Below are 190,297 nucleotides of genomic sequence, written 5' to 3' on the forward strand. Positions count from 1 at the left end.
ATGATGCCCGCCGTGTCCAGGGCATCGACGGCCTTGGGACCGCTGATCCGCAGAATCTGGGCCAGGGATAGGGGTCCTGCCAGGGCGACGATCGTCGCTGCGGTCTTTTCCTCCGGTGTCATGGAGCGCAACTGCCGGTCCACAACGTCGGCGGCCGGCACTTGGGCCATGTCGGGGTTGGCCAGTAGGAACCACACGCCGTGCCGGAGGCCCAAAGCGCCGCTGGCACGGGCATGCTGGATCAGGGACATCAGCATGAGCGGATTGCCGTCGGCCGCCTTATGGAACAACGCACTGACCCACGGAGATACGTCGGCCCGCAGGACCTGCTCGCACAATTGGTGTGTTCCGGTCCGGCTCAGCGGGTAAAGGTCGAACTTGGCGATAATCCCGTCGTCCCAGAGCGCGAGGAACTCTTCCGGAATCATCGGCCCTGGACGGCAGGCCACGAGGATTCGGGCGGCGCCAGTCGCCGCCGCCTGCGCCAACTGCCGGACGGTTCCATGGTCGAGGCAATGCGCGTCGTCGACCACAAACAGAGGCCGGTCCGCCTCGGATTTCAGGCTGCCCGCCATCGCTTCTACGACGGCGGCGTTGGAGTCGAGTTCCCGGTCAGGAAGCCGGGACAAGTACGGCGCCAGGGCACCGAAAGGAACGCTGGCCAGGGCCGGGGTGGCGGTCAGCCGAATCAGGCGGCGGTGGGGCTCGAGTTCGCGGATGGCGGCTTTGACGACGGCGGTCTTGCCCGCGCCTGCACCGCCGATGATGAGCGCACCTGATCGGGTGTCGTCACGCAGGCAACGCACCAGGTCCTTGACCAGCGCCGAGCGCTCGATCAGCGCTGAGGTCTCAGCCAGGCTTTCCATCGCCGGTTCTTCCTGCCAGCTTCTGCCCGTCGGCAATAGCCGCCCGGGATGCCGCCTGCAGCCTGCCGGGGTCAGCCGAGCCGGGCGCTGTCTGCCGGAGTCGAGATGACATCTTTGAGTTCCGATCGGCTGGCGACGTGCAGCTTCGAATACACCTGATAGAGGTGTCCCTCCACAGTGCGGACCGATACGTGCATCTGTTCCGCGATCTTGCGGTTGGATGTACCGGCAGCGGCCCGGACCGCCACTTCACATTCCCTCGCCGTCAGGGTTGAGGTTGTGAGGGAACGCAAACCGTTCTTGGGACTGCCGAACTTGTCATCGAGGGACTGCTGCGCCCGCTGGGCGATCCGCAGCGCGATCCGGTTGCCGGCGTCGTTCGCGCAGCCGACGGCTTTCCGCACCGCGTCCCTGGCGAACACGGTGTTACCGAATGCTTCAGCGTCCTTGGATGCCCCCAGTAACATTTCGCTGTCAGCCTCCCGCATGCCTTCGGCCAGCCGCGAGCACAGGGCCGCGAATTGTCCGGTCACCCGCCCGCTCAGGCTGCCGAGCTTCTGGCCCGCCTGGCGGTCCCCCAGCCGGGCGGCGGCGGACTGGAACAGGAGGGCGGGGGCCAGTGCTGAAGTTTCGGCGTCGTTGCCCGCTTCTGCCGAGAGTGCGCGGATGGACATTGCCCTCTGACCGAGTTCGGCCTGGGCCGACAGTTCGAAATAGCGTGTGAGCCGTTCCACCAGCCAGGCCGCGGGCCGCCGGACCTGGGCAAGATCGCCAAGTAGCAGGCCGGCCTTTTCCTCTTCGCCCTGGAGCGCGGCGGCATAGGCGCACACGGCCGCGGCCAGGCCACCCAAAGCGTCGGGGTCCTGCGCCCGAAGCTGCCAGCGGCCTGCCTGAAGCCGGGACAAGGCGTCGTCGAGGTGTCCGGCATGGAGGTCCATGACGCCGTGCCCTATCTCAAACATCCCTCCCAGCCTGGTCTGGGGCTCTCCGCCGCTGTACGTCTCCTCGAGATAGACGGACGTTTCCTTGAACTTGCCCGAGAGCAACAGGAGGAGCAGGAACCTGCCTCTGATCTCACGAACCGCATGGTCCGTGAGACGCACGCTGGCTGTGGCCGCCAGGATCTGCTGGCCCAGGGCCAGGGCCCGCACCACGTTGCCGGTGACGGCCAGGGCCTCGCTGCGCACACTGGCGGTCAAAATCCTTGGTTCGCTGCCCAGGTCTGCCGCGTCCATGCCGTCTGTTATGGCCAGGACTTCGGCGTAGCGTCCACGGAAGGCGGCGAGCCCAGCCTCGGCCAGCCGCAGCCGCTCCCGGGCTGCCATTACAACTGAACTCTGCGCCGCGGGCTCGGCAGCCAGCCGCTCTGCGAACTCCTGGATCCGCGCCTCGGGATCGGCGCCCGGCACGGTGCTGCGTTTGTCCAGTTCCACGCGCAGGAGCTGCAAGGCGGTCCACTCGCCCAAGGGAAGCTTCGCGCACGCGTCGTCATCGAGGGCCTCCAGCACCCGGCGCGCGGACTCCTCGTTGTTCACCGAGATGTGGGCATTTGCTGTTTCGATGGCGATCAGGGCGGCCGGTTCGCTTCCTTCGACCTCCTGGACAAATCGCAAGGCGGCGGCGTGGTCGGATGCACCGTTCGCGGCGCGGGCGGCCGCCAGGGCCACCCCGGTGCTCACCTCTTCCCCGCAGTCCAGAGCCCAGGCGACACCGGCCGACCCGCCCGTGTCGACCGTGTCCGACTCCTGGAGCACGGCCGTGAGCCGGCGGCGGAGTTCGGCGCTGCGCCCGGGCGGTACCACGTTAGCGACAATGCCGGCGGTGACCGGGTTGGCGACGCTGACCATCGGCGGATGGTCATGGGTGACCCGGATCAGGGCCCGTTCCTGGAGCGCGTCCATATCCTGCGGGTTGGCGATGAGCATGAGGGTCTGCAGCGGGACCGCCCCGGCGAGGGCCAGCAGTTCAAAGACGTCGCGCTGGCCGTTGCCGAGCCGGTTGAGGCGTGCCTTCACGACGTCCCGGATCTCTCCGGTCAAGGCGATGGGGCCGTTGCCCAGGAACCATACACCGTCCTGGCGGACGACTGTGCCCAGCTTGATCTGTTCCCGGGCCAGGGAATGGAGGAACAAGGGGTTGCCACCGCTCGCGCTCCAGAGCGCCCGGGCGGCGGTGAGGGAGAACCGGCCGCCGTATTCGTGGTGCAACGTTGATGCCGTCTCTTCGAAGTCGAACGGTCCGAGGTCCACCCGTCGGAGCAGGTCATCCTTCCACAGGCCCATGATGTCGCCGCCGATGTGGGGCATGTCCACGCACGCCGCCAGCAACGTGACATGGGACCCGGCGCTCAACTGGGCCACCATCATGCTGGAGAGCTCGTCGAGGTCGTGGGCGTTGTCCACGAAGAGGACGATTTCCCGGCCCTCGGATTTGGTGTGGAGCAGCTGGGTCAGTCCGCGCAGCACCATCAGCGGGTGCTCGAGGTGGGAGGCGTCGAGGTCGTTGAGCAGGACACTCAGGGCCCCGTAGGGAAGCTTGGAGGATATGGAGCTGCCCCTGACCTGGACTACCAGGTACTCGTCGCCGAGTTGCTCAAGGGCACGCTGGGCGATAAAGGACTTGCCGGCCCCGTGGTCGCCCACGAGTACTATGCCGCAGCCGGAACCCGACGTCAGGGTCCCGACGATGTCGGCAACGACTTCCTGGCGGGTGAAGGGTCTGTCCTTACTGCGGCCGTAACCGTTTCTTTGCGCCGGAAACACTACTTCTGTCTGGCCGCTGCCCGCAGGCAAGCCGGCGTCTTGCTGGAACATATGAGAGACCTTCGCAATCAAAGTGTGAGCGGTGATACCTCAACGGTAGGGACTACGCGTATTTTCCGGATGCGTAAGTAGTACTCGATTACGCAGCGAGTATTCGGCCCGCTCTACGTAGCTGTACTCAGTTGGACCGGCGCCGCCGCAAGGCCCAAACCAAGTAGTCGCAATCCCGCTGCACGTGTCCGGCGACCGTAGCGGCCCGGACACGGGAACTACGGCCCGCCAGGGGCCGCCGTTGCTCCGGATACGGCCCCAAGAGCCATCTTCCCTTTGCCTGCCGCTAGTGCCCGCCGATGCCGGGAAGCTGTTCACGGCCCTTGACATTGAGCTTGGCGTAGCTGCGATAGAGATGGCCCTCAACCGTGCGCACGGACACCTGCAGCTCCGCGGCAATCTGCCGGTCGGTGAGGCCGCGAACCGCAAGCGCCACAATGTCGCGCTCGCGGCGGGTCAGTATGCCGAGTGAGTCATCGCTCTTGGCCGCTTCGTCACCGGGAAGGTCGTCGGCCCGGTCCAGGCACCGCTTCCGCTGGGAGTTGGCCATGCGCTCCCTGAGGGTGTCGCCCGCGGCCCGGTAGGCGTGCGCCGCGGCGTCGTAGGCAAGGGCGGCAAAGGCCCACAGCTCCGCCGTCTCACAGGTTTTCGCGGCCTCAAGGAGGTCGGCGGCGTTGTCCGTGCTGATGGCTGCAGCGTAGGCGCAGATCGCGGCGGGCCTTGGGCCCTCAAGCCCGGCCCGGAGTTCGAGCAGCCTCGGCGCGGAGTCCGTGTCCCCCAGGGCCAGGCAAAAGGCCAGCGAGTCGAGCTCAAGGCCGGCGGTGTCCACCTCCGGGTACGGGCGGCCGAGCCGCTTCAGTTCCGCGATGGCACCGGGGTAGTTCCCGAGCCGGGCTTTTCCATAGACCACGGCCATCGCGGCCAGCGAGCGCATGTACCTTGGCAAGGCCGCGGGGGCTGCCTCGAAGTCGGCGAGGAGAAGCTCTGCCTTCGTCTGGGCACCGACTTCGGCGGCTGCCGCGAAGGCCATGGCCGCCGTGAGCGCGAAAAGCTGCTGAGGGTCGGTCAACCGCAGCGCTTCGAGCGCGGCACTCAGCGTGTTCAGGGCCTGGGCAGCCTTGCCCTGGTAGAGCAGGATGATGCCGTGAGCCGCGTGCACTCCCCCGCCGAAGGAAATCAAGTTCGGCCCGGAACCGGCGACGAAGCCGGTCAGGAGGCTCTCCGCCCCCTGCCAGTCGCCAGAGTGGATTGCGGCGGCTGCGGACCGGACCACGAGGAAGTCGGTGAGGAAGTAGAGCTCATCGTGATCGGCCCCGGCGGCCTCCATGGCCCGGGTCATCGCGGCGAGGGCGCTCAGTCCCTTGCCGCCGGCCAGGAGCCGCTCCGCGTCGAGGCAGAGCCGGAACGCCTGCACGAGGGTGTTCGACGGCGGGGTGCCGGCAGCCGCGTCCCCGGCGGACGCCGCCGCGGCCGGAGCGGCCGCGTACTCGCCTGCCAGCGCCAGGACCATGGCTTCCATGGTCTCCAGCCGCTCTTCCGTGGCACGGTGAATGGCTTCGGCGTCGTCCGGCAGGGCGGCGGCGAGGCGTTCGGCCGCGCGTCGGAGCGCCTGTGCCCGCTTCATGATCTCTGCCGGCGTGTGGCCCAGCGCTGACATCGCTGCGGCCCACAGGAGGGATCCGGTCAGGAGCCCGGGGATGCTGTTTCCCTGGCCGAAATCGGCGTCGAGGATATCCCGGGCCGCCACGTAGTCAGAGGCGTTGTAGCGGGTCCGTGCTATCACGGCGCGGGCCGCCATCTTCAGTTCCGGATCCTTGACAAGGACGGCAGCCTTGCGGGCGAGCTCGTCCTCGTAAAGCCGGCTTGCCAGCACGGCGGCCCTCAGGAGCTGCCGGTCCTCGACCTCCGCGCCGCATTCGATCGACCAGCTCACATGCCGCAACAGTCCCTCGGCCGACGTCGGCTCGCTGTCCATCTTGCGCAGCAGGCTCTGCCGAAGCTGTAGGCTCCTGGCCGGCGAAATCAGGTTCCGCAGCGTGTCGCCGTACACGGTATGCCACAGCCGCAGCTCACCCGACCCGGTGTCCGTGACCCGGATCAGTTCGCTGTCGATCAGCGATCCCACGGCCTCTTCGCCGGCCACGGACTCGATCAGTTCCCGGGACACGGGTTCGGCCAGCGCCACCAGGTTCAGCGCCTGCCGTTCTTCCGGCGAGCGCATCAGCAGCTGGCGGCGCACGACGTCGGTCAGCCGGTCGCCGTGGCTGTTCAGGTGCCGGGTGAACAACCAGACACCGTTGCGCCGCAGCAGCGTCCCGTCGTTCTTGGCGTCGTCCAGGAGTCCGTTGAGGAGCATCGGGTTGCCGCCGGAAGCCTCCCAGAGGATCTCGGCGACGTTTGGCAGCACTTGCGAGCCGAGCTCGCCCTCCAGCATCTCTGTGGTCTGCGCGAGGGTGAGCGGGCGGAGGTCGTGCCGTTCGGCGATCCCTTCAAACCAGAGCTGCAGGAGCGGTTCCGGCAGTCCGGGCCGGGCGGCCGCGCCCACGAGCAGTTTCGCCCAGCCGGCCGCCGCCAGCTCCGCAAGGATTCCGGCCGTCGCCTCGTCGAGATCGTGTGCGTCGTCGACGACCAGCAGGAGGGGCTTCTGGGTGGCCCGCTTCTGCTCCTCCAGATGCGCCCACAGCGTCCTCAACACGGCCAGCTGCGATGTTGCTTCCTGGACCGGCAGTCCGACGATGAAGGGGCCGAGGACACCGTAGGGCACCTTCGTCAGCGACGCGCTGCCGTGGATCGGCACCGGCGTCACGTCCGGGCCCAGCTCCCCGACAACGGCCTCGATGAGCCGTGACTTGCCCATCCCGCTGTCGCCGAGGACGAACACGGCCACGTGGCTGCCGCCCCGGAGGGCTTCCACTGCTGACATCAAATCTTCCGACCTCCCGGTCAAGGCGCGGTTCGGCACCGTGCCGGGAGTTCCCGCCGGCCCCTTAGATGAGTCCAAGCAGATCACTTCGCGAAGAAACGCCGAGCTTCGTGAACACCTGGTACAGGTGGCCCTCCACAGTCCTGACGGAAATGCCCACCTCCAGGGCGATGTCCTTGTTGGAGACCCCGTTCCCGGCCAGGGTGGCGATTTGCCGCTCGCGGTCCGTCAGCAGCGGGCCCTTGTTGCGCGGCATGACGGGCAGCGCCGGTACGGACTCCGAGAGGCTCTCAAGCATGCTGTAGGCGGCGTTGGCACTGGCGGTCAGCCCGGCGCCCTTGGCGAAGTCGAATGCGAGCGCGGCGCACCGGGCCTGGACGGCGTCCAGTTCGAGGCCCGCGGCCTGCTCGGCGGCTTCGAGCATGATCGCGGCGTCCTTCTTCCGGCTGCCGACGGCGACCGTCCGGGACAGCTCGGCAAGCGGTCCCTGCCGCAACCCGGCGATTTCCTCCATGTAAAGAAAATCCTTGACGGTTCCGTTGACGGTGGCCCCGAGCATGCAGATGCCGGCCAGCGTGTAGCGGCCCTTCCGGAAATGTTCCTCCGCGGACCGTATCAGCCGGTCCTTGGCCTCGGGGTCACCGAGCCACCGCGACGCCATATCCATGCAGAACTCGGTGGAACTGCCAGCCGTGAAGCGGGCCGGGCCGTCAGCCGAGCGGGCCCGGTCCAGGTAGACCGTGGCCTGGACCGAGTTGCCGGTCTGGGCGTAGGCAAAAGCCGTGGCGGCGTAGGCCTGGCGCAGGGACTGCAGGCTCGCCCGGACCTCCAGCTGGGCGATCGCGGCCAGCAACGGATCCAGTGCCATGTACCCGCGGCCGGCATAGACATAGGCGAGCCCGACGGCGAGGTCTGTTGCGGCGCTGCCGGAATGCAGCCCGTGCCCGGCCCGGCCGCTCGCGTCCTTGAGCATGTCGATGGCCTGGCGCCACAGGCCCGAGAGGAGCAGCACGTTGAAAGAGCGCCACGCGAAGTTTTCGCGGATGCGCGGCACGTTGGACCACTCGCCCAGCTGCCCACCGATTTCCCGCATGAGTGCGCGGGCATCGAGTTCGTGACCGGTCATTGACCAGGCCTCCATCAGGATGATGGCCGACCTGAGCCGGTGCACGGGATCGGCCCCCGGAACGTCCGTGGTGGCCGCGGTGGTAAGCCGCTCCATCATGGGCTCGAAATCCCCGATGAAGGAGAAATAGTTGAACTCGCACAGATCCAGGCAAAGCCCGGCCCGGGCCAGCGCCGCAGGGGCGGGGGACGGCTCGTCCAGGCTCAGGTCCTGGAGCCGGACCCTGGCCTGCTGGAGCAGTTCGGGGACCTGGCCGGAGCGGTCGTCCAGCCAGGCCATGCAGTCAGCCTTGGCCGCGATGAATTCGGCAAAGTTCTCGGCCGCGAGGTCGTTGACCTGCCGCTCGGAAACGTCGTCCAGCGCGGACATGGCCTGCAGCGGCAGGCCGAGTTGGAGGTAGGCGGCCGATTTCTGCAGCTGTCCTTCTGCCCACTCAGGGTCCGAGGGAGAGAGGCTGCCGGCGCATTTGAGGGCAAATTTCGGGTCGAAGAGTTTGACGGCGGCACTGGCAGCCGCCACGGCATGGGCGGGTGCCAGCTGGGCGTGGCAGTCGTGGGTCCAAGCCGCGTAGGCCAGCAGGTCTTCCACGGTCAGCTCGTCCAGCTCGTGTTCCTGGTGCCCGGGCACCTTGTCCCGGAGCTCCAGCCGGCGCTCCACGCTGAGCCAGTTGCGGACAATGTCGCCGAGGTAGCGGTCGCCCAGCGTGACGAGGTGCCGGTCCGCGCGGTCGACCACGATCTGGCCGGCCTCTTCCATGTCGGCGATAACACCGGGGCTGTACATCCTGGCAAGCCGGGACAGGGGCAGGGTCCGGGCGCAGGAGAGGACGTCGATGACTTCCCGGGCCTCGGGTGTTTCCCTGGCATACCTGGCCCGGACAATATCCTCCAGCGCCGTGCGGCCATCCAGCACAACCTCATCGAGCAGTGTCCACACGGATCCGGACAGGACAAGGTTTCCGCGTTCGATTTGTTCTGAGACGACGGCCTGCAGGAGCGTGGGGCTGCCGCCGACCAGCTGGTGCAGCTGGCTTGCCAGGGCGGTCGAGACCCGATGGCCCAAGGCTGACTGCAGCACCTCCAGGGTCTCGAGCTCGGTCAGGTTGGCGAGCCGGACCTCGGCAAGCTGGCCCGAGGTGATGAGCCAGTAGAAGTCGGGCGGAAGGTCAGTTGTGCGCTGGGCAGTTGCGATCAACCGGGCGGTACGGGTCTGCAGCAGGTTGAGCAGGACCCCGGTGCTGAGTTCGTCGAGGGCGCCGGCGTTGTCCAGCAGGATCACGCACTGGCGGCCGGCGGCGTCGTCGCGTATCAGCGAGGTAATGCCGTGCAGGATGGCGGTCGGCGAGCCCAGGGAACTCTGCGGGAGCCGCGCAAGGGTGAAGGCGAGGCAGCCGTATGGAGTTGCCGAACCCGGCCCTGAACTGCGGAGCTGGATGGTGTACACCTCGGGCCCGAAGCCGGCGAGGGCAGTCCTGCCGACAAGCGTCTTGCCCACACCGCGGTCGCCGGTGATGACGACGCCCATCCGCTCGTGGGCAAGCAGTTCCTGGCGGACACGCTCGGCATCAGCATTCCGCGCCAAACCGGACCAGCCGTGTCTCGCGACCTGGCCGGCAGCATGTTCTTCTTCGGCGGGTGCCAATGTAGTGGAAACATTCCCCCAGCCCAGCGAATCCCTCGACATGTAGTTTCCTTCGTACCGCTTTGCAGACAGCAACCCCGGACTGCCCACTTAGAAGTAGCGTATCCCTATCCCCCGACATGAGAGTAGACAGATCATAGCCGGAATGCGGAAAGCTTGGAAAGGAAACCCGTAATCCGCATGCAACTTAGTCGTCCGGCGCCTGCCGTGGGCCCGGGCCGGGCCGCCGTCGGGGCATTTTGGCCGAGTGCTATTTTGCCTGCGTTGACGTCCTAGAGGCGCTACGTCGCCTTGGCGGGGTGGAACTTTTGCTGGGCGGCGGTGAGGCCATCCCGGACCAGAACTTCGACGGCGTCGGCGGCTGAGTCGATGAGGAAGGGCAGTTCCTTCTTCTCCGGCGCGGAAAAGTCACGCAGGACAAAGTCCGCGGTCTCCATCCGTCCGGGCGGACGCCCGACGCCCACCCGCACGCGCAGGTAGTCCTTGGTGGCCAGGGCCTTGGAAATATCGCGCAGTCCGTTGTGGCCGCCCTCGCCGCCGCCGATCTTGAGCCGCACGGTGTCGAAGGGGATGTCGATCTCGTCATGGACGGCAATGACATGGGCCGGATCGATCCCGTAGAACTGGGCCAGGGCAGACACCGGACCGCCGGAGACGTTCATGTAGGACAGCGGCTTGGCCAGCACGATCCGGGGCCCGCCGATGCCCAGGCGCCCTTCGAGGACCTGGGCACGCGATTTGTGCGACTTGAAGCCGCCGCCGACGCGTGAGGCGAGTTCGTCCAGGACCATCTGGCCGACGTTGTGCCGGTTGTGGCTGTACTCGGATCCGGGGTTGCCAAGGCCTACGATCAGCCAGGTGTCGGTCATGGATCAGTCCTTCGGTGGGACGGTCAGTGGGACGGGGCGCGGCCAGCGGGGCGCGGCCGGAGACGACGGCGGCCGGGCCCCTGAGGGACCCGGCCGCGGTAAATTCGCCGGAATTACTCGGCTGCTGCTTCGGCTGACGGGGCAGCTGCTTCGCCCTCTTCGCCTTCTTCGCCCTCTACGACGTTTTCGGTGGCCTCGGAGATGTTGACGACGAGTGCTTCGGGGTCGGCCAGCAGGGTGGAGCCCTTCGGCAGGACGAGGTCGGAAGCGTGGATGTGCTCGCCGGCGCTGCGGCCTTCGATGCTGACCTCGATGGCGGTCGGCAGGTGGGTTGCCTCGGCCTCGACGGAAACGACCGTCATTTCCAGGTTGTGGACGTTGCCCGGAGCCAGTTCGCCGCTGAGGTGAACGGGCACGTCAACGGTGACCTTCTCGCCGGTGCGGACGGTCAGCAGGTCGAGGTGCTCGATGATCTGCTTGATCGGGTTGCGCTGGATGTCCTTGACGAGGGCAAGGTGCTGCTCGCCGTCGATGTCCAGGGTCAGCAGGGCGTTGGCGGTGCGGACGGCCAGGGTGGTGGCCTTCGCCGGCAGGGTGATGTGGATCGGCTCGGCGCCGTGGCCGTAGATGACGGCCGGGATCAGGTTGGCCATGCGGGCGCGGCGGGCGAAGCCCTTGCCGAATTCGGTGCGGACTTCTGCTGCGAGCTTCTGCTCAGACATGGGTATCTCCTCGTGGGATTTCAGGCTGTGGGACTAAACGGTGTTCAGCAAGGGCGGAGGTCTGTTTACGACCTTCAACGCCGGGCTGCCGTGCGGCTGCCCTTCAGAAGGAGATTCAGACCCAGTCGATTACGGAGACCAGCAGTCCGGGTTCCGATGAATTTCCCATCAATACGGAATTCAAGTCGGAATGCCGGCGCTCTCCCTCGCCAAGGTTTCGCTACAAGGCTACCAGCGGAGGGGCCGGTTCCTGAAACCGGGCCCTCCGCTGGCCGGCTCAGGCCTGGCCGTCGAACAGGCTGGTGACGGAGCCGTCGTCGAACACTTCACGAATGGCGCGGGCGATCAGCGGCGCGATGGACAGCACGGTCAGCTGCGGGAAGCGCTTGTCCGGGGTGATCGGCAGCGTGTTGGTGACCACCACTTCGCGGGCGCCGGACTCGGACAGGCGGCGGGCCGCCGGATCGGAGAACACGGCGTGCGTCGCGGCGATGATGACATCCTTGGCGCCGGCGTTCTTGAGCACCTGGACGGCGCCGGAAATGGTTCCCCCGGTATCGATCATGTCGTCGATCAGGACGCAGGTGCGGCCTTCAATCTGGCCCACGACCGTCTTGGAGACGGCCTGGTTGGGCACGGTGAGGTCCCGGCTCTTGTGCACGAACGCCAGCGGCGCGCCGCCGAGGCGCTCGGCCCACTGCTCGGCCACGCGGACGCGGCCGGTGTCCGGCGAGACGACCGTGACCTTGTCCGAACCAACCCTGGTGCGGATGTAGTCGGCCAGGAGCGGAATGGCCATCAGGTGGTCCACGGGGCCGTCGAAGAAGCCCTGGATCTGGGACGTGTGCAGGTCCACGCTCATGATGCGGTCGGCGCCGGCGGTCTTGTACAGGTCGGCGACGAGGCGTGCCGAGATCGGCTCACGGCCGCGGCCCTTCTTGTCCTGCCGGGCGTAGGGGTAGAACGGGGACACGACAGTGATGCGCTTGGCGGAGGCCCGCTTGAGCGAATCGATCATGATCAGCTGTTCCATGAGCCAGTTGTTCAACGGGGCCGGGTGGGCCTGGATCACGAAGGCGTCGGTGCCTCGGACGCTCTCGCCGGCCCGTACATAGATCTCGCCGTTGGCGAAGTCGTAGGCGTCCAGGGGCAGCAGTTCGGTGCCGAGCTCCTTCGCGATCTCCTTAGCCAGCTCAGGGTGCGCGCGCCCCGCGGCCAGCACCAGCTTCTTCTCGCCGTGTGCCGTAATTTCGCTCATGATTGCTAGCCCTCTTCTGTCGGTGCCGGAGTAGTGGAGGATGTTGGGGCGGCGCCCGCGGCGACTGTATCGACCGCGGCGGATTGGGCCAGGCCTGATCCGGCCCGGGCGGACTCGGCCAGGGCGGCGGAGACGGAACCGGGGCGGTTGGCCGCAACCCAGCCTTCGGAGTTCCGCTGCTTGGCCAGGGTGACGGCGAGGGCGCCGGCCGGGACGTCCTGGCGGATGATCGCGCCGGCGCCGCTGTAGGCGCCGTCGCCCACGCGCACGGGGGCCACGAACACGGTGTTCGAACCGGTGCGCACACCCGAGCCGATCACCGTACGGTGCTTCTTCTCGCCGTCGTAATTGGCGGTGATGTTGCCGCAGCCGATGTTGGTGTCCTCGCCGATTTCCGCGTCCCCGGCGTAGCCGAGGTGGGACAGCTTCGAGCCGCGGCCGATCGTGACGTTCTTGGTTTCGTAGAACGCGCCGATCTTGCCGGTCTCGCCCAGGACGGTGCCCGGGCGCAGGTAGGTGAAGGGGCCCACGCTGGCGCGCGCCCCGATCGTGGAGCCGGAGCCGTGGGTGCGGATCACCGTGGCGCCGGGTCCCACCGTGACGTCGGTCAGCGTGGTGTCCGGGCCGACGACGGCGTCGCGTGCCACCGTGGTGCTGCCGTGCAGCTGGGTGTTGGGCAGGAGGCGGACGTCCTCGTCGAGCGTCACCGTGGCGTCGATCCACGTCGTGGCGGGATCCACGACGGTCACGCCGGCGCGCATCCAGGCTTCGAGGGTGCGGCGGTTCAGTTCAGCGCCGAGCGCCGAGAGCTGGACGCGGTCGTTGGCGCCCTCCACCTGCCAGCGGTCTTCGGTGACGACGGCGGCGACGCGGCCGCCCGCGGCGCGGGCCAGGGCCAGGACATCGGTGAGGTACTTTTCGCCCTGGGCATTGTCCGTGGTGACGTGCACCAGCGCGTCGCGCAGCACGGCGGCGTCGAAGGCGTAGATGCCGGAGTTGACCTCACGGATGTCGCGTTCGGCGCTGGTGGCGTCCTTGTGTTCGCGGATTCCCGTGACGGTTCCGTCTTCTGCGCGGAGGATGCGTCCGTAGCCGGTGGCGTCGTCGAGCACGGCGGTGAGGACGGTGACGGCGTTGCCCTCGGCCTCGTGGGCGGCGACGAGCTCGGCGAGCAGGCCGCCTGTGAGCAGCGGGACGTCGCCGTACGTGACCACGACCGTTCCGCCCAGCCGTCCTTGGGGGTTGAGCGTGTCGAGCGCTTCCAGTGCCGCTTCGACCGCGCGGCCGGTGCCTGGTACATCGTCCTGGTCAACAATCAGGGCCTGCGGATCGAGGGCGGCGACGTGGGCGGCGACGAGGTCGCGTTCGTGCCGGACCACGAGGGCCAGCTCACGGGGGTTAATACTGCGGGCCGCCTGGAGCGCGTGGCCGACCAGGGAGCGGCCGCCGATCTCGTGGAGAATTTTGGGGGTACGGGATTTCATCCGGGTACCGGCCCCTGCAGCTAGGACGATCACGGCGGCTGGGCCAGTATTCTCGGGGCTCACGTATTGGCTCTCCTTGCTTGGTTGCGCAGTGTGTCTCGCCAAGTTCCGCCCATAGGACTCGAACCTATACTCCACGGCTCCAAAGGCCGGGGTGCTGCCATTACACCAGAGCGGACCGTGCACAGGCTTGACCTGTGGCACGAGAATCAATTCTGCCACGAAGGTTGATGCTCGTGCGACTCAGGGCCGCGGAAGGGCGGCCGGCAGGTGCGGGAGGGCGGCGCGGCCGGCGCCACGGGACATGCCCATTCTTGGTCGGCGCGAAGATACATGTCCTGCAAGATCCCTGCACTCCGCGGGACATGCCCAGCGTTGGTCCCCAGCAGTGGACATAATGCCAATATGCCCAACCCTGGCCCGCGCCGAGGGGCATGTCCTGAGGGATCTTGGCGCTGCAATGGACATGTCCAGTGGTGGCCTCCGGAGCGGAACAGGTCCTGCAGGATTCACGCACTCCGCGGAACGTGTCTTCCTGGGCGCGCCGAGACCCGTTCCCTAAGCGGGACATGCCCAGCGTTGGTCCCCAGCAGTGGACATAATGCCAATATGCCCAACCCTGGCCCGCGCCGAGGAACATGTCCCGGGGGATTTCATCCCCTCAGGGGACATGTCCAGTGGTGGCCTCCGGAGCGGAACATGTCCTGCGGGATTTCAGCCCTGCAGGGGACATGTCCGGTGGTGGCCCGCGCCACGGGACATGCCCCGCGGGATCTTGGCGCTGCGAGGGACATGTCCAGCGGTGGGTGCACACACTGGGCATGTCCCGGGGAGGGCAGGAGGCTACTCCCCCAGCACTTCCAGGGCCTCAAGCCACTCGAGTTCGAGGGCTTCGCGTTCCCCGGCCAGTTCCTGGAGTTTCGCGTTGAGCCCGGCGAGCTCGTCGAACTTGCTGGCGTCCCCGGCACCGGCCGTCATCTGGGCGTGGATCTTGTCTTCCTGCTGCTTGAGTTTGCCCAGCTGGCGGTCGATCCGGTTTTTGGCCTTGCGGGCGTCGCGCTTTTCGGCCTCGGAAGGGCCGCTGGCGGCGGGAGCGGAACCCCCGCCGGCGGAGGTGACGGGATTCCCGCCGCCGGTGATCGTGGAGCCGGCCAGGGCCCCTTCGCGCAGTTCGAGGTACTGGTCCACGCCGCGCGGCAGGGCGCGGATCTTGCCGTCGCCCAGGAGCGCCATCTGGTGGTCCGTGACGCGCTCCAGCAGGTACCGGTCGTGGCTGACCACAACGAGCGTGCCGGGCCAGCCGTCGAGCACATCTTCGACGGCGGCGAGGGTATCGGTGTCGAGGTCGTTGGTCGGCTCGTCAAGCATCAGCACGTTCGGCTCCCCCACGAGAAGGCGCAGGAGCTGCAGCCGCCGGCGTTCGCCACCGGAGAGGTCCTTGACCGGGGTCCACTGCTTCTCGTTGGTGAAGCCAAGCTGCTCCACGAGCTGTCCGGCGGTGAATTCCTTGCCGCCGACGTTGAAGGAGCGCTTTTCCCGCTCGATCACTTCGATCACGCGCAGGTCCGAGACGTCGTCGAGTTCCTTGACCTCCTGGGTCAGGACCGCGGTGACCACCGTCTTGCCGCGCTTGACCTTCCCGGAAGTGGGCTGGATCTCGCCGTTGAGGAGTTTGAGCAGGGTGGTCTTGCCGGCGCCGTTGACGCCCACGAGGCCCAGCCGCTCCCCGGGAGCGAGGCGCAGCGTGATGTTGTCGAAGAGCTTCTGCCCGGCCTCGCCGCCGACGAAGTCCAGGGAGACGTGCTCGAGGTCCAGGACGTCTTTGCCCAGCCGGGCGGTGGCCATCTTGCTCAGCGCCGTCGAGTCGCGCGGCTCGGGGACGTCCGCGATCAGGGCGTTGGCTGCCTCGATCCGGAACTTGGGCTTGGCGGTCCGGGCGGGGGCGCCGCGCCGGAGCCAGGCGAGCTCCTTCTTCACCAGCTGCTGGCGCTTGCTTTCCATCACGGAAGCGGACCGGTCGCGCTCCGCCCGGGCCAAGACGTAGGCGGCATAGCCGCCGTCGAACGGGTCCATGATGCCGTCGTGGATTTCCCAGGTCTTGGTGCAGACTTCGTCGAGGAACCAGCGGTCGTGGGTGACCACGAGGAAGGCGCCCTGGTTGGCCCGCCAGCGGGTCTTCAGGTGCCGTGACAGCCACGCAACGCCTTCGACGTCGAGGTGGTTGGTCGGCTCGTCGAGCATGATGACGTCGTGGTCCTCGATCAGCAGCTTGGCCAGCGCCACACGCCGCTTCTGCCCGCCGGAGAGCGCATGGACGTTGGCGTGCCAGTCGACGTCGGACACGAGCCCGCCCATGACTTCGCGGATCTGGGGATTGCGGGCCCACTCATAGTCGGCCTGGTCCCCCACGATCGCGGCGCCGACGGTGAGGTCGCCGTCGAGCACGTCGCTCTGGTCCAGATAGCCGATGTTGACCTCGCTGCGCTTGGTCACGCGGCCGGAGTCCGGGGTGGAGCGCATGGCCAGCAGCCGCATCAGGGTTGACTTGCCGTCGCCGTTGCGGCCCACCATGCCGATCCGGTCGCCCTCTTCAAGGCCGAGGGTAATGCCATCGAGGACGGTACGGGTTGCATACGAGACCGTGAGGTTCTCGCCGCCGAGCAGGTGTGCCACTGGGAACTGCTTTCTTAGGTGTATCGGTGAAGTGAAGCTGTGAAGTTCTGGGATGCGGTGCGTCAAAAGCTCCTAAAGGAGCGTATCGGAGATGATGCGGGCCCCGTGCACCGGCCCGTGCACGGCCATGGCGTCGAGGCTGTGGTGGCGGAGCTCTTCGGCGAGTCCGGCGGCCGCGGCGGGGCTGTGCGCGAGGAACGCGACAGTGGGCCCGGAGCCGGAGACGATGCCTGCGATCGCGCCGCAGGCCTCGCCGCGGCCCAGGGTCTCGCGCAGGCCCGGGGCCAGTTCGATCGAGGCGCGTTGGAGGTCGTTGACCAGGACGCGGCTCAGGGCGTCGGCGTCGCCGCTGCGCAGGGCGGTGAGCACGCCGGGGTCGACGGCGTCGGGTTCGTCCACCGCCACGCCCTCGGCCGCGCGCAGGCGGTCCAGGGTGCGGTAGACCTCCGGGGTGGGCAGGCCGAAGTCCGCGGTGACCAGGACCCAGTCCGTCTGGGCCTTGACCAGCGCCGGCGAGAGCTCATCGCCCAGGCCCAGTCCGACGGCGGTGCCGCCCAGCAGCGCGAAGGGGACATCGGCGCCGAGCTCGGCGGCCAGGTGGGCCAGCTCATCGCGGGAGAGCCCGCTGTTCCACAACGCGTCGCAGGCCAGCAGGGTGGCGGCGGCGTCGGCCGACCCGCCGCCCATGCCGCCAGCGACGGGCACCCGTTTGGTGATCTCCAGGTGGACACCGGTGGAGTGTTCCGAGACGTCGGCCATGATGGCTGCGGCCTTGTAGGCCAGGTTGCGGTGATCGAGCGGAATGTCCACCCCATCGAGGTCCACGGTGCTCGCATCGCTGATGCTGACGGTGATCTCGCCGGTATCGGTGCTGGTGGCGGCAATTTCCTCGTAGAGCGAGACAGCCAGATAGACGCTGGCCACGGAGTGGTAGCCGTCCGGCCGCAGCGGTCCGACGTCCAGTGAGACGTTAACCTTGCCTGGAGCTTTCACCCGGACAGTCCTCGCGGCAAAGCGCCCTCTCACTGCGTTCATGGCTCCACGCTATGGCATCGCGGCCCGGGCTCCAAGCACGCACCGGCCCCCAGGGGAACGGAAGAGGAGCTCAGGAGTCCGGCTGCCCGTGGGCCTCGGCGATCCTGGCGAACGCGGCGATGTCGATCACTTCACCGCGTGCGGTGGGGTCGACGCCGGCGGCCCGCAGGCAGCGTTCGGCCTCGGCGGCACTGCCGGCCCAGCCGGCCAGCGCGGCCCGGAGCGTCTTGCGGCGCTGCGCGAAGGCGGCGTCAATCACGGCAAAGACCTGCTCCCTGGTGGCAGTCGTGACGGGCGGTTCCCGGCGCGTGAAGGCGACGAGCCCGGAATGGATCTTGGGCGCGGGCCAGAAAACGTTCATGCCGATCACGCCGGCCTTGCGCATGCTGCTGTACCAGGCGGCCTTGACTGATGGAACGCCGTAGGTCTTGGAGCCGGGCCCGGCCGCGAGCCGGTCGGCGACTTCATCCTGGACCATGACCAGGCCGTGCTGCAGGCTCGGGAAGTGCTGCAGCAGGTGCAGCACCACCGGAACGGCCACGTTGTAGGGAAGGTTCGCCACGAGCGCGCTCGGCTCGACGGGAAGCTCGGTGACCCGCATGGCATCGGCCAGGACCAGGTGGAAATTCCCGACGGCGTTCGGCCGCCACTCGCCGACAGTGGCCGGCAGCCGCCCGGCGAGGACCGGATCGATTTCGACGGCGACCACGCTGCGGGCGGCGTCCAGCAGGCCAAGGGTCAGGGACCCGAGCCCGGGGCCGACTTCCAGGACGGTCTCATCGGCCCGGATGTCGGCGGTGTTCACGATCCGCCGGATGGTGTTGCCGTCGATGACAAAGTTCTGGCCAAGGGTCTTCGTGGGCCGCACGCCGATTTCCTCTGCCAGCCGGCGGATATCGGAGGCACCCATCAGCGGTGCGGGCGCCGCTCCGGGCAGGCTTTCGGGGGCGGAGGGGCTCGGTTCAGTCACCTAGGTATCCTATCCCGGCGCCGGTACGCCGCAGGCCGGGTCCGGAGGGAATCCGGACCCGGCCTGTGCTCTCCCCTGGCTGTGGTCGGCAGCCGCGGGAGTCGGGCGGTTCAGCGGCGGGCGGTCAGCCGCAGGCCTGGCCTGCTAGCTGGAGGCGGCCCAGCCGCAACCCCAGGGCTGCAGGCCGCGCTGGGCGTAGACGCGGTTGGCGATGTCGATCTGCTGGGCCTTGGTGGCGGCCGCGGCGTTCGGGGCGTAGGCGCCGCCGCCGGAGCCGAGCCAGGTCCTGACGTCGAACTGCAGGCCGCCGTAGTAGCCGTTGCCGGAGTTGATGGACCAGTTGCCGCCGGATTCGCACTGGGCGATCTTGTCCCACATGCCCTGGTTCATCATGGCGGGGGCGGATGCGCCGGTGTTGGCGGCGGGCTTGGGCTTTTCCTTGGTGCCGACAGTCACCTTTTCGGTGACCGGCTGGGCGGTGACGGTCTCGGACACCAGGGTCCGGGAGGCTTCGCGGCCGTCCACGAGGACCAGCTTGAAGCTCTTGCTGGTGGTGCCGGCGACGCCGGCCTGGGTGACCTTCTTCTCGCCCTTGAACATGTCGGCGCTCTCGGTGGTGAGCGTTTCGAAGGCAACCGGCTCGGTGGTCTTGGCGGTCTTGCTGACGTCGACGCGGGAGACCTTGATCACCATGTCGTTGACCACGGGGGCGTTCCCGGGCTGGGAGACGCGGTCGCTGGCCCCGAGCTTAAGCCCGGCATCCTCGAGCACCTTGGCCACTGTGGCCGCCGTCGTGGTGGTCGCCGCTGCCTTGCCGTCCGCAACGAGGCTTACCTTTTTCGGCGTCGAGATGGCGACGAAGGAGCCGGAGACGGCGAGCTGGGCGTCCTTCGGCACGGAGACCTGCGAGGCGCTGGCCACGCCGAGTTCGGTCACGAGCCCTTCGACGGTGGGCGAGGTGGTGGAGATGGTCCGCTCCGCGCCGTCCAGGCTGACCTTGACGGCCTTGGCGAGGTTGACGTTGATGACTGACCCGTCCTGCACATGGGCGTCCGCCGAAGGCGACACCCTGTCAGATGGCTGCAGATCAACCTTGGCACTCTTGACGACTTCCCCGACGGTTCCGCCGAAGGTCTGGACGGAGCTGACTTTGCCATCCACGTTGAGTGTGATCGTCTTGTTATTGCCGACGAAGGCCACGAGACCCAGCACCAGTGCCACCAGCACCACGAGCTGCGTGCCAACCTTGACGAAGCTGAACTTGCCGTCCGATGTGAAGAACTTGACCACAATTGCCCGAATCTCTTGGACCTTCCGGGCACGGGGAAAAGTGCACGTGGCCATCCTCCGCGAGCGCGCCAACGGCGGCTCCAGACCGCGTCCGGAGCGTCACGGAACATGCGTGCACTGCCTCACCCAAAACGAGAGCGCGCATGTGGTTTGTTGGCCACAATGCACGCCCTGCAGGAGTGAAATTATCCGTAGGCCTTCCCCGACCCCGGCTAATAGTTGACCACTGTAATCTAAGCGTTATAAAGGAACCAAGAAATTGTGCATACCCGGTATCCATGCCGGGGGGCTGGATGAGGGCTGTTTCAGTCCCAGGATCCGTACGCCCGCACCGTATTTGCGGCGATCTGCGCGCACAGCCCGGACAGCTCCGACCCAGTCACATGGGCCATGGCCCGCACCGTATACGGCACCATGTAGCTCGCGTTCGGGCGGCCGCGATGCGGGTGCGGGGTGAGGAAGGGCGCGTCGGTCTCGACCAGGATCCGGCTCGGCTCCGCGATGGCCAGCGCTGCCCGCAGATCCGTCGCGTTCTTGAATGTCACGGTTCCGGCAAAGGACATATACCAGCCCTCCGCGTTGCAGGTCCGGGCGAGCGCCTCGCCACCGGAGAAACAGTGGAAAACCACCCGCTCCGGGGCCCCCTCTTCGCGCAGGACCTGGACGACGTCGTCATGAGCGTCGCGGTCATGGATTTGCAGCGTCAGCCCGAGCCGTTTGGCGATGTCGATATGGCGGCGGAACGAATAGCGCTGGTGGGCCAGCCCCTCCCCCTCGGTCCGGAAGAAGTCGAGGCCGGTCTCCCCGATTGCCCGGACCCTCGGATGGGCGGCGAGCGCCTCAATCTCGGCCAGGGCCTCCTCCAGGCCGCCGCGCCGGGCGTAGCCGGGGGCATCGTTGGGGTGGAGGGCAACAGCGCCCAGGAGCCGCGAATCGAGGTCGACCGCGTTGACCGTAAACCGGGACGATTCGAGGTCGCAGCCCACCTGGACCGCACCTTGGACGCCCACCGCGGCGGCGGCGTCGAGGGCGTCCTTGACGCCCACCTCGAGTTCCGCGTCGGGAAAGTCCAGATGCGTGTGGTTATCCATGACCGGCACGGGGAGCGGTTCCGGTGCGGGCGGATACCCGCTGCGTCCGGTACCGTCGTTGCCAGGGGACCGGAACGGAACGGGGGTGAGGGGATTGAGCATCCATCCACCCTAACCGGAGGCCAGATTTCCCCGGAACTCTCTGTCAGGGCCGGCAGTTGTGTTAGTAGTCTGTTAATACTCTGTAATTTCCCCGTTAGGAAACAGGTGAACGCCACTGCGGGGCCCGGCCGCCGCGGGCGGCCAGATCCGGGACCCACCAGGGCTGAAAGGCTGCCGATGGACTACCACCGCACTTCCGTAGACGACATCCTCCCCCAAGGACAGAGCCTCCCGGGCCGCGCCTCCATGGACCCAAACCCCGCCGGACAGCGTCCCCCGCGGCATGAACTGCCGGCCATGGACGCCGACGCCTTTCACTCAGCCAGCACCCGGATCCTGACGGCGATCAATACGGTCATCGACGGCAAGGCCGAAGCAGCCAAACTGGCGCTCACCGTCCTCCTCGCCCAGGGCCATCTGCTCCTGGAGGACGTCCCGGGGGTGGGCAAGACACTCCTGGCCAAGACGCTGGGCCGCACCATCGACTGTTCCGTCAGCCGGATCCAGTTCACCCCGGACCTGCTCCCGTCCGACGTCACGGGCGTGTCCATCTACAACCAGGCGACCCGGACCTTCGAGTTCCGGCACGGCGCGGTGTTCGCCAACATCGTCATCGGGGACGAAATCAACCGCGCCTCGGCCAAGACCCAGTCAGCCCTGCTGGAGTGCATGGAGGAGCACCAGGTCACGGTGGACGGCACGTCCTACCGGCTGGATGAGCCCTTCATGGTGGTGGCGACGCAGAACCCCATCGAAATGGAGGGCACCTACCCGCTGCCGGAAGCGCAGCGGGACCGCTTCATGGCCCGGATTTCCATGGGCTACCCGGACCGCGAGTCCGAAATGGAGATGCTCGAAACCCACCAGGCCTCCTCTCCGCTGGCCCGCGTGACGGCAGTGGTCACCGCGGCGGAAGTGGCCGCCATGATTGCCACGGTGCAGCAGGTGTACGTGTCCCGGTCCATCAAGGAGTACACGGTGGCCGTGGGCCGGGCCACGCGGGAAAGCGGATATCTCCGGCTCGGCGCCAGTCCGCGGTCCATGCTGCAGCTCCTGCGTGCGGCGAAGGCCACCGCCGCGCTGGAGGGCCGGGACTTCGTGCTGCCGGACGACGTCGTCAGCGTCGCCGAAGCGGTGCTCGCCCACCGGATCATCCTCGACCGCAAGGCGGCCAGCGCGGGTGAGACGCCGCAAAGCGTCATCCGGGCCATTATCGCCAAGATTCCCGTCACCCCGGACGTGACGGCCTCACCCAACGGAACCGGCCGCCCGGCCCGGAAGGCCTCGGCCATGGCCGCCGCGCCGTCGCCCAAACTGCCCAATCCGCGCTAGGGAATGGATCCGCCGTGGCATTGAGCGATCGGTTCCCCGGGCACTTCTTCAGCAGCCGCGGCTGGGGCCTGCTCGGCGCGGGTGCGGTGTCGCTGCTGGCCGCGCAGATCATGGGGCGCCGGGACCTGCTGGCACTGGCCGTCCTGCTGCTGGTGCTGCCGGTGCTGGCCCTGGCCGGAACCCGGGTCCTGAAGCCGAGGTTCCGGGTCTACCGCGAATTCAGCCCGTCGCCGGTTGAAACGTCCGCGCGCGCCACGGTGCGGCTGGCCGTCGCGCGGACCGGGGCCGGTGCAGGCCACGCGGTCATGGAGGAACACCTGCCCGCCCGGTTCGGCGAGTCGCCCGTCTTCCGGTTCCCGGCCCGTGCGGCCGCCGGCGGCACCAGCCGCTATGAGTACCACCTCCGCTCGGCCAGGCGCGGCCAGTTCCTGATCGGGCCCGTCACGGCGGAATTCAGCGATCCCTTCGGGCTCTCCTTCCACCGCCACGCGATTGACGACGGCGACCTCCTCACCGTGACGCCCGCCGCCATCGAGCTCCCGGAGACGGGGCTGGCCGGCGCCCGCGGACACGACGGCGTCACACCCACGCGGGCCCGGGCCAACCCCAGCGACGACGACGTCATGACCCGCGAATACCGCCACGGGGATCCACTGCGCCGGGTGCACTGGGCCGCGACCGCCCGCCACGGGTCCCTCATGGTGCGGCAGGAGGAATCCGTCACCACCCCCGAGGCGACCATCATCCTGGACCAGCGGCTCTCGGCCTACCCCCACGGCGTGTTCGGCCACAGTGCCCATTCCTCCGGCGGCCACCCGGGGAGCGGGGAGGGGGACGGCCATGACCTGCTGACCTCTGATGCCTTCGAATGGGCTGTCACGGCGGCGATGTCGATCGGGGCGCACCTCGCGGAACGCAACTACTCGCTGCGGTTCCTGGACACCGCGGGTGCGCCCGCCTTCCGGAATTCGCCGTCCGCTCCCGATCCGGAAGCCGAGGAATACACCGGAACGGCCGGGCTGCAGTCCATCGCCGAAAGCCTGGCCGCCATCGAGCTTTCCGGCCCGCTCCACACCCACCACCACACGCACCCGCACCGTGACCGCACGGCGCCCCGCCTCCAGGCCCGCCCGCAGGATGCCGCGGCGGGAGCCAACACCGGATCCTCCGCGCCGCGCGGATTCCGTTCCGGGGCCGCGGCGAGTACCGGGAATGCCCCGCAGGCCTTCGACGACACCCTGATGGACAAACTCTCCGCCCACCGGCTGCGGGGACCGGTCCTGGCAGTCCTGGGCGGCCTGACCCCGGCCGAGGCCCGGGCACTGTCCCCGGCCGCCGGGTTCGGCGCGAACGCCTTCGCACTGCTGGTCACTGACCAAGCACAGGATTCCGGCGAAATGCCCGAGGTGCTGGAGGCGCTGCGGCGGGGCGGATGGCGGGCCCTGGCGGTATCCGCCCAGAGCTCGCTGCCTGACGCCTGGGCGGCCTTCGACCGGGCAGACCCGGCGATGTCCGCCGCGGCAGACGTCCGCCGCGGCGTGGGAGGCCGGCCATGACACTCGCCCCGCAGCGCAGCCACGGATCCGGCACAGGCACGGCCGGCACGGAAGAACCGACAGTCCTGCCCTCCGGCGCAGCGTCCCGGCCGGACACACGCGGCGCCCAGCCCTGGGTGATGGCGGCCGCCGTCTCGGTGGCCGTCGCGGGCGCGGCCCTCGGATTCAACGGCGTTCTGCGTGGGTGGGCCTGGTACTCCCCGGTATTCAGTACGGTACTCTCCGTTGCGTTCTCCCTCGCGTTGCTCCGGTCCCTGCGTGCCCGGCCCTGGCTGGTGACCGCCGGCGCCCTGGTGACGCTGATCGTGGCCGTGACCTTCATTTTCTTCCGGCAGCACAGCATTGCGGGGTTCATCCCGTCCCCGGAGACCATGAACTACCTGGGGAAGTTCCTCCGGCGGGCCAGCGAGACGGTCCTGGCCGAGAGCACCCCGGTGGCCCCCAACGCCGGAATCGTCATGCTGATCTGCGCGGTCCTCGGGCTGCTGGTGATCCTGATCGATGCCCTGGCGTTCCCGCTGGCGCTGCCGGCCACGAGCGGGATGGGGATCCTGGCAATCCTCGTGGTGCCGGCCATGGTCAAGCCGCAAAGCGTTGGGGTGCTGGGGTTCGTGGGCGCCGCCGTCGGGTACCTGTTGATCCTCGGGTGCAGCCATTGGTATACGCCGGATACCCGCACCCTGGCCGACACCGCCCGCAACCCGGGCCAGCTTCGGCGCGGCGCGGTCACTGCCGTCGCGGCGCTGACCCTCACGCTGGTGCTGCAGCTGGTCATCCCGGGTTTCGATCAGGGCACGTTCCCGCAGGGCTCGCGGCTGAACCCGTTCGGTGGCGCCACCGGCCTGAATCCGATGATCAGCCTGGGCAACAGCCTGCGCAGCCCTTCCGGCGAGGGCCGGATCACCTTCGCCACGAACGCGCCGACGACGCCGTACCTGCGCTCGGTGACGGTGGACAACTTTGATGGCGATTCCTGGTCACCCGATGACCGGGAGTCGACCCGGCAACCGGGAACCGGCAGGATCGAGGCCGGGCATGAGGCCGCCCCGGCCGAGATCCGCGTGCTGACGGCCGTCAACACCGGCCAGTACACGAGCCCCTACCTGCCGGCACCGTATGCGCCGGAAGCTGTCAACGGCCTCTCGGGGCGCTGGAGCTGGGATCCTGCCACGCTGAGCATCAAGGGGGTGGACACAAATTCCCGCGACCAGCAGTACGTGGTCTCGTCCGTCACTCCCCAGCTCACGGCAGCACTGCTGGCGGGGGCTTCCGGGCCGGTGCGCGGTGTCCCCGAGCAGTTCCTCCGGGAACCGTCGAACGTTCCGGAGGTTGTGCGCAGCACGGCCAACACGGTGACGGCGGGTGCCAACTCGCCGTATGCGCGGGCCATGGCCATCCAGAGGTACCTGCGCTCCACCGAGTTCAGCTACTCCCTGCAGTCCCCCGTGCAGGGCGGCTACGACGGCAACGGCCTGTCCGTGCTGGCGGACTTCCTGACCCAGAAGAGCGGCTACTGCATTCACTTCGCCTCCGCCATGGCCGTGATGGCCAGGCTGGAGGGCATTCCGAGCAGGATCGCCGTGGGCTACGCGCCGGGGCGCAACACCGGGGCCACAGTGGCGGTCTCGGGCCAGGGTCCGCTTCCGGAATTCGAGGTCGATGCCCGGGACGCCCACGCCTGGCCGGAACTCTACTTCCAGGGCGTCGGCTGGGTCGCGTTTGAGCCGACACCGTCCCGCGGCGTCGTTCCGGCGTACGCCACGGATGCCTCCGCGCCCAGTGGTGCCAGCACCAATGATCGCAACGACGCCCTGACCCCCGGGGACGGCTCCACCCAGGCACCGTTCCCCGTCCCCGTCCCGGTCCCAGCGCCGGGGGCGGGCACGGCGGCGCCTGGCGGGGCGCAGGCGGCACAGGTGCTGTACGGCGTTGCCGCGGTGCTGCTGCTGGCACTGCTGGTGGCCTCCCCGCGGCTGGTGCGCAGCGGCGTGCGGCGGCGCAGGCTGAGGGCGGCGGACCGCGGCTATCCCGGCGCCACGGGCGGGACGGCCCTGCCGGCCTGGGCGGAACTGCGGGATCTGGCCACGGACTACGGAATGGCGCCCGGAGCGAGCGAGACGCCGCGGCATTTCTCCCAGCGGTTGCGCGCCTCGGAGGCCATGGCGGAACCCGGCGTTGCGGACGGGCCCGGCCAGCGGGCCGCGGCCGCCCTGACCGAGGACTTTGAACGTGAGCAGTACGGCCGCCCGGGCGGCGCCGCCGGTCCGGCGCGGAACGCAGGCTCCGAGGATCTTGCCGACTCCGCCGCGGCCAGGGTCGCCCTGGTGCAGGCCTCGCTGCGCGCCAACGCGGGATTCCTGGTCCGGCTGCGCGCGGCCTGGCTGCCGCCGTCGGTCATGTCCGGCTGGCAACGGTCCCTGCAGCTGCCCCGCGGGATCCTCTCCCGGACAGCACAACGCACCCGGCGGGGGTTTGCGGGATCCTGGGGGAAGATCCGCAACTCCGTCCGCCGGGTGCGCCGCCGCTAGCGTGTGTGGCTAGCCGGCGGGTGCGCCGCCGCTAGCGTGTGTGGTTAGCCGGCGTAGGGGTCGGCGATGCCGATGTACTGGGTGTAGAGGTATTCCTCGATGCCCTCGAGGCCGCCTTCGCGGCCCAGGCCGGACTGCTTGACGCCGCCGAACGGGGCGGCCGCGTTGGAGACCACGCCGGCGTTCAGGCCCAGCATGCCGGTCTCGAGCCGTTCGCCCATCCGGATGCCCCGGTTCAGGTCCCGGGTGAAGACGTAGGCCACCAGCCCGTATTCGGTGTTGTTCGCGAGCCGGACGGCCTCGTCCTCGGTGTCGAAGGTGATGATCGGGGCGACGGGTCCGAAGATTTCCTCGGACAGGATCCGGCTGCCCTCGCTCACACCGGTGAGGATCGTGGGCTTGTAGAAGTAGCCAGGGCCCTCGACGGCGGAGCCGCCGGTCACGGCGACCGCGCCGGAGTTCACGGCGTCGGTGACGAGTTCGTGGACCTTGTCCCGGCTCTTGGCATCGATCAGCGGTCCGACCTTTGATTCGGCCTCGGTGCCGCGGGCGGTGGTCATGTCCGCCATCTTCGCGGCGAACTTCTCCGCGAACTCCTGTGCGACGGACTCGTGCACGATGAACCGGTTCGCCGCGGTGCAGGCCTCGCCCATGTTCCGCAGCTTCGCCAGCATCGCCCCCGCGACGGCGGCGTCGATGTCGGCGTCCCCGAAGACCACGAACGGGGCGTTCCCGCCGAGTTCCATCGAGGTCCGCAGCACCGTCTCGGACGCGTCCGCGAGCAGCCGCCGGCCGACCTCGGTGGAACCGGTGAACGACAGCTTCCGCAGGCGCTGATCCTTGATCAGCGGACCCGTGGTGGCCCCGGCGGTGGAGGTCGGGATGACGTTCAGGACACCGGCAGGCAGGCCGGCCTCGACCATCACGGCGGCGAACAGCTGGGAGGTCAGCGGGGTCAGGTTCGCGGACTTGAGCACCATCGTGCAGCCGGCCGCGACCGCGGGGGCGATCTTGCGGGTCGCCATCGCCAGCGGGAAGTTCCACGGCGTGATCAAAAGGCACGGGCCCACCGGCTTCTTAGTCACCAGCAGCCGGGACTTGCCGTCCGGGGAGACCGAGTAGCGGCCGAACGCACGGACGGCCTCCTCCGAGAACCAGCGCAGGAACTCCGCACCATAGGTGACCTCGCCACGGGCCTCGGCCAGCGGCTTGCCCATCTCCAGAGTCATCAGGAGCGCGAAGTCCTCGGCGCGGGCCGTGACCATTTCGAAGGCGCGGCGCAGGATCTCGCCGCGTTCCCGGGCCGGGACCTTGGCCCAGGACTCCTGCGCGGCCGCGGCGGCGTCCAGGGCCGCCTTGCCGTCCTCGGGACCGGCGTCGGCAATGCTGAGCAGGACCTTCCCGGTCGCGGGATCCTCGACGTCGAAGGTCTTCCCGGACGCGGCCGGACGCCACTCGCCGTTGATCAGCAGGCCCGTCGGAACGGACGCCAGCAGGGCGCTCTCCCGCTCCGCGGAAACAATGGGCTGGGCAGTTACAGTCACAATGACTCCCTCGTCAGCAATTCGGTTCAACTAGTTTGGGCACAAGTCTTTTGAATTAGTTTTCGGTGTAGGCGCTCGTCCCCACAGGCAGGCACGCGCGTCTGGATTACTGCCACGGTACTGCCGCGCTCACTGGCAAGTCTATGCATCTGCGCACTACCCGATCCAGAATATGCTGTGCAGCTGCACAACCGGTCTGCATGAGCCCGGAGTCCGGTTCCGGCCCGACGCTGAAGCCCGCCGACGCGCGGAAACCCGCCGCCCGGCACCCGCCACCTGAACAGCGCCCGGCCCCGCCACCTGAAACAGCACGCGGCTCAGCGTGCAGCGAGGACCGCGGCATACAGTTCGCGCTTGCTGACCTTCGCATCATCGGCCACTGCGGCGACGGCCTCCTTCAGCCGGATGCCCTGGGCTATCAGCCCGTTGACGGCAGCCACGTGATCCTCGGGGCGGCCGGGTTCGCGTTCCGGAGCGCCGCCCACCACCACGGCAATTTCGCCGCGCACCTCGCTGGACTCGGCCCATTCGAGCAGTTCGCGCAGGGTCCCGCGGATGACCTCTTCATAGGTCTTGGTGAGTTCACGGCAGACGGCGGCCCGGCGGTCCGCGCCAAAGCTTTCGCGCAGGGCCCTGAGCATGGGTTCCAGCCGGTGCGGCGCCTCGAAGAACACCATGGTGCGCCGCTCGGCGTCGAGATCCGCCAGCCGCGAGGAGCGTTCACCGGCCTTGCGCGGCAGGAAACCCTCGAAACAAAAGCGGTCCGTCGGCAGGCCCGACAGGGCCAGGGCGGTCAGCACGGCGGAGGGTCCCGGCGCCGCGGTGACGGTGAGGCCGGCCGCCACGGCGCCTTCGACCAGCCGGAACCCCGGATCAGAGACGGAGGGCATGCCGGCGTCGGTCACCATCACGAGAGTCTTTCCGGACCGGACCTGGGCCAGCAGGTCAGCCGTCTTGGCTGCCTCATTGTGCTCGTGATAGCTGATGATCCGGCCCGCCACGGTGACGCCGAGGCTCTGCACGAGGCGGTGCAGCCGCCGGGTGTCCTCCGCCGCGACAATGTCCGCCGTCGCGAGCAACTCCACCAGCCGCGCCGAGGCATCGCCGGTGTTCCCGATCGGCGTCGCCGCCAGGACGATCCTGCCTGGGCCGCCGGGGGCGGTCACGGCGGCGACGGCATCGCCGTCGAGGGCAGGATCGAGGGAAGGAAGGGGGGAGGTGCTGGGTTCGTGGTCCACAGGACCAGCCTACTGCCGCCGGGGCGGAGCCCTGCGAGCACAGCTGCGAAAGGTAGCATGGGCAACGTGACCCAGACCCCCACGCGGCAGCCCGAGACCGGCCCTGACGCATCGCCGGCAACAGGCCCTGGCCGTCCCCACGGCCGGACCGGCGGCCAGGACCGGAGCCGCGTCAGCACCGGCCGCAACCTTGAAGGGCACCGCTGGATCGGCCGCCCCGCCGAGTCCAACACCCCGGAGGCCCTCAGGGAACGCCTGATCGGCGGCCTCCAGAGCTGGCGGGACTACCCGGCGTCGCTTCGGCTCTGGTACTGGCTCATTCCCGTCCTGACCGCCGCACTGGGCGGCGTGCTGCGGTTCGTCCGGCTGGACACGCCGCGCAACCTGGTCTTTGACGAAACGTACTACGTCAAAGACGCATACTCCTTCCTGGTCAGCGGGTACGAGCGCAGCTGGCCGGACCGGGCGAACGACTCCTTCATCGCCGGCAACCCCGGCATGCTGCTGAACACGCCCGAGTACGTGGTCCACCCGCCGGTCGGCAAGTGGATGATCGCCGCGGGCATGTGGCTCTTCGGGGCGGACAACCCCTTCGGCTGGCGGTTCGGTGCGGCCCTGACGGGGACGCTGTCCATCCTCCTGCTGGCCCTGATCGCGCAAAAGCTCTTCCGCTCGCTCACCCTGGGTGCTGCGGCCGGCGTCCTGCTCGCCGTGGACGGCCACCACCTGGTCATGTCCCGGACCTCGCTGCTGGATATCTTCCTCATGTTCTGGATCCTCGCCGCGTTCGGGGCCCTGCTGATGGACCGCGACGACGGCCGGAGGCGGCTGGCAGCCCGGCTCGGCCGGCAGGCCGCGGCCTCCGCCACGGGGCTGCCCTCGGCGCTGCAGCTCACCTCCGGGCCCTGGCTCGGCATCCGGTGGTGGCGCCTCGCGGCGGGCATCTGCCTGGGCCTGGCGGTCGGCACGAAATGGTCCGCACTGTTCTTTCTGGCCGGATTCGGCCTGCTGACCGTCTTCTGGGACCTCAGTGCACGGCGCATCGCCGGAGTGCACGCCTGGATCAGCGGCGGCATCCTCAAGGACGGCGTCCCGGCGTTCCTCAGCATCGTTCCGGTGGCCGCCCTGGTCTACGGCGCCACATGGACCGGCTGGTTCCGTTCCACGGACGCCTACTTCAGGCACTGGGCCGAGACCAACCCCTCGGCCGAGTGGGGCTGGCTGCCGAACGCCGTCCGGTCCCTGGCGCATTACCACCTGGAGGCCTACAAGTTCCACCAGGGCCTCAGTGCCGACCACCCCTACGAGGCCAGCGCCTGGAGCTGGCTGGTCATGGGCCGGCCCACGTCCTTCTTCTACGAATCCCCCGGGCAGGGCACGCCGGGCTGCGAACTGACGAACTGCACCACCGCCATCCTCTCCGTCGGCAACCCGCTGATCTGGTGGAGCGCGGCCGTGAGCCTGGGCGTCCTCCTGTTCTGGTGGGCAGGCCGCCGCGACTGGCGCGCCGGCGCCGTCCTGGCCGGAGTGGCCGCAGGGTATCTCCCCTGGTTCCTGTACCCGGAGCGCACCACCTTCTTCTTCTACGCCGTGTCCTTTGAACCGTTCCTGGTGCTGGCGCTCGTCTATTGCCTGGGGCTGGTGCTCGGCCAGCGCGGCGACCCCCTCTGGCGCCGGCGGTCCGGGTTCTACCTGGTGGCGGTGTTCGTGGTGGCGGCCGTGCTGGTGTCCGCGTTCTTCTATCCGGTCTGGACGGCCGAGGTGATCCCGTACCAGGACTGGCGCATCCGGATGTGGATGCCGTCCTGGATCTAGGGCAGGATTGCAGGGGAATGTCCGCCGAACTCCGGGCGGACCAGGAAATGGAGACTCGGCTGTGAGAGAAGCAAGCACCGGACTGCTCGTGGAGCTGGACCCGGAGAGCAACGTGACCGATCTGCTCCTGGAGCAGCACGCGAAGGATCCCGTGCACGCCCTCTACTCCCGCAAGGGCCCTGGCGGCTGGACCGACGTCTCCGTCCAACACTTCCTGGAGCAGGTCACTGCCCTGGCCAAGGGCCTGATCGCCGGCGGACTCACGCCGGGCGAAACCGTCGCGGTCATGTCCGCCACCCGGTACGAATGGACGGTGGTGGACTTTGCCATCTGGTTCGCCGGCGGCGTCACCGTCCCGATCTACGAGACCTCCTCCGCTGCCCAGGTCGAGTGGATTCTCCATGATTCGGGGGCCCGGCGGGTGTTCGTCGAGGACCACGCCAGGGCCGCCCTCGTCCAGGGCGTCCTGGACGCCTCCACCGTCCTCGGCGACCGGCTTGTCGCCGTCGTGCGGATGGAGCACGACGGCGCCGCACCGAACCTGGCGAGCCTGGCCGCGGCCGGCGCCGGGGTGACCGACGCCGAGCTGGAACGCCACCGCACCGCCGCCTCCCTGGCGGATGTTGCGTCCTTGGTCTACACCTCGGGCACCACCGGCAAGCCCAAGGGCTGCGAGATCACCCACGCCAACTTTGCCCTGGTGGCCAAGAACATCGTCCTGTTCCTGCCCGAACTCCTCATGCAGCCGCGTTCCCGGACGCTGATGTTCCTGCCCCTGGCACACGTCCTGGCCCGGGCGGTGCAGGTGGTCTGCCTGAGCGCCGGCTCCACCCTCGGCCACACCGCCAGCGCCAAGGAACTGCTGGAAGACCTGGCAAGCTTCAAACCCACCTTCCTACTGGTGGTCCCGCGGATCTTCGAAAAGGTCTACGCCGGAGCCGAGCAGAAGGCAGCCGCCGCCGGCAAGGAACGGGTCTTCACGGCCGCAGCGGCGGCCGCGATCGACTACTCCAAGGCCCTCGACGCCGCTTCCCGGGGCAACGGCACGGGCCCAGGGCTGCTCCTGCGTGCCAGGCACGCAGTCTTCGACCGGCTCCTGTACCCCAGGCTCCGGCAGGCCTTCGGCGGCCAGCTGCGGTACACGGTCTCCGGCGCCAGCCCCCTGAGCTCCAACGACGCCCATTTTTTCCGCGGCGCGGGCATCCCCGTCCTGGAAGGCTACGGCCTGACCGAAACCACGGCGCCCTGCACGGCCAACACCCCGGCACGGACCAAGGTGGGCACAGTCGGCATCCCTGTGCCGGGCACCACGGTCCGGGTGGCCGACGACGGCGAGATCCTGGTCAAGGGCATCGGAGTCTTCAAGGGCTACCACGCCAACGAGGCCGCCAACGCTGAGGCGTTCGTGGACGGTTTCTTCCGGACCGGTGACCTCGGCTCCCTCGACGAGGACGGATTCCTGACCATCACGGGCCGGAAGAAGGACCTGCTGGTCACGGCCGGCGGCAAGAATGTCGCCCCGGGCCCGCTCGAGGAGAAGATCCGGGAGCACCAGCTGGTCGGCCAGGCCGTGGTGGTTGGCGACGGCCGGCCCTTCGTCTCGGCACTGGTCAACCTGGACCCGGAAGGACTGCGCAACTGGTGCACGGCCCGGAAGGTGCCCGTCATGGCGCCGGCCGAAGCCGCCGCAGACCAGACGGTCCGGGCAGCAATCCAGGAAGCCATCGATGCGGCGAACCTCACGGTCTCCAAGGCCGAGTCCATCCGCAGCTTCGTCATCCTGGACGCCGACTTCACCGTGGAATCAGGGCACCTGACCCCCTCGCTCAAACTCAAGCGGGCCGCCGTCGTGCGGGACTACGAACAGCACATCAACCGCATCTACGGCTGACCTGGCAACTGGCCCGTCGTCAGACGGTGTGCCGGGTGCGTGTTCCGCCCTCTGCGTCGCTGCCGGCCGTGCCGTCCGCGGCGGGCGCAGCCTCGGCGGTGGCGTCAGTGCCGGCGCCTGCACCGGGGTCCGTGCCCTTGGCCGTGCTGGCAGCCTTCTTGCCAAGGCCGCGGCGCCGGCGCGTGGGCCAGGTCAGGACGAGGGTGACCAGGGACGCAAGCAGCACGAGGCTCCCGATCGCAATCCCGGCGTCCATCCAGAACTGGCCCGGGAAAAGCCGGATCAGGGTGTCCTGAAGCGTAAAGGTCCAGGTGCCGTTGGCGAAGAAAATACGGTGGAAATCGGTGAAGAACTGCTCCCAGCCGAGCACGGCGAGGGTCCCGAGGCCGATGATGAGCGCGAGGGTGACGATCGAGCCGGCGAACAGGCCGCGGCGGACTCCCCCGCTGTGGCGCCGCTTGAGGTAGATCACGGCAGCCAGGCCCAGCAGGATCAGCAGGGTACCGGCGCCGAAAGTGGACAGGATCACGGCCTTGACGTCGGCCATGTGGCTGACTTCGCCGTCCTTGAACAGCCGCTCCCCGCTTTGGTCCACAAGGTCGCCGAGGTAGCGGGGGCCCGACCAGTTGCTGAGGTAGTCCACCGCGTAGGACCCGTAGGTCATGCGGTCATCGGTGCTGAAGCCGTAGCCGTCGCCGGGGAAGCCCGGACGGTTGTATTCCACCCAGAGGAACAGCGGGCTGGTCACGGCGCGGACGGCGAGCACCAGCAGGATGACCGGGTAGAACACGGCGAGCAGCACCTGAAGCACCCGCGGGAGGACGGGCTTGGCCTTGGCCGCCTGCTCGCGTTCGGCAGTCCGGCGTTCGGCGTTGCGGCGTTCGACTTCGTCCTCGGCGGCGGAGTCCGGACGTGCGCCGGCTGATGCACCAGCTCCTGCCCTGCGCTCGTCGTCATCCGCCGTGAGGGAATCCGAGGGGGCAGCATCCGGCTGGGCAGCATTCGTCTGGCCACCATTCGTCTGGCCTGTGGCGGCGGCCTCGGCCGCCTTGCGGTCGGCACGGCTCTCCGGCTGGCCGGCGGTGGTCGTTTCCGACGGCGCTGCCGTGCCAGCTGCCGGGCCGGCTGCTGCGGCTGAACCTGCCGTGCCCGCTGCTGCAGCCGTACCTGCCGGGCCGGCTGTCGTGCCCGCTGCTGCGGCTGAACCTGCCGGACTGCCGGCCGCGGGCTTGCCGGCGGAGGCCGGCTTCATCCAGTCGAACGCCGGCTCGTCGGTGTCGTCCGACGGGTCCAGGTGCGGATCCGGACGGTCGGGAGGGGTGGGACTCTTGTCAGTCACGTGGAGCTTCGCTTCCGTAGGCTTCTGCGCTGCCCGGCCTGCGCCCGGCTGCGCAACTTATCTGGCTCTGAGCCTACCGTCAGAGGATTGGGCTCAGCGAGGTGCCACCCCGTCAGTTGGCGTATTGGGCCCAAGGGATGTTCCAGTCCCCGAAACCGTCATCGAAGTTGGCGTACTCCCCCTCGGTGTTCACCACCTGGACGACGTCGCCGGTGGTCATATTGTCAAAGACCCACTTCGCGCCGTCCGGACCCAGGCCGATGCAGCCGTGGGAGAGGTTCAACTTGCCGATGTAGGGCATCGCGGACTCCGTGGCCTGGTGGATGAATTCCCCGCTGGGCGTCAGGCGCGTGGCGTAGTTGACGTCAAGCTGTCCGTAGTAGGCCGGGTCCCCCGGTTTGAGCCCGATCGTGGAGGCATCCATGTGCTCCACCCGGTGCTTCTCCATGAACACCAGGAAGCCCCGTGCCGACGGGAACCGGGTGTCGCCCATGGTCGCCGGCCAGCGCCCGGCCGGCTTGTCGTTGACGCTGACCGAGAACGTATGGGCCTTGGCGTCGGCAACGGCCACCTTCTTGTCGCCGATGTGGACCGTTACGGTCTTGTTGAAGTTGCCGACCTGCCCGTTGCCGAGCTCGACGCCGAACAGCTTCATGTCCATGGTGATGGTGCTGTTCGCGGCCCAGAAGGCCTCCGGCCGGTACCTGACAGTGTTGTTGTTGAACCAGTGGAAATCACCCACCTGGCCGGACGTCGAGGTGATCTTGATCGCCTTTTCGACGGCGTCCCGGTTCAGGACCGGCTCGCTGAAGGTGACCTGCAGGGGCTGGGCCACACCCACCTTCATCCCGTCCAGGGGGTAAATGGCGGCGTCGGCCTCGTTGGCGGTCGAGACGGTGGTGAACGCGCGCGTGCTGTGGGTCTCGCGTCCCGCGTCGTCCACCACGGAGTAGGTGAAGTTGTACCGCGTGTTGAACGTCAGGTCGCCGGAAGACGTCCAGGCGGACCCGTCCGGACCCAAGGTGCCGTCGACGGCGTCGCCGCCGTCACTTGTCAGGGCCACCCGGTCAATCCGGCCGTTCGTGACCTTGAGGGAAACCGGCGCCGCAGGGTTGACCTGCTTGGCGCCGTCGGCGGGCGTGACGGCCAGTTCCGCGGGCGCCACCACCGGGACGGCGAGTCCCGGCGTCGTCCGGGCCGGGGACCCGGCCTCGGAGGAAATCCCGGACTGGGCCAGCCCCGGAGCCGCCGCGGCGAAGGCTCCGCCGCCGGCTGCCAGGGCGCAGAGCACCCCCAGCAGGGCGATCTTTCGGCCGGTGCTCCAGGTCTTCAGGGCCATCACAGGACCCGGGCGTTTCCACACGTCATCTTGCCAGCATAAGCGAATTACCTTGGAACCCCGGCCCGATTCGACCACGATCCGGTTACAAAAGTGCCCCCAAAACGGTCACAACAAAGGGCCCCGGACCTTCGTCCGGGGCCCTTTGGGAGGGTTTCCTAGTATCGGTAATGACCGGGCTTGTACGGTCCGGCCACGTCGACGTCCAGGTACTCGGCCTGCTCCTTGGACAGCTCTGTCAGCTCCACGTCGAGGGCACCGAGGTGCAGGCGGGCGACCTTCTCGTCCAGGATCTTGGGCAGGACGTACACCTGGTTCTCGTATTCACGCTCGCCCTCGGGCTGGCCGGCCTTCGTGAACAGTTCAATCTGGGCGATCGTCTGGTTGGCGAAGGAGTTGCTCATGACGAACGAGGGGTGTCCGGTGGCGTTGCCCAGGTTCAGCAGGCGGCCTTCGGACAGGACGATGATGGATCGGCTGCCCTTTCCCGTGGCCGGGTCTGCTTCGAAGACCCACTCGTGCACCTGCGGCTTGATCTCGACCTTCTTGATGCCGGGGACCCGTGCCAGGCCGGCCATGTCGATCTCATTGTCGAAGTGGCCGATGTTGCCCACGATCGCCTTGTCACGCATCGCGGCCATGTGCTCGGCCATGATGACGTCCTTGTTGCCGGTCGTGGTGATGAAGATGTGGCCTTCGCTGAGGACGGATTCCAGCTTGGCGACCTGGTAGCCGTCCATGGCTGCCTGGAGCGCGCAGATGGGGTCGATCTCCGTGACGATCACGCGCGAACCCTGGCCGCGGAAGGCCTCCGCTGCGCCCTTGCCCACGTCGCCGTAACCGCAGACGACGGCGACCTTGCCGCCCATCAGGACGTCGGTGGCGCGGTTGATGCCGTCCGGCAGGGAGTGGCGGATGCCGTACTTGTTGTCGAACTTGCTCTTGGTGACAGAGTCGTTGACGTTGATGGCCGGGAAGAGCAGTTTGCCCTGCTCCGCCAGCTGGTACAGGCGGTGCACGCCCGTGGTGGTCTCCTCGGTGACGCCAAGCAGGAGGGCGCCGATGCGGGTCCACTTCTGCGGGTCGGCCTCGAGGGAGGCGCGCAGCACGTCCAGGAACACCCGGCCTTCCTCGGACTCGTCCTCGGCGGCGGCGGGGACGGCGCCGGCGGCCTCGAAGTCGACACCCTTGTGCACCAGCATGGTGGCGTCGCCGCCGTCGTCCAGGATCATGTTCGGACCCAGCTCAGGGTTGGCGTCGGCGCCCGGCCAGGTGAGGATCTGCTGGGCGGTCCACCAGTACTCCTCCAGCGTCTCGCCCTTCCATGCGAAGACGGGGACGCCCTGGGGGTCCTCGACGGTGCCGTTGCCGACCACCACTGCGGCAGCGGCTTCATCCTGGGTGGAGAAGATGTTGCAGGAGGCCCAGCGGACTTCGGCGCCGAGGGCGGTCAGGGTCTCGATCAGCACCGCGGTCTGGACGGTCATGTGCAGCGATCCGGCGATCCGGGCGCCCTTGAGCGGCTGGCTGGCGCCGAACTCCTCGCGCAGGGACATGAGTCCGGGCATCTCGTGCTCGGCGAGGCGGATCTGGTGGCGGCCCGCCTCGGCCAGGGAAATGTCCGCAATCTTGTAATCGAAAGTCATGTGCATCCTTTGTTGTGGCCGGTGGCATTGCGTGCCTGGTGCTGGTGATTCTGGATTTGAAGTATCTAAGCAGTCATTCGGTGCCGCGGGCCTCCCCGATGGGTGCCCGGCAGCGATCTTGCGGGCCGCTATTCGGCGGCGTGGCGCGGGGCGGCGGCGTGCGGGCCGGCGTCGTGCTGATCAGCGGCCGCGGCCGCAGCGGCGGGCAGCAGTTCCGGCGGCAGCAGCAGCGGGATGCCGTCCTCGATCTTGTACCGCAGCTTGTTTCCGGCGCCATCTGCCGTGACGGTGACGAGCTCGTCGCCTTCCTGCACCAGGCCGGAGCCGGTGACGGGGCATCGCAGGACAGACAACAGTTCGGAACTGAGCTTGGGCATGGTGAACGCTCCCTGATGGGCGCCGCAACAGGGCGCCGGTGGCTAAGTGGCTGACGGCTTTTTGCAGTTTCCACCCTACCGCCAGTTGGCGGCTTAGGAAGGTTCGCGCAGGACGCGCAGATGTCCCCGCCGGGCGCCCTCGGCCGGGGCCGGGGCTTCCAGCGCCGGGTGCAGCGTGCGCTGCCCCTTCGCCGTTTCCGCCGCAGCCGGACGGGAGGCCGCCTCGCGGACTGCGTTGGCGAGGGCCAGGAGATCGTCGGGGCCGGGACCGGCCGGGGTCGCGGGCATAGCGAGCCGCATGACTTCCCAGCCGCGCGGCACGGTCAGCGAGTCCGCGTGCTGTTCGCACAAGTCGTAGCAGTGCGGTTCGGCGTACGTCGCCAGCGGGCCCAGGACGGCTGTGGAGTCGGCGTAGACGTACGTCAAAGTGGCCACCGCAGAATTGCGGCAGGCAGACCTAGAACAAATACGAATTGCACCCACGACATCACAGACTACTCCCCCTCGGACCGGGGGCTGTGCATTGAAACGGCGGTGGTTGTGCCGCGGCGGGGCCGCGGCGGGGCCGCGGCGGCGCGGCGGCGGCGCGGCGGCGGATCGCCGTCGGGGCTGTATCGCGTATTTCATTGCGCGGGTTTAGAGTCAAGATATGCAGTCATCGCACCACGATTCGGGTTTCACGGTCCGGTTGGCTGACCCCGACGCCGGACGCACAGGCGCCGGTTCCGGCCCCGCCGGCGCGCCTCTGGCCGGGTCGCCCGCCGCTGTCCAGGCAAAGAGCTTCCGGCAGCGCCGCAGGAACCGGCACGGCCGGGGCCTTCGCGGTGAGCTCATGCTCCCCACCCTGCCCGGGTACCGGACCCGTTCCGACCGCTTCGATGACTTCGTCCTGGACTCGGCCCAGCGGCTGCACGACATCTGGGGCAAGCCGCTCGACGGCGTCCGCTTCGCCGTTGACGAGATCCCCCCGGGCCTGGAGCAGCTCGTGGCGGACCGCACGCCCGCGCCGATGGGCGCCTTCACGGCAGCGACGGCCGAGGACGGACCGGTCATCACGCTGTACCGCCGGGTCGTGGAGCAGGCGTGCGGAACCCGGGACGAGCTGCAGGACCTCGTGCACGACGTCGTCGTGGAATACACGGCCGAGATGCTCGGCGTACCCCCGGAGTCACTCGACCCCGTCTATCGCCGCCGGTATTAGCCGGAGCCGCGCCTGACGTCCTGCCCTAGTAGCCCTAGTAGCCCAGCGTGACGGGTACCTGCCGCTGTCCTGCCGCTTCCGGTGCCAGCGGCACCGCGGAAATGTCCTGCCGGCCGTCCCGCGCCAGGACCAGTGCCCCGTACGCCGGTTCCCCGGCGGCGGACACCACATAGCCCACGAGCGGCGAGCCGCCCACGTCCGCGGGGATCTTGATGGTCGTGGTGGTTCCGCCGGCAATCTCGGCGGTTCCTGCGGTCCGGATCTTGCCGTCCGCCGTGATCGGGGTGTAGGTCACTGCCGCGCCGCCGGCAGGGGCACCGAGGACGAGCTGCCGGTCTCCGGTGCGCGGAACCGCAACGATGTGCTGGCTGCCCAGCCGGGCCGAGGCGGCGGAAAAGGCGATGTCCGCCGCGTCCCCGGACTGCAGTCCCCGCGTGAGCCGGGCTGTGGCCGCGAACGAGACGTCAGAGCTCGCCGCCACCGTGTAGGTCCCGGCCGGGACCCCGGCCAGGGAAACTTCCGTGACCGCGCCGGCCTTTGCCGTGACCACCCCGCCGCCGGGCAACGCTTTCTGGCCGTCCGGACCGTACAGCTTGATCTCGACCACGGCGTCGGCGGCACCCGGCACGGCGACTTCCAGGGCCGGGCCCGCGTCGGCGAAGCCGGGCTTTGCCTTGAGCGCGGCCAGCGCCGCGGGGTCCTGGATTTCGAGACCGGTGGCCACCTGGCTGACGGATGGGGCGGTGCCGGGAGTGATGAAGTCGACGCCGCCGGGCGTGAGGCCGCGGAGCACGCTTTGCTGGATCACGGCGGCCACCGGGCCGCCGGTGCTGCGGACCCGCACGCCGAGCCGTTCCTGTCCCGGCGCGAGCCCGGCCAGGATTATGGAGCGGGTGGTGCCGGGTGCCACCAGCAGGCCGCGGCTTCCGGGAGCCTGGATCGGGCCCTCGGCGCCAAAGAGGTCCAGGCTCACGGTCGCCGGCGTGCTGGAGGCATTGGTCAGGTTCAGGACTGCCGACCGGCCGAGGGCCGTGTTGGCGCCGACCAGCCACAGATCGTTGCCGGGTTGCTGGCAGGCGGCGGCCGCGGAACCTTGCAGGTCCCCGTCCTCGGCCGTGTAGCTCAGGACGGCGCCGGCAGCTGCCTGGTGGTTGTTTTGGGCATCCGCGCTGAGGACGCTGATGTTGTCCACCTCGCGCTGGGGCACGACGCCGGCGACCAGCACGGGCGTGCGGGCCGCAGCCGCGGAGGCTGGGGGCGCGGAAGCTGTGGGCGCTGCGCCCGGCGCGATTTCGGCGAGGGCAGCACCCTTCAGCGGGGCGAGCCGGCTGCCGGGGATGATGCCCGCGCTTGAGCCGAGCACGGCAGCGCTGACGGCCGTCTTCGCGGTGGCGGATTCCGGACTGAACTGGGGGTCGGTGCCCACAGGGGTGCCCTCGAGCAGCCGGGCCGGACCCGGGCAGACCCCTACGCTGCTGCCGGCCGGAACCGCGGCGACGGGGGCCTCAAGCTGCCTGCTGGCGGGGCTTTGGGGCGTCAGCGACGCCGCCGACACCAGGCCCCCGCCCGCGGCAACGAGGGCGGCCGCGGAGAGGATCCCGCCGATCACTCCGACCCGAGGCAGGCCCCGCTTCCGCCGCGACGGACCCGTCTCGGTTTCGGTTTCTTTTTCGTTGTCGCCCTTAGACATGCTGGTGTTCCTTACGCAGGGAGGCTTCGTCCCTGGACAGGCCGGTGTTGGACCGGCGGGCAGGCATGGGCACGGCCAGGAGGACGGTCAGCCCGATCATCACGGCCTGCGCAAATCCGATCAGGACAGCCCACGGCGCTTCATAACGGATGCTCAACTGGCCGCCCTGGGCCGGCAGCGTGAAGGCCTGGGACCATCCCGACGTCGTTGAGGTCAGGCGGCGCCCGTCGAGCCAGGCGCTCCAGCCCGGATCGGCCCGCTCGGCGAGCACCACCAGGCGGCCCTCGGGGCCGGCCGGGACGGTGCCGGCGGCCGAGACTTCTTCCGAAGGGAGCAGGCCGATGGCGGTGCCGCTGCCGTCCACCACACGGACCCGGTGCGCGACGTCGGAGTCCGTGATGCCGGGCCGGCCCAGCGGGCTGACCCGCCAGAGCCAGCCCGTCCCCGTCTGGCCGACGGCGACGAGTCCGGGGACTGCGTCCATGCGGCTGGCCGTCAACTCGGAGGCGGAATCGGCGACCCGGAGCACGACAAAGCCGACGCCAAGCCGCTCGAGGTCTGCCCGCGGATCCACGCCTTCGCCGGCCACGATGGTGGCCACGACGTTCCGGAGCGATCCGGCGACGGCGTCGTCGTCGCGGACCGTCTCCTGGCCCGGCGCCCCCATGATGTTGCGGGCAGCGGCAATCGTTGAGAGTGCGTCCAGGGTGGTCCCGGCTCCGCGCATGAGTGTTGCGTCGAAGCTTCCGTCCTCGTTGCTGGCAATCAGGAGCGTCCTGGACTGTTCCGGGCCCTCGCCGCGGTCAACCGCCGTGGCGGGCAGGGTGCGGGCCTGGGCAGGCTGGACGAGCCTCGGGGTCCCGAGGCCGGCCGGTGCTGCGGCGGCCAGTGCCTGTGTTGGTGTCTGCGACGTGGGCTGCAGCAGGTTTTGTGCGGTCCACACGGTGAACCCGGCCAGTGGCGCGGCCAGCAGCAGGACCATGGATGCCGCGGCCGTGCCGCGGATCAGGATCTTCCGCGCCAGTCCGGTACCGGCGGTCCGGCCGGCGGCGTCCAGGAGTCCTTCGGCGGCGATCAGGGCAGCGCCCAGGAACGCGAACCCGGCCGCCGAAACAGCGGGGCCGGGGAACGGCGTGACCAGCACCTCGGCGCTGGCGCCGGAGGCGACATGCCCGGCGAGCCAGCCGCCGGCCAGCATCAGGACCGCCACGGCCCACAGGCAGCGTGCCGTCCGGGTGCGTCCGGCCAGCACAAGCCGGCGCGGCATGAACAGGGCGGCGAGGGCCAGCAGGAGCACCGGCAGCCCGAACAGCAGGGCCAGCAGCAGCGCCCACGGCAGACCGCCCAGCCCGGCGGAGCCCGCGGCGGACCCGCCGAAGGCGCTGAGCCCGGTGAGTCCGGCGCCGGCGTCGAAGTTCAACGGCTGGCCCAGGGCCTGTTGCCACAGTGGGGCGGCGTCGAAACCGAGCGGCAGGCCCGGGTCGGCCAGGAGCGCGCGCGGCCGGTCCAGGACCGAGAAGGCGAAGGGCAGGAACAGTGCCAGGCTGGGCAGGAGCGCCCACCACACCGTGCGGCCGCGCCGGCCCAACAGCACCCCGCAGAGGGCCACGACGGCCATGGACGGCAGCAGCAGCGAGGGCGCAGCGGCGGTGACCACGGCCAGGGCGAGGCCCGCGGCGGCCGCAGCCGTCCACGACGGCGTCCCGTTGACGCCGGGACGGGCGGCCGGCATGGGGGTGAGCCGTCCCTGGCCCGGGGCCGGGACGGCATGGACGCCGCGGCCCGCGGCGGTGCCGGTCGCCCGGAGCAGCGCCAGGACGAGCACCGGGATCATGACGTGCGCGGCCAAGGCGCCCAGCCGGCCCTGGTTAAGGGAAACCTGGAGTGCCGGCGCCGCGGCCCACAACAGGGCGGCCGCCAGGCGCAGCCTCCGGCGTGTGGTCAGGGCGCCGGCAGCGAACCACGCGCCCAGCGCGGACAGCGGCATGGCGAGGATCAACAGCCAGCCGACGCCGCCGTTGGCATCGCCGGCGCCGAGCACACCCAGCACCCACAGCAGGTAGCCGAAGGGGTCGCCGTGGCCCGGAAGGCCAGCGCCGAGACTGATCCACCAGGTGGAGGCATGGTTCCAGATTTCGGAGAGGCGCACTGAGACGGGGATCAATGCGCCACCGGAGACGGCCGGGGCCCGGAACAGGCTGAGCAGTCCCGTCAGGGAGACCGCCAGGGTCAGGAGGATGGCCAGCACCGCACCGCTACCCACCCAACCGCGGTCCGGGGTGGCGATGGAGGCGAAGTCGTCGGCGTCGCCAGTGTTGCCGGTGGGCTGCTCGGTCAGCGGACCGGGTCCTGTGGGTTCGTCGCCGAAGTCGTCGGCGCCGAGCGCCTCAATCAGGGAGCGCCGGTGTGCCCAGACCTCACGGCGCGGCGTCTGCAGCCCCTTCATGACGGAGCGCCTGATCCGGCGGGTGCGCGCGGCGTTGCGGCGTCCGCGGATCACCGCCGCCGGGCGCCCCAGCGCGCCAAAGGTTGCCAGCAGTTGGGTGAACCCGTGCCCCGGGTCCTTGACCGCAATGCTGAGGACGAGTTTGAAAAGGCTGCCCAGCAGGGCGCCGACCGCGTGCAGCGGGACTTTCCAGCCGGCCGCGTGCTTGAGCCGCAGGTGCACCTGTGCCTTGCGCGCGGCAGTCGCGTTGCCCAGGGCGTGGGGACGGTGCGAGACATGGAACATCCTGGCGCTGGGGACCACCACCACGCGGTGCCCGGCGAGGCGGTTGCGCCAGCAGAAGTCGACGTCGTCGCCGCTTCCCGGCAAGGCGGGATCGAAGCCCCGGAGCTCCTCCCAGATGTCGCGGCGGACCAGCATGCCGGCGGAATTGACCGCAAAGGTATCGCTGCGGCCGTCGTACTGGCCCTGGTCGAGCTCGTCGGCGTCGATCAGCGTCAGCCGCTCGGCCCAACGGCTCGTGGAGAGTCCGACGTCGATCAGCCGCCGCTCGGCATGCCAGTCCAGCTGCTTGCAGCCTGCCACCGTGACCGACGGCGCCCGTTCGACCGCACGAAGGAGTTCGGCCAGGGCCTCGGGTGCCGGGGCGGCGTCGTCGTGCAGCAGCCAGATCCAGTCGGCTCCCGGCACGGCATCGGATGAGCCCTCCGCAGGCCACGGCGCGAGGGCCGTGAGCCCGGCCATGACCGCTGCGCCCATGCCGGACCTGGGCTGGTCGAAGACAGTGACGTTGGCCTTGCCCAGTTCCTGTTCGAGGAGGGCGGCGGAGTGGTCGCGGGAGCCGGTGTCGACACCGATAACGGCGTCGGCCGGCCGCGTCTGGGCCGCCAGCGCCGCAAGGGTCCTGGGGAGAAAATCACCGCCGTCGTGGGCGACCACGACGGCGGTGACTCGTACTTCTTGAAGAATTAGACTGCTCGCTTCCTAAGCCGGCGCCGCTCGCGCTCGGAGAGGCCTCCCCAGATCCCGAAGCGCTCGTCGTTGGACAAGGCGTATTCGAGGCACTGGGAACGCACGTTGCAGGCGCCGCAGACTTTCTTGGCGTCGCGGGTAGAGCCGCCCTTTTCAGGGAAGAAGGCTTCGGGATCAGTCTGGGCGCACAGGGCATCGGTCTGCCAGCCGAGCTCGCCCTCGTCGTCGAATTCCTGCCGGGACGGCAGACCAATCCAGACGGGCTGCGCGGAGGTACCGGTACCGGGCGACTGCAGCTCCATCGGCGGGTCGAGGGGATCGGCGTCAAGATCCGGGCCGGCCAAGAGTTCGTCGTGCGCTGCGAGGAAGGCCGTGGCGGCCTCCTGCAGGGAATCCTGGGTGTGTTCGTTATAGCGGTCAGCCGCGTCCGGATCCGCCGGATCTACGTACCAGTCAGTCGGCACGCCGCGCGACCGGTATTTCGCCGTGGCCTGGCCGGCAACTACGGCATCTTCATGGATACGCTCTGCTAGCCCCATGGCGTCCCCCTCCTGATTTGCAGCCACTGCAAGACCCCCTTGGACACTCGGTTGAGTGCCGGTTTTTGTGCAGTGGCTTTAGATAACTAATTACACGCGTGTAAGTATCCGGGAGTCAAGCCACGGCGGAGATAATAATCAACTTGATACACAAAGTGGAGGCACGCCACGCCCGGAATTTTTTCGCCTCTCCCGCGAGAACCCGCGGAATAATCAGGGTACTGAGCACTTTCGGGGCTTTTCATTGAATTTTCGGGAAATTTTCCCACGCCCCGCGCGGAGCCCGCCGGACGCGGGAGCCGCCGGGGTGACGGACGTCACGGAGCGGGCGGTGGGATGGGCCGTGGCAAGATGAGGGCATGAGCATTCCGGCAATCGAACTGATGACAGCGCTGCGGTCCGGCCAGGCCACGGCGCCCCGGCTGACCTGGTACGGCCCCGATTCGGAACGGGTTGAACTCTCTGGCCGCGTGCTGGACAACTGGGTGGCGAAGACTTCCAACCTGCTGCAGGACGAACTCGACGCCGAACCGGGCATGCGGCTGCGCCTGGACCTGCCCGCGCACTGGAAGTCGGTGATCCTGGCCCTCGCGGCCTGGCAGCTCGGCATGGAAGTGGTTTTCGATGACGCGGAGGCGGACCTGCTGGCCACCGCGGACCCGGGTCCGGGCGCTGCCGCGGGCGGGTTCGACGCCGTCCTGGCCGTGTCGTTGCCGGCGCTGGCCATGCGGTGGACGGGCGAGCTGCCCAGCGGCGTCCTCGACTATGCCGCCGAGGTCCGCTCCCATGGCGACATTTTCATGCCCCACGTGGACCCTGAGGCGGAACGCCTCGCGGTCCGCACCTCCGACGGCGCAGCCCATGCGCATGCGGCACTCCTGGACGGTTTTGCCGCGGCCCAGGACCCCGGCCTGCGGCTGCTAGTTCCGGCGGCCGACGGCCTCGAAGCCGTCCTTGCGCAGTCCTTGGGAACCTGGAAGGCCGACGGTTCGGTGGTCCTGGTACACCCCGAGGTAGAAGTGACCGGCAAGCTGCGGGACGCCGAGCGCATCAGCGGGGACTGACCCCCAGGCACTGATCCCGGGCCACTGATCCCCAGGCACTGATCCCCCGGGCCGGCGGCTCCTTAGGACGGCGGGCCGGGCAGCTCCGGATCGTTGACGGCTTCCCTGCCGGCCGTCGTGGCAACGGGCTGAGCGTGCGGGTGCCGTTCGATGATCTCGTGGTCGTGCGAGAACTCCGGCTCTGCGTCGAGTTCCTGGTTGAACACCAGGAAGCGGTAGGCAAAGAACCGGACCACGGTCGCGACCAGGATGCCGACCACCCCGGCCAGGAAGAGCATGTTCTTGTCGGTGACCCCCATGCCGTACTTCGCGACGGCGGTGAGGCCGGTGGAGATGCCGATTCCGATTCCGTTGATGATGAGGAACATCACGAACTCGCGCAGCACGTTGGCCTGCCGGCGGTGCCGGAACGTCCAAAACCGGTTCGCAACCCACGAGAACACCGTCGCCACGCTGGCCCCGAAGAACCGGGCCTTGGCCTCGCTGTCGGTCATGGGACCGTGCATCAGGTAAAACGTCAGTCCGTTATCGATGACGAACGCGATGCCGCCGACGGCACCGAACTTGGCCACTTCGCGCCAGAACAGCGAGGCCAGCCCGCGCATGCGCTCGTTAAGTGTAGTAATCATGACCCTCCGTGGCCTTCTGGAACTGTCGGCCATTGGGCCAAACGCCCATTTTAGCGCCGTTTCCCGGGAGTCCGCCCTCAGCGGCCGCTCAGGCGGCCCGCTGCGCACCCGGCGCCAAGCGCCGGGCGGGAGGGTCCGGAACCCCCGCCCCGGCACCGTTCCCGCGCTTGCCAATCCCCAAAAGCCGGGTTCCCGTGAGGTTTTCGGTAGGCTGGGACTTGTGACTTTTCCTGTAATCGGTGTTGTTGGCGGCGGCCAGCTTGCCCGAATGATGGCCCCTGCCGCGACCGCCCTGGGCTTTGAGCTCCGTGTTCTCGCCGAAGGCGAGGACGTCTCCGCAGTCTCTGCCGTGGCTAACGCCCCGGTCGGAGACTACAAGGACCTGGAGCATCTGCTCGAGTTCTCCCGCGGCCTCGACGTTCTGACCTTCGACCACGAGCACGTCCCCACGGCGCACCTGCGGTCCTTGATTGGTGCCGGCGTGAACGTGCATCCCGGCCCGGATGCGTTGGTCAACGCCCAGGACAAGCTGGTGATGCGCGCCGCGATCGACCGGCTCGAGCTTCCGAACCCCACGTGGGCCGCCGTCGCCAATGTCGCGGACCTCGTCGCCTTCGGCGAGCAGACCGGCTGGCCGGTGGTTTTGAAAATGCCCCGCGGCGGCTACGACGGCAAGGGCGTGCGCATCGTGTCCTCGGCCGAGGACGCGGCGGCCTCCGCCGACTGGTTCGAGGCCATGTCCCCCCTGCTGGCGGAAGCCAAGGTGGAATTCAGCCGGGAGCTCTCGGCCATGGTCGCGAGGACGCCGGACGGTGAAACACGGGCCTGGCCGGTGGTGCACACCATCCAGGTGGACGGCGTGTGCGATGAAGTCATTGCCCCGGCCCTGGACATCCCCGTCGATGTTGCCGCAGCCGCGGAGAACGCCGCGGTCCGGATCGCCAGCGAACTCGGCGTGACCGGCGTCATGGCCGTCGAGCTCTTCGAGACCCCCGGCGTGGGCACCGGCTTCCTGATCAATGAACTCGCCATGCGCCCGCACAACACCGGGCACTGGACCCAGGACGGCTCGGTGACCAGCCAGTTCGAGCAGCACCTGCGGGCCATCCTGAACCTGCCGCTGGGAGCCACCGACCTGCTGGGGCCCGTCGTGGTGATGAAGAACTTCCTCGGGGGCGCCAACCAGGACCTCTATTCGGCCTTCCCCGCCGCCCTCGCGAGCGAGCCTGCCGCGAAGGTGCACTGCTACGGCAAGGCCGTCCGGCCGGGCCGGAAGATCGGCCACGTCAACCTGGTCGGAACCTCCACCGCCGACGTCGACTCCGTGCGGCAGCGGGCCACCACCGTGGCCGACATCATCCGGAACGGCCGGACCCACGCCGGCGCAATGCCGGCAACCTCCGAGGAGACCGCATGAGCACCGCACGCAACGCCGACGCCAACAACGCAGGAACCCCCCTCGCCGGCACCCGCGCGGACACCCCGCTCGTGGGTCTCGTGATGGGCTCGGATTCGGACTGGCCGGTCATGGAAGCCGCCGCCGAAGCCCTCGCCGAGTTCGGAATCCCGTTCGAAGCCGACGTCGTCTCGGCCCACCGGATGCCCACGGAGATGATCCGCTACGGCCAGACTGCCCACGAGCGCGGTCTTCGCCTGATCATTGCCGGCGCCGGCGGTGCCGCGCATCTTCCCGGCATGCTCGCCTCGGTCACTCCCCTGCCGGTGATCGGCGTCCCCGTGCCGCTGAAGACCCTGGACGGCATGGATTCCCTGTTGTCCATCGTGCAGATGCCGGCCGGCGTTCCGGTCGCCACTGTCTCAATCGGCGGCGCACGCAACGCCGGCCTCCTGGCCGTGCGCATGCTGGCCTCGGGCACGGACGAACTCGCCGTCCAGCTCCGGGCGGACCTCCTGGAGTTCGCCCAGGAACTGAACGACGCCGCAACCCAGAAGGGCGCAAACCTGCGGCACAAAGTCAGCGAAGTGTTCGCCGCCGGAAACGTCACCCCGCGCAGCAGCAATTAAGGCAGCCATTAGGAATCCCGGCATGAGCAGCAGCTACGCCCCCACACACCGCACTGACAGCCCTGGGCAGTCCGGGCGGCCATTGGGCGACCCGGTCCGGCACCCCTCCGGCGCCCCGTCCCCGGTGCTCACCAAGCGGGCGTTCGTCCTGATCCTCATGACGCTGCTGGTTCCCGGCAGCGCCCAAATCGTCGCGGGCAACCGCCGGCTTGGTCGGGCTGCGCTGCGCGTGACCCTCACGGTCTGGGCGCTGGCCCTGCTGGCCGTGCTGCTCCTGCTCGTGTCCCGCTCCACGCTGATCAACCTCCTCACCGGCACGGTGCCCTCACTCTTGCTGGTGCTCGGCCTCGGGTGCCTGGCCATCGGCTGGGCCGCCCTGTTCCTGAACACCTTGCGGCTGATCCGGCCCGGGCTGCTCGCCCCCAGGGTCCGTCCCGCAGTGGTGCTGGCGCTCGTGCTGGCCATGATCCTCAGCAGCGGATCCCTGGGCTACGCGGCCTATCTGCTCAACGTCAGCCGCGACGCCATCGGCAGCATCTTCTCCGGCTCCGGGCCCACCCTGGAGCCATCCGAGGGCCGGTACAACTTCCTGATGATGGGCGGCGACGCCGGAGCGGACCGCACGGGCCGCCGGCCGGACAGCCTCTCGGTGATCAGCGTCGATGCCAAGACCGGCAGCACGGCCATCATCTCCGTGCCCCGCAACCTGCAGAACGCCCAGTTCAGCGCGGAATCGCCGATGCGCCAGGTGTACCCGGAAGGCTACAACTGCGGCGACGAATGCCTGATCAACGCGATCAACACCGAGGTCACCAACCAGCACCAGGACCTCTATCCCGGCGTGGCCGACCCCGGCGCTCAGGCCACCCTCGAAGCGGTGTCCGGAACGCTGGGCATCAAGGTCCAGGCCTACGTGCTCGTGGACATGGACGGCTTTTCCAAGCTCATCGACGCCATGGGCGGCATCCGGATCAAGGCCGGCGGCTGGGTCCCCATCAGCGGGCCGATGGTGGATGAGGCCAACGGCATCCACGGCATGCCGGACGGCTGGATTCCGGCGGGAGACCAGACGCTCGACGGCTTCCACGCCCTCTGGTACGGCCGGTCCCGGGAATTCGTGGACGACTACGCACGCATCCAGCGCCAGCAGTGCGTGCAGCAGGCGATGCTCAAACAGCTCGACCCGGCAACACTGCTGTCCAAGTTTGAGGACATCGCCAAGGCCGGCACGAAGGTGGTCGAATCGAACATCTCCTCCGGCCAGCTCGGCAGTTTCGTGGACCTGGCCATGAAGGCCAAGGGACAGGACGTCAGCCGCCTGACCATCGGTCCGCCCGACTTCGACGCTGCCTTCTCCACGTCCCCGGACTTCGACGTCATCCACGAGCGGGTGGCCAAACTGCTGGCCAGCCCGTCCGCCGGCGCAGCCGGTGACGATGCCGTCCTGCAGCCCGGAACGGCCGCCGGGCCGCTCTCCGCCGCCGGCCCCGCCCCGGCCACCGAGCCCCCGCCCGCGCCGTCGGACTTCACCCCGGTGACCACCACGCCGGACGGCGAGCCGATCACCGAAGAGATGCTGAACCAGTTCAAGCGCAACGGCGACGAGCAGTCCATCCGCGACCTCGTCGCCACCAACGGACAGTGCGCGCCGCTCTAACCGCCCGGCAGCGGTTCTGACGGCAGAACTGCGACCACATTTCGTTGACGAGCCATTTCATTTGATCAGACAGGGACCAGGCCATGTACGAACTTGAGAACGTCCTCCGGCCCTACGCCTGGGGCTCCCCGACGGCCATCGCCGAGCTGCTGGGCAGGCCGGCTTCCGGCGGTCCCGAAGCCGAGCTCTGGATCGGCGCCCACCCGGACTCCCCGTCCGTCGCCCTGACGCCGGCGCCCGGCGGCGCCGGCCGGCACGCACCCGAAACGCACGACGGCGGACGGCTGGCGTTGGACGCCTTGATCGCCGAGGATCCGGAACATTGCCTGGGCAACGCGAGCGTGGCCGCTTTCGGTCCGCGCCTGCCGTTCCTGCTCAAGGTCCTCGCGGCCGAGGCACCCTTGTCCCTGCAGGTGCACCCGACGCTCGCCCAGGCCCGGGAGGGCTTCGCACGCGAGGAAGCCGCCGGCGTCGACCCTGCCGCGACGGAGCGCAACTACAAAGACGATAACCACAAGCCCGAAATGATCTTCGCGCTGACCCCGTTCGAGGCGCTCTGCGGGTTCCGGCCGGCCGCGCAATCCCGGGCGGTCTTCGAGCATCTGGCGGCGTGCTTCGAGCTCGCCGGGCTGGAGCTGCCGCCGCTGGTCCCGCTGCTGCTCGAAGACCTGGCGCAGCCGGATGAACCCGCGGCCCTGCGCTCGGCCTTCGAGCGTCTCATCACCGGCGGCGGGGACGTCGCCGAGGCGACGGCGACCATCGTCGGAGTCCTCATCTCCGGCGCCCCCATGGGATCGCACGTGGCGGAGCTGTCCACCGCGGTAAGCCTGAACGGCCGGTACCCCGGAGATCCGGGCGTGCTGATTTCCCTGCTCCTGAACCGGATTTCCCTTGCCCCGGGTGAGGCCGTCTACCTCCCGGCCGGCAACGTCCACGCCTACCTGCACGGCCTCGGCATCGAGGTCATGGCGTCCTCGGACAACGTGCTCCGCGGCGGGCTCACGCCGAAATTCGTGGACGTGCCGGAACTGCTGAAGACTGTCGCGTTCGAGGCGGTCGCCGTGCCCATGCTTCCTGCCGAGACCTCCATGCTGGGCCAGGAACTGTTCCGGCCGCCGTTCCGGGAATTCCAGCTGCAGCGGATTGAACTGGCGCCCGGGGCGGAGCCCGTCCCGCTGGCGCAGTCCGGTGCCGCCGTCGTCATTGTCACGGCCGGCTCCGTCCGCCTCGACTCCCCCAAGGGCGAGCTGCGGCTGGAACGGGGCGCCAGCGCCTTCCTGACCGCCGCAGAGGCCCCGGTCAACGTCCACGCCGTCTCCGGCGCCACCGGCCCCGCCCTGGCATTTGCCGTTACCACCGCATTGGAAGCCTGACACCATGGATTATTTCCTGCAGAGCCCGCAGTGGGCACAGTTCCAGCGTTCGCTCGGACGCACGGTCCACGAACAGTCCGGCCCCGGGTGGCGCTTCCTTGCCGTCGAGGAATCCAATCCGGCCGGCAAGCTGCTGTACTCCCCGTACGGCCCGGTCGCCGAGTCGCTGGCAGCGTTCGACGCCGCACTGGCGGCCCTGACGGACCTCGCCCGGACCAGCGGGGCCGTGTTTGTCCGGGTTGAGCCGGTCACCGCAGGGTTCGCCGAGGCCGAGGCCGACGCCGTGCTCCGCAGCCGCGGCCTGCAGCTGGCGCCGGCCAGCCAACAGCCCGAGCTCAGCTGGATCGTGGACCTGGACCGGGATTTCAAGGACGTCCTGGCGGACATGAAGCCGGCGAACCGGAACCTCTTCCGCAACATCCACAAGAAGGGCGTGACCTTCCGCTCCAGCCAGGACCCGGCCGAGATCGCCGTCCTCCTGGAGTTCTTGCACATGACGGCCGCCCGCAACGGCTTCAAGCCGCAAAGCGACGAGTACCTGAGCCAGGTGGCACGGTCGCTCATGCCGGCCGGCGCCGCGACGCTCTTCATCGCGGAGCTCGAGGGCCAGCCCATCGCCGCGGCCCTGGCCTACGATTCTGCCGATACCCGGACCTACGCCCATGCCGCCCTTGACGACACCCACCGCAAGCTCAGCGCGGGCATTCCGCTGCTCATCACCCTGATGGCGGACGCCCAGGCGAAGGGCCTCAAGCACGTGGACCTCTGGGGCGTGGCGCCGGCGGACCAGCCCGACCACAAATGGGCCGGGTTCACGGCGTTCAAGAAATCGTTCGGCGGCCGAGGGATCGCGTATCCCGGAACGTGGGACCTGCCGGTCCGGAAGGTGCGCTACGGCAGCTACCAGCTGGCCCGCAAGGGCGCCCAGCTCGCGAAGAAGCTGCGCGCCCGGTCCCGGGCCCTCGTTAACCGCTAACCGCTAAGGGCCAGCAGGCGGCACCGGCCAGCCGGGGCCGCCCGGCCCGCCGCGTCCCGGCGGCAGGTGTTGGTGGCGGTGTTAGTTGGCCGTAATGGCGTGCCGCTGGGCGTCGTAGGCGCTGGCCACCATCTGCTCCACGGAGTGGCGCATCTTCCAGTCGAGATCGCGGGCGGCCAGCGTGCCGTCGGCCACGATCCGGTCCGGATCCCCCGCCCGCCGCGGACCGATTTCGGGTTCGAAATCGATTCCCGTGACGTTGGCCATCGCCGTCATGATCTGGCGCACGGACAGCCCGTCCCCGGATCCGAGGTTGTATACCCGCTCCAGCGGCTTGCCCGCCTCGAGCGCCTGGGCGGCGGCCACATGCGAGGTGGCCAGGTCGGCCACGTGCACGTAGTCGCGCACGCAGGTTCCGTCCGGCGTGTTGTAGTCGATGCCGTTGATGCGCGGAGTCTTACCGGCTGTGAGCGCCCGCAGCACGATCGGGAAAAGGTTGTGGGGGCTGGTGTCGTACAGCTCGGGCGCACCGGAGCCGACCACGTTGAAGTACCGTAGCGAGGTGTGCTTCAGGCCCCGGGCCCGGCCCTGGTCACGGATCAGCCACTCGCCGATGAGTTTGCTCTCGCCGTAAGGCGATTCCGGGTTGGTGGGCGTCGCCTCGGTGACGACGTCACCGGTGGGCGTGCCGTAGGTGGCCGCGGACGAGGAGAAAACCAGTTTGTCGACGCCGGTGAGCTCCATGGCCTTGAGCAGCTGCGCGGTGCCCGTGACGTTCTGTTCATAGGTCAGCAGCGGCTCCTGGACCGAGACTCCGGCGTACTTGAACCCGGCCAGGTGGATCACCCCGGTCACCGCGTGCTCCCGCAGCGTACGGGCCACGAGGTCGGCGTCGAGGATGCTGCCATGGATGAACGGCACATCGGCCGGCACGAACTCACGGTGCCCGCTGGAGAGGGAGTCAATCACCACCGGCTGGATCCGGGCACCGCGCAAAGCGGAAACCACATGAGAACCGATATATCCTGCACCGCCAGTTACGAGCCACGTCATGGCTCCACCCTATCTAATCCCACGGTCCCCGGCCGCCCCGCAGCCATAGACACGTCGTCATGCACCGGGTTTAAGACGACGAATCCCGGGTCGCGGTGGCGGCCCGGGATTCGCTGTGCTCAATGGTGCAGTTCATTGTTGCCGCGCAGGTGCTAGCTCTTGCGGGCGTAGCCTTCCCACTTGCTGGCCTGGTGTTCGCCGTCGACAAAGCGGATGGTGCCGGACTTGGAGCGCATCACGATGGACTGGGTGAGGACCTTGTCCTTGGAGTAGCGGACGCCCTTGAGGAGGTCGCCGTCGGTGATGCCGGTGGCCGCGAAGTAGCAGTTGTCGCTGGAGACGAGGTCGTTGGTGGAGAGCACGCGCTCCAGATCGTGGCCGGCGTCGATCGCCTTCTGCTTCTCTTCGTCACTCGTGGGCCACAGCCGGCCCTGGATGACGCCGCCGAGGGACTTGATGGCGCAGGCCGCGACGATGCCTTCCGGGGTTCCGCCGATGCCCATGAGGGCGTCGACTCCGGTGCCGGCACGCGCAGCGGCGATGGCCCCGGCGACGTCGCCGTCCATGATGAACTTCGTGCGGGCACCGGCTTCGCGGATTTCCTCCACGAGGGGGCGGTGCCGGTCGCGGTCCAGGATCATGACGTTGAGCTGGTTGACCTTGACGCCCTTGGCCTTGGCGATCAGGTGCAGGTTCTGCTTGACCGGCAAACGCAGGTCAACCATGTCCGCCGCTTCCGGGCCGGTGACGAGCTTTTCCATGTAGAACACGGCAGAGGGATCGAACATGGAGCCGCGTTCGGCCACGGCCAGGACGGCCAGCGCATTGTTGATGCCAAGGGCGGTCAGGCGGGTTCCGTCGATGGGATCGACGGCGACGTCGCACTCGGGGCCCGTGCCGTCACCGACGCGCTCGCCGTTGAACAGCATGGGGGCTTCGTCCTTCTCGCCCTCACCGATGACAACGACGCCGTTGAAGTGCACGGTCTGCAGGAAGGAGCGCATGGCGTCCACGGCGGCGCCGTCGGCCTTGTTCTTGTCGCCGAACCCCACCCAGTGGCCGCCGGCGATGGCCGCGGCTTCCGTGACGCGGACGAGTTCCAGCGCGAGGTTGCGGTCAGGCTCGTCGATCCCGACGGCGAGCGAGGGGGAAAGCGTGGAGTACTTCTGGGACATGGGCGCTGGTGTCACGTGAACCTCTTCTTCGAGTGGCGGTCGTTGAACCCGTACGGCCAGGATCGATCCGTCGCGGTGATTCGTCTGTTACTGATCATAGTCGGGGCCGGGCCGCAAGGTCATGGGATGACCGCCGCGTGACGCACTTCACCGTGGGGGCCGATGCGCCGCGAATGTGAGATCGGCCCGGACATGCGCGACTATAGAGGGGTGAGTGAATTGCAGGACGCTTCCCCCGCCGCCCCCGGTTCGCCGGCTGGCAGCTCCCCCGCGGCAGGCCCGCCCCCTTCCGGACAGCCGCCAGTGAAGCCCGTTATCGCCGCCGCTGCGGCCAAACGCGCCAATGCCTCCGTGATGGGCATGATCATCGCGCTGGTGGTGAGCATCGCCGCGTTCCTGCCGATCGTGCTCATGAACCCGTCTCCGAAGACCGACGGCTACCGGCCCAACGTCAATGTCAGCGCCACCGCGCAGAACGCGGCGGGTGTGGCGGGGTTCACACCCGTGGCGGCCGATATCGGCGACACATTCCGCCCAAACTACGCCCGCTGGGAGTCCGGCGCCGGCAGCGGCGTTCCGGCCTGGGAAGTTGGCTACCTGACGCCCAAGGAATCCTTCATCGCCCTCGTGCAGACCCGCGCGGCCAATCCCACCTGGCTCCTGCAGCAGACCAAGAACGCGCCCGTGACCGGCACCCGCAACGCCGGCGGCCGGGACTGGGAACTGCGCGACAGCGGCAAGGGCGAGAAATCCATGGTGCTGACCGAACGCGGCACCACCGTCATCCTCTCCGGATCCGCGACGCTGGAGGAGTTCTCCGCCCTGGCCTCCGCCGTGGTGAAGTCGCTCGAAAGCAATCCTCCCGCCGGGGCACAGCCCAGCACGCCGGTACCGACCCCCGGCGCAACAGTTTCCCCGTCAGCCAGCCCTGCACCGTAAAGTAGCCCCGTGGCTACTTACCTGACTCCCGAACTCGCATGGCAGCGTCTGCGTGAAGGCAACAAGCGTTTTGTCGCCGGCACGTCCTCACACCCCAACCAGGACGCGTCGCGGCGCTCGTCCCTGGTGGAAAACCAGAACCCCTTCGCCGTGATTTTCGGTTGCGCCGACTCCCGGCTCGCCGCCGAAATCATCTTCGACCTCGGCCTCGGGGACGCCTTTGTGGTCCGCACCGCCGGGCAGGTGATCGACGACGCCGTGCTCGGCTCTCTGGAGTACAGCGTCAGCGAACTGGACGTCCCGCTGATCGTCGTCCTGGGGCACGACAGATGCGGCGCCGTCACCGCAACCAAGGCCGCCGTCGAGACCGGCCAGATGCCGTCAGGTTTCATCCGCAGCCTGGTGGAGCGGATCACCCCGTCCGTGCTGACCTCCCTGCGTAACAACCAGACCGAGGTCAATGACATGGTGGTCGAAAACGTCAAGCAGACCTCGCAGCGGATCGTGGACAGTTCCCGGGTGATTTCCAGCGCCGTCGACAGCGGCCGCACCGCTGTGCTCGGGCTGGCGTACAGCCTTGCCGACGGCCGCGCCGACCTCGTCTCCAGCATCGGCAGGCTTTAGCGCCGGGAACCCCGCCGCGGCTGCCGCGGCGGGAGCCAGTTCACGGTTTTCGGTGGGACCCTCCCTCCCAATAAGCTAGCCCCATGACTTCCACAGATGAGTTGAACACCGAAGAGTTCCGCATTGAACACGACACGATGGGCGAAGTCCGCGTTCCCGTGAACGCCCTGTACCGCGCGCAGACGCAGCGGGCAGTCGAGAACTTCCCGATCTCCGGCAAGACCCTGGAGCGCGCCCACATCGAAGCCCTGGCACGGGTGAAGAAGGCAGCCGCCCAGGCTAACGCAGAACTGGGGGTGCTCGACGGCGAGCTCGCCCAGGCGATTGCCGACGCAGCCGACCAGGTTGCGGCCGGTAAGTATGACGGCGACTTCCCGATTGACGTCTTCCAGACCGGATCCGGCACGTCCTCGAACATGAACACCAACGAGGTCATCGCCGAGCTCGCCACGCGGGCCCTCAAGTCTGCCGGGAGCGACAAGGTTGTCCACCCGAACGACCACGTCAACGCCTCACAGTCCTCCAACGACGTCTTCCCCACCTCCGTCCACGTCGCCGCCACGTCCGCCCTGATCAACGACCTGGTCCCGGCCCTCGGATACCTGGCGGAGTCGCTGGAGCGCAAGGCCACCGAATTCAAGGACGTCGTGAAGTCCGGCCGCACGCACCTCATGGACGCCACGCCCGTCACGCTGGGCCAGGAGTTCGGCGGCTACGCCGCGCAAGTCCGCTACGGCATCGAGCGCATCAACGCCTCCCTCCCCCGCGTCGCCGAGGTCCCGCTTGGCGGCACTGCCGTGGGCACCGGCATCAACACGCCGGCCGGATTCCCGGAGCGCGTCATCGAACTGCTGGCAGCCGACACCGGACTGCCCCTGACCGAGGCCCGCGACCACTTCGAGGCCCAGGCCAACCGGGACGGCCTCATCGAAGCGTCCAGCCAGCTGCGCAACATCGCGATTTCCTTCATGAAGATCAACAACGACCTGCGCTGGATGGGTTCCGGCCCCAACACCGGCCTCGGCGAAATCGCGATCCCGGACCTGCAGCCGGGCTCGTCGATCATGCCGGGCAAGGTCAACCCCGTCATCTGCGAAGCCTCCATCATGGTCTGCGCCCAGGTGATCGGCAATGACACCGCCATCGCATGGTCCGGCACCAATGGCGCCTTCGAACTCAACGTCGGCATCCCCGTAATGGCCGCCAACCTCCTTGAATCCGTGCGCCTGCTGGCCAACACCAGCCGCGTCATGGCCGACAAGATGATTGACGGCATCACCGCCAACGTGGAGCGCGCCCGCTTCCTCGCCGAGGCCTCGCCGTCGATCGTGACCCCGCTGAACAAGTTCATCGGCTACGAGAACGCCGCCAAGATCGCCAAGAAGGCCGTGGCCGAGGGCCTGACCATCCGCGAGACCGTCGTCTCCATGGGCTTCCTCGAGCGCGGCGAACTGACCGAGGAGCAGCTGGACACCGCCCTGGACGTCATGTCCATGACGCGCCCGCCGCACAAGGCATAACGGCTCCGGGCGGAGTCGCCCCCGAAGAGAACATCCGCCGCCGGCCGGCATCCTTCCTGGAAGGGTGCCGGCCGGCGGCATGTCTGCGCCGCAATCCAGAACTTAGACCCTGGGCGGCTCGCCGCCCGCGGCCTCCCGTTCCTCCGCCGTGTAGGCCGCGGCAGCGGCGGCGTCCGCCATGCTGGCACCGCCGATCCGCGCCTCCCGCAACCGCCGCGTCTTGGCGGACTGGACGGAGAAGGCAGCATCGACGTTCCCGGCGGCATAGGTCAGGGCGTCTTCGGCGCGGATGCCGAGGCCGCCGGCGGTCAATACCGCATCCTGGTTGGCGCCCAAATACGTGAACTGCCAGCCCCACTGGCTCTGCTGCCGCTGTACCAGTGACTTGACCAGCTCGCCCGTGGCCTCGCGCGAGGAGTTCTCGTGGCCATCCGTCAGCACGGCCACCAGCACGGTGCCGGGGCGCTGGTCCTCCGGAAGGGCCGCGAGTTCCGCACCGGCTTCGCCGATCAGCCGGACCATGGCGTCGTGCAGGGCGGTACTACCCCGCGGCTGCAGGTCCAGGGCCGGCACGTCCTGGATGTCCACCGCGGCGTAGACGCGCTCGTAGGTGTCATCGAACTGCGCCAGCGACAGCCGGCACCGGCCCGCCACTGCCTGCTGTTCGCGGATGAACGCCGCAAAGCCGCCCACAGTGTCATCGGCGATGGCGCTCATCGACCCGGAACGGTCCAGGAGGACATACACGTGCGTCAGGGCTGAATCTGTCATGCTTCCCCATTTCCGGCCCCGACGGCGCTTCTGCCACGTCGCGGGCCACCTGTTGCCAGCCATATGACTGGACAGGAGCAGGCTATGGCCGGGCAACGACATTATTGGCACAACAGCCCGCCACATCTTTTGCACTATTTGTATTTGAGTGCAAAAATACACTCCATGGGAAACAGTGCAATTAGTTCCGGGGGCCTCCGCGAGCGCAAGCGGGCCGCAACACGGGCGGCGATCACCGCCGTCGCGCGTTCCCTGACCGCCGAACGCGGCCTCAGCGGCTACACCGTGGAGGAAGTCTGCGAGCGCGCGGGCATCTCCCGCCGGACCTTCTTCAACTACTTCCCTGCCAAGGAAGATGCGATCCTGGGCCACGTCGACGACGACTTTCCGGAAGAGGTGGTGGCCCGGTTCATGGCGGGCGGTGCGGGTTCGCCCGCCGGGGAAATATCGGCCTCACTCCTCGCCGACCTCGTACGCCTGTCCCTTGATCTGTCCGAACGGATGAGCGGCTCCGAAGAAGAGACCCGCCAGCTGATCGGGGTGATCAAGAAGGAACCCCAACTGATGCTGAAGATCATCGGCGCCACCGAGGAACGCGAGGCCGACTTCGCCCGGCTGCTCGCGGCCAGGGAAGGTGTTGCTGCCGATCACCCCGTGGTCCGCATGGCCGTAGTCCTCCTGGGAAACGTCGCCAGGAAAACCAGCGCCGACTACTTCTCCGAGGGCAACGCCCGCCCTTACAGGGACATGCTGCTGGAAAACATCGCAGCAGCGCGCACGCTCTTCTCCCTGCCGTTCACCATGTCCCAGTTCGACACAGCCGAATCCAACGCAGTCGAGTCAAACACAGTCAAGTCCACTTCAGTCCAGCCCGACCCTTCCGAAGGAGCGCAATGAGCGCCGCCGTCAGCACCAAACCAGCAGCCGAGCCGCTGCTGCTGACCCAGAAACGCATCTGGATCATCTTCTCCGCCCTCATCGCGGGCATGCTGCTCTCCAGCCTCGACCAGACCATCGTCTCCACCGCCATGCCCACGATCGTCGGCAAGCTCGGCGGCGTGGAGCACCAGGCCTGGATCACCACGGCCTACCTGCTGGCCACCACCATCGTCATGCCGATCTACGGCAAGTTCGGCGACATCCTGGGCCGCCGGAACCTGTTCCTGATCGCCATCGGGCTCTTCACCCTCGCCTCCGTCGGCTGCGCCCTGGCCACGGACTTCTGGGGCTTCGTGGTCTTCCGCGCCATCCAGGGCCTGGGCGGCGGCGGCCTGATGATCCTGTCCCAGGCCATCATCGCCGACATCGTTCCGGCCAAGGAGCGCGGCAAGTACATGGGCCCGCTGGGCGCAATCTTCGGCCTCTCCGCCGTCGCCGGACCCCTGCTGGGCGGTTTCTTCGTGGACCACCTGACCTGGGAATGGGCCTTCTACATCAACATCCCGATCGGCATCGCCGCGTTCACCATCGCCTGGTTCACCCTGACGCTGCCGAACAAGAAGGCCGAGAAGCGGATCGACATCCTGGGCGTACTGCTGCTCTCCGCGGCCACCACGTGCCTGATTTTCTTCACCGACTTCGGCGGCAAGAAGGACGAGGGCTGGGATTCGCCGCTGACGTGGGCCTTCGGCGCCGGGCTGGTGCTCGCCGCCACGGCCTTCGTCCTGGTGGAGCGGCGGGCCGAGGACCCCATCATTCCGTTGAGCCTGTTCAAGAACCGCATCTTCGTGAACTCCACCGCCATCGGCTTCACCCTCGGCCTCGGCATGTTCGCGGCGATCGCCTTCGTCCCGACCTTCCTGCAGATGTCCTCCGGGACCTCCGCCGCCGAATCCGGCCTGCTGATGCTGCCCATGATGGTGGGACTCATGGGCATGGCCATCTTCTCCGGCATCCGCATTTCCAAGACCGGCAAGTACAGGATGTTCCCGATCCTCGGGGCCGCCCTGACCATCGCGGCGATGCTGTGGTTGACCACGCTCACGGCCGCCACGCCCATCTGGGTCATCTGTGTCCAGCTGTTCGTCTTCGGCGCGGGCCTGGGCTCGATCATGCAGGTGATTGTCCTGGTGGTCCAGAACTCCGTGCCGGCGGACCAGATCGGCACGGCCACGAGCACCAACAACTACTTCCGCGAAGTGGGCGCATCCCTGGGCGTCGCGGTGTTCGGCTCCATCTTCACCACCCGGCTCTCCGAATCCCTGACCAATGCCTTCACCGGCGCCGGGGCGTCCGCTGAGCAGGCGTCGCAGTCCACCCGGACGATGGACCCCCAGGTCCTCAGCCAGCTCCCGGCCCAGCTCAAGGACGCGATTGTCAACGCCTACGCGGATTCCCTCGCTCCCGTCTTCTGGTACCTGCTGCCGTTCCTGGTCATCGCCCTGATCCTGGCCCTGACCCTCAAGCAGATCCCACTCTCGGACACCGCCGGCATGGTGGCCCGCGGCGAAGCAGTCGGCGGCGAGGAAGCCGAGCGGCTCGAGGCGGAACGGGCGGCAGCCCGCCACGGCGCCGACGCCGCGGAGCCCACGGGGCCGGAAGGGCTTTCAGCCCAGAGCCACACCAACGGGCACGGTCACGACGACGAGCTCACCCGCCTGCGCGGCTGACGGTCCGGAAACGGCCCGGCACCAGCCAGACAGTGCCGGCAGGGGCGCCGCAACCTTTGGGGGTGCGGCGCCCCTGCTGCGTACCGGGCCGGTCAGCGCCGGCGGCCGGGGTGCCCGTGCTTCCGGCCTATCCGGCCGGCAGCAGCATGGCGGCGACTGTGCCGGCCAGCATGAACGGTCCAAAGGGAATGGCCGACTGCAGCGTGCCGCGCCGCGCAGCGAGCAATCCGAGACTCCACAGCCCGCCGAGGACGAACGCAGCAAAGGTCCCGACCATGACGTGCCCCCAGCCCAGGAATCCCAGGTACATCCCCAGGACGCCGGCGAGCTTCACGTCGCCGAATCCCATTCCCGGCGGATACACCGCGTGCAGGAGAAAGTAGAAAAGCCAGAGGGCTGCCCCGCCGGCAAGGATGCGGAGCCCCGGAATGCCGAATGCCCCGGCGTCGGCGGTGCCGGCAACGTCCTGGCCGCCGGGAAGCAGCCGGCTGGCGGCCGCGCCCAGCAGAAGGACTCCGGCGATCCCATAGGAGGGAAAGACGATCCTGTCCGGGAGCAGGTGGTGCCGGACGTCGATGACGGTGAGCCGGACGGCCATCACGAAGAAATAGACGCACGCGGCCAGGGCAAGCCAGAAGGCCAGCGGGCTCGCGGCGCCGAGAAGGCCGAGTCGTTCGATCACTCTCGGATGCTACTGGATATTCATCCGGCCCGGCGGTCCCCGCGCGTAAACTGTGGATATGGCCGCATGGGACAGCACGAACCGGCGTGGGCCGGACGCCCCACGCGGTCCGGCGGAGAAGGCTGCGGCCTTCCGGCACCTGTGCCGGTCCTCGCCGTGGAAGTGGCAGTCGCTGAGGTTCGAGTACCTGGATCGGCCCCTCACGGGTTCCGCAGTTTCCGCAGCAGTCCCTCCCCACGGCCTCGTCAGGGCGTGGCTGCGCAGGCCCGGCGCCTTGCGGCTGGAGACCGCCGACGGGCTGGTGATCGCCAGCACCACCGGCATCAACGATTCACGCGGCGGCTTCTATGTCAGCTCCACAAGGAAGACCTGGCTCCTGCCGCCGAACCTGGTCACGCCGGTGTACGACGACGACGGGCTGGTGCGCCGCCGCCCGGAGGCAGCCTACGGCGAGCCGTCCTTCGGGAACGGCCGGTTCGCCGCGGCCCTGGACCCGGTGGAGCTTGCAGGGAACTCCCCTGTCCCGTTGGAGTTCCCCAACGCCAACGCCGTGGAGCTCGGCCCCATCACGGAGGTTGACCACGAGGGCCGGCCGGCCCTCGAAACCACGGTCAGCCCGAACCTCTCCTACCGTCCCGCCGACCCCGGAGCCCCGCTCTGCCGTCCGGGACGCACGCTCCTGAGGATTGACGCCGCCACGGGCGTCTGCGTTGCCAGCCGCTGGCTGGACGCGCCCGGGACCGGCACCGAGCAGGACGGCTACGGCCACTGGCTGAGAATCCTGGGCGTCGACGAATACATGCTCGATGACCTGTTCCTGGCCGAATCGATGAACCTCACGGACGTCCGGCGCCACATCAGCTGGGACGTTCCCGCGGAGTAGCCCGGCCGTGACTCGCGTCCGCCCGCCGGCACCGCTAGGCTTCCTCGATGACTGAACCCGCCGACTACTGGCCCCCTTTCGGCCTGCGCCTCACTACGCCGCGCCTTCAACTGCGCCCGATCCGCGACGCGGACATTCCTGCCGCGGTCGCGGCCGCCCGGAGCGGCGTGCACGCCCCGGGCCGGAATCCGTTCAGCAACCCCTGGACCGAAGCCCCGGCCAGCGAGCTCGGCACCAACATGGCGCAGTGGTACTGGCGGTGCCGCGGCAGCATGAGCCCGCAGGACTGGACCCTCCTGCTTGGCATCTGGCACGAGGACGAATTCGTCGGCTGCCAGGACATCGCGGCCAAGGACTTCGCCACGCTGAAGACGGTCACCACGGGCTCCTGGCTCCGCCAGAGCGTCCAGGGCCGCGGCCTCGGCAAGGAAATGCGTGCCGCCGTCGCCCTCTACGCCTTCGACTGGCTCGGTGCCGACGTGGCCGAGTCCGAGGCCGCCGCCTGGAACCAGCAGTCCCTGGGCGTCTCGCGCTCCCTCGGCTACGAGCTCAACGGCGTCACCCGCGCCGCCTGGGGCGGCAAGGCCCAAGAGGTCCAAAACGTCCGCCTCACGCCCGCCACCTTCAAACGCCCCGACTGGCAGCTGGAGATAGAAGGCCACGAAGCCTTTGCGAAATATCTGGGCATCCCCCAGTAGCCAAGAGGTAGCGGGGCCGCGGCGTCCTGCCGTCGCTTAGACACCTCCCCTTCGCTGGGTTGCCGTGGTTGGGTTCGCCCGTGGTTAGGTTTGCCGGGACACGGCCTTTCGCCGTCGCTTAGACACCTCCCCTTCGCTGGGTTGCCGTGGTTGGGTTCGGGGCAGCGGCGCCCCGCCGTCGCTTAGACACCTCCCGTCGCTACGCTGCGGTCGCTGGGCGACCTCCGCTTCGCTTTGGTCGGCGATGCGCTCCTCAGCGGGACACCGCAGCCCCTGGATAGCGAGGGACAAACACGCCGGGAGGCGGTCTTTCGTAAAGGAGCGCATCGCGGCGCATCGGACCCCGGAGGTCGCCCAGCGACCGCAGCGGGTCCCATGCGCTGTGTCTAAGCGACGGCGAAAGGCCGCCGCCCGGCGAAACCCGACCACGGCAACCCCACAACGGCGAAAGGCGGCGGCCCGGCGAACCCATCCACGGCACCCCAACCAACGGCTACCCAACCAACGGCGAAGGGCCGCGGCCCGGCGAACCGGACCACGGCCCCAAGCAGGGTGTTGGCTAGATCTCCGCCCCCTCCAGCAGCTCCGTCACCAGGGCAGCAATCGGCGAGCGCTCCGAGCGGGTGAGGGTGACGTGGCCGAACAGCGGGTGACCCTTCAGCGTCTCGACGACGGCCGCCACGCCGTCGTGCCGTCCGACCCGCAGGTTGTCGCGCTGGGCGACGTCGTGCGTCAGGACAATCTTGGAGTTCTGGCCGATCCGGCTCATCACTGTCAGCAGCACATTCTTCTCCAGGGACTGCGCCTCGTCGACGATCACGAACGCATCGTGCAGGGAACGTCCGCGGATGTGCGTCAGCGGCATGACCTCCAGCATGCCCCGGTCCATCACTTCCTCCACCACTTCCTGGCTGACCAGCGCGCCCAGGGTGTCAAAGACCGCCTGTGCCCACGGGTTCATCTTTTCGGCTTCGGAACCGGGCAGGTAGCCGAGTTCCTGGCCGCCCACCGCGAACAGGGGCCGGAAGACGATCACCTTGCGGTGCTCCCGGCGCTCCAGGACGGCTTCGAGCCCGGCGCACAGGGCCAGTGCGGACTTGCCCGTACCGGCCCGGCCGCCGAGGGACACGATGCCGACCGACGGGTCCATCAGGAGATCGATCGCCAACCGCTGCTCAGCCGAGCGGCCATGGAGTCCGAAGACGTCGCGGTCGCCCTTGACGAGCCGGACCTGCTTGTCCGCCCCTACCCGTCCGAGGGCCGAGCCGCGGCTGGACAGCAACACCAGCCCGGTGTTGGTCGGCATCTCGGCCGCCGCCGGGATGAACACCGGCTCGTGCCCGTACAGGGTGGCAACCTCGTCCTCGCCCGCGTCGAGCTCGGCGACGCCGGTCCAGCCGGAGTCCTTGACGAGCTCATTGCGGTACTCGTCGGCCAGCAGCCCCATCGCCGAGGCCTTGACGCGCATCGGCAGGTCCTTGGACACCACCGTCACATCGCGGCCCTCATTGGCCATGTTCTTCGCCACCGCGAGGATGCGGCTGTCATTGTCCACCCCGCGGAACCCGGCGGGCAGCACCTCGGCGGAGATATGGTTCAGCTCCACCATGAGCGTGCCGCCGTCGGGGCCCAGCGGGATGGGACGGTCCAGACCGCCGTGCTCGAGCCTCAGGTCATCGAGCAGCCGGAGGGCCTTGCGCGCAAAGTAACCCAGCTCTGGGTCGTGGCGCTTTCCTTCAAGCTCGGTGATGACGACGATCGGCAGGATGACCTCATGCTCCGCGAAGCGCAGGAGGGCCCGCGGATCGGACAACAGCACAGAGGTATCGATCACGAAACTGCGGGCCGTGCCCCGGCTCCCTGTTCCTTCCCCGGAAACAGCAAGACCGGCCGCCGCGGAATCCGCTGCACCGGTCTTTGAGGTGGCTCGCTTGGCGCGAGAGGTAGCTTTCTGTCCCTGATCGGAAATGACGTCGGGCAGTTGCTCAGAAATAGCCACATCGACTCCAGCCCCGGGGCAATGCCCGGAATTGTTATTGGTGAGGCGGCTCGGCCTGGAGGCCGGACGCGGCCTCCCATACACCCGGTGCGAAAATCCGCTCCATGTACTGGCCTCCCCGATCGGCCGGCGAATTACCTGCCGATGGGATTAACGTACGTCTCCGGTGGCCGGTTTGTCCGATAATTTTTCGGCGATTCTTGTTGCCGTCTTGTGAACTCCGCGTGAACCGCTCAAGCGCCGAAGCGGCGCTGCCTGCCGGCGTAGTCGCGCAGGGCGCGCAGGAAGTCCACCTTGCGGAACGCCGGCCACAAGGCCTCACAGAAGTAGAACTCACTGTACGCGCTTTGCCACATGAGGAACCCGGACAGCCGTTGCTCCCCGGAGGTCCGGATCACCAGGTCCGGATCCGGCTGGCCCCGGGTGTAGAGGAAGCGCGAGATGTCATCCACGGTGAGTTCATCGGCCAGTTGTCCGATGTCCGTTCCCCGGGCGACGGCGTCGTGCAGCAGTTCCCGGACGGCGTCGACGATCTCCCGCCGTCCGCCGTAGCCGACGGCGACATTGACGTGCAGCCTCTCCTGCGCCGGTGTGCGGGCCGTCAGGTTGTTCAGCCGCTCGGCGAGGTAGTCCGGCAGCAGTTCGGGGGCGCCCATGGCGTGCACCGAGATGTTGGCGTCCTCGTCCAGCCGGTCCAGGGTGTTGGCGATGATGCCCATCAGGAGATCGAGTTCCTCGCCGGAGCGGTTCATGTTGTCCGTGGAGAGCATGTACAAGGTGACCACCTTGATGCCCAGCTCCTGGCACCAGCCGAGGAATTCGTGGATCTTGTCCGCGCCGGCCTGGTGGCCCTGGCTTGTGGGGGCATTGAACTGGCGCGCCCAGCGCCGGTTCCCGTCGACCATGACGCCGACGTGCCGCGGGATCCGTTCAGGATCGAGGGAGCGTTGGAGCTTGCGCTCGTAAAAGCCGTAGAGGAACCCGGGCAGTTCCATCCGGAGATTCACCTGGCTTCCTTGAGGTACTTGTTCAGTGCACATCCTAGGCTACCTGCCGGAGGGCCGTGCCGGGTGCAGCTGCGCCGCCGGACAGCCCCGGACGGCTTGTTACTCACGGGTAACTTACTGTTGCGTACGTTATTATTGCGGCATGGAAAGCAACAGTCCGGAGCCCAGGCCGGAGCCTTCGTCGAAGCGGGGAACCCCGGTGGACGACGCCGCGGTGCGCCTGGCCGAACTGCTGATGATCAAGCCCAAATGGCGGGGCTGGATCCACACCGTCACCGCTCCGCTGGCGCTGGCCGCCGGGCTGGTGCTGGTGATCCTGGCGCCGCCGGACCTGAAGGTGGCCTGCGCCGTCTATGCCGTCACCGGGGTGCTGCTGTTCGGCGTCAGCGCCGTCTATCACCGCGGGAACTGGTCGCCGCGCGTGAAAATCGTCCTGAAGCGGCTGGACCACACGAACATCATGCTGGTGATCGCCGGAAGCTACACGCCGCTCGCCTGGGCCCTGCTGGACCGGCAGCAGGCCGAAGTGCTGCTGTGGGTGATCTGGTCCGGGGCCATCATGGGCGTGCTGTTCCGCCTGCTGTGGACCAATGCCCCACGGTGGCTCTACGTGCCGATCTATATCGCGCTGGGCTGCGGCTCGCTGTTCTACCTGCCGGATTTTTTCGCCGCCAACGCTGCCTCGGCGGTGCTGGTCTGCGTCGGCGGCGTCCTGTACATCACCGGCGCCGTCTTCTATGCGCTGAAGAAGCCGAACTTCAGCTACGAACACTTCGGCTTCCATGAGTTGTTCCATGCGCTGACGGTCTTAGCCTTCGCCGCGCACTACATCGCCATAGCCATCGCGGTCCTGGGCTGACACTGCCCGCGCGGATTCTCCCCACCTTTGAAACTGCGACGCCGGGACTCGCCGGCGTTTCGGGCCGACACACCGGGCGCCGGCTTCAATAGTGGGGAAATGCGGCGTCTGGGGCTGGCCCTCGGCTCAGCCGGGCCGTCCCGCCGCGATCAGCCCGGGCAGCTGCCGCATGTCGGAAAAGACGGTGGTTCCGGGACCGGCCAATCGGGAAGCCGGGGTGACACCGCCGGCATACGCGAAGACGTGCATTCCCGCCGCCCGGGCGGCCTGGACGCCGTAGGCGCTGTCCTCGACGACGGCGCACCGCCCGGGCGCGGTGCCGAGGCGCGCGGCGGCGTGGAGGAACAGGTCAGGGGCGGGTTTGCCGTTGGCGACCTCCGTGGCGCTGTAGATGCGGCCCTGGAAGCGGTGCAGCAGCCCGGTCTTGCCCAGGGTCCGGTGCATCTTTTCGTGGCTGCCGCTGGAGGCGACGCAGTGCGGCAGGGACAGCCGGTCCAGGGCGTCCTCGATGCCGTCTACCGCTTCGAGGTCGCGTTCAAACGCCTCCTGGTACCAGCGCCCGTAGTCCCGGTCCCAGCCGTCGGCCAGCCGGACTCCGAGCTGCTGTTCCAGGGCCGCAACAAAGTGCGCCTCGGATTTTCCGACGAAGCGTTCCACGATGTCATTGAGTTCCAGTTCCCAGCCGAGATCGGCCAGCACGCGCTGGTCCACCCGGATGGCGATCACCTCGGAATCCACCAGCACCCCGTCGCAATCGAACACCACCAGCTCAAAGCCGTCCTGACCGGTCATGAGGACATCCTAGCCAGCTGCCCACGCATTCCTTCGACGGAATGAGTGGGGAGGTCGCAGACCATGCCGCGGCACAGGAACACCTGCGGGGCGCCGTCCGGGCCCGCGCCGCGGCCGCGCAGCAGGGGTACTGGCGGGGCGGCGCCGTCGTCCTGGACCGCGACCACCAGCCCGGGGCTGGCCGAGAGCAGCAGTTCCCGGTGCAGCGCGGCCCGTTCCGGCGTGTCCGGACCGGCGACGGCGGCCTCGATGGGACCGGCGAGGGCGGCCTGGGCGGTCGCGAGCAGCCAGCCGGCGGCGCGCGGCGCGCGGACCGCCAGCGGAGGCAGCAGCGAGGCGAGGATGTTGGCCGCCAGCGTGCGGTGTTCGGACGAGCCGGACAGGGCCGAGGAGGTCAGCAGGGCACCGGCCAGCGCTGCGGCACCGCTGGGGGTGGCGCCGTCGAACGGTTCCAGGCCATCCCGGCCACCCTGGGCGGCCGTGACCTGCGCGGACTCCCCCGCAGCGTCCTTCAGGCCGCCGTCGGCCGCGAACCGCCGGCAGGCGGCGTCCAGGATGGCCTCGGCCAGCTCATACCAGCGGGTGTGCCCGGTAACCCCATAGAGCGCGAACAGCCCCTCGGCGCACAAGGCGTAGTCTTCCAGCAGGCCGCCGATTCCGCGCGCCGCTCCGTCGTGGGAGACGCGCATGAGCCGGCCTAGGCCCCGCGCCGCAGGCCGCCAGTGCACGCGGTCAAGATAGTCCGCGATCCGTTCGGCCGCGGCCACAAGTTCCGGCCGTGCCAGGACGGCGCCGGCGTCGGCGAGGGCGGCGACGGCCAGTCCGTTCCAGCCCGCCACCACCTTGTCATCCCGGCCGGGCTGGGGCCGGTTCCTGCGCTCCTGCGCCAGCAGCGGCCGCACCCGCTGCCACAGCGCGGCGTCTTCGCCGGACACTTCCCGGCGCGGATGCAGCGGCGAACCGTCGGCGCTCACGCTTCCGGGCATTCGGACGTTCATGAGGGCCGCCACGGCGGCGCCGTCGGCCGGGCCAAGGAGCGACTCCAGCCCGCCGGGAGTCCACAGGTAGCTGGCGCCCTCGGCGTGCACGCCGTCGATGACCGTGTCGGCGTCCAGCGATGACGCCAGGGCCACGACGCCGGCGTCCGGCCCCGTCTCAGCGCCCGTCGCAGCGCCTGTTACCGGGCCGGTCGCAGGGCCCGCTGCCGGAGCAGGCGCCAGTCCGAGGCGGGCCAGGAGCCAGCCGGCAGTGAGCCCGGCAATCCCGGCGGCCTCGGCCGCCGGGTACTCCGGCGTGCCGCCCAGCCGGACCCAGTGGACGTAGACGCGCAGCAACTGGGCGTTGTCGTAGAGCATTTTCTCGAAATGCGGAACAGACCAGTCGGCCGTCACCGAATAGCGGGCGAAGCCGCCGTCGAGCTGGTCGAACAACGCGGAGCGGGACATTGCCGCCAGGCACCGCCCGGCCATGTCCCGGGCCGCCGTCGCGGTATCCGGGCTTACGGTGTCCGGGCTTACGCTCTCCGGGCTCGCGGTGTCCGGACGTGCGGTGTCCGGAGCGCCGGCCGGCGGCATGGCGGCGTGACGGATCAGGAATTCGAGCACAGCCGCGGGCGGGAACTTCGGCGCGCCGCCGAAGCCGCCGTGGGCCTGGTCCTCGGCGCCGGACAGGGCGGCGACCGCTTCGCCAAGGAGCGCCGCTTCCAGGGCCTCGGGCGGCCGGTCGAGGCGCAGGGCGGCTGCCGGCTGGGACGCCGCGATACCACGGGCAAGGGTGGCAGCGTTGGCCTCGACGGCGCCGCGGCGTTCCGTCCAGGCCTCGCTCACGGCGTCAAGGACCTGCCGGAAGGACGGCCGGCCCGGCATGGGCCGGGGCGGGAAGTAGGTGCCGGCGTGGAAGGCCCGGCCATCGGGCAGGAGGAAGACGGACATCGGCCACCCGCCCTCGCCGCTGATCGCCTGCGTCGCTGTCATGTAGACGGCATCGACGTCAGGGCGCTCTTCCCGGTCCACTTTGATGGAGACAAAGTGGGCGTTCAGGTAGTCGGCGGTGTCCTGGTCCTCGAAGGATTCGTGGGCCATGACGTGGCACCAGTGGCAGGCCGCGTAACCGATTGAGAGGAACACCGGCACGTCCCGGGCGGCCGCGGCGGCGAAGGCCGCGTCACCGAACGGCTGCCAGTGCACGGGGTTGCCGGCGTGCTGGCGCAGGTACGCAGAGGGTTCCGCCGCCAGGGCATTCGAGGCCCCGGACGGTGGGTTGGGGAATCCGCCGTCAGCGGGTTCCGGGTCCCGCATCGCCGTTGACTTCCGGCCGGGTAACCGCGCCGTCGGACCGGGAAGCCCCGCCGTCGGCGGGGAATTCGGTGCCGTCGGAGGGGAATGCGGCGTCCGCGGTCCCGGCTTCGGCGGCCTCACGCTCGGCCTCGACCTGGGCACGGTAGCGGACCCGGCGGATACGCCGCACCATGTCCACGATCAGCAGCGCGGTCAACACCACGATGAAGGCTGTCAGCAGGAAGCCCAGCAGACCCGGGGTGACCTGGTCCTCGGACAGGCCCGGGCGCAGCGACGGCGTAGGGGTCGGCGCCGGCGTTGTTGCCAGGGCGATGAGCAAGGAATGCACGGTGAGGAACCTTCTGTGGAGCTGGTGTCTTTTCTGCGGTGACTCTTCTACGGCGTCATCACTGCAGTCTTTTCTGCAGCGTCATTTCTACGCTGGATAGAAGAGCCCTTTCGTTCCTATCTTAGCCCGGCGAAGAGGTCCGTTTCGGGCAGTTCTGCCGGGATCCGGGATTCGATCAGGGAGTAGTCCTCCCACGGCCAGACCTTGCGCTGCATGGCCGGAGAGACCGCGAAGAAAAATCCTTCCGGGTCCACCTGGGTCCGGTGTGAGCGGAGGGCGTCGTCGCGGGCTTCGAAGAAATCGCCGCACTCGACCTGGGTGGTGGTGGGGTGCGTCGGCTGCGGAGGGGTATGCCCCTCGGCGTCGGCTTCCAGCCACGCGGCGAGCCGCTCGGCATACGGGGACTGCAGTCCGGCCTCCTCCAGCGCGGAGTGGAGGGCGCGGAAGCGGTCCGGGCTGAAGGCGCGGTCATAGTAGAGCTTGCTGGGCTCCCACGGTTCCCCGGCGTCCGGATACCGGGCAGGATCGCCGGCCGCCGCAAAGGCCTCGACGGCCACCCGGTGCGCCATGATGTGGTCCGGGTGCGGGTAGCCGCCGTTCTCGTCGTAGCTGAGGATCACGTGGGGCTTGAAGTCCCGGACCAGCCGGACCAGCGGCGCGGCCGCCCGCTCCAGCGGCTGCAGGGCGAAGCACCCGGGCGGCAGGGCCGGTAGGGGGTCGCCCTCCGGCAGCCCGGAATCGACGAAGCCGAGCCAGCGCTGCCGGATGCCGAGAACGTTCGCGGCGGCATCCATCTCCAGCCGGCGTGCCCCGGCCATATCGCGTTTAGGGTGCGGCTGTCCCTCCATCGCGGGGTTCTGGATGTCGCCGCGGGAGCCGTCGGTGCATGTGGCCACCAGGACGTCCACGCCGGCAGCGGCATACATCGCCATGGTGGCGGCACCCTTGCTGGATTCGTCGTCGGGATGAGCATGGACCGCCAGCAGGCGAAGCGGTGCTGACGGGCTGGGGGATGCTGTCATCGTGGGACGGCTCCTCTTTCTGCTGTTCTGCTCTGTTGGGGGTGCGGCTTGATCTGTACGGGCAGCCGTCCGGAAATATCCCGGTCCGATCCACACTAAACTGGACTGGTGACTTCCGAGGACCAGTCTGCCGCGCCGGCACCTACCAGCCTATCCAATCGTTACGGCGGCCAAAAGCGCGCGCTGTCCCGCAAGGTCAAGCGCAACATCCTGATCGCCGCCCTCGCCGTGGGCATTGCCTTCCTGGCCTGGGTGTCGACGTCGGCGGCCATCGGCGGTGTCAGCTTCAAGGATGTCGGCTACAGCACCCCCGACGCCACGCTGACAGAAATCGACTTCCAGGTCACCAAGGACCCGGCGGCGGCGGCGAAATGCGCCGTGAAGGCCATGGACTCGAAGTTCGCGATTGTCGGCTGGAAGGTTGTGGACATCGGGCCGAACGCGGCCGATGCCGGTACGGACGGCGGACGCACCACAGCCCACCGCATCCAGTTGCGCACGGAATCCCAGGCGGTCTCCGCCGTCGTGGACAGCTGCTGGATTCCCGACGCCGGACACTAACCGGACAACAGGCCGCGGCAAGCGCCGGTAACACGGTGTGATCCACGCCGCAGTCCTCTTTGGTTTATCCACAGGATTGACTACAATGGATCAATACCTTTCCCCCGCTGAGCTGGTTACTGCGTCATAAAAGTGGCCACCGTGGCGGGGTCTTTGCTTGTATGACCACCCAAAGGAGAAGTCCGTGTCTACCACCAACAGCGCAACTGCGGCTTGGCTTACCCAGGAAGCTTTTGACCGCCTGAAGGCAGAGCTGGACAACCTTTCCGGCCCCGGCCGGGCAGAAATCGTCCAGAAGATCGAAGCCGCGCGCCAGGAGGGCGACCTCAAGGAGAACGGCGGCTACCACGCTGCCAAGGAGGAGCAGGGCAAGATCGAGGCCCGCATCCGCCAGCTCACGGCCCTCCTCCGGGACGCCCACGTCGGTGAGGCCCCGGCCGATGACGGCATCGTGGAGCCCGGCATGATCGTCGTGGCAAGGATTGCCGGCGACGAGGAGACCTTCCTGCTCGGCTCCCGCGAAATTGCCGGCGACTCGGACCTGGATGTCTTCAGCGAGAAGTCCCCCCTCGGCGCGGCCATCGTCGGCCACAAGGAAGGCGACAAGCTCAGCTACACCGCCCCGAACGGCAAGGACATCACGGTGGAGATCATCTCCGCCAAGCCGTACGCCGGCTGACACCGCAGCACGCCCTGTTCCGTGACGGAGCACGTTCGCAGAACGGCCACCACAGAACAGCGGTAAAGCGACAGAACAGCAGAACAGCGACGCCGGTCTCCCCTTCGCGGGGAGGCCGGCGTCGTGTTTTCCGCGTGTTGGCGGGGCCGGTTGGGCCGGTCGGCCTGGCCGGAGTCCCCGGCGGGTCCTCTTGCCGGGGATTCAGCGGCCGGCGGGCAGCGACCCCGGGCGCCTGGTGCTCAGCAGCAGCGCCGCTGTGATGCCGCCGATCGCCCCGCCCAGGTGGGCCTGCCACGAGACGAAGCTGGCCACGGTGGGCAGGATTCCGAACAGGATGCCGCCGTAGGCCATGAACAACACCACGGACAGCGCGATCTGCCACCAGTTCCGGTTGATAAAGCCGCGGACCAGGAGGAACGCGAAGAGCCCGAAGACCAGCCCGGAGGCGCCCACCGTGACGCTGGCGCCGCCAATGAGCCACACCATGAGCCCGGACGCCAGCCAGCTGGCGGCCAGGGCGGTGATGAACACCCGGTGCCCGGACAGGAACACGAGGAACCCGAAAATGATCAACGGGAGCGTGTTGGACATCAGGTGGGCCAGGCTGGAGTGCAGCAGCGGAAACGTCAGGATGTCCAGGATCCCGTCCAGGCTGCGCGGACGCAGACCGAAAGTGCGGTTCAGGGAGTGGAACAGGGCGGTGTTGAGGATCTCGATCAGGTACAGCAGCACCACGAAGGAGCCCACCACCAGCAGTCCCCGGCGGGCCCGCACCGCGGTGCTGTCCCCCTCGCGCGGCGGCCCGCCCGGAAACGCGTCGCTCACCATGGCCCCTAGTGCACCACGATCGGCTGGAAACCCTCGGCGCGCAACGCCGCCAGGACCTGGCTGCAGTGCTCGTGGCCCTTGGTTTCCAGGTTGACGGTGATGGAGACGTCGCCCATGCTGATGGAGCCGCCCACCCGGGTGTGGTCCAGGCCCGTGACGTTGGCGTCGTTCTCCGCGATGATGCGGGCGATCGTGGCCAGCGAGCCCGGACGGTCGTCCAGCATCATCCGCACGGTCATGTACCGCCCGGCGGCGGAGAGGCCGCGCTGGATGACCTTGAGCATCAGCATGGGGTCGATGTTGCCGCCCGAGAGGACCACCGCAACGGTTCCCGGGTTTTCGATCTTGCCTTCCATGAGCGCCGCGACACCGACGGCCCCGGCAGGTTCCACCACCATCTTGGCGCGCTCCAGCAGAAAGATCAGCGCCCGGGCCAGGGCGTCTTCGCTGACGGTGACGACGTCGTCGACGAGCTCGCGGATGATGCTGAACGGCAGCTGGCCCGGCCGGCCCACGGCGATGCCGTCGGCCATGGTGGACACCTTCTTGAGCGGGACGAGCGCGTCGGCGGCGAGCGAGGGCGGATAGGCGGCAGCGTTTTCGGCCTGGACACCGATGATGCGGATATCGCGGCCAAGTTCCTTGGCACGTGCCTTCACCGCGACGGCGACGCCCGCGAGGAGTCCGCCGCCGCCGACACCCATCAGGATGGTGTCGACGTCGGGGACCTGCTCGAGGATCTCCAGCCCGACCGTCCCCTGGCCGGCGACGACGTCGACGTCGTCGAAGGGGTGGACAAAGACGGCGCCGCTTTCATCGGCGTAGCGCTTGGCTTCCGCCAGCGCCTCGTCCACGTTATGGCCATGCAGCACCACCTCGGCGCCGTGGCTGCGGGTGGCGGCGAGCTTGGGCAGTGCGACGCCGAGCGGCATGTAGATCCGGGCCTTGATGCCCAGGCTCTTGGCTGCGACCGCCACACCCTGGGCGTGGTTTCCGGCGGAGGCCGCCACGACGCCGCGCTTCTTTTCGGCGTCGGAGAGCTTGGCCATCCGCACATAGGCGCCGCGGACCTTGAAGGAGCCGGCGCGCTGCAGGTTTTCGCACTTGAGGAAGACCTCGCCGCCCACCGTGCTGCCGAGGGCCCGCGAAGACTCCACGGGCGTCCGCGTAATAATCCCGTCGAGCAGCTTCTGCGCCTCCAGGACATCGTCCAGCGTGACGGGCAGGCTCTCAAGGGTATTCACGAACTGTTCTCCTTCTTTGGATCAGGCGTCGGTGCCCCGTCCGGCATCGCTGCCCGGAGCACCGCTGTTGGGTGCGGCGCCCTCGCCGCCGGGGTTTGCGCCCGGCAGGTGGACGTCTGTGAAGGTGGTGTCTGCGCCGGGTTCGGGGGCGGGACCGCCCCCGGCTCCCGCGGTTGCCAGCACTTCATCATGTTCCCACGTTCTGCCCGCAATGTAGCGAATCGACGAGTTTGCTACGGCAAGGATCGGCACGGAGAACAATGCGCCGGGGATCCCGGCGAGGTAGGAGCCCGCTGCGACGGACAGGATCACGGCGACGGGGTGGAGCGAGACGGCCTTGCCCATGACGAGCGGCTGCAGGATGTGGCTTTCGAGTTGCTGGACGCCGAGCACGATCGCCAGCATGATGAGGGCGTTGACGGGCCCGTTGGCGACCAGCGCCAGCAGCACGGCGATCGCGCCCGTGACCAGCGCGCCGACCACCGGGATGAACGAACCGAGGAAGACCAGCACGCCCAGCGGCAGCGCGAGCGGCACGCCAATGATGGCGGCGCCGACGCCGATTCCCACGGCGTCCACGAACGCGACGAACATTTGGATTCGTGCGTAACTGACCATCGAGGTCCAGCCGCGGCGGCCCGCGCCGTCCGTGGCGCGGCGCGCCTTCCGGGGCATGAGGCTGACGAGGAAGGCCCAGATCCTGTCGCCTTCGAGCAGGAAGAAGATCAGGATGAACAGGGCCAGGACCAGGCCGGCGGCGAAGTGCCCGGCAGTGCTCCCGAACGTCAGGGCCCCGCTGAGGATGCTGCTGCTGTTGTTCTGCAGCGCGGCGGTGGCGTCCTCGATGTACTTGTCGATCTGTGCGGCCGTCAGGTGCAGCGGGCCCTCCGACAGCCAGGTCTGTACCTGCTGCACACCCGTGAGCGCCTGGGACCACAGCTCGCCGAAGCCCTGCACGAGCTGGCGCCCGACCAGGGTCAGGGCACCGACGATGAGGCCAATGAAGCCGAGCACCGTGATGGCGACGGCGAGGCCCTTGGGCACGCGCCGGTTGGCCATCCAGCGCACTGCGGGGCTCAGGAGCCCCGCGAGGAGGGCGGCCACCATGACGGGGATGATGAGGAAGCTGACATGGCTGAGCAGCCAGACCAGCAGCCCGATCACGAGCAGGATGAGCCCGCCGCGCCACGCCCAGCCGGCGGCGATCCGCACGCCGTAGGGAATGTCCTGGTCGATCTCCCGATCGGTCCGTACCCCGGCCACGGCACGTGCGCCGGTCCCGGCCGCGGAATAGGAGGGGCTTGTGGCAGGTGCGGCGTCCTCAGCTGGCGTCATAGCCCCATGATTCCGTAGGCGACGCTCAATAGGAAACCAGCAACCAGCAGCCAGCAACCGGCCACCCGCAACCGCCCTGGCGACGGGCCAGGGCACCGGGCCGGCGACTGGCCGGCGACTGGCCGGCGACCGGCCGGCGTCAGCCCGCCGGGTCCGCCTGTGGGGTCAGGGTGTGGTGGCCGTCAGCGCGGCGGAGATGCCCCAGGTCATGGAGAACTGCTCCCCCGGCGCGAGCCAGCGCAGGCCCTCGCCGCTGTTGAACGCGTTGGCGGGACCGGTCATCGGCTCGATCGCGACCGCCTTCGACCGGCCCGGAAATTCCGTCGTGACAAAGACATGGACGTAACCGCAGCTCGCGTCCTGCCACAGGCTCACCGTCCGCCCGTCGGGTGAGCGCAGCGTATGCCGCGCGACGCCGCCGTCGAACTCCAGGTCCGTGTAGGCCGAATCGAGGTCCAGGGTCCCCACCGGCCGCCCGCCGCGCAGATCGAAGTCGCCGCTGACCGGTTCACTGCTGCGCGGGATGAGGCGGTCGTCGGCGACCAGCCTGGTCCGGGCGTCCACGCTCACGGTGAGGTCTTCGCTGGGCACGTCGCCCAGCCGCAGGTACGGGTGTGCGCCCAGTACGAACGGCGCGCGGTCCTGGGAGTCGTTGATCAGGGTTTGGCGCACCACCAGCCCCAAGTCCTCGGCCAGTTCATAGCGGACCCGGTGCCGCATGAGGAACGGGTAGCCGTGCTGCGGGAAAACCGCCGCTTCCAGGGTTACGGAGAACTCGTCCTCGTCCACGAGTTCGTAGGAGGAGTTCCGCAGCAGACCGTGGCTGGCGTTATTGCGGGAGACCTCTGTGATGTCCAGCTGCAGCTTCTTGCCGTTGAGGTGCCAGACGCCGTCCTCCACCCGGTTGGCCCACGGTGCCAGCGTAATTCCGGTGGCACCGGGCGCAATGTCGGCATCCCCGTAGGTTTCCGTCAGGGCGGTTCCTGCGCGGCTGTAGAGGCGCAGGCCGGCGGCGAGTTCGGTGACGACTGCCAGGGCGTCGCCGCGCCGGAGCTCGTACTGCCGGCCGGACGCGTACCGCCGCATCGTGTCATTGGCGGCGGAGACATTGCCGGAGGCCGGGGGTGTCGCTGAGAGATCCATGGTGACCACCGTACAGCGCGCACCACACAAACAACCCCGCGAACCCGTATACCTTGGACCCATGACTTCCAGCAGCGCAGGCGTCAGGCTATGAATCCACCCCTGGACAGCCGCGGGCTCGCCGCCCGGTTTGAGACGGTCTTTGGCGCCCGGCCCGACGGCGTGTGGCGGGCACCGGGACGGGTCAACCTCATAGGCGAGCACACCGATTACAACGAGGGCTTCGTCCTGCCGTTCGCCATCGACCGGGCAGCCCGGGTTGCCGTCCGGGTCCGGCCGGATTCCACCGTGCGGATGCTCTCCACGTTCGGCAACCAGGGGCTGACCACCGCCGAGACCGGCTCGCTGGCCCGCGCCAGCGCCAGGGGCTGGACAAAGTACCCGCTCGGCGTCATCTGGGCCCTGCAGCAGCTGGGGCTCCAGGTTCCCGGCGTGGACCTGCTCCTGGATTCCGAGGTCCCGCGCGGCGCGGGCCTGTCGTCCTCCCACGCCATCGAATGTGCCGTGATTTCGGCCCTGAATGGGCTCATGGAGGCCGGCCTCTCCGTGCAGGACATGGTCCTGGCCACCCAGCGGGCGGAGAATGACTTCGTCGGCGCGCCCACCGGCATCATGGACCAGTCCGCCTCGCTCCGGGCCACGGCCGGGCACGCCGTCTTCCTCGACTGCCGGGACCAGAGTGTCCGGCTGGTGCCGTTCGACGCCGACGCCGCGGGACTGGTGCTGCTGGTCATCGACACCCGGGTTTCCCATTCCCACGCCGACGGCGGGTACGCGGCCCGGCGGGAATCGTGCGAACTCGCCGCCGAAGTGCTGGGCGTGGCGGCGCTGCGCGATGTCGGGCTCGAGGACCTCGAGGAGGCCAGCGGGCTTCTGGACGAGGAGACGTTCCGCCGCCTCCGGCATGTCGTCACGGAAAACCAGCGGGTGCTGCAGACGGTCGAGCTTCTGGACACCGTGGGCCCGGCCGCCATCGGCCCCCTGCTCGACGCGTCCCACGCCTCGATGCGCGATGACTTCGAGATCTCCTGCCCGGAACTGGACCTTGCCGTGGACACGGCGCGGTCAGCCGGCGCGATCGGAGCCCGCATGACGGGCGGCGGCTTCGGCGGCTCCGCGATCGCCCTGACCCCGGCTGGATCGGCGCAGCAGGTGCGTTCCGCCGTCGAACGTGCCTTTGCCCGGGCCGGGTATGCCGCGCCGGAGATCTTCAGCGTCAGCCCCGCGGCGGGGGCCATGCGTCTGTGCTAGGCGGGGCGTAGTCTGGGCGCATGCCAGAAGCTGTCATCGTTTCCACCGCCCGGAGCCCGATCGGCCGCGCCTTCAAGGGGTCGCTGAAAGACGAACGGCCGGACGACCTCGCCGCCGCCATGATCACTGCGGCCCTCGCCGGGATTCCTGCGTTCGACGCCGCCGCAGGTCCCGGCCGCGGCCTGGACGACATCTATCTGGGGTGCGCCGAGCCGAGCGGCGAGGCCGGCTCCAACATGGCCCGCGTGGTCAGCATCCTGGCCGGGCTGGACAACGTTCCGGCCGCCACCATCAACCGTTTTTGCGCTTCCAGCCTGCAGACGCTCCGGATGGCGTTCCACGCCGTCAAGGCCGGCGAAGGCCAGGCGTTCGTGGCCGCCGGCGTGGAGGCGGTGTCGCGCTACCGGGACTGGGCCGGTGCCGGCGAGACGGACGCTGGCACGCACAATCCGCGCTTCGCGGCGGCCCGGAAACGCACCGAGGCCCGCGCGGCCTCCAACACCCCGTGGACCGACCCGCGGCTGGGCGGCCGGATGCCGGACGTGTATATCGCCATGGGCCAGACTGCGGAGAACGTCGCCACAAGCTACGGCATCACCCGTGCGGAGCAGGACGCCTGGGCGGTGCTCAGCCAGAACCGGGCCGAGGCGGCCATCGCCGCCGGGTTCTACGCCCGCGAAATCACCCCGTATACCCGCGCCGACGGCTCGGTGGTCGACCGTGACGATTCGCCGCGTCCCGGTGTGAGCGCGGAGGCCGTCGGCGCCCTGCAGCCCGTTTTCCGCAGTGGCGGCACCGTGACGGCCGGGAACGCTTGTCCGCTCAATGACGGGGCCGCCGCCGTCGTGGTCATGAGTGACTCGCGCGCCCGCGAACTGGGCCTGGAACCGCTTGCCCGGATCGTCTCCACCGGTGTCAGCGCCCTGTCCCCGGAGCTGATGGGCATGGGCCCGGTGGAAGCGACCCGCCGGGCGCTCACGATCGCCGGGCTGACCATCGGGGACATCGATCTCGTGGAGCTCAACGAAGCGTTCGCGGTCCAGGTGGTGGCCAGCGCCCGGGAACTCGGCATTGATCCGGAGATGCTCAATGTCCACGGCGGCGCCATCGCGCTCGGCCACCCCTTCGGGATGACCGGCGCACGCATGACCACCACGCTGCTCAACGGGCTCCGCGCCCGCGACGCCTCCCTCGGCCTGGCGACGCTGTGCGTCGGCGGCGGCCAGGGCATGGCAGTTGTGTTCGAGCGGCTCAGCTGAGCGATTACAGCTGAGCGATTACAGCTGAGCCGCTGCGGCAGCCACCGTCAGCCGCATACGCCAGGAGCCCCGCCGTTGGGCGGGGCTCCTGGTGGGGCAATCTGGGTCGTTCAGGAACGACGCCGGTTTACTCGTCGCCGCGGAGGATGGCCAGCAGCCGGATGATCTCGACGTAGAGCCAGACCAGGGTGACCGTGAGGCCGAAGGCGGCGGTCCAGGAGAAGCGCTGCGGGGCTCCGGCGCTGATGGCCGCCTCGATGGACGTGAAGTCCATGATCAGGGAGAAGGCGGCCAGGCCGATCGCCAGGATGCCGATGAAGACGCCGAGCGGGATACCCATGATCTCCATGCTGGTGCTCAGGCCAAACGGCGTGGTCACGGCCCCGGTCATCATCATGAACATGTTGACGAGCGCGAACACTGCATAGCCGATCAGGGCGATCATGAAGAAGCGCATAAGCTTGGGCGTCGCCCGGACCTTGCCGCTCTTGAACAGCACGAGCGTCACGGCGAAGACGGACAGCGTTCCGACGACGGCCTGGATGCCGACGCCCGGGAACAGGTTGTCGAGGATGCGGGTCAGGCCGCCGAGGAAGAATCCTTCGAGCAGGGCGTAGGCCAGGATCAGCCCGGGTGACGGCTGCTTCTTGAAGGTGTTGACCATTGCGAGCGCGAAGCCGCCGAGGGCCCCGAGGATCATCAGCATGGATCCGGTGCCCTGCGGGACGGCGAGCGCCACGGCGGCGCCAACCACCAGGATGCCGAGGCACCCGGCGGTCTTGATGATGACGTCGTCGTACGTCATCCGGCCGATGTCGGCCGGGCCGGCGGCCGGGCGGTTGTACAGGTCCTGGAGCTGTTCCTGGGTCATGCCCTGCTGCGCCGAATTCCACCCGCCCTGGGCCGGGGCCTGGCCGTAGCCGGTCTGGCCATACGGGGCCTGGCCATACGGGTTCTGGCCATACGGGTTCTGGCCGTACGGGGCCTGCGGGGCAGGCGGCGCCTGGGTGGCTTCGCGGAAATTCTTTCCGCTGAAGATCGGGTTTCCGCCATGTGCCATTGCGGGTGTCCTCCAAAATAAGGGGGTGGGTGATGTTCCGGTGCGATGCGGACTAGACGAAACGGGATTCTATATAGTCACGCTACCAATTCCCACGGCCGACGGGGAGGGATAGTTCCCCGCGCGGGCCGCCGCAACCGAACCGTGACCTAAGTCCGCGGGTTCTTCAGGCCCGGTATGTCCGCAGACGCCGGCCGGGCAGTGCGGATTGCGGCAGGGCGGGTTGCGGCAGTGCCGGCGGCCAGCAGGCCGGGCTGTCCGTCACCGCGGAAATCGTCCAACCGCTTCGACGGGTCCCCCTTCGGCTCCGGGAGCGGGCCGGGAACCGGCGCCGGCGTTCCCGTGCCGCTGTTGACAATGACGTCGTCGATGTAGATGTCGGCCATTTGCTGATCGTGTTCGGAGCCAAGCTGGAGCGTGTCGAGCGTCATCGCGGAAATACTGACAGTGCCGGCGTAGACCGAACGCCCGTCCCACCAGATTTGGACCTGGGTCAAGGAGCCGTTGGGGACCACGTGCATGACAAGACGGTGCCAGGAGTCACTGGGGACGTCCCGCCGCAACGTGGTGTAGGTGAACCCTGCGGGTGAGGAGGTGCGGAGCACCAGCTCATGGGAGACGTTCTGCCGGAATACATCCAGGACGCGGACGCCGGCGGCAAAGAACCGGAAGTAGGGAACATTGTTTCCCGCCATTCCTTCGGCAGCGATATTGAACCATCCGTCCGCATACGCCTCGGTGGTCCCGGGGGTCAGGCCCACCGTCAGCCTGGCGATGGAGCCTGGCCCGGCAGTGGTGTGCAGGAGGGCGGCGCAGTTCCCGGAGCGCGAGAGCCCGGTGGACACCGAGGCATTCCCCGTCCCGGCCGTGGAGACGCCGAATCCGTCCAGGGTGGCCGCCTCGAAGCTGGATGCCGCCGCCTGGATCCCCGGATAGGGGTCTGTGAGTGCCGCTGTGGAGGGAACGCAGGCCTGCGCCCCCGCGGTCTCGGGGCCGAGGCTGAGCGCCGGAAGGCCCAGGATCGCCAGCACCAGCGAACCCGCGAGGCACAGCTTGACCACCCGGTTCATCAGTCGGCCCTCCACGATCGGCCCCTGCCATCGGCGCCGGCCGGATTCCGGAACGAAAGGACTCCTGGTCTGGCCTTCGGTTCCGGGCTCCGGTTCCGAACTCCGGCCCCGGACTCCGGTTCTGGCGCTCTTCGCACCATAACTCGGGGGGACTTGGAAAAATCTTGGAGGGGCGGTTCCGCGGGCCGGAGCGGGCGTGCCCGGCAGCCCGCACCAGCCCCGGGCTGGTCCGGCGAATTGTGGACCGGGCCGGCCACTGTTTAGGCATACTCGGAATCAACAAAAGTTTTCTTTAGCCGGGCTACATCAAGGGGTCGGCGCGGCTACACGGTTGTTACCCGATCGCGACGTTCTGCCTGCTCGCAGCGGCATTCATTGCCTCGCCCGGGCTGTAGCATAGGCCACACAGGGTGACGGACATCACAACACGTGATCGTATTGCCAGACGCTCGTCCCCTGACCGTTCGCAACGGTTGCAAAGGCGCAACCCACAGCACCCCCATGTGGAGGTTTTCAATTTGAGAAGCACAACGAGCGGCCTGTCGCAGAGACGGCGCGGCAGCCTACTGAGGGCTGTGGGGGCAGTATTTGCCGCCATGGCTGCGCTACTGCTCATCGTGGCCCCGGCGTCCAGCGCCACGACCCCTTCGCCGACACCATCCCCGTCGGCCACCCAGTTCACGAACAGCATCAGCGGCTTCCTGCGCGGCGATGACCGCGCCCCGATCCCCGGGGTAACCATCACCGCCACGAGCGGCGATTTCACGGGAACCACGAAATCGGGAGCCAACGGCGCCTGGACCATCGGCGTCCCCACCCAGGGAACCTACAAGGTCGAACTCGACGAGTCCACGCTTCCGCAGGGCATCAAACTGGCCGAGGGCCAGGAGAACCCCCGCAACGTCACCTTCAGCCAGACCTCCAACCTCTCGGTGATCTTCACCTTCGGCAAGGGCATCGTCGTCGAGCAGCAGAACTTCATGCAAAACCTGCTCAACCGGCTGGTGGCAGGCCTGAGCTTCGGCCTGCTGCTCGCCCTCGCGGCGGTGGGCCTGTCCCTGATCTTCGGCACCACCGGCCTGACCAACTTCGCCCACGGTGAGATGGTCACTCTTGGCGCGGTACTGGTGTTCGCCTTCAACCAGATGCAGCTGCCGTTCTGGCTGGCCATCATTCTGGCCGTCATCGGCGGCGGATTGTTCGGCTACGTCCAGGACGCGGGCCTGTGGAAGCCGCTGCGGCGCCGCGGAACCGGGCTTGTTCCGATGATGATCGTCAGTATCGGCCTCGCCCTGTCCGTGCGCTACATCATCCAGTTCTACTTCGGCGGCGCCACCCAGCAACTGCCATTCGCCCAGAGCGTGGAAATCCTGATCGGCCCGATCTCGATCTCCCCCAACAACCTCTTGTCCCTCCTCGTCAGTGCCGTCGTGATCGCCGTCCTCGGCGTCGTCCTGCTCAAGACCCGCCTGGGCAAGGCCACCCGCGCCGTGGCCGACAACCCGGCGCTGGCCGCGGCCTCCGGCATCGACGTCGACTCCGTCATCCGCATCGTCTGGGTGGTCGGCGGCATGCTCGCCGCCCTCGGCGGCATCCTTTGGGCCTACTACCGGCCCGGCGTCACCTTCGACATGGGCTCGCAGATTCTGCTGCTCATCTTCGCCGCCGTCACCCTCGGCGGCCTCGGCACAGTCTGGGGCGCCCTGGTCGGTTCCATCATCGTCGGCATCTTCGTTGAGCTGACCACCGTGTTCGGCCTCGCAGCCGACCTCAAATACGTGGGAGCGTTGTTCATCATGATTGTTGTCCTCTTGTTCCGCCCTCAGGGCATTCTGGGCCGCAAAGAGCGCGTGGGTTAGGAGACAGCCATGGATTTCGGATTCATATTTTCCAGCGCCGCCGGCGAGCTCTTCAGCCCGACAACAGCTGCCTATGCCCTGGCCACCCTCGGCCTCGCGGTTCACTTCGGATACACCGGCCTGCTCAACTTCGGCCAGGCAGGCTTCATGGCGGTGGGGGCCTACGGCTTCGCCATCTCCACCTTGACGTTCCATGTGCCGTTCTTCGTCGGACTGCTCGTCGCCGTCGTGGCCTCCGCCATCTTCGCCCTGCTGCTGGGCATCCCGACGCTGCGGCTGCGGGCGGACTATCTGGCCATCGTGACCATCGCGGCGGCCGAAATCGTGCGGTACATCGTCACGACCAACCAGCTGACCGCCATCACCGGTTCGGCTAACGGCCTTGCCGCCTTTGAGGGCGATTTCTACGCGATGAACCCCTTCCCGCCGGGAACCTACGTTGGCATGAACAACCGCGACTTCTTCATCCGAGTGGTCGCCTGGGCAGTCGTGGCCATTTTCTGCACCTTGGTCTGGCTGCTGATGCGCAGCCCCTGGGGCCGTGTGCTCAAGGGCATCCGCGAGGACGAGAACGCCGTCCGCTCGCTCGGCAAGAACGTGTACGCCTACAAGATGCAGTCCCTCATCATCGGCGGCGCGCTCGGTGCCCTGGCAGGCATGATCTTCACGATTCCCCGCGGTGCGGTGCAGCCGGCCAACTACGGCACGGAACTGACGTTCTTCCTCTACACCTGCCTGCTGCTCGGCGGGCTCGGCACTGTGCTCGGTCCTGTGGTCGGCGCCATGATCTTCTGGGTGGTGCTCTCGCTCACCCAGGGCATCCTCTATGGCCTGATCGAGTCCGGCACCATCACGTGGCTGAACACGGTCCAGGCCGGGCAGCTGCGTTACATCCTGGTCGGCGTGGCGCTCATGCTGCTGATGATCTTCAGGCCCCAGGGCGTTCTCGGCAATAAGAAGGAGCTGGCATTCGCATGAGCATTCCAAGCGAAGAGTCACGGGACGAAACCCGCAGGTCGGAAGAAATCGACTACATGACGGACACCCGTCCGATCGCCGCCGGCGAGATCGCGCCCGGTTGCAAGAAGCGTGATCCGATCGTGGTGGCGGAGAACGTCACCCGCAGCTTCGGCGGCATCAACGCCGTCGACGTCCAGTACCTTGAGATCCCGCGGCACAAGATCACCGCACTGATCGGCCCCAACGGCGCCGGCAAGACCACCTTGTTCAACCTGCTGACGGGATTCGACACCCCGAACTCGGGTACATGGCAGTTCGAGGGCAACAACATCGCCGGTGTCTCCTCCTACAAGGTCGCCCGGATGGGAATGGTGCGCACGTTCCAGCTCACCAAGGTCATGGGCAAGCTCACCGTCATGGAGAACATGCGCCTCGGCGCCTCTAACCAGTCCGGCGAACGGCTGTCCAAGGCCCTGTTCAAGGGCATCTGGGGCGGCCAGGAAAAGACGATCACCCAGCAAGCCAACGGGCTGCTGGAGAAGTTCAAACTGGACGCCAAGAGGGACGACTACGCGGCGTCACTGTCCGGCGGGCAGCGCAAGCTGCTGGAGATGGCCCGCTCCCTGATGGTCCGGCCCAAGCTGGTCATGCTCGACGAGCCCATGGCCGGCGTCAACCCGGCGCTGACACAGTCGCTGCTGGACCACATCAAGAACCTCAAGGCCGAGGGCATGACCGTCTTGTTCGTCGAGCACGACATGAACATGGTCCGCCACATCGCCGACTGGGTGGTCGTGATGGCAGAGGGCAAGATCGTTGCGGAAGGACCTCCCGCCGAGGTCATGAAGAACCCCGCCGTGATCGACGCCTACCTCGGCGCCCACCACGACGTGGATCTCGGCGACGCGGAAGGCATCAAGGAACTGGCCGCGGAGCTGGTCGCCGACGAAGAATCGATTGTCGGCACCGAAAACGCCGGCATCATCTCCGCCGACGTCCTCGCCACCGAGGCGGAGGAAGCGGCGCCGAACGGGACGCGCGGCCGCCGCAGCGCAGGCGAGCCGAACCGCGCCGAAGAGCCGAACCGCACAGAGAAGGACACAGAATGAGCGCCACCAGCGCGGCACCGGCCGCCCAGCCCGCCTTCGATGGCGACTCGGTCGTGAAGGTCACCGATCTGGTGGCTGGTTACATCCCCGGCGTCAATATCCTCAACGGCTGCAGCATCGAGGCCCGCAAGGGTGAGCTGATCGGCATCATCGGCCCCAACGGCGCCGGCAAGTCCACGCTGCTGAAAGCCATGTTTGGCCTGGTCAAGGTCCACTCCGGCTCGGTGGTGGTCCGCGGGCAGGACATCACCGGGCTCAAGGCCAACAAGCTGGTCACTAAGGGCGTCGGCTTCGTTCCGCAGAACAACAACGTGTTCGCCGCCCTGACCATCGAGGAAAACCTGCAGATGGGCATGTTCCAGCGGCCCAAGGACTTCGCCAAGCGGTTCGACTTCGTCTCCGAACTGTTCCCGGAGCTCGCCAAACGGCGCGCCCAGCGGGCCGGCTCGCTCTCCGGCGGCGAACGCCAGATGGTCGCCATGGGACGGGCCCTCATGATGGACCCGGCCGTACTGCTGCTCGATGAGCCCTCCGCGGGCCTCTCCCCTGTCAAGCAGGATGAGACCTTCCTCCGGGTCCACGAGATCAACCGGGCCGGCGTCTCCGTCATCATGGTGGAGCAAAACGCGCGCCGCTGCCTGCAGATCTGCGACCGCGCCTACGTGCTGGACCAGGGCAAGGACGCGTACACCGGTACTGGCCGGGAACTCATGAAGGATCCCAAGGTCATCCAGCTCTATCTGGGGACGCTAGCCGACACTGTCGAATAAGCACTTCGGGCAGCATCCCCCTCAGGGGCCGTCACCAGCCGGTGGCGGCCCCTTTGCGTGCCCGGCGGTGCCTGTTAGGGCCCAGGCCTCCGACCACGCCTCGGCAGCCTACGACGGCGTCACGCGGCGTCTGCACCGCTCCCCCGGCACTACCACCGCTCCCCTGCCAAGTTCGGGCGGGGACCCCTGCCGCCGTGGGCCCACCCGCAGCCCCCTGCGCTCCGCGGCAGGACGACGACGGCGTCACGCAGCGCGGAGTTAGGGCGGGCACCCAGCGGGCTAAGCCGTAATCCCGGCGTCGAGCTATCCATGCGGGCCAAAAAGTCTGCTGCGCGTGACGCCCCTCCCCGGCTCCCCCGGACGCAAAAGACCCCCGTCCGGACTGGACGGGGGTCTCTTGTGTGTCGGTGGGAAGCGGCTTACAGCTTGCCGAATTCTTCCTTGACCGGCTTGTAGGTGTTGTCATCCTGGAACTCGTAGATGCCGATGTAGGCTTCCGTCGGGTCGCCGGCGTCGGAGAACGTTACGGGGCCGGACTGGCCGTCGTAGTCGATGTCCTTCCCGTTGCGGAGCAGGGTGACGCAGGTCGGGAACGTGTTGCACTTCTCCCCGCCTTCGGAAACTGCCTTGAGCTGGGCTGCGATATCGGTGCCCTTGGTGCTCTTGGCGGCCTCGGCAGCGAGTGCGATCAGGTTCACGGCGTCGTAGGACTCACCGGAGTAGCTGTAGTCCTTCAGCGCCGGGTCGATCGCCAGGAGCTTCTTCTTGAAGTCCTCCTTGGCGAAGGTGCCCGGGATGGTGCCCTGTGCGCCCTTCAGGGTGCCCGCCTGGAAGTCCTTGCTGTAGTCGGACATGTTGCCGTCCACCATGAAGATCTGGGTGGGCTTGACGCCCTTGCCCGTCATCAGCGGGACGATGCTCTTGGCCTGGTCGAAGGTGATCAGGGCAATGGCATCCGGCTTGGCGGCGAGAACCTTGTCCACCTGGCTGCTGAACTGGGAATCGCCTTCATTGAAGAGCTCCTGGGCAACAACCTTGCCGCCGGCCGCCTCGAAAGCGGACTGGACGTTCTTGGCAAGGCCGGTTCCGTAGGCGTCGTTCAGGACGATCATGCCGACCGTCTGGGCGCCACAGGTGGCCATGTAGTTGCCGAGGACCTTGCCCTGGAGCACGTCCGAGGGGGCGGTGCGCCAGTAGAGGCCCTTGTCATCCCACGCCGTGAAGTCCGGGGAGGTGTTGGCCGGGGAGAACTGGACGACGCCGGCACCGGTGATCTGGTTGATCACGGTCTTGGAGACACCCGAGGAGGCTGCGCCGACGATGGCGCTGACGCCCTGTCCGAGCAGTGCCGTGGTGGACTGGGTGGCGATGTCGGTCTTGGTGTCGCCGGAGTCGCGGTGGATGACCTCAACCGGCTTGCCCAGGACGCCGCCTGCATCGTTGACCTCCTTGATGCCGAGGTTGACGCCTGCAATTTCGGGCGGGCCGAGGAAGGCCAGCGAGCCCGTCGTCGGCAGGAGCGAGCCGATCTTCAGGGGTGTGGGGGTGGTGGTGGCCGAAGCGGGGACAGTGCCCGCTTCGCCGGCGGCGCTGGTACCGCCACCGGTGGCGCTGGGTGCCGGGCACGCGATTCCCGCGGCCGCGGCTGAGCTGGATCCCGACGAACTCGGGGCGGGTGAACCGCCACAAGCCGTAGCCAGAAGGGCGACGCCGAGGCTAAGCACTGTGAGCTTAGCGACGCGGGGCGCAACCCGGGGGAGTGAAGTCATGTACAAGCTCCTCGATCTAAAGGTGCGAACGGCCTTTGACGCGAAAGATCAGGTGTTCCTGATTCCACTTCAAGCTAGTGCAATTTCGACGTGAAAATAAGTGACTACGGTCACATCCTTATAACACTCGTTGCATAGAGGAAATCTGGACGGTTGCTGTGGACGTTTGTGGCGGGGGCGACAGCCCGGAATGGCCGGAGGGCCAGGGGTCGCCGAGGCTCAGGCCGTGGACCGGGCCAGGGCTCGCCGAGGGTCAGTCCGCTCGGCCGGGGGCGCCTTAGGGCGGCGCGTAACACAGTGCCCCAGGTGGGACTCGAACCCACAACACGCGGATTTTAAGTCCGCTGCCTCTGCCAATTGGGCTACTGGGGCGCCCGGTCAATGGTATCCCGTCGCCGGGCGGATCAGCCCGCGAAAGGGTCTGCGTAGCGGAAGGTGCCGCTCACGCCGCCGGGCCAGACGGCGAGCGGCAGCAACTGGAAGTGCGCGGCCCAGCCCGCCTCCGGCGGCGCCACCCCGAGAGACGTGGACGGAACAAAGCCGAAGCGGGAGTAATACTCTGGGCTGCCCAGCAGCGCAATCCCCCGCTCCCCCGCGGTGTTGGCCCGCGCCACCGTCTCGTTCATGAGCGCGGTGCCGATGCCGTGGCGCTGCAGCCGCGGCACCACCCCGATCGGCCCGAGCCCGAGCAACTCCAGCTCGCCCACCCAACCGCGGGTACTGATCACATGCCCCACGATTTCGCCGTCGAGTTCCGCAACGATGCTGAACGCCGGCAGGTATTCCTGGCACTCGAACAACCGGGCCAGCAGCTTCACCTCCTCGGGTTCACCGTCGACGTGCTCCCCGGTGGCGGGCGAGACGGCAAACGCGGCGGCGGTGAGGGCGAGGATGGCGGGACGGTCCGCTGGTTCCTCGCTGCGCAGTACGAGCTCCGGTGCCGGCTTGTGCTCGCCGTTGGCCGCGACGAGTTCGTGCAGTACCTCCAAAGCCCGTTCGGCATCCGCCACCGGCACCAGCAGGTGGTCATGGTGGAAGCCGGCCAGGACGTTGCAGCTGATCTTCGCCTCGGTCAGGGCGGCACTGACGGCTGCCGTCAGGCCGATAGCCTCCAGCGAAGAGTGCACCTGAAGCGTGATCCAGGCCGCGACGAAGTCGTAGGAGAGCCCCAGGCTGTCCGCTTCCTTCCGCGGCAGCACGACGGTCAGCCCTTCCGCCTCACGGACGGCAGCCGAGATTGCCCCGGCCAGGGGCTTGCCATGCGGCCACAGGGCGTAGACGTATTCGCCCTCGCGCAGTTCAGGGTGCATGGTGGCCAGGAGGGCGTGCAGGTCCTTTTCAGCTGTCATGGAGCCAGTCTAGGCGCGCGTCCTGCGCTCCTGTCCGCTCCCGGCGCCCTGCGGCGGCTGCCCGCCACGAAAACGGCGGCCGCTCCCCCCTGAGGGGAACGGCCGCCGTCGAAGGCTCGGATCAGGCTACTTGGAGTCGGCCGGAACAGCTTCCTTGGTGTTGTTCTTGGCAGTGTCGTTCTTCGCACTGTCATTCTTCGCAGTGTCCGCAGGTGTGCCTGCAACAGGCGCAGCGGCAGGCTTCGGGGCCGGCGTCGCCGCGGCCACGAAGGCGCCGCGCGGGTTGTCCAGGTCCATCAGCTGCGTGGTGTCGCGGCCCAGGAAGAAGGCCCAGACCCAGCCGGAGATGACGCGGATCTTACGCTCCACGGTGGGGATGGCCATGCCGTGGTAGCCACGGTGTGCCAGCCAGGCCAGCGGGCCCTTGAGGCCGATGCGGCCAACCAGGTTGATGTTCGCCACGCCCTTCCATTCGCCGAAGCCGGCGACGGCGCCCAGGTTCTTGTGCTTGTAGTCCTTGAGCGGCTTGTCCCAGCGGGAGGCCCACAGGTTCTTGGCCAGGCGCTTGGCCTGGCGCAGCGCGTGCTGGGCGTTCGGCACGCAGGTGCCGTCCGGCAGGCCGCTGCCCGTGAGGTCGGGGACGGCGGCGACGTCACCGGCGGCCCAGGCGTTCTCGATGATGCCCTCGTCGCCTGCGATGCGCAGGTCGGCCAGGACGCGGACGCGGCCGCGCGGCTCGAGCGGGAAGTCGGTGGAGCGGACCATCGGGTTGGCCTGCACACCGGCAGTCCAGACCAGGGTGTCGGTCTCGAATTCCTGGGCCGGGCTCTTGTCCGGGAGGTTGATGAGCTTCAGGGAACCCTCGGCGTTGTCCAGGGAGGTGTTCAGCAGGACCTCGATGCCGCGGCTGCGGAGGTGTTCGACGACCCATTCGGCCTGCGGTGCCGTGACCTCGGGCATGATGCGGCCCATCGCCTCGACCAGGACGAAGCGGACTTCCTCCTGCTTGACGCGCGGGTTGTTCTTGACTGCGGCGCGGGCCAGGTCTTCCATTTCGGTGATGCACTCGATGCCGGCGAAGCCGCCGCCGACGACGACGAACGTCAGGGCGCGGGCGCGCTCAACGGGGTCCGTCATGAGGGAACCGGTCTCGATCCGCTCGAGAACCTTGTTGCGCAGGGCGACGGCTTCCTCGATGGTCTTCAGGCCGATGCCCTTGTCCGCGAGGCCCTTGATCGGGAACGTGCGGGTGATGGCGCCAGCGGCCAGCACGACGTCGAAGTAGGGAATCTCGAGGGTGTCGCCACCGTCGGAGGGTGCGATCACGGCCGTGCGGTTGGCGTGGTCGATCGAGGTGACGCGGCCCTGGATGAGTTCCGTCTGCTTCAGGTGCTGGCGGTGCGAGACGACTGCGTGGCGCGCCTCAATGTTGCCGCCGGCAACTTCCGGCAGGAAGGGCTGGTAGGTCATGTAGGGCAGCGGATCCACGAGGGTGACGATGCCACCTGCATTCGCGATCTTTTTCTGAAGTTTGAGGGCTACATACAGGCCGACGTACCCGCCGCCGACGACGAGTACCCGGGGACGGTCCTGGAGCTGAAGGGAGGATGCCATAGCTCAAGAATACAGTAGTTTGTGAAAACCTTCACTAACTATGACGGCTTGCTGGAGTCCACCGGATTGACGGCCTCGGGCTCGGCCCTACCGGGCCCCTCCGGTCCCTCCGGCCCGTCTTGTGGCGGCGTGCGCATGGCGGCCCGCAGCTGGAAAGCGGCGGCCACAATGATTCCCACGAGCAGGGAACCGAAGCCCAGGACCACCGCGGCCGGTACGGCGCTGTCCAGCTGGGACGGCTTCTCAGCGACGGGCACGGTCGCTTCGGGCAGGGTGGGCGCGGCGCTGGAGGGCGCGGACTCCGCAGCAGGTGCGGTCGTGGCGAGGTTTCCGCGCCGGTGGACCCGGATCCAGTCCGAAATGGACCCCAGCGGATTGACTTTGGTCTCCGGGACGTCGGCCTTGAGTGCGGCCTCGGCATTCAGCACGCCGAAGCCGTAGAGCGGATCCTTCCCTGGCGCACCGGCGTCCTTGGCCGTGGTGACGATCCGGTTGATGACCTGGCTCGCGGACATCTCGGGCCATTTGGAACGAATCAGGGCCGCGACGCCGGAAACGATCGGCGTGGCTCCGGAGGTGCCTGCCCAGTCGGCATAGCCGCCGCCGGGCACGCCGCCGACCAGGTCCTCGGCGGGAGCTGCGACGCCGATGCTGATGCCCTGCGAGGAGGAGTCGATGCTGGCCGCGCCCGTGCGGTCCAGGCCTGCAACGGTCAGGACACCGGGGATCGTGGCCGGGGCGCCGACCTGGACGTTGCCGCCCACCCGGTTGCCCGCCGCGGCGACGATCACGACGTCCTTCTGTTCGGCGTAGAGGAATGCCGCGTCCCAGCTCTGCGGCCATTCCGGCGACGTGCTGCCGAGGGAGATGTTGATGACGCGGGCGCCGTTGTCGACGGCCCACCGCACTGCCTCCGGGATCTGGTCCTGGTCACTTTTGCCGCCCGGGTTGGCGGAACCGAGCCAGGTGGAGACGGACAGCAGCTGGGCTTCCGGGGCGACGCCGACGACGCCTTCCGGACCAACAGCAGGGCCAACGGCCGGTCCAGCGGCTGAGCCAGTTGCGCTGGCGCTCGGTTTGGGAGTGGCTTCGGGCGGTTGATGCCCCCGCCCGGCGAGCATGGTGGCCACGAGGGTGCCGTGTTCGGGTTTGGCGCCGATACTCCCCTGACCGTTGGCCTTGCCGGCGCCGGAAATGTCTGCGCCGCCGGCGAGCACGCCACCCAAATCCGGATGCCGCCCGTCCACGCCGCTGTCAATGACGGCGACCTTGACGCCGGCCCCCTTGGAAACGTCCCAGGCTTTGGTGATGCCGGATTCGGCAAGCCAGTATTCCTTGTCCCGCCAGGAGTCGGCGTAGGCGGGCGCGGCCAAGGTCAGCGCCGCCGTGGAGGCCCCGCCAGCGAGGGCCAAGGCCATCAACGCGGAGGCGGTCCTGCGGCGCCGGGCTGTTGCTCTGGTCATTCAGGTCCTATCGGCGGATGCACCAGCGGCACGGTCGCGCGCTGGGCCCAACTGCTGGGGCGGGATCATCGGATGCTGAGGGCAATTCCGTCAAGAATATCGTGTTCACTGCTCACGGCCGTGGTGATGCGCCCGCCGGTGGCCTCGGCCACGCGCTGCAGGACCCGCCGCCAAACGAGGCCACCGGCACCGATCACGTCCACCCGCCCGGGGTGCATGTACGGCAGCTCGGCCCGCTCCTCCCGGGTCATTTCGAGCAGCTCGGTGCAGGCCTTCCGGACCGCGTCCAGGTCCAGTTCGGTGCCATGGATCGCGGCCGGCGAGTACTCCGGCAGGCGCAGCGCATGCGCCGTGATGGTGGTGACGGAGCCTGCCACGCCGACGACGGCGGTGGTGAGTTCCAGCGGAACGGTCTGTGCCGCCTCGCTGATGGCGGCGTCGACGTCGGCCTCTGCCGCGGCAATCTGTTCCGCAGTGGGCGGATCGCTGCGCAGGTGCCGTTCGGTCATCCGGACGCAGCCGACGTCGACCGAGCGGGCGGCGATGACCCCGTCGGCGTTGCCCAGCACGAACTCCGTGCTTCCGCCGCCGAGGTCCACCACCAGCACGGGCTCCTCCCCGCGGGAGGGCAGGACACTGCTGGCGCCGGCGAAGGACAGTGCGGCTTCCTCGTCGCCGGTGATCACCTCGGGTTCGACGCCGAGGATGTCGCGGATGCCGTCGACGAAGACCTGGCGGTTGCGGGCATCGCGGGTGGCGGAGGTGGCCACGAAGCGCATCTTTTCGGCGCCGTGCTCACGGATCAGGGCAGCATAGTCCCGGGTCGCGGCGAAGGTGCGCTCAAGCGCTTCCTGGGCCAGTTCACCCGTGGAGTCCACGCCCTGGCCCAGCCGGACCACGCGCATTTCCCGCACGATGTCGGTCAGCCGCGGCGTGGCCTGCCCTGTTGCGCCGCCTGCGCCCGCATCTGCGCTCACAGCCGTGTCCACATCTGCGATCAGCAGGCGGATCGAGTTGGTGCCGCAGTCTACGGCCGCGACCCGGGTCACTGGGACTCCCCCGTGCCGGCGGTGGCGGCCGTGTCGGCAGCGCCGGCGGTGGCGGCCATGTCAGCGGCGCCGGCGGCGTCACCGCGGGACTTGCGGACCGGCGCCGGCCGGCCCACGATCTCCGGCAGGCCCTGGGGTCCATGGCGGCTGAGGTCCCGGGACGGGGCCTCCCCGCCCGTGTCCCAGGCGCCGTCGCAGTAACAGCGCTCCACGGTCCACCATTCGGCGATGGCCGCGATCGTCTCATCCCCGAGCGGGTTCACGCCCGGGCCGGCAGCCAGCGAATGCCCGACGAGCACGTGCAGGCATTTGACGCGGGTCGGCATTCCGCCGGCGGAGACGCCGTCGATTTCGGGAACGGCCCCGATGCCGGAGCGCGCGCCGATCTCGGCTCGGGAGGCCAGATATGCCTCGTGGGCGGACCGGTACCGGGCCGCGAGGCCGGCGTCGGCAGCGAGCCGGTCGTTCATTTCGTTCATCAGCCCGGCGGCCTCCAGCCGCGAAACCGCCGACGTGATCACCGGGTGGGTGAGGTAAAACGTGGTGGGGAACGGCGTCCCGTTGCTGAGCCGCGGCGAGGTGGCGGCGACGAGCGGGTTTCCGCAGACGCAGCGGGCCGGGATTTCGACGACGTCGCGCACGGGCCTGCCCAGCTGGCGGCTGAGGACCTCGAGGTCGTGCGGCGACGGCTGGCGGGAGCCCTCCGGCGCGTCCGCCCTGTGCCGTGGCGCCGTCGTCCTGGCCCGGTCGTCGTTCTCTGCTTCTCGGTTCTGGTCCACTCGGTTCTCGTCCACGGGAGTGGCACCTTCCTGCCCTGTTCCGGATTGTCCGCGGGACAATCCCTGCGGCGGGCGCCGCTTCTAGTCTGTTGCCGATCGCCTGACGGACTCCCAGAGGGCGTCCACCCAGGGCAGGTTGGCCGGGTCTTGTGCTGATGCTGCACCCGCGGCGCCACCGGACTGCGCGGCAGGAAGATCGCTGCCGAATACCCAGTAGCCCGTCTCTCCGGGCATAACCATGTTAATGCGGTCGCGGGCCTGCTGTTTCACATAGTTGGGATCCTGCCACCGCGACACCTGGCGTTTGAGGTCCTCCTGCTTGGTCTGCTTGGCCGCGATGTCGGCCTGCAGGGCGGCGATTTCGGCGCGTTTGTCCAGGAAGATCTTGACCGTGGGGGCCAGCAGAATGGTGATGGCAATCATGACCACGCCCAGGGCAAGCAGCCGGCCCGAGAACGCTTTGGCGGGCACGGGGTCGAGGGACTCGTCCGGACCCCCTGCGGCGGTCCGGTTCGGGATCTTGCCGCCGGTATTCCCGTCGGCCTTGCCGGCGGGGCGGGTCGCGGGCTTTGCCGGTGCTCCTGCCGGGGCTGCTGCGGCACGGGGTTTGGCCGGAGCAGCGCCGGAACCGCCGGGGGCCGGCCTGCCTGTGGGGGCCGACGCCCGGGGCGAGGCAGGCGCAGCACCGGCCGGCGTCGCCGCCGCGCCGCTGCGGGCGCCGCCGAAGTCCGCCTGGATGACCTCGCCGCCGTCGGCTGCTGCCCCCGGACCTGCGGCCGCAGGCTTGGCGGCAGGCGTAGCCCGGGGAACATTGGGGCGTCGGGTAGCCATGTCACTCCTTCAAAAGCGGACCAAAAACAGAACCGGTGGCCATGGTCTTTCAACCATAGCCACCGGTTACCGGTTTTCGCGGCTAACTAGCCTTTGAAACGCGGGAAGGCGCTGCGGCCGGCGTAGCGTGCGGCGTCGTCGAGTTCCTCTTCGATGCGCAGCAGCTGGTTGTACTTGGCCACGCGCTCGGAGCGTGCCGGGGCACCGGTCTTGATCTGTCCCGCGTTGGTGGCAACGGAGATGTCAGCAATGGTGGTGTCCTCGGTTTCGCCGGAGCGGTGCGAGGTGATGGTGGTGTAGCCGGCACGCTGGGCCAGCGACACGGCGTCCAGGGTCTCGGTCAGGGAACCGATCTGGTTGACCTTGACGAGCAGCGAGTTCGCGGTCTTGGTGTCGATGCCGCGCTGCAGGATGGCCGGGTTCGTGACGAAGAGGTCATCGCCCACGAGCTGGACCTTGTCGCCGATGGTGTCGGTGAGGGTCTTCCAGCCTTCCCAGTCGTTCTCATCCAGCGGGTCCTCGATGGAAACGAGCGGGTAGTCGGCTACGAGCTCGGCGTAGTAGGCGCTCATCTCGGTGGCGGAAAGTGCCTTGCCTTCGAACTGGTACGCGCCGTCCTTGAAGAACTCGGAGGAGGCGACGTCCAGGGCCAGGGCGATGTCCTTGCCCGGGGTGTAGCCGGCGTTCTTGATGGCTTCCTGGATCAGGTCCAGGGCGGCACGGTTGGACGGCAGGTTCGGCGCGAAGCCGCCCTCGTCACCCAGGCCGGTGGAGAGGCCCTTGGCCTGCAGGACGGACTTGAGGTTGTGGTAGACCTCGACGCCCCAGCGCAGGCCTTCGGAGAAGGTCTCGGCGCCGATCGGGACGATCATGAATTCCTGGATGTCCACGTCGGAGTCGGCGTGCGAGCCGCCGTTGAGGATGTTCATCAGCGGCACGGGCAGGACGTGCGCGTTGGGCCCGCCCAGGTACTTGTACAGCGGCAGGTCAGCAGAGGCGGCGGCGGCGTTGGCCACGGCCAGGGACACGCCCAGAATGGCGTTGGCGCCGAGCTTGCCCTTGTTGGGGGTGCCGTCCAGGTCGATCATGGCCTGGTCGATGCTGCGCTGGTCGGTCGCGTCGAAGCCGGTCAGGGCCGGGGCGATCTGGTCGATGACCGCGTCGACGGCCTTCTGGACGCCCTTGCCGAGGTAGCGGCCCTTGTCGCCGTCGCGAAGTTCAACGGCCTCGTGCTCGCCGGTGGAAGCGCCGGAGGGAACCGCTGCGCGGCCGATCTGGCCGTCCGAGAGCAGGACTTCAACTTCTACGGTCGGGTTGCCACGGGAATCGAGGATTTCGCGGGCGTGGATGGCATCGATAAGCGCCATGGATATGCTCCTTTGGGTGAAGCGATCTGCAGGGAATCTGACTGCTTGGACTCTGGCTGTACATCAAGCTGAAAAAGCCGACGTCGTCGTCGCTACTAGCGTAGTCGAGAGCGGGATAAGTTACGGAAACCTATCCAATCCCCGGACGTCATGATGGCGATGCTGGTGTGCCGCACCTATCGTGCCGACTCTAGTGCCCGCGCTATTGTGCCGATGGCCCGGGGCCGGCACTGTCCTGGAACCGGCGCAGGGCGCCGCGGAGGGCGCGTTCGGCGTCGAGCCCGCCGGCCCGGGCAGCGGCCACGATCCCGAACAGCAGGTCGCCGAGTTCCTCCTCGGCGGCCGGGAGGTCGACGGCGGTTTCGGCGGCAGCCGCCGCCATACCCGCCCGCTCGGCGCGGTCCAGGAGCTTTTGCGCCCGGGCGAGGGCGCCAAGGGAGGCGGGAACGCCGTCGAAGACGTGCCCGCGTTCGGGTTTCTCGGCTTTCTTGACGGCATCCCATTTCAGGACGATCTCCTCCACCGTTGCCGGGAAGGAATCCTGCAGCGAGCCGTCGGGCCGGAAAACGTGCGGGTTGCGCCGGATCATCTTGGCCCTCAGGCCGCGGGCGACGTCGCCCAAGTCAAAGGCGCCGCGTTCCTCGGCGAGCCGGGCGTGGAGAACCACCTGTAAGAGGACGTCCCCCAGTTCCGACTGCAGTTCCTTGTCGCCGGCGCCGGTCTCTATGGTCTCGGCGACCTCGTAGGCCTCCTCCAGGAGGTACTCCACGAGCGACTCGTGGGTGAGGGCACCCATCCAGGGGCAATGCTCGCGCAGGGCCGCAATCGTCCCCAGCAGCTCCCCCACCTCGCAAGCTCGGCCGGGGACCCCTGCCGCTGTGGGCCCAACAAGCCCCTGGATGGGTGTTGTGTCCTCGTTAGCCAAGATCGGCGTAGGCCTCGTTGATGTATTCGACCAGTGCTTCCTTCTCCTCGAGGGGCAGGAAGGCGGCCTCGGCAGCGTTCAGCGTCAGCTCCAGCAGGTCATCGAGGTCGTAGTCGAACGTCTCGACCAGGAGTTCGAACTCGTCGGTCAGCGTCACGCCGCTCATGAGCCGGTTGTCGGTGTTGATGGTGACGTTGAAGCCGAGCTGGTAGAGCATGTCCAGCGGGTGGCTTTCAATGCCCTCACCGAAGCCGGCAATGGCGCCGGTCTGCAGGTTGGAGGAGGGGCAGATCTCCAGGGCGATGCCGCGGTCGCGGACCCAGCTGGCGAGCTCGCCCAGGGTCACCATGCCGATGGTGTCGTTGACTTCGTCACCCTCGGCGTCTTCGTCCTCTTCGAATTCGATCGTGACGTCCTCGGCGATCCGGACGCCGTGGCCCAGGCGCAGGGCCCGGCCGTCGACGAGCGCCGACTGGATGCTTTCCAGGCCGGCGGCTTCGCCGGCGTGGACGGTGGCCGGGAAGTTGTGCTGGGCCAGGTAGGTGAAGGCGTCCTTGAATCGGGACGGCAGGAACCCGTCCTCGGCGCCGGCGATGTCGAAGCCGACGGCGCCGTTGTTGCGGTGGCGGACCGCCAGTTCGGCGATCTCCTGGCCGCGGTCGGCGTGGCGCATGGCGGTGATGAGCTGGCCCACCTGGATATCGCGGCCAGTCTCGGCCACGGCGTCCACGCCGGCTTCGAGGCCCGCCTGCACGGCTTCGACCACGTCGTCCAGGCTCAGGCCCTTCTGCAGGTGCTGCTCGGGCGCCCAGCGCACTTCGCCGTACACGACGCCGTCGTCGGCCAGGTCTTCGACGAATTCCTTCGCGACGCGGAACAGGCCCTCCTTGGTCTGCATCACGGCGATGGTGTGGTCGAAGGTCTCGAGGTAGCGGACCAGGGAGCCGGAGTCGGCGGACTCGCGGAACCACTCCCCCAGCGCGACGGGGTCCGTGGACGGCAGCGTGTGGCCGACAGCCTCAGCAAGTTCAATGATGGTGGCCGGGCGGAGTCCGCCGTCCAGGTGGTCGTGAAGGGAAACCTTGGGAAGGCCCTTCAGGTCGAAGTCGAGGTCAGGGGCAGCGTCAGGAATAGTCTCAGTCACGTTCCAACCATAGGGTCGGAGCGCGCGGGACGCTACTTTCTGCCGGCCTCGGCATCACCGGAGGCGATCATCGGTGCAGGAACCGCGGCGCCCGCTTGGTGGGTGGGCCCGCCGTCGAGCCATCCGTCCACGACCTCGGCGTCGTGGCGGCCCAGGCGTTTGTGCCACCAGCGCAGGAGGTGGTCGATGAGGACACCGAGCACAATGGCGAACACCACCGCGATGCCCGCGCTGAGCAGCGGGTTGTGGTGCAGCCACGGGAAGGAACTGGCCAGGACGCCGATGCCGATCGAGTAGGTCACCCAGGTGAGGCAGGCGAAGGCGTCCAGCAGGAAGAATCTCCGGTGCGGGAACGCCGTCGTGCCTGCCACGTAGTTGACGGCGACGCGGCCCCAGGGGATGTACCGGGCGGTGAAGATCAGGACGGCGCCGCGCTTCTCAAGTTCGTAGTGTGCCCAGCCGAAGACCTTCTGGACCTTTGGCTTGCGCATCCAGCGGAACCGCTCGAGGCCAATCTTGCGGCCGAGCATGTAGGCCATGTTGTCGCCGGCCATGGCTCCCACGAGCGCCGTGAGGCCCAGGATCCACAGGTTGGGCTGGCCGCTGTGCACGGAGTACGCCGCCAACGCAACGATCAGGGTCTCGCTGGGGACCACCATCGCGAAGCCGTCCACGAAGAAGAAAACCAGCAGGAGTGGGTAGATCCACCACTGGCCGGCGGCATGGAGCACGGCCTCGTTAATGAACTCCATGCAGGTGGTGCTCCTTGATGACTGGGAACGGACAACTAAGCCGTAACATACTCGCGATGACAGTGGGTAGAACCATGGACGAAACTTTGCACGACGTGCGGCCAACAAACGTGACCCAAATCGCTCCTAAGTGTCCCATGGGCAGGGCCAATCCGCCTAGGACTCGACGGGGGGCACGGAATGCGTCGGTTCCTCCGGCGCCCGGCCGCGCACCCTGCTGATCACGCGGTCCAGGACGACGCCCAGGACGACGGCGCAGACGATCGCAATGGCCGCGCCCAGCACGTGGTTCTTCTCAAACCACGGACCAACAGTCAGGCCGATCCCCACCGAGTAGCCGGCCCACAGCAGCGCCGAGAGCACCGTCAGGCTGACGAATCTGCGCCACGGGTAGTGGGTGGCACCGGCGGTCAGGTTTACGGCCACCCGTCCGATCGGGACGAAGCGCGCCACGAGGATCAGTGAGGCGGGCCGTTTCCGCAGTTCCCGGCCGGCCCAGCGGAAGGCCGCCTGCATGCGCGGGCCGCGCTGCCATCCCCAGCGCCGGGTTCCGGTCCCGCGGCCGATCAGGTAGGCCATGTTGTCGCCCACTAGTGCCCCTGCGGCAGCCGTAGCGATCAGGAGCAGAGGGCTGGGGACGCCCGCGGTGGCGGCGACTGCAGCCAGGCCCACCACCACCGATTCGCTCGGAATCGGGGGGAAGAAGCCGTCGATCACGCAGCAGGCAAAAACCAGGACCAGGACCCAGGGTTGCCCTGCGGCGGCGAGGATGAAGTCGTTGATTGCCTGCACAGCTTCCTAACGCGCGGCGGGGCCAGATCGATCCAAGCGCAGGCTCGGCCGGAGCCGGGCCTGCGCTTGACGGGTACTGCTGTGGAGTCAGTGTACCGGCCGGCCTCCGCCGTCGTTGCCCTATCACGTACGGCTGTTATCCCACGGGTTGGGGACCAGAAGTGATAGGGCAACGGGCTTAGGCGATGCGGTCGATGATGAGCTTCTGGGCGGGCCGGGAACCCTCGGGAGCGATCACGGCGGCGTGTTCGAGCGCTTCCTTGGCACGCTCGAACTTCTCCGGCGTGTCCGTCAGGAGGGTCATGAGCGGTTCGCCCGCCTTGACCGTGGCGCCGGGCTTGGCGTGCATCCGCACCCCGGCACCGGCCTGGACCTGGTCCTCCTTGCGGGCGCGTCCGGCGCCGAGCCGCCAGGCAGCGACGCCGACAGCCATCGCGTCCAACTCCACCAGGACGCCGTCGGCCGGGGCGTAGATGACCTCGGATTCCCTGGCGACCGGGAGCTTGGCACGCGGGTCTCCGCCCTGGGCCTGGATCATCCGGTTCCAGACGTCCATGGCCCGGCCGTCCCGGAGCGCTGCCCGGGGATCGGCGTCGCGGATGCCGGCGCACGCCAGCATTTCCTCCGCGAGCCGGACGGTGAGTTCGACGACGTCGTCCGGGCCTCCGCCGGCGAGGACCTCCACGGATTCCTCGACCTCGATCGCGTTGCCCGCGGTGAGGCCCAGGGGCGTGTTCATGTTGGTGAGCAGGGCCACCGTGTTGACGCCGGCGTCCTTGCCCAGGGCCACCATGGTTTCTGCCAATTCGCGGGCGCGGGCCTCGTCCTTCATGAACGCGCCGCTGCCCACCTTGACGTCGAGCACCAGCGAGCCGGTGCCCTCGGCGATCTTCTTGCTCATGATCGAGGAGGCGATCAGCGGGATGGCCTCCACGGTCCCGGTGACATCGCGGAGCGCGTAGAGCTTCTTGTCCGCCGGGGCCAGTCCGGCGCCGGCCGCGCAAATGACCGCGCCGACGTCCTGGAGCTGGGCCATCATTTCCTCGTTGCTCAGGGCCGCACGCCAGCCCGGGATGGCTTCGAGCTTGTCCAGGGTGCCGCCGGTGTGGCCGAGGCCGCGGCCCGAGAGCTGCGGCACCGCCACACCGAACACCGCCACCAGGGGCGCCAGCGGCAGGGTGATCTTGTCCCCGACGCCGCCGGTGGAGTGCTTGTCCGAGGTCGCCTTCACGCCGCCGTCGGGCCGGCGCAGGCTGGAGAAGTCCATCCGCTCGCCGGAGGCGATCATGGCCGCCGTCCAGCGGGAGATTTCGGCCCGGTCCATGCCGTTGAGCAGGATGGCCATGTTCAGGGCGGCCATCTGTTCGTCGGCGATGGCGCCGCGGGTGTACGCGTCGATCGTCCAGTCGATCTGGGCCGGGCTGAGCACACCCTTGTCCCGCTTGATGCGGATGATGTCGACGGCGTCGAACGCTTCAGTGTTGTTGGGATTCTGTGTCGTTTGTGTCACCGGGGTTCCTCCAGGTGTTGGGGGCCAAAGGCATCGGGAAGGACCTGGTCCATGGTCTTGATTCCCTGCGTGGTCATGAGCTCCATGTCCGGAGCCCGGAATTCGTAGAGCAGCTGGCGGCAGCGCCCGCACGGCATGAGGACATTCCCGCCGGCGTCGACGCAGTAGAAGGCGCGGAGCAGTCCCCCGCCCGTCATCTGCAGGTTGCCCACCAGAGCGCACTCGGCGCACAGAGTCAGCCCGTAGCTGGCGTTTTCGACATTGCAGCCGCTGACGATCCGCCCGTCTCCGGTGAGGGCCGCGGCCCCCACCGGAAACTTCGAGTACGGCGCATAGGCGTTCTTCATGGCGGACACTGCCGCGGCTTCGAGTGCTGCCCAGTCGACGTCGGTGCTGTCCATTCTCAGCCCTTGATGTACGGTATGCCGTCGGCGGCCGGCGGCCGGGAGCGGCCGACGAGGCCGGCCACGGCAAACACGGTCACCACGTACGGCAGCATGGCCATGAACTGGCTGGGCACCGGGGTGCCGATGATCGTCACGATGCTCTGCAGGTTGTCGGCGAAGCCGAACAGCAGCGCGGCGAAGAACGCCCCGATCGGGTTCCAGCGGCCCAGGATCATGGCGGCGAGGGCAATGAAGCCGCGCCCGCCGGAGATTTCCTTGGTGAAGCTGTCGATCGCCACGAGGGTGAAGAACGATCCGCCGATCCCGGCGACGGCGCCGCCGAGCGTGACGTTCCAGAAGCGCGTCGCGTTGACTTTGATGCCCAGGGTGTCGGCCGCCTGCGGGTGCTCGCCCACGGCACGGACGCGCAGGCCCCACTTCGTCTTGAACAGCGCGACCCAGATCACGATGACGGCCACGTACATCAGGTAGCCCACCACGGACTGCTTGAAGAGGATGGGCCCGATCACGGGGATGCCGGACAGGACCGGGATGTCGATGATGGGCAGTTCGCCGGGTGAGTTGTACTTCTCGGGATCGGACTGCATCACGGTGCTGAACAGGAAGCCGGTGAGCCCGGAGACCAGGACGTTGAGCACGACGCCGACGATGATCTGGTTGACCACGTACTTGATGGCGAACAGCGCCAGCACCATCGAGACGAGGGCGCCGGCCACGGCCGCCGCGACCAGGCCCAGGTAGGGGTTGTGGGTCACGCTGGCGACGAGCGCGGCCGTGAAGGCTCCGCCCAGGAGCTGGCCCTCGATGGCGATGTTGACCACGCCGGCCCGTTCGCACAGCACACCGGACAGTGAGCCGAAGACGATCGGCACGGCGAGGGTCACGGAACCGGCGATGAGGCCGGCCAGCGAAATGCTGGGGGTCCGGGCGCCGCCGACCACCCAGATCAGGAAGGCGACCACGAACACGACAGTGAACACGGCCGGCAGCCAGCGCGGGGGCCGCCGGTTCGCTCTTGCCTTCAGGACCAAGGCGTAGCCCGCGAGGACCAGCAGGATCAGGGAGAGCACAATGCCGGACAGGAACGCGGGAACCTCGATCGCGGGGAGCTGGAAGAAGTCGCCGCCGGAGGAAATGCCGAACTTGGCGGTTCCCTGCGGGCCCAGCAGTCCGAAGAAGATGAACGCGATGGTGGCCAGCACCATCAGCGTGACCGGCAGCTTCCAGGTTACGGGCTTGGCGGACACCGCCGGCTTGTGGTTCTTCTCCGGCTGGGGTTTTCCTTCAACGGGCGAGGTTGCTGTTGTGCTCATGCGGCACCTCCGGTGGTTGCGGCCTGCTTGGTTTTGCCGGTGGTTGCGGCCTTCTTCTTGCGCGGGTTGAGCCCAAAGATCGCCCGGACCAGGGGCGGCGCCGCGATGAACAGCACGATGAGCGACTGGACCACGAGCACGATGTCGATCGGGGTTCCGGTCTGGATCTGCATCTGGACGGCGCCTGCGCGGAAAGCTCCGAACAGCAGGCCGGCGGCAAAGGTGCCCCACGGCGACGACCGTCCCAGCAGCGCGACCGTGATCGCGTCAAAGCCGTAGGATGCCGCGACACCATCGGTCAGGACCTTTTCGGTGCCTGCCACCTGCGCCACGCCGGCCAGGCCGGCCAGGCCACCGGCAATGGTCATCACCAGGATCGTGGCCCGGGAGACGTTGATGCCGGCCGTCAGGGCCGCCTTGGGGTTCGCCCCGACGGCGCGGAACTCGAACCCAAGGGTGGAGCGGTTCAGCAGCCACGAAACAAAGAAGGTGGCCGCAATGGCCAGCAGGAAGCCCACGTGCAGCCGGTACTGGCTGCCGAAGAGCAGCGGGTACACGGCGTTGGGGTCCAGGATCGGGGAAATCGGGGTGGTCTCTCCCGGACGCTGGAACAAATCCGTGTCGAGCAGGTAGCGCAGGAAATAGAGCGCGATGTAGTTGAACATGATGGTCACGATGACCTCGTGGGCGCCTGTCCGGGCTTTGAGCACACCAACGATGCCGCCCCAGACGGCGCCGCCGACGACGCCGGCCACCAGGACCAGCAGCAGGTGCAGCCCCAGCGGCAGGTGCAGCGCGAAGCCGACCCACGAGGCGAGGATGCCGGCCATGATGATCTGGCCCTGCGCACCGATGTTGAACAGACCCGCGCGGAAGGCCAGGGCGACGCCGAGGCCCGCGGTGATCAGCGGAGTGGCGATGGTCAGCGTCTCCATGAGGGGGGCGAACTGTCCGGCCACACCGTTCCCGCGGGGGTTGAAGACCGCGCCCTGGAAGAGGGCGACGTACGATTCGGTGGCGGCGGACCAGACGGCGGTGAGGAAGTCACTGGGCCGGGCAAAGAGATAGCCCGCCGTGGTACCGACAACCTTGTCCGTCATGGCGATGAGCAGGCCGCCCAGGATCAGTGCCAGCAGCACCGCCAGGATGGTCACGATGCCGTTGCCGGTAAAGATCTTGCGCAGCAGCGACTCCTCATCCGGCGCACCGGGAAGGGATCCGCTCTGGGTGGAGACCGGAACGGCCGATGGCTGGTGGGCACCGCCCGCGGTGTCCAGCACGGTGACGAAGTCTGCATCGTCCTCGAGCGGCTCAGGCTCCACGTCCGTGGTCTGCGATGCCGGAAGCCGGTCCGGGTCCGGTGCGGCCGCGGGCCGCGGCTCGGTGTTCTCACTCATGGGGGTCTCCTACGGCGCCGGAGCCGGGCTCCTGCACGGACGGGGCGGCGGTGGCCGGGTTCGTGGCCGGCTTCGTTGCGGGGGTGCCGGCGGGGGTGCCGGCCGGGTTTTCTGCTGCGTTCGCGGCCGGGTTTTCAGAAAGGGATCGAGCGGGGTGCCTGCCCGCGGCGTCGGCCTGGGCCTCGTCCGGGGATACCCCGGCCATCATCAGGCCCAGGACGTCGCGCCCGGTGCCGGCCGGGACGATCCCGACCAGCCGGCCCTTGTACAGCACGGCAATCCGGTCGGCGAGTTCAATCACCTCGTCCAGTTCGGTGGAGACGATCATGACGGGCGTGCCGTGGTCCCGCTCCGCGACGATGCGCTTGTGCAGGAACTCGATGGAGCCCACGTCCACGCCGCGGGTGGGCTGGGAGGCGATGAAGAGCCGCAGCGGCCGGGAGAGCTCCCGGGCCATGACGACCTTCTGCTGGTTGCCGCCGGACAGGGTTCCGGCTGCAAGTGAGCCGGACGGGGTGCGGACGTCGAATTCTGCGATCCGGGTCTTGGCGTTCTCCAGGACCTTGGCCGGGCTCATGCTGATGCCCTTGGCGAACGGCGCCTGGTCGTAGCGGTCCAGGATCAGGTTCTCGGCGATGGAGAACGTGCCGATCAGCCCGTCGAGGGAGCGGTCTTCCGGGACGAACCCGACCCCGGCGTTGAGGACCTCCTTGACGCTGCGGCCCACGAGTTCTTCGCCGTCGAGGGCGATCGAGCCGTGGACCCTCTCGTGCAGGCCCAAAATGGCCTCGGTGAGTTCCGTCTGGCCGTTGCCCTGGACGCCGGCGACCGCGAGGATCTCGCCGCGGGCGATTCCGAAGCTGATGCCGTCCACTACGTGCTGGCCGTTGGGGGCGATGACGGTGAGGTCCTTGACCTCGAAGGTGGTCTCCTGCGGATTGGCGGGAGCCTTGTCCAGGGTCAGGCTCACGGCCCGGCCCACCATCATGGACGCCAGCTCGGTGGTCGAGGCGCCGGGATCGGCCGAGCCCACTACCTTGCCGCGGCGGATGACGGTGATGGTGTCCGAAACGGCCTTGACCTCACGCAGCTTGTGGGAAATGAAGACGATCGAGGTGCCGTGGCTCTTGAGCTGGCGCATGATGTCCAGCAGCTCATCGGTGTCCTGCGGGGTCAGCACGGCCGTGGGCTCATCGAGGATGAGCACCTTGGCGTCGCGGACCAATGCCTTGATGATCTCCACGCGCTGCTGCACGCCCACGGGGAGGTCTTCGATCAGCGCGTCGGGGTCGACGTCGAAGCCATACCGGTCGGAGATCTCCCGGATTTTCCGGCGCGTGTCGTCGAGGTCCAGGAATCCGCCGGTCTTGGTGGTCTCCGCTCCCAGGGCGACGTTCTCCGCGACGGTGAAGACGGGGACCAGCATGAAGTGCTGGTGCACCATGCCGATACCCGCCGCCATGGCGTCTCCCGGGCCGCGGAACGTGACCGGTTTGTCGTCAATAAGGATTTCGCCCTCTGTGGGCTCGTACAGTCCGTAGAGGACGTTCATCAGCGTGGACTTGCCAGCGCCGTTCTCACCGAGCAGACAGTGAATCTGCCCGGGTTCAACAACCACATCGATGTGATCGTTCGCTACCAGGGAGCCGAAGCGTTTGGTAATGCCCTTGAGTTCAAGTTTCAAAACTCTGACCAATCTCGAGGTGTCCGGAAGGCTTGGTCCGGACGCGTAGGGGCGCTGCAGCACCAGCTTAGTGCCTGGGGTCTGGGGCACTAAGGGCCGCAACGAAAAGCGCCACAGCCCGTGCGGTGGTGACCGGACGGGCCGTGGCGCTTAGCGGAGGAAGTTAGGCTTTCGGGCTGGCTGCAGATTCAACCTTGAGCTTGCCGTCGGCGATGTCCTTCTTGATCTGGTCCAGTTCGGACTTCAGTTCGGCCGGAACCTGGGAATCCATGTCGTGGAACGGGGCCAGCTGGACGCCGTCGTTCGCGAGGGTGCCGATGTAAGGCTTGTTGGTGAACTGGCCGTCCTTGTCCTGCTTGACGACCGTCTCAACGGCCTCGCCCATCTGCTTCATGACGGAGGAGAGCATGATGTCCTTGTAATCCGGTGCCGTGAGGAAGCCGTCGGAGTCAACCCAGATGAGCTTGACGTCCTTGCCTGCTGCCTTGGCTTCCTGCAGGGCCGCGCCGGCACCCTTGCCGACCGGACCGGCGACGGGCATGACGATGTCGGCGCCCTGGTCCAGGAAGTTCTGGGTGAACTGCTTGCCCTTGTCCTGCTTTTCGAAGTCGCCGGTGAAGGAGCCGTCCTGCTTGGCCTTGTCCCAGCCAAGAACCTTGACGTCCTTGCCCTTCTTCTCGTTGTAGTACTTCACGCCGTCGGCGTAGCCGTCCATGAAGATGGTGACCGTGGGGATCTTGATGCCGCCGAACGTGGCGACCGTCCCGGTCTTGGTGGTGCCTGCTGCGAGGTAGCCGGCCAGGAACGCGGCCTGGGCCGTGTCGTAGATGATCGGCTTGACGTTGGTGATCGGGGTTTCGTAGCCGAAGTCAATGATGGCGAAGTGCTTGTCCGGGTTCGCGGTGGCCTGGGCCTTCGTTGCGTCGCCGAGCAGGAAGCCGACCGTGATGGTCAGGTTGCAGCCGGCGGAAACCATGGCGCGCAGGTTCGGTTCGAAGTCGTTGTTGGTCTTGGACTCGGCTTCGTTCGTCTTGATGCCGAGATCCTTCTCGGCCTTCTTCAGGCCCTCGTAGGAAGACTGGTTGAACGACTGGTCGTCGAATCCACCCGAGTCGGACACGATGCAGCCCGTGTAGTTGCTTGCAGTGTTGGTGGCGGTGCTGGCCTCCGGGGCAGCTCCGCAGCCGGTCAGCAGGAGTGCAGCCGCGCCCGCGGTGGCGACGCCGGCCATTGATCCGCGCTTGAAGGTGGCACGCAGAGAGTTCTTCAATTTTCCTCCAGGAAGAAAGAGTAGGCGCTACGACGGAAGTTCAATGAGTGTCTGTCGGCGGTGTTCCGCTGATCTCTGTTGTCACTGATGGATTTCGCAGCACTGCGCCGAGGCGCACTGATGCAAGCTACTGTAGTGGCCTGCGCCACGTCCCGATAACACAGGTCCCGGCGAATGCCCAGATTGTTGAGAACTTGTTACCTAGTGGTAGCCGGGCACCGTGCCAGCGGAGGTGCACATACGCCTCCGGCGCCGGTCCCCGAAGGAAACCGGCGCCGGAGGCGTCGTGCAGGCACGGCGTTTGCTGGTGTCCAGTTACAGCCGGACGAGCATCTTGCCGGTGTTGGCGCCGTCGAGCAGGTCCATGAAGGCCTGCGGGGCGTTGTCCAGCCCGTCCACCACCGTCTCGTCGTAGCGGACCGTTCCGTCGGCCAGCCAGGCGGACATGGTCTCGACAAATTCGGCCATGTGCTGCCAGTAGCCGCCCACCAGGAAGCCCTTGAGCGTCAGCTGTTTGCCGATCGCCAGCATGAGGTTCCGCGGCGCCGGCGTCGGTTCGGTCGCGTTGTACTGGGCGATGGCCCCGCACATGGCCACCCGGCCACCGACCGTGAGGGAGGACAAGGCTGCCTCGAGGTGCTCGCCGCCGACGTTGTCGAAGTAGACGTCGATCCCGCGCTCACCAGCGGCCGCGGCAAGTTGTTCCGCCACCGGGCCGTCGTGATAGTTGAAGGCGGCATCGAAACCGAGTTCGAGCAGCCGGGCCACCTTTTCCGGCGAGCCGGCGCTGCCGATCACCCGGGACGCGCCCATGGCCTTGGCGATCTGCCCCACGAGCGAGCCGACCGCGCCGGCGGCGCCCGAGACGAACACGGCGTCGCCGGGCTTGAATTCCGCGACCTTCAGCAGCCCCGCGTAGGCGGTCAGCCCGGTCATGCCGAGGGCGCCGAGGAATGCTGACGCGGGGGCCAGATCAGTGCGCGCCACCGTGGTGGCCGCGGCATCGACGACGGCGTATTCGCGCCAGCCGAGGCCGTGCACCACCGTGTCGCCTACAGCGCGGCCTTCGGCCCGGGACGCGATGACTTCGCCGACGGCGCCGCCGTCGAGTGCGGCATCCAGCGCAAACGGCGCGGAGTAGGACTTGACGTCGTTCATCCGCCCGCGCATGTACGGGTCTACCGAGATGTAGAGGTTGCGGACCAGGACCTGTCCGTCCTGCAGTTCGGGCAGCGCCGACTCGGCGAGGCGGAAGTTCGCCGGCACCGGGCGGCCGTGCGGGCGGGACGCCAGCTGGATCTCGCGGGTGGCGGCGGGAAGGGTGCGAGTTTCGGTGGTGTTGCTCATGCGGCTACCTCCAGGATGGTGATGTCGACGGCGATGTTGCCGCGGGTGGCGTTGGAGTACGGGCAGATCTGGTGGGCCTTGGCCACCAGGGCCTCGGCGGTGTCCCGGTCCACGGCGGGCAGGGCGATCTCAAGCTCGGCGGCCAGGCCGTAGCCGGCACCGTCCTCGAGTGCGCCGAAGTGGATCTTGGCGGCGACGGCGGAGTCCGTCAGGTCGGCACGCTCCTTGCGTCCCACCAGGCGCAGTGCGGAGTGGAAACACGCGGCGTAGCCGGCGGCAAAGAGCTGCTCGGGGTTGGTGCCCTCGCCGTCACCGCCGAGTTCGACCGGGCTGGCCAGGGTGACGCTCAGCTTGCCGTCCTTGCTGACGGCGGTGCCGTCGCGGCCTTCGCCGGAGGCCAGGGCCTCTGCTGTGTAAAGGGTCTTCATGGGGTTTCCGTTCTGTCGGCGGGAAGTCTGAGCAGGTATGGGCCCAGCGGGGTGCCCGGCAAGGGCCCGGTATGGGGTCCTCGTGGGAAGGATTAGGGGTAGGTCCAGTGGGTGGGCCTAGTGGGAGGCGTGGAGCGCGCTCGTCAGCCGGGCCAGGGTGTCGCGGAGCTGGTCCAGTTCCGCGGCGGTGAGCCCGGCGGCGTCCGCCAGGCGCTGCGGGATGCCGCCGGCCTTGGCGCTCAGGGCGGCGCCGGCGTCGGTCAGGAAGATCTCCACACGGCGCTCGTCCTCGGCGGAGCGGCGGCGCTGGACGAGGCCGAGCGCTTCGAGCCGCTTGAGCAGGGGCGAGAGCGTGCCGGAGTCCAGGCCCAGCTCCTCTCCCAGTTCACGGACGCTGCGCGGCTCAGCTTCCCAGAGCACCAGCATGGCGAGGTACTGCGGGTAGGTCAGGCCGAGCTCCTCGAGCATGGGCCGGTAGGCGGCCGTGGCGGCGCGCGAGGCCGAGTACATCGCAAAGCACACCTGCCGGTTCAGGCGGAGCGCTTCCGGCCCGGCCTTGCGGGCTTCCTCTGGCGTAGTCATAGCTCCACCGTACGGCACAATTCGGTTGCGTGCAATTCAGTTGTGCACAACTGAATTGCCGAATGGGAACCGCCAGCCGGCGCGCAGGGGCCAAACGCGGCAGGAATCAGCCGGATTTCCCATGTTCGCAGGGCCCGGCGGCGTGTCGGCCCGCGCCGCGGGCGTGTCCCGGCGTCGCGCCGGCGAAGGTGGGGAAACTCCGCGCCCGCCCGGGCCGTCGGGCGCAGCCCGGGCCGGTGGGCGCAGCGGGGCGGGTGGGCCGCGGGCGGAACGGTTTAGAGGTCGCGGATGGTGCGCAGGGCCGCCGCCGTGAGCACCTGGATGCCCAGGCCCAGCGCCCGCTCATCGACGATGTAGTCGCCGCGGTGGAGGTCGTACTCTTCCCCGCCCGGCGTCTTGGTGCCGAGGCGCATCATGGCGCCGGGGGTGTCGGCCAGGAACCAGGCGAAGTCTTCCCCACCCATGGACTGCGGGGTCAGGACCACGGCGCCCTCGCCGATTTCGGCGCGGGCCGCGGCCTCGATCAGCGCGGTCTCGTGCTCGGAGTTGACCACCGGCGGGACGCCGCGGGTGTGTTCCAGGTGGACGTCGACGCCGTAGGGCTCGGCGACCTGCCGGATGATGTCGTCGAGCAGCTCGCCGGCGTCGTGCCAGGCGTCGCGGTCCAGGCAGCGCATGGTCCCGGCCATGTAGCCGCTGCCGGGGATGGCGTTCGGGGCCGAGCCTGCGGAGATCTGGCCCCAGACCACGGACACGCCGCTGCGGACATCGACGCGGCGCGAGAGCACGGCGGGAACATTGACCGCGATCTGCGCCAGGGCGAAGACCAGTTCCTCGGTCAGGTGGGGGCGCGAGGTGTGGCCGCCGCGGCCGGAGAGTTCGATCTTGATGGTGTCCGAGGCGGAGGTGATGGCCCCGATCCGCGTGCCGATCTTGCCGATCTCGATCCGGGGGTCGCAGTGCAGCGCCAGGATGCGCGGCACGCCGTCCAGGACGCCCTGTTCGATGCATGAGGTGGCGCCGCCGGGCATGGTTTCCTCGGCTGGCTGGAAGATGATCCGGACCGTCCCGCGCAGCGGGGATACCTCGTGCATGCGCTGCAGGACCAGCGCGATCCCGAGCATGGTGGTGGTGTGGACGTCATGGCCGCAGGCGTGGGTCACGCCGTGGTTCTTCGAGGCGAACTCAAGGCCCGTTTCCTCGATGATCGGCAGGGCGTCGATGTCCCCGCGCAGGGCGGTGGCGATGGGACCCTGCCCGACGTCGACCGTCAGGCCCGTGCCCTCGAGGCGGCGCGGTTTGAGCCCGGCTTCCTCGAGCCGTTTCGCCAGCTTGTCGGTGGTGCGGAATTCCTTGAACGAAAGTTCCGGATGCGCATGGAGGTCGCGGCGGAAAGCAATCAGCTCCGGCAGGAGGGGCTCCAGCCACGGCCCCACGAGAGTCGTGGGCTCAGCTTCAGTCGAATAGTTGCGCACGGAATAACTCTATCGAGCGGCCAAAGAATAGCGGCATCGGGTACGGCGCGTTACGGATTGCTGAACATTACGCAGGCCGTGATCCGCTCCCATCCGGCTACAGGACGTCGGTGTCGCCCTTGGCCTTGATGGCGTCCACGGCCTGCTTGACCCGCTGTGAGTGTTCCTTGGTGGTGACCAGCAGGGCGTCCGGGGTGTCAACGATCACGACGTCCTTGATGCCGATCAGGGCGATCACCCGCTTGGTATCGGAGACCACCACGCCGCTGGCGTTCTCGGTGAAGACGCGTGCGCCCTCGCCCAGGACCGTGACCTCGTCGACTTCCTTGGCGCTGTTGAGCCGGCCCACGGAGGCAAAGTCCCCGACGTCGTCCCAGAGGAACGTTCCGGGCACCACGGCGACGTCGCCGGCGGCGGCTGCGGGCTCGGCAACGGCGTAGTCAATGGCGATCTTGGGCAGCGTGGGCCAGACCCGGGCGGTGACGGCGTCGCGCTCCGGGGTGTCCCAGGCTTTGGCGATTTCCTGGAGTCCGGCGAAGAGTTCGGGCTGGTTGGCTTCGAGGTGCTTGAGCATCAGCGAGACCGGGGCCACGAACATGCCCGCGTTCCAGACATATTCGCCGCTGTCGACGTACTCCTGGGCCACTTCCTCGCTGGGCTTCTCCACGAACTCCACGACGGACTGCGCGCTGGGCGCGTCGGGGATGTGCAGGTTCGCGCCGGAACGGATGTAGCCGAATCCGGTGGAGGGGTGGGTCGGCTTGATGCCGATGGTGACGATCTTCCCCGCGGCCGCGGTGTAGACGGCCTCACGGACGGCGTCCTGGAAGAGGTCGTCCGGGCTGATGACCTGGTCCGCGGCGAACGAGCCCATGATGATGTCCGGGTCCCGCTCGTGGAGGATCGCCGCGGCGAGGCCAATCGCAGCGCCGGAGTCCTTGGGTTCGCTTTCCAGGACGAGGTCGGCTTCCAGGACCTCAGGCAGCTGGCGGCAGACGGCTGCCCTGTGGGCGGAGCCGGTCACCACCAGCACGTGCTTGCCGGCGACGGGCTGGAGGCGGTCATAGGTCGCGCGCAGCAGAGTGCTGCCCGAGCCGGTGAGGTCGTGAAGGAATTTCGGGGCTGCTGCCCGTGACAGGGGCCAGAGGCGGGTCCCCACCCCGCCCGCCGGAATGACCGCAATAAAACGGTCCAGCGGTGAATCCTGGCTTGTCACTTTGTCTGTAGTCATCACGGCTACTTTAGCCGACGGCGGCCAATTCGGCCCGAATTGGGCCCGGATCAGGCCCTGCCGATGCCCGCAACCACGGCTAAATGTGGCGTTCGTCTCAAATCGGACGCAAAACCGCGCCGGGGCCTGTCAACAAGGGGTTCCTAAATTGAATAAGCTGTGAGCGAAGCCTAGATTTAGGCTTGAGCTTACGAGTGCTCTCGCAGCAGGCGTTCCCCCCGCGTGGATCCCATGCCAGCGCCGCTGTGTTGCAGGGAGGTTTATTCAGTGCCGACAAAACCAGCTGGCACCTTGTACCGCGGCCGTGAAGGCATGTGGTCCTGGGTTGGACACCGCATTACCGGTGTAGTGATTTTCTTCTTCTTGTTGGTCCACGTGCTGGACACCTCATTGGTGCGTGTGTCCCCCGAGGCCTACACCGCAGTGATTGGTGCCTACAAGAACCCCCTCATGGCCCTGGGTGAAACGGGCCTTGTCGCGGCGATCGTGTTCCACGCCTTCAACGGCCTGCGGATCATCGCCGTCGACTTCTGGAAGAAGGGTGCCAAGTATCAGCGTCAGATGCTCTGGACGGTCCTGGGCCTCTGGGTCGTCGTCATGGTCGGCTTCTCCATCCGCCACCTGTCCCTCGCCCTTGGAGGTCACTAAGCCATGACTGCAACCATTCAAAGCCCGCGCAGCGGAAAACCCAGTAGTGGAAAACCCAGTAGCGGCAAGATCCAGCCGAAGTACCGCCGCACCGGCGGCTCCAAGGGCAACTTCGAGATGCTCGCCTGGCTCTTCATGCGCCTCTCCGGCGTCGTGCTGGTGGTGCTGATCTTCGGCCACCTGACCGTGAACCTCCTGGTCGGGGAGGGCATCCACGCGATCGACTTCGGCTTTGTGGCCGGCAAGTGGGCCGATCCGTTCTGGCAGTTCTGGGACCTGGCCATGCTGTGGCTCGCCATGCTGCACGGCACCAACGGCGTCCGCACGATCATCAATGACTACGCCGAGAAGGACGCAACGCGCCTTTGGCTGAAGATTGTGCTCTACGCGGCCACCACGGTCATCATCATCCTGGGCACCCTGGTCATCTTCACGTTCGATCCTTGCCCCGTGGCCAACGGCGTCCAGCTTCCCGGCGGCTTCTGCCCCGCGCCATAGGGGCTCAGCCGTAACGGCGGAACCGCCGCGGACCGCAGCCCGTCCGGGCAGGAACCGGCGGTCCGTCACGGCAACTGATCTTGCCTGCCGAGCGCAGGCGCAGATTGCACGAGACTTCACCGGGCAGGCGCGGCCTGCCGGTGGTTTATAGCGAATTTTGAGAGAAAGAGCGTCTGGTATGCAGGTCCATAAGTACGACGTCGTGATCGTCGGTGCCGGTGGCGCCGGGATGCGCGCGGCGATCGAATCAGGTCAGCGCGCCCGAACAGCAGTACTGACCAAGCTCTACCCCACCCGGTCCCACACCGGCGCGGCGCAGGGCGGCATGTGTGCAGCCCTGGCGAACGTCGAGGAAGACAACTGGGAGTGGCACACCTTCGACACCATCAAGGGCGGCGACTACCTGGTTGACCAGGACGCCGCCGAGGTCATGGCGAAGGAAGCGATCGACGCCGTCCTGGACCTGGAAAAGATGGGCCTGCCGTTCAACCGCACGCCCGAGGGCCGCATTGACCAGCGCCGTTTCGGTGGCCACACCCGCGACCACGGCAAGGCACCGGTCCGCCGTGCCTGCTACGCCGCCGACCGCACCGGCCACATGATCCTGCAGACCCTGTACCAGAACTGCGTCAAGCACAACGTCGAGTTCTACAACGAGTACTACGTTCTGGACCTGCTGACCGTCGAAGAGGACGCTGTCCGCGAGGACGGCACACCGTACAAGCAGAAGCGCGTTGCCGGCGTCGTGTCCTACGACCTCGCCTCCGGCGAACTGCACGTCTTCCAGGCCAAGTCCGTGGTGTTCGCCTCCGGCGGCGCCGGCAAGGTCTTCAAGACCACCTCCAACGCCCACACCCTGACCGGTGACGGCATGGGCATCGCGTTCCGCCGGGGCATCCCCCTGGAGGACATGGAATTCTTCCAGTTCCACCCGACCGGCCTGGCCGGGCTGGGCATCCTGCTCTCCGAGGCCGCCCGCGGCGAAGGCGCGATCCTGCGCAACTCCGAGGGTGAACGCTTCATGGAGCGCTACGCGCCCACCATCAAGGACCTCGCCCCGCGCGACATCGTGGCCCGCTCCATGGCCAACGAAGTCCGTGAAGGACGCGGCTGCGGCCCGAACAAGGACTACGTCCTCCTGGACCTGACGCACCTTGAGCCTGCGCACATCGATGCCAAGCTGCCGGACATCACCGAGTTCGCCCGCACCTACCTGGGTGTGGAGCCGTACACGGAGCCGGTTCCGGTGTTCCCGACGGCGCACTACGCCATGGGCGGCATCCCCACGAACATCAGCGCCGAGGTCCTCCAGGACAACGACACGGTGGTCCCGGGCCTCTACGCCGCCGGCGAGGTCGCCTGCGTCTCCGTCCACGGCTCCAACCGCCTGGGCACCAACTCGCTGCTGGACATCAACGTGTTCGGCAAGCGCGCCGGCATCGCCGCCGCCGAGTACGCCAAGACCGCCGACTTCGTGGAACTCCCCGCTGACCCGGAGGCCTACACGCTGAACCTGCTGGACCACGTCCGCACCTCCGACGGCACCGAAAAGGTCGCTGCGATCCGCAAGGAACTGCAGGACACCATGGACGCCAACATGCAGGTGTTCCGCACCGCCGAGACGCTGAACCAGGTCCTGAAGGACATTGCCTCCTTCGAGGAGCGGTACCAGCGCATCAGCGTCCAGGACAAGGGCAAGCGCTTCAACCTGGACCTGCTCGAGGCCGTGGAGCTGGGCTTCCTGCTCGAGCTCGCCAAGGTCATGACCGTGGCGGCCCTGCACCGCGAGGAATCCCGCGGCGGCCACTTCCGCGAGGACTTCCCCGAGCGCGACGACGAAAAATTCATGAAGCACTCCATGGCGTACAAGGATGACCACGCCCCTGCGGACGGAGCTGCGGGGACCGCAAAAACAACAGCCGGCATCCGGCTTGCCACCAAACCGGTGGTCTTTACGCGCTACGAGCCGATGGTGAGGAAGTACTAAGATGAGCGCTGAACTCGCTGAGCCAGCATCCAAGATCGAACTGCCCGCCGGCGTCGGCGGCGGCGGGGAAATCCCGTCCTTCGACGTCACCCTGCGCGTGCGCCGCTACAACCCCGAGGTCTCCGAGGACGCCACGTGGGATGACTTCAAGGTCACCATGTACGGCACCGACCGTGTCCTGGACGCCCTGCACAAGATCAAGTGGGAGATGGACGGCAGCGTCTCCTTCCGCCGTTCCTGCGCCCACGGCGTCTGCGGCTCCGATGCCATGCGCATCAATGGCCGCAACCGCCTCGCCTGCAAGACGCTGCTGAAGGACCTGGACACGTCCAAGCCCATCACGGTCGAGCCGATCAAGGGCCTGCCGGTGGAGAAGGACCTGATCGTGGACATGGAGCCGTTCTTCCAGTCCTTCCGCGAAGTCATGCCCTTCCTGATCAACCGCGGCCACGAGCCCACCAAGGAACGCCTGCAGTCCGCCGAGGACCGCGAGCGGTTCGACGACACCACCAAGTGCATCCTGTGCGCCGCGTGCACCTCGTCCTGCCCGGTGTTCTGGACCGACGGGCAGTACTTCGGCCCGGCGGCGATCGTCAACGCGCACCGCTTCATCTTCGATTCCCGCGATGACGCCGGCGACATGCGCCTGGAGATCCTCAACGACAAGGAAGGCGTGTGGCGCTGCCGCACCACCTTCAACTGCACCGAGGCATGCCCCCGCGGCATCCAGGTCACGCAGGCAATCGCTGAGGTCAAGCAGGCCATCCTGTCCCGCAAGGTCTAAGGCCCGGTTCCACCGGCCCGGCTTCACTTTCAGTAATTACCGACGACGGCGCCTCTCACCTTCCGGGTGGGGGCGCCGTCGTCGTTTCCGCCCGCAATGATCCGCCCTCACATGAAAGGGGACGCCGTGTCCCGCTCAGAAAAAGTCTCGTTCCAGGGTTCCACCGGCGAACTGCTCTCCGGCGTGCTGGACCTGCCGGAGGGCCCGGTCAAGGGCTGGGGCGTGTTCTCGCACGGCTTCACCCTGGGCAAGGACAGCCCCTCGGCATCGCGGATGTGCAAGGCCCTGGCGGACAACGGCGTGGGGATGCTCCGGTTCGACAACCTGGGGCTCGGCGAGTCCGCGGGAATGTGGTCGGAGGGGTCCTTCAGCCACAAGGTGGCCGACACCGTCAAGGCCGCCGAATTCATGCGGGACTCGGACCGGCGGGTTTCCCTGCTGGTGGGCCACTCTTTCGGCGGCGCGGCCGTTCTGTCCGCCGCACGGCAGATCCCGGAGCTGAGGGCCGTGGCCACCGTGGGTGCCCCCTTCTCCCCCAAGCACGTGGCCCACGTCTTTGACGCGGCCCTGGACCGGATCCTGAGCGAGGGAAGCGCGGAGGTGGACCTCGGCGGCAAGCGGGTGGAGATCCGCCGGCATTTCGTGGAGGACCTCGAGAACGCGGACCTGACGGACTGCATCCGGCAGCTGCACAAGCCGCTCATGGTGCTGCACTCCCCCACCGACAACACGGTGGGAATCGAAAACGCCAGCACCATCTTCCAGACGGCACGCCACCCGCGCAGCTTCGTCTCGCTGGAGGGCAGCGACCATCTGCTGACCGGCAAGGGCCAGGCGGCCCGTGCGGCGAAGATTATTTCGGCATGGGCCGACCAGTACCTCGACGCCTGAACGCGGCGGCCAGCGGCCTGCGGCGGCCCCGCTGTTCGACCGGCGTTTTGCCCGGCTGGACGCGCCGGGCACCCCAGCCGGTGCTCGCCGCGGCGGGGCCGGCCTTGAGGTCTTCCTCCCGGATCGCCACCCAGGCGGCACAGATCACGTAAACCTGGCTGACCAGGTTGAACCAGATCAACAGGCCGATGATGATGGCGAAGGGCGCCAGGATGGGGTTCTTGCCCGCGCTGGCCAGCAGCTGGGTGCTGAAGATCTGCAGGATGGTGGTGCCCACCGCCGCGAGGGTGGTCCCTTCCAGCAGGGAGCGCCGGGCCGGCTTCAGCCCCGCAGCCACCCGGTACATGATCAGGGCGGTTCCCCAGCCGAGCAGCAGCGGCACGAGGATCGTGACGGAGGTCGTCAGCGGCCCGGCGACTAACGGCTCGAGGCCCAGTTGCTCGGTAACCCATCCGGCGGCCGTGCCGAAGATCAGCGAGGCTGCGGAGCTGACTACCAGGGCCACCCCCATCAGCAGCAGCGTGCCGACGTCCTTGAGTATCTGCAGGATCGGATTCATCACCAGGGGGCCAAGCTGCATCATGCTCCGAGTACCGTCGCGGATGCCGCTGATCCAGCCCAGGGCCGTGAACACCGTCACCACGGCGGCGATTCCGGCGGCCCAACCCAGGCTGGTGGGGTTGAGCAGCTCATAGGGGTCAACCAGCCCCTCGCTGCCGTCGACCTGCAACAGGCCCGGCGCAGCGGCGGCCACACTCTTGATGACCTGGTCCAGCAGGGCCGGATGGTCGCTGAGCACGAGCCCGGCCAAGGACAAACCGGTGGCCAACAGGCCCGTGATGGAGAAGAACATCCGGAAGCCAATGCCGGCACTCAACAGCGGGCCACGCTGGCGGAGGTAGTGCGAGTATACGCGCAGGGGCAGCAGCATGTTCAGCCGGGCCAGGAACCAGTTCATCATCGCCATCAGGGACGCGATCGTCCCGCCGCCGGAGCGCCGAACCCTGCCCCACTCGACCCTCTTGCGGATGACTTCCAGTTTCAGCCCGGCCAGATCGGTGGGGAGCGGCGGCTTATCGGGCGCCTGCGGTGCCGTCCGGGCCTCTGTCGTGGTCAGGTTTGGTCCCAAAATCAAGCTCTTCCCGTAGCTGCCAGATGCCGTTGTCATCGTGCTCGTAAAGACCCATGCTAGCGACCGGAAACGTGGCCCTGTAATCCTTCAGGACCGTTTCGGCCTCGTCGAGGCTTTCCGGGGCGACGTCATGGGCCACGGTAACGTGCGGGTGGTAGCCGAAAGGCAATTCCCGCTCCAGCGGGCCGGACTGCAACTGGCGGTGCAGGTTCACGCAGTCCCCGAAGCCGTCCTCGACGTTCAGGAAGACCACCGGGGACACCGGCCGGAAAGATCCGGTCCCCGCGATGGTCACCGTGAAGGGCTCCTGCCGCCGGGCCACGTCCCGGACGTGGCGCTGGGTCGCGGCCCAGTCCTGCGTCATGGTGGTGGTGACCAGGGTGATGTGTGCCGGGACGACGGCGGCCATGGGGTCCCCGAAGGATGCCCGCCAGCGCTGGAGCTCCTCAGCGATGTCCGCCGGGAACCTCAGGATCACACCGATGCTGATGCCTTCGCTGCGCTGTCCGTTCGACGTGGCGGCTTTCGCGGTGACTTTGCTGACGGAGGACATTGACCTAGCGGACTCCCTGGGCGCCGGCGTAGGGCAGGAACCCCACCTTGGCGTAGACGTCGCGCAGAGTGAGCGAGGCTATCTCCCGGGCCTTGTCCGCGCCGAGGCCCAGCAGCCGGTCCAGCTCCGCGGGATCGTCCAGCAGCTCCTTGGCCCGGTTCCGGATCGGGGTCAGGTGCTCCGTGACCACCTCGGCGAGGTCCGCCTTGAGGTGGCCGTACATCTTGCCCTCATAGGCGGTGACGAGGGCGTCGACGCTCTGCCCGGTGATCGAGGAGTAGATGGTCAGCAGGTTGGACACGCCCGGCTTCGCCTCCCGGTCGAACCGGATTTCGGTCTCAGTGTCCGTCACGGCGGACTTGATCCGCTTGGCCGTGACCTTGGGCTCGTCCAGCAGGTTGATCAGCCCTGCCGGTGATTCCGCAGACTTGGACATCTTGGCGGTGGGGTGCTGCAGATCGTAGATCTTCGCGGATTCCTTCTGGATGAAGGGCTGCGGCACCGTGAACGTGTCGCCGAAGCGGGAGTTGAACCGCTGGGCCAGGTCGCGGCTGAGCTCCACGTGCTGGCGCTGGTCCTCGCCCACGGGGACACCGTGCGGCTGGTACAGGAGGATGTCCGCTGCCTGCAGGATCGGGTAGGTGAACAGCCCGACGCTGGCATGGTCTGAACCCTGTTTGTGCGCCTTGTCCTTGAACTGGGTCATCCGGGACGCCTCGCCAAAGCCCGTGATGCAGTTCAGGACCCACGCCAGCTGGGCGTGTTCGGGCACCTGGGACTGGACGAAGAGCGTGCACTTGTCGACGTCGACGCCGCCGGCAATGTACTGCGCGGCCGTGACCCGGGTGCGGTGCGCCAGCTCGGCCGGATCCTGCGGAACGGTGATCGCGTGCAGGTCCGGGATGAAGAAGATGGCGTCGTACTCGTCCTGCATCTGGACCCAGTTCACGAGGGCGCCGAGATAGTTGCCCAGGTGCAGGGAGTCGGCGGAGGGCTGCATGCCGGAGAGGATGCGGTGCCGGGCCGCGGTGGCCGCAGAGGCGTCCTTCGCGGTGGCAGTCGCAACGTCGGGGGCGACGCCGGCCTGGGTCACAGTGGTCGCAGTTGAAGTGGTGGTCATTCGTAGAAGCCTTAAGACTAGAGCCGGTAGTCCACTACCAGCGGGGCGTGGTCGGAGAAGCGTGTGTCCCAGGACGCGGCCCGGTCAACAACGGCTGACACTGCGGCAGCAGCGAGAGCGGGCGTGGCCATGTGGTAATCGATGCGCCAGCCGGTGTCGTTGTCGAAGGCCTGGCCCCGTTGCGACCACCAAGTGTAGGGGCCGTCGACGTTACCCGCCAGGCCCCTGTGAACATCCTTCCAGCCGATTTCCTCGCCGAAGAAGCGGTCAAAATACGCCCTCTCCTCCGGCAGGAAGCCGGCCCGTTTGACGTTGCCCTTCCAGTTCCTGATATCCAGCTCCGTGTGGCCGACGTTGAGGTCGCCCACCACCAGAGCGTGGTCACTGTGTTTGGCGAGTTCGGGCAGCCGCTGGAGCATGACGTCGAGGAAACGGAATTTGTCGTCCTGCTTGGGGGTGCCGGCCTCGCCCGAGTGCACGTAGGCGCTCACGACGGTCAGCTGTGAGGCCTGCCCGTCGGCGTCCCGCACGATGTAGTCCGCCTCGACCCAGCGTCCGGCCGTGGCGAAGAAGTCATCGCCGATCCCCACCCGGGTGGCCTGCGGCTCTTCCCGGGATGCAATGGCAACGCCGGCCCGGCCCTTGGCCTCGGCCTCGGCGTGGAGAATGTACCAGCCCTCGCCGAGCAGTTCCTCGACGATCGCGTCCGGCGCGCGGACCTCCTGAAGGCACAAGATGTCCACCTCGCGCGGTTCAAGCCATTCCGCCATGCCCTTCTTGTAGGCGGCACGAAGGCCGTTGACGTTGACTGACGCGATGCGAAGGTGGTCCTTCTTCAATGCCGAGCTCACCCGATCCACTCTAGTCGATGATGGTTCCGCTGACGGGAGCGTCATCGCCGCCCGAGGATTTGATCATGTCCCGCGCGTTGGTGGCGGTGATCTCGATGGTCTCCAGGGCACGGCTGATAGTGTCGCGGTCCGCCGCCTCGCCCTTCGCCCGCTCCTGCTCGACCACACGGACCTGGACCTGGACGATCTTGAAGGAGTGGTCCAGCTTCATGTCCCTCACGCTGTCCGCTGCGCGGCTCTCGCTCACCACACGGGTGCCGCCGTGGTCCGCGCTGGCCGTCGCCGGCGGCCGCCCGGCGGCGGCGTTGAACGCGTTCTGGGCCTCGTTCAGCCTGGCCCCGGCCTTCTTGGCGGCCTTCTGGATGCTGAACACGACGAAGGAGGCCAGCGCCAGCCAGAAGCCGGCGATGATCGCCACGATCCAGCCCACGACGTCGTTCTGGTTGGCCGCGAAGATCACGGCCACTACGAACGCGATGATGAAGACCAGCAGCCCCGGACCGCTGATGCGGAACATGGAGTACCGGCCCCGGGCCGTGGTGTCGTTGGACGTGGACGAGGAGCTACCCAGAGATTGCATGAGCCCATTATCGCAAACGGGGCCGGCCGCCCGCTGCGCTTCCACCCCGGGCGAACGCCGCCGCGGCGCCCGGCCTAGGTCAGGACGGGCATTTACGTCAGGACCAAGCAGAACGGGTGGCCACTGGGGTCCGTGTAGACCCGGAAGGTCTTGCCGCCGCCCTCCTGGCGCGTGGCGCCCAGCCGGAGGACTTCCGCCTCTCCGGCGTCGAGGTCCCCGACTTTCACGTCCACGTGCATTTGCTGCGGGTGCTCGGCGTCGGGCCACTGCGGCCGGACCAGTCGGTCCACGCGTTGGAAGGCGACGGCGGGACGATCGGCGGCGTCGCCAATCGAAATCCACTCCTCTTCCTCCTGCACCCGGATCATACCCAGCAGCTCCTGGTAGAAGCTGGCCAGGGTGTCGGGGTCCTCGCAGTCGATGACGAGGGCCTGCCATTGTCCGATCATGGGTTCTCCTATTTTCGAAGGACGGCTACTTGAAGGACGGCTACTTGAGGAACAGTTTGCGCAGGCGGCTCGTGGTGAGCAGGACGCCGAGGGCAATCATGACCAGGTAGTAGCCGATGTGCACGGCGGTGGCCGGGGTGAACACCCCCACGCTGATCTGCCGCAGCAGTTCCACGCCGTGCCACAGCGGCATGGCCTGGATCAGCCACTGGATGGCCTGCGGGTAGACGCTGAGCGGGTAGAACGTGGCACTGAAGAGGAACATCGGCAGCATGATGAAGTTGATCCAGTCCATTTGCTGGAATGTCTTCATGAAGCTCGTGATCCCCATGCCGAAGCTCGCGAAGCCGAAGGCAATCAGCACCGAGGCCGGGATCATCAGGATGGCCCACGGGGTGGTGATGAGGCCCATCAGGCCCATCACGGCCGTGAAGCCGGTGGCGTACATGGCCCCGCGCAGCAGGGCGAGGAAGATTTCGCCCATGGCAACATCCAGCGGCCCCAACGAGGTGTAGAGCATGCCCTGGTACAGCTTGGCGAAGTTCATCTTGAAGAAGACGTTCCACGTCGAGTCGTAGACGGCGCCGTTCATGGCTGACACGGCCAGCAGCGCCGGCGCGATGTACGCCGCGTAGCTGATTTCCTGCCCGCCCGGGCCCTGGACCGACCCGACAATCGCGCCCAGGCCCACGCCCATGGAGATCAGGTACAGCACGGGTTCGAAGAACCCGGAGGCCATGACCATCCAGTTGCTGCTCTTGGTGGCCATGAGCCCGCGGGCGACGACGGCGCGGACGTTGCGGGAGTAGATGGGCCCGAAGCGGCGGCGGCGCGCGGCTTCGGTGACGCTGTGGTCCCCGGTGTTGAAATTTCCGGTCAGGACGCTCATGAGGCCATCCTTTTGGCGAACTTGCGTTTGGTCAGGACCCAGCCGGCAACCGCCAGGGTCAGCAGGAAGAGGACGTGGACGATGGTGAGCCACGGCGCTTCCTCGTACCCGTAGCTGACCACGCGGCCAAGCTCCGTTCCGTGCCAGATCGGTGAGATCCAGCCGATCCAGCGGACAGCGAGCGGCAGGGTGTCCAACGGGAAGAACGTGCCGGAGAACAGGAACAGCGGCATGACAATGAACCGCATGACCATGGCGAACTGGCCCTTGTCGTGCTGGATGGTGGCCGCGTAGGCCATGAGCGGCAGGCCGAAGGACAAGCCGGCGAGCGTGGCGATGAGGATCGACACCCAGGCCCACGCGCCGGGGGCGGCGCCGAAGAGCGCGACGACGGCGAAGTAGATGGCCGACTGCAGCAGGAAGCGCACCGTCACGGCGATGATCTGGCCGCCGGCGATCTGCTCGGGAGTCAGCGGCGAGGCGTGCGGGCCGTAGTAGACGCGCCGCCACTTGAAGCCGTCCATCACGGGGAAAGTGAACTCGTTGGCCGCCGTCATGACGGCGGCCGAGATCAGCAGGGCCGGCGCGATGAACGTCAGGTAGCTGACCCCGCCGAAGACGCCGGCGCCGTTGGACTCGACGAGGGTGGCCAGGCCAACGCCCATCGCGAACAGGTAGGCCACCGGCTGTCCCACGCCGTACATCACGATGGTCCAGCCGTAGCCCTTCATGACCCGGAGGACCTGCTCGGCGTAGTAGAACGCGCCCCAGCGGCGGGCGCGGGCGGCCGAGACTTCCGGCGAGTGCGCGCGCAGGGCCGTCCCCGCCGCCGTCGTCCCCGCCGTCGTCGCCGCCGCCTGAATTGGCTGAGTCAACTGTTCCTTCTTAGTCAACGAGGCTCCTGCCGGTCAGGCGCAGGAAGACGTCTTCGAGGGAGGAGCGGCGGACCAGTGAGGTGACCGGACGCAGGCCCCGGGCGGTGACCTGCTCCAGGGCGGCCTCGCCGTCGTGGGCGTAGATGAGGACCCGGTCCGGCAGGGTTTCCACCCGTTCGCCGATGCCGCCGAGCTCCGCGCCGACGCTCGCGTTGCGCTCCGAGCCGAAGCGCAGTTCCAGGACCTCCCGGGTGGAGTATTCGCGGATCAGGCTGGCGGGCGATCCCTCGGCCATGATCCTGCCCTTGTCCACCACGATCAGGCGGTCGCAGAGCTGTTCGGCCTCGTCCATGTAGTGCGTGGTGAGGATCAGGGTGACGCCCTGTTCCTTGAGCCGGAACAGCCGGTCCCAGAGGATGTGCCGCGCCTGCGGGTCAAGGCCCGTCGTGGGCTCGTCGAGCAGCAGGATCCGGGGCTCGTTGATGAGCGAGCGGGCGATCGTCAGGCGCCGCTTCATGCCGCCGGAGAGGGCATCGACCTTGGAGTTGGCCTTGTCCGTGAGCTGGGCGAATTCCAGCAGTTCGTCGGCCTTGGGCTTGAGGTAGCTCATCGGCAGGCCGAAATAGCGGCCGTAGACCAGCAGGTTGTCCCGGACTTTCAGTTCCTCGTCCAGGTTGTCCTGCTGCGGCACGACGCCCAGATGGGCGCGGACCTCCGGCCCGTGCTGTTCGGGGTCCAGGCCCATGATGTCCAGGCTGCCGGAGGTGCGCTGCGAGACCCCGCCGATCATCTTCATCGTGGTTGACTTGCCGGCGCCGTTGGGGCCCAGCAGGCCGAAGGCTTCCCCGGCGGGGACGCGGAAGGAGATGCCGTCGACGGCGGTGACGTCGCCGTAGCGTTTGGTGAGGTTCTCGGCGGTGATGACGTACTGGAGAGAAGCGTCGGAGGCGCCGCTCACGCGTGATTCTTTAGAGGCAAGTTCAGACACCCGCACTACGGTAGTGGATCCCCGCAAACTATGAAAGAGTCTTTTCGTAAAAACTCCTGACGTATCCGTTCCGTTATGCCGGGAGGCGATAAAACGTGCGGAATCCTGCGGTGGTTGGGCCCGCCGAACGCCGGCCCAACCACTGCAGGAGCCTTAGGCGGGCCCGGAGTGGCGTTCCGCTGCTATGCGGTTTTTCTCAGCCCAGCGGTCTTTCTCTGCCAACTGGCGTTCCGCGGTTTCCACCACGTTGGCGAGCAGCATGGCGCGGGTCATCGGGCCGACTCCCCCGGGGTTCGGCGAGAGCCAGGCGGCGACGTCGGCCGCAGCGGGGTCCACGTCTCCGGTGACCACGGCCTTGCCGCTGCCGTCATCGACCCGGCTGACACCGACGTCGAGCACGATCGCCCCGGGCTTGAGGTCCCCGGCCTTGATCATGTGCGGCTGCCCGGCGGCGGCGATCACGACGTCGGCCTGCCGCAGTTCTGCCGGCAGGTCCACGGTTCCGGTGTGGGCCAGGATGACGGTGGCATTGACGTCCTTGCGGGTCAGCAGCAGCCCCACGGGGCGGCCGATGGTGACGCCGCGGCCCACCACGAGCACGCGCTTACCGTTCAGGTCGATCCCGTGCCGGGTCAGCAGCTCCACGCAGCCCTTGGGCGTGCACGGCAGCGGGGACTTCATGGGTCCGCTGACGTTGGCCACGAGCCGGCCCAGGTTCATCGGGTGCAGGCCGTCGGCGTCCTTCTCAGGATCCATGGCCTCCAGGATGACGTCCTGGTCGATATGTTTGGGCAGGGGCAGCTGGACGATGTAGCCGGTGCATTCCGGGTTCTCGTTGAGCTCGCGGACCACGGCCAGGAGGTCGTCCTGGCTGGTTTCTTCCGGCAGGTCGCGGCGGATGGAGGTAATGCCCACCTCGGCGCAGTCCTTGTGCTTGCCGCCGACGTACCAGGTGCTGCCGGGATCGGAGCCCACCAGGATGGTGCCCAGCCCGGGGGTGATGCCCTGGGCCTTGAGCACGGCCACGCGCTCGGTCAGCTCGGCCTTGATGGCGGCGGCGGTAGCCTTGCCGTCAAGGATCCGTGCAGTGTCAGCCGTTTTTGCGGCTGCTTTTGCGGTGTCAGTCGAAGTCATGGCCTACCACTGCTCGTGCTGCGGGTACAGCGGGAAGTCGGCGGCGAGCTTGTCCACGCGAGCCTGCAGGGACTCGATCTCCGTGGCAGCTCCGGATTTCAGCGCCGTGGCGATGATGTCCGCCACCTCGGTGAATTCCTCGGCGCCGAAGCCGCGGGTGGCCAGGGCCGGGGTGCCGATGCGCAGGCCGGAGGTGACCATCGGCGGGCGGGGGTCGAACGGCACGGCGTTGCGGTTGACGGTGATGCCGATCGAGTGCAGGAGGTCCTCGGCCTGCTGGCCGTCCAGCTGGGAGTTGCGCAGGTCCACCAGGACCAGGTGCACGTCGGTGCCGCCGGTCAGGACCGAGACGCCGGCACCGGCGACGTCGGCCTGGCCGAGGCGCTCGGCGATGATCTTGGCGCCTTCGAGCACGCGTTCCTGGCGCTCCTTGAATTCCTCGGTGCCAGCGATCTTGAAGGCCACGGCCTTTGCGGCGATCACGTGCATGAGCGGGCCGCCCTGCTGGCCGGGGAACACGGCAGAGTTAAGCTTCTTGGCCCACTCCTGCTTGGCCAGGATGACGCCGGAGCGCGGACCGGAGAGCGTCTTGTGGACGGTGGAGGTCACGACGTCGGAGTACGGCACCGGGCTCGGGTGCAGTCCGGCGGCGACGAGGCCGGCGAAGTGCGCCATGTCGGTCCAGAGCAGGGCGCCGACCTCGTCGGCGATCGAACGGAAGGCCTCGAAATCGAGGTGCCGCGGGTAGGCGGACCAGCCGGCGATGATCACCTGCGGCTTTTCGGCGATGGCCTGCTCGCGCAGCTTATCCATGTCGATCCGGAAGTCATGTTCCTCGACCTGGTAGGCGGCGACGTTGTAGAGCTTCCCGGAGAAGTTCAGCTTCATGCCGTGGGTGAGGTGCCCGCCGTGGGCAAGGGACAGGCCCAGGATCTTGTCGCCCGGGGTGATCATGGCGGCGAGCGCGGCGGCGTTGGCCTGCGCGCCGGAGTGCGGCTGCACGTTGGCGTATTCGGCGCCGAACAGTTCCTTGACGCGGTCGATCGCGAGCTGCTCGGCGACGTCGACGTATTCACACCCGCCGTAGTAGCGGCGTCCCGGGTAACCCTCGGCGTACTTGTTGGTCAGGACGGAGCCCTGGGCTTCCATCACGGCGCGCGGGGCGAAGTTCTCGGAAGCGATCATTTCCAGGGTGCCGCGCTGGCGGCCAAGTTCCTGGGCGAGGACGGCGGCGATTTCAGGGTCGAGTTCGGCCAGCGGCTGGTTGCTCACGGCGGCTGAGGTGGCGGTGGTAGTAGTCACGAGGAACTCCTGGTAGGCAACGGGTACGGCTATTGGTCAGGCTACCGGCTGGCCCGTTGCACCGCCCTTTGATTACGGGCCCCTTGACAGCGGGCCGCGACAGCGGCGGGAGGCACCCCGCGCGGGCACCAGCAACGGTGCGGCAGCGGTGATGCTGCCGACCGGTAAGACATGACCCTCGGCCCAGGCGTACGATCCGTGGTCTTCGTGAGTGCCGCTCCCTGATGGTTAGCCATCCAACGCCAGTTGCGACGGGTTAACACTACCAAAACCCTTTCCAAACTGCCCTTGAAGCGCAGGTAGGCTGTTCCTCGTGACTGATGAGAACCTGACTGCCTCCTACATCCTGACCCTGTCCTGCCCCGACCGGCCGGGCATCGTGCACGCCGTCGCCGGAGCCCTCCTGGTGGCGGGCTGCAATATTACAGACTCCCAGCAGTACGGCAGCCAGGGCACGGGCACCTTCTTCATGCGGGTGGAGGCGACGACGGCGGCGTCCCAGGTAGAGCTGCAGGCGGCGCTGGAACCTGTGGCGCAGGCCTTCGGGATGCAGTGGAGCCTCAACCCGGCCGGCCGGAAGGTCCGTACCCTGCTGATGGCCAGCACCTCGGCCCACTGCCTGAACGACCTGCTGTTCCTGCAGCGCTCCGGGACCCTGCCGATCGACATTCCCGCCATCGTGTCCAACCACCGCGACCTCGAGGGCCTGGCGGAGTTCTACGGCATCCCGTTCCACCACATCCCGGTCACCCCGGACACCAAGGTCCAGGCCGAGGACGCCCTCCGTCTCCTGATGAAGGAACACGACATCGAGCTCACCGTCCTGGCCCGGTACATGCAGATCATCTCGGACGAGCTCTGCACCGAGCTGACGGGCAAGGCCATCAACATCCACCACTCGTTCCTGCCCTCCTTCAAGGGCGCAAAGCCCTACCACCAGGCGCATGCCCGCGGCGTGAAGCTCATCGGCGCCACGGCGCACTACGTCACTGCGGCCCTGGATGAGGGGCCCATCATCGAGCAGGAAGTCATCCGCGTGGACCACCGGCGCACGGCGGAGCAGTTCGTCCAGATGGGCCGCGACGTGGAGGGCCGCACCCTCGCCCAGGCCGTGCAGTGGCATGCCGAGCACCGCGTCCTGCTCGACGGCAACCGGACGGTTGTCTTTAACTAAAAGCGGTCATTAACTGGAGCTATGGAATCCTCCCGCAGGGACCGGCTCGAATCATTTGTGGCGCTGTTGAAGAATGAGGGCCGGCACGGCGTCCTTGGCCTCGATTGTGGCCCGGGCGCCGACGGGCTGCACTTTGTGCAGTCCGGCATCCATTTCACCGGCGTCGACCAGTCCGAGGAGAACATCCACATCGCCCGGGCGCACGGGCTCGAGGCCACCGTGGCCGGACCGGTCTCGCTGCCGTTCGCCGATGCTGCGTTTGCCTCGGTGTGGGCCGTGGACGCCCTGGCGGGCCTGGCCCCGGAGCAGTGGGACGACGTCGTCCGCGAACTCGGGCGGGTGGCGGAACCGGGCGCGCCGATCGCCGTCGTGCTCCCCGCCCCCGACCCGCGCAGCGCGGGCGGCTCGCGCGGCGAGGGCGGCTCGCGCGGCGAGGGCTTCACGGTGCTCCGCTCCCCCGCCTGACCCTCATTTCCCGTTGCGCTATCGGTTGTGGTGCTCAAACAGCGCCCAGAGGGACCGGATCTGACAGCTCAACGGGGCGGGGGCGTGTCCTAGGCTGGAGGCATGGCTCCCCTCTACGCATTCGCCGGTACCGCCCCGGCCGTCCATGACTCCGCCTTCGTCGCGCCCACTGCCTCGGTGATCGGCAACGCCACCCTGGCCGAGAACTCGAGCGCCTTCTACGGTGTCAGCGTCCGCGCCGATACCGCCGCCATCAGCGTCGGCGCCGGCAGCAACCTGCAGGACAATGTGGTGCTGCACGCCGACCCCGGCTTTCCCTGCACCGTCGGGGCGCGGGTCAGCGTCGGCCACAGCGCCGTGGTCCACGGCTGCACCGTCGAGGACGACTGCCTGATCGGCATGAGCGCCACCATCCTCAACGGGGCTGTGATCGGCGCCGGGTCCCTCATCGCCGCCGGTGCCGTGGTGCTGGAGGGCACCGTCATCCCGCCGCGCTCCCTGGTGGCCGGCGTTCCGGCCAAGGTCCGGCGCGAGCTTAGCGACGAGGAGTTCGCCGGCGTCCAGCACAACGCCGCCCACTATCAGGAACTGGCACGCGCGCACCGCGAACTTCACAGCGCCTGAGCTGCACGGGTGCCTGAGGAAACCGGCGCCGGAGCCGGCGCCGCTCAGTCCAGGGCGATCGGCCCGAGCTCGGAGAGCAGCTCGCCCGGTCCGGGATTCCCGGCGGGGGTGGAGCCACCGAGGTGGTTGACCACGCCCCAGACGGCGTTGAGCCCGGTGGTGACGGCTCCCTCGGCCCAGCCGGCGGTGAAGGAGACGTCGTCGCCGGCGAGGAAGATCCCGCGCTGTTCGGCCGGCAGCCCGTCCTGCTTGAAGTGCGTAAAGAGCCGCTGCTGGTAGCGGTAGTGCCCCGGCAGGTTGGCCTTGAAGGCGCCCATGAAGTTGGGGTCGGCCTCCCAGGAGACGGTGATCGGCTGGCCCACGATGTGGCTGGCGATGTCCACGCCGGGGTAGATCTGCTGCAGCGAGTGCAACATGAGCTCCGCCCGTTCCTCTGCGGTGAGCGAGAGCCACTTCAGCGCGTCGTCGTTCCAGGTGTAGGACAGCAGGATCACGGCCGGCTGGTCCGGACCGTTGTCCAGCAGGTAGGTAGCACGGTTCAGCCGGTCGGTCAGCGTCATGGACAGGACCTCGCGGCCGGTGGCAGGGTCGATGTCCTTCCAGAACGGCCGGTCCACCATGACGAAGGTCTTGGAGGACTGCATGTAGTGGGAGCGCTCGATCGCCGTCCACAGTTCGGCGGGGAACAGGGCCTCGTCCGTGTGGATCCGGGTCGAGAGCAGCCACGACTGGCAGGTGGTCACCACCGCCGGGTAGGCGGATTCGCGACCCCAGCGTTCGCGGATCCGGAAGTCGCCGCTGCCGTCGCGGGCGATGCGGTCGACCGCGCCGCGCGGCGCGCCTGCGTGCAGCGAGGCCAGCGAGGTGCCGTCCGGCCAGTGGGCCATGCCCGACGGCGTGTGCTCCCACAGTGCCTCGGGGAGCCGCTGCGCGCCGCCGTCGATGAGCCGGTGCCGGTCATCGGCGTCGGTGTAGACCACGCGAAGGATTTCGAGGATCGAGTTGGGGAAGTCGGTGTCCCAGCCGCCGGTGCCGAATCCCACCTGCCCGAAGGCCTCGCGGTGGGCGAATCCGGCTTCCTTGAAGGAGTCGCTGCCGGCGATGAAGCCGTAGAACGTCTGCTCGTCCAGCTGCGGGAGCAGCGCGTTCCAGAGGTCCTTGATCCGGGCTGTGTCCCGGGCGCGGATGGCGTCCTGCATCTCGGCGAACCCGGCGCCGTCGTTCACGGCGGCCTTCCACGCGTCCGCCACCTCACGGAAGAACGGCGGGAGGTCGGCCGCGGTCTCGGCATAGTATTTCTGGCCCGCGAGCTCGATCACCGTGCTGGAGGTCGCCGGCGCCAGTGGATTGGGGAAGGCCCGGGTCTGCAGCCCGAGCAGGTCCACGTAGTGGTAGAAGGCTTTGCCGGATTCCGGGAAACGCATTCCGCCGAGGTCCGCCACGATCCCCGGCGCGGACGGGAAACTGGCGGTCCGCAGCCGGCCGCCGATCCGGTCGGCCTCGTAGACCACGGGCCGCAGACCCAGCTTCATGAGCTCATATGCGGTCACCAGTCCGGACAGTCCGGCCCCGACGACGGCGACCTCGGTCCCGTAAAGCTCGGGCGGCACCGATCCTAGGCCCGCCGGGTGGGCGAGGTAGTGGTCGTAGCTGAACGGGAAGTCCGGATTCAGCATGGTGATGGGCGCCGCGCCCGGTTCAGCAGCGGGCCGAGGGGCCGGAAGTTCGGTGGCGATGGTCATGAGATCTCTGCCTTAAGGTCCTGGTGTGTGGTGTTGTCTGGTTGGCGGCTTGATAGGTCAAGGTATTCCTTGTGGCTCAGGGCAGCCACCCTGGAGTTCTTCCGGCCGTAGCCGAAGTAGGCGGCACAGCCAACGAGCATCCAGGCAGCGAACACCGCCCAGGTCTCGGCGCCGAGGTTGGCCATGAGGTAGGCGCACATGAGGGCGCCGAGAATCGGGGTCAGCGGAAAGAGCGGGACGCGGAAGCTGCGCGTGAGCTCGGGGCGGGTCCGCCGCAGGTAGAGGACTGCCACATTGACCAGGGCGAAGGCGAACAGGGTGCCGATGCTGGTCGCGTCCGCGAGGGCACCGAGCGGCACCAGGCCGGCGGTCAGTGCGACGGCGGTGCCAACGATCAGGGTTCCGGCGGCCGGCGTGCCGGTCCGGGCCGAGATCCGGCCGAAGACCTTGGGCACCAGGCCGTCCCGCGACATCGAGAGCAGGATCCTGGTCTGCCCGTACAGGACGGTCAGCACGATGCTGGCGATGGCGAGCACGGCGCCGACGGCGAACACCACGCCAACCCACGGCTGGCCGGTGATTTCCTCGAGGATCTTCACGAGGGCCGCCTCGGTGCCGTCGAACCAGCCCCAGGGGCGCGCGCCGATGGCGGCGACGGCCACGAGCACGTAGATGCTGGTGACGATCAGCATGGAGAGCAGGATGGCCCGCGGGAGGTCGCGCTTGGGGTTGCGGGCCTCCTCGCCGGCCGTGGAGGCGGCGTCGAAGCCGATGTAGGAGAAGAAGACCCGGGAGGCTGCGGCGGAGACGCCGGCGGCGCCCATCGGCATGAGGGGCGCGAAGTGCCCGTCGTTGAAGGCGGTGAAGGCCACGGCGCAGAAGAACAGCAGGATGCCGACTTTGACCAGGACGATCGCCGTGTTGATCCAGGCGCTCTCCTTGGCGCCGCGGACCAAGAGCACCGTGGCCAGGCCCACAATCACGATTGCGGGCATGTTCAGCACGCCGCCGGCCCCCGGCGGTTGCGAGATGGCATCCGGGAGTTCCAGGCCGAAGACCGACAGGGCCTCGTTGACATACTGGCCCGCACCGACCGCGACGGCGGCCACAGAGACGGCGTATTCGAGCACCAGGCACCAGCCGCAGATCCAGGCCATGCCCTCGCCCATGGTGGCATAGGTGTAGGAGTAGCTGGAACCGGCGGCAGGGACGAGGCCGGCCATCTCCGCATAGGACACGGCGGAGAGCAGGGCGGCGAAGCCGGCGATGGCGAAGGAGATCCAGATAGCCGGGCCGGCGAGCGGCACCGACTGGCCCAGGATGACCAGGATGCCGGTGCCCAGGGTGGCGCCGACGCTGATCATGGTCAGCTGCAGGACACCGAAGCTGCGGACCAGCCGCGTGCCGCCGTGTCCGGTCTCGGCCTCCCGGACCAGCTGTCCGATCGGCTTGCGGCGCAGGAGCTGGGCGGTGAGCCCGGGACGGCCGGCTTCCGCCGGCGGGCGTTCGCCGATCAGAGTTGGCACAGTCATCGTTGACGTCCTTATCTTCAGTAGTGGTCGGTTTCCCGAACCAACCCTAGGCGTGTGAGCCACCTCTCAAGGTTGTGCAAAATGACCTGTAGTCTTCACTCATGAGACTTAATGCACCTGGACGCCGTTGTTCGGGCGGCCGGCACGGGGGCCGCGGCTGTGGCTGCTGAGGACCCGGAGCGGCTCGGCTTCGTCACGCTGGCGCAGTTCCTTGGCCAGTTGCCGGCCCTGGGCGTCGTGCACGACGGCGGCAACGGGCAGGAGCGCCTGCGCTGGGTGGAGCCGAGTGAGCTGGAAGACCCCACCCCCTACCTGCTCGACGGCGAGTTCCTGCTCACGGCCGGCCTGCCGTTCGTGGGCGAGGGAGGGAGCGAGGAGGCGGTGGATGCCTACGTGCAGCGCCTGGTCCAGGCCCGCGTGGGCGCCCTGGGCTTTGGCCTGGAACCGTATTTCGACGCCGTGCCCGATGCCGTGGTGCGGGCCTGCCGGCAGCACAACCTGACCCTGGTCGCCATCCCGGAGAGCCTCCCGTTCGCCGCGCTCGGACTGGAATTCTCCCGGCTTCTCGAGTCGGACAACGCCAAGACCTTCCGCCAGCTGGCCGACACCAGCCGGCAGCTCATGCGCGCGGTCTTGTCCGCGCGCCCCGAGCACGAACTCCTCGCGGCCTTGGTCCAGCGCGTCCCGGTTTGGGCCGTGCTGGTTGGCGCCGACGGGCGGGTGCGCGCCCGCGGCTCCGGCCCCTCCCCCGCCCCGCGGGCCGCCGGCGGCACTGCCGGCACTGTGCCGGGAGTTGACTCCGCCGACCTGCAGCCGCTGCTGGCCAGGCTGCTCGCCGGCAGCGGCCCGCGGGTGGAGATGGACTCGTTCGACGCCGCGGGCTCGTCCCTCGTCTTCGGGTATCCGCTGCGCAGCACCCGGGACGCCAACCTCGGCGCGCTCATCCTCGGCACGGACGCCCCGCTGACCCCGGCCCAGAACAGCGTTGTCTCCACCGCGGTCGGGCTGCTGGAACTGCTGGTCCGCCAGCGCATCAGCGGCTCCCTGGCCCCGAGCCAGCTGGCCACGGCGCTGCTGCTGCACCCGGAGAGCGTGGCCTCAGGATCCGCACGGCATGTCAACGGGTTCAAGGACCTGCTGGCCCAAAGCATCTCCTCCACCCGGTCCGGCCAGCTGCGGGTCGTGCAGGGTGTCCGGATTGACGCCGCCCCGGACACCCCCAAAACTGCGGGCGCTGCGGGCGCGGCGGGCGCCCCGGACACCCCCAAAACTGCGGGCGCTGCGGGCGCGGCGGGCGCCCCGGGGCGCCCTGGCGAGGCTCCGGTGCGGGCGCTGCTGGAGTGGCGGCGGCTGTTCGACACCAAGCTGGTGGAGCTCACCGAGTACGGCTTTGCCGCCATCACCAGGCTGAAGGTCGACGACGCCCTGCTCGCCGACGTGGAGCGGCTCGGCTGGCGCCTTGTGATCGGCAGCAGCACCGATTTCGCGAACCTGCCGGAGGCTTATCGGCACGCCGCTTCGCTGCGCAACCGCGTTCTCACGAGCCGCCGGAGCGTCCGGGCGGACGACGTGACGTGGTCGGTCGCCGGCCTGCTGGGACCGGCTGCCGGCACCCTGCTGGCGGGCCGTCTGCTGGCGCCCCTGCTCGCCCTCGAGCCGGAGCGCCGCGACAGCCTCCTCGGCATCCTGCGGGCCTGGCTGGGTGAAAACGGAAGCTGGGACGCCACGGCAAAGGCCACGGGACTGCATCGAAACAGCGTCCGCCGGCAGATCGGGATCATCGCTGAGCTGCTGGGCCTTGACCTCAACCAGGCCCAGGCGCGCGCGGAACTCTGGATTGCCCTGCAGTACCAGGACGGCCCCGAGATGCCCGGCGCACCGGCCAGCGCAGCTCAGGCGTCCAGCGCAGCTCAGGCGTCCAGCGCAGGTCAGACTCCCCAGGAGCGGTAGACCTCCGGGCGGCGGTCGCGCAGGTAGTCCACGGCGTCCTCGATGCCGTCTGCGGCGGCGCGTCCGGGCTCACCCAATTCGGCAAACAACAGTTCCGGCCCCTCCCCGGCCACGGCCAGGATCGAGCCGTCCGGGCCGGCGACGATGCTGCCGCCCCGGAAGTCGCAGTCATCTTCCGATCCGGCGTGATTGGCGTAGGCGACCGTCAGCTGGTTCTCCAGAGCGCGGGCCCGGATCAGCACCTGCGGCACGACGTCGAATCCGCCGGCGAGTGCCGTCGGCACCAGCAGCAGGTCCGCGCCCCGCAGGGCGGCCGCCCGCGCCGACTCGGGAAACTCGATGTCGTAGCAGATGGCCAGCGCCGTTTTGTGCCCGTGGAAATCCACGACGCCGGGGGCAGCCTCGGCGGGTGTAAACGCCGCCCGCTCGTCCGGGCCGAACAGGTGCACCTTGTCGTAACTGAGCAGTTCGTCGCCTGCCTCGTCGACCAGGGTGGCGGAAATGTGCCACCCGCCGGCCGGTGTCACCGTGGGCAGGCTGTAGACCAGGGCGATGGTGTTGCGCCGCGCGATGCCGGCCAGGATTTCCCGGAGCGCGGGCAAGCTGCCGGGATCGAACGCCTCCCGCAGCCGCCGCGGCGCGTAGCCCACGGGGAAGAGTTCCGGGGTCACCAGCAGCTGCGCGCCCGCAGCGGACGCATTGCGCGCCGCAACCTCCACCGCGGCGCAGTTCGCCTCGACGTCCAGCACGGCGGAGTTCGCCTGCATCAGGGCCAGCAGCACCATTACCACCTCACGTTTCCGGGCGCCTCCGCGGGTCACGGCGGGCTCTCCCGACCCAGACTAACCGCGGCCCGGAACACGGGGTGTGGTGCATTTCCACCCGGACAGCAGGCCAGCGGGGCAAAACGTCCTTGCGGCACACACGGGGAATGCTGACCGCCCTTCGCCCGGCATTCGACCGGCGCGGCCGTTACCATTGCGTTAACTTCTTGACTGCAAGCCGCGAATGCGTCACGCTTCATAGCATGCCCTCACCAACGCGCTCAACGAGGAGCCGAACCAAGAACCCCGGGTCGCAGTCCGCCCTCCGGCATCTGAACCAGCAGCGGATCATCGAATGCCTCCTAGCGGGACCGTCCACGCAGGCGGAACTGGCCCGCCAGACCGGCCTTTCGACAGCCACGGTCTCCAACATCGTCAAGATCATGCAGGACGCCGGGCTGGCCTCGACTGAACCCATCACCAGTTCCGGGCGGCGCGCCCTGAATGTCCGGCTCAACAGCAACGGAGCCGTCGCCGTCGGGATCGACTTCGGCCGTCGCCACCTGCGCGTCGTGCTGGCCTCACTGAGCTACCACGTGATCGCCGAAGAGTCGGTCCTGCTGCCCCTGGGCCACCACGCCGAGGAAGGCATCCAGGCCGCCGTCGGCGTGCTGGACCGGCTGCTCGCGGACAGTGGGGTGGAACGCAGCGCCCTGGTGGGCGCCGGCGTCGGAATTCCCGGCCCCATCGACCGCCGCACCGGCACCGTGGCGCAGGGCGCGATCCTGCCCGAATGGGTGGGCATCAACATCCTCAAACGCCTCGAAGAAGCGCTGGAACTCCCCGTCTTCGTAGACAACGACGCCAATCTGGGCGCCCTGTCCGAGGTCACCTGGGGGCCGCACAGCGGCATCAGCAACCTGATGTTCCTCAAGATCGGCTCGGGCATCGGCGCTGGGCTGATCCTCAACGGCGCGCCGTACTACGGCAACGTCGGCATCACCGGTGAAATCGGCCATGCCACCATCCACGAGCACGGACTGATCTGCCGGTGCGGGAACCGCGGCTGCCTGGAAACCATCGCCTCCACCACCACCATGATCGAGCTCCTGAGCCGCGGCGAGGACCGGCCGCTCTCGCCCGGGGACATCGTTCGCAAGGCCCTCGAGAAGGACTCCGCCACGCTCCGTGTCGTGGACGACGCCGGACTCGCCGTCGGGCGCGCGCTGGGCAACGTGGCGAACCTGATCAACCCCGAGGTCATAGTGGTCGGTGGCCCCCTGGCAGGCCTTGGCCAGCTGCTGCTGGACCCGATCCGGCGCGGCCTGATCCGCCACGCGGTGCCGGTCATCGGCGAGACAACCACCCTCACGATGTCGTCCCTGGGCGACCGGGCCGAGGCCCTCGGAGCCACGGCCCTGGTCTTCCAGCACGCCGGAATCCGGCGAAACTAACCATTTCGTTATGCGCCCGTTGCGTTAAAGACTTGACGACAAGGGCTGTGATCCAGTTTACTTTTCCATCAGACGGCCCTGCGGTTTGCAGGGGCGGACAACGAAGTCATGCATTGGAGGCGTAAGGGCAGATGACGTCCCTCAACACGCACAGTGATCCGCTAATCCTCGAGATGCGCTCCATCACCAAGGAGTTCCCCGGCGTTAAAGCTTTGGCCGATGTGAGCCTGCGGGTGAAGGCCGGCGAGATCCACGCCATCTGCGGTGAGAACGGCGCCGGGAAATCGACCCTGATGAAGGTGCTCTCGGGCGTGTACCCCTACGGCACTTACACCGGCGACATCGTTTACCAGAACGAAGTCCAGGAGTTCAAGGACATCCGGGCCAGCGAGCACGCCGGAATCGTGATCATCCACCAGGAACTCGCGCTCATCCCCGAACTGTCGATCATGGAGAACATCTTCCTCGGCAACGAGCCCACCAAGCGCGGCGTGATCGACTGGGCCGAAGCCCGGACCCGGTCCACCGAACTGCTGGCCCGGGTGGGGCTGCGCGAGGACCCGGAGACCCCCATCAAGGAGATCGGCGTCGGCAAGCAGCAGCTGGTCGAGATCGCCAAGGCCCTGAACAAGTCGGTCAAGCTCCTGATCCTGGACGAGCCCACGGCGGCGCTGAACGAGTCCGACTCCCAGCACCTGCTGGACCTCATGCTGGGCCTCAAGGGCCGCGGAATCACCTCGATCATCATTTCGCACAAGCTCAACGAGATCGAACAGATCGCCGATGAGATCACGATCATCCGCGACGGCAAGTCGATCGAGACCCTGAACGTCAAGGCCGACGGCGTCGACGAGGACCGCATCATCAAGGGCATGGTGGGCCGGACCCTGGAATCCCGGTTCCCGGACCACGAGCCGAAGATCGGCGATGTCCTCTTCGAGGTGAAGAACTGGAACGTCGGGCACCCGCAGATCCAGGACCGCCTGGTCTGCAAGAACTCCAGCTTCTTCGTCCGCCGCGGCGAGATCGTCGGGTTCGCGGGCCTGATGGGCGCCGGACGCACCGAACTGGCCCGGTCCGTGTTCGGTCGCTCGTACGGCCGCTTCATCTCGGGCCATGTCTACAAAGACGGCAAGGAACTGCAGCTCAAGAACGTCCGCCAGGCGATCGACGCCGGGCTCGGCTACGTCACCGAGGACCGCAAGTCCCTGGGCCTGAACCTGCTCGATGACATCAAGGCCACCACCGTCTCGGCAAACCTGCGCAAGATCAGCAAGAACTTCGTGGTGGACGCCAACAAGGAGTACGCCGTCGCGGAGGAATACCGGAAGTCGCTGCGGACCAAGACGCCCTCCGTGGAGGAGGGCGTCGCGAAGCTCTCCGGCGGCAACCAGCAGAAGGTCGTGCTGGCGAAATGGATGTTCACCGACCCGGACGTGCTGATCCTGGACGAGCCCACCCGCGGGATCGATGTCGGAGCCAAGTACGAGATCTACGGCATCATCCAGAAGCTGGCCAACGAGGGCAAGGCCGTGATCGTCATTTCCTCGGAGCTGCCCGAGCTGCTGGGACTCTCGGACCGGATCTACACGATTTTTGAAGGCGCCATCACCGGCGTGCTGAACAAGGACGAAGCCAGCCAGGAAAGCCTCATGAAACTCATGACGTCCGCCCGCAAGACCGCTTGACCCTTTGGGACAAACCAGAACAATCCGAACACCCCGAACACTCCGGAAACAAGGACTGAAACAATGAACGCGCTCAAGAAGCTCTTTGGCGGCAACACCCGCCAATTCGGCATGATCTTCGCCCTGGTTGCGCTGATCGTGTTCTTCGAGATTTTCACGGAGGGCCGCACGCTCACATCGGGCAACGTCATCAACCTCTTCAACGGCAACTCCTACATCCTGATCCTCGCCATCGGCATGGTGCTGGTCATCATTGCCGGGCACATCGACCTCTCGGTCGGTTCCGTTGCGGCCTTCGTGGGTGTCTGCGTGTCACTCTTCATCCGCGACTGGGGCCTGCCCTGGTACATCGGCGTCCTGATGGGGCTGGGGCTCGGCGTCCTGATCGGCGCCTGGCAGGGATTCTGGGTGGCCTACGTCGGCATTCCCGCGTTCATCGTGACGCTGTCCGGCATGCTGATCTTCCGCGGCGCCAACCAGTTCGTCGGCAAGTCGAACACCATCCCGGTCCCGGCGGATTTCCAGTACATCGGCTCCGGCTACCTGGCCGAGTTTGGCCCGAAGACCGGCTACAACAACCCGACCATGCTGATCGGCCTGCTCGCCGTCGCGTTCGTGATATTCAGCGAGATCCGGTCCCGCCGCAACGCCAAGAAGCTCGGCGCCGAGGTCCCTGAAACCTGGGTCATGGTCCTGAAGCTGGTGCTGGTCTGCGGCGCCATCCTCTACGCGACGTACCTCTTCGCCACCGGCCGTCCGGGCACGTCCTTCCCGGTGCCGGGCCTGATCCTCGCCGTCCTCATCATCGTCTACGGCTTCATCTCCTCCAAGACCGTCATCGGCCGCCATATCTACGCGGTCGGCGGCAACCGGCACGCTGCGGAGCTCTCCGGCGTCCAGTCCAAGAAGGTCAACTTCCTGGTCATGATGAACATGTCCTTCCTGGCCGGCCTCGCCGGCATGATCTTCGTCGGCCGCTCCACCGCCTCGGGACCGTTCGACGGCGTGGGCTGGGAACTGGACGCCATCGCGGCCGTCTTCATCGGCGGCGCCGCGGTCACCGGCGGCGTGGGCACCGTGATCGGCTCGATCATCGGCGGCCTGGTCATGGCGGTCCTGAACAACGGCCTGCAGCTGCTCGGCGTCGGCGCCGACCTCACCCAGATCATCAAGGGCCTCGTGCTCCTGATCGCCGTCGCGTTCGACGTCTACAACAAGACCCAGGGCAAGAAGTCGATCGTCGGCATGCTGATGAAGAACTTCGGCCGCAGCAGCGAGATCAAGGCCGACGAGACCACCCAGACCAAAGAGGTCATCTCGAGGGGAATCTAGTCCCCTCCCCCGGTTCCCCCAACCCCACAAATTCTCCGCACACCACCAAAAGAAAGTGAACCAAGCAATGCGAATGATTGGTAAAGCAGGAAAGGCAGCAGCAATCGCTGCTATTGCGGCACTGGCGCTGACGGCCTGCGGCCGTTCCGACACCGGCACCACCAGCGGTTCCTCCACCGGAGGCGAAGCATTCCCGAAGGGCTCCTCGATCGGCGTCGCACTCCCGCAGAAGACCTCCGAAAACTGGGTCCTGGCCGAACAGCTGTTCAACGACGGCCTCACCCAGGCCGGCTACAAGCCGGACGTGCAGTTCGCCAACGGCGGCGTCTCGGAGCAGCAGAACCAGATCAGCGCCATGATCACCAAGGGCGACAAGGTCATCATCGTCGGCGCCATTGACGGTGCACAGCTGGGCACCCAGCTCCAGCAGGCCAAGGACGCCGGCGCAACGATCATTGCGTACGACCGTCTGCTGCTGAACACCCCGAACGTGGACTACTACGTGGCTTACGACAACTTCAAGGTCGGTGAACTCCAGGGCAAGGCGCTGCTGGACGGCATGAAGGCCAAGAAGCCGGAAGGCCCGTACAACATCGAGCTCTTCGCTGGTTCCCCTGATGACGCCAACGCGAAGGTCTTCTTCGACGGCGCCATGAGCGTCCTGAAGCCGAAGATCGACGACGGCACCCTCAAGGTCCTCTCCGGCCAGACGACCTTCGAACAGGCCGTGACCCAGGGCTGGAAGGCAGAGAACGCCCAGAAGCGCATGGACACCCTGCTCGCCGGAACCTATGGCACCGCCCCGCTTGATGGCGTGCTGTCCCCGAACGACACCCTGGCCCGCGCGATCATCACCTCCGTCAAGGCCGCCGGCAAGCCGATCCCGGTTGTCACCGGCCAGGACTCCGAGGTTGAGTCCGTCAAGTCCATCATGGCGGGCGAGCAGTACTCCACCATCAACAAGGACACCCGCGCGCTCGTTGAGCACTCGATCGTCATGGTCAACGACATCCAGGCAGGCAAGACGCCCGAGATCAACGACGACAAGTCCTACAACAACACGGTCAAGACCGTTCCCGCGTACCTGCTGGAGCCGGTCATCGTGACCAAGGACAACGTCCACACGGCGTACGTGAACGATCCGGTACTCGGACCGATCACCAAGCAGTAGTTCCCGTCTAGGCGCTCGCTTCACAGGCCGCGCCAGACAACAGAGCCCCGGCTCCCCCGCAAGGGAGGGCCGGGGCTCTTGCGTTGGCCGTGATGCGCTGCCTGCGCCCTTGGCGGTGACCTTGCCTGCGCCCGTGCCTGCGGCCGTGTCTGCGACGAGGCGCTTCACAGCAGATCCATAGCTCCCCGGGGAGGTTCGCACAGCGGCCCGTACCACTGTGGGACCAGCGCCGGGCATCGGGTCCGGCAAAGGACACCCCAGAGACAACCAAGAAAAATTAGGAGCACCGTGAGCGTTCTTGCCCGGAGTGTAGGCAACGCCTTTCGAAACAAGGTCAGGACCGCCGCCGTGGTGGCGGTGCTGGCCGTAGCCATCGGACTCGCCCTGGCCATGCTCGTGGCCAACCAGGCCGTCACCGGCAAGGTTGCCGAGCTGAACGCCTCGGTGGGCACGGTCCTGACCGTGAACCCGGCCGGCGGCCAGGGGTTCGAGGGCGGCGGCGAACCGCTGACGTCCGCCCAGGCAGCCACAGCGGCGGCTGTCCCCAACGTCAGCAGCGTGGTCGGCACCAAGGCGCTGCGCCTGCGCAACGCCGCTGACATCGCCGCTGAGGCCGCATCCGGACGGACAGGCCAAGGCGGGCCCGGCGGGCAGTCGGCCACGTCCGTCACCACGAGCCTCACGGCCGCCGTCGACGCCGGCACGCTCGGCAACCGTAACCAAGCTGGCACCGGCGCCACCGGAAGCACGGGCACGACTGGCAGCACCGCGCAGGCCGCACCGGCATTCTCGCTGCCCATCACGGCAACAGGCATCGGCGCCGAGGTGGACTCCACCGGCAAGGCCCTGCAGCTGACGCAGGGCACCGGCCTGGGCAACTACACCGCCGCGTCCACCGGTGCCCTGCTGGGCACCACCCTGGCTGAGAAGAACGGCCTCAAAGTGGGTTCGACCTTCACCATCCAGGACAAGACCTTTACCGTCCAGGGACTGTTCGACTCCGGGACCGCATTCGGCAACAATGCGCTTTACGTGACGCTGCCGACCGCACAGACCCTCGCAGCGCTGCCGGACGAACTCTCCACCATGATCGTCACGGTCAACAGCATGGAAAACGTCGACGCCGCCAAGACCGCCCTGCAGGCGGCGCTCGGCTCCGACAAGGCCGACGTCACCCAAGGCCAGCGGAACCTTGAGACCGCCGTCAGCTCGCTGGACAGCGTCAAGAACATTTCCTTCATCGCCTTCGTCGCCGCCCTTGGCACCGCAGGACTGATCATCCTCCTGATCATGGTCATGCTGGTCCGCGAACGCCGCCGCGAAATCGGCGTCCTGAAGGCCATCGGCGCCCCTAACCGCACCATCGGCCTGCAGTTTGTGCTGGAGGCCCTCGTGCTGGTGGCCCTGGGCAGCGTGGTGGGCGCCGCCGTCGCCTCCCTTGCCAGCGGCGGCATCGCCAGCGCCCTCATCAGCTCGTCCAGCACGAGCGCGGCGGCCACCGGCCAGCGCGGCGGCCCCGGCGGGTTCCCGGGCGGGGCGGGCGGCCCGCTGGGCGGGGCCAGCCAGCTGCTGACCTCCGTGACGGCGAGCGCCTCCCCCGGCGTCATTGCCGCGGGCATCGCCGCAGTCTTCGGCGTCGCCATCATCGGCGCGCTCGTCCCGGCCCTGCTCACCGCCCGCATCCGTCCCATCGAAGTCCTCCGAGGAGAATAGCCATGATCGAAGTCAAGAACCTGGTCCGCACGTTCAAGTCCGGCGACCGGACCATCAAGCCGGTCAACGATGTCAGCTTCGAGCTCGAGCAGGGCACGCTGGCCTCGATCGTGGGCAAGAGCGGCAGCGGCAAGAGCACCCTGCTCTCCTTGCTCGGGGCGCTGGACAAGCCCACCAGCGGCGATGTGGTGGTCAACGGCGTGAGCCTGGCCAGCATGCCGGACGGGAAGCTGACCAACTACCGGCGCCGGGACATCGGCTTCGTGTTCCAGCAGTTCAACCTGATCCCTAACCTCTCGGCCGTGGACAACGTGATGCTGCCGATGGAATTCGCCGGCGTGCGCAAGGCCGCCCGGGCCGAGCGGGCCAGGCAGCTGCTCGAACAGGTCCAGCTCGATCCGGACAAGCACGGGCGGCGCATCAACCGGCTCTCCGGCGGCGAGCAGCAGCGGGTGGCGATCGCCCGGGCGCTGGCGAACGAACCCAAGCTGATCCTGGCCGATGAACCCACCGGCAACCTGGACGAACAGACCGGCGAGCACATCATCGAGCTGCTCAGCACGCTCAGCCGGGACCACAACACCACCATCCTGGTGGTCACCCACGACCGCGCCCTGGCCAACAAGACGGACCGGCGCTTCCGGCTCCAGCAGGGCCGGCTCACGGAGGAAACGGCCCGGACCCCTGCGACGGCGGCCCTGACGGGCTGAGGTCCGGCTGAAGTCGGAGCTGCGGGCGGGCCTTGGGGGCCCGCCCGCGGTTCCGGCGTCGAACCGCATGAGCTGAACTTCCCCAACTGACCTCCCGCGTTGAACCTCCGCCATGCCAGGGCCGTCACCACCGCGGCCTGTCCGCCCCCGGATGAGAAGATGGCACCATGTCTGCCCTCATCGCGAAGCCGTGGCTGTCCAGCCAGCCGGACCAGGATCCCCGCACAGCCACCGGCGCCAGGCTGCGCTGGGGGGTCATCGCCACCGGCGGGATCGCCGCTTCGGTCACCCGCGACCTGGCGCTGCTGGCGGATGCGGAACTGTACGCCGTCAGCTCCCGCACACAGGCGGCCGCGGAAGCGTTCGCCGCCGACTACGGCTTTGTCCGCGCCTACGGTGACCAGGACGGCGCGAGCGGTTATGCCCGCTTGCTCGCCGATGACGCCGTCGACGTCGTCTACGTCGCCACCCCGCACGCCCACCATCACAAGATCGCCCTCGCCGCCCTCAACGCCGGCAAGCACGTGCTCTGCGAGAAGGCCCTCACGATCAACGCCCGGGAAGCAGCCGAGTTGATCGCGGCGGCCCGGACCAACGGATTGTTCCTGATGGAGGCGGTGTGGAGCCGGTTCCTGCCCAGCATGCAGCGGGCGTTCGAGATCGGTGCCTCGGGCGAGATCGGCGACGTGAAGTGGGTCGCCGCCGACCTCGGCTTTCCGGCGCCGTACTCGCCCGGTTCCCGGCTTTGGGCACCCAAGGACGGTGGCGGCGCCCTGCTGGACATGACGGTTTATCCCCTGCTCTGGGCGCTCGGCACCCTGGGGTTCCCGCAAACGGTCAGCGCCACCGGCTGGCTGAACGACGACGGCGTGGACGCCCAGAATGCGTTGACGCTCGGTTACCACCACGGCGCCCAGGCCCAGCTGACCTCATCGTTGATGGCCTATGGACCCCGCACGGCCACCGTCGCCGGCAGCAAGGGCTACCTCCAAAGCCAGGGATCGATCAACAACCCGAAGGAACTGCTGGTCCGGATCGGCTTCGAGGAGCCGCGGACGGAGCAGTTCACCGTGGTGGGACGTGGCTACACTTACGAGCTCCGGGAGGTCACGCGGTGCGTCCAGCAGGGGCTCACCGAGAGCCCGGTGATGCCGCTGGAGGACTCCTTGAACACCATGCGGCTTTTCGACGGCGTACGCGCGCAACTCGGCGTGAGCTACCCCAACGACGCCCACTAACGGCTCCCGCTTTCCACGCCCCCAGGCAACGGACCCGGCATCCCAAGTGTCTCGGTATGCCTACAGTTTCGGCTCCGCTCTGGACTCTCCTGTTGGGGCCGACTTACCCTGTAGGCAATTGTCCAGTTTTCCCGGAGCGGGGGTGCGCGCATGGATCCAGCAGCTGCGGCCTCCCGCGCGGGCCGGACCCTGCGCCCCTTGCGCCGCACGCTCCTGGCCGCCGTTGCCGGCGCCGCGTGGCTGACACTGACCTGCACGGCCGCACAAGCGGACGACGCCTGCACGCTCTACGGGACCGCCGACGACGCCGGTGAGAGCGCGGCCGCCGTCGCCTGTACGGACGCCGACGACCTCCCTGTCCCCTCCCTCGACGGCGTGGTCTCCGTGGACATCGCTGCGGTCCCGGCGGGCACCTGGGCGGCGGGCGCCGTTCCGGGGCCGGGAACAGTGGCCGCGGACGTCGTTTCTGCCGACCCGGACGGGCCCGCGGGCACCGACGCTGATCCTGCGGATGCGGACTCGCCACCGCCCGCGCCTGGGCAGGCGGCGCCGGATCCGGCGGTCCCCGGCCTTTCGAACTCTGACCTTTCGAACCCTGACCTTTCGAACCCTGGCCTTTCGAACCCTGGCCTTTCGAACCCTGGCCCGTCGCTCCCTGAACCGGCCGTCATCCCGCCGGCCACCGGGCCCGTGGTGGACCCCGCTGTTCCGGGTCCCGGCGATATTCCGCCGGTCGTGGACCCCGCTGTTCCGGGTCCCGGCGATATTCCGCCGGTCGTGGACCCCGCGGTTCCGGGTCCCGGCGATATTCCGCCGGTCGTGGACCCCGCGGTTCCGGGTCCCGGCGATGTTCCGCCGGTCGTGGACCCCGCGGTTCCGGGTCCCGATCCAGCCGGTCCGCTCCCTGGCGACCCGGCGGCCGGGCCCTCGGGCAGCGACGGCCCGGGCGACGTCCCAGCGGCAACGCCGGCGGGGACGCCGGCCGCCGTCGACGGCGCATCGTCACCGGCGGCCCCCGCAAAAGCAACCGCCGCCAAGGCAGCACCACCTGAACCGCCGGCGCCTGCTCCCACCGGCACCGAGGCAGCCCGCCCCGTCCCGGCATATCCTTCCCCGGGTGCCACGGTTGCCTATCCCGCCTTGCTGATCCCTGAACCCCGCGGCGCGGCACCTGTCCGGTCCGGCGCTGCCCCGCCGGCCGAGCCCCCTGCCGGGACCGGTAAACCTCCGGTTCCCTCCGGCAACCCGGGTCCAAGCCCGTGGCATGGCGGCACGGGCCTGCCTGCGCCTGACGCACTCCCGCCGGCTCCGGGTTCGGGGTCCGGCAGCGGGCACTCCGGCAGCGGGCCTGCCGGGACGGCTGCGTGGATGCCCAGCCTGGTCTTCTATCTGCCCACCATCGGGGCCGACCCCATCGGCGGTCCGCTCCAGCACGAGTACGCAGCCGTTAGCGCTGATCCCGGTTCTTCTCCTGACTAGTCGGGCCGTCTCTGTCTCCACAGAGCACGGCCCGTCGGGCTGCCATTGCTGCCCGACAACAGTCACCCAGGAGAATCCCCCATGGACACGACCGTCCCCCGCCGGGTTTCCGGCGCCTCATTTCCCGCAGGCCTGATCCCCTCAGCGCCCGCGCCCCCGGAGTACCGCGGTCCGCAGCCACGGCCCGGCTGCAAGCCCCGCCCGCCCTAGCGCATGCCACCGCTCCTATCAAGGTCCTGTACCGCCGGAGCGGGGTCGTTGGGTCCGCTGGGGGACCCAACGGCACGCTCCGGCGGAAGGGCGCCTGAGAATGAGCGGCCGGTGAGGCAATACCCGTCGATATCGGGACCGGGGGTCCTGCCGCACGCCTCAGGGACCAGGAGCAGATACCCGTACCCGTATCATTCTTTAGGAGCGCCGCCGCGGCGCGCACGGAAGGTACGGGGACATCGTGGACAGTTCGCCCAACAGCATCATCGCGGAGCCCTTGGGCGGCCGCTATCAGTTGGGGGAGGTAATTGGCCGGGGCGGCATGGCGTCGGTCTACACGGCCAAGGACCTGAACCTTGGCCGGGACGTTGCCCTGAAGCTCTTTGCACCGCAATCGGCCGATCCCGACGAGCTTCGCCGCCAGGAAGCAGAAATCGAGTTGCTGGCGACCCTGAATCATCCAAGCCTGGTGACGCTGTTCGACGCCGGGACGGACACCCGGATTCCCGAGGAGCCCCGGCCCTTCCTGACCATGGAGCTCGTGGACGGCCAGGATCTGCGGACCAGGATCCGCCACAGTCCCCTGCCGCTGGACGAGTTGGCCGTGGTCGGCGCCGGGATCGCCGATGCCCTCGCCTACGTCCACGGCCTTGGCATCGTCCATCGGGACATCAAGCCCGCCAACATCCTCCTGGTGCCGGTCCGGCCGGGCGAGCCGCTCCGGCCAAAGCTCACAGACTTCGGCATCGCCCGGATCATCGACGGGACCCGGCTGACGGCCACGGGAACCATGGTGGGAACCGCGGCCTATCTCAGCCCGGAACAGGCCCGCGGCGCCGACCTCGGTCCGGCGAGCGATATCTACTCCCTGGGCCTGGTCCTGCTCGAATGCCTCAAGGGCGAGGTGGAGTACCCGGGCAGCGCAGTCGAATCCGCCGTGGCCCGCCTGCACCGCGCCCCCGTCATTCCGGACACCGTGCCCGAGGAGTGGGCCCGGCTCATCCAGGCCATGACCGCCCTGGACCCGTTGGACCGCCCCGCGGCCGCCGAGCTCGAGGCAGCCTTCCGCGTTGCCCTCGTTTCCCCCGGATCGCTGCCGGGGCCCGTCACAGCGGAACCCACCCGGGTCCTCCCGGCCCCGCCGGCACGGCGGCCCCGCCCTCCCCGGTCCGGAGCCGCAGCGGCTGCGGCGTCGGGAACACGCCCCTTGAACTTGCTGGACCCGGATGCCCTGCCGCTGCGGCCGCGCCGGCGCCGCTCCCTGTCGCGTGGGGCCAGATGGTTCCTCCGGGCACGGCCCCGCACGCGCGTCGCCGTGCTGCTCGCCGTGCTGGCAGTCCTTGCCGTCGTGGCGTCGATCGCGGTCGCCCTGTCCGCCCCCGCCGCGCCCGACGTCGTCCCCTACCCCACCACCGTCACAGGACCGCTCGGCGATCACCTGAGGGAACTGCAGAAGGGCGTGGAACCATGAGCCGTGCGCGAAACGCCGGGCAAGACCGCAGCCGGGGCAGATACCGGATGCCCGCCAGCCTGCTCGCAGGACTGCTGGCGGCCGGGGCGCTGGCCGGATGCGGCTCCCCTGCCCCCGAACTGGGCCCCAGCGCGGCCAGGCAGCTGCAATCCCACGTCCTCGCTGTCAGCGAGGCCGCAGCCGCCAACGACCCCGCCGCTTCCCTGCAGCACCTTGACGAGCTGCTGACCCGCCTGGATGCCCTCGCCGCGAACGGCGAGGTGTCCTTCAGACGCCACCAGAGCATCAAGTCATCGATTGATGCCGTCCGGGCGGATCTTGCCGCGCAGCAGGCGGCCGAGACAGCCCGAAAGGCGGCGGAGAAGGCAGCGGCTGAAAAGGCAGCGGCTGAACAGGCAGCCGCCGCTCAGGCGGCGGCTGCCGCGCGGAAGGCCCCGGCCGCCGTCGCCCCGGCGCCGGCCCCGGCCAAGACCGCCACCGGGAAATCGAAGCACAAGGGAAACGGCAAGGGCTGATCCCCCCAGCCCTTGCCGGGCGCTCACCGCGCCGGCCCGACCGCCCCACCTTCCGCCGCCCTGCAACCATGGGCGCACCGGAATCCCGGGCGGGCAGCAGAACGCCCCGCCTCCCTTTCGGGAGACGGGGCGTTCTGCGTGGCGCCGGCCCGTATTGCCACAGCTCCGGCAGCGCGCTGCGGCTGGGACTACTTGGTCAGCGTTGCAAGCACTTCGCTGAACTTCGCCGAGGGGCGCATGACCGCTGCGGCCTTGGCCGCGTCGGGCCGGTAGTAACCGCCGAGGTCCACCGGGGAACCCTGCACGGCCAGGAGCTCGCCGGTGATGGTGTCCTCGTTGGAGTTCAGCGCGTCAGAAACGGCGGCGAAGGCCGCGGCGAGCTCGGCGTCGTCGTTCTGGCTGGCCAGTTCCTGGGCCCAGAACTTGGCCAGGTAGAAGTGGCTGCCGCGGTTGTCCAGCTCGCCGGCCTTGCGCTTCGGGGATTTGTCCTCGAGCAGGAACGTGCCGGTGGCGCGGTCCAGGGTGTCGGCCAGGACCTGGGCGCGGGCGTTGCCGGTGCTGGTGGCGAGGTGCTCGAAGCTGACGGCCAGGGCGAGGAATTCGCCCAGGCTGTCCCAGCGCAGGTGGTTTTCCTTGAGCAGCTGCTGGACGTGCTTCGGGGCGGATCCGCCGGCGCCGGTCTCGAACAGGCCGCCGCCGTTGATCAGCGGCACCACGGAAAGCATCTTGGCGCTGGTGCCCAGTTCCAGGATCGGGAAGAGGTCCGTGAGGTAGTCGCGGAGCACGTTGCCGGTCACCGAGATGGTGTCCTCGCCCTTGCGGAGGCGTTCCACCGTGAAGGCCGTGGCCTCGTCCGGGGACATGATGGCGATTTCCAGGCCCTCGGTGTCGTGGTCCTTGAGGTATTCCTCCACCTTGGCGATCATCCGGGCGTCGTGTGCGCGGCCCTTGTCCAGCCAGAAGACGGCGGGCGTGGCGGAGGCGCGGGCACGGGTAACGGCCAGCTTCACCCAGTCGCGGATCGGCACGTCCTTGGTCTGGCAGGCGCGCCAGATGTCGCCCGGGGCCACCTTGTGCTCGATCAGCACGGTGCCGGCGTCGTCGACAATCTGGACGGTACCGGCGGACTGGATTTCGAACGTCTTGTCGTGGCTGCCGTATTCCTCGGCGGCCTGGGCCATGAGGCCGACGTTCGGGACGGTGCCCATGGTGGTGGGATCGAAGGCTCCGTGGGCGCGGCAGTCGTCAATCACGACCTGGTAGATGCCGGCGTAGCTGCTGTCCGGGAGGACGGCGAGCGTATCGGCTTCCTGGCCGTCGCGGCCCCACATGTGGCCCGAGCTGCGGATCATGGCCGGCATCGAGGCGTCGACAATGACGTCGGAGGGCACGTGCAGGTTGGTGATGCCCTTGTCGGAATCGACCATCGCGAGTTCGGGGCCCTCGTTGAGGCCCTTTTCGATGGCTGCCTGGACGTTGCCGCGGATCTCCTCCGGCAGGTCGTCGAGGCCGTTGAGGATGGAGGCAAGGCCGTTGTTGGGGCTCAGGCCGGCGGCGGCGATCTGCTCGCCGTAGGTGGCGAAGAGGTCCGCGAAGTAGGCCTTGACGACGTGGCCGAAGATGATGGGGTCCGAGACCTTCATCATGGTGGCCTTGAGGTGGGCGGAGAACAGCACGCCCTCGCTCTTGGCCCGGGCAACCTGGGCCGCGAGGAACGCATCCAGGGCCGCGGCGCGCATCACGGTGCCGTCGATGACCTCACCGGCCAGGACCGGGAAGGCACGCTTGAGGACCTTGACGGTGCCGTCTTCCTTGACGAGCTGGATCTTGATGTTGGTGTCGGCCTCGATCACCACGGACAGCTCGTTCGAGCGGAAGTCGTCGGCGTCCATGTGGGCCACGTTGGTCTTGGAATCCGGGGTCCAGGCGCCCATGCTGTGCGGGTTCTGGCGGGCGTAGTTCTTGACCGAGAGCGGGGCGCGGCGGTCCGAGTTGCCTTCGCGCAGGACCGGGTTCACGGCGGAGCCCTTGATCTTGTCGTAGCGGGACCGGATGTCCGTTTCCTCGTCCGAGGAGGGGTTGTCCGGGTAGTCCGGCAGCGCGTAGCCGTGGCCCTGGAGTTCGGCGATGGCGGCCTTCAGCTGGGGCACGGAGGCGCTGATGTTGGGCAGCTTGATGATGTTGGCTTCGGGCGTCTTGGCGAGGGCGCCAAGCTCGGCCAGGGCGTCGCTGACGCGCTGCTCTTCGGTGAGGTAGTCGCCGAACACGGCGATGATGCGGCCGGCCAGCGAGATGTCGCGGGTCTCCACTTCCACACCGGCCGTCGAGGCGAACGCCTCAATGATCGGCAAGAACGAATAGGTGGCCAGCATCGGCGCTTCGTCGGTGTGGGTATAGATAATCTTTGCCATTGCGCGGGCGTCTCCCTGAAGGTCTGGGTATTTCCGGAATCTTGTGTTATCTCAACACCCCTAACTTACCCGAGGTGCCCCCGTTGGCGCCTACCGGCGTCGTGCGCGGACGGATGAGTGACGGCTCAACACGGCATAACAAAAATTGACAAGAGACTTTACAGGTTAGTCAAATTGCCGTAGTTTCGTTCCATCCAGCGGCCGCCAACAGCGGCCGCCCCGCTTTTCCACCGGTTAGGACACCCATGAGAACACCCAAGACTCTGGCCACCAGCCTGCTGACTCTTTCGGCCGCCGCGCTGCTGGCCCTGAGTGCCGCGGGGGCGGCCACGGCCTCCCCCGCACCGGCCAAGGCACCGGTCTCCGCCTCCGATGTCACCAGCCACACCGTCACCGAGACGGGCACGGCCGACTACTGGACCGCGGAACGCATGCGCAGCGCCGTCCCCGGCGACGTCCTGGCCGACAGGGCCATGAAGCGCAATGGCAAGGCCGCCGCGGCCAGTGGCCCGGCGGAAACGGGCGCCCCAAGCAAGGTCGAGGCCGCGGCTCCCAAGCTGCAGTCCCAGACGCTCCAGACGAAGGCCAATGCGAGCGAGACCCCCGTCCCGCACATCGGCAAGGTCTTCTTCACCCTCGGCGGGACAAACTATGTCTGCTCCGGCAACTCGGTCTCTTCCGGCAACAAGAGCACGGTCTCCACGGCCGGGCACTGCGTGAACGAGGGCCCGGGCGCCTTCGCCACCAAGTTCACGTTCGTCCCGGCGTACCTGAATGGCGCCGCCCCCTACGGCAAGTGGACGGCCAGGGCCCTCTACGCCCCCACCCAGTGGAGCTCCTCGGGCGACATGACCTATGACACCGGCTTCGCCGTCATGTCCACGCTCAACGGCCAGTACCTGAGCGATGTCGTCGGCGGCTCCGGGCTGCAGTTCAACGCCGCCCGCGGCCTGACCTACAAGTCCTACGGCTACCCCGCCGCGGCGCCCTTCAACGGTGAATCCCTCAAGAGCTGCTCCGGCACCGCCACCAACGATCCCTACAACCCGCAGTTCAACACCCAGGGGATCCCCTGCAACATGACCGGCGGCTCCTCGGGCGGTCCGTGGTTCATCGGCACCAGCGCCTCCGGCTACCAGAACTCGATCAACAGCTACGGCTACGGCAGCAACTCCACCAAGATGTACGGCCCGTACTGGGGCAGCGTGATCCAGCAGGCCTACACCACGGCGGCCGCTTCCTAACCTGAGGGCACGGGCTCCGTCCGCGGGGCCCGTGCAGCCCGGCTTGCCTACCCTGTCAACCCTGTTTACCCCGGCGCGGGGTCACTTGCGGCCCATCTTCAGCAGTGAGGAGGACGCAGTGCCCCCGCGCCGGTTTTAGTGTGCGACGGCAGATCGCGGCGCCTCCGCTGGACATGCCCTCCGCTGACACCTAGGCCCGGACATATACCCCCTATGTCCGGGCCTTGGCATGAGGAATGGACATGTCCTCCCGGGCGGGTCCTCCGGGCTCCGCAAAGTGGGGGCATGTTCCGCGGAAAGAATGAGCATGCCCCACGTTTGGCTATCGGCGCCCCGGAAAGAATGGGCATGTCCCACGCTTGGCCCTCTGCGCCCCGGAAAGAATGAGTGTGTCCCACACTTGGCCCTGGCAGCTCCTGAGCGCACGGGACATGTCCTCCCCACACTCCGAGGCCTGGACATATCCCCCATATGCCCACTCCTTGCCGCAAAAAATGAACATGTCCCGCGGAAAGAATGAGCATGCCCCACGCTTGGCCCTCTGCGCCCCGGAAAGCATGAGCATTCCCCACGCTGGGCCCTGGCAGCTCCGAAGCTCAAGGGACATGTCCTCTCCACACTCCGAAGCCTGGACATATCCCCCATATGCCCACTCCTTGCCGCGAAAAATGAGCATGTCCCGCGGAAAGAATGAGAAAGAATGGGCATGTCCCGCGGACCGGCTGCCAGCCCACTCGGTGGCACAAAAAATGGACATGCCCCCGGAAAGGGAGGGCATGTCCATTTTTTGTGCGGGTCTCTTGCGCGCGGACCGCAGACCGGGTGGAAGAGCCCGGGTGGAAGAGCCCGGGTGGAAGTGCCCTAGTGGAAGAAGTGGCGGGCTCCGGTGAAGTACATGGTGATGCCGGCGGCGTTGGCCGCGGCGATGACTTCCTCGTCCCGGACGGAGCCGCCGGGCTGGACGACGGCGCGCACGCCGGCATCGACCAGGATCTGCAGTCCGTCGGCGAACGGGAAGAACGCGTCCGAGGCCGCGACGGCACCGCGGGCACGTTCCGGCGACGCGGTGGCGTCGGCGTTCGAAGCACCGCCGGCACCGTCAACATCGGAGTCCACAGATACGCCCAGGGTGTTGGCGCGCTCGACCGCGAGCTTGCAGGAGTCGAGCCGGTTGACCTGGCCCATGCCGATGCCGACGGCGGCACCGTTGTCCGCGAGCAGGATGGCGTTGGACTTCGCTGCACGGCACGCGGTCCAGGCGAACGCCAGGTCGGCCAGGGTGGCGGCGTCAGCAGCGTCGCCCGCGGCAAGGGTCCAGTTCGCGGGGGTGTCGCCGTCGGCGTCGACCTTGTCCGTCGCCTGCACCAGCATGCCGCCGGAGACCTGGCGGAACTCGGTCGGGTAGCGGCCGTATCCGTCCGGGAGGGCCAGGAGGCGGATGTTCTTCTTCTTGGACAGGATCTCCACGGCCTCGTCGTCGAAGCCCGGCGCGATGACGACTTCCGTGAAGATGCCGGCGACGGTCCGTGCCATCCCGGCGGTGACCGTGCGGTTCGCGGCGATGACGCCGCCGAACGCGGACACGGGGTCGCAGGCGTGGGCCTTGGCGTGGGCGTCGGCGATGGGGTCAGCGGCGGACGCGGAACCGACGGCCACCCCGCACGGGTTGGCGTGCTTGATGATGGCGACGGCGGGTTCGGCGAAGTCGAAGGCGGCGCGCAGGGCGGCGTCGGCGTCGACGAAGTTGTTGTAGCTCATGGCCTTCCCGTGCAGCTGGTCGGCCTGGGCGATGCCGGCCGGGGCGGCCTTGTCCACGTACAGTGCGGCCTGCTGGTGCGGGTTTTCGCCGTAGCGGAGCACCTCGGAGCGTTCCAGGGCCAGGCCGGCATAGGCGGGCCAGTCGATCACGCCGTCGCCGTCCTCGTCACGGAACTGGCTGGCGGTCCAGGTGGCCACGGCGGTGTCGTAGGCCGCGGTGTGCGCGAACGCCTTGGCGGCGAGCCGGCGGCGGGTCTTCAGGTCAAAACCGCCCGAGGCGGCTGCCTCCACCACGGCACCGTAGGACGCCGGGTCCACCACGATGGCGACGGCAGCGTGGTTCTTCGCGGCGGAGCGCACCATCGCGGGGCCCCCGATGTCGATCTGTTCGACGACGTCGTCCGGCGCCGCACCGGACTTCACGGTCTCCACGAAGGGGTAGAGGTTGACGACGACGAGGTCGAAGGGCTCGATCTCCATGTCCGCCAGGGTCTGCATGTGGGCCGGGACGCGGCGGTCGGCAAGGATGCCGCCGTGCACGCGCGGGTGCAGGGTCTTGACGCGGCCGTCCAGCATTTCCGGGGAGCCGGTGACTTCCTCGACTTCCTGTACGGGGATGCCCGCGGCGGCGATCTTCTTGGCCGTGGAGCCGGTGGAGACGATCTTGACGCCGGCGGTGTGCAGGCCTTGAGCGAGCTCCTCCAGACCGGTCTTGTCGTAGACCGAAATCAGTGCCCGGCGGATGGGAACTCGGTCGATGGATACACGGTCAAGCTGCGTGAAGCTCACAAAAGTCTCCGTCTTATATCGCGGCGGGGCCGCGGGTGGTGGGGATGCGGCCAGTTTATCGCGTCCCGGCGCGGGGCCCTTCCGCGCGCCGGAGTGTGAAGCACGCGCGGGCCGCGGCCCGGCCACGTAGAGTTTTCACAGGAGGCCAAGATGAACACGTACACCACTGTGCCCAGCGGCGAACAGGTGGTCCAGGAACTGCCGTGGCGGTGGAAGGTCCAAGGCCGGATCTTCCTGATCGGCGGACTGGGCTTCATGTTCGATGCCTGGGACGTCACCCTCAACGGCATCCTCATTCCGTTGCTGTCCAAGCACTGGTCGCTGAGCCCGGGCGATGCCGCCTGGATCGGCACGGCGAACCTCATTGGCATGGCCCTGGGCGCGTTCGTCTGGGGCACCATCGCGGACACGATCGGCCGCAAGAAGGCCTTCACCGCGACCCTGCTGATTTTCTCCATCTTCACCGTGCTCGGCGCCTTCTCCCCCGACTTCATGTGGTTCGTCGTGTTCCGGTTCCTGGCCGGGTTCGGCCTGGGCGGCTGCATCCCGGTGGACTATGCGCTGGTGGGCGAGTTCACCCCCCGCAAACAGCGCGGCCGGGTGCTCACCGCGATGGACGGCTGGTGGCCGATCGGCGCCGCCCTCTGCGGTTTTGTCTCCGCCGGGCTGGTCGCGGCCTTCGCGGACTGGCGGCTGACCATGCTGGTCATGGTGCTCCCGGCGCTGCTGGTGTTCTGGATCCGCCGCAGCGTGCCGGAATCCCCGCTGTTCCTGATCCGCAAGGGCCGCCGCGACGAGGCCGCCAAGGTGATCGACGGCCTGGTCCAGGCCACCGGCGCCGAGGCCCGCGTCTACAGCCTGCCCGCGCCGCAGGATGCACCGCGCCTCTCCGCCGGCAGCGCATGGACGCAGTTGCGCGCCCTCTGGCAGTTCAACTGGAAGATCACGACGGCGGCATGGGCCCTCTTCTTCAGCATCCTGCTGGTGTACTACCTGTCGCTGACGTGGATGCCGCGGATCCTGATCGGCGCCGGCTTCGCGGAGTACAAGGCCTTCCTGACCACGGCGTCGATGGCCGCCGTCGGACTCCTCGGCGTGGTGGTGGCCGCCCTGCTGGTGGAGCGGGTGGGCCGCAAATGGATCCTGGCCATCACCGGACCGCTGTCCGCACTGACGCTGGTGATCGTGGCGATCGTGGTGGACATCCCCACCGCCGCCGTGTTCTGGCTCCTGGTGTTCGGCTTCGTGGTGCAGGTGGCCATCCCGGTGCTCTATGCCTATGTCTCCGAGCTCTACCCGACAGAGCTGCGCGGCTCCGGCTTCGGCTGGGCTTCGACGTTCTCGAGGCTCGGCGCCGGGTTCGGTCCGCTGGTCTTCGCGGCCTTCCTGTGGCCGGAGCTGGGGCTCGCGACGTCCTTCGCCCTGGCCGGCGGCCTGGTGCTGCTCTCCGTGCTGTGGATGGCGTTCTTCGCCCCGGAGACCAAGCAGCGCCGGCTCGAGTAGCCGGCCCGCCAACCCGATGCGCTATCGCTCCGGGCGGTTCCGGACGCTGATAGCCGCCCCACGTGATAGCGCATCGGGGACATCACGACGGCGCCCCTCACCTGCGAGTGGTGAGGGGCGCCGTCGTCTGTGGTCCGATCAGCCGCCTACTGGATGCAGGTCACGGACACCGAGAGCGCGTTCGACTTGAGCTGGGTGACGGACCAGCCGGTGGGCTGACCCGATCCGCCCACGACCGGCTGGCTGGCCACGACCTGGTTGCCGTTGCTGCTGTTGATCGCGAAGCCGCCGCCGGTGGCGACGTGGCCGGCCGGGCAGCTGGCGACGACGGTGAGCGTTGAGCCGCTGGCCGACGCGACGCTCACACTGGTGGACGCGGCGGCACCGGTGGCACCCGTCTCGCCCTTGGCCCCTGCAGGGCCGACCGGGCCGATGGCGCCCGCGGGGCCGGCGCCACCGGTTGCGCCGGTGGCACCCGTCTTGCCCTGAAGACCGGGCTCCCCGGCAGCACCCGTGGCACCGGTGTCACCCTTGTCTCCGGCATCACCCTTCTCGCCCTGGACGCCTTGAGCGCCTGTCTCACCTGTCGCGCCTACGGCGCCCGTTTCACCGGTGGCCCCGGTGGCACCGGTCTCGCCGGTGTCGCCTTTCTCGCCCTGGGCGCCTGTTTCACCGGTGGCCCCGGTTGCGCCGGTCTCGCCGGTGTCGCCCTTCCCGCCCTGGGCACCTATTTCGCCGGTGGCCCCCGTGGCACCGGTCTCGCCCGTGGCGCCGGTGTCGCCGGTGTCGCCCTTCAGTCCGGGCAGTCCCTGGATCCCCTGGGCACCGGCGATGCCCTGGATGCCCTGGATGCCTTGGGCGTTCCAGGAGATTGCGGTTTCCTTCTTGGAATCGCACGAGGCGCCCGCGGGGAGTACACGCAGCTCACCGCCGTTGTTGTTGTTGAAACACCCCTTGATTTCGCCACTTGCCGGCGTTGGAGTGGCGGCGATGGCAGCAGAAACGGCGCCCGTTCCGAGAACGAGCGCCGCAGTGAGACACAGTACTTTTGGACTTGTTTTGGCAAGGCTGAATCGAGACACGAAGAACCCCCGGAGATGCGGCGAATGAATGAGACTGCGTCAGACTATTGCCCATTTCGCTACTTGCACCGGCTCGGAAATACCTGTCTTTGGCCCTGCAGTACCTGACTTTCGGAACGTGTACTCAGTTTTGCGGGTCCGACCACTTGGTTTGCCTGCGAAGGCCGCTACGCGCCCGCGACCCGATGCGCTATCACTTCGGGCCATCTCCGGGCTGTTCTGAGCCCTGATAGCCACCTCAAGTGATAGCGCATCGGGGAAATCAGGGGGAAATCAGCAGGGGAAACCGGGGCAGATCAGGCGGGGGAAATCAGGCGGGGGTGTGGGCCGCGGCGAGGGAGGCCAGCGTGGAGACCAGGAGCCGGCGTTCCACCACCTTGATGCGCTCGTGCAGGGATTCCTCGCTCTCGCCGTCCCCGACCGCCACGGCCTCCTGCGCGATGATGGGGCCGGTGTCCACCCCGGCGTCGGCCCAGTGCACCGTGCAGCCGGTGACCTTCACGCCGTAGGCCAGCGCGTCGCGGACCCCGTGGGCACCGGGGAAGGACGGCAGCAGCGCCGGGTGCGTGTTGAGGTATTTGCCGCCGAACGCGTCGATGAAGTCGGCGCTGACAATCCGCATGAAGCCCGAGGACACCACCACATCCGGGGCGAAGCCGGCGACGGCCTCGGTCAGGGCCGCGTTCCAGGCCGCCCGGTCCGGGTAGGCCTTGAAGTCCACCACAAACGTGGGAATCCCGGCGGCGGCGGAGCGTTCCACCCCGAACGTCCCCGGGCGGTCGGCGCCGACGGCGGCGATCTCGACGTCGAGCGCGCCGGACTTCACGGCATCGATTACTGCCTGGAGGTTGGAGCCGGTGCCGGAAACGAGGACAACTATGCGCATGGTCCTAGCTTATGGGGCCGCTCGCGTAGGCTGGAAAACATGAATCCCCCCACGGAATCCGGCAGCGGCCAGCCGGGCCGGCAACCGGCCGGCCAGGCGGCACAAGATTCCGCACGCCTGACGCATACCCTTTTCCGGCTGTTCGTCGTCGCGGTCCTGGGCTCGTTCTTCGTCTTCCAGCTCGACGTGGCCTACGTGTGGCTGACGGCGCTGCTCACAGTGGCGGGGATTGTGCTGGGCATCGTGGTGCTGGTCCGGGCCGTGAAATACAAGGAATCGCGGCTGGTCCTGTACGGCGCGATATCCGGGCTGGTGGTCACCGCGGTGATGCTCCTGGTGGTCCTGGCCTCGACGCTGTTCTTCAACCAGATCCGCGATTACCAGCAGTGCGTCCGCTACGCCCTGACGCAGCAGGCAACCTCGGAATGCAGGACGCAGCTGGAGAAGTCCCTGCCCACGCAACTGCCCACGCAGCTGCGCTGACAGCCGCACCCGCGCCGCTGCGCTAGCGGCTGTTGACCGTCTCGAGGTCTGCTTCGCGCAGCTTTTGCTGGCGTTCCAGCCAGGGTCCGGCCGCGTAGCCGATCACGACGCCGATCCCGACTTCGGCGGCCACGAACAGTGCCGTGCGCAGCGGATCGGGCCCGATCTCCGTCAGCCGCCCGATGCCGGCCGAACCGCGGGCCAGCCAGGCGAGCCCCGCCGCGAGCAGCCCGGCCACGGAGCCGATCACCGCGCCCAGCACCAGGGTGGAGGCGGCGGCGGTAAACCAGCGGGCCCGGACCTTGATGGACAGCCATTCGTCGAAGTGGTTTTCGCCTTCGCGCAGGAACCACCAGCCGGCCAGCGCCCCGGCCAGCGCCGGCACCACCAGGGCCACAAAGCCGAAGTCGAGGGAACCGGCCGGCAGCGCGGCGAACACCGGAATGGACGGCAGCGGCCCGACGGCGGTCCCGAGCGGTCCGGCCAGCGACCCGACGCCCAGGGCGAACCCCGCGCCGGAGATCCAGGCCAGGGCAAAGACGACGAGGTTGGGCAGGAAGCCGAGCTGCACGATGGTGAGGACGCCGCCGCCCAAGGCGCCGGCGTCGAGCCCTTCATAAACGGCGACCACAAGGTTCCAGTGGATAAAGAGGTCGACCGCCAGCAGCGCGGCGGACATCGCCAGGCTCGCCATCAGCGCCACCGATCCTGCCTTGATGGCCGAGCCCAGGTAGGACCCGGCCCAGCGGGAGTGCTGGCTGGTGCGGGAGAGCCAGGCCACGGCGTCGACGCCGATCAGCCGGCTCCACGACCCGGCCTCGCGGCGCGCGCCGACCACCATGCCGAGCCCGAACGGGATGAGGGGAATGAACGCGGCGGCCCAGAGGCTGATCCCGACGTCGGCCGTGCGGCAGACGAAGCCCGTGGCGATCCCGAATCCCGCGTATGCCAGCCAGGAGCCAAGCAGCGTCTGCCAGAGCTGGTCCGTATACGAGGCACGGGCCAGGCGCCGTCCGGCGCGCCAGGCGAGCAGGAACGGGATGAGGGCCAGCCCCAGCGGGATGAGCGAGAGCGTCCCGGATTCCGGCTGCGCGGCGGAGCCGGCACCGGCGGTGTCGAGCAGCAGGGGCACGCCGTGGATCAGCAGCCAGGCCTGGCCGGCCAGGCGCGCCAGGACGTCGAATCCGCCGTGCTGGAATCCGGCCGTGGCCCAGACGATGACGATCGGGGCCACCACCACGAGGGCGGAGATGACGGCGGCCTGGGCGGACTCGAGGGCACCCTGCAGCCACAGGGGCATGGGAAGGCCACGTTGTCCGGTCTGATCAGCGCGCAGTTTCATCGAGATCCATGGTGCCACGGGCCCGGCATCCGGCCGGTTTCCGACAGGCACATTGGCCGGATCCGCCGTATTTGCCGTCGGGGCCGCGCGGAGCTTTTTGCACACCCGGGCCGTAAAATTGTAAATGTCCGCAATCAGTGGTTGGAGGCAGATAATGACTACCGCATCTCCTCATGCGCACGGCGTTCATTTTGGTCGGACAGATGTACAGAACGTTGGCATGGGTGTAGGTATCGTCCTGATCGTCGTGGGCATCTTGGGGTTCATCCCCGGCATCACTACGAATTACAGCGAACTGAGGTTCTTCGGGCCTGATTCCAAGGCCCTGTTCCTGGGCCTGTTCCAGGTGTCGATGTTGCTGAACATCGTTCAGCTCGCGATCGGCGCCACCGGCCTGACCATGTCCCGGACTGCCATGGGCGCCCGGAATTTCCTCATGGGCTCCGGTCTGCTGTACATCGTCCTTAGCATCTACGGTTTCATCGTCGGCGTGGATTCGGCGGCCAACTTCCTGTCGCTGAACACCATGGACAATTGGGCCTTCATGGTAATGGGCGTAGTAATGGCCGGCGCAGGCTGGCTGATGACGAGGCACCTGGAAGAAGACGTAAAGACCCGGTCATCAACCCCCGGGACATAGGGAGCCGCGAATGAGTAACGTTTCATAGCATTCAGAAAATTCGTACTACCTGCTGGTGCAGTGGTTTAGCGGAAACGCGGCGGCTGCACCAGCTTTCTGTGTGGCACGCCGGCCGTGCCCGGCACAGCTTTCAACGACGGCGACGGCGGAGCGCCGCCTCACAGTGAACGCCCGCCGGCAGAGCGCCGCCTCACAGTGAACGCCCGACGCCGGAAGGCCGGGACTTTGTGAGTCCCGGCCTTCCGTGATGCCTTACCGCTGCCGTTGCCGCTGGTGATGATGCGGGTGCTGCGGCGGCTCGTCAGCTTGCGTGATCCTGAACGCGGGGCGGGAGGGTGTCCCACTCCGTTTCGGTGGCACGCATCCAGGGAAAGGGCAGCAGTTCCTTGATCCGAACCTTGCCCACCTCGCCCCCGGCATCGACCAGTACAGAGGTCTCGGATCCGTAAGAACGCAGCAGCTCCCGGCAGAGGCCACACGGGTTAGTGACCTGGGGCTGTCCCTGCCCGTCCATGCTGACAGCTACCACGGAGTGGATTGCTGGTTCCTGTGCCATGCGGGCATTGGCAAGGGCGCTGGATTCGGCGCACACATTGATGCGCTTGGCGCCAATGTGCAGTCCGAGATAGATGGTCCCCGACTCGCCGCGCATGGCGGCCGCCACCCGGTGGTTCTCGCTGTGGTGGGCGGTCAGCAACAGCGCGCGGGCTGCCTGGTAAAGCTCCACGTCGGAGACGTCGAGATCAAAGGAGATTTCGTTTGCCTGCAGACCGCTTCCGTCCGGGCGACTGGCGTCCATGAGGGTTCCCACTTTCCGTTCCTGCTTACCGCTGTTCTTACGTGCCTGTGTTCGTGTCTGGCTGTGTTCGTGGCCGGCTGTGTGTCCTACCTGCCGATGAAGATGCCGTTCTTCTTCCGGGCGAGCAGGTAGAAGACGATGCTGAGCGCCGACAGGACGGCCACGTAGACGGGGAAGATCCAGGACGCGTTCATGGACTGGAGCCAGACCAGCAGGTAGGAGGCCGTGCCGCCGAAGAGGGCGACGCCCAGGCCGTAGCCGAGCGCGGTGCCGGCACCGCGGCAACCCTTCGGCATCAGGGAGCTGGTGACAACGTTGTACAGGGTCATGTTCAGGACCAGCACCACCGAGCCGCCGAGGAGGACGGCCGCGAAGCCGGCGATGCCGGGCTTGACGTACATCAGCATCAGGAAGACGGACGGAATGGCCAGCGCACGGGTGATCAGGAACCACTTGGACATCGACTTGCCGTCAGCGACCTTGCTGATGATGAGGCTACCGACAACCAGCACGACGCCGAGGATGGTGGTGAGTGCGAAGACTGCGGTGGCGTCCTCCTTGAAGCCGGTGCGGGCCGCCGTCGGGAGGCCGGTGTTCCAGGCGTAGTTGTAGGCCTGCGCCGCGCCGACGACGAAGGTGATGGCCAGGACGCTGAGCCAGTGCTTGCGCACTCCGCCCCAGACGGTCTTGGCGGAGTTGTTGGCCAGTTCTTCCGGCTTCATGGTCTCCGGAAGCGTCCGGCGAAGGTAGACAACGACGAAGCCGAAGGCTGCGCCGACGATGAACGGCACACGCCATCCCCAGTCGGCCATGACGGCTCCGCCGAGCATCAGGGACGACAGGTAGCTGACCAGCGAGGCGAGCAGGATGCCTGCGTTGACGTAGAAGGAGATGATGCCGGCGACAAAGCCCTCGCGTCCCGCGGGGACGAGTTCAACGGCGTGGGCGGTGGACAGCGGAGCCTCAACACCGGTGGAGATGCCCTGGACGATGCGGCAGACCAGCAGGATGACGCCGGCCGCGGGGCCGATCTGGTCATAGGTCGGGGACACGGCAATGATCAGGGTGGTAACCGCCATCATCATGATGGACCAGAGCATTACCCGCCGTCGTCCGATCCTGTCGGCGAACGTGCCGAGCAGGATCCCGCCCAGCGGACGGAACGCGAAGCCGACGGCAAAGACAGCCAGCGCGCTCAGCGTCGCGGCGACGGGGTCCTGCGACGGGAAGAACTTGGGTCCGATGAAGGCCGACAGCAGGCCAAAGACCATCCAGTCGTACCATTCCAGGGTGTTTCCAAGTCCAAGGCCGAGCAGTCCCCGGCGGACTTCCGGAGATAGCCGGGACTTGCGGCCGGTCTCCAGGTCAGTCTTGACGACAGTGTCAGTCATGATTCCTTTTTCCTTCCCCCGCACTTTCGGGGTGCGTGAGGGTACGGATTGCCGGCGGGCACCCCTGTTGGGGTCGCCGGCAATCGAAACTATCGTTTGGCTTGGTCCGCGGGGCGGGACCGGCTCACCACATGGGAGGCGAGTTAGCCCAGATAGCTACGCATGCCTCTTCGTAGCGCTTGAATGCAAACGGGCCATCCAGCTCGGCAACAAGGAACTGGTCCCTGTTGACCGGCCAACATCGTGTTCTGCGGATGGCTTGGCAGATGTCACGGCAGCTTTGCTTGAGGAAAGGAACGCGTTCACGGGTCGGATGCGCCTTCCGCCAGAAGGCCGTGGGCCCTAACCTGTTCGAAGCATTCTTCCCAAAGTGTTGCGGCTCACACAACTATATTGAAGATCTTCACGGAGTCAATGGTTTTCGGAGAAGTCCCGTCCGCCCGCGGCGGGCCGGGGCCGGGCCGGATGACAAAGCCGCACGTCAGGCGCCAATTCAGGCCGGAAACGTAAAAATATTCACCAAAACCTTGATTCGCTAAAAGTTTTCACTATAGTTATGTGTGTTAGCTCACCAAGAGAGAGTCGGAGCATGGCCAACGAAATCGTCACGGGACATTCCCCCGCCGGCACGAGCGTCCTTCTTGCCACCGTAGGCAACAAGGTCCGCAACATGCGCAAGGACAAAGGAATGACTCTTGCGAAGCTCTCGGAAGTCACTGGCCTCAGCCCGGCGATCGTAAGCCAGATCGAACGCGGCCTGGCCAATCCGTCTTTCACCACCTTGGCGCAGCTGGCACACGGCCTGGACATTCCTGTGGGGAAGTTCTTCCTCGGGCAGGAAGAAACCAGGTCCCCCGTGGTCCGCAAGGCCGAGCGGCGAAACCTCAAGGGCGTGACCAAGAAGTCCGTGGGTGAGGCGGTCTATGAACTGCTCACCCCGGACCTCAACGGTGCGCTGGAGGCCCAATGGATCGTGAGTCCGCCAGGCCACGACACCAGCGCCACTCCTTTCCGCCACAGCGGCGAGGAATTCGGCATCGTGATCTCCGGCCGGAAGGACATCTTCCTGGACGGCGAGAAGTACACCCTGGAAGAAGGCGATTCGATCACCTTCTCCTCTGATACGCCCCACTGGTACAAGAACAGCTACGAAGAGGTCTGCGTAGCGATCTGGGTTAACGCACCTCACGCGTGGTGATCCGCCGGCCCTAGCCGCCGTCACCTTTCTCCGGTCCGGACGCCTCTTCCATACCGCGGTGTCCGCCGGAACCCCTCCAACAGTCCGCACCACGGCCCGCAACGGGCCGCGATGCGCCATACCCTCTGCCGGGTGGAATTAGCGGTCAGCGTCGCCGCGTTCCTGCCGGGCACCGTCTTCTACGTCAGCGGCACCGTTCCAACGGCACCCGTTCCCACGGCACGCCTCTAACGGCACTTCGGCCGAAACAGTAAGGATCCCCATGAACCCGTCCACAGCCATGTCGTCGCTGGAACTCAGCACCACCACGGCGGACCTCACCGCCCCCGTTATCTCCCGCTCCGACGTCCTCGTCGTCGGCGGCGGCCCCGCAGGTGTGGCCGCAGCTGTCACCGCGGCCCGCTCGGGCGCCTCTGTCACGCTGCTGGAACGCTATTCCTCCCTGGGCGGCCTCGCCTCCGGCGGCATGGTCCTGGTGCTCGATGACATGATCAACGGCCAGGAAATCACGGTCACCGGCATCGTCTCCGAGTACGTCGAGCGCCTGCAGAAGCTGGGCCTGGCGATCGTCCCGCCGGCCGATGACCGCAAGACCTCCGAGGAACTGTGGAACAAGTGGGGCCGCTACGGCACCTTCGACTTCCACTCCCACACCACCCCCAAGCCGGTCTGCTACGCCGCCGCCTTCGACCCGGACGGCTGGAAGCGCGTCTCCAACGACCTCGTCCGCGAGGCCGGCGTCAACCTGCGCCTGCACTCCTGGTTCTCCCGCCCCATCGTGGACAACGGCGTCATGAAGGGCGTCATCTGCGAGACCAAGTCCGGCCCGCAGGCCTTTATGGCCGACATCGTCATCGATACCACCGGCGACATCGACGTCGCCTCCCGGGCCGGTGCCAGCTACGTCAAGGACAGCTACCTCACCACGCTCGTCTTCCGCCTGGGCAACGTGGACACCAACGCCGCGGAGGCTTTCGAACAGGCCAACCCGAAGGAAGCCCGCGCCATCAACCGCAAGATCAAGCGCCTCCTCGGCGGCGCCTGGGAACTGTGGTGGCTCAAGACCCCCATCGACGGCGTCGTCTGGTGCAACGCACCCCACATGACCGGCTTCGACGGCGTCGACCCGGCGGACATGACGGCCGCCGAGTTCGCCGCCCGGGACCGCATCACCGAGGCCGTGGACTACGTCCGCGCCAACCTGCCCGGCTTCGAGAACTGCTACATGCTCGACGTCGCGTCCCAGATGGGCGTGCGCCAGACCCGGCTGCTCGAAGGCGAGTACGTCATGACGAAGGACGACGTCACCTCCCGCCGCCACTTCGCCGACACCGTGGCCCGCGGCCGCGACTACTACTACCCCTTCCGCTCGCTTCTGCCCAAGGAAGTGGACCAGCTGCTCGTCGCCGGCCGTCACTACTCCGCCACCCCCGAGGCCCAGAAGATGTCCCGCGAGATCCCGCCCTGCATGGCCATGGGCCAGGCAGTCGGCGTCGCCGCCGCGCTGGCGATCCAGAACGGCACGCTCGTCCGCGACGTGTCCGCACTCGACATCCAGCAGGGCATGCGCCGGCACGGCGCGGACCCGGGCGACGTCCCGTCGGCGAACGCCACCCTTGACGTGGACGCGGTGGTGGGGGCATGAGCACCGTCATCGACGAACTGTTCCCAGGCACAACAGCAGAAGCAACAGCACCCGGCGCTGAGGCTGCGGGCACCCCGCTCCCGGCTGGCACCCCGCTCCCGCTCGAGGGAATCAAGATCGTGGACTTCACCCAGGTGTTCATGGGCCCGTCCTGCACCCAGCTGCTGGGCGACTACGGCGCGGACATCATCAAAGTGGAGCGCCCCGGCGCCGGGGACATCTCCCGCAACTCGTTCCCGGACAAGGACGGCCAGGACAACCCGATCTTCCTGTCCATCAACCGGAACAAGCGCAGCATCTCGGTGGACACCCGCACCGATGAGGGCAAGGCCGTCCTCCGCCGGCTGCTCGCCGACGCGGACGTCGTGGTCAGCAACTTCCGCTCCGGCGTGATGGAGCGGATGGGCTTCGGCTACGAGGACCTCAAGGAGCAGAACCCGGGCATCATCTGGGCCTCCGGCACCGGCTTCGGCCCCGAGGGCCCCTACTCGCACAAGGGCGGCCAGGACGCGATCGCCCAGGCCTACTCCGGCGTCATGTGGCGGCGCGAGTCGGATGACATGAAGCCGGCCATCTACCCCACCACGCTGTGCGACTACATCACGGGCATGCACCTCATGCAGGGCATCCTGCTGGCACTGCGCACCCGCGAGTCCGCCGGCGTCGGGCAGAAGGTGGAGGTGACGATGTACGACTCCATGCTGCACCTGCAGATGCAGGAGGCCTGCATGCAGCTCAACCGCGGCTACGAGGTCAACTGGGGCGCCATGCCGCTCAGCGGCGTCTTTGAAACCACCGACGGCGCCGTCTGCATGGTGGGCGGCTTCACCCCGGATCCGCTGCTGCGCATTTCCGAGGCCCTGGGCCTGGACGCGGACCTCACGCTGCGGCCCGAGTTCGCCAACCTCGAACAGCAGTTCAAAAACAAGCCGGCATTGCAGGCGATCTTCCGCGAGCGCATGGCCACCAACACCACCGAATACTGGACCTCCCGGCTCGAAGACCAGGGGCTGCTCAACGCCCCGGTGCACACCCTGGAGCAGACCCTGGCCGATGCGCAGACACACGCCAACAACATGATCGTCGAGGCCGAACACCCCGGCGTCGGCACCGTGAAGATGCTCAACGCACCCATCCGGCTCTCCGCCACCCCGCCCACCATCCGCCGGGTGGCCCCGCGGCTGGGCGAACACAACGTTGAGGTGCTGCTGGAGAACGGCTTCGACGCCGAGACCATCGAGCGCCTGCAGGAACTGGGGGTGCTCCGGTGACCGCCACAGTAGAGACCGTCGTGGATCAGGTCACCCTGACCATCGAGAACCATGTCGCCACCGTGGTCATCGACCGCCAGCACGTGCTCAACGCCGTCGACGGCGGCGCGCAGGCCCGGCTCAACGAGATCTGGGACCAGCTCGAAGCCGACCCGGACGTCCGGGCCGTGGTCATCACGGGCGCCGGGACCCGGGCCTTCTGTGTCGGCGCGGACATGTCCGCCTCCGCCGTGGACAAGACCGGCCTCGAATACTGGGCCGGCCTGGACCCGAATGGCTTCGGCGGGCTCAGCCTGCGCACCACGCTGGACATCCCGGTGATCGCCCGGGTCAACGGTTATGCACTCGGCGGCGGCATGGAGATCGTGCTCGGCGCGGACATCGTGATCGCCGCGGAGACGGCCCGCTTCGGGCTGACGGAACCGCGCGTCGGGCGCCTGGCGCTCGACGGCGGCATCCACCAGCTGGTGCGCCGGATCCCGTACACCCAGGCGATGGGCATGCTCCTGACCGGGCGGAAGGCCGAGGCCGCAGAGATGCAGTCCATGGGCCTGGTCAATGAGGTGGTCCCCGCGGACGAACTCGACGCCGCGGTGCAGCGCTGGGTGGACCAGATCCTCGCCTGCGCCCCCACCTCCGTCCGGGCGGTCAAGCAGATGGTCACGCAGACCGCGCACCTGACCGCCACCGAGGCCCGCGGCCTCCGGCTCCCCGCCCTCATGGCGGCGCTGGACAGCGAAGACTCCGCCGAGGGCGTCCGCGCCTTCCAGGAGAAGCGTGCGCCGCACTGGCCGGGCCGGTAGCGGATCCACCGCCTGACATGCCGATGGCTGACGTTCAGCCGTTCGAAGAACAACAAGAGCTTAGAAGGAGAAACCAATGCGGGAGTCACTGACACCCGGCGTGTGGGGCGTCGTCGCCACACCGTTCCAGGGCAGCACCCTGGATGTCGACACGGACAGCCTGGCCGGACTCGTGGGCTACTACGAGTCGATCGGCGCCACGGGACTCACCGTCCTGGGCGTGTTCGGCGAGGCCGCGGCCCTGACGGCAGCCGAGCGCAGCCTGGTCCTGGAAGTGGTCATGGAGGAAACGCGCCTGCCCCTCGTGGTGGGGGTGACGTCCCTCTTCACCGGCACGGCCGTCGATGAAATCCGTTCCATCCAGGCTGCCACCGGGGACCGGCTGTCGGCCGTCATGGTGCAGGCCAACTCCGCCAACCCCGGTGTGGTCATCGCGCACCTGAACGCCATCCACCAGTCCGCCGGCGCCAACGTGGTGCTGCAGGACTACCCGCTGGCCAGCGGCGTCCACATCAGCACCGAGGCGCTCATTTCGGTGGTTCAGGCCTGCGGCTTCGTCACCGCAGTCAAGGCCGAGGCTCCGCCCACGTCCGTGGCGATCGGACACCTCACCGCGGCCCTGGACGTCTCTGTCTTCGGCGGCCTCGGCGGCCAGGGGCTGCTGGACGAGCTCCTGGCCGGCGCCGCCGGGGCGATGACCGGTTTCTCCTACCCGGAAGCGCTCATCGCCTGCGTGCGGGCCTGGCAGAGGGACGGCTACGAGGCCGCCCGCGATGCCCTGCTGCCCTACCTGCCGCTGATCAATTTCGAGCAGCAGGCGAAAATCGCGCTGGCGATCCGCAAGGAATGCCTGCACCAGCGCGGGCTCATTGCCGACGCCGGCGTCCGGGCACCGGCCGCGGCCTTCCCGGAAGTTCTCCGGACCGGGCTGCGCACGCACCTGGCCGAGGCCGCGGAGGCCCTGGGGTCGAACCCGGCCGCCGCGCTGACCACGGCGGGGAGGAACTGATGGATTTCGGAATCAGCGGAAAGACCGCCTTTGTGGCTGCCTCGACCGGCGGCCTGGGCCTCGCCATCGCCCGGGCCCTCGCTGCCGAGGGCGTCCGGGTGGCCATCACCGGCCGGCGCGAGGTCCGCGCCAAGGAGATCGTCGCCGAACTGACGGACGCCTACGGGCCGGGTGCCATCGCCGTCGAAGCGGACCTCAGCACCGCCGAGGGCGTGGCCGCCGCCGTCGAACAGACCGTCGCGGAACTCGGGCCCGTCGACATCCTGGTCCTCAACGGTCCCGGGCCGAAGCCCGGCGCGGCCGCCACGCTCGGCGCGGACGACATCGCCGCGGCGTTCGAACAACTCGTCAAACCGCACCACGCCCTGGTCTCGCACATCCTGCCGGGCATGCGGGAACGGCGCTGGGGCCGGATCCTGGCCGTCGGGTCGAGCGGCGTCGTGGCACCGCTGCCGAACCTGGCCGTGTCCAACACCGGCCGCGCGGCGCTGGCCGGCTACCTCAAGACCCTCGCCGCCGAGGTGGCGCTGGACGCCGTCACGGTCAACATGCTCCTCCCCGGGCGCATTGCCACGGACCGGGTCGCGGAACTCGACCAGGCCGCCGCCAAGCGGCGCGGCACCACCGCCGAGGAAATCCAGCTCGAATCCCGCAAGACCATCCCCGCCCGCCGCTACGGCACACCCGAGGAATTCGGCGCCGCCGCGGCGTTCCTCTGCAGCGCGCCGGCCTCCTACATCACCGGCGTGGCACTGCGCTGCGACGGCGGCCTGATTCGCGGGCTCTAGCCCGCCTCCCTTTCTTCCCGTCCTCTCTTCAGAAGGAACCCCATGACTTCCACCGACACAGACACCTCAACAGCAACAGCCCGGGACCTCATCACCGCCCGGCACCTGATCAACGGCGAATGGCTCGGCGGGGCGGACACCGAGCGGATGAACCCGGCCCGCCCGGGCGAGCTCGCCGCCCTCTCCCCCAGCGGCACCGCAGCCGACGTCGACGCCGCCATCACCGCCGCCGCCGCCGCGCAGCCGGCCTGGGCAGCCCTGCCCGCCCCGTCCCGCGGCGCCATCCTGATGGCCGCCGGGAACCTGCTCCTGGAGCGCCAGAGCGCCATCGCCGAGGACCTCGTCCGGGAAGAGGGCAAGACCCTCGCCGAGGCCAAGGGCGAGGTCAAGCGCGCCTCCGACGTGCTGCGCTTCTTCGGGTCCCTCGGCTGGGCCGCCACCGGCGAGGTGCTGCCCAGCGGCCTGCCGGACACCACCATCACCACCCGCCGCGAGGCGCTCGGCGTCGTCGGGCTCATCACGCCGTGGAACTTCCCCATCGCCATCCCGGCCTGGAAGTCCGCCCCGGCCCTGATCAGCGGCAACGCCGTGGTCATCAAGCCGGCCGAGCTCACCCCGCTCTCGGCCACGCACCTGGCCCGGGCCCTGCAGGACGCCGGGCTGCCCGCCGGCGTGTTCAACGTGGTCCATGGCAAAGGCCGCGTGGTGGGCGACGCCCTGGCCCGCGACTCCCGCATCGCCGGGTTGTCCTTCACCGGCTCCACGAACGTCGGGCTCGGGCTGCAGGAGATCCTCAACGCCCGCCGCGCCCGGGTCCAGCTGGAAATGGGCGGCAAGAACGGCGTGCTGGTCCTGGACGACGCCGATCCCCGCAAGGCTGCCCAGGTGGTGGCGGCCGGCGCGTTCGGCCTCACCGGCCAGGCCTGCACCGCCACGTCCCGCGTCTACGTCACGCCCGGCATCCGCGAGGCCTTCCTGGCGGCCCTCACCGAGGAAGCCGCGCTGTACACCGCCGGCGACGGCCTCGAGGCCGCCAAGATGGGCGCTGTGGTGAGCAGCCAGCAGTTCGAACAGAACCAGGCCGCGGTGCGCACCGCCGTCGAACGCGGCGCCACGCTGCTGCACGGTGAGTACGACGGCGGCACGGACGCCGGGTTCCTCTTCCCGGCCGCCATCCTCACGGACCTGCCCTTCGACGACGCCGCCGTGACCGAAGAGATCTTCGGACCCGTGGTGGCCGTCCTCGAGGTCCCGGACTACGAGGCCGGGCTCGCCGCGATCAACGATTCCCGCTACGGCCTGACCGCCGGGATCTGCACCGACTCTCTGGCGTTCTCCACGGACTTCGCCGCCCGCGCCCAGGCCGGGGTCATCAAGGTCAACCGTCCGACGGCGGGCCTGGACCTGAACGTGCCGTTCGGCGGCGTCAAGGATTCCTCCACCAACACGTTCCGCGAACAGGGGAAGTCCGCACTGGACTTCTTCACGTGGGGCAAGACCGTCTACACGGGTGTGTAGGCAGCCATGACGTACGTGATCGCCCAGCCCTGTGTGGATGTCAAGGACAAGGCCTGCATCGACGAATGCCCGGTGGACTGCATCTATGAGGGTGAACGCTCGCTCTACATCCACCCGTCCGAATGCGTGGACTGCGGCGCCTGCGATCCCGTCTGCCCGGTCGAGGCGATCTACTACTCGGACGATGTCCCGGACGAGTGGGCCGACTACGTGCGCGCCAACGTGGAGTTCTTCGAGGAACTGGGGTCGCCGCAGGGCGCCTCAGCCCTCGGAAACCTGCACCGCGACCACCCTGTGGTGGCGCGTGCGCCTCTAGGCGCCGGCGCCACGGGCTGACTCTCCCTGTCGCCGGCTTGCCGAAAAACGGCCGCCAAGCACAACTGCTTGGCGGCCGTTTTCGTATGATCACACCCCTTTGGCCCTTGACGGCTGCACCCCGTCTGAGGACCATCACAATCATTAGGACTGTGCCTGGCTGGGGGCATCTTCCTGCCCTGACTGCACTCCCGACCTGCAAGAAGGACCCTCATGCCGATGGTCTGGATCCGCGCATCATTCCGCCGGCTCACGGCCGCAATCCTCGCCGTCGTGCTCGCCGCCGCCCTCGGCGGCTGCATCCCCGGGCCGAAACCTCCGGCGCCGGTGTCGCCCGATTCCGGCTACCGGGCCGTGCTCGAACAGTTCGGCCGGAGATTGCTCGACGACGGCGCCTCGGCCGTCCTCATCCAGATCCGTGTGGGCGGGGACGAGTGGTCCGCGGCCTACGGGGTCCGAAACCTGAACAGCCCGTCCCGGGCCGAGATAACGGACCCGGTGCACATCGGCGGCGTCACCAAGTCCATGGTGGCCGTCTGCGTGCTCAAACTGGCCGAGGAGGGCCGGCTGGAACTGGACGCGCCGGTCAGCACCTACCTGCCGGAGTTCAACAAGGTGATGCACCCGCCGGGGCCGGTCACGGTCCGCCAGCTGCTGCAGCACCGCTCCGGCATGCCGTCCGTGGACGGGCCGTTGTTCGATCCGGCCACGGTGCGGAAAGCCCTGACCACCAAGGTGAGCCTGGCGGATCTGCTGGCCATGGCGGGACGGATCTCCTGGCAGGCGAAGCTGGCCCAGGGATTTGAGTACTCCAACTCGAATTACATTGCCCTGGCGCTGATCGTCGAGCACCTCACCGGCCGGCGGATCGGCGAGGTGATCAGCACCGACATCATCGAGCCGCTGGGCCTGAGCGAGACCTTGATGACGGCGGCCGGCCCGGCGCCGTCGTCCATGGTTCACGGCTACATCGCCCTGGACCGCAAACAACTCGACGTCACCTATCCGGCCGCCCAGATCGACAACGCCGCCGGCGGCATGGTGTCCTCCGTGGCGGACGTGAATACGTTCTACCGCGCGCTGCTGCAGAACAAGCTGCTCAAACCGGCCACGATCACGCAAATGGAAAGCCCGCTCTACGCCCGGTACGGACTCGGCGTGGTCCGCTGGAACGATCTGTGCACCAACGATTTCTACTACGGCCATCCCGGCGACGTGCCCGGCTACGGCACCATCACCATGACCAGCGCGGACGGAACCCGGCAGCTCACCATGGCCGTGGCCTACCCGCCGGAGCCGCTCCCTCGCGGCGACACTCACATTCTGCACCAAATGGAGTCCATCGCGGAGGACACCCTCAACGCCACCTGCAGGACCGGGCCCACCGGGCCGCTGAACAATGCCGCAGGCAGTCCGGGCTAACGGCCGCCGGTGTGGCAATCGGCCGTAGTCCTGACAATCAGCCGTTGCTCTGACAATCAGCGGTTGCTCTGACCAACAGGCAGAGGTGACTGCGACAATGGGCAGATGACAGCAATCATCCTCGTCTGGAACCCCGACGAATGGAACGATTGGACCTACCCGGCCGTGCTGGAGGAGGTCGCCGAAACCGGCCGGCACCTGGCCAGCTGGGACGTCGGGACTGGTCTCGGCAGCGGACCAGGCAGCGCGGCCGGCGCGGCCGGCACGGACGCCGCCGGGGCTGCTGCGGCCGGCGCGGACGCGGCCGGGGCTGCTCCCTCCGGGGCTGCTCTTTCCGGCGCGGACGCGTGGCTGGTACTCCAGGGCCGCCACGGACGCGGCCTGATCGGCCACGGCGTTATCGTCTCGGAACGGCCGGCTCCCCGCGTCCAGGCACCGGACTCCGCGAGCGCCGCCCGAGCCGGCGCACAGCCCGGCGCACAGGCCGCATCCGTGCTCTGCATCCAGGTGGACTTCGACGCCCTCCTGCCCGCCGGCGACCAGATCCCGCCCGGGGTCCTCGCCGAGGCCGTGCCCGGCATCGACTGGGAATCCCTGCACGGCCCCGCGCTGGCTGTCGACTCCGCCGTCGAGCCCCTGCTCCGCGGACTCTGGGGCGAGTTCGGCCCGGTGCCGGCGGACCCCACCCAGCCCGTGCCCGGCACCGTCCCGGCGGCGGCGGTCACCCGGGTCGAAGTCAACAAGTACGAACACAGTCCGGACGCCCGGCGGGTCTGCGTCGCCCACCACGGGACCAGCTGCGCCGCGTGCGGATTCTCGTTTGAAATCGCCTACGGCGAGATCGGCAAGGACTTCATTCCGGTCCACCACCTGGTCCCGGTGTCACAGCTGGGCAGCAGGTATGAACTGGACCCCGTCACAGACCTCGTCCCGCTCTGCGCCAACTGCCACGCCATGGCGCACCACGGGGTGCGGACCCCGCGCAGCGTCGCCGAGCTGCGCCGGATCATGGCCGCCGCCGGGTTCCTGACCGGACAGTCCGTGACCCCGGAGCAGCTCCAGGCCCAGCAGGACGCCCGGCGGATCCTGGAACAGCACTAACAGCACTCACAGCCCTAACGGCAGCGACAACCGCGGCCGGCTCAGGCGGACCACACCTCGCGGAACTTGCCGCTGCGGTCCGGCCGGGGCGGCTCATCGCTAAACCGGACGTCGACGCCGGCGGCGCCCTGGGCCGCGAAGAAGGCACCCAGGCGCTCCCCCACCGCTGTCCGCACGGCCGTCGTCGCGGCCTCCGGCCACAGCTCGAGCCGCACGGTGAGCGAGCCCGGCCCGGTGCGGATCGCCTGGAACCGGCGGACACCGGCGGTCTCCTCGATCACCGTGCCCAGCGCCAACGGCAGCACGGTCACCACTTTGCCGTCCGGCCTCGCCCCGTCCTGCCCTGTCCCTTCCGACCCTGTCCCGTCCAACCCTGTCCCTTCCAACCCTGTCCCTTCCGACCCTGTCCCGTCCAACCTTGTCCTGTCGGCGGCAGCGAAGCTCAGCACGTCGCCGCTGCGTCCCTCGACCCGCAGCGTGGGAAACGGGCTGCCGCAGGCGCACGGGCCGGCAGCCAGCTGCACCCGATCGCCCAGGTTGTACCGGATCAGCGGCTGGACGCGGTTGGCCAGGTTGGTGACCAGCACTGTGTGGGAGAGCTCGCCGGGCGGGACGGGCCGGAAGGCGTCGTCCACCGGCTCCACGATGGTCCAGTCCGCGTTGACGTGCAACAGTCCCTGCCGGCAGCGGCTGGTCAGGGCGAGCACCTCCGAGGCAAGGTAGCGCACGCTGACCCGGCAGCCGAGGGCCGCCTCGATCTCGGCCGCGGCATGGGCCGCCAGGCTCTCCCCGGACGCGACCGCCAGGAGCGGATGGATCCGGAGCCGTCCCGCCTGCTGTTCGGCGGCCAGTTGCACCATGGCGCTCGGATACCCGTAGAGCACGGTCGGCTGGAAGTCGTTGAGGTCCGCCACGAGGTCCGGGAGCGGCCGGAGCACGGAGAATACGCGCACCCGGCGGGCGATGCGGGGGCTGCGCCGGCGCGCGGCTTCGGTCAGCACGACGCCGGCAAAGTGGTCCCCGTCCGCGATCAGCGCCGCGGCCCGCAGCCCCCGGCGCAGGAAAGCCCGAGCCTCCTTAGCCGCCATCAGGGTCCGCCGTTCGCGGATCGGGCCCAGGAGACTGGGCACCAGTTGCGAGGTCCGGTCATGGACCAGGACCGCGGGTTCACCGGTGGACCCCGACGTCGTCACCACGAGGTATTGTCCGCGGTAGAGGCTGCCGATCCGCGAGGGGTCACCCAGCAGGTCTTGCTTCAACCCGGAGAGCGTGATGTGGGGGTCGGTCAGCCAGTCATCGAAGTTTTCCATGAGCTCGCGCTTGCCCACCGGAGGCAGCTCCCCTATATACGTGGCCAGATCCTTGGCCCGGTCCGTGGCTGAGTCCGAGACCCTGTCCGGGACCATGTCCGGGACATCCCGGTACAGCCTGCGGTAGTAAGGCGACGAGGACCGTGCGCACTCAACCAGCGCGGCGAGCCGGTCCCGTTGCCGGCGGGCGATCTCATCCTGGCTTGCCCGCCCGGCCCGCCAGATGTCCCACGCGATCCCGGTGGTACGGGTCATCCCGAGAGGAGAGCCGAGCATCACCCATCACCCCCTTCACGGGCAGGCACTCCTGGCCCCACCCCGCCCCCGCTCACCCAGGCAGGCCGGCTCGGTCAAACTCTTCCGCGCCCGCACCCTCTTCCACGCTGGCACGGCGACGGAGGCTCCCAACAGGGGCTTTAGGCACCGGCGGGACGTGGGCGCATGACCGGACACCATCGAATTGCTGGACTTCCCGGCCGGAAGCACCACAGACTGTGTACAACAGCTGGCTGGGCGGCGTGGTAATTCCTGCCTCCAGGCCGGCCGGGACTGGCCAGCAGCATCGTTTGGGGCTTTGCTTAATATCTTTTCCACCGCCGTGAAAGGACCTGGTTATGCCGGACTTGTCATTTTTGTATCCGCTCATTTCGATCATCCTGGGGGCGGTCGCCGTCGTCGGCGTCATCTGGGTGGCAACAAAACTGATGTGGAAGGTGGCGGAACCGAACGAGGCGCTCATCATCTCCGGGCTGACGCGCGGCACGCTGGAAACCCGGGAGGGGATGGACTTCAAGATCGTCACCGGCAAGGGGGCCCTGGTGCTGCCGGGCCTGCAGACCGTGCGGCCGCTGTCCCTGACGCTGAACGAAACCGAGCTCAAGGTCTCCTGCGTCACCTCCCAGGGCATCCAGGTGATTGTCGACGGCGTGGTCATCTACAAGATCGGGGATGCCCCGCCGTTCATTGCCAACGCCGCACGGCGGTTCCTGGGCCAGCAGCCCAAGATGGAAAGCCAGGTATACAACGTCTTCGAAGGCCACCTGCGCTCGATCATCGGCAGCATGACGGTCGAGGAAATCATCCGCGAGCGCGACAAGCTGGCATCCCAGGTCCGCAGCGCCAGCGGCGTCGAAATGGAGAAGCTGGGGCTGGTCGTCGATTCCTTGCAGATCAAGGACCTGCAGGACCCCACCGGCTACATCCAGAACATCGCCAAGCCGCACATCGCCCTGGTCAAGATGGAGGCCCGCATCGCGGAGGCCACCCGGAACCGCGAGGCGGCGGAAAAGGAAGCGGAGGCCGAGGCCATGATCGCCGACGCCCGGAGCGTGTCCGCGATCCGCCAGTCCGAGGCACAGGCCAATGCCGAGCGCGCCAAGGCGAACGCGGCCCAGGCCGGGCCGCTGGCCGATGCGACGGCCCGCCAGCTGGTGGTGGTCCAGGAAACCGAGGTGGCCAAGCTCGAGGCCGACCGGGAGGAACAGAAACTGCAGACCACCGTCCGCAAGCCCGCCGACGCGAGGGCGTACGCCAAGCGCACCGACGCGGAGGGCCAGAAATCCGCGGACATCAGCGCGGCCGAGGCGCTGGCCCGGCGCACGGAGCTCGAGGCCCAGGCCAACGCCCGGCGGACCGAGGTGCAGGCGCAGGCGAACGCGACGGCGGCAGCAGCAGCGGCCGGCGCCACCAAGGTCACCGGTGAGGCCGAGGCCGCCGCCACGAAGGCCCGTGGCGATGCCGCTGCCTCCGCCATCAAAGCCAAGGCACTGGCCGAGGCAGAGGGCATCAAGGCCCGTGCCGAAGCCCTGGGCACGAACCAGGAGGCCGTCATCTCCCAGCAGCTGGCCGAGAACATGCCGGCGATCGTGGCGGCGGCGGCCGAGCCGTTTGCACATGTCGGCCAGATGACCGTCCTCAACGGCGGCGAAGGGGTCAACCGGATGATCGGCGGTATTTTGGCACAGGTGGGCGACTACCTCCCGGCGCTCTCCACGGCCCTCAAAAACACCCGGGATGGCGGCAAACGGCCGGCGAAGGCGCCCGAGGCGTAGGGCGCCGTGCGCACGGAGAGCCGGAGGACCTGATGAACTGGGATTCTGATGTAATGGGGTTCTGATGCATAAGGATGTTGACCGGAGCCTGACCGGAAAGATTGGGCGCGTGACCGGACGGATCGGCCCGGGCACCATCGGGGAGGTCATGCTGCCCGTCCGCGGCGGAACCAGTGCCTTCCACGCGCACCCCTTCGACAAGACCAGCGTTTACGCCGTCGGCGAGCAGGTCCTGGTCATCTATTTTGAACCGCCGCAGACGGTGTTTGTGGACGAACTTCCGGATGTCCTCAAGGCCGACTGACCCCTCTGGACGGTAGGAGGCGACGGGCGTATTCTGAAGTTCCGTAGCCTCTGGAGGTATTTCTGATGGAAGGCAACAAGCGCGCGCGTTGCGGTCCGGTTTCCGGCATCTGTGCCCGCTTCCCGGTCGGCAACTGGCCCGACCCGCTGTAGCTCGACTTTCGTCATGCCGTCCGGCACCGCTGCTTCGTGGGGTTTGCGCCGTGGACGCATGGCCGCGCTGGCTTGCGCCCATGTGAGGGTGCCCGGGTAGTTCTGGCAGTCGCCCGCCTTTCTGCCCGCCCCGCCCGCCTTTCTGCCCGCCCGTGGCGGTTCCTTCCTGAGTTCGCCCACCTGTTAACCCACTCTTCCCCTCCCGGCCATGATCTCTCCCCCGCGCCGCAAACCGCCGCCCGCACCGTGGAGGGGTGAGGATCGCAATCGTCGCCGAATCATTCCTGCCGCTCATGAACGGGGTCACCCACTCCATCCTGCGCGTGCTGGAGCATCTGCAGGAGCGCGGGGACGAGGTGCTGGTGATCGCGCCGTCCACGCAGGACACGGAGGTACCGGACGAGGTCTATGGCGCCCACGTCCTCCGGCTCCCTTCGGTCCCGCTGGCCGGCTATGCGAACCTGCGTGTGGCGATGGGCGGTGTGTATCGGGTCAAGCGAATCCTTGCCGACTACGCGCCCGACGTCGTGCACCTCGCGTCCCCGTTCGTGCTGGGCTGGCGGGCAGCGCAGGCCGCCCACCAGCTCGGAATCCCCACGGTCGCCATCTACCAGACCGAGGTGCCCGGCTATGCGGGGCGCTACGGTGTCCCGTTCCTGGAGAACTGGGCCTGGAACCGGGTGGACCAGATCCACATGCTGGCCTCGCGCACTCTGGTCCCTTCCACTTTCGCGCTCAACCAGCTCCGCGGCCGCGGCATTCCGCGCGTGGACATGTGGCGGCGCGGCGTGGACACGCAACGGTTCAACCCCGCGAAGCGCGACGCCGGCTGGCGGGCTTCCGTGGCGCCCGGCGGCGAGCGCCTCATCGGCTACGTGGGCCGGCTGGCGGCCGAGAAGCAGGTGGAGGATCTGGCGGTGCTGGCGGATGTTGCCGGGACCCGGCTGGTGATCGTCGGCGACGGGCCCCTGCGGCCCGCATTGGAAGCTGCCCTGCCGCAGGCGGTCTTCACCGGGTTCCTCGGCGGCGACCACCTGGCCCGGGCAGTGGCGTCCTTCGATCTCTTTGTCCATCCCGGCGAGTTCGAGACCTTTTGCCAGACCATCCAGGAGGCCATGGCGTCCGGGGTGCCGGTGGTGGCCACGGGCCGCGGCGGCCCGCTGGACCTCGTGGAGAACTCACGGACCGGCTGGCTGTACGAGCCCGGCGACCTCGCCGGGTTCCGTGCCCGGGTGGTGGACCTGGTGGGCGACGACGCCAAGCGCCGCGCGTTCGCCGCGGCCGCGCACGCCTCGGTCCAGGGCCGGACGTGGTCCGTGCTCGGCGCCGAACTCGTTTGCCACTACAAGGCCGTGATCGGTGAGTCCCAGGTGGGCCGCTCCCCCCACGTTGCCCTATCACTCGGGGCTGCCAAACCGGGGTTTTAAGCACCCGAGGTGATAGCGCAACTGGCCGTTTGGTCCTCCCCCATGGGCGGGGATCCGGCGCCGCCCACGTGTTGACACCCTCTTGACACCCAAGGGAGGCTTCCGGCGCCTATGATTTCCCGATGGGAGGGTTCTAAATGTCTCGTTGGTGGTCTCAGGTTCGCACGGCGGTAGCCGGGTGACGGCGTCGTCGTACCCGGAGGAAGCGCCCGGCGCAGTCCCCAAGACAGTCCCCCAGGAAGTTTCCGCCGCGGTCCCGGGCTACGGGGACCTGGTGGAATCCAGCCCCGACGCCTTGCTGGTGGTGGCCGAGGACGGGACCATCAAAATGGTCAACACCGCCGCCGAGCGCATGTTCGGGTACGCCCGCGGGGAACTCGTGGGCGCGGACCACCGCATGCTCCTGGCCGAGGGGTTCCGCAACGGACTCGAGCGGCTGTTCTTCAACCTCCGCCGCAGCGCCCACACCGACGGCGACGCCGCTGCCGCCGAAACGGACACTGACACTGCTCCCGTGGAGGCCTACGGGGTCCGGCGGGACGGTACGGAGTTCCAGGCCGAGGTGGCCGGATCTATTTTCTTCACCGCTACAGGCGCCCGGGACGGGACTGGTAACGGTTCCGCGAGCATGATCGCCGCGGTCCGGGACACCTCGCACCGGCCGGAGAACGATGACAGCCTCCGGGAGGCCATGTCGCTGCTGAGCGCGACGCTCGAATCCACCGCCGACGGCATCCTGGTGGTCAGCAGCGAGGGCGAGATCGCCGGCGTCAACAATCGGTTCGTCACTATGTGGGGCATCCCGCGGGAAATGCTGGCCACCGGGGACGACGAGGCGGTGATGGCCTTTGTCCTGGACCAGTTGCGGGATCCGGCCCAGTTCGTCGAGAAGGTCGAGGCCCTCTACGCCGATCCCGCCGCGGAAAGCCACGACATCCTGGAATTCCGCGACGGCCGGACTTTTGAACGCTATTCCCGCCCACAGAAAGTCGCGGACCAGGTGGTCGGACGGGTGTGGAGCTTCCGGGATGTGACCGCGGCCAAGGTTGCCCAGGACCGGATCACCCGGGCCATGGCAGACCTCGCCGCACAGTCCGCCCAGCTGAAGGCGCTGGCGTTCCGCGACGGATTGACGGGGCTGTCCAACCGCCAGCTGTTCAACGACCGCCTCGCCAGCGCCCTGGCGGACCGGCACGGCGGCGCCGTCGACGTCCTGCTCCTGGACCTGGACGATTTCAAGGAAGTCAACGACATCCTTGGCCACCATGCCGGGGACCAGATGCTCATTGAGGTCGGCCGGCGCCTGCGCGCGTGCGTGCGCCCGAGCGACATCGTGGCCCGGCTGGGCGGCGACGAGTTCGTGGTGCTCCTGCTCGACTCGCTGGAGCCCGAGGCGGTCGCAGCCCGGATTGTCGACTCGCTGCGCGTCCCGGTGTGGATCGACGGCACCATGCTCCGGCCCAGCCTCAGCCTGGGGCTCGCCTCGATCGGCGAGGCCGCCGTCGACGCCTCCGAGCTCCTGCGCCGTGCCGACGTCGCAATGTACGCCGCGAAGGCCGCCGGGAAGAACCGGTACATGCGCTTCAAGCCGGAGATGATGAAGGCCCTCGTGGACCGCAACGACCTCGAGGCCGGCCTGCGGCGCGCGGTGGACAACGGCCAGATCGCCGTCCACTACCAGCCGATCGTCTCCGCGGGCAGCGGGACCGTGACCAAGGTCGAGGCCCTGGCCCGCTGGGTGCGCGACGGCGCGCTCGTTCCGCCCAAGCATTTCATTCCGGCGGCGGAACGCAGCGGCCTCATTGTCGAGATCGGCACCGAGGTGCTGCTGCGCGGCTGCACCGAGCTCAAACCCTGGCTGGACGAGGACTCCTCCCGGTCCCTGGCTGTAAACGTCTCCGGTGTCCAGCTGCAGCACGGGGACTTCGCCGAGCTGGTCCTGGCCGTGACGGAGTCCTGCGGCGTGGACCCGCGCCAGCTGGTCCTGGAGGTCACGGAGAGCGTCTTCTTCGAGGACGACTGCCACGTGATCCAGCAGCTCATGACCCTGCGCGCGGCCGGTGCCAGGGTGGCGCTGGACGACTTCGGCACCGGGTTCTCCTCCCTGGGACGCCTGCAGGGCCTGCCCGTGGACACGCTGAAGATCGACCAGTCGTTTGTGTCCATGATCAACTCCGGCACCGAGCAGCTGCCCATCCTGAACGCCATGATCGGGATGGCCCACGGGCTGGGGCTGACCGTCACCGCGGAGGGCGTGGAAACGGCGGCCCAGGCCGGCTACCTGATGAAGCTGCACTGCGATTCCCTGCAGGGTTTCCTGTTCTCGGGCCCCCAGCCGGAGGCCACGCTCCAGCCCGCGCTGGACCGGGCGGCCCTGGCCATCGCCGCGCTGCGGGGCGATCGGGTGCCCGGCAACCGGTGACCCGCAAAGTTCCATGGCCGATGTGCTGGACACGGGGCCGAAGGACCCTATGATTCAGTGAAACGCATTGCTCCGGGCACCTCGGCCGGGAACATCATCGCTCTATGAACTTCCGTCGCTTGGGGGCCGGTATCGTCGTGGGAACTGGATTTGGTGAAGACCTGCTGGAGCAGGGTCCTGATGCGTTTCTGCTGCTGACCGCGGACGGGATCATCGCCTTCGTGAATTCGGCCGCGGAACGGCTGTTCGGCTACCCCCGCGAGGAACTCCTCGGCGTTCAGCACACCATCCTGCTCTCGGAGGAAGCCCGCGGCGGCTTCCTCCGGGTCTTTGGCCGGCTGGGACGCAAAAGCCCGGCCGGCAGCCGGCCGTTCGCCGCCGCCGGACTCCACCGGGACGGCTCGGACCTCGCTCTGGAGATCACGTGCTCGTTGGTGAGCGTCGACGGCGGCACGGCCATGGCGGTAGCCGTCCGCGACGCCGAGCACCGCAACGACCCTGATTCCGGCCGGCGGCTGGCCCTTTCCCTCGTGGACGCCACGCTGGAATCGACGTCGGACGGCATCGTCGTGCTCTCCAGCGAAGGCCAAATCACCGGGATCAACGACCAGTACCTGAAGCTGTGGGGCATGCCGCCGGAACTGATCGCGGCCGAGGACCCCTCTGCGCTGGTGCGGTTCATCGCGGACCAACTGGTGGATCCCGACTCCTTCCTGCAGAAGGTTGAAGCGCTTTACGCGGACAGCCTGATGCAGAGCCACGACATCCTCGAGTTCGCCGACGGCCGCACCGTGGAGCTGTACTCGCGCCCGCAGAAGGTGGCGGACGCGATCGTGGGACGGATCTGGAACTTCCGGGACATCACCTCGCGCCGGCGCGCCCAGGACCAGGCCCGCCGCGCCATGGACGAACTGGCCGAGCAGGCCGGCAAGCTCAAGGAACTCGCGTTTCAGGACCCGCTCACCGGGCTGGCCAACCGGATGCTCTTCAACGAACGGGCCGCCGCGGCACTGCTGACCCCGGAACCGGTGCACGTGCTGCTGCTGGACCTGGACGACTTCAAGGAAGTCAACGACGTCCTGGGCCACCATGCCGGCGACGAGATGCTGGTCGAGATTTCCCGCCGGCTCCAGAACTGCGTGGGTCCGCACGGCACGGTCGCCCGGCTGGGCGGGGACGAGTTCGTGGTCCTGCTGGTCGGCTGTCGGGACGCCGACACCGTGGCCCAGCGCGTGGTCAGCACCCTGAACGCCCCGGTCTCCATCGAGGGAACGCTCATGCGGCCCGGTCTCAGCCTGGGCGTGGCCTCGCGCGACGCCGGCACGGAGACGTCGTCGGAGCTGCTCCGGCAGGCGGACCTGGCCATGTACGCGGCCAAGGAGGCCGGGAAGAACTGCTATGTGCACTTCCGGCCCGAGATGCTGGCCGCGTTGCTGGAGCGCACCCAGCTCACGGCCGGGCTGCGGCGGGCGGTGGAGCTGGGGCAGATCACCGTGCACTACCAGCCCGTCATCTCCAGTGACCGGCTCGAGGTGGTGCAGTTCGAGGCCCTGGCCCGCTGGGAGTGGGACGGCGAGCTGATTCCGCCGGACGAGTTCATCGAGACCGCCGAACGCAGCGGCCTGATCCGGGAAATCGGCGCCGAGGTGCTCAGGCGCAGCTGCACCGAGCTCGCCCCGTGGCTTGGGGAGGACCCGTTCCGGAGCGTGGCCGTCAACGTCTCCGGCGTGCAGCTGCAGCACCGTGACTTCGCCGAGCGCGTCCTGGATATTGCGGCGTGGAGCGGCGTGGACCCGCGCCAGCTGGTCCTGGAGGTGACCGAGAGCGTGTTCTTCGACGCCCACTCCCACGTGATCGGCCAGCTCGAAACCCTGCGCCAGGCCGGCATCCGGGTGGCCCTGGACGACTTCGGGACCGGCTATTCATCGCTGGGCCGCCTGCAGGACCTGCCGGTGGATGTGGTGAAGATCGACAAGTCCTTCGTGTCGATGCTGCAGACCGGGGTCGAAAAGCTGCCCATCCTCACCTCCATGATCCACATGGCCCGAAGCCTGGGGCTGAAGGTCACGGCCGAGGGCATCGAGACACCGGCGCAGGCACGCTACCTCATGGACCACGGCTGCGATGCCCTGCAGGGCTTCCTCTTCTCCCGCCCGGAACCCGGGGCGGCCAGGCAGCGCGCCATGCGGAACTCCGCGGCGGCCATCGCTGACCTCGAGGGCGTGCCGCTGCCCGGGTAGCCGGGCTGGTGCCGGCGCAGCCGGTCCGGGCGCACTTGCGGCGGCCGGCGCGTTCGACACATTTGGGTGCGGCATGATGCCCATCACGTCCGGGGAGCCCGCACCGCATATGATTCAGTCAGCGCAGTGCGCCTGCTCTCCGCAAGGTGCCCGCTATTCGTAATTCTTCGCCGGGGGGCTGTTAGACATCGTGGAAGCTGGTTTCGCACAACAACTGCTGGAGTACAGCCCGGACGCGCTCTTGCTGGTCGGTCAGGACGGAGCCATTTCCTTCCTCAATGCGGCCGCGGAACGGCTCTTCGGCTATTCCCGGGCGCAGCTGCTCGGCGCGGACCACAGCATGCTCCTGGCCGAGGCCTCGCGGGAGGAATTCCACGCCGTCCTGGCCGGGCTGGGCACGGCCGCAAGCCCTGGTTCGCCGTACTCCGGCTCCCCGTCCGCCAGCTCCCCGTTCGCCGGCTCGGGCCGCCGCGCCGACGGCACCGAACTCCCGGTCGAAATCACCTGCTCGCTGGTCCCAGCCCCGGCCGGAGCGGCCGACGCCGGAACGTCCGTGGCCCTCTCCATCCGCGGCGCCGCCGGAGGGAACCCGGGCGCCGGCAGCGCCGGCCGTTCCCTCAGCGGCGACTTTGCCCGCCGTCGTACTTCCGGTTCAGCGGGAGCTTCTCTTTCCGGAGGTCCAGCGGCTGCTGCTCCGGCAGCGTTTGCCGAGCACGACGACGAACTCAAGGCCGGCTCGCTCCGCGACCCTTTGACGGCGCTGCCCAACGGCCCCCTCTTCAACGAGCGGCTCGCCGCGGCCCTGCGCCGCCCGGATCCGGTGGACATCCTGCTGCTGAACCTCGATGACTTCAGGCACCTCAATGACGTGCTGGGACGCTCCGCGGCCGATGAGCTGCTGGTGGAGGTGGCGAGCAGGCTGCGCAACTGCGTCCGCCCGCATGACACCGTGGCCCGGCTCGGCGGCGACGAGTTCGCGGTGCTGCTCACCGAGTGCCTCAACGCGGACGCGGTGGCCAAGCGGATCGCCGAGTCCCTCTACGCGCCCCTGCGCGTGGGCGGCTCCATGGTCCGGCCCGGCGTGAGCATGGGCCTGGCATCGAAGTCCGGGCAGACGCTGGACGGGGCGGAACTGCTGCGGCAGGCCGACGCCGCCATGACCGCGGCGAAGGCCTCCGGGAAGAACAACTGGCAGCGGTTCCGGCCGGAGATGCTGAGCACCGCGGCCCACAAGGCCGACGGCGATTCCGGGCTCCGGCGCGCCGTCGAACTGGGCCAGATCTCGGTGCACTACCAGCCCGTGGTCTCTCCCGGCATCGGTTCGGTGGTGCAGTTCGAGGCGTTCGCGCGGTGGGAACGGCACGGCCGGCTGGTCCCGCCGAACCAGTTCCTGCCCGTCGCGGAGCAGAGCGGCCTGATCCGAGAGATCGGCGATGAAGTCCTGCGCCGCGCCTGCGCCGAGATCCGGCCGTGGCTGGCCGGCGATCCTGCCTACAGTGTCGCCGTGAACGTCTCGGGCCTGCAGTTCCAGCACCGGGACTTCGCCGCGGACGTGCTCGCGATTGCCTCGTCCACGGGCGTTGACCCGCGCCAGCTCACCCTTGAGCTGACGGAGAGCGTGTTCTTCGACGCCTCCTCGGACGTGCTGGGCCAGCTGCGGCAGCTGCGCGGCGCCGGCGTGCGGATTGCCATGGACGACTTCGGCACCGGATATTCCACGCTTGGCCGGCTCCAGGAACTGCCCCTGGACAAGGTCAAGATCGACCGCTCCTTCGTGGCCATGATCAAGACCGGCCAGGAACAGCTCCCGTTCTTCGCCACCATGATCAGCGCCGCGCATGCCCTCGGCCTGAAGGTCACGGCGGAAGGCATCGAGACGCCCGCGCAGGCCAAGTACCTGATGGACCGCGGGTGCGATTCCCTGCAGGGCTACCTGTTCGCCAAGCCGGCCCCCGCCAGCCATCTGGCCGGGACCATGGAGAGTGCCCTGAACGCCCTGGACAAGGTCGACGCCGCGCGGTAGGCGGGAGCCCGCCGGCTCCGGGCAGCAGGCGGCCTGGGCCGCCGCTTTGGGGCGGTGCGGTCCTACAATCTGGAAGGAAACGGTGCGGTGGAAAGGAACGCCATGAGACTGCGCGTAGTGCTAGTCTTCCTGCTCCTGGCAGCCACCTCCTGCGGGTCACCTGCAGCCCTGTCCCCTTCCGAGGTGGTCGGGTCCTGGGTCTGTTCCGGGCCGGGCACTAAGTCGGGCGAGTTGACGATCGATGCAGATGGAACGTTCACTGGACACAACTTGCCTGGCCACGTCTTCTACTCAGTCTTTTCCAATCAACGCGCAGATACGGCGGACTGGAGTTCTCTGGATTCAATCAGAGGGACGTGGCGATTGGACTGGAATGAACAATCGAAGCAAACCGCAGTAGTCCTTGATATCCATGAAAGGTTTCAGGGTGCCCAGCTGATTCCCGGTGAGAGAAATGGCGCGATGGAATTGACCTATTTCATTGCAGATCCCGATGGGGACCAATATTTGGCTTTCCACCGCAACACCAATTAATTTGCACGATCTTCGTCGGCGAGAACCGGGGCCCGGATTGTGCCCGTGAAGAGCGACGCCCCCGCCTTTCTCCCTGGGCCATCATGCCGCTGCCTGTCTAAAGTGCGGGCCCACAATACGGCATAAACGTTGAGGGATCCTGGCCACAGGCCAGGATCCCTCAACGTTACTCAGATCAGCGCTTTTCGCAGGCGATGCCGTCGTTGTCACGGTCCAGGTCGTACTCGCCCCAGTGCCGCGCACCGCCGTCGTTGTAGCTGTACAGGGTGTTGTCGACGCGGAACGTGGTGACCGGCTTTCCGCTGGTCTTGTCGCGGGCGCCCTTCTTGCCGACGCCGTGCGGGTAGACCTTGTTCAGTTCCGTGCAGTTCTTGTACGACTTCGGCGCGGGCGCGGCGGATGCCGGCACGGCCGTAGCGCTCAGGACGACGGCGGATGCCGCCAGGGATGCGATAAGCAATTTCTTCAGGCGCACGTTTAAGAGCACTCCCCCAGGTAGAAGCCCTCGGCCGCGGATCGGCGAGGGGCAGGAAAATGCTAACCCACGATTTCGGCGTTTCCGGTGAGGCTCAGGGGCGGGGGTCCAGCTTGTCGAGGTCCTGGGCCACCATCGCCTCGCTGCGCTGCCACAGCGTCTTGGCCAGGCCCGCGTCGTAGGCCTGCTTGTTGGCCTTGGAGAGCGTCCGTTTGGCGTAGTAGGCGCCGGAGATCCAGTCGTGGCCCGGGGTGGCGTTGGCGAGCCACACAAGGGTGTCCGCGCCCTGGTCAGGGGTCAGCATGAAGCGCTTGAGGAAGGACTTGTAGGCCAGGCGCATGGGGCTCGTGGACTCGGCCGCGAAGTTGGTGGCCACGCCGCCGGGGTGGAACGCCGCCGTGGAGATCCCCTCGGTGTTGTAGCGGTTGTGCAGTTCGGTGGTGAAGAGGATGTTGGCGAGCTTGGCGTTGCCGTAGGCGCGGTTGGTGGAGTAGCTCGTGGCCGCGTCGAGGTCGTCGATGTCGAACTTGGCGAAGACCGAATTCGCGACGCTAGAGGTGTTGATGACGGTGGCCTGGCTGGCGGTCAGCACCTCAATCAGCTCGGTGGTGAGCAGGAACGGGGCCAGGTGGTTGACCTGGAAGGTCTTCTCGTGGCCGTCCACGGTGAGCTCGCGGGGTCCCATGATGCCGCCGGCGTTGTTCGCCAGGACGTCGATCCGCGGGTACTTTTCCTTCAGTTGCGCGGCCAGGGTCCGCACCTGGGCAAGGTCGGCGAAGTCGCTGACGAAGAAATCGGCGCCGATTTCGTTCGCGATCGCCTCGGTCTTCTGCGCGGAACGCCCGACGACGACCACACGTTCCCCCTGCCGGGCGAAGGTCCGCGCGGCGGACGCGCCGATGCCGTCGCTGGCTCCGGTGATGACGATAGTGCGCTCGGGCATTGAGGTGTCCTTAGAACGAAGCGATGGGCTGGTCTTTTGGAATCCAGCCCCGTCGAATTCTAACGAGTGCAACTGGGAGTTCGTTCCGCCGGAGCCGGGAGCCTTCCGGGACTCTGCTGGGAATCTCAGGCAACGCCTAGATGCGCAGCGGCGAGCGGAAACTCAGGGCCGTGCTGGCGTTCTGCAACTTCGGGCCGATGGCCAGCATTTCTTCGGTGGACCGGAGCAGGGAGTAGTGGTTGTAGTTGCCCTGGATAACGGTGCCCGGGACCACGGATGGTGCCACCACGAAATTGGGTATCGGAGTATCTTCGTCAAAAAGCACGAATATCGCCGTACGTCCCGCCCGGTAGCTTTGGCTGTTCAAGATGACCGGCAGCCATTGCGAGAGCCAGGTGTCGCCCGTCGCGACGCTGCAGTCATGCATGTCATTGCAAACATTCGGCACCACCACGGAGAAATTTGGCAGAGTGTTGTTGGCCAGGTCGCCTGCCAGCTGCCCCGCACTCACGGTGCCCAGGGGCACATTGTTGACCGCGCATGCCGCCCTGTCCCCCGTCCCTTGGTAGTAGATTTCGGGGTTGTGCCGCTCGGCATACAGGCCGGACGCGCTCAGCCGGCAATTCGAGGGCATGTCCTCCATATAGCTCTTATAGGACTGGCCGGACGTACGCACCTGCCGGAAGATATTGTCGGCCGTGATGGGCGGCAGGCCGCTCGGGCTCGAATCGGAAGTGACGCCCTGCGTGCTGCCCGATGTCATGGCCAGATAGCTTGGCAACGAGGGCAACCCCAGGCCGGCGTCAGCCCAGGTCGAAACCGACGCGCACTGGTTCGCCTTAGTGCTCATGTACGGCGCGCTGGCGTTCCCGATGACCTGTGAATAGGTCTTGTTCTCAAAAAGCACCCACATGACGTGGTCGTACTTCGCCGGAGGAGCGGTTGCCGTGCCGCACGGGTTGTCGCCGGGGGGCGGAGGCGGCGGCGGGGGCGGCGGAGGCGGGGGCGGCGGCGTCGCGTTCGTGGTGACAGTCAATCGAGGCCGTTGCGTGGTGACGGAAGTTTCCTTGGAACTGTAAATGACGCCGTCAGAGGATGTGTTGCTGATGCGGAACGAATACGTCCCGTCACCCTTAATCGCGCCGAAGAGATCAAACTCCACATAGGTGTTATCGGCAACAGCGCCGCGCGAAGCCACAATCGGCGTTTCCGCAACGGGCGCGTTGTTGAAGGTGATCGTGTTCTCACTCCAGGAGTTGTTGAGGACCCGTCGGACTTGGCCGCCTGAGTTGGATGGATCCGTAGCGAACAGCCGGAGCTTGGCGCCGGTGACGGTGCTGCCGGCTGTGCCGGTGACCGTGAGCTTGAGGAAAATCATCTCGACCGGCGAGTTATCAGCCTTGAGGCCTGTCGCGGTGCGGAAATTGATGGTGGGACTGTCGCGCTTCACGACGGCGTCAGCCGTGGTAGAAAAGGTCAGCGTGGCGGCTTCGGCGGGGCCGGCAATAAGGGAAATTGTGCCGGCCACGAGGAAAAGGACTGACACCAGGGAAATCCATTGGCGCCCCATCAAGGACCGGCTAAACCGACGCCCTTTCGTACCGTTCTTGCCCAAGGCGAAACCAGGATCTACGCGCATCGTGGGACTCCTATAAGGTCCGGTCGACGCACCCTGCGCCTTAGTGGTCCGTAGGAATTCAAACCCTAACCGGTCAAATCCGGCCCCTCAATGCGCATGACCAAAATAACTGGCCGTTTAAAGGTATTCCCAAGGTCCCGTCGGTTAAGGAAATGCCCAAGGTTTTTCCATGGTTCTTACGCATTGCCAGGGCTGCCCGGCTGATTCGCCAGGTGTTTGTGGTTTAAATGCGGGAGGACCCCAACCTGGTGGTTGGGGTCCTCGACCTGAATGGTGTTCCGGCGGTGACCTACTCTCCCACACCCTCCCGGGTGCAGTACCATCGGCGCTGTGGGTCTTAGCTTCCGGGTTCGGGATGGGACCGGGCGTTTCCCCCACGCTATGACCGCCGTAACCCTTGCTCCGCCACGGCCCCATGTGTCGGGGGTGGGGAAAACTGTGGTTACAACATCTGTGGTGTTGTTATTTGGTTGTGGTTTTGTTCCTCAAGCAACGGGTTTGTTGTTTGGGAACCACATAGTGGACGCAAGCAGTCTTGTTTCTTTGTACCACCCCTGGTGCG

The 190,297-nt window shown here is 68.0% G+C and carries 156 protein-coding genes, 2 tRNA genes and 1 rRNA gene (1 of these 159 running past the window's edge); 68 read left to right on the forward strand and 91 right to left on the reverse strand.

Features of this window, described 5'->3' with window-relative positions:
- From C560_RS0107675 to C560_RS0107740, 14 genes are all read right to left on the reverse strand, one after another.
- Nucleotides 1-866: the 5' portion of a helix-turn-helix transcriptional regulator gene (locus tag C560_RS0107675; protein WP_026537742.1), read on the reverse strand. It extends 1,858 nt beyond the left edge of the window; the window shows 866 of its 2,724 coding nt (coding positions 1-866); it begins with the start codon at nt 864-866; its stop codon lies off the left edge, out of view.
- Nucleotides 867-937: 71 nt separating this feature from the next.
- A complete protein-coding gene (locus C560_RS0107680; protein ID WP_026537743.1) occupies nt 938-3,679 on the reverse strand; it encodes a LuxR family transcriptional regulator in 2,742 nt (913 codons plus the stop codon).
- A 286-nt stretch (nt 3,680-3,965) separates the two neighbouring features.
- A complete protein-coding gene (locus tag C560_RS0107685) occupies nt 3,966-6,689 on the reverse strand; it encodes a LuxR family transcriptional regulator (protein WP_331280266.1) in 2,724 nt (907 codons plus the stop codon).
- On the reverse strand, nt 6,667-9,411 hold the full coding sequence (locus tag C560_RS0107690) for a helix-turn-helix transcriptional regulator (RefSeq protein ID WP_026537745.1): 2,745 nt from the start codon (nt 9,409-9,411) through the stop codon (nt 6,667-6,669). Before C560_RS0107690 ends, C560_RS0107685 begins: the two co-directional genes overlap by 23 nt.
- Nucleotides 9,412-9,650: 239 nt before the next feature.
- On the reverse strand, nt 9,651-10,238 hold the full coding sequence (gene pth, locus C560_RS0107695) for an aminoacyl-tRNA hydrolase (RefSeq protein ID WP_026537746.1): 588 nt from the start codon (nt 10,236-10,238) through the stop codon (nt 9,651-9,653).
- 113 nt (nt 10,239-10,351) lie between these two features.
- Nucleotides 10,352-10,960 carry a 50S ribosomal protein L25/general stress protein Ctc gene (locus C560_RS0107700; protein ID WP_026537747.1) on the reverse strand — a complete coding sequence of 203 codons (609 nt, stop codon included), beginning with the start codon at nt 10,958-10,960 and terminating at the stop codon, nt 10,352-10,354.
- Between the two features lie 277 nt (nt 10,961-11,237).
- Nucleotides 11,238-12,218, reverse strand: a complete 981-nt coding sequence (locus tag C560_RS0107705) for a ribose-phosphate diphosphokinase (RefSeq protein ID WP_026537748.1) — start codon at nt 12,216-12,218, stop codon at nt 11,238-11,240.
- 5 nt (nt 12,219-12,223) lie between these two features.
- The gene (gene glmU, locus C560_RS0107710; protein WP_026537749.1) at nt 12,224-13,765 is read right to left on the reverse strand and encodes a bifunctional UDP-N-acetylglucosamine diphosphorylase/glucosamine-1-phosphate N-acetyltransferase GlmU; all 1,542 of its coding nucleotides are present in this window, start codon (nt 13,763-13,765) and stop codon (nt 12,224-12,226) included.
- A 43-nt stretch (nt 13,766-13,808) separates the two neighbouring features.
- Nucleotides 13,809-13,880 (reverse strand) — tRNA-Gln (locus C560_RS0107715).
- A gap of 665 nt (nt 13,881-14,545) precedes the next feature.
- Nucleotides 14,546-16,375, reverse strand: a complete 1,830-nt coding sequence (locus tag C560_RS0107720; RefSeq protein WP_026537750.1) for an ABC-F family ATP-binding cassette domain-containing protein — start codon at nt 16,373-16,375, stop codon at nt 14,546-14,548.
- Nucleotides 16,376-16,447: 72 nt separating this feature from the next.
- Nucleotides 16,448-17,410 (reverse strand): 4-(cytidine 5'-diphospho)-2-C-methyl-D-erythritol kinase, encoded by a 963-nt coding sequence (locus C560_RS0107725; RefSeq protein WP_026537751.1) that lies wholly within the window; start codon nt 17,408-17,410, stop codon nt 16,448-16,450.
- 70 nt (nt 17,411-17,480) lie between these two features.
- Nucleotides 17,481-18,320: a 16S rRNA (adenine(1518)-N(6)/adenine(1519)-N(6))-dimethyltransferase RsmA gene (gene rsmA, locus C560_RS0107730; RefSeq protein WP_197026125.1), complete on the reverse strand. Its 840-nt coding sequence runs from the start codon at nt 18,318-18,320 to the stop codon at nt 17,481-17,483.
- A gap of 204 nt (nt 18,321-18,524) precedes the next feature.
- Entirely contained in the window at nt 18,525-19,670 is a 1,146-nt protein-coding gene (locus C560_RS0107735; RefSeq protein ID WP_026537753.1) for a ubiquitin-like domain-containing protein, read from the reverse strand.
- A 305-nt stretch (nt 19,671-19,975) separates the two neighbouring features.
- Nucleotides 19,976-20,863 (reverse strand): TatD family hydrolase, encoded by an 888-nt coding sequence (locus C560_RS0107740; protein ID WP_026537754.1) that lies wholly within the window; start codon nt 20,861-20,863, stop codon nt 19,976-19,978.
- A gap of 246 nt (nt 20,864-21,109) precedes the next feature.
- Between C560_RS0107740 and C560_RS0107745 the strand changes: the two genes are divergently transcribed.
- Genes C560_RS0107745 through C560_RS0107755 form a run of 3 tightly spaced genes read left to right on the forward strand, consistent with a single transcriptional unit; the run spans nt 21,110 to nt 26,279 of the window.
- Complete coding sequence (locus C560_RS0107745; RefSeq protein ID WP_051082314.1) at nt 21,110-22,195, forward strand: AAA family ATPase; 1,086 nt, start codon at nt 21,110-21,112, stop codon at nt 22,193-22,195.
- A gap of 14 nt (nt 22,196-22,209) precedes the next feature.
- Nucleotides 22,210-23,751, forward strand: a complete 1,542-nt coding sequence (locus tag C560_RS0107750; protein WP_026537755.1) for a DUF58 domain-containing protein — start codon at nt 22,210-22,212, stop codon at nt 23,749-23,751.
- Nucleotides 23,748-26,279, forward strand: a complete 2,532-nt coding sequence (locus C560_RS0107755) for a transglutaminase TgpA family protein (protein ID WP_026537756.1) — start codon at nt 23,748-23,750, stop codon at nt 26,277-26,279. Before C560_RS0107750 ends, C560_RS0107755 begins: the two co-directional genes overlap by 4 nt.
- A 44-nt stretch (nt 26,280-26,323) precedes the next feature.
- Here C560_RS0107755 and C560_RS0107760 read toward each other — a convergent pair whose 3' ends face one another.
- Together C560_RS0107760 and rsmI are read right to left on the reverse strand one after the other, a co-directional pair.
- Nucleotides 26,324-27,823 (reverse strand): NAD-dependent succinate-semialdehyde dehydrogenase, encoded by a 1,500-nt coding sequence (locus C560_RS0107760; protein ID WP_026537757.1) that lies wholly within the window; start codon nt 27,821-27,823, stop codon nt 26,324-26,326.
- Nucleotides 27,824-28,140: 317 nt separating this feature from the next.
- Nucleotides 28,141-29,061, reverse strand: a complete 921-nt coding sequence (gene rsmI / locus C560_RS0107765; protein WP_442853146.1) for a 16S rRNA (cytidine(1402)-2'-O)-methyltransferase — start codon at nt 29,059-29,061, stop codon at nt 28,141-28,143.
- Between the two features lie 57 nt (nt 29,062-29,118).
- On the opposite strand from rsmI, the gene C560_RS0107770 reads away from it, so the two are divergent.
- Nucleotides 29,119-30,876 carry a dolichyl-phosphate-mannose--protein mannosyltransferase gene (locus C560_RS0107770; protein WP_026537759.1) on the forward strand — a complete coding sequence of 586 codons (1,758 nt, stop codon included), beginning with the start codon at nt 29,119-29,121 and terminating at the stop codon, nt 30,874-30,876.
- Between the two features lie 61 nt (nt 30,877-30,937).
- Nucleotides 30,938-32,767, forward strand: coding sequence for an AMP-dependent synthetase/ligase (locus tag C560_RS0107775; RefSeq protein WP_026537760.1), 1,830 nt, complete (start codon nt 30,938-30,940; stop codon nt 32,765-32,767).
- Nucleotides 32,768-32,786: 19 nt separating this feature from the next.
- Here the strand turns inward: C560_RS0107775 and C560_RS0107780 are convergent, their stop codons facing one another.
- The 5 genes from C560_RS0107780 to C560_RS0107800 form a co-directional block, all read right to left on the reverse strand.
- On the reverse strand, nt 32,787-34,106 hold the full coding sequence (locus C560_RS0107780; protein WP_026537761.1) for a TIGR01906 family membrane protein: 1,320 nt from the start codon (nt 34,104-34,106) through the stop codon (nt 32,787-32,789).
- Nucleotides 34,107-34,218: 112 nt separating this feature from the next.
- On the reverse strand, nt 34,219-35,445 hold the full coding sequence (locus tag C560_RS0107785) for a L,D-transpeptidase (protein WP_026537762.1): 1,227 nt from the start codon (nt 35,443-35,445) through the stop codon (nt 34,219-34,221).
- A gap of 158 nt (nt 35,446-35,603) precedes the next feature.
- A complete protein-coding gene (gene ahcY / locus C560_RS0107790; RefSeq protein WP_018774678.1) occupies nt 35,604-37,091 on the reverse strand; it encodes an adenosylhomocysteinase in 1,488 nt (495 codons plus the stop codon).
- A 128-nt stretch (nt 37,092-37,219) separates the two neighbouring features.
- Nucleotides 37,220-37,468 (reverse strand): hypothetical protein, encoded by a 249-nt coding sequence (locus tag C560_RS0107795; protein ID WP_018774679.1) that lies wholly within the window; start codon nt 37,466-37,468, stop codon nt 37,220-37,222.
- Nucleotides 37,469-37,561: 93 nt separating this feature from the next.
- Complete coding sequence (locus C560_RS0107800; RefSeq protein ID WP_026537763.1) at nt 37,562-37,951, reverse strand: DUF3499 domain-containing protein; 390 nt, start codon at nt 37,949-37,951, stop codon at nt 37,562-37,564.
- 166 nt (nt 37,952-38,117) lie between these two features.
- Between C560_RS0107800 and C560_RS0107805 the strand changes: the two genes are divergently transcribed.
- Complete coding sequence (locus C560_RS0107805; RefSeq protein ID WP_026537764.1) at nt 38,118-38,669, forward strand: metallopeptidase family protein; 552 nt, start codon at nt 38,118-38,120, stop codon at nt 38,667-38,669.
- A gap of 34 nt (nt 38,670-38,703) precedes the next feature.
- On the opposite strand, the gene C560_RS0107810 is transcribed toward C560_RS0107805, so the two are convergent.
- Genes C560_RS0107810 through C560_RS22980 form a run of 3 tightly spaced genes read right to left on the reverse strand, consistent with a single transcriptional unit; the run spans nt 38,704 to nt 44,316 of the window.
- Nucleotides 38,704-40,359 (reverse strand): DUF5719 family protein, encoded by a 1,656-nt coding sequence (locus C560_RS0107810; protein ID WP_026537765.1) that lies wholly within the window; start codon nt 40,357-40,359, stop codon nt 38,704-38,706.
- Nucleotides 40,352-43,744: a glycosyltransferase family 2 protein gene (locus C560_RS0107815; RefSeq protein ID WP_026537766.1), complete on the reverse strand. Its 3,393-nt coding sequence runs from the start codon at nt 43,742-43,744 to the stop codon at nt 40,352-40,354. Before C560_RS0107815 ends, C560_RS0107810 begins: the two co-directional genes overlap by 8 nt.
- A gap of 29 nt (nt 43,745-43,773) precedes the next feature.
- A complete protein-coding gene (locus tag C560_RS22980) occupies nt 43,774-44,316 on the reverse strand; it encodes a WhiB family transcriptional regulator (protein WP_081801649.1) in 543 nt (180 codons plus the stop codon).
- Between the two features lie 359 nt (nt 44,317-44,675).
- Between C560_RS22980 and C560_RS0107825 the strand changes: the two genes are divergently transcribed.
- Nucleotides 44,676-45,380 (forward strand): TIGR03089 family protein, encoded by a 705-nt coding sequence (locus C560_RS0107825; RefSeq protein WP_026537767.1) that lies wholly within the window; start codon nt 44,676-44,678, stop codon nt 45,378-45,380.
- A 62-nt stretch (nt 45,381-45,442) separates the two neighbouring features.
- On the opposite strand, the gene C560_RS0107830 is transcribed toward C560_RS0107825, so the two are convergent.
- Nucleotides 45,443-46,009, reverse strand: a complete 567-nt coding sequence (locus C560_RS0107830; RefSeq protein WP_026537768.1) for a GtrA family protein — start codon at nt 46,007-46,009, stop codon at nt 45,443-45,445.
- A 268-nt stretch (nt 46,010-46,277) separates the two neighbouring features.
- Here C560_RS0107830 and C560_RS21420 point away from each other — a divergent pair, with 268 nt between their 5' ends.
- The 5 genes from C560_RS21420 (at nt 46,278) to C560_RS0107855 (ending at nt 52,040) form a co-directional block, all read left to right on the forward strand.
- The gene (locus C560_RS21420) at nt 46,278-47,426 is read left to right on the forward strand and encodes a 5-(carboxyamino)imidazole ribonucleotide synthase (RefSeq protein WP_043422772.1); all 1,149 of its coding nucleotides are present in this window, start codon (nt 46,278-46,280) and stop codon (nt 47,424-47,426) included.
- Nucleotides 47,427-47,509: 83 nt separating this feature from the next.
- The gene (purE, locus tag C560_RS0107840; protein WP_051533061.1) at nt 47,510-48,034 is read left to right on the forward strand and encodes a 5-(carboxyamino)imidazole ribonucleotide mutase; all 525 of its coding nucleotides are present in this window, start codon (nt 47,510-47,512) and stop codon (nt 48,032-48,034) included.
- 22 nt (nt 48,035-48,056) lie between these two features.
- The gene (locus tag C560_RS0107845) at nt 48,057-49,691 is read left to right on the forward strand and encodes an LCP family protein (RefSeq protein WP_026537770.1); all 1,635 of its coding nucleotides are present in this window, start codon (nt 48,057-48,059) and stop codon (nt 49,689-49,691) included.
- Between the two features lie 83 nt (nt 49,692-49,774).
- Complete coding sequence (gene manA / locus C560_RS0107850) at nt 49,775-51,064, forward strand: mannose-6-phosphate isomerase, class I (protein WP_026537771.1); 1,290 nt, start codon at nt 49,775-49,777, stop codon at nt 51,062-51,064.
- 4 nt (nt 51,065-51,068) lie between these two features.
- A complete protein-coding gene (locus C560_RS0107855; RefSeq protein ID WP_026537772.1) occupies nt 51,069-52,040 on the forward strand; it encodes a lipid II:glycine glycyltransferase FemX in 972 nt (323 codons plus the stop codon).
- Nucleotides 52,041-52,121: 81 nt separating this feature from the next.
- Here the strand turns inward: C560_RS0107855 and galE are convergent, their stop codons facing one another.
- Together galE and glpX are read right to left on the reverse strand one after the other, a co-directional pair.
- The gene (gene galE, locus C560_RS0107860; RefSeq protein WP_026537773.1) at nt 52,122-53,093 is read right to left on the reverse strand and encodes a UDP-glucose 4-epimerase GalE; all 972 of its coding nucleotides are present in this window, start codon (nt 53,091-53,093) and stop codon (nt 52,122-52,124) included.
- A 152-nt stretch (nt 53,094-53,245) separates the two neighbouring features.
- Nucleotides 53,246-54,268, reverse strand: coding sequence for a class II fructose-bisphosphatase (gene glpX / locus C560_RS0107865; RefSeq protein ID WP_018774693.1), 1,023 nt, complete (start codon nt 54,266-54,268; stop codon nt 53,246-53,248).
- 303 nt (nt 54,269-54,571) lie between these two features.
- Here glpX and C560_RS0107870 point away from each other — a divergent pair, with 303 nt between their 5' ends.
- From C560_RS0107870 to C560_RS0107880, 3 genes are all read left to right on the forward strand, one after another.
- The gene (locus tag C560_RS0107870; protein WP_155855755.1) at nt 54,572-55,207 is read left to right on the forward strand and encodes a DUF4245 domain-containing protein; all 636 of its coding nucleotides are present in this window, start codon (nt 54,572-54,574) and stop codon (nt 55,205-55,207) included.
- 9 nt (nt 55,208-55,216) lie between these two features.
- Entirely contained in the window at nt 55,217-55,831 is a 615-nt protein-coding gene (locus C560_RS0107875; protein WP_026537775.1) for a carbonic anhydrase, read from the forward strand.
- 83 nt (nt 55,832-55,914) lie between these two features.
- The gene (locus C560_RS0107880) at nt 55,915-57,351 is read left to right on the forward strand and encodes a class II fumarate hydratase (RefSeq protein ID WP_026537776.1); all 1,437 of its coding nucleotides are present in this window, start codon (nt 55,915-55,917) and stop codon (nt 57,349-57,351) included.
- A 102-nt stretch (nt 57,352-57,453) separates the two neighbouring features.
- Here C560_RS0107880 and C560_RS0107885 read toward each other — a convergent pair whose 3' ends face one another.
- A complete protein-coding gene (locus tag C560_RS0107885) occupies nt 57,454-58,122 on the reverse strand; it encodes a vWA domain-containing protein (RefSeq protein WP_026537777.1) in 669 nt (222 codons plus the stop codon).
- 165 nt (nt 58,123-58,287) lie between these two features.
- Here C560_RS0107885 and C560_RS0107890 point away from each other — a divergent pair, with 165 nt between their 5' ends.
- The gene (locus tag C560_RS0107890; protein ID WP_026537778.1) at nt 58,288-59,019 is read left to right on the forward strand and encodes a TetR/AcrR family transcriptional regulator; all 732 of its coding nucleotides are present in this window, start codon (nt 58,288-58,290) and stop codon (nt 59,017-59,019) included.
- A complete protein-coding gene (locus C560_RS0107895) occupies nt 59,016-60,731 on the forward strand; it encodes an MDR family MFS transporter (protein WP_026537779.1) in 1,716 nt (571 codons plus the stop codon). Before C560_RS0107890 ends, C560_RS0107895 begins: the two co-directional genes overlap by 4 nt.
- A 127-nt stretch (nt 60,732-60,858) precedes the next feature.
- On the opposite strand, the gene C560_RS0107900 is transcribed toward C560_RS0107895, so the two are convergent.
- The gene (locus C560_RS0107900) at nt 60,859-61,413 is read right to left on the reverse strand and encodes a prepilin peptidase (protein ID WP_026537780.1); all 555 of its coding nucleotides are present in this window, start codon (nt 61,411-61,413) and stop codon (nt 60,859-60,861) included.
- 58 nt (nt 61,414-61,471) lie between these two features.
- Here C560_RS0107900 and C560_RS0107905 point away from each other — a divergent pair, with 58 nt between their 5' ends.
- Together C560_RS0107905 and C560_RS0107910 are read left to right on the forward strand one after the other, a co-directional pair.
- On the forward strand, nt 61,472-62,296 hold the full coding sequence (locus C560_RS0107905) for a hypothetical protein (RefSeq protein WP_026537781.1): 825 nt from the start codon (nt 61,472-61,474) through the stop codon (nt 62,294-62,296).
- Between the two features lie 47 nt (nt 62,297-62,343).
- Nucleotides 62,344-62,994, forward strand: coding sequence for a GNAT family N-acetyltransferase (locus C560_RS0107910; RefSeq protein WP_026537782.1), 651 nt, complete (start codon nt 62,344-62,346; stop codon nt 62,992-62,994).
- Between the two features lie 559 nt (nt 62,995-63,553).
- Here the strand turns inward: C560_RS0107910 and C560_RS0107915 are convergent.
- Both C560_RS0107915 and C560_RS0107920 read right to left on the reverse strand, forming a co-directional pair.
- Nucleotides 63,554-64,993: a PhoH family protein gene (locus tag C560_RS0107915; protein WP_026537783.1), complete on the reverse strand. Its 1,440-nt coding sequence runs from the start codon at nt 64,991-64,993 to the stop codon at nt 63,554-63,556.
- 233 nt (nt 64,994-65,226) lie between these two features.
- The gene (locus tag C560_RS0107920; RefSeq protein WP_043422814.1) at nt 65,227-65,988 is read right to left on the reverse strand and encodes an isoprenyl transferase; all 762 of its coding nucleotides are present in this window, start codon (nt 65,986-65,988) and stop codon (nt 65,227-65,229) included.
- Between the two features lie 154 nt (nt 65,989-66,142).
- Here C560_RS0107920 and trhA point away from each other — a divergent pair, with 154 nt between their 5' ends.
- The gene (gene trhA / locus C560_RS0107925; protein WP_026537785.1) at nt 66,143-66,859 is read left to right on the forward strand and encodes a PAQR family membrane homeostasis protein TrhA; all 717 of its coding nucleotides are present in this window, start codon (nt 66,143-66,145) and stop codon (nt 66,857-66,859) included.
- A 126-nt stretch (nt 66,860-66,985) separates the two neighbouring features.
- Here the strand turns inward: trhA and C560_RS0107930 are convergent, their stop codons facing one another.
- From C560_RS0107930 to mca, 4 genes are all read right to left on the reverse strand, one after another.
- Nucleotides 66,986-67,651 (reverse strand): HAD family hydrolase, encoded by a 666-nt coding sequence (locus C560_RS0107930; RefSeq protein WP_026537786.1) that lies wholly within the window; start codon nt 67,649-67,651, stop codon nt 66,986-66,988.
- On the reverse strand, nt 67,648-69,948 hold the full coding sequence (locus C560_RS0107935) for a thioredoxin domain-containing protein (RefSeq protein WP_026537787.1): 2,301 nt from the start codon (nt 69,946-69,948) through the stop codon (nt 67,648-67,650). Before C560_RS0107935 ends, C560_RS0107930 begins: the two co-directional genes overlap by 4 nt.
- A complete protein-coding gene (locus C560_RS0107940; RefSeq protein ID WP_018774709.1) occupies nt 69,926-70,276 on the reverse strand; it encodes a hypothetical protein in 351 nt (116 codons plus the stop codon). The genes C560_RS0107935 and C560_RS0107940 overlap by 23 nt, the downstream gene beginning before the upstream one ends.
- A gap of 116 nt (nt 70,277-70,392) precedes the next feature.
- Nucleotides 70,393-71,298, reverse strand: coding sequence for a mycothiol conjugate amidase Mca (gene mca, locus C560_RS0107945; protein WP_018774710.1), 906 nt, complete (start codon nt 71,296-71,298; stop codon nt 70,393-70,395).
- A gap of 108 nt (nt 71,299-71,406) precedes the next feature.
- Between mca and C560_RS0107950 the strand changes: the two genes are divergently transcribed.
- Nucleotides 71,407-71,859 (forward strand): DUF4307 domain-containing protein, encoded by a 453-nt coding sequence (locus C560_RS0107950; protein WP_026537788.1) that lies wholly within the window; start codon nt 71,407-71,409, stop codon nt 71,857-71,859.
- A gap of 184 nt (nt 71,860-72,043) precedes the next feature.
- Nucleotides 72,044-72,538 (forward strand): transcription elongation factor GreA, encoded by a 495-nt coding sequence (gene greA, locus C560_RS0107955; protein ID WP_026537789.1) that lies wholly within the window; start codon nt 72,044-72,046, stop codon nt 72,536-72,538.
- Between the two features lie 201 nt (nt 72,539-72,739).
- Here the strand turns inward: greA and C560_RS0107960 are convergent, their stop codons facing one another.
- From C560_RS0107960 to C560_RS0107975, 4 genes are all read right to left on the reverse strand, one after another.
- The gene (locus tag C560_RS0107960; protein WP_026537790.1) at nt 72,740-73,366 is read right to left on the reverse strand and encodes a rhomboid family intramembrane serine protease; all 627 of its coding nucleotides are present in this window, start codon (nt 73,364-73,366) and stop codon (nt 72,740-72,742) included.
- Between the two features lie 5 nt (nt 73,367-73,371).
- The gene (gene ilvA / locus C560_RS0107965; RefSeq protein WP_026537791.1) at nt 73,372-74,610 is read right to left on the reverse strand and encodes a threonine ammonia-lyase; all 1,239 of its coding nucleotides are present in this window, start codon (nt 74,608-74,610) and stop codon (nt 73,372-73,374) included.
- 21 nt (nt 74,611-74,631) lie between these two features.
- Nucleotides 74,632-75,945: an AI-2E family transporter gene (locus tag C560_RS0107970; RefSeq protein WP_197026123.1), complete on the reverse strand. Its 1,314-nt coding sequence runs from the start codon at nt 75,943-75,945 to the stop codon at nt 74,632-74,634.
- Between the two features lie 165 nt (nt 75,946-76,110).
- Nucleotides 76,111-77,088, reverse strand: coding sequence for an aldose 1-epimerase family protein (locus C560_RS0107975; protein ID WP_043422775.1), 978 nt, complete (start codon nt 77,086-77,088; stop codon nt 76,111-76,113).
- 90 nt (nt 77,089-77,178) lie between these two features.
- Here C560_RS0107975 and galK point away from each other — a divergent pair, with 90 nt between their 5' ends.
- Nucleotides 77,179-78,339, forward strand: a complete 1,161-nt coding sequence (gene galK, locus C560_RS0107980) for a galactokinase (RefSeq protein WP_026537794.1) — start codon at nt 77,179-77,181, stop codon at nt 78,337-78,339.
- Nucleotides 78,340-78,359: 20 nt separating this feature from the next.
- Nucleotides 78,360-79,598: an acetyl-CoA C-acetyltransferase gene (locus tag C560_RS0107985; protein ID WP_026537795.1), complete on the forward strand. Its 1,239-nt coding sequence runs from the start codon at nt 78,360-78,362 to the stop codon at nt 79,596-79,598.
- Nucleotides 79,599-79,725: 127 nt separating this feature from the next.
- On the opposite strand, the gene C560_RS0107990 is transcribed toward C560_RS0107985, so the two are convergent.
- Nucleotides 79,726-80,658: a Bax inhibitor-1/YccA family protein gene (locus C560_RS0107990; RefSeq protein ID WP_026537796.1), complete on the reverse strand. Its 933-nt coding sequence runs from the start codon at nt 80,656-80,658 to the stop codon at nt 79,726-79,728.
- Nucleotides 80,659-80,807: 149 nt separating this feature from the next.
- Nucleotides 80,808-81,743: a hypothetical protein gene (locus C560_RS21425; RefSeq protein WP_155855756.1), complete on the reverse strand. Its 936-nt coding sequence runs from the start codon at nt 81,741-81,743 to the stop codon at nt 80,808-80,810.
- A 581-nt stretch (nt 81,744-82,324) separates the two neighbouring features.
- Between C560_RS21425 and C560_RS0108000 the strand changes: the two genes are divergently transcribed.
- The 4 genes from C560_RS0108000 to C560_RS0108015 are packed head-to-tail and all read left to right on the forward strand — an operon-like array spanning nt 82,325 to nt 86,426.
- Nucleotides 82,325-83,587, forward strand: a complete 1,263-nt coding sequence (locus tag C560_RS0108000; protein ID WP_231494292.1) for a branched-chain amino acid ABC transporter permease — start codon at nt 82,325-82,327, stop codon at nt 83,585-83,587.
- A 9-nt stretch (nt 83,588-83,596) separates the two neighbouring features.
- On the forward strand, nt 83,597-84,565 hold the full coding sequence (locus tag C560_RS0108005) for a branched-chain amino acid ABC transporter permease (protein WP_018774722.1): 969 nt from the start codon (nt 83,597-83,599) through the stop codon (nt 84,563-84,565).
- The gene (locus tag C560_RS0108010) at nt 84,562-85,656 is read left to right on the forward strand and encodes an ABC transporter ATP-binding protein (protein ID WP_026537798.1); all 1,095 of its coding nucleotides are present in this window, start codon (nt 84,562-84,564) and stop codon (nt 85,654-85,656) included. The genes C560_RS0108005 and C560_RS0108010 overlap by 4 nt, the downstream gene beginning before the upstream one ends.
- Complete coding sequence (locus C560_RS0108015; RefSeq protein WP_026537799.1) at nt 85,653-86,426, forward strand: ABC transporter ATP-binding protein; 774 nt, start codon at nt 85,653-85,655, stop codon at nt 86,424-86,426. The genes C560_RS0108010 and C560_RS0108015 overlap by 4 nt, the downstream gene beginning before the upstream one ends.
- A gap of 419 nt (nt 86,427-86,845) precedes the next feature.
- Here C560_RS0108015 and C560_RS0108020 read toward each other — a convergent pair whose 3' ends face one another.
- From C560_RS0108020 to C560_RS0108135, 24 genes are all read right to left on the reverse strand, one after another.
- Nucleotides 86,846-88,195 (reverse strand): ABC transporter substrate-binding protein, encoded by a 1,350-nt coding sequence (locus tag C560_RS0108020; RefSeq protein ID WP_026537800.1) that lies wholly within the window; start codon nt 88,193-88,195, stop codon nt 86,846-86,848.
- A gap of 298 nt (nt 88,196-88,493) precedes the next feature.
- A tRNA-Leu gene (locus C560_RS0108025) sits at nt 88,494-88,567 on the reverse strand.
- A 32-nt stretch (nt 88,568-88,599) separates the two neighbouring features.
- Entirely contained in the window at nt 88,600-89,544 is a 945-nt protein-coding gene (locus C560_RS0108030) for an N-acetyltransferase (RefSeq protein WP_026537801.1), read from the reverse strand.
- A gap of 126 nt (nt 89,545-89,670) precedes the next feature.
- The gene (locus C560_RS0108035; protein WP_026537802.1) at nt 89,671-91,158 is read right to left on the reverse strand and encodes an NAD(P)/FAD-dependent oxidoreductase; all 1,488 of its coding nucleotides are present in this window, start codon (nt 91,156-91,158) and stop codon (nt 89,671-89,673) included.
- Between the two features lie 38 nt (nt 91,159-91,196).
- Nucleotides 91,197-92,621, reverse strand: coding sequence for a S8 family serine peptidase (locus tag C560_RS0108040; protein ID WP_043422778.1), 1,425 nt, complete (start codon nt 92,619-92,621; stop codon nt 91,197-91,199).
- Nucleotides 92,622-92,686: 65 nt separating this feature from the next.
- The gene (locus tag C560_RS0108045; RefSeq protein ID WP_026537804.1) at nt 92,687-93,670 is read right to left on the reverse strand and encodes a Ppx/GppA phosphatase family protein; all 984 of its coding nucleotides are present in this window, start codon (nt 93,668-93,670) and stop codon (nt 92,687-92,689) included.
- Complete coding sequence (locus tag C560_RS0108050) at nt 93,667-94,323, reverse strand: DUF501 domain-containing protein (protein WP_231494298.1); 657 nt, start codon at nt 94,321-94,323, stop codon at nt 93,667-93,669. The genes C560_RS0108045 and C560_RS0108050 overlap by 4 nt, the downstream gene beginning before the upstream one ends.
- A 207-nt stretch (nt 94,324-94,530) precedes the next feature.
- Nucleotides 94,531-95,280, reverse strand: a complete 750-nt coding sequence (locus C560_RS0108055) for an FtsB family cell division protein (protein WP_026537806.1) — start codon at nt 95,278-95,280, stop codon at nt 94,531-94,533.
- An 86-nt stretch (nt 95,281-95,366) separates the two neighbouring features.
- A complete protein-coding gene (gene eno / locus C560_RS0108060; protein ID WP_018774732.1) occupies nt 95,367-96,647 on the reverse strand; it encodes a phosphopyruvate hydratase in 1,281 nt (426 codons plus the stop codon).
- Nucleotides 96,648-96,849: 202 nt separating this feature from the next.
- A complete protein-coding gene (locus C560_RS0108065) occupies nt 96,850-97,443 on the reverse strand; it encodes a MazG nucleotide pyrophosphohydrolase domain-containing protein (RefSeq protein ID WP_026537807.1) in 594 nt (197 codons plus the stop codon).
- Nucleotides 97,444-97,564: 121 nt separating this feature from the next.
- Complete coding sequence (locus C560_RS0108070; protein WP_026537808.1) at nt 97,565-98,716, reverse strand: adenosine deaminase; 1,152 nt, start codon at nt 98,714-98,716, stop codon at nt 97,565-97,567.
- A gap of 32 nt (nt 98,717-98,748) precedes the next feature.
- A complete protein-coding gene (locus tag C560_RS0108075) occupies nt 98,749-99,468 on the reverse strand; it encodes a DedA family protein (protein WP_026537809.1) in 720 nt (239 codons plus the stop codon).
- Between the two features lie 156 nt (nt 99,469-99,624).
- On the reverse strand, nt 99,625-100,260 hold the full coding sequence (locus C560_RS0108080; RefSeq protein ID WP_026537810.1) for a DedA family protein: 636 nt from the start codon (nt 100,258-100,260) through the stop codon (nt 99,625-99,627).
- A 178-nt stretch (nt 100,261-100,438) separates the two neighbouring features.
- Nucleotides 100,439-101,770, reverse strand: coding sequence for a thymidine phosphorylase (locus C560_RS0108085; RefSeq protein WP_026537811.1), 1,332 nt, complete (start codon nt 101,768-101,770; stop codon nt 100,439-100,441).
- On the reverse strand, nt 101,767-102,171 hold the full coding sequence (locus tag C560_RS0108090) for a cytidine deaminase (RefSeq protein ID WP_018774738.1): 405 nt from the start codon (nt 102,169-102,171) through the stop codon (nt 101,767-101,769). The genes C560_RS0108085 and C560_RS0108090 overlap by 4 nt, the downstream gene beginning before the upstream one ends.
- 2 nt (nt 102,172-102,173) lie before the next feature.
- Nucleotides 102,174-103,490, reverse strand: coding sequence for an ABC transporter permease (locus C560_RS0108095; RefSeq protein WP_026537812.1), 1,317 nt, complete (start codon nt 103,488-103,490; stop codon nt 102,174-102,176).
- On the reverse strand, nt 103,487-104,887 hold the full coding sequence (locus C560_RS0108100) for an ABC transporter permease (RefSeq protein ID WP_026537813.1): 1,401 nt from the start codon (nt 104,885-104,887) through the stop codon (nt 103,487-103,489). The genes C560_RS0108095 and C560_RS0108100 overlap by 4 nt, the downstream gene beginning before the upstream one ends.
- On the reverse strand, nt 104,880-106,571 hold the full coding sequence (locus tag C560_RS0108105; RefSeq protein ID WP_026537814.1) for an ABC transporter ATP-binding protein: 1,692 nt from the start codon (nt 106,569-106,571) through the stop codon (nt 104,880-104,882). Before C560_RS0108105 ends, C560_RS0108100 begins: the two co-directional genes overlap by 8 nt.
- Before the next feature lie 163 nt (nt 106,572-106,734).
- Nucleotides 106,735-107,841 carry a BMP family ABC transporter substrate-binding protein gene (locus tag C560_RS0108110; protein WP_026537815.1) on the reverse strand — a complete coding sequence of 369 codons (1,107 nt, stop codon included), beginning with the start codon at nt 107,839-107,841 and terminating at the stop codon, nt 106,735-106,737.
- A 315-nt stretch (nt 107,842-108,156) separates the two neighbouring features.
- Entirely contained in the window at nt 108,157-109,188 is a 1,032-nt protein-coding gene (locus C560_RS0108115; protein ID WP_026537816.1) for an NADP-dependent oxidoreductase, read from the reverse strand.
- A complete protein-coding gene (locus C560_RS0108120; RefSeq protein WP_026537817.1) occupies nt 109,185-109,616 on the reverse strand; it encodes an organic hydroperoxide resistance protein in 432 nt (143 codons plus the stop codon). The genes C560_RS0108115 and C560_RS0108120 overlap by 4 nt, the downstream gene beginning before the upstream one ends.
- A 117-nt stretch (nt 109,617-109,733) precedes the next feature.
- Nucleotides 109,734-110,198: a MarR family winged helix-turn-helix transcriptional regulator gene (locus C560_RS0108125; RefSeq protein WP_051533053.1), complete on the reverse strand. Its 465-nt coding sequence runs from the start codon at nt 110,196-110,198 to the stop codon at nt 109,734-109,736.
- A gap of 275 nt (nt 110,199-110,473) precedes the next feature.
- On the reverse strand, nt 110,474-111,673 hold the full coding sequence (locus C560_RS0108130; protein ID WP_026266654.1) for an amidohydrolase: 1,200 nt from the start codon (nt 111,671-111,673) through the stop codon (nt 110,474-110,476).
- Between the two features lie 97 nt (nt 111,674-111,770).
- Nucleotides 111,771-112,904: a mannose-1-phosphate guanylyltransferase gene (locus tag C560_RS0108135; protein WP_026537818.1), complete on the reverse strand. Its 1,134-nt coding sequence runs from the start codon at nt 112,902-112,904 to the stop codon at nt 111,771-111,773.
- A gap of 267 nt (nt 112,905-113,171) precedes the next feature.
- On the opposite strand from C560_RS0108135, the gene sdhC reads away from it, so the two are divergent.
- The 5 genes from sdhC (at nt 113,172) to C560_RS0108160 (ending at nt 117,712) form a co-directional block, all read left to right on the forward strand.
- Nucleotides 113,172-113,552 (forward strand): succinate dehydrogenase, cytochrome b556 subunit, encoded by a 381-nt coding sequence (sdhC, locus tag C560_RS0108140; protein WP_079553238.1) that lies wholly within the window; start codon nt 113,172-113,174, stop codon nt 113,550-113,552.
- 3 nt (nt 113,553-113,555) lie between these two features.
- Entirely contained in the window at nt 113,556-114,050 is a 495-nt protein-coding gene (locus C560_RS0108145; protein ID WP_026537819.1) for a succinate dehydrogenase hydrophobic membrane anchor subunit, read from the forward strand.
- A 178-nt stretch (nt 114,051-114,228) separates the two neighbouring features.
- Nucleotides 114,229-116,037 carry a succinate dehydrogenase flavoprotein subunit gene (gene sdhA / locus C560_RS0108150; RefSeq protein WP_026537820.1) on the forward strand — a complete coding sequence of 603 codons (1,809 nt, stop codon included), beginning with the start codon at nt 114,229-114,231 and terminating at the stop codon, nt 116,035-116,037.
- 1 nt (nt 116,038) lies between these two features.
- Nucleotides 116,039-116,821 (forward strand): succinate dehydrogenase iron-sulfur subunit, encoded by a 783-nt coding sequence (locus C560_RS0108155; protein WP_026537821.1) that lies wholly within the window; start codon nt 116,039-116,041, stop codon nt 116,819-116,821.
- 126 nt (nt 116,822-116,947) lie between these two features.
- Nucleotides 116,948-117,712, forward strand: a complete 765-nt coding sequence (locus tag C560_RS0108160; protein ID WP_026537822.1) for an alpha/beta hydrolase family protein — start codon at nt 116,948-116,950, stop codon at nt 117,710-117,712.
- On the opposite strand, the gene C560_RS21430 is transcribed toward C560_RS0108160, so the two are convergent.
- The 11 genes from C560_RS21430 to glyA all read right to left on the reverse strand — a co-directional run bounded on the left by C560_RS21430 (nt 117,675) and on the right by glyA (nt 127,585).
- Nucleotides 117,675-118,841: a YihY/virulence factor BrkB family protein gene (locus C560_RS21430; protein ID WP_026537823.1), complete on the reverse strand. Its 1,167-nt coding sequence runs from the start codon at nt 118,839-118,841 to the stop codon at nt 117,675-117,677. The two genes, C560_RS0108160 and C560_RS21430, sit on opposite strands and share 38 nt — an antisense overlap.
- Nucleotides 118,786-119,397, reverse strand: a complete 612-nt coding sequence (locus C560_RS0108170) for a 2'-5' RNA ligase family protein (protein WP_026537824.1) — start codon at nt 119,395-119,397, stop codon at nt 118,786-118,788. The genes C560_RS21430 and C560_RS0108170 overlap by 56 nt, the downstream gene beginning before the upstream one ends.
- Before the next feature lie 4 nt (nt 119,398-119,401).
- Nucleotides 119,402-120,517, reverse strand: coding sequence for a tryptophan--tRNA ligase (gene trpS / locus C560_RS0108175; RefSeq protein WP_018774755.1), 1,116 nt, complete (start codon nt 120,515-120,517; stop codon nt 119,402-119,404).
- A 17-nt stretch (nt 120,518-120,534) separates the two neighbouring features.
- Nucleotides 120,535-121,368 carry an exodeoxyribonuclease III gene (locus C560_RS0108180; protein ID WP_026537825.1) on the reverse strand — a complete coding sequence of 278 codons (834 nt, stop codon included), beginning with the start codon at nt 121,366-121,368 and terminating at the stop codon, nt 120,535-120,537.
- A 10-nt stretch (nt 121,369-121,378) separates the two neighbouring features.
- Complete coding sequence (locus C560_RS0108185) at nt 121,379-121,948, reverse strand: hypothetical protein (RefSeq protein ID WP_026537826.1); 570 nt, start codon at nt 121,946-121,948, stop codon at nt 121,379-121,381.
- 92 nt (nt 121,949-122,040) lie between these two features.
- Nucleotides 122,041-122,397: a VOC family protein gene (locus tag C560_RS0108190; protein ID WP_026537827.1), complete on the reverse strand. Its 357-nt coding sequence runs from the start codon at nt 122,395-122,397 to the stop codon at nt 122,041-122,043.
- A 40-nt stretch (nt 122,398-122,437) separates the two neighbouring features.
- Nucleotides 122,438-123,286 (reverse strand): ABC transporter permease, encoded by an 849-nt coding sequence (locus C560_RS0108195; protein WP_026537828.1) that lies wholly within the window; start codon nt 123,284-123,286, stop codon nt 122,438-122,440.
- Entirely contained in the window at nt 123,283-124,161 is an 879-nt protein-coding gene (locus C560_RS0108200) for an ABC transporter permease (RefSeq protein ID WP_026537829.1), read from the reverse strand. Before C560_RS0108200 ends, C560_RS0108195 begins: the two co-directional genes overlap by 4 nt.
- Before the next feature lie 10 nt (nt 124,162-124,171).
- A complete protein-coding gene (locus tag C560_RS0108205; RefSeq protein WP_026537830.1) occupies nt 124,172-125,119 on the reverse strand; it encodes an ABC transporter ATP-binding protein in 948 nt (315 codons plus the stop codon).
- Between the two features lie 183 nt (nt 125,120-125,302).
- Entirely contained in the window at nt 125,303-126,283 is a 981-nt protein-coding gene (locus C560_RS21435; protein ID WP_051533054.1) for a bifunctional methylenetetrahydrofolate dehydrogenase/methenyltetrahydrofolate cyclohydrolase, read from the reverse strand.
- A gap of 3 nt (nt 126,284-126,286) precedes the next feature.
- Nucleotides 126,287-127,585, reverse strand: a complete 1,299-nt coding sequence (gene glyA / locus C560_RS0108215) for a serine hydroxymethyltransferase (protein ID WP_018774763.1) — start codon at nt 127,583-127,585, stop codon at nt 126,287-126,289.
- 313 nt (nt 127,586-127,898) lie between these two features.
- Here glyA and purU point away from each other — a divergent pair, with 313 nt between their 5' ends.
- The 3 genes from purU to C560_RS0108230 all read left to right on the forward strand — a co-directional run bounded on the left by purU (nt 127,899) and on the right by C560_RS0108230 (nt 129,848).
- A complete protein-coding gene (gene purU, locus C560_RS0108220) occupies nt 127,899-128,759 on the forward strand; it encodes a formyltetrahydrofolate deformylase (protein ID WP_026537831.1) in 861 nt (286 codons plus the stop codon).
- Nucleotides 128,760-128,780: 21 nt separating this feature from the next.
- On the forward strand, nt 128,781-129,224 hold the full coding sequence (locus C560_RS21440; RefSeq protein ID WP_043422783.1) for a class I SAM-dependent methyltransferase: 444 nt from the start codon (nt 128,781-128,783) through the stop codon (nt 129,222-129,224).
- A gap of 102 nt (nt 129,225-129,326) precedes the next feature.
- The gene (locus C560_RS0108230) at nt 129,327-129,848 is read left to right on the forward strand and encodes a gamma carbonic anhydrase family protein (RefSeq protein ID WP_026537832.1); all 522 of its coding nucleotides are present in this window, start codon (nt 129,327-129,329) and stop codon (nt 129,846-129,848) included.
- Between the two features lie 44 nt (nt 129,849-129,892).
- Here C560_RS0108230 and C560_RS0108235 read toward each other — a convergent pair whose 3' ends face one another.
- On the reverse strand, nt 129,893-131,590 hold the full coding sequence (locus C560_RS0108235; protein ID WP_026537833.1) for a flavin monoamine oxidase family protein: 1,698 nt from the start codon (nt 131,588-131,590) through the stop codon (nt 129,893-129,895).
- Entirely contained in the window at nt 131,587-133,122 is a 1,536-nt protein-coding gene (locus C560_RS0108240; protein WP_026537834.1) for an amino acid permease, read from the reverse strand. The genes C560_RS0108235 and C560_RS0108240 overlap by 4 nt, the downstream gene beginning before the upstream one ends.
- Before the next feature lie 111 nt (nt 133,123-133,233).
- On the opposite strand from C560_RS0108240, the gene C560_RS0108245 reads away from it, so the two are divergent.
- Nucleotides 133,234-135,072, forward strand: a complete 1,839-nt coding sequence (locus tag C560_RS0108245) for a PucR family transcriptional regulator (protein ID WP_026537835.1) — start codon at nt 133,234-133,236, stop codon at nt 135,070-135,072.
- Here the strand turns inward: C560_RS0108245 and C560_RS0108250 are convergent.
- Complete coding sequence (locus C560_RS0108250) at nt 135,051-135,857, reverse strand: nitrilase-related carbon-nitrogen hydrolase (RefSeq protein ID WP_026537836.1); 807 nt, start codon at nt 135,855-135,857, stop codon at nt 135,051-135,053. The genes C560_RS0108245 and C560_RS0108250 overlap by 22 nt on opposite strands.
- 242 nt (nt 135,858-136,099) lie before the next feature.
- Between C560_RS0108250 and C560_RS0108255 the strand changes: the two genes are divergently transcribed.
- The 10 genes from C560_RS0108255 to C560_RS0108300 all read left to right on the forward strand — a co-directional run bounded on the left by C560_RS0108255 (nt 136,100) and on the right by C560_RS0108300 (nt 148,817).
- Nucleotides 136,100-137,290: an ROK family transcriptional regulator gene (locus C560_RS0108255; protein WP_018774771.1), complete on the forward strand. Its 1,191-nt coding sequence runs from the start codon at nt 136,100-136,102 to the stop codon at nt 137,288-137,290.
- Between the two features lie 131 nt (nt 137,291-137,421).
- Nucleotides 137,422-138,978 carry a multiple monosaccharide ABC transporter ATP-binding protein gene (mmsA, locus tag C560_RS0108260; protein ID WP_026537837.1) on the forward strand — a complete coding sequence of 519 codons (1,557 nt, stop codon included), beginning with the start codon at nt 137,422-137,424 and terminating at the stop codon, nt 138,976-138,978.
- Nucleotides 138,979-139,041: 63 nt separating this feature from the next.
- Nucleotides 139,042-140,310 (forward strand): multiple monosaccharide ABC transporter permease, encoded by a 1,269-nt coding sequence (gene mmsB, locus C560_RS0108265; protein ID WP_018774773.1) that lies wholly within the window; start codon nt 139,042-139,044, stop codon nt 140,308-140,310.
- Nucleotides 140,311-140,377: 67 nt separating this feature from the next.
- Nucleotides 140,378-141,481 carry a substrate-binding domain-containing protein gene (locus C560_RS0108270; protein WP_026266659.1) on the forward strand — a complete coding sequence of 368 codons (1,104 nt, stop codon included), beginning with the start codon at nt 140,378-140,380 and terminating at the stop codon, nt 141,479-141,481.
- Between the two features lie 288 nt (nt 141,482-141,769).
- Nucleotides 141,770-143,194, forward strand: coding sequence for an ABC transporter permease (locus C560_RS0108275; protein WP_026537838.1), 1,425 nt, complete (start codon nt 141,770-141,772; stop codon nt 143,192-143,194).
- 2 nt (nt 143,195-143,196) lie between these two features.
- Entirely contained in the window at nt 143,197-143,904 is a 708-nt protein-coding gene (locus C560_RS0108280) for an ABC transporter ATP-binding protein (RefSeq protein ID WP_026537839.1), read from the forward strand.
- A 167-nt stretch (nt 143,905-144,071) separates the two neighbouring features.
- Nucleotides 144,072-145,142 (forward strand): Gfo/Idh/MocA family protein, encoded by a 1,071-nt coding sequence (locus C560_RS0108285; RefSeq protein ID WP_026537840.1) that lies wholly within the window; start codon nt 144,072-144,074, stop codon nt 145,140-145,142.
- Nucleotides 145,143-145,292: 150 nt separating this feature from the next.
- Nucleotides 145,293-146,621, forward strand: coding sequence for a hypothetical protein (locus C560_RS0108290; protein ID WP_026537841.1), 1,329 nt, complete (start codon nt 145,293-145,295; stop codon nt 146,619-146,621).
- 448 nt (nt 146,622-147,069) lie between these two features.
- Nucleotides 147,070-148,302 (forward strand): serine/threonine-protein kinase, encoded by a 1,233-nt coding sequence (locus tag C560_RS0108295; RefSeq protein ID WP_026537842.1) that lies wholly within the window; start codon nt 147,070-147,072, stop codon nt 148,300-148,302.
- Nucleotides 148,299-148,817, forward strand: coding sequence for a mucin-associated surface protein (locus C560_RS0108300; protein ID WP_231494293.1), 519 nt, complete (start codon nt 148,299-148,301; stop codon nt 148,815-148,817). Before C560_RS0108295 ends, C560_RS0108300 begins: the two co-directional genes overlap by 4 nt.
- Before the next feature lie 188 nt (nt 148,818-149,005).
- On the opposite strand, the gene C560_RS0108305 is transcribed toward C560_RS0108300, so the two are convergent.
- Complete coding sequence (locus C560_RS0108305; protein WP_026537844.1) at nt 149,006-151,228, reverse strand: NADP-dependent isocitrate dehydrogenase; 2,223 nt, start codon at nt 151,226-151,228, stop codon at nt 149,006-149,008.
- A 245-nt stretch (nt 151,229-151,473) separates the two neighbouring features.
- Here C560_RS0108305 and C560_RS0108310 point away from each other — a divergent pair, with 245 nt between their 5' ends.
- Complete coding sequence (locus tag C560_RS0108310; protein WP_026537845.1) at nt 151,474-152,472, forward strand: trypsin-like serine peptidase; 999 nt, start codon at nt 151,474-151,476, stop codon at nt 152,470-152,472.
- Between the two features lie 861 nt (nt 152,473-153,333).
- Here C560_RS0108310 and purH read toward each other — a convergent pair.
- Nucleotides 153,334-155,019 (reverse strand): bifunctional phosphoribosylaminoimidazolecarboxamide formyltransferase/IMP cyclohydrolase, encoded by a 1,686-nt coding sequence (gene purH / locus C560_RS0108320; protein ID WP_026537847.1) that lies wholly within the window; start codon nt 155,017-155,019, stop codon nt 153,334-153,336.
- A 150-nt stretch (nt 155,020-155,169) separates the two neighbouring features.
- Between purH and C560_RS0108325 the strand changes: the two genes are divergently transcribed.
- Nucleotides 155,170-156,522, forward strand: coding sequence for an MFS transporter (locus C560_RS0108325; protein WP_018774783.1), 1,353 nt, complete (start codon nt 155,170-155,172; stop codon nt 156,520-156,522).
- A 146-nt stretch (nt 156,523-156,668) separates the two neighbouring features.
- Here C560_RS0108325 and C560_RS22625 read toward each other — a convergent pair whose 3' ends face one another.
- Together C560_RS22625 and purN are read right to left on the reverse strand one after the other, a co-directional pair.
- The gene (locus tag C560_RS22625) at nt 156,669-157,604 is read right to left on the reverse strand and encodes a collagen-like protein (protein ID WP_051533055.1); all 936 of its coding nucleotides are present in this window, start codon (nt 157,602-157,604) and stop codon (nt 156,669-156,671) included.
- 310 nt (nt 157,605-157,914) lie between these two features.
- Nucleotides 157,915-158,490, reverse strand: coding sequence for a phosphoribosylglycinamide formyltransferase (gene purN / locus C560_RS0108335; protein ID WP_026537848.1), 576 nt, complete (start codon nt 158,488-158,490; stop codon nt 157,915-157,917).
- A gap of 39 nt (nt 158,491-158,529) precedes the next feature.
- On the opposite strand from purN, the gene C560_RS0108340 reads away from it, so the two are divergent.
- Nucleotides 158,530-158,973 carry a hypothetical protein gene (locus C560_RS0108340; RefSeq protein ID WP_026537849.1) on the forward strand — a complete coding sequence of 148 codons (444 nt, stop codon included), beginning with the start codon at nt 158,530-158,532 and terminating at the stop codon, nt 158,971-158,973.
- A gap of 22 nt (nt 158,974-158,995) precedes the next feature.
- On the opposite strand, the gene C560_RS0108345 is transcribed toward C560_RS0108340, so the two are convergent.
- Nucleotides 158,996-160,315, reverse strand: a complete 1,320-nt coding sequence (locus tag C560_RS0108345) for a cell division protein PerM (protein WP_026537850.1) — start codon at nt 160,313-160,315, stop codon at nt 158,996-158,998.
- Nucleotides 160,316-160,535: 220 nt separating this feature from the next.
- Here C560_RS0108345 and C560_RS0108350 point away from each other — a divergent pair, with 220 nt between their 5' ends.
- Entirely contained in the window at nt 160,536-160,955 is a 420-nt protein-coding gene (locus tag C560_RS0108350; RefSeq protein WP_231494294.1) for a DUF4383 domain-containing protein, read from the forward strand.
- A 301-nt stretch (nt 160,956-161,256) separates the two neighbouring features.
- Here the strand turns inward: C560_RS0108350 and C560_RS0108355 are convergent, their stop codons facing one another.
- Nucleotides 161,257-161,766, reverse strand: a complete 510-nt coding sequence (locus C560_RS0108355) for a cytidine deaminase (RefSeq protein ID WP_026537852.1) — start codon at nt 161,764-161,766, stop codon at nt 161,257-161,259.
- Nucleotides 161,767-161,840: 74 nt separating this feature from the next.
- Nucleotides 161,841-163,145 carry an MFS transporter gene (locus C560_RS0108360; protein WP_026537853.1) on the reverse strand — a complete coding sequence of 435 codons (1,305 nt, stop codon included), beginning with the start codon at nt 163,143-163,145 and terminating at the stop codon, nt 161,841-161,843.
- Nucleotides 163,146-163,734: 589 nt separating this feature from the next.
- On the opposite strand from C560_RS0108360, the gene C560_RS0108365 reads away from it, so the two are divergent.
- From C560_RS0108365 to C560_RS0108410, 10 genes are all read left to right on the forward strand, one after another.
- Complete coding sequence (locus C560_RS0108365; RefSeq protein ID WP_026537854.1) at nt 163,735-164,343, forward strand: helix-turn-helix domain-containing protein; 609 nt, start codon at nt 163,735-163,737, stop codon at nt 164,341-164,343.
- 262 nt (nt 164,344-164,605) lie between these two features.
- Entirely contained in the window at nt 164,606-165,988 is a 1,383-nt protein-coding gene (locus C560_RS0108370; protein WP_026537855.1) for an FAD-dependent oxidoreductase, read from the forward strand.
- Nucleotides 165,985-167,259, forward strand: a complete 1,275-nt coding sequence (locus C560_RS0108375) for a CaiB/BaiF CoA transferase family protein (protein WP_026537856.1) — start codon at nt 165,985-165,987, stop codon at nt 167,257-167,259. The genes C560_RS0108370 and C560_RS0108375 overlap by 4 nt, the downstream gene beginning before the upstream one ends.
- Nucleotides 167,256-168,062, forward strand: a complete 807-nt coding sequence (locus C560_RS0108380; RefSeq protein WP_026537857.1) for an enoyl-CoA hydratase-related protein — start codon at nt 167,256-167,258, stop codon at nt 168,060-168,062. Before C560_RS0108375 ends, C560_RS0108380 begins: the two co-directional genes overlap by 4 nt.
- Before the next feature lie 76 nt (nt 168,063-168,138).
- Nucleotides 168,139-169,071 (forward strand): dihydrodipicolinate synthase family protein, encoded by a 933-nt coding sequence (locus tag C560_RS0108385; protein ID WP_026537858.1) that lies wholly within the window; start codon nt 168,139-168,141, stop codon nt 169,069-169,071.
- Nucleotides 169,071-169,859 (forward strand): SDR family oxidoreductase, encoded by a 789-nt coding sequence (locus C560_RS0108390; RefSeq protein WP_026537859.1) that lies wholly within the window; start codon nt 169,071-169,073, stop codon nt 169,857-169,859. The genes C560_RS0108385 and C560_RS0108390 overlap by 1 nt, the downstream gene beginning before the upstream one ends.
- Nucleotides 169,860-169,901: 42 nt before the next feature.
- Nucleotides 169,902-171,377 carry an aldehyde dehydrogenase family protein gene (locus C560_RS0108395; protein ID WP_026537860.1) on the forward strand — a complete coding sequence of 492 codons (1,476 nt, stop codon included), beginning with the start codon at nt 169,902-169,904 and terminating at the stop codon, nt 171,375-171,377.
- Nucleotides 171,378-171,383: 6 nt separating this feature from the next.
- On the forward strand, nt 171,384-171,713 hold the full coding sequence (gene fdxA, locus C560_RS0108400; protein ID WP_026537861.1) for a ferredoxin: 330 nt from the start codon (nt 171,384-171,386) through the stop codon (nt 171,711-171,713).
- A gap of 192 nt (nt 171,714-171,905) precedes the next feature.
- The gene (locus C560_RS0108405; protein ID WP_026537862.1) at nt 171,906-173,114 is read left to right on the forward strand and encodes a serine hydrolase domain-containing protein; all 1,209 of its coding nucleotides are present in this window, start codon (nt 171,906-171,908) and stop codon (nt 173,112-173,114) included.
- A gap of 105 nt (nt 173,115-173,219) precedes the next feature.
- The gene (locus C560_RS0108410) at nt 173,220-174,215 is read left to right on the forward strand and encodes an HNH endonuclease (RefSeq protein ID WP_026537863.1); all 996 of its coding nucleotides are present in this window, start codon (nt 173,220-173,222) and stop codon (nt 174,213-174,215) included.
- A gap of 41 nt (nt 174,216-174,256) precedes the next feature.
- Here the strand turns inward: C560_RS0108410 and C560_RS0108415 are convergent, their stop codons facing one another.
- Nucleotides 174,257-175,780: a phenylacetate--CoA ligase family protein gene (locus tag C560_RS0108415; RefSeq protein ID WP_026537864.1), complete on the reverse strand. Its 1,524-nt coding sequence runs from the start codon at nt 175,778-175,780 to the stop codon at nt 174,257-174,259.
- A gap of 359 nt (nt 175,781-176,139) precedes the next feature.
- On the opposite strand from C560_RS0108415, the gene C560_RS0108420 reads away from it, so the two are divergent.
- The 7 genes from C560_RS0108420 to C560_RS23320 all read left to right on the forward strand — a co-directional run bounded on the left by C560_RS0108420 (nt 176,140) and on the right by C560_RS23320 (nt 186,678).
- Nucleotides 176,140-177,576: a flotillin family protein gene (locus tag C560_RS0108420; RefSeq protein WP_018774802.1), complete on the forward strand. Its 1,437-nt coding sequence runs from the start codon at nt 176,140-176,142 to the stop codon at nt 177,574-177,576.
- A 64-nt stretch (nt 177,577-177,640) separates the two neighbouring features.
- Nucleotides 177,641-177,880: a hypothetical protein gene (locus C560_RS0108425; RefSeq protein ID WP_155855758.1), complete on the forward strand. Its 240-nt coding sequence runs from the start codon at nt 177,641-177,643 to the stop codon at nt 177,878-177,880.
- Between the two features lie 406 nt (nt 177,881-178,286).
- On the forward strand, nt 178,287-179,459 hold the full coding sequence (locus C560_RS0108435; RefSeq protein ID WP_026537866.1) for a glycosyltransferase family 4 protein: 1,173 nt from the start codon (nt 178,287-178,289) through the stop codon (nt 179,457-179,459).
- Between the two features lie 148 nt (nt 179,460-179,607).
- Nucleotides 179,608-181,881 carry a putative bifunctional diguanylate cyclase/phosphodiesterase gene (locus C560_RS0108440; protein WP_231494295.1) on the forward strand — a complete coding sequence of 758 codons (2,274 nt, stop codon included), beginning with the start codon at nt 179,608-179,610 and terminating at the stop codon, nt 181,879-181,881.
- Between the two features lie 137 nt (nt 181,882-182,018).
- The gene (locus C560_RS0108445) at nt 182,019-184,121 is read left to right on the forward strand and encodes a putative bifunctional diguanylate cyclase/phosphodiesterase (protein ID WP_331280267.1); all 2,103 of its coding nucleotides are present in this window, start codon (nt 182,019-182,021) and stop codon (nt 184,119-184,121) included.
- Nucleotides 184,122-184,311: 190 nt separating this feature from the next.
- Nucleotides 184,312-186,144 carry a putative bifunctional diguanylate cyclase/phosphodiesterase gene (locus tag C560_RS0108450; RefSeq protein ID WP_051533057.1) on the forward strand — a complete coding sequence of 611 codons (1,833 nt, stop codon included), beginning with the start codon at nt 184,312-184,314 and terminating at the stop codon, nt 186,142-186,144.
- A gap of 102 nt (nt 186,145-186,246) precedes the next feature.
- Nucleotides 186,247-186,678 carry a hypothetical protein gene (locus C560_RS23320; RefSeq protein ID WP_155855759.1) on the forward strand — a complete coding sequence of 144 codons (432 nt, stop codon included), beginning with the start codon at nt 186,247-186,249 and terminating at the stop codon, nt 186,676-186,678.
- A 175-nt stretch (nt 186,679-186,853) separates the two neighbouring features.
- Here the strand turns inward: C560_RS23320 and C560_RS0108455 are convergent, their stop codons facing one another.
- The 4 genes from C560_RS0108455 to rrf all read right to left on the reverse strand — a co-directional run bounded on the left by C560_RS0108455 (nt 186,854) and on the right by rrf (nt 190,128).
- Entirely contained in the window at nt 186,854-187,153 is a 300-nt protein-coding gene (locus tag C560_RS0108455; protein WP_197026124.1) for an excalibur calcium-binding domain-containing protein, read from the reverse strand.
- 94 nt (nt 187,154-187,247) lie between these two features.
- Nucleotides 187,248-188,096: an SDR family NAD(P)-dependent oxidoreductase gene (locus C560_RS0108460; RefSeq protein ID WP_026537870.1), complete on the reverse strand. Its 849-nt coding sequence runs from the start codon at nt 188,094-188,096 to the stop codon at nt 187,248-187,250.
- Nucleotides 188,097-188,232: 136 nt separating this feature from the next.
- Nucleotides 188,233-189,735, reverse strand: a complete 1,503-nt coding sequence (locus C560_RS0108465) for a CBM96 family carbohydrate-binding protein (RefSeq protein ID WP_081801653.1) — start codon at nt 189,733-189,735, stop codon at nt 188,233-188,235.
- A gap of 276 nt (nt 189,736-190,011) precedes the next feature.
- Nucleotides 190,012-190,128, reverse strand: a 5S ribosomal RNA gene (gene rrf, locus C560_RS0108470).
- Nucleotides 190,129-190,297 lie beyond the last annotated feature (169 nt).

Source organism: Arthrobacter sp. 9MFCol3.1 (assembly GCF_000620385.1).
GTDB lineage: Bacteria > Actinomycetota > Actinomycetes > Actinomycetales > Micrococcaceae > Arthrobacter.

Coding starts and splice junctions, on each gene's coding strand:
- C560_RS0107795 (WP_018774679.1), bottom strand. CDS start 37,468: ATGCCCAAGCTCAGTTCCGAACTGTTGTCTGTCCTGCGATGCCCCGTC.
- fdxA (WP_026537861.1), top strand. CDS start 171,384: ATGACGTACGTGATCGCCCAGCCCTGTGTGGATGTCAAGGACAAGGCC.
- C560_RS0108415 (WP_026537864.1), bottom strand. CDS start 175,780: ATGACCCGTACCACCGGGATCGCGTGGGACATCTGGCGGGCCGGGCGG.
- C560_RS0108235 (WP_026537833.1), bottom strand. CDS start 131,590: ATGACCATCGCCACCGAACTTCCGGCCCCTCGGCCCGCTGCTGAACCG.
- C560_RS0107905 (WP_026537781.1), top strand. CDS start 61,472: ATGGCCGCATGGGACAGCACGAACCGGCGTGGGCCGGACGCCCCACGC.
- C560_RS0108285 (WP_026537840.1), top strand. CDS start 144,072: ATGTCTGCCCTCATCGCGAAGCCGTGGCTGTCCAGCCAGCCGGACCAG.
- C560_RS0107880 (WP_026537776.1), top strand. CDS start 55,915: ATGACTTCCACAGATGAGTTGAACACCGAAGAGTTCCGCATTGAACAC.
- C560_RS0107690 (WP_026537745.1), bottom strand. CDS start 9,411: ATGTCGAGGGATTCGCTGGGCTGGGGGAATGTTTCCACTACATTGGCA.
- trhA (WP_026537785.1), top strand. CDS start 66,143: ATGGAAAGCAACAGTCCGGAGCCCAGGCCGGAGCCTTCGTCGAAGCGG.
- C560_RS0108190 (WP_026537827.1), bottom strand. CDS start 122,397: ATGATCGGACAATGGCAGGCCCTCGTCATCGACTGCGAGGACCCCGAC.
- C560_RS0107890 (WP_026537778.1), top strand. CDS start 58,288: ATGGGAAACAGTGCAATTAGTTCCGGGGGCCTCCGCGAGCGCAAGCGG.
- C560_RS0108095 (WP_026537812.1), bottom strand. CDS start 103,490: ATGAGCACAACAGCAACCTCGCCCGTTGAAGGAAAACCCCAGCCGGAG.
- C560_RS0108465 (WP_081801653.1), bottom strand. CDS start 189,735: ATGCGCGTAGATCCTGGTTTCGCCTTGGGCAAGAACGGTACGAAAGGG.
- C560_RS0108350 (WP_231494294.1), top strand. CDS start 160,536: ATGGGTGTAGGTATCGTCCTGATCGTCGTGGGCATCTTGGGGTTCATC.
- galE (WP_026537773.1), bottom strand. CDS start 53,093: ATGACGTGGCTCGTAACTGGCGGTGCAGGATATATCGGTTCTCATGTG.
- C560_RS23320 (WP_155855759.1), top strand. CDS start 186,247: ATGAGACTGCGCGTAGTGCTAGTCTTCCTGCTCCTGGCAGCCACCTCC.
- manA (WP_026537771.1), top strand. CDS start 49,775: ATGTACGAACTTGAGAACGTCCTCCGGCCCTACGCCTGGGGCTCCCCG.
- C560_RS0108000 (WP_231494292.1), top strand. CDS start 82,325: ATGGCTGCGCTACTGCTCATCGTGGCCCCGGCGTCCAGCGCCACGACC.
- C560_RS0108155 (WP_026537821.1), top strand. CDS start 116,039: ATGAGCGCTGAACTCGCTGAGCCAGCATCCAAGATCGAACTGCCCGCC.
- C560_RS0108135 (WP_026537818.1), bottom strand. CDS start 112,904: ATGACTACAGACAAAGTGACAAGCCAGGATTCACCGCTGGACCGTTTT.
- C560_RS0107825 (WP_026537767.1), top strand. CDS start 44,676: ATGAGCATTCCGGCAATCGAACTGATGACAGCGCTGCGGTCCGGCCAG.
- C560_RS0108395 (WP_026537860.1), top strand. CDS start 169,902: ATGACTTCCACCGACACAGACACCTCAACAGCAACAGCCCGGGACCTC.
- C560_RS0108250 (WP_026537836.1), bottom strand. CDS start 135,857: ATGGTGCTGCTGGCCCTGATGCAGGCGAACTCCGCCGTGCTGGACGTC.
- C560_RS21420 (WP_043422772.1), top strand. CDS start 46,278: ATGATGGCCCCTGCCGCGACCGCCCTGGGCTTTGAGCTCCGTGTTCTC.
- C560_RS0108145 (WP_026537819.1), top strand. CDS start 113,556: ATGACTGCAACCATTCAAAGCCCGCGCAGCGGAAAACCCAGTAGTGGA.
- C560_RS0108100 (WP_026537813.1), bottom strand. CDS start 104,887: ATGAGTGAGAACACCGAGCCGCGGCCCGCGGCCGCACCGGACCCGGAC.
- C560_RS0107930 (WP_026537786.1), bottom strand. CDS start 67,651: ATGACCGGTCAGGACGGCTTTGAGCTGGTGGTGTTCGATTGCGACGGG.
- C560_RS0108075 (WP_026537809.1), bottom strand. CDS start 99,468: ATGGAGTTCATTAACGAGGCCGTGCTCCATGCCGCCGGCCAGTGGTGG.
- C560_RS0107680 (WP_026537743.1), bottom strand. CDS start 3,679: ATGTTCCAGCAAGACGCCGGCTTGCCTGCGGGCAGCGGCCAGACAGAA.
- C560_RS0108375 (WP_026537856.1), top strand. CDS start 165,985: ATGAGCACCGTCATCGACGAACTGTTCCCAGGCACAACAGCAGAAGCA.
- C560_RS0108065 (WP_026537807.1), bottom strand. CDS start 97,443: ATGGGTGCCCTCACCCACGAGTCGCTCGTGGAGTACCTCCTGGAGGAG.
- C560_RS0108030 (WP_026537801.1), bottom strand. CDS start 89,544: ATGACAGCTGAAAAGGACCTGCACGCCCTCCTGGCCACCATGCACCCT.
- C560_RS0107985 (WP_026537795.1), top strand. CDS start 78,360: ATGCCAGAAGCTGTCATCGTTTCCACCGCCCGGAGCCCGATCGGCCGC.
- C560_RS0108255 (WP_018774771.1), top strand. CDS start 136,100: ATGCCCTCACCAACGCGCTCAACGAGGAGCCGAACCAAGAACCCCGGG.
- mca (WP_018774710.1), bottom strand. CDS start 71,298: ATGACAGCATCCCCCAGCCCGTCAGCACCGCTTCGCCTGCTGGCGGTC.
- C560_RS0107935 (WP_026537787.1), bottom strand. CDS start 69,948: ATGCGGGACCCGGAACCCGCTGACGGCGGATTCCCCAACCCACCGTCC.
- sdhA (WP_026537820.1), top strand. CDS start 114,229: ATGCAGGTCCATAAGTACGACGTCGTGATCGTCGGTGCCGGTGGCGCC.
- C560_RS0108090 (WP_018774738.1), bottom strand. CDS start 102,171: ATGGACAGCACCGACGTCGACTGGGCAGCACTCGAAGCCGCGGCAGTG.
- galK (WP_026537794.1), top strand. CDS start 77,179: ATGAATCCACCCCTGGACAGCCGCGGGCTCGCCGCCCGGTTTGAGACG.
- ahcY (WP_018774678.1), bottom strand. CDS start 37,091: ATGACTTTCGATTACAAGATTGCGGACATTTCCCTGGCCGAGGCGGGC.
- C560_RS0108420 (WP_018774802.1), top strand. CDS start 176,140: ATGCCGGACTTGTCATTTTTGTATCCGCTCATTTCGATCATCCTGGGG.
- C560_RS0107785 (WP_026537762.1), bottom strand. CDS start 35,445: ATGGCCCTGAAGACCTGGAGCACCGGCCGAAAGATCGCCCTGCTGGGG.
- C560_RS0107845 (WP_026537770.1), top strand. CDS start 48,057: ATGAGCAGCAGCTACGCCCCCACACACCGCACTGACAGCCCTGGGCAG.
- C560_RS0107990 (WP_026537796.1), bottom strand. CDS start 80,658: ATGGCACATGGCGGAAACCCGATCTTCAGCGGAAAGAATTTCCGCGAA.
- C560_RS0108340 (WP_026537849.1), top strand. CDS start 158,530: ATGAATCCCCCCACGGAATCCGGCAGCGGCCAGCCGGGCCGGCAACCG.
- C560_RS0108170 (WP_026537824.1), bottom strand. CDS start 119,397: ATGTCCTCCGTCAGCAAAGTCACCGCGAAAGCCGCCACGTCGAACGGA.
- C560_RS0108120 (WP_026537817.1), bottom strand. CDS start 109,616: ATGAAGACCCTTTACACAGCAGAGGCCCTGGCCTCCGGCGAAGGCCGC.
- C560_RS0108360 (WP_026537853.1), bottom strand. CDS start 163,145: ATGACTGACACTGTCGTCAAGACTGACCTGGAGACCGGCCGCAAGTCC.
- C560_RS0108270 (WP_026266659.1), top strand. CDS start 140,378: ATGCGAATGATTGGTAAAGCAGGAAAGGCAGCAGCAATCGCTGCTATT.
- mmsA (WP_026537837.1), top strand. CDS start 137,422: ATGACGTCCCTCAACACGCACAGTGATCCGCTAATCCTCGAGATGCGC.
- C560_RS22980 (WP_081801649.1), bottom strand. CDS start 44,316: ATGGGGCTAGCAGAGCGTATCCATGAAGATGCCGTAGTTGCCGGCCAG.
- C560_RS0108035 (WP_026537802.1), bottom strand. CDS start 91,158: ATGGCATCCTCCCTTCAGCTCCAGGACCGTCCCCGGGTACTCGTCGTC.
- purE (WP_051533061.1), top strand. CDS start 47,510: ATGGGCTCGGATTCGGACTGGCCGGTCATGGAAGCCGCCGCCGAAGCC.
- C560_RS0108280 (WP_026537839.1), top strand. CDS start 143,197: ATGATCGAAGTCAAGAACCTGGTCCGCACGTTCAAGTCCGGCGACCGG.
- C560_RS0108005 (WP_018774722.1), top strand. CDS start 83,597: ATGGATTTCGGATTCATATTTTCCAGCGCCGCCGGCGAGCTCTTCAGC.
- C560_RS0108010 (WP_026537798.1), top strand. CDS start 84,562: ATGAGCATTCCAAGCGAAGAGTCACGGGACGAAACCCGCAGGTCGGAA.
- C560_RS0108020 (WP_026537800.1), bottom strand. CDS start 88,195: ATGACTTCACTCCCCCGGGTTGCGCCCCGCGTCGCTAAGCTCACAGTG.
- C560_RS0107745 (WP_051082314.1), top strand. CDS start 21,110: ATGGACCCAAACCCCGCCGGACAGCGTCCCCCGCGGCATGAACTGCCG.
- C560_RS0108015 (WP_026537799.1), top strand. CDS start 85,653: ATGAGCGCCACCAGCGCGGCACCGGCCGCCCAGCCCGCCTTCGATGGC.
- C560_RS0108385 (WP_026537858.1), top strand. CDS start 168,139: ATGCGGGAGTCACTGACACCCGGCGTGTGGGGCGTCGTCGCCACACCG.
- C560_RS21440 (WP_043422783.1), top strand. CDS start 128,781: ATGGAATCCTCCCGCAGGGACCGGCTCGAATCATTTGTGGCGCTGTTG.
- glpX (WP_018774693.1), bottom strand. CDS start 54,268: ATGTCCCAGAAGTACTCCACGCTTTCCCCCTCGCTCGCCGTCGGGATC.
- C560_RS0108040 (WP_043422778.1), bottom strand. CDS start 92,621: ATGACCAGAGCAACAGCCCGGCGCCGCAGGACCGCCTCCGCGTTGATG.
- C560_RS0108405 (WP_026537862.1), top strand. CDS start 171,906: ATGCCGATGGTCTGGATCCGCGCATCATTCCGCCGGCTCACGGCCGCA.
- C560_RS0107810 (WP_026537765.1), bottom strand. CDS start 40,359: ATGTCTAAGGGCGACAACGAAAAAGAAACCGAAACCGAGACGGGTCCG.
- C560_RS0108365 (WP_026537854.1), top strand. CDS start 163,735: ATGGCCAACGAAATCGTCACGGGACATTCCCCCGCCGGCACGAGCGTC.
- C560_RS0108195 (WP_026537828.1), bottom strand. CDS start 123,286: ATGAGCGTCCTGACCGGAAATTTCAACACCGGGGACCACAGCGTCACC.
- C560_RS0108245 (WP_026537835.1), top strand. CDS start 133,234: ATGCACCTGGACGCCGTTGTTCGGGCGGCCGGCACGGGGGCCGCGGCT.
- C560_RS0107910 (WP_026537782.1), top strand. CDS start 62,344: ATGACTGAACCCGCCGACTACTGGCCCCCTTTCGGCCTGCGCCTCACT.
- C560_RS0107855 (WP_026537772.1), top strand. CDS start 51,069: ATGGATTATTTCCTGCAGAGCCCGCAGTGGGCACAGTTCCAGCGTTCG.
- C560_RS0108055 (WP_026537806.1), bottom strand. CDS start 95,280: ATGGCTACCCGACGCCCCAATGTTCCCCGGGCTACGCCTGCCGCCAAG.
- C560_RS0108410 (WP_026537863.1), top strand. CDS start 173,220: ATGACAGCAATCATCCTCGTCTGGAACCCCGACGAATGGAACGATTGG.
- C560_RS0108370 (WP_026537855.1), top strand. CDS start 164,606: ATGAACCCGTCCACAGCCATGTCGTCGCTGGAACTCAGCACCACCACG.
- C560_RS0107740 (WP_026537754.1), bottom strand. CDS start 20,863: ATGCTCAATCCCCTCACCCCCGTTCCGTTCCGGTCCCCTGGCAACGAC.
- C560_RS0108345 (WP_026537850.1), bottom strand. CDS start 160,315: ATGAAACTGCGCGCTGATCAGACCGGACAACGTGGCCTTCCCATGCCC.
- C560_RS0107970 (WP_197026123.1), bottom strand. CDS start 75,945: ATGACGCCAGCTGAGGACGCCGCACCTGCCACAAGCCCCTCCTATTCC.
- C560_RS0108310 (WP_026537845.1), top strand. CDS start 151,474: ATGAGAACACCCAAGACTCTGGCCACCAGCCTGCTGACTCTTTCGGCC.
- pth (WP_026537746.1), bottom strand. CDS start 10,238: ATGACCGACACCTGGCTGATCGTAGGCCTTGGCAACCCCGGATCCGAG.
- C560_RS0107805 (WP_026537764.1), top strand. CDS start 38,118: ATGCAGTCATCGCACCACGATTCGGGTTTCACGGTCCGGTTGGCTGAC.
- C560_RS0107755 (WP_026537756.1), top strand. CDS start 23,748: ATGACACTCGCCCCGCAGCGCAGCCACGGATCCGGCACAGGCACGGCC.
- C560_RS0108460 (WP_026537870.1), bottom strand. CDS start 188,096: ATGCCCGAGCGCACTATCGTCATCACCGGAGCCAGCGACGGCATCGGC.
- C560_RS0107895 (WP_026537779.1), top strand. CDS start 59,016: ATGAGCGCCGCCGTCAGCACCAAACCAGCAGCCGAGCCGCTGCTGCTG.
- C560_RS0108125 (WP_051533053.1), bottom strand. CDS start 110,198: ATGACTACGCCAGAGGAAGCCCGCAAGGCCGGGCCGGAAGCGCTCCGC.
- C560_RS0108390 (WP_026537859.1), top strand. CDS start 169,071: ATGGATTTCGGAATCAGCGGAAAGACCGCCTTTGTGGCTGCCTCGACC.
- C560_RS0107725 (WP_026537751.1), bottom strand. CDS start 17,410: ATGAACGCAGTGAGAGGGCGCTTTGCCGCGAGGACTGTCCGGGTGAAA.
- C560_RS0108115 (WP_026537816.1), bottom strand. CDS start 109,188: ATGAGCAACACCACCGAAACTCGCACCCTTCCCGCCGCCACCCGCGAG.
- C560_RS0108240 (WP_026537834.1), bottom strand. CDS start 133,122: ATGACTGTGCCAACTCTGATCGGCGAACGCCCGCCGGCGGAAGCCGGC.
- C560_RS0107770 (WP_026537759.1), top strand. CDS start 29,119: ATGGGCAACGTGACCCAGACCCCCACGCGGCAGCCCGAGACCGGCCCT.
- C560_RS0108305 (WP_026537844.1), bottom strand. CDS start 151,228: ATGGCAAAGATTATCTATACCCACACCGACGAAGCGCCGATGCTGGCC.
- C560_RS0108290 (WP_026537841.1), top strand. CDS start 145,293: ATGGATCCAGCAGCTGCGGCCTCCCGCGCGGGCCGGACCCTGCGCCCC.
- C560_RS0107885 (WP_026537777.1), bottom strand. CDS start 58,122: ATGACAGATTCAGCCCTGACGCACGTGTATGTCCTCCTGGACCGTTCC.
- mmsB (WP_018774773.1), top strand. CDS start 139,042: ATGAACGCGCTCAAGAAGCTCTTTGGCGGCAACACCCGCCAATTCGGC.
- eno (WP_018774732.1), bottom strand. CDS start 96,647: ATGGCGCTTATCGATGCCATCCACGCCCGCGAAATCCTCGATTCCCGT.
- purN (WP_026537848.1), bottom strand. CDS start 158,490: ATGCGCATAGTTGTCCTCGTTTCCGGCACCGGCTCCAACCTCCAGGCA.
- C560_RS21435 (WP_051533054.1), bottom strand. CDS start 126,283: ATGACTTCGACTGACACCGCAAAAGCAGCCGCAAAAACGGCTGACACT.
- C560_RS0107975 (WP_043422775.1), bottom strand. CDS start 77,088: ATGGATCTCTCAGCGACACCCCCGGCCTCCGGCAATGTCTCCGCCGCC.
- trpS (WP_018774755.1), bottom strand. CDS start 120,517: ATGACCACCACTTCAACTGCGACCACTGTGACCCAGGCCGGCGTCGCC.
- C560_RS0108325 (WP_018774783.1), top strand. CDS start 155,170: ATGAACACGTACACCACTGTGCCCAGCGGCGAACAGGTGGTCCAGGAA.
- C560_RS0107705 (WP_026537748.1), bottom strand. CDS start 12,218: ATGAGCGAAATTACGGCACACGGCGAGAAGAAGCTGGTGCTGGCCGCG.
- C560_RS0107700 (WP_026537747.1), bottom strand. CDS start 10,960: ATGTCTGAGCAGAAGCTCGCAGCAGAAGTCCGCACCGAATTCGGCAAG.
- C560_RS0107960 (WP_026537790.1), bottom strand. CDS start 73,366: ATGGTGAGCGACGCGTTTCCGGGCGGGCCGCCGCGCGAGGGGGACAGC.
- C560_RS0108300 (WP_231494293.1), top strand. CDS start 148,299: ATGAGCCGTGCGCGAAACGCCGGGCAAGACCGCAGCCGGGGCAGATAC.
- rsmA (WP_197026125.1), bottom strand. CDS start 18,320: ATGGGTGCCTCCGATATCCGCCGGCTGGCAGAGGAAATCGGCGTGCGG.
- C560_RS0107920 (WP_043422814.1), bottom strand. CDS start 65,988: ATGGAACTGCCCGGGTTCCTCTACGGCTTTTACGAGCGCAAGCTCCAA.
- C560_RS0108425 (WP_155855758.1), top strand. CDS start 177,641: ATGCATAAGGATGTTGACCGGAGCCTGACCGGAAAGATTGGGCGCGTG.
- C560_RS0107830 (WP_026537768.1), bottom strand. CDS start 46,009: ATGATTACTACACTTAACGAGCGCATGCGCGGGCTGGCCTCGCTGTTC.
- C560_RS0108230 (WP_026537832.1), top strand. CDS start 129,327: ATGGCTCCCCTCTACGCATTCGCCGGTACCGCCCCGGCCGTCCATGAC.
- C560_RS0108185 (WP_026537826.1), bottom strand. CDS start 121,948: ATGCAATCTCTGGGTAGCTCCTCGTCCACGTCCAACGACACCACGGCC.